Source organism: Uliginosibacterium gangwonense DSM 18521, from assembly GCF_000373965.1.
Classification (GTDB): domain Bacteria; phylum Pseudomonadota; class Gammaproteobacteria; order Burkholderiales; family Rhodocyclaceae; genus Uliginosibacterium; species Uliginosibacterium gangwonense.
Genome location: NZ_KB892863.1, coordinates 115,344 through 279,990 on the forward strand (window position 1 = coordinate 115,344; position 164,647 = coordinate 279,990).

137 protein-coding genes and 2 pseudogenes (1 of these 139 running past the window's edge) are annotated in these 164,647 nt (G+C 53.0%); 89 read left to right on the forward strand and 50 right to left on the reverse strand.

Annotated elements, in window-relative coordinates:
• Together B145_RS0116775 and B145_RS0116780 are read right to left on the reverse strand one after the other, a co-directional pair.
• Positions 1-1,186, reverse strand: partial view of an ATP-binding protein gene (locus B145_RS0116775; protein ID WP_018608903.1) — the 5' portion only. It extends 239 nt beyond the left edge of the window; only the first 1,186 of its 1,425 coding nucleotides appear in the window; it begins with the start codon at positions 1,184-1,186; its stop codon lies off the left edge, out of view.
• Positions 1,183-1,890: a response regulator gene (locus B145_RS0116780; protein ID WP_018608905.1), complete on the reverse strand. Its 708-nt coding sequence runs from the start codon at positions 1,888-1,890 to the stop codon at positions 1,183-1,185. The genes B145_RS0116775 and B145_RS0116780 overlap by 4 nt, the downstream gene beginning before the upstream one ends.
• Before the next feature lie 192 nt (positions 1,891-2,082).
• Here B145_RS0116780 and B145_RS26035 point away from each other — a divergent pair, with 192 nt between their 5' ends.
• Complete coding sequence (locus B145_RS26035) at positions 2,083-4,278, forward strand: PepSY domain-containing protein (RefSeq protein ID WP_169558560.1); 2,196 nt, start codon at positions 2,083-2,085, stop codon at positions 4,276-4,278.
• A 56-nt stretch (positions 4,279-4,334) separates the two neighbouring features.
• Here B145_RS26035 and B145_RS0116790 read toward each other — a convergent pair whose 3' ends face one another.
• Together B145_RS0116790 and B145_RS0116795 are read right to left on the reverse strand one after the other, a co-directional pair.
• A complete protein-coding gene (locus B145_RS0116790) occupies positions 4,335-4,883 on the reverse strand; it encodes an RBBP9/YdeN family alpha/beta hydrolase (RefSeq protein WP_018608908.1) in 549 nt (182 codons plus the stop codon).
• Between the two features lie 118 nt (positions 4,884-5,001).
• Positions 5,002-6,009, reverse strand: coding sequence for a sulfate ABC transporter substrate-binding protein (locus tag B145_RS0116795; protein WP_018608909.1), 1,008 nt, complete (start codon positions 6,007-6,009; stop codon positions 5,002-5,004).
• A gap of 145 nt (positions 6,010-6,154) precedes the next feature.
• On the opposite strand from B145_RS0116795, the gene hemG reads away from it, so the two are divergent.
• The gene (gene hemG, locus B145_RS0116800) at positions 6,155-6,733 is read left to right on the forward strand and encodes a menaquinone-dependent protoporphyrinogen IX dehydrogenase (RefSeq protein WP_018608910.1); all 579 of its coding nucleotides are present in this window, start codon (positions 6,155-6,157) and stop codon (positions 6,731-6,733) included.
• Here the strand turns inward: hemG and B145_RS0116805 are convergent.
• Both B145_RS0116805 and B145_RS0116810 read right to left on the reverse strand, forming a co-directional pair.
• Entirely contained in the window at positions 6,701-7,231 is a 531-nt protein-coding gene (locus B145_RS0116805) for a class I SAM-dependent methyltransferase (RefSeq protein WP_157288472.1), read from the reverse strand. The two genes, hemG and B145_RS0116805, sit on opposite strands and share 33 nt — an antisense overlap.
• Before the next feature lie 163 nt (positions 7,232-7,394).
• Positions 7,395-8,324, reverse strand: a complete 930-nt coding sequence (locus B145_RS0116810; protein WP_018608912.1) for a LysR family transcriptional regulator — start codon at positions 8,322-8,324, stop codon at positions 7,395-7,397.
• 102 nt (positions 8,325-8,426) lie between these two features.
• On the opposite strand from B145_RS0116810, the gene B145_RS0116815 reads away from it, so the two are divergent.
• Positions 8,427-9,185 carry a sulfite exporter TauE/SafE family protein gene (locus B145_RS0116815; protein WP_018608913.1) on the forward strand — a complete coding sequence of 253 codons (759 nt, stop codon included), beginning with the start codon at positions 8,427-8,429 and terminating at the stop codon, positions 9,183-9,185.
• On the opposite strand, the gene B145_RS0116820 is transcribed toward B145_RS0116815, so the two are convergent.
• The 3 genes from B145_RS0116820 to B145_RS0116830 form a co-directional block, all read right to left on the reverse strand.
• Positions 9,186-10,043 carry a DUF817 domain-containing protein gene (locus tag B145_RS0116820; RefSeq protein ID WP_018608914.1) on the reverse strand — a complete coding sequence of 286 codons (858 nt, stop codon included), beginning with the start codon at positions 10,041-10,043 and terminating at the stop codon, positions 9,186-9,188. It abuts the gene before it with no gap.
• Between the two features lie 115 nt (positions 10,044-10,158).
• A complete protein-coding gene (locus B145_RS0116825; RefSeq protein WP_018608915.1) occupies positions 10,159-11,514 on the reverse strand; it encodes a sigma-54-dependent transcriptional regulator in 1,356 nt (451 codons plus the stop codon).
• 1 nt (position 11,515) lies between these two features.
• Positions 11,516-13,291 (reverse strand): sensor histidine kinase, encoded by a 1,776-nt coding sequence (locus B145_RS0116830; RefSeq protein WP_018608916.1) that lies wholly within the window; start codon positions 13,289-13,291, stop codon positions 11,516-11,518.
• Positions 13,292-13,438: 147 nt separating this feature from the next.
• On the opposite strand from B145_RS0116830, the gene B145_RS26040 reads away from it, so the two are divergent.
• The 7 genes from B145_RS26040 to B145_RS0116865 all read left to right on the forward strand — a co-directional run bounded on the left by B145_RS26040 (position 13,439) and on the right by B145_RS0116865 (position 19,466).
• Positions 13,439-14,392, forward strand: a complete 954-nt coding sequence (locus B145_RS26040; RefSeq protein ID WP_157288473.1) for a hypothetical protein — start codon at positions 13,439-13,441, stop codon at positions 14,390-14,392.
• A gap of 8 nt (positions 14,393-14,400) precedes the next feature.
• Complete coding sequence (locus B145_RS0116840) at positions 14,401-14,856, forward strand: type 2 periplasmic-binding domain-containing protein (RefSeq protein ID WP_026259223.1); 456 nt, start codon at positions 14,401-14,403, stop codon at positions 14,854-14,856.
• Between the two features lie 255 nt (positions 14,857-15,111).
• Positions 15,112-15,816, forward strand: coding sequence for a thermostable hemolysin (locus B145_RS26045; RefSeq protein ID WP_083917786.1), 705 nt, complete (start codon positions 15,112-15,114; stop codon positions 15,814-15,816).
• A 2-nt stretch (positions 15,817-15,818) separates the two neighbouring features.
• Positions 15,819-17,339: an AMP-binding protein gene (locus tag B145_RS26050; protein WP_018608924.1), complete on the forward strand. Its 1,521-nt coding sequence runs from the start codon at positions 15,819-15,821 to the stop codon at positions 17,337-17,339.
• Positions 17,314-17,973 carry an iron-containing redox enzyme family protein gene (locus tag B145_RS0116855; protein WP_018608926.1) on the forward strand — a complete coding sequence of 220 codons (660 nt, stop codon included), beginning with the start codon at positions 17,314-17,316 and terminating at the stop codon, positions 17,971-17,973. Before B145_RS26050 ends, B145_RS0116855 begins: the two co-directional genes overlap by 26 nt.
• Positions 17,970-18,782 carry an SDR family oxidoreductase gene (locus tag B145_RS0116860; RefSeq protein WP_018608929.1) on the forward strand — a complete coding sequence of 271 codons (813 nt, stop codon included), beginning with the start codon at positions 17,970-17,972 and terminating at the stop codon, positions 18,780-18,782. Before B145_RS0116855 ends, B145_RS0116860 begins: the two co-directional genes overlap by 4 nt.
• Positions 18,783-18,803: 21 nt before the next feature.
• Positions 18,804-19,466 carry a tetratricopeptide repeat protein gene (locus B145_RS0116865; RefSeq protein WP_018608931.1) on the forward strand — a complete coding sequence of 221 codons (663 nt, stop codon included), beginning with the start codon at positions 18,804-18,806 and terminating at the stop codon, positions 19,464-19,466.
• A 126-nt stretch (positions 19,467-19,592) separates the two neighbouring features.
• Here the strand turns inward: B145_RS0116865 and B145_RS28750 are convergent, their stop codons facing one another.
• Entirely contained in the window at positions 19,593-19,769 is a 177-nt protein-coding gene (locus tag B145_RS28750) for a hypothetical protein (protein WP_018608933.1), read from the reverse strand.
• 399 nt (positions 19,770-20,168) lie between these two features.
• Here B145_RS28750 and B145_RS0116875 point away from each other — a divergent pair, with 399 nt between their 5' ends.
• The 6 genes from B145_RS0116875 (at position 20,169) to B145_RS0116900 (ending at position 29,611) form a co-directional block, all read left to right on the forward strand.
• Positions 20,169-21,380 carry an acetylornithine/succinyldiaminopimelate transaminase gene (locus tag B145_RS0116875; protein WP_018608936.1) on the forward strand — a complete coding sequence of 404 codons (1,212 nt, stop codon included), beginning with the start codon at positions 20,169-20,171 and terminating at the stop codon, positions 21,378-21,380.
• A gap of 36 nt (positions 21,381-21,416) precedes the next feature.
• On the forward strand, positions 21,417-24,020 hold the full coding sequence (locus B145_RS26055; protein ID WP_018608937.1) for a response regulator: 2,604 nt from the start codon (positions 21,417-21,419) through the stop codon (positions 24,018-24,020).
• Between the two features lie 232 nt (positions 24,021-24,252).
• Complete coding sequence (carA, locus tag B145_RS0116885) at positions 24,253-25,398, forward strand: glutamine-hydrolyzing carbamoyl-phosphate synthase small subunit (protein ID WP_018608938.1); 1,146 nt, start codon at positions 24,253-24,255, stop codon at positions 25,396-25,398.
• Between the two features lie 63 nt (positions 25,399-25,461).
• The gene (carB, locus tag B145_RS0116890) at positions 25,462-28,671 is read left to right on the forward strand and encodes a carbamoyl-phosphate synthase large subunit (protein ID WP_018608939.1); all 3,210 of its coding nucleotides are present in this window, start codon (positions 25,462-25,464) and stop codon (positions 28,669-28,671) included.
• A gap of 8 nt (positions 28,672-28,679) precedes the next feature.
• Positions 28,680-29,156: a transcription elongation factor GreA gene (gene greA, locus B145_RS0116895; protein WP_018608940.1), complete on the forward strand. Its 477-nt coding sequence runs from the start codon at positions 28,680-28,682 to the stop codon at positions 29,154-29,156.
• Positions 29,156-29,611, forward strand: a complete 456-nt coding sequence (locus B145_RS0116900) for a DUF4149 domain-containing protein (RefSeq protein ID WP_018608941.1) — start codon at positions 29,156-29,158, stop codon at positions 29,609-29,611. Before greA ends, B145_RS0116900 begins: the two co-directional genes overlap by 1 nt.
• A gap of 64 nt (positions 29,612-29,675) precedes the next feature.
• Here the strand turns inward: B145_RS0116900 and B145_RS27645 are convergent, their stop codons facing one another.
• Positions 29,676-30,149 carry a YhbY family RNA-binding protein gene (locus B145_RS27645; protein ID WP_245541882.1) on the reverse strand — a complete coding sequence of 158 codons (474 nt, stop codon included), beginning with the start codon at positions 30,147-30,149 and terminating at the stop codon, positions 29,676-29,678.
• Positions 30,150-30,188: 39 nt separating this feature from the next.
• Here B145_RS27645 and B145_RS0116910 point away from each other — a divergent pair, with 39 nt between their 5' ends.
• The 10 genes from B145_RS0116910 (at position 30,189) to B145_RS27650 (ending at position 39,991) form a co-directional block, all read left to right on the forward strand.
• Entirely contained in the window at positions 30,189-30,812 is a 624-nt protein-coding gene (locus B145_RS0116910) for an RlmE family RNA methyltransferase (protein WP_026259224.1), read from the forward strand.
• Positions 30,813-30,919: 107 nt separating this feature from the next.
• Positions 30,920-32,806 carry an ATP-dependent zinc metalloprotease FtsH gene (gene ftsH, locus B145_RS0116915; RefSeq protein ID WP_018608944.1) on the forward strand — a complete coding sequence of 629 codons (1,887 nt, stop codon included), beginning with the start codon at positions 30,920-30,922 and terminating at the stop codon, positions 32,804-32,806.
• A gap of 67 nt (positions 32,807-32,873) precedes the next feature.
• Positions 32,874-33,725: a dihydropteroate synthase gene (folP, locus tag B145_RS0116920; protein WP_018608946.1), complete on the forward strand. Its 852-nt coding sequence runs from the start codon at positions 32,874-32,876 to the stop codon at positions 33,723-33,725.
• Positions 33,726-33,784: 59 nt separating this feature from the next.
• A complete protein-coding gene (glmM, locus tag B145_RS0116925; protein ID WP_026259225.1) occupies positions 33,785-35,140 on the forward strand; it encodes a phosphoglucosamine mutase in 1,356 nt (451 codons plus the stop codon).
• Positions 35,141-35,260: 120 nt separating this feature from the next.
• The gene (pstS, locus tag B145_RS0116930; protein WP_018608948.1) at positions 35,261-36,301 is read left to right on the forward strand and encodes a phosphate ABC transporter substrate-binding protein PstS; all 1,041 of its coding nucleotides are present in this window, start codon (positions 35,261-35,263) and stop codon (positions 36,299-36,301) included.
• Between the two features lie 3 nt (positions 36,302-36,304).
• Positions 36,305-37,375, forward strand: a complete 1,071-nt coding sequence (pstC, locus tag B145_RS0116935; protein ID WP_245541883.1) for a phosphate ABC transporter permease PstC — start codon at positions 36,305-36,307, stop codon at positions 37,373-37,375.
• 12 nt (positions 37,376-37,387) lie between these two features.
• Entirely contained in the window at positions 37,388-38,230 is an 843-nt protein-coding gene (pstA, locus tag B145_RS0116940; RefSeq protein WP_018608950.1) for a phosphate ABC transporter permease PstA, read from the forward strand.
• Between the two features lie 25 nt (positions 38,231-38,255).
• The gene (pstB, locus tag B145_RS0116945) at positions 38,256-39,029 is read left to right on the forward strand and encodes a phosphate ABC transporter ATP-binding protein PstB (RefSeq protein ID WP_018608951.1); all 774 of its coding nucleotides are present in this window, start codon (positions 38,256-38,258) and stop codon (positions 39,027-39,029) included.
• A 176-nt stretch (positions 39,030-39,205) separates the two neighbouring features.
• Entirely contained in the window at positions 39,206-39,412 is a 207-nt protein-coding gene (locus B145_RS0116950) for a cold-shock protein (protein ID WP_026259230.1), read from the forward strand.
• Positions 39,413-39,583: 171 nt separating this feature from the next.
• Positions 39,584-39,991, forward strand: a complete 408-nt coding sequence (locus B145_RS27650; protein WP_018608953.1) for a bacteriohemerythrin — start codon at positions 39,584-39,586, stop codon at positions 39,989-39,991.
• On the opposite strand, the gene B145_RS26070 is transcribed toward B145_RS27650, so the two are convergent.
• From B145_RS26070 to B145_RS0117005, 10 genes are all read right to left on the reverse strand, one after another.
• Complete coding sequence (locus B145_RS26070; protein ID WP_018608954.1) at positions 39,988-40,725, reverse strand: ParA family protein; 738 nt, start codon at positions 40,723-40,725, stop codon at positions 39,988-39,990. The two genes, B145_RS27650 and B145_RS26070, sit on opposite strands and share 4 nt — an antisense overlap.
• 219 nt (positions 40,726-40,944) lie before the next feature.
• On the reverse strand, positions 40,945-42,231 hold the full coding sequence (locus B145_RS26075; protein ID WP_018608955.1) for a sensor domain-containing phosphodiesterase: 1,287 nt from the start codon (positions 42,229-42,231) through the stop codon (positions 40,945-40,947).
• 269 nt (positions 42,232-42,500) lie between these two features.
• Positions 42,501-43,712 (reverse strand): MFS transporter, encoded by a 1,212-nt coding sequence (locus tag B145_RS0116970; RefSeq protein ID WP_026259231.1) that lies wholly within the window; start codon positions 43,710-43,712, stop codon positions 42,501-42,503.
• Positions 43,713-43,822: 110 nt separating this feature from the next.
• On the reverse strand, positions 43,823-45,055 hold the full coding sequence (locus B145_RS0116975; protein WP_018608957.1) for a uracil-xanthine permease family protein: 1,233 nt from the start codon (positions 45,053-45,055) through the stop codon (positions 43,823-43,825).
• Positions 45,056-45,254: 199 nt separating this feature from the next.
• Positions 45,255-46,232, reverse strand: a complete 978-nt coding sequence (locus tag B145_RS0116980; protein ID WP_018608958.1) for a dipeptide ABC transporter ATP-binding protein — start codon at positions 46,230-46,232, stop codon at positions 45,255-45,257.
• 3 nt (positions 46,233-46,235) lie between these two features.
• Positions 46,236-47,216, reverse strand: a complete 981-nt coding sequence (locus B145_RS0116985; protein WP_018608959.1) for an ABC transporter ATP-binding protein — start codon at positions 47,214-47,216, stop codon at positions 46,236-46,238.
• A gap of 4 nt (positions 47,217-47,220) precedes the next feature.
• Positions 47,221-48,132, reverse strand: coding sequence for an ABC transporter permease subunit (locus B145_RS0116990; protein WP_018608960.1), 912 nt, complete (start codon positions 48,130-48,132; stop codon positions 47,221-47,223).
• Positions 48,129-49,139 carry an ABC transporter permease subunit gene (locus B145_RS0116995; protein ID WP_018608961.1) on the reverse strand — a complete coding sequence of 337 codons (1,011 nt, stop codon included), beginning with the start codon at positions 49,137-49,139 and terminating at the stop codon, positions 48,129-48,131. The genes B145_RS0116990 and B145_RS0116995 overlap by 4 nt, the downstream gene beginning before the upstream one ends.
• 87 nt (positions 49,140-49,226) lie before the next feature.
• Entirely contained in the window at positions 49,227-50,828 is a 1,602-nt protein-coding gene (locus B145_RS0117000) for an ABC transporter substrate-binding protein (RefSeq protein ID WP_018608962.1), read from the reverse strand.
• A gap of 355 nt (positions 50,829-51,183) precedes the next feature.
• Entirely contained in the window at positions 51,184-53,238 is a 2,055-nt protein-coding gene (locus B145_RS0117005; RefSeq protein WP_018608963.1) for a S46 family peptidase, read from the reverse strand.
• Between the two features lie 362 nt (positions 53,239-53,600).
• Between B145_RS0117005 and B145_RS0117010 the strand changes: the two genes are divergently transcribed.
• The 6 genes and pseudogenes from B145_RS0117010 to gap all read left to right on the forward strand — a co-directional run bounded on the left by B145_RS0117010 (position 53,601) and on the right by gap (position 60,357).
• On the forward strand, positions 53,601-54,626 hold the full coding sequence (locus B145_RS0117010; RefSeq protein ID WP_033407476.1) for an efflux RND transporter periplasmic adaptor subunit: 1,026 nt from the start codon (positions 53,601-53,603) through the stop codon (positions 54,624-54,626).
• A gap of 8 nt (positions 54,627-54,634) precedes the next feature.
• The gene (locus tag B145_RS0117015; protein WP_018608965.1) at positions 54,635-57,889 is read left to right on the forward strand and encodes an efflux RND transporter permease subunit; all 3,255 of its coding nucleotides are present in this window, start codon (positions 54,635-54,637) and stop codon (positions 57,887-57,889) included.
• 14 nt (positions 57,890-57,903) lie between these two features.
• Positions 57,904-58,113: a YgaP family membrane protein gene (locus B145_RS0117020; protein WP_018608966.1), complete on the forward strand. Its 210-nt coding sequence runs from the start codon at positions 57,904-57,906 to the stop codon at positions 58,111-58,113.
• A gap of 244 nt (positions 58,114-58,357) precedes the next feature.
• Positions 58,358-58,570 (forward strand): annotated as a pseudogene (locus B145_RS29675) (hypothetical protein); the annotation flags it as partial.
• A gap of 47 nt (positions 58,571-58,617) precedes the next feature.
• Positions 58,618-59,268, forward strand: coding sequence for a GlxA family transcriptional regulator (locus B145_RS29120; protein ID WP_018608968.1), 651 nt, complete (start codon positions 58,618-58,620; stop codon positions 59,266-59,268).
• A 78-nt stretch (positions 59,269-59,346) separates the two neighbouring features.
• Entirely contained in the window at positions 59,347-60,357 is a 1,011-nt protein-coding gene (gene gap, locus B145_RS0117030) for a type I glyceraldehyde-3-phosphate dehydrogenase (RefSeq protein WP_018608969.1), read from the forward strand.
• 73 nt (positions 60,358-60,430) lie between these two features.
• Here gap and hflX read toward each other — a convergent pair whose 3' ends face one another.
• Entirely contained in the window at positions 60,431-61,753 is a 1,323-nt protein-coding gene (gene hflX / locus B145_RS0117035; protein ID WP_018608970.1) for a GTPase HflX, read from the reverse strand.
• A gap of 15 nt (positions 61,754-61,768) precedes the next feature.
• Complete coding sequence (locus B145_RS0117040) at positions 61,769-62,140, reverse strand: hypothetical protein (RefSeq protein ID WP_018608971.1); 372 nt, start codon at positions 62,138-62,140, stop codon at positions 61,769-61,771.
• Positions 62,141-62,301: 161 nt separating this feature from the next.
• Between B145_RS0117040 and B145_RS0117045 the strand changes: the two genes are divergently transcribed.
• From B145_RS0117045 to B145_RS0117055, 3 genes are read left to right on the forward strand one after another with little or no spacing between them, the layout of a single operon-like run.
• On the forward strand, positions 62,302-63,204 hold the full coding sequence (locus B145_RS0117045; RefSeq protein ID WP_211209860.1) for a substrate-binding periplasmic protein: 903 nt from the start codon (positions 62,302-62,304) through the stop codon (positions 63,202-63,204).
• Between the two features lie 29 nt (positions 63,205-63,233).
• The gene (locus B145_RS0117050; RefSeq protein ID WP_018608973.1) at positions 63,234-66,284 is read left to right on the forward strand and encodes a response regulator; all 3,051 of its coding nucleotides are present in this window, start codon (positions 63,234-63,236) and stop codon (positions 66,282-66,284) included.
• Positions 66,281-68,902 carry an EAL domain-containing protein gene (locus B145_RS0117055; protein ID WP_018608974.1) on the forward strand — a complete coding sequence of 874 codons (2,622 nt, stop codon included), beginning with the start codon at positions 66,281-66,283 and terminating at the stop codon, positions 68,900-68,902. The genes B145_RS0117050 and B145_RS0117055 overlap by 4 nt, the downstream gene beginning before the upstream one ends.
• A gap of 111 nt (positions 68,903-69,013) precedes the next feature.
• Here the strand turns inward: B145_RS0117055 and B145_RS0117060 are convergent, their stop codons facing one another.
• Positions 69,014-69,613 (reverse strand): LysE/ArgO family amino acid transporter, encoded by a 600-nt coding sequence (locus tag B145_RS0117060; protein WP_018608975.1) that lies wholly within the window; start codon positions 69,611-69,613, stop codon positions 69,014-69,016.
• Positions 69,614-69,715: 102 nt separating this feature from the next.
• Here B145_RS0117060 and B145_RS0117065 point away from each other — a divergent pair, with 102 nt between their 5' ends.
• The 4 genes from B145_RS0117065 (at position 69,716) to hrpA (ending at position 75,754) form a co-directional block, all read left to right on the forward strand.
• Positions 69,716-70,621, forward strand: coding sequence for a LysR family transcriptional regulator ArgP (locus B145_RS0117065; RefSeq protein WP_018608976.1), 906 nt, complete (start codon positions 69,716-69,718; stop codon positions 70,619-70,621).
• Between the two features lie 204 nt (positions 70,622-70,825).
• Positions 70,826-71,032, forward strand: coding sequence for a cold-shock protein (locus tag B145_RS0117070; protein WP_018608977.1), 207 nt, complete (start codon positions 70,826-70,828; stop codon positions 71,030-71,032).
• A gap of 248 nt (positions 71,033-71,280) precedes the next feature.
• Positions 71,281-71,556 (forward strand): translation initiation factor IF-1, encoded by a 276-nt coding sequence (gene infA / locus B145_RS0117075; protein ID WP_018608978.1) that lies wholly within the window; start codon positions 71,281-71,283, stop codon positions 71,554-71,556.
• Between the two features lie 76 nt (positions 71,557-71,632).
• Entirely contained in the window at positions 71,633-75,754 is a 4,122-nt protein-coding gene (gene hrpA, locus B145_RS0117080; protein WP_018608979.1) for an ATP-dependent RNA helicase HrpA, read from the forward strand.
• A 46-nt stretch (positions 75,755-75,800) separates the two neighbouring features.
• On the opposite strand, the gene B145_RS0117085 is transcribed toward hrpA, so the two are convergent.
• Positions 75,801-76,802: a hypothetical protein gene (locus tag B145_RS0117085; RefSeq protein ID WP_018608980.1), complete on the reverse strand. Its 1,002-nt coding sequence runs from the start codon at positions 76,800-76,802 to the stop codon at positions 75,801-75,803.
• 296 nt (positions 76,803-77,098) lie between these two features.
• Here B145_RS0117085 and B145_RS0117090 point away from each other — a divergent pair, with 296 nt between their 5' ends.
• Positions 77,099-77,623 carry an AP2 domain-containing protein gene (locus B145_RS0117090; RefSeq protein ID WP_018608981.1) on the forward strand — a complete coding sequence of 175 codons (525 nt, stop codon included), beginning with the start codon at positions 77,099-77,101 and terminating at the stop codon, positions 77,621-77,623.
• Between the two features lie 129 nt (positions 77,624-77,752).
• On the opposite strand, the gene B145_RS0117095 is transcribed toward B145_RS0117090, so the two are convergent.
• The 17 genes from B145_RS0117095 to nirB (B145_RS0117175) all read right to left on the reverse strand — a co-directional run bounded on the left by B145_RS0117095 (position 77,753) and on the right by nirB (B145_RS0117175) (position 102,158).
• Positions 77,753-80,491: a nitrate reductase gene (locus B145_RS0117095; RefSeq protein ID WP_018608982.1), complete on the reverse strand. Its 2,739-nt coding sequence runs from the start codon at positions 80,489-80,491 to the stop codon at positions 77,753-77,755.
• A gap of 20 nt (positions 80,492-80,511) precedes the next feature.
• A complete protein-coding gene (gene nirD, locus B145_RS0117100) occupies positions 80,512-80,826 on the reverse strand; it encodes a nitrite reductase small subunit NirD (protein ID WP_018608983.1) in 315 nt (104 codons plus the stop codon).
• Between the two features lie 132 nt (positions 80,827-80,958).
• Entirely contained in the window at positions 80,959-83,409 is a 2,451-nt protein-coding gene (nirB, locus tag B145_RS0117105; RefSeq protein ID WP_026259236.1) for a nitrite reductase large subunit NirB, read from the reverse strand.
• Between the two features lie 2 nt (positions 83,410-83,411).
• Positions 83,412-84,203 (reverse strand): ABC transporter ATP-binding protein, encoded by a 792-nt coding sequence (locus B145_RS0117110; protein ID WP_018608985.1) that lies wholly within the window; start codon positions 84,201-84,203, stop codon positions 83,412-83,414.
• 19 nt (positions 84,204-84,222) lie between these two features.
• Complete coding sequence (gene ntrB, locus B145_RS0117115) at positions 84,223-85,146, reverse strand: nitrate ABC transporter permease (protein ID WP_018608986.1); 924 nt, start codon at positions 85,144-85,146, stop codon at positions 84,223-84,225.
• A 28-nt stretch (positions 85,147-85,174) separates the two neighbouring features.
• Complete coding sequence (locus B145_RS0117120) at positions 85,175-86,425, reverse strand: CmpA/NrtA family ABC transporter substrate-binding protein (protein WP_018608987.1); 1,251 nt, start codon at positions 86,423-86,425, stop codon at positions 85,175-85,177.
• 353 nt (positions 86,426-86,778) lie between these two features.
• On the reverse strand, positions 86,779-87,357 hold the full coding sequence (locus B145_RS0117125; RefSeq protein WP_018608988.1) for an ANTAR domain-containing response regulator: 579 nt from the start codon (positions 87,355-87,357) through the stop codon (positions 86,779-86,781).
• 97 nt (positions 87,358-87,454) lie between these two features.
• A complete protein-coding gene (locus B145_RS0117130; protein WP_018608989.1) occupies positions 87,455-88,126 on the reverse strand; it encodes a response regulator in 672 nt (223 codons plus the stop codon).
• 19 nt (positions 88,127-88,145) lie between these two features.
• Positions 88,146-90,095, reverse strand: a complete 1,950-nt coding sequence (locus B145_RS0117135) for a type IV pili methyl-accepting chemotaxis transducer N-terminal domain-containing protein (RefSeq protein WP_211209861.1) — start codon at positions 90,093-90,095, stop codon at positions 88,146-88,148.
• A 9-nt stretch (positions 90,096-90,104) separates the two neighbouring features.
• The gene (locus tag B145_RS0117140; RefSeq protein ID WP_018608991.1) at positions 90,105-90,806 is read right to left on the reverse strand and encodes a type 1 glutamine amidotransferase; all 702 of its coding nucleotides are present in this window, start codon (positions 90,804-90,806) and stop codon (positions 90,105-90,107) included.
• 104 nt (positions 90,807-90,910) lie between these two features.
• Positions 90,911-91,594, reverse strand: a complete 684-nt coding sequence (gene narI, locus B145_RS0117145) for a respiratory nitrate reductase subunit gamma (protein ID WP_018608992.1) — start codon at positions 91,592-91,594, stop codon at positions 90,911-90,913.
• Positions 91,595-91,620: 26 nt separating this feature from the next.
• On the reverse strand, positions 91,621-92,283 hold the full coding sequence (narJ, locus tag B145_RS0117150) for a nitrate reductase molybdenum cofactor assembly chaperone (protein WP_018608993.1): 663 nt from the start codon (positions 92,281-92,283) through the stop codon (positions 91,621-91,623).
• A 4-nt stretch (positions 92,284-92,287) separates the two neighbouring features.
• Positions 92,288-93,838, reverse strand: coding sequence for a nitrate reductase subunit beta (gene narH, locus B145_RS0117155; RefSeq protein ID WP_018608994.1), 1,551 nt, complete (start codon positions 93,836-93,838; stop codon positions 92,288-92,290).
• On the reverse strand, positions 93,835-97,548 hold the full coding sequence (locus B145_RS0117160; RefSeq protein ID WP_018608995.1) for a nitrate reductase subunit alpha: 3,714 nt from the start codon (positions 97,546-97,548) through the stop codon (positions 93,835-93,837). Before B145_RS0117160 ends, narH begins: the two co-directional genes overlap by 4 nt.
• An 18-nt stretch (positions 97,549-97,566) precedes the next feature.
• On the reverse strand, positions 97,567-98,952 hold the full coding sequence (locus B145_RS0117165; RefSeq protein ID WP_018608996.1) for a NarK family nitrate/nitrite MFS transporter: 1,386 nt from the start codon (positions 98,950-98,952) through the stop codon (positions 97,567-97,569).
• 333 nt (positions 98,953-99,285) lie between these two features.
• Positions 99,286-99,612, reverse strand: coding sequence for a nitrite reductase small subunit NirD (nirD, locus tag B145_RS0117170; RefSeq protein WP_026259239.1), 327 nt, complete (start codon positions 99,610-99,612; stop codon positions 99,286-99,288).
• Positions 99,609-102,158 carry a nitrite reductase large subunit NirB gene (gene nirB / locus B145_RS0117175; protein WP_018608998.1) on the reverse strand — a complete coding sequence of 850 codons (2,550 nt, stop codon included), beginning with the start codon at positions 102,156-102,158 and terminating at the stop codon, positions 99,609-99,611. Before nirB (B145_RS0117175) ends, nirD (B145_RS0117170) begins: the two co-directional genes overlap by 4 nt.
• A gap of 149 nt (positions 102,159-102,307) precedes the next feature.
• Between nirB (B145_RS0117175) and B145_RS26085 the strand changes: the two are divergent.
• Positions 102,308-102,502, forward strand: a pseudogene (locus tag B145_RS26085) (transposase); the annotation flags it as partial.
• An 89-nt stretch (positions 102,503-102,591) separates the two neighbouring features.
• Here the strand turns inward: B145_RS26085 and ccmI are convergent.
• From ccmI to B145_RS27655, 7 genes are all read right to left on the reverse strand, one after another.
• Positions 102,592-103,872 carry a c-type cytochrome biogenesis protein CcmI gene (gene ccmI / locus B145_RS0117185; protein WP_018609000.1) on the reverse strand — a complete coding sequence of 427 codons (1,281 nt, stop codon included), beginning with the start codon at positions 103,870-103,872 and terminating at the stop codon, positions 102,592-102,594.
• The gene (locus B145_RS0117190; RefSeq protein ID WP_026259240.1) at positions 103,869-104,369 is read right to left on the reverse strand and encodes a cytochrome c-type biogenesis protein CcmH; all 501 of its coding nucleotides are present in this window, start codon (positions 104,367-104,369) and stop codon (positions 103,869-103,871) included. The genes ccmI and B145_RS0117190 overlap by 4 nt, the downstream gene beginning before the upstream one ends.
• A 16-nt stretch (positions 104,370-104,385) precedes the next feature.
• Positions 104,386-106,371, reverse strand: coding sequence for a heme lyase CcmF/NrfE family subunit (locus B145_RS0117195; RefSeq protein ID WP_018609002.1), 1,986 nt, complete (start codon positions 106,369-106,371; stop codon positions 104,386-104,388).
• An 81-nt stretch (positions 106,372-106,452) separates the two neighbouring features.
• The gene (locus B145_RS0117200; protein WP_018609003.1) at positions 106,453-108,918 is read right to left on the reverse strand and encodes a tetratricopeptide repeat protein; all 2,466 of its coding nucleotides are present in this window, start codon (positions 108,916-108,918) and stop codon (positions 106,453-106,455) included.
• 79 nt (positions 108,919-108,997) lie between these two features.
• The gene (locus tag B145_RS28755; RefSeq protein ID WP_157288476.1) at positions 108,998-110,434 is read right to left on the reverse strand and encodes a hypothetical protein; all 1,437 of its coding nucleotides are present in this window, start codon (positions 110,432-110,434) and stop codon (positions 108,998-109,000) included.
• 727 nt (positions 110,435-111,161) lie between these two features.
• Positions 111,162-112,904, reverse strand: coding sequence for a cytochrome c3 family protein (locus B145_RS0117215; RefSeq protein WP_018609006.1), 1,743 nt, complete (start codon positions 112,902-112,904; stop codon positions 111,162-111,164).
• A gap of 1 nt (position 112,905) precedes the next feature.
• Complete coding sequence (locus B145_RS27655) at positions 112,906-113,799, reverse strand: hypothetical protein (protein WP_157288477.1); 894 nt, start codon at positions 113,797-113,799, stop codon at positions 112,906-112,908.
• Positions 113,800-113,942: 143 nt separating this feature from the next.
• Between B145_RS27655 and B145_RS0117225 the strand changes: the two genes are divergently transcribed.
• From B145_RS0117225 to B145_RS0117325, 21 genes are all read left to right on the forward strand, one after another.
• Positions 113,943-115,256 (forward strand): NAD(P)-binding domain-containing protein, encoded by a 1,314-nt coding sequence (locus B145_RS0117225; RefSeq protein WP_018609008.1) that lies wholly within the window; start codon positions 113,943-113,945, stop codon positions 115,254-115,256.
• 644 nt (positions 115,257-115,900) lie between these two features.
• Entirely contained in the window at positions 115,901-117,547 is a 1,647-nt protein-coding gene (locus B145_RS0117230; protein WP_018609009.1) for a sensor histidine kinase, read from the forward strand.
• Positions 117,548-117,566: 19 nt separating this feature from the next.
• Complete coding sequence (locus tag B145_RS0117235; RefSeq protein WP_018609010.1) at positions 117,567-118,271, forward strand: response regulator transcription factor; 705 nt, start codon at positions 117,567-117,569, stop codon at positions 118,269-118,271.
• A 22-nt stretch (positions 118,272-118,293) separates the two neighbouring features.
• Positions 118,294-118,932: a methyltransferase family protein gene (locus B145_RS0117240; protein WP_018609011.1), complete on the forward strand. Its 639-nt coding sequence runs from the start codon at positions 118,294-118,296 to the stop codon at positions 118,930-118,932.
• Between the two features lie 167 nt (positions 118,933-119,099).
• Complete coding sequence (locus tag B145_RS28210) at positions 119,100-119,327, forward strand: Flp family type IVb pilin (protein WP_245541884.1); 228 nt, start codon at positions 119,100-119,102, stop codon at positions 119,325-119,327.
• Positions 119,328-119,445: 118 nt separating this feature from the next.
• On the forward strand, positions 119,446-119,616 hold the full coding sequence (locus B145_RS0117245) for a Flp family type IVb pilin (RefSeq protein ID WP_018609012.1): 171 nt from the start codon (positions 119,446-119,448) through the stop codon (positions 119,614-119,616).
• A 170-nt stretch (positions 119,617-119,786) separates the two neighbouring features.
• The gene (locus B145_RS28760; protein WP_157288478.1) at positions 119,787-119,960 is read left to right on the forward strand and encodes a hypothetical protein; all 174 of its coding nucleotides are present in this window, start codon (positions 119,787-119,789) and stop codon (positions 119,958-119,960) included.
• 206 nt (positions 119,961-120,166) lie between these two features.
• Positions 120,167-120,640 (forward strand): hypothetical protein, encoded by a 474-nt coding sequence (locus B145_RS0117260; RefSeq protein ID WP_018609015.1) that lies wholly within the window; start codon positions 120,167-120,169, stop codon positions 120,638-120,640.
• 641 nt (positions 120,641-121,281) lie between these two features.
• The gene (locus tag B145_RS0117265) at positions 121,282-121,452 is read left to right on the forward strand and encodes a Flp family type IVb pilin (protein ID WP_026259243.1); all 171 of its coding nucleotides are present in this window, start codon (positions 121,282-121,284) and stop codon (positions 121,450-121,452) included.
• 24 nt (positions 121,453-121,476) lie between these two features.
• Positions 121,477-122,046, forward strand: coding sequence for an A24 family peptidase (locus B145_RS0117270; RefSeq protein ID WP_018609017.1), 570 nt, complete (start codon positions 121,477-121,479; stop codon positions 122,044-122,046).
• 111 nt (positions 122,047-122,157) lie between these two features.
• Positions 122,158-123,063 (forward strand): Flp pilus assembly protein CpaB, encoded by a 906-nt coding sequence (gene cpaB / locus B145_RS0117275; RefSeq protein WP_018609018.1) that lies wholly within the window; start codon positions 122,158-122,160, stop codon positions 123,061-123,063.
• A 34-nt stretch (positions 123,064-123,097) separates the two neighbouring features.
• A complete protein-coding gene (locus B145_RS26095; protein WP_211209862.1) occupies positions 123,098-124,798 on the forward strand; it encodes a type II and III secretion system protein family protein in 1,701 nt (566 codons plus the stop codon).
• Between the two features lie 16 nt (positions 124,799-124,814).
• Entirely contained in the window at positions 124,815-125,114 is a 300-nt protein-coding gene (locus B145_RS0117285; RefSeq protein WP_083917790.1) for a hypothetical protein, read from the forward strand.
• Positions 125,115-125,130: 16 nt separating this feature from the next.
• On the forward strand, positions 125,131-126,402 hold the full coding sequence (locus tag B145_RS0117290) for a pilus assembly protein TadG-related protein (RefSeq protein WP_018609021.1): 1,272 nt from the start codon (positions 125,131-125,133) through the stop codon (positions 126,400-126,402).
• A gap of 9 nt (positions 126,403-126,411) precedes the next feature.
• Positions 126,412-126,864, forward strand: coding sequence for a TadE/TadG family type IV pilus assembly protein (locus tag B145_RS0117295; protein WP_018609022.1), 453 nt, complete (start codon positions 126,412-126,414; stop codon positions 126,862-126,864).
• Entirely contained in the window at positions 126,861-127,310 is a 450-nt protein-coding gene (locus B145_RS0117300; RefSeq protein ID WP_018609023.1) for a TadE/TadG family type IV pilus assembly protein, read from the forward strand. The genes B145_RS0117295 and B145_RS0117300 overlap by 4 nt, the downstream gene beginning before the upstream one ends.
• A gap of 47 nt (positions 127,311-127,357) precedes the next feature.
• Positions 127,358-128,521 (forward strand): CpaE/TadZ family protein, encoded by a 1,164-nt coding sequence (locus B145_RS0117305; RefSeq protein ID WP_018609024.1) that lies wholly within the window; start codon positions 127,358-127,360, stop codon positions 128,519-128,521.
• 104 nt (positions 128,522-128,625) lie between these two features.
• Positions 128,626-129,993: a TadA family conjugal transfer-associated ATPase gene (locus tag B145_RS0117310; protein WP_026259245.1), complete on the forward strand. Its 1,368-nt coding sequence runs from the start codon at positions 128,626-128,628 to the stop codon at positions 129,991-129,993.
• Positions 129,994-130,018: 25 nt separating this feature from the next.
• Positions 130,019-130,999 (forward strand): type II secretion system F family protein, encoded by a 981-nt coding sequence (locus B145_RS0117315; RefSeq protein ID WP_026259246.1) that lies wholly within the window; start codon positions 130,019-130,021, stop codon positions 130,997-130,999.
• 48 nt (positions 131,000-131,047) lie between these two features.
• Positions 131,048-131,998: a type II secretion system F family protein gene (locus B145_RS0117320; protein ID WP_026259247.1), complete on the forward strand. Its 951-nt coding sequence runs from the start codon at positions 131,048-131,050 to the stop codon at positions 131,996-131,998.
• Entirely contained in the window at positions 131,995-133,137 is a 1,143-nt protein-coding gene (locus B145_RS0117325) for a LytR C-terminal domain-containing protein (RefSeq protein ID WP_157288479.1), read from the forward strand. The genes B145_RS0117320 and B145_RS0117325 overlap by 4 nt, the downstream gene beginning before the upstream one ends.
• A 256-nt stretch (positions 133,138-133,393) precedes the next feature.
• On the opposite strand, the gene B145_RS0117330 is transcribed toward B145_RS0117325, so the two are convergent.
• Positions 133,394-134,767 (reverse strand): esterase/lipase family protein, encoded by a 1,374-nt coding sequence (locus tag B145_RS0117330; RefSeq protein WP_018609029.1) that lies wholly within the window; start codon positions 134,765-134,767, stop codon positions 133,394-133,396.
• 905 nt (positions 134,768-135,672) lie between these two features.
• On the opposite strand from B145_RS0117330, the gene B145_RS0117335 reads away from it, so the two are divergent.
• The 27 genes from B145_RS0117335 to B145_RS28770 form a co-directional block, all read left to right on the forward strand.
• Positions 135,673-136,617, forward strand: coding sequence for a GGDEF domain-containing protein (locus B145_RS0117335; RefSeq protein WP_018609030.1), 945 nt, complete (start codon positions 135,673-135,675; stop codon positions 136,615-136,617).
• A 309-nt stretch (positions 136,618-136,926) separates the two neighbouring features.
• Complete coding sequence (locus B145_RS0117340; RefSeq protein ID WP_018609031.1) at positions 136,927-137,598, forward strand: transglutaminase-like cysteine peptidase; 672 nt, start codon at positions 136,927-136,929, stop codon at positions 137,596-137,598.
• A 55-nt stretch (positions 137,599-137,653) separates the two neighbouring features.
• Complete coding sequence (locus tag B145_RS0117345; RefSeq protein ID WP_083917791.1) at positions 137,654-139,594, forward strand: EAL domain-containing protein; 1,941 nt, start codon at positions 137,654-137,656, stop codon at positions 139,592-139,594.
• 224 nt (positions 139,595-139,818) lie between these two features.
• Positions 139,819-141,225, forward strand: coding sequence for an undecaprenyl-phosphate glucose phosphotransferase (locus tag B145_RS0117355; protein WP_157288480.1), 1,407 nt, complete (start codon positions 139,819-139,821; stop codon positions 141,223-141,225).
• A gap of 282 nt (positions 141,226-141,507) precedes the next feature.
• Positions 141,508-141,684, forward strand: a complete 177-nt coding sequence (locus B145_RS28765) for a hypothetical protein (RefSeq protein ID WP_157288481.1) — start codon at positions 141,508-141,510, stop codon at positions 141,682-141,684.
• 82 nt (positions 141,685-141,766) lie between these two features.
• The gene (locus B145_RS0117360; protein WP_018609034.1) at positions 141,767-142,849 is read left to right on the forward strand and encodes a GDP-L-fucose synthase family protein; all 1,083 of its coding nucleotides are present in this window, start codon (positions 141,767-141,769) and stop codon (positions 142,847-142,849) included.
• 87 nt (positions 142,850-142,936) lie between these two features.
• Positions 142,937-144,055: a GDP-mannose 4,6-dehydratase gene (gmd, locus tag B145_RS0117365; protein ID WP_026259250.1), complete on the forward strand. Its 1,119-nt coding sequence runs from the start codon at positions 142,937-142,939 to the stop codon at positions 144,053-144,055.
• A gap of 37 nt (positions 144,056-144,092) precedes the next feature.
• Positions 144,093-145,052, forward strand: coding sequence for a glycosyltransferase family 92 protein (locus B145_RS0117370; protein WP_018609036.1), 960 nt, complete (start codon positions 144,093-144,095; stop codon positions 145,050-145,052).
• Between the two features lie 24 nt (positions 145,053-145,076).
• A complete protein-coding gene (locus tag B145_RS0117375) occupies positions 145,077-146,435 on the forward strand; it encodes a lipopolysaccharide biosynthesis protein (RefSeq protein ID WP_018609037.1) in 1,359 nt (452 codons plus the stop codon).
• 7 nt (positions 146,436-146,442) lie between these two features.
• Positions 146,443-147,045 (forward strand): acyltransferase, encoded by a 603-nt coding sequence (locus B145_RS28215; protein ID WP_086010502.1) that lies wholly within the window; start codon positions 146,443-146,445, stop codon positions 147,043-147,045.
• A 3-nt stretch (positions 147,046-147,048) separates the two neighbouring features.
• Entirely contained in the window at positions 147,049-148,173 is a 1,125-nt protein-coding gene (locus tag B145_RS0117380) for a glycosyltransferase family 4 protein (protein WP_026259251.1), read from the forward strand.
• A gap of 1 nt (position 148,174) precedes the next feature.
• Complete coding sequence (locus tag B145_RS0117385) at positions 148,175-149,428, forward strand: hypothetical protein (RefSeq protein ID WP_018609039.1); 1,254 nt, start codon at positions 148,175-148,177, stop codon at positions 149,426-149,428.
• 23 nt (positions 149,429-149,451) lie between these two features.
• On the forward strand, positions 149,452-150,447 hold the full coding sequence (locus B145_RS0117390; RefSeq protein ID WP_018609040.1) for a hypothetical protein: 996 nt from the start codon (positions 149,452-149,454) through the stop codon (positions 150,445-150,447).
• A gap of 9 nt (positions 150,448-150,456) precedes the next feature.
• Complete coding sequence (locus B145_RS0117395; protein WP_018609041.1) at positions 150,457-151,161, forward strand: LbetaH domain-containing protein; 705 nt, start codon at positions 150,457-150,459, stop codon at positions 151,159-151,161.
• Between the two features lie 21 nt (positions 151,162-151,182).
• Positions 151,183-152,016 (forward strand): glycosyltransferase family 2 protein, encoded by an 834-nt coding sequence (locus B145_RS26105; protein WP_018609042.1) that lies wholly within the window; start codon positions 151,183-151,185, stop codon positions 152,014-152,016.
• Between the two features lie 5 nt (positions 152,017-152,021).
• Entirely contained in the window at positions 152,022-153,173 is a 1,152-nt protein-coding gene (locus tag B145_RS0117405) for a glycosyltransferase (protein ID WP_018609043.1), read from the forward strand.
• Positions 153,174-153,178: 5 nt separating this feature from the next.
• The gene (locus tag B145_RS0117410) at positions 153,179-153,727 is read left to right on the forward strand and encodes a putative colanic acid biosynthesis acetyltransferase (protein ID WP_018609044.1); all 549 of its coding nucleotides are present in this window, start codon (positions 153,179-153,181) and stop codon (positions 153,725-153,727) included.
• A gap of 2 nt (positions 153,728-153,729) precedes the next feature.
• The gene (locus B145_RS0117415; protein WP_018609045.1) at positions 153,730-154,929 is read left to right on the forward strand and encodes a glycosyltransferase family 4 protein; all 1,200 of its coding nucleotides are present in this window, start codon (positions 153,730-153,732) and stop codon (positions 154,927-154,929) included.
• 4 nt (positions 154,930-154,933) lie between these two features.
• On the forward strand, positions 154,934-155,941 hold the full coding sequence (locus tag B145_RS28220) for an NAD-dependent epimerase/dehydratase family protein (protein ID WP_026259254.1): 1,008 nt from the start codon (positions 154,934-154,936) through the stop codon (positions 155,939-155,941).
• A 556-nt stretch (positions 155,942-156,497) separates the two neighbouring features.
• The gene (locus tag B145_RS0117425) at positions 156,498-156,950 is read left to right on the forward strand and encodes a hypothetical protein (protein WP_018609047.1); all 453 of its coding nucleotides are present in this window, start codon (positions 156,498-156,500) and stop codon (positions 156,948-156,950) included.
• A gap of 225 nt (positions 156,951-157,175) precedes the next feature.
• Entirely contained in the window at positions 157,176-158,435 is a 1,260-nt protein-coding gene (locus B145_RS0117435; protein ID WP_026259256.1) for an O-antigen ligase family protein, read from the forward strand.
• 60 nt (positions 158,436-158,495) lie between these two features.
• Positions 158,496-159,794 (forward strand): outer membrane beta-barrel protein, encoded by a 1,299-nt coding sequence (locus tag B145_RS0117440; RefSeq protein ID WP_018609049.1) that lies wholly within the window; start codon positions 158,496-158,498, stop codon positions 159,792-159,794.
• 144 nt (positions 159,795-159,938) lie between these two features.
• Positions 159,939-160,469 (forward strand): polysaccharide biosynthesis/export family protein, encoded by a 531-nt coding sequence (locus B145_RS0117445; protein ID WP_211209863.1) that lies wholly within the window; start codon positions 159,939-159,941, stop codon positions 160,467-160,469.
• A 65-nt stretch (positions 160,470-160,534) separates the two neighbouring features.
• The gene (locus tag B145_RS0117450; RefSeq protein WP_018609051.1) at positions 160,535-162,787 is read left to right on the forward strand and encodes a GumC family protein; all 2,253 of its coding nucleotides are present in this window, start codon (positions 160,535-160,537) and stop codon (positions 162,785-162,787) included.
• Between the two features lie 48 nt (positions 162,788-162,835).
• Complete coding sequence (locus tag B145_RS26110; RefSeq protein WP_018609052.1) at positions 162,836-163,579, forward strand: tyrosine-protein phosphatase; 744 nt, start codon at positions 162,836-162,838, stop codon at positions 163,577-163,579.
• A 7-nt stretch (positions 163,580-163,586) separates the two neighbouring features.
• The gene (locus tag B145_RS0117460; RefSeq protein ID WP_018609053.1) at positions 163,587-164,213 is read left to right on the forward strand and encodes a tetratricopeptide repeat protein; all 627 of its coding nucleotides are present in this window, start codon (positions 163,587-163,589) and stop codon (positions 164,211-164,213) included.
• Positions 164,214-164,525: 312 nt separating this feature from the next.
• On the forward strand, positions 164,526-164,647 hold a 122-nt coding region (locus tag B145_RS28770), incomplete at its 3' end, for a sugar phosphate nucleotidyltransferase (protein WP_157288483.1).

Below are 164,647 nucleotides of genomic sequence, written 5' to 3' on the forward strand. Positions count from 1 at the left end.
TGCCCAAGTCCTCCAAATGGAGTTCTATCGTGCCGCCGCCGCCGTAGCAGCGGGCGTTTTCGAGCAAGTTGGCGATGCAGCGGCGCAGCGCATGAGGGCGTGCCGTGATGGGGGCATGGCTCCTTCCCTCGCGGCGGATTTGGGCGCCCAGTTCTTCCATGTCTTCCACCACGCTATCGAGCAGTGCATCAAGATTGAGCAGGACTGGGGGCTCCGTGTTGCTTCCTGCACGCAGAAAGTCCAGCGTGTGGCCGATCATCGTATCCATCTCCGTCAGATCGTGCGACATCTTGTTGCGCAAGGCGGGGTCAGGTATGGCTTCCAGACGGAGCCTCAGGCGGGTGAGCGGCAGGCGCAGATCATGTGAAACAGCGGAGAGCGCCTGAGCTCGGGTATCGATATAGCGCTTCAAGGCCCGCTGCATGGCGTTGAATGCCTCGGCCGCACGCCGGACTTCCACTGTGCCGGTCTCTGGCATGGCAGGGTTGTTCAGGTTACGTGCAAGCCCGGCTGCCGCATCGGCAAAACTCGCCAGGGGGCGGGTCAGACGGCGGACGGCCCAGATTGACAGCAAGCCTGCAGACAGACTGAGTAGAGCCAGTAGTGCGATGACACGGGTAGGGTAGTTATCTGTGGGTTTGGGGAGTACATGATGGAACGTGACTGTTGTGCCATCCCGTAAACGCGCTTGGGCGATAAAGACGAGTGGATAGAGTTTGAATCTGAACAACTCATCATCATCAGTGGTCCTCTCATGTGGGCGGCGGGTGTGTTCTTCAGGGGGGTGAAGAAAGGGCGCGAACAGGTCACGATTGATTGTCTCCATGCGCAGAACCTGAATGGTTGTGGAGTAGGGGCTTTGCTCACGTGCCTGATGGACAAACGTTTGGGCAGCGTTGCTCTGGTCCGCTCCATCTTGGGCCCAGGGTAAAGCCAGCGTCAGCGTTGTAGGAGGTACGCTCAGTGCCTTGACGAGCACGGCCCGTTCCTGCGGGTCGGCCTGCTCCAGTGCCGTAATGATTCCGCCTGTACGGCGTGCGGAATATTCAGCCAGAAGCTTGTAATTGAGCTTGCTGCGCTCATCGAGCATCAGCCATAAGCCCAACACCTGCACCAGCAGCAAAACGCTGAAAAGGGCTAGGGCAAGTTGCCCAAACAGGGTTTTGGGCAACAATCTGGAGATCATTGTCGTGATACCTGGGCGGAAAGCATATAGCCCTCGCTGCGCATGGTCTTGATCAGTTGTGGGTCTCGGGCATCATCGTTCAGTCTGCGGCGCAGGCGTGAGATCATCACATCAATGGTTCTGTCCAGTGGGTTGGCATCGCGTCCTGCCAAGGCATCCATGAGTTGATCCCGGGAAAAAACGGTGTTGGGTGTGTCGGCCAGCAGATGCAGCAGGCGGAATTCTCCAGCCGAGAGGGCAATCACCACGCCGTCGGCGCCAATCAGGTTGCGCGCCGCCAGATCAAGCGTCCAGCCTGCAAAGCGGAGGGACTTGGCACTTGCTTCCTGGTGGTTGTTATCTTGGGCCCGTCGCAAAATGCTTTTGATACGGGCAAGCAACTCGCGGGGGTTGAAAGGTTTGGGTAAATAGTCGTCCGCCCCCATTTCTAGACCGATGATGCGATCCATGTCATCCCCACGTGCGGTCAGCATGAGAATGGGCAGGCGTGAGGTCGCACTCAGATTGCGGCAGAGCGTAAGACCATCTTCCCCTGGCAGCATCAGATCAAGGATCACCAGATCAGGCGGGTTTTCCGCCAGCCGCTGGCGCATTTGCACGCCATCTGCGGCGGTATCCACGGTGTAGCCCTGGCTGCCAAGGTAGCCATGCAAAAGCTCAGTCAGCTCGGGGTCATCATCAACCACCAGTATTCGTTTGCTCATCACAGATTCACTTCTCTTTACGTATGTCTAGCATACCTTGGCAATTGGCGGGTACAGGCTTTGTGACACCCAAAGAACAATCATTTACGGTCCATTAACAAAACGGGAGGGTGTGCGAATACCTCATTTACAGAAGGGATATGTAATGGAGCCATCTCATTTTAGATGCCCGGATCACGGGTTCGGCTCATCATGTTCAACGCAAAGACTCTTGCCTGGTTTCTCAAATTTCATCGTTGGCTGGCGCTTCTGCTATCGCCAGTGTTTTTTGCCGTGTTGATTTCTGGCTCCATTCTGGCATTTAAACCCATTGTTGAGGCTGGGGCGCAGGCGAGGCTTGATGTGGGCGTGCTTGCAGCCACCCTGGACAAGGTTGATCCCCAAGGCAAAGCCAGTTCTCTGAGTGTGGCGGCTGATGGCAAGAGCTTTGAACTGCGCTCGCGCAGGGCGGGGACGATCGGGCGCTTTGAAATGGGCTCTGGCGCACAGTTGCCTGCTTCAGGATTCAATATTTTCGACACCGCCCTTAGCTTGCACAAGAACCTGATGCTGGGGGCTGGCTGGCTGGTTGAGTTGGCTACCTACGCAATGGTGGTGCTGATCGTTTCGGGTTTGCTGCTTGGATGGCCCAAACTGCGCAATAACCTAAGCGGCTGGCACAAGGGGCTTGGCTGGATCGGTCTTCCGCTGGTGGTGGTCACGCCGCTGACAGGTTTGCTGATGGTGTTGCACCTGGGGATGCCTCGCCTGCCTGCTTACGAGGCCGCTGAACGGGCGTTGCCGATTGCCCAAACGCTGGCAATCGCTGCCCGCCAGACTGATTTGAGTGGAGTGACACAGGCCCGCACATTCCGTCGTGGTGCAGTCATGATTTCGGCCAAAACCGATACCGGCACAGTCACGCATATCGTCTCCGGTACAGGTCAGCTGGTCACCATGACACAAGGGCCGGGATGGGTACGGATGCTGCACGAGGGGACTTGGGCAGGTGCCTTCTCGGGCGTGGTCAACTTTCTTTCTGCCAGCGTGTTGATGGGTTTGCTGGGAACCGGGATGTGGGCTTGGGTGCGTCGGCAGCGCCAAGCGAAACGGCGGGAGCAGGCAAGTGCCGATCCTGCCCAGACCACACTGGTCGCTTTTGCCAGCCAGACCGGAACTGCTGCCAAACTTGCAGAAGCTACGGCACAAGCTTTGCGTAAAGCGGGGGAATCGGTTGTGTTGGCATCTCTGGCCGCATTGCAGCCAGCCGAGCTGGTGGGTTTTCGCCGCACGCTGCTGATAGCGTCGACCACCGGGGAAGGTGAGTTGCCAGACCCCGCCCAAGGTTTCATTCGCAAGCTGCAGGCAACCCCTGTACGTGGCAGTCGTTTCAGCTTGTTGGCGTTGGGAGATTCCCGTTACAAGCAATTCTGTGGTGGCGGGCTGAAGCTGCGCTCTGCTTTGTTGGCGCAAGGGGCAGAAGAGTTTCTGCCGACTGAGACGGCAGATGGCGACGCATTCAATCATTGGCAGAAGTGGCTGAGCAAACTTGGGCAGACTTTGGGTTTACAGGAGATCGACTCTACCGTGCCAGCGATGGCGCAGCAGCTTAAGCTGGAACTGGTTTCGCGTACGCGTCTGGATAATCCGCAAGTGTCAGATGTATGTCCTGCTTGGCAGTTGAGGTTGCGTGTATTGGATGCGGGCGTTGCCTTCCGCCCTGGCGATCTGCTGCAGATTCGCCCCAACACCCAAGCCATGCCGAGGAGTTACTCGATTGGGTCCTCCTCGCTTACGGGGACATCCTTTATTGAACTTACCGTTGGTTTGCATACCTATACGGATGCAGACGGCAAGCAGGCATCCGGTTTGGCGTCTGGCTATCTGTGCCAGGAGTTGGCAATCGGTGAGCGGTTCGAGGCTCAATTACGGCGGCATGATGGATTCAATCCACCTAAAGATGTGACACGCCCATTGATTCTGATTGCTACCGGCGCGGGTATTGCACCTTTCCCTGGATTTCTGGAAGAGCGCAAAGGCAAACTGGGGGCTGGGCCGGTGTGGCTATTCTTTGGTAACCGCAAGAGCCAGGGCGATTTTTACCACCGGAATTACTTTGAAGCCTGCAGGCAGCTCAGGATTCTGAGCCGTATCGATACTGCATTCTCACGCGATGAGGATGATCATGCCTACATTCAGCAACGCCTGCTGGAGCAAGAGGGCGAATTGCTGCGTTGGATGAATGACTGCAATGCGATCATCTATGTCTGCGGCGGAGCCGAGACAGTGGGCAAAGGTGTGGATCTTGCCCTGCGCAAAATCTTGATTGGACAAGGCTTGCCAGCAGAAGAAACCCTGGCGCGCTGGAAGGCAGAAGGGCGCCTGCGTCAGGATTTGTTTAGCTGCTAAGTAGTTGCGGAGGCCAGGTCTGTTTTGTGCCCTGGCTTTCGCATGCCTTCAGGCGATCAGGGGGAAACGAGAGACCCCAGCGGAAGGTTGGCGTAAGAGCGGCGAAGCTGTTCAAAGATTTCCAAACCCTCGGGCCAGGGGCCGAAACCTGAATCCGGATTGACATGACCGGCTGCGCCAATATTGATAAGGTGGCTGCCCCATAAATCAGCCCAGTAGACTGCCTTGGTCAAACGCATCCAGGGATCGTTGGTGGTGGCAACCATGATGCTTGGAAATGCAAAACGCGTCGTGGGCAGGGTGCTGGCGACCGAAAATTTGTCGGGGTCTGCCGGTGCTACAAACAGCACACCTGCAATCCGCTCCGGGAATTCCGTGGCTGCATGGGCAGTAGCCAAGCAACCAAAACTGTGGGCGACGATCCAGACTTCTCCGATGGCATGATCGATTTCGCGCCGGACGGCGCCCGCCCAGCGTGGCAGGTGCGGCTCGCTCCAGTTGGTTTGCTCCACCCGTTTGGTGTTGCGCAACTGTTTTTCAAACCAGGTTTGCCAGTGCTGTTCTCCGCTACCGTGCAAGCCGGGGACAATCAGAATAGTCGTCATGGCAACACCCTCTGTCTAGATTCTGTACGTGCTGTTCATGATAGTGCTGCAAGGGTATCCCTCCGCAGTGTCTGACTGCGTATGGATACCCTGTTTAGCAGGTTATAAGCGTCGTGGCTTAGCGTGGCCCGATCTGATCAAACACCCCACCATCGGCAAAGTGAGTTTTCTGTGCTTTGGCCCAGCCACCGAATACTTCGTCGATTGTGAAGAGTTTCACGTTGGCAAACTGTTTGCTGTATTTGGCAGCAATCTTCGGGTCGGTTGGGCGATAGTAGTTTTGGGCTGCGATCTCCTGACCTTCTGGGGAATACAGATACTGCAGATAGGCTTCTGCTACCTTGCGTGTGCCGCGCTTGTCGACTGTCTTGTCGACCACCGAAACGGGGGGCTCAGCCAAGATTGAAACCGATGGCGTTACAATATCAAACTTATCCGGGCCCAGTTCCTTGACGGCCAGGTAAGCTTCATTTTCCCAGGCGATCAGCACATCACCAATCCCGCGTTCTGTAAAACTGGTGGTGGCACCGCGGGCCCCCGTGTCAAGTACCTTGACATTGGAATAGATGCTCTTGACGAAGCTCTTGGCAGATTCCTCGTTGCCATTGTTATGCTTGAGCGCATAACCCCAGGCTGCCAGATAATTCCAGCGTGCTCCGCCGGAGGTCTTGGGGTTGGGGGTGATCACATCCACGCCACTGCGGGCCAGATCGGGCCAATCCTTGATCTTTTTCGGGTTGCCCTTGCGCACCAGGAACACAATGGTGGACGTGTAGGGCGAGGCATTGTGTGGCAGACGCTTTTGCCAGTCAGGGGAGACGGATTTGGCTTTTTCCGAAATCGCATCAATATCATAGGCCAGTGCCAAGGTGACAACGTCTGCCTCCAGACCATCAATCACTGTGCGGGCCTGGGCACCGGAACCGCCGTGAGAGGCGCGAATGGTGACGTTTTCCCCCGTTTTGGCTTTCCAATACTTGGCAAAAGCCTTGTTGTAGTCTTGATACAGTTCGCGGGTGGGGTCGTAAGAGACGTTCAGCAGACTGGTGTCTGCCACTGCCTGATGGGAGATCCCCAGCCCGCCAAGTGCGAGAGCCAAGAGAAAGACGCGGGGAGAAAACTTCATGATTGTCATCCTTTTTATTAAGTGACCAGGAACATGAAGAACTTTAGCGGTTTTCTTTTATCAGCGAAAAGAATAAAAGGGTAGTTGTATATAACAATGTTTGATTATGAAAGTTCTATCGACCGTGCGAACTCAAGGGAGGCGCATGCCTGAAATCTTGATGCTTTATTCTACTGTTGATGGGCATACCGCCAATATTTGCCAGCGTATCGCACAGACCTTGTTGGCAAAGGGTAGGAGCGTTCGGGTCAAGAACATGGTGGACTGCGCGGCAGAAGATCTCCGTACAACGGATGTGATCGTGATTGGTGCGAGCATTCGGTACGGTCATCATCGTCCTGATGTGGGGGCGTTTATTGCCCAACACAGAGCGTTGCTTGCGCAGCGGGCGACTGCATTCTTTTCTGTGAATGTTGTAGCGCGGAAAGCAGGCAAGGATGCGCCCGAGACGAATCCTTATCTACAGAAGTTTTTACGGCAAGTGGCGTGGAAACCAGCGTTGCAGGCTGTCTTTGCCGGGCGGATCGACTATCCGAAGTGTGGGTTTTGGGATCGGCACATGATTCGCCTGATCATGTACCTCACGCATGGGCCAACTGACACGAGCAAGGCTTACGAGTTTACCGATTGGATGCAGGTTGATGCATTTGGCTATCAACTCAATGCGCTGGCTGAATCATGTGGAGTTGGATCAGATGGCTGTGGCGCTGATGCAGTGAAATAGCCCTTGCCCCTGTTGTTGATCGCTACTGAGTGTGATATCGCCAAAGCCTGAGTTCATCAGCAGATCTGCGACTTCCGCAACCTCGTATAGCCTGAAGCCATGTTTGTGGCCCGGCCAACTGAGCATGTCTTTTTTGGCGTTGAAGCACAGAATAATCTTTCCGCCTGTTTGCAGAACACGGTGGCATTCGGCAAGCGCACGAACCGGATTGCTCCAGAAATACAGTGTATTGACACTGCAGAGCTTGGTGAAATACCCAGGCGCAAAGGGGATACTCTCAATCCCTCCCTCTTTGATTTCCGCACGGCCAATCTTGATGTGGTGGCGAAGGCGTTTGCTGACCACTGCCACCATTTCAGGTGATATGTCAATGCCAGCCACTGTTGCTGAGTTATGGCTTTTGAGTATCCTGTCAAGCAACTGCCCACTGCCGAAACCAATTTCCAGAATATGGTCCCCTTCTGTTGGAGCGATATGTAGCAGGCTTTGAGCATTCATCTGCACATTCACCTGTTCTAGAATTCGGGCCGTAAAGAAACGCCCGAACAGGCCAGAAGGTTTTGCCAATTGTTTGGAGATGAACTTTTGGAATGCCGACCGAAGCATGGTGATAACGTCGGGGAAATGGTGCAGTTTTTACAGGATACCTGTAAGCAGGCGTTCACGCCAGAAGATCCCCATGTGGTAGAAACTGTTGGGCAGCGTCACGAATGGTTTCCAGGAAAAGACGCACGCGGCGTGCCTGCCGTCGATTGACATATACTGCGTGCATTTGTGGGGTCAAGCCGGTAGATGAAGTGACGTTGTATGCAGTGCATACACGCACAAGCGTGCCATCCTGTTCATGGGATTGCGCCAGCCAGTCCCCTAGGCGGGCAATCCCCAATCCTTGAAGGGCTGCGTGATAGACAGCAGAACCGGAGCTGAAACGATAACGGGGTTGAACGTGCAGGCGGCATTGGTGATCCGGGGCGATGAAGTGCCAGTCTTTCAGAATGCGTGGTGCGGTATGCACGATCATGGCGTGTTCTTCCAACTCGTCTGGGCGCGCAGGGCTACCATGTTGCCTGATGTAATCAGGGCTGGCGTAGAGATGGCGGCTATAGTTCCAGAGCGGAAATCCAATCAAATCGCTTGAATGTGGAAAGCCTCCACGGATAGCAAAATCGAGTTTCTCCCGGATTGGGTCGAGCATCTCGTCTGTATAGCGCACATCGAAACGCACGTCCGGGTGCTGGGCGGCGAAACGTGCGATGACCTCAGGCAAAAAGCTGATCGCCAGTGTTTCCGGCGCAGAGCAACGTATCCAGCCGTAGGGCGCCACGCCGATGCCGGTAAGCTCTTCTTCTGCTTCCGTTTGTAATTCGAGCATCTGGCGGGCGAACTCATAGTAGCTATCGCCTGCGGTGGTTAGGTTGATGAGCTTTTGCGAGCGTTGCAGCAACTCGCAACCCAATTCCTGCTCCAGCGCCTGGATAGAGCGGGTGATCGCACTGGGGGAGCGGCCCAGAAAGCGTGCTGCAGCAACGAAACTGCGTTTTTCGACGACAGCACAGAAGACCCGGATTTCCCACATCAGTGCGATAGACATACGCGCCGCCTCGTTGCGATTTTTGCAATACCGTATTGCAACACGAAATGCCGCTTCTGCCTATACTCCCAGCTTTGGAAGAGTTCGCCAGGGGTATGTTTGATGTTGACGGTAACTGTGCTGTGTTTTTTTGCGTTTTGTGCAGGCTTGATTGACGCGGCTGTTGGTGGCGGTGGTTTGATCCAGATTCCCGCGCTGTTTGGTGCCTATCCCCTGATGCCCTCGGCCGCCTTGCTGGGGACCAACAAATTCGTGTCCGCCTGCGGTACAAGTCTGGCGGCACGCTCATACATGGGGCGGGTCCAGATTCCCTGGACGCTGGTGCTGCCTGCTGCTGTGACGGCATTCGTTATGTCGTTCATTGGCGCTGCTGCAGTGTCGTTGATCCCACAAAGCATGATGCGCCCCTTTGTGCTGGTGATGATCATTGTGATGGCGATCTACACCTTCATGAAGAAGGACTTCGGCTCCATGCAACGCCCCTTGACGATTGGCACCAGGGAACGCGTGCTGGCTGTGTTGATCGGTGGCGCGATTGGTTTTTATGATGGCTTGTTCGGCCCCGGTACAGGCAGCTTCCTGATCTTCCTGTTTATCCGTTTCTTTGCTTTTGACTTTCTGCTGGCCTCGGCTTCGGCCAAGATAGTCAATCTGGCCACGAATGTGGCGGCGCTGATATTTTTTATTGCGGCAGGCAAGGTGCTTTTTCTTGTTGCTGCACCGCTGGCGGTATGTAACGTAGCGGGCGCCTATGTGGGCACACAGATCGCACTCAGGCGTGGCTCAAAATTCGTACGTATTCTTTTTCTGTGTCTGTTGGTGGCGCTGATTGCCAAGTTGGGCTATGACATGCTCAAGTAATCAAGGGGCTATGTGGATACGTTCCTTGACGTGTTTCAGACTACATATGATGGCGAAACTCATCATCGCCAGCATCGTCCAGGACGACCATTTTCCCAAGGACACGGTCGCCCATGCGCCTAATTGGTTGGGATAGCGCCACACGCCGAAGAAGGTGCCGATGTTCTCTGCCAGCCAGATAAAGAATCCCACCAGGGTATAGCCCAAAAGAAAGGGCATGCGTCGTTCCCTGTCCAAAGGGGTGAAGCAGATGTTGCAGCGGGCATACAGACCGAGCGCCAATGCCGCCAGATACCAGCGGAAATCGCCGATAAAATGATGGGTGAAAAGGTTGGCATACATCAAAAGTGCCAGCCCTGTGCTGATCCAGTAGGGAGGGTGCCGTTCTACGCGCAGATGCAGAATCCGCCAGGCCTGCATGATGTAGCTGCCTACCGAGGCGTACATGAAGCCAGAAAACAGAGGCACCCCAAAGACCTTGGTGTAGGCCGGATCAGGGTAAGACCACGAAGGATGAGCGCCGGAGACCTTGAACACCTCCAGGGCAAACCCCGCCAAGTGAAAAGTCAGAATGGTACGGGCCTCGTCCCAGGTTTCAATCTTCCGCCAGATTAGCCACGCCTGTAGCCCGAGTGCGATCAGTAAAAGTAGATCATAGCGGGCCACCCCCAATACGCCTGCACGTGGAACCAGGAACACCGCCAGGAAAAACAAGCCTGCAAACAGGCAAGAACGCGCCTCCTTGATGCCAAACCACCAGAATTCATGCATGAAGCGCATCACACCTTGTAGATCCTCCCGTGCGGAGCGGTTGGACAAACGTCGGTCAAGAATGGTGATGGCGGAATGGAAGGGCATATATCGCAATGAGGCCAGAACAAATCTGGCATGAATTTTCAGGGTTAGACTGAAAATCGGCAAGCCTGAGCAGACCTACGGAAGAGTGGGCTGTGTGATATAGACCATCTGATATTCATAGCTTGTATTTCTTCAACTTGTACCAGAGTGTGCGTTCACTGATGTCGAGCAGTGCGGCGGCTTTGGGTTTGCTGCCACCGGTTTGGGCAAGCGCATCGAAGATCATGCGTGCTTCCAAAGCTTCAACCACAGGGGCCATTGGGCCGATGGGCGTGGGGGAATCGGGGCCGGGTGCCGGTGTTGCGGTTTTAGGGGTGGGATCAAGGGGAAAGTGTGCGGGTTTCAAAGGCCCGTTGCCTGAGAGCACGAGTGCGCGTTCTGTGATATTTTCCAGTTCGCGCACGTTGCCGGGCCAATCGTAAGCCTGGAGTCGTTCAACGATGCCAGCGCCTAATTCGACACCTTGGGTACGATGGCCGTGCTTGGTGATGAAGTGCATGGCGAGGTGGGCAATGTCCTCTTTGCGCTCACGTAGCGGAGGGAGATTGATGGAGAAGACATTGATCCGGTAGTACAAGTCTTCGCGCAGGCGGTTGTCGCGTATAGCTTCGCGTGGGTCTCGGTTGGTGGCGGCAATCAGGCGGATATCCAGGGGAATGCTACGATTGCTGCCCAGGCGCTCCAGGGTGTTTTCCTGTAGCACACGGAGCAACTTGGCCTGTAAGGCCATGGGCATTTCCGTGATTTCGTCCAGAAACAAAGTGCCTTCATTGGCAAGCTCGAATTTCCCGATGCGCTCTTTGGCAGCGCCGGTAAAAGCTCCTTTTTCATGACCGAACAGTTCGGCCTCCAACATTTCGGCGGGGATGGCGGCGCAATTGATTGGAACGAAAAGCTTGCCGTGGCGGGGGGAAGCGTTATGGATGGCGCGTGCGGCCAATTCCTTGCCCGTTCCCGTCTCACCCGAGATCATGACAGATGTTTTGGTCGGGGCAACCTGGCGGATAAGTTCATATACCGCCTGCATGGCTGGGCTGCTGCCGACAAACGCATCCCAGCCCCGGTTCAACTCTTCACGCATGAAGCTGTTCTGGCGTGCCACTTCTTTGGTATTGAGCACCCGGGCGATGACGAGTTCCAACGCGTCAATATCAAATGGGCGAAGCAGGTAATCGCTTGCCCCCTGTTTCATTGCTTCGACGGCAGACTCCACCGAGCCATGTGCCGTGATGATAATAACGGGGGTTTCCATGCCGTCTTCACGCATGCGCACCAGCAATTCAAGGCCATCCATTTCTGGCATGCGCATGTCGGTGATGACAAGATCAATAGCATGAGTTCGCAGGATTTTCAGGGCTTCCAGCCCGTTGCCTGCGACATGAACCTGATGACCCGCCTGGTGTAGCATGATTTCCAGCACACGGCGCATATGGGGTTCATCGTCCACGATCAGGATATAGTGTTCTGGCATTTTAATCTTTCAATTCAGGCTGTGTTTGACGGGGTAGGCGGATGGTGAAACGTGCCCCCCCCAGTTCGCTTTCATCGGCTTCTATGTCGCCGCCGTGTGCCGTGATGATCTGTTGGACAATAGCCAGCCCCAAGCCGACTCCGCCTTCGCGGCGAAAGAAGAAGGCTTCGAAAATCCGGCTGCGTTCTTCGGCGGGTATGCCAGGGCCATCGTCAGATATCGCTATGCAGAACTGCTCGGGTGAATCGTGGGTTGAAATCCGGATTTGTCCGCCTGCGGCAAGAATCTGCAATCCATTCAGGATGAGGTTCAGGAGTACCTGGGTAATTTGTTCTGCGTCACACTCGATGATGGGGTTTGCTGCATCCAATTGTTCGCTTAAGCGAATCTGGCGTTTTTCGATTTGTGCCGCCAGTAGCACACTACTATGATGGATGAGTTGATGGAGATCGACAGGGGTTTTGCTCAATGCGCGTGGGCGGGCACTGTCGAGCATGGCAGACACCAAACGATTGAGGCGTTCTGTTTCACTTTCGATGAAGCCGGTCAACTCGCGGCTTTCTGCCGAGATTCCCGGATCGCGGCGCAGGATTTGCGCCGATGAGCGCAAGATGCCGAGCGGGGTGCGCACCTCGTGGGCGATGACTGAAGACATTTCCCCAACGACGGCGAGTTTGGATGCCCGGACCAGCTTGTGCCGGGATTGCTCGATATCCCGGATCATTTGTGCAAATGCCTTGCCCAATTCCTCTACTTCCCCAGTCGCGGCGGGTAATGCCATCTGTGTTGAAGAGTCATTTTTGTATTGGCGCGTGAAGTTCGTGAGCGCCACGATAGGACGGGCAATGGCGCCGCTGACCCAACTGGCGGCAGCCAATGTTGCAATCAGCAGTGCCGCCAGGATGCTCAGGGAGATGATTGCCATCCGATGTATGGGGGCTAGTGCTTCATCTAGCGGCTGGATTACCAGAACACTCAGTCCAAGGCCAGGGAAACCCGCAAAGCCTTGAGGTCGCCCCACACCGACAAGGACGGAGGAATGCCAGACGGGGCCACCTGTATGCGTGAATGCTCCGGCCGCCTGCGTGGCAGGCAGCCATTCTGCCAAAGCCTTGCCATTCAGCAGCCCCGTCTCTCTCAAACGTGTGGAGGCTGCATACACCTGCCCACGGGTGTCGATGAGCGCAATCATTCTGCCTCCTGTTGCAGAACGATCCAGCATCGCATCAATCTGACTCCAATCGTACTCAAGGACAAGCTCTCCCAAGTGTTCATTGGCAAACTGCGAGGCAATGGGCGCGCGTATAGTCAGGCTTGCGTGCTTGTCTACGTGCTGCGGCAGGTTGAGCGTGAGTTGCGCTCCGGCCAGGGATAAGCTTCGCCATGCAGGAGTGGGGGTGGGGAGGCGTTGGCCGAGTTTGGCTGGCTCGCTGCTGGCAATGATCTGGCCGTTGCGCCCTATGGCATACAACTCCCGGTATACCCCACCATAACCATTCTTGAGTTTTGCCAGAAAATTGCTGAAACGTTTGTCGACGTCCTGCACCTGCAAATCCTGAGCAACATCCAGGCTGCTCCAAGTAGCAGCGTTTTGCAGGCGTTCAAACAGGATCTTGTTGATATCCGAGGCGATAGCATCCGCCTGGGAGGCCAATCCGTGGTCGATTTCGGCCTGCATCGCCTCCCGCGCCTTGACAAAGGTCAAGGCAGCAAGAAGTATGGCGGGAACGACGCCGACCAGAAGAAATGCGCGGAGCAGGGTTTTGCGGATGGTCACTGGTGGCAGAGAGTAAATTGACAGAGAGGTTGGGCCTAAATGGCGGGTCAGAGGCGTACAAGAATCATAGCTGTGTTATGGGCAGGCAGCATCATAGCCGCAAGTGGCCCTGCTATTGCAGACGATCAAAGCACAAATGATGCCGATATGTCTCCCCGCTATGAACTGGGCCACGGACTGCGCCTGGGCAATAGTGGCTTTACTTTGGGCGGGTATGCCTCCGTAGAGTATCAAGACCGCAAGAACGAAGACCCACGATTTTCGTTGAGTAACCTGAGCGTGTTCCTGTGGTGGGAAGGCGCGTCCCGGTGGAAATTCTTCTCTGAACTTGATAGCGAAGACACGGTGGCAACACGCTACCATCTGGCAGCGGGGGAGCGGCGCTATCTGGCTTTGGAGCGGTTCTACTTCGATTATGCTTTCAATGATTCCCTGAGCTTGCGGGCTGGCAAGTTCCTTACGCCAATTGGGCGTTGGAACCTCGTCCACGCCGCGCCATTGGTCTGGACCACATCTAGGCCGCTGATCACGCAAAACCTCTTTCCAGACAACGCAACCGGTTTGTTGGCATCAGGCAATTTTCCGCTCGCCGACAGACAGATTGATTACACGCTCTACACCTCGTTGGGCGATGATCCGCATAGAGATCCGGCGCAAGACCCTTTCAGCGAAGCCTATGGTGCGCATATCAACGTTGCAGTGACTGAGAATACGCAGATCGGTGTTTCCTATACCCGTTTCGCCCAGACTGCGGTGCGGGAAGAACACAGGCAGTTGCTGGGCCTGGACTACTTGTGGGCCTACCAGGGGTATGAGCTGAGCGCGGAGACCGCTTACGTGACTTCCAGCAAAGGCGGCCCCCGAGCGGAAAAAGGTATGTTTGTACAAGGAGTTGTTCCTCTATATGGGAACCTGTACGGGGTCGGGCGGTTTGAAATGTTTCGAAGCGAGGATGCCCCACAAGCCATTCGCCGTTGGGTGTTGGGGGTGAATTATCGGACCCGCCAGTCAACATCATTCAAGCTGGAGTACATCCACGGTATTCATGATGACTATGCAGCGCCAGCAGGCATTCTCTCATCGGTGAGTGTCCTGTTTTGATGGCGACCATGCGCACCTTGTTATTGGGGCTGAGCCTGCTGCTCCTGATGGTCAGCCCTTGTGGCAGAGCAGGAACGCCAACGCCGACAATCAGCATCATTGTGGCTACCGGGGCTTCTCATCCAGGACTCAAACACGAAGAGATCGCCTTGATCTTTGCGCGAAAAAGGCGTTTTTGGGACGATGGGTCACGCATTCAAGCCGTCAATCTTCCGGCCAACAATCCTTTGCGACGCAGCTTTTCCCAACAGATTTTTAGTCGCACCCCTGAGGAACTGGAGGACTATTGGCGGAGCATGTATTTCCATGGTGATTTGCCGCCCTATGTCCTGGCTTCCGAGGAAGCGGTGATCCGCTTTGTTGCCACAACACCTGGGGCGATTGGCTATGTTTCGCATTGTGTGGTTGATGCGCGGGTCAGTGTGCTCATGCAGTTGGATGGCAGCTCAACTTGCACGCATTAAACGTGTTGCGTACCTATTGTGAGAGCCGTCCTGCAATGATTGACTGCAAAAATTGTCAACAAACATTGCGGGCTTCTCATTTTTTGCAGTGCTCTACAGGCTTGGATAAGCCAAGTGCACCTTTGTAAAAAATATATACAAATCATTTAGATAGAGCTTGGTTTGTGCTCTGTGGCACATCTGGCATCCAGTTTGCAATGGTAGTTATCAATTCGGTCGTTCAGGCCGACAACCATTTGCAACAAGGAGTCCGCCATGACGACCGCCGCGCTCTCAACGCTCTTGCCTGAAGTGTGTCCAGGGTTTGATACGGACTACGCCTCCAGGCAGAGGCGACGAAGATCCCTGTTGGGTTTGGCATCGCACACAAGGCTTGCCCATTCGCTGACCGAAGCCACATCACACCACCGGTTTGAGGTCGAGCAGTTCATCCAGCGCTGTTTCGCCGCCACCTATAGCGCGCACGTTACGCATTTTATGCCGCAACTATTCTCTCTGCGCTCCAAACAAAGTGAATTATTGGGAGCGTTGGGCGTGCGCCCGGCCAGTCAGAAATTGTTTCTGGAATGCTATCTGGATGACCCCGTGGAGGTGCTGATCAGCCGGAAACTCGGGCGACCGGTTGAGCGCCAGCGCATCATAGAAGTTGGGCAGTTTGCCGGAGATGGGGCCGGGGCTGCCCGCGCGATGATTGTGCAATTGACGGAATACCTCTATCGGCAAGGCTATCACTGGGTTGTCTTCACAGGGACATCATCCCTGCGCAACGCATTTTCCCGCCTTGGCTTGCGTCCGGTTGATGTGGCAGAGGCCGATCCGGCCCGCTTGGCGCACGACGAACAAGCTATGTGGGGAAGCTATTACCAACACCGGCCACGCGTGTTGTTTGGCGATATTGCTGAAGGCTTTGCGACGATAGGGCGCATGGCTGCCAGTCCTTACCCTATGCAGGAGGTATGAATATGAAAAGCCATGTGCTTGAGGCAATCCGCAAATACGCGCAGACATGCCCAGACAAGATTGCTTTGCTCTCCAAGGGGAGTAGTCTGTCCTATCGGGAACTGCTGGATGAAATTGAGGTATTTGCTGCACAACTCCAGGTGCATGCGCCTCGCGTATTGGGCTTGATGGCGGATAATGGAATTGACTGGGTGTTGGCAGACCTTGCCGCGCTGTTTGCGGGTATCCCCCTTGTGCCGCTGCCAGGATTTTTCTCGCGCACACAACTTCGGCATACGCTCTGGTACGCCGGAGTTGATCTGGTGCTGACCGATCAGCCAGATGCTTTGGCCGAGCGCGTGAGCCTTGCCATGACTGATGGAGGTGTGGTGTACCGCTCTCTTCATGGCATCGGCATTGACGGAAATTGTGCCGGGCTTGCCAGTCTGCCGAAAGGAACGCAGAAGATCACTTTCACCTCCGGCACTACCGGTACTCCCAAGGGTGTTTGCTTGAGTACAGAGGCTATGGAAACGGTGGCGCTGTCATTGTTCCATGTTACGGAAGCCCGCCTTGATGATCGCCATGTGTGCGTATTGCCATTGGCGACCCTGCTGGAAAATATCGCTGGAGTTTATGTGCCGCTTCTGGCAGGGGCGACATGTATTGTGCCTTCTCTGGCCGAAGTCGGTCTGAGCGGCAGTTCAGGCTTGAATGTGCTGACCCAGTTGGGGGCACTGGACTCATTGCAGGCGACGAGCGCGATTCTTGTGCCGCAGATGCTGGCCGCGCAGGTCGCCGCCATCCGGGCAGGGGCCCCAAGCCCCAAAGCCTTACGCTTCCTTGCTGTAGGTGGTGGCAGTGTGTCTCCAGCCTTGTTGCACAGTGCTGTTGAGCTTGGGCTGCCGGTGCATGAAGGTTATGGCCTGTCGGAATGCTCATCGGTTGTAGCTTTGAATCCGCCTGACGCAACGCGCCCAGGTAGTGTCGGCAAGCCTTTGCCGCATGTTCGGATTGAAATCGACCATGACGGAGAAATTCTCGTCCGTGGCGTGCACTTCTTGGGCTATCTGGGAGAGTCGCCAGAGGATGTGACGCCTGTTTTGCATACCGGCGATCTGGGGTATATGGATGAAGAGGGCTACCTCTATGTTTCAGGCCGCAAAAAGAATATGTTTATTACATCCTTTGGCCGCAACGTTTCGCCAGAGTGGGTTGAACGCGAATTACTGGCCCAGACCGGCTTGCTGCAAGCTGCCGTATTTGGTGAGGCCAAGCCTTTCAATGTAGCGGTAATCGTGGCGCATCCGTCGATGTCCCCATCAGACATTCATTCTGCGATGACCGCCGCTAACTTGCGATTGCCTGACTACGCACAAGTGGCCCACTGGATTGCAGTCAGCCAACCTTTTGCACCGGAAAACGGATTGCTGACTTCCAACGGACGACCGCGTCGCCCTGAAATTGCTGCAGCCTATTCCACCGAACTTGAAGCTCTTTACCAAGGAAACGAATCTCATGGCGTTCTACGACGAGTTGCATGAAGCCACCGCCGAGGGGCAAGCATATGTTCGCTCTGCCCCAATCATTGCAACGGCGATGGCTGGGCGAGCAACGCGTGCCCAATATCTTGCTTTTCTGACCCAGGCCTATTACCACGTTCGTCATACCACGCCGCTTCTGATGGCATGTGGTGCGCGCATTCCCGCCCATATGGAGTGGTTGCGTGAAGCCGTTGCACATTACATTGAAGAAGAAATCGGCCATCAGGAATGGATTCTCAATGACATTCGCGTCATCGGCGGGGATGTTGAAGCGGTACGCCATGGCCAGTGTGCAATCGAGACCGAATTGATGGTCTCTTATGCTTACGACACCGTGATGCGTGGCAATCCGGTTGGTTTTTTTGGCATGGTCTTTGTGCTTGAAGGCACCAGTGTGCACCTGGCTACCCAGGCTGCCACGGTATTGCAAAGCAGTTTGGATCTGCCATCCAGTGCATTTTCGTATCTGAGTAGTCACGGTTCCTTGGATATGACCCACATCGAAGATTTTCGTGGTGTGGTGAATCGATTGGAAAATGCGGATGACCGTGCTGCCGTTCTGCATTGTGCCAAAGTGTTCTTTCGTCTCTATGGCGATGTGATCCGTACCATTCCACAGGGAGAAAAGGCATGAATCTCCAAGGGAGCAAGATATTGGTGCTGGGCGCAAGCGGAGGCATCGGTAGCGCGGTGGCATATGAACTGGCAAAGGCTGGTGCGGCCTTGACTCTGGTTGGCAGACAGCGCGAATCATTGAAACGCCTGGCAAAAACGCTGGAGCAAGAGGTTGCATCAGTCAATATCCTGACCGGCGATCTGGTGGCCGACGCGCCAGGTGTGGCCCAGGCAGCCATTCGCGCTGCAACGGGTATTGATATGTTGATCAATTGCGCAGGAATGCAGGTTTTTGGGTTCTCAAACGATGAGCAGCCACAGGATACCGCCCGATTGTTTGCGACCAATGTGATCGGACCAATCCAACTGACCAATGCTTTGCTGCCGCACATGCTGGAAAGACGGCAGGGGCGGATCGTTCATGTCGGATCAATATTTGGGTCGATTGGCTTCCCGTGCTTTGCCAGCTATTCAGCGAGCAAGTTTGCTCTGCGTGGATATTCCGAAGCGCTACGCCGTGAGCTTGTTGGTACAGGGGTCAGCGTGCACTATGTGGCTCCACGCTATACCCGCACGTCCTTTAATCAGGACGCGGTGGCGCGGATGGCCGTGGCCTTGAAGATGGCACAGGATGATCCTGCGGATGTTGCGGGTCAGGTGCTCGCAGCCATCTCCAGTGATCGCGCCGATACCTATCTGGGTTGGCCGGAGAAGCTGTTTGTACGCCTCAATGCGCTTCTACCACGGCTCGTTGATCAATCGTTGATGAAACAGGTTGCGCAGATGCGCCCCTTTGCCCGCCTGAACGCAAATCGTCAAACACCCTGACCCCACGACGGAGAGAATCTGATGAAGCTACGTTATTTACCCATTTTGTTGTGCATGCTATCTACGCTTGCCAAGGCCAGTGAAACCCCGTTGCCGGAGCCTGTGGCGAACATTGCCCATCGCTGGGCTACGATCAACTATCAGATGCCTGAGAAGGAGCGTGAGTCGGCTTTCAAAGGACTCGCCCTGCAGGCGCAACAACTTGTTGATGGCAGCCCTGGCAAGGCTGAACCGAAGGTATGGCAGGCCATTGTATTGGCGAGCTATGCCAAGGCTGAGGGCGGGTTGGGGGCGTTGAGCAAAGCCAAGCAGGCGCGTGATCTGCTATTGGAGGCGGAGAAAATTGATCCCACCGTTCTGAATGGTTCGATCTATACGTCACTGGGTAGTCTGTATGCCAAGGTGCCTGGCTGGCCGATTGGTTTTGGCGACAAGAAGAAGGCCCGCTCATATCTTGAGACAGCGCTCAAGATCAATCCTGATGGCATTGATCCTCACTATTTCTATGCGGATTTTCTGGCCTCCCAAGGGGAATATGGCAAAGCCATTGAGCATCTGAAACAGGCGCTTGCCGCGCAGCCACGTCCCTCGCGCCCAGATGCTGACGCAGGTCGCCGCAAGGATGTGGAAATCTTGATGGCGTCGCTTCTGAAAGAACATGGTGACGATGTCGAGAAGAAATGAAACAAGTGTTCAATGGCACGAAGCGAGGATCTGCTTTAAAAGACAGGATCGACATATTCATGTGTGTGCTGACTGTCGCGATAGTCTTTTGGGGTACTTGTGTTTTTGCGGATTACATGGGCATTCTTAGATATTTTTTGCTGGTTTTTCCTTGATTTTTTGTTCTTTGGTCCAGTTGCCTGCCCATTCGATTGGTATGTTTTCGATGGGGCAGGTATCTGGATTCAAAAGCGCTTTTGTTTCGTGTCGTGTGAGCAACTGCTTGAGTTCGGATACCCAGGGTTGTTTCGATAGTCTTGCCATGACGGCACAGGAGCCGCCTGGTAGAGGAATAATCTTGTGCGCATCGGGACACGCCTGACCGTTCGTCGTTTTTTCAAGAACCTTCTTTCACTAAACTCCATCACTTTCCGGTAGCGGTGGTGAGGATGTCCCACGCGGCGCAAGGCCGCCTTGGTAGTGGAGCTTTTTCCATTTCGAGGTGCTTCCTCGCGCCGCCATGCACACTCGCGTGCTTTTTGCCTTACCCACCATCATGCTTTACCCGTAAAATACCGGATTGCCTATACTCATGACGAGCATGGCGCCCGTCCGCTGTGTAACCAAACCAATGCGTTTCTTTGTTGCCGGTACCGCCATGTGGCGGGCCCGCGTTTGTTTTGGTTTGAGGTGGTGAGACATGTTTTCTGGAAAGGATTTTGAGTGACTGCCGCTGTTGAAAGAGCCGATTTCGATCGTTACATGGTGCCGGTGTTTTCACCGCTGGATATGATTTTTGTAAGGGGCGAAGGCTCTCGCCTCTGGGATCAGCAAGGGCGTGACTATATCGATTTTGGCGCTGGTGTGGCGGTGACCTCCCTGGGGCATTCCCATCCCATATTGCTCAAGGCATTGAGTGAGCAGGCGGGCAAGTTGTGGCACGTTTCAAATTACTACACGAATGAACCTGCGCTGAAACTGGCCCGCAAACTGTGCGAATTAACTTTTGCCGAACGGGTGTTCTATTGCAATTCGGGGGCGGAGGCCAATGAGGCGGCATTGAAACTGGCCCGTAAGCGTGCCGTTGACAAATACGGACCCGAGAAAATTGAGATTGTCTCTTTCAACGGTTCCTTCCATGGCCGGACCTTCTTTACCGTTTCGGTGGGGGGGCAGGCCAAGTACTCCTCGGGAATGGGGCCGAATCCGGCGGGAATCGTGCATATCGATCTGCACGACGAGGCTGCGTTGCGGCGCGTGGTTGGCCCGCAGACCTGTGCGATCATCGTTGAGCCGGTGGTGGGCGAAAGTGGTGTGTTGCCCGTCAAGCCCGAGTTCCTCAAACTGATGCGTGAATTGGCCACCAAGCATGATGCAGCCTTGATTTTCGACGAGGTGCAATCTGGCAACGGGCGTACTGGCGCCTTGTATGCCTATATGAATACGGGCGTGGTGCCGGATATTCTGACCACTGCAAAGGGGATTGGCGGTGGTTTCCCTGTCGGGATCATGATGACGACTGCTGCGATGGCCGACAAGCATTTCACCCCTGGGGTTCATGGCAGTACCTTTGGTGGCAATCCCTTGGCTTGTGCGGTGTCGCTGGCCGTGTTGGATCTGATCTCCAGCCCGGAAGTCCTGGAAGGCGTCAAACGTAAGGCCAAGCATGCGGCACAACGCTTGCGTGCGATGGGTGAGCAGTTTGGCTGTTTTGCCGAGGTGCGCGAATCTGGATTGTGGTTGGGGTGTGAGCTGACACCGACGTTTGCGGGGCGTGCGGGCGAGTTTATGAAGGCCGCTGCGGCCAATGGCTTGCTTCATATTGTGGCGGGGCCCAATGTGGTGCGTATTGCCACTTCCCTTGTCATCTCTGACGCTGAGCTGGACGAGGGGCTGGACAGGATGGAGAAGACGTGTCGCCAGTTGTCAGCCTGATCGACGCGAATTTGCTTCAGACCCTGTAAGACGCCAATGACGACACTCCCCCCGTCCACCCGAGAGCAGGGCGTTGCGCCAGATGCTGCCGTGCTCTGGCGGGCGCTGGATGCGCTCGCTGCCCGTGCGGGGGAGCCCAGGGCTTTTCGTGCCTGTGCTGATGATCCCTTGCGTCTTGTCAGCCGCCTGATCACCATGCTGGACCAGCAGATGCGTGAGAAGGAACGCCTGACGCTGGCGCTTGATAGCCGCCATGATGGTTTGTGGGATTGGGATCTGCGTACTGGTGAGATGTTCTTGTCTTCCGCTTGGAAGGCCGGTTTGGGGTATCGGGACGAGCAATTCGGCAATGATCGTGCAGCCTGGGAGAGCATGATCCACACCGATGATTTACCCATGGTGCAAGACCGGATATGGCGTCATTTACGTGGAGAGGGGGAGGATTTCCACGTTGAATATCGCCTGCGCGGTGCGAGCGGCGAGTGGCTCTGGATCGCCACACATGGGCGGATTGTGATGCGCGACGAGGAAGGCAAGCCTTCCAGAATCGTGGGGACACACCGCAATGTGACTGAGCGCAAGGGTTGGGAGCTGGAGCTATTGCGGGCCAAAGAGGTGGCAGAATCTGCCAGCCGGGCCAAGAGTGATTTTCTGGCCAATATGAGCCACGAAATCCGTACCCCTATGAATGGCATCATAGGGATGACTGAATTGGCGCTGGATACCCAGCTGGATGCCGAACAACGGGGGTATCTGCAAACGGTCAAATCCTCTGCGGATGCCTTGCTATCCATCATCAACGACATTCTGGATTTCTCCAAGATCGAGGCAGGCAAGCTTGAGTTGGAGGAGATTGAATTCTCACTACCAGCGGTGATTGGGGATACCTTCAAGGCGCTGGCCTTGCGCGGGCATCAAAAAGGGCTTGAACTGGTTTTCAGCATTGCACCAGATACGCCCCAGGTGCTGCGTGGAGACCCCAATCGTTTGCGTCAGGTGCTGATGAATCTGCTGGGCAACGCGATCAAGTTTACCGATAAGGGGGAAGTCTCTCTGAACGCGCACACGGTAAGCCGGGAAGACGGCCGGGTGCGTATCGAGGTTGCCGTCCGTGATACCGGGATCGGAATTGAGCAGAGTAAGCAATTTGAGATTTTTGATGCCTTCTCCCAGGCAGACACTTCCACAACCCGTCGTTTCGGCGGCACGGGCTTGGGGCTGGCAATTTGCCGCAAGTTGGTGGAGTTGATGCGCGGGCGGATTTGGGTTGCCAGCGAGTCGGGTAAAGGGAGTGATTTCCATTTTACCTTTGAAGCAGGCGTGGTACGTAATCAGGTCAAGACTGAAAGCATTGACAACAGTTACCAGCGCATGAAGGTGCTGGTGGTTGAAGACAACGCAACAACTGCTCGTGAGGTTGGCGAAAATCTTCGGTGCTGGGGGTTTCAGGTGTCTGTGGCGGCTTCCGGGGAAGAGGCGGATGCCGCGCTCAAACTTATGGCCAAGATCGGCGATGCGTTTGACCTGATGATTGTGGACGCCAACATGCCGGACCCCGGTGGTTTTGCGCTGCCGTCCCGCTTTCATGATGCAGGTGCATGCTGTGATCGCGTCATTATGATGCTCAATTCCGATACCCAGCGCAATGATGCGGCACGCTGCCGCCAGCTTGGCGTGCGTTCCAATGTGGTCAAGCCCCTTACGCCGTCTGATTTGCTGGATGCCATCCGCTTGGCCTTGATGCCTGTTCAGGATGAGCCTGAGGTAACGCTGGCTGAATTCCAGATTGATGAGCAATTGCTGCACGCAGGCGCGGCAAAGCCGGAACGACGCCAGGAAGTGCTGTTGGTGGAAGACAATCCCGTCAATCAGACTGTGGCGACCAAGATCATGCAGCGCGCCGGGTATGAGGTCACCGTGGCGGGCGATGGACAGGAAGCCATTGAGTGGTTCGAGAAGAAGCGTTTTGACTTGATCTTGATGGATGTGCAGATGCCCGTGCTGGGGGGCATTGAGGCCACCAAGGCAATCCGGGCGCGTGAAGCCCGTCGCAGTTGGGCAATGTCCGGGCGTTGGGAGGTGACTCCAATCATCGCCATGACCGCGCACGTCATGCAGGGGGATCGGGAGCGTTGCCTTGAAGCGGGTATGGATGATTACGTCTCCAAGCCTATTCAGCCCGCAGAATTGTTTGCAGCCATTGAGCGCGTTGCCAAGCGCCTCGAAACCACTGATTTTGAAGGAATTGCGGTGTCGCAGTTAGCCGATCAGAACTGCCTCCTGCAGATCGAGCATGGTGTTGCCGATCTGGAGCAGACGCGAACCCTGCTGGAGGGGGATGAGGCGTCTGTAGACTCTTTGGTCGCAATCTTTTTGGGCGACCTGGGTAAAAACTGTGTGCAACTTGAAAAGGCGGTGGTGACCAACGACGGGAAAACGATTGGGGCCCTGGCTCACTCACTCAAGTCTTCTGTTGGGGTATTTGGAGCCGCGCTTGCGGCCGATGCCGCGTTGATGGTGGAAGTGGCTGCACGCAAAGGCGAACTGGAAGCAGCCAAGAAGGCTGTTCCAGCCCTGATTGCCGAACTCAACCGCCTCTCTGCCTATCTGCGCAGGTATCTTGAAAACAAGCAGGCTTGACGCGCTCGGTGTGGCCTTTCTCCAGGGACGCGGGCCGTTCTTCCTGTGCTTGGCTTGGCAAGCGTTGCCGAGAGGGGCGTTTTTAGGCTATAATCCATAAAGTTTTCAAGCGGGACTTGTCTGAAAGGATGAGTCCCGTTTTTCACGTCGGAAGCCCAGCATCTCCCCTTGTGTTGTGTGCCCATCGTTTGGGGACGTGGCCCGATTTCACGGATTTTAGGAGTGATCGATTGTGACGGATAACCTTTACGCCCTTCTTGCTCTTGCTGATGGAACGGTATTTCATGGACAAGGGATTGGTGCTGTAGGCAAGAGTGTTGGGGAGGTCGTATTCAACACCGCCATCACCGGCTATCAGGAAATCCTGACCGATCCTTCCTACACGCGCCAGATCGTGACGCTGACGCATCCCCACATCGGCAATGTGGGTGTGAACAGCGAAGATTGTGAATCCGACAAAGTCTATGCGGCGGGCTTGGTCATCCGGGATCTGCCTCTGCTGGTTTCCAATTTTCGTTCGGAACAAACGCTTGATGCCTATATGAAGGCCGAGAATGTGGTGGGGATCGCAGGAATTGATACCCGCAAGCTCACCCGCATCTTGCGTGAAAAGGGCGCCCAGGCGGGGTGCTTGGTTACAGCAGCCAACCAGAAGGACCTTAACGTAGAAGCCGCAATTGCTGAGGCCCGCGCCTTCCCCGGTTTGGCAGGGATGGATCTGGCCAAGGTCGTGACCACTGACAAGGCTTACGCCTGGAACTCCGGTGAATGGAAGCTTGGCAAGGGTTATGTGGAGCAGACCAAGACCGCTTTCCATGTGGTGGCGTATGACTTTGGCGTCAAGCGCAATATCCTGCACATGTTGGCCGAACGTGGTTGCAAGCTGACTGTGGTGCCTGCGCAGACGCCTGCTGCAGATGTACTGGCGATGAACCCGGATGGCGTGTTCCTGTCCAATGGCCCTGGAGATCCGGAGCCCTGTGATTATGCGATTGCTGCGGTTCGTGAATTCCTTGATCGTAGGTTGCCCGTGTTCGGCATCTGTCTGGGGCATCAGATCATGGGGCTGGCTGCTGGGGCAAAAACCCTGAAGATGAAGTTCGGCCACCACGGCGCCAACCATCCGGTTAAGGATCTGGATAGCGGCCGGGTGATGATTACCAGCCAGAACCACGGTTTTGCAGTGGATGAAAAGACCCTGCCTGCCAACGTGCGTGCGTCACACGTGTCGTTGTTCGATGGCAGTCTGCAAGGCTTGGTGTGGACGGATCGTCCCGCCCTGTGTTTCCAGGGGCACCCTGAAGCCAGCCCTGGCCCACATGATGTGTCCTACCTGTTCGACCGTTTCATCAAGTTGATGGTAGCGGCAAAGCAGTAAGAATTCCGGTTGGGTGCGGGTTTCGATCCGTGCCCCAAACAGCAACGAAATCCAGGTGTTGATATGCCCAAGCGGACAGACATTCAATCCATTCTCATCATCGGCGCTGGCCCGATCATCATCGGCCAGGCGTGTGAGTTCGACTATTCCGGCGCCCAGGCCTGCAAGGCGCTGCGTGACGAGGGTTACAAGGTCATTCTGGTCAACAGCAATCCGGCCACGATCATGACTGACCCCAATATGGCCGATGTGACATACATCGAACCCCTCACTTGGCAGGTGCTCGAACGTATCATCGAGAAGGAGCGTCCGGATGCCGTGCTGCCGACCATGGGCGGGCAGACTGCGCTGAACTGTGCTTTGGACCTGTGGCACCACGGCGTGCTGGAAAAATACAAGGTGGAGCTGATCGGTGCTACGCCGGAAGCCATCGACAAAGCTGAAGATCGTCAGAAATTCAAGCAGGCCATGGGAAAGATCGGGCTGGAATCAGCCCGTTCTGGGATCGCTCACAGCATGGAAGAGGCTCTGGCCGTGCAGGCCCAGGTCGGATTCCCTGCAATTATCCGTCCGTCCTTCACAATGGGCGGCACGGGGGGCGGGATTGCCTACAACATTGAGGAATTCAACGAGATCTGTACGCGTGGCTTGGATCTGTCGCCTACACGCGAGCTGTTGATCGAAGAATCCTTGCTGGGTTGGAAAGAGTTCGAGATGGAAGTCGTGCGTGACAAGCACGACAATTGCATCATCATCTGTTCTATCGAAAACCTTGATCCGATGGGCGTGCACACGGGGGACTCGATCACGATCGCTCCGGCGCAGACCTTGACCGACAAGGAATACCAGATCATGCGGAACGCCTCGATTGCGGTATTGCGTGAAATTGGTGTGGATACCGGGGGCTCCAACGTTCAGTTTGCGGTCAATCCCAAGGATGGCCGCCTGATCGTCATCGAAATGAACCCACGTGTGTCTCGCTCTTCGGCGCTGGCCTCCAAGGCAACTGGTTTCCCGATTGCCAAGGTGGCCGCCAAGCTGGCGGTGGGCTTTACGCTGGATGAATTGAAGAACGACATTACCGGTGGCGTGACGCCGGCATCGTTCGAGCCTTCGATTGACTATATCGTCACCAAGGTGCCGCGCTTTGCGTTCGAAAAATTCCCGCAAGCCAATAGCCGCCTGACGACCCAGATGAAGTCGGTGGGCGAAGTGATGGCCATTGGCCGTACCTTCCAGGAGTCTTTCCAGAAAGCCTTGCGTGGCCTGGAAGTGGGCTCTTATGGCTTGGATGAGATTGAGTGTGACCGCGAAGAGCTTGAGCTGGAACTCGCCAACCCTGGCTCGCAACGCATCTGGTACGTGGGGCAGGCGTTCCGTGAAGGCTTGAGCCAGCGTGAGTTGCATCAACTGACCAAGATTGATCCGTGGTTCCTGGCACAGATCGAAGATATTGTTCGCAGCGAAAAGAATCTGGTTGGCCGCTCACTGAAGAGCCTGGACGCCAATGCCTTGCGCGCACTCAAGCGCAAGGGCTTCTCTGACCGCCGCCTGGCCAAGCTGTTAGCAACAGATGAAACTGCCGTGCGTCTGCACCGCCGCAGCACTGGGGTTCGTCCGGTGTACAAGCGTGTGGATACCTGTGCGGCAGAATTCGCGTCCAATACGGCTTATATGTATTCCAGTTACGAAGAGGAATGCGAAGCCCAGCCCAGCGACAAAAAGAAGATCATGGTTTTGGGCGGCGGCCCGAACCGTATCGGTCAAGGGATTGAGTTTGACTACTGCTGCGTGCATGCGGCTTTGGCCATGCGTGAAGATGGCTATGAAACGATCATGGTCAACTGCAACCCCGAGACCGTGTCGACCGACTATGACACATCGGATCGCCTTTACTTCGAACCGCTGACCCTGGAAGACATCCTGGAAATCGTTGCGGTTGAAAAGCCGCTAGGCGTGATCGTGCAGTTTGGTGGGCAGACCCCGCTCAAGCACGCCCGCGAGCTGGAAGCTAATGGCGTGCCTATCATCGGCACCAGCCCGGACATGATTGATGCGGCGGAAGACCGCGAGCGTTTCCAGAAGCTGCTTAACGATCTGGGCCTGCGTCAGCCCCCTAACCGTACCGCACGGACCGAGGTGGATGCGATTCGTCTTGCAGCCGAAATCGGCTACCCACTGGTGGTGCGCCCCAGCTATGTGCTAGGTGGCCGGGCTATGGAAATCGTCCACGAACAAAAAGATCTTGAGCGCTACATGCGTGACGCGATCAAGGTTTCGAATGATTCACCGGTATTGCTGGATCGCTTCCTCAATGATGCGACCGAGATTGATGTGGATGCCTTGTCTGACGGCACCCAGGTGATGATCGGCGGGATCATGCAGCACATTGAGCAAGCCGGTGTTCACTCAGGTGATTCGGCCTGTTCGCTGCCGCCTTACACGCTGTCCAAGCCTTTGCAGGATGAATTGCGTCGTCAGACCGAGCTGATGGCGCGTGCCCTGAGCGTGGTGGGGCTGATGAACGTTCAGTTCGCCATCCAGGGGGAGACTGTGTATGTGCTTGAAGTGAACCCACGTGCTTCACGTACTGTACCGTTTGTGTCCAAGGCTTGCTCCTTGCCGCTGGCAAAGATTGCCGCCCGTTGCATGGCAGGGCAGAGTCTTGCTTCGCAAGGTGTGAAGGGGGAGATCATTCCGCCTTACTATTCGGTGAAGGAAGCCGTATTCCCCTTTAACAAATTCCCTGGTGTGGATACCATTCTGGGGCCGGAAATGAAGTCAACGGGTGAGGTCATGGGGGTTGGCAAGACTTTTGCCGAAGCCTTTGTGAAGAGCCAATTGGCTGCGGGTACACGTCTGCCTTCGTCGGGGACTGCCTTTATCAGTGTCAAGCAGTCAGACCGGGCCAAGTCCGTTGATGTCGCTCGTGAGTTGCTTGACCTGGGTTTCAAGGTTGTGGCCACCAAGGGAACTACGGCCTATTTCCATGAAGCCGGGCTGACAGCTATCACCGCAGTGAACAAGGTGATGGAAGGTCGTCCGCACATTGTTGATATGATCAAGAACAACGAGATTTCCTTGGTCATCAATACGGTGGAAGAGCGCCGCCAAGCGATTGTTGATTCGCGCTCTATCCGCACCAGTGCGCTGGCTGCCAAGGTGACCGTGTTTACCACGATCGAGGGGGCACGTGCCGCCTGTATGGGCATTCGCCATATGAATGAACTTGAACCTTATGCGTTGCAAGAGTTGCACGCACAGTTGAATTAAGAACAGCAATGATCAAGACTCCTTTAACTAAAAACGGTGCCGAGCAACTGCGTGCAGAGCTTCATCGCCTCAAGACGGTTGAGCGTCCCAGCGTGATTGCAGCCATCGCTGAGGCACGCTCGCACGGCGATTTGTCCGAAAACGCGGAATACGACGCAGCCAAGGAACGCCAGGGCTTTGTTGAGGGGCGTATTGCCGAGGTCGAATCCAAGCTTTCCACGGCCCAGATCATTGATCCGGCATTGTTGGATGCCGATGGCCGTTGCGTCTTTGGTGCCACGATTGACCTGGAAGATTTGGATTCTGGCGCCCGCGTGGTCTATCAGATCGTGGGTGAAGACGAAGCGGACCTCAAGAGCGGCAAAGTTTCGGTCAGCTCTCCCATCGCTCGCGCCTTGATCGGCAAGTTTGCCGGGGATGTGGCGGAAGTTCAGGCTCCGGGCGGCGTGCGCGAATACGAAGTCATTGACGTGCGTTACATCTGATGAGCCGCGTTGCCGAATATCTCTTTGCTTTGGCGGTCACCCTTTGGGTGGGCGCACTGTGGGCGATCGGTTATATTTCGGCGCCAGTGCTCTTCAATGTATTGAGTGACCACAACCTGGCTGGGACCATTGCAGGGCAGCAGTTTGGAATTGTTGCCTGGCTTGGGGTCGGCTGCGCGCTTTACCTGATGGGCTTTTTGTTTGCCAGAGAAGGTTTGGCTGCGTTTAAGACACTTGCCTTGTGGTTGATTCTGCTGATGTTTGTGCTGACTTTGGCAGGGCACTTTGGTATTGAGCCTATTCTCAGCCATTTGCGTCAGGAAGCCATGCCCCGGCAGGTGATGGAGAGTGTGTTTCGAGATCGCTTTGCCACATGGCACGGAATTGCCAGTGTGCTATACCTCATCCAGAGTGTGCTGGGTGTTGCATTGGTGACCCAGGTTTTCAAGCGCTGAAAAACAGGCATGCAAAAAAGGCGGGCCAGCTTGGCTCCGCCTTTTTTAGCTTATGGCGTAAGGTTTAGCGTGCGCTTTTGCGCAGGCGACCACTGCCCGCTGCGGGTTTGCGATAGCGTGGGGCCGGGGCGCCAACCAGCGCTTTGCGCGGTGCGTTCGCTGTGGTGGGGCGGCCTGGGCGAAGGTTGAAAGAAGGCTCTTGGGCAACCAGCTTGCGGCCACGCGCAGGTTTTGCTGCGGTATTGGGGCGTTCAACATGCAGTTCTGGATTGGGGCGATAGACCACCAGCAGTTTGCCGATGCTTTGGATCGCCACACAGCCAAGCTGGCTGCAGGTTTCAGCAAGGTAGGCGGCACGGGCTTCGCGGTCGTCACCATAAACCCGGATCTTGATCAGCTCATGAGATTTAAGGGCCGCATCGATTTCCTTGAGCACAGAAGCGCTCAGGCCATTGCCAGCTATGCTGACGACAGGGTGCAGGTGGTGGGCTTGGGCGCGTAGCTCGCGTCGCTCAATGGGAGTAAGTTCTAACATCATGATTCCTTTTCTAAACCGCGATTTTATCCGTTCCTGACCATGAAGCGTAGTAAATCCAGTAAAGCATGGATGCAAGAGCATCTGACGGACCAATGGGTACAGAAGGCCAAAGCCGAAGGATACCGCTCTCGCGCGGTTTTCAAGCTTTTGGAGATTGATAAAAAAGATCGCTTGCTCAAGCCTGGAATGGTTGTGGCCGAATTGGGCGCGGCACCAGGTTCCTGGTCGCAGGTTGTAGCACCCCGCTTGCGTCCTGGTGGGCAATTGTTCGCGCTGGATATTCTGCCGATGGAGCCTGTGCCAGAGGTGATCTTCCTGGAAGGAGACTTCAGGGAGGAGTCGGTTTTGTCGGAATTTGAGCGTTTGTTAAATGGTCGGGTTGTGGACCTTGTACTTTCTGACATGGCCCCCAATATATCGGGCATTGCCTCCAGCGATGAGGGGCGGATGATGCACTTGGCCGAGTTAGCCCTGGATTTTTCCGTCAATCATCTGCGCCCAGGGGGCAACATGCTGATCAAGGTCTTTCAAGGCTCCGGATTCATGGAGTATAGGACCGCAATGCAGAAGATTTTCCGTACTGTTGCTGCGCGCAAGCCTGAAGCATCGCGGGATCGAAGTGCAGAAGTGTACCTTCTTGGCTTGGACAAGAAGCAGGTATGATGTAGGGGATCTATCAGGCTGATTGTTTGCAGACGGGAACGTTCGTCTCTAGAATCGGTCTGTAGCCATGTATTTCCGGAATTTTGCCGGAGTGAATTGGAGTTGCCTTGAACAACGTATTCAAAAATCTTGCAATCTGGTTGGTGATCGGCGTTGTGCTGATTACCGTCTTTAACCAGTTTAATAATCGCCAGGCTGCCCAGAACACGGTGGAATACTCGCAGTTTATGGAGGACGCCAAGGCGGGCCGTATCTCCAAGGCCGTGGTGGATGTTCAGAGACGCGTTGTTGTGGCGACAACATCGGATAACCGCCAGATTACTGTCAATACTCCGTCTGATCTTTGGATGGTGGGTGATCTGATGAGATATGGGGTGCAGGTTGCATCCAAGCCAGAGGAAGAGCAATCCTGGCTGATGAGCGCACTGCTGCAAATGTTGCCTTTGTTGCTCTTGGTGGGGGTGTGGATTTTCTTCATGCGCCAGATGCAAGGAGGCGGGCGCGGTGGTGCCTTCTCCTTCGGTAAGAGCAAAGCCCGCATGTTGGATGAGTCAGCAAACTCGGTGAATTTCGCGGATGTTGCAGGGTGTGACGAAGCCAAGGAAGAGGTGGCCGAACTGGTCGACTTCCTGCGCGATCCTTCAAAATTCCAGAAGCTTGGTGGCCGTATCCCCAAAGGCGTGCTGATGGTGGGCTCTCCGGGTACAGGTAAAACCCTGTTGGCCAAAGCTATTGCAGGCGAAGCCAAGGTCCCCTTCTTCAGCATTTCCGGCTCGGATTTTGTGGAAATGTTTGTCGGTGTGGGCGCGGCCCGTGTGCGCGACATGTTTGAGCAAGCCAAGAAGCACGCGCCTTGCATCATATTTATTGACGAAATTGACGCGGTCGGTCGCCAGCGTGGTGCCGGGCTGGGTGGCGGCAATGATGAGCGCGAACAAACCCTTAACCAGTTGCTGGTTGAAATGGATGGCTTTGAAGGGCAGACAGGGGTGATCGTGATTGCTGCGACCAACCGCCCGGACGTCCTTGACCCGGCTTTGCTGCGCCCTGGTCGTTTTGACCGTCAGGTGACGGTGCCGTTGCCAGATATCCGTGGCCGTGAGCAGATTCTCAAAGTGCACATGCGCAAGGTTCCCATTGCACCCGATGTTGATCCGAATGTTTTGGCGCGAGGCACCCCTGGCATGGCGGGGGCGGATCTAGCCAACCTCGTCAACGAGGCGGCTTTGTTCGCAGCGCGTGGCAACAAGCGTTTGGTCGATATGGACGACTTCGAGCGCGCCAAGGACAAGATCTTCATGGGCGCAGAACGCAAGTCCATGGTGATTACGCCTGAGGACAAGAAGAAAACCTCATATCATGAGTCCGGGCACGCCATCGTTGGGTATCTGTTGCCTGGTTGCGACCCGGTCCACAAGGTGAGTGTCATTCCTCGTGGCCGTGCGCTAGGAGTGACGCTGTCGTTGCCGGAAATTGATCGCTTCAGCTTGTATCAGGATCAGATGTTGGCACAGATCAGCATGCTGTTTGGTGGCCGTGTTGCCGAGGAAATCTTTGTCGGGAACGTATCGACGGGTGCTTCAAATGACTTTGAGCGTGCAACGGCCATTGCCCGTGACATGGTGACCCGTTACGGCATGTCCGAAGTGCTTGGTCCCATGGTGTATGCCGAAAATGATGGGGAAGTATTCCTGGGGCGTTCTGTGACGACGCACAAGAATGTATCTGAGGCGACCATGCAAAAGGTCGATGCAGAGATCCGCCGTATTTTGGATACGCAGTATGCGTTGGCAACCAAGCTGCTGAAAGAAAATGCTGACAAGGTCGAAGCCATGACTGCAGCATTGCTGGAGTGGGAGACCATTGATGCAGACCAGATCAAGGACATCATGGAAGGCCGTACTCCACGTTCTCCCAAGTCCTTGGCGGGGGTCGCTCCCAAGCGTAGCGACGATAGTGGGCCACAGCCCAACGCTCCCGCGCCAGTAGCCTGAGCCTGTCTGCTTTTGTCGCCAAGGCCCCGCAGATGCGGGGCCTTTTCTTTACGGATGAGGATGCTTTATGTCGGTTCCCTCTTTGTGGCGGTGTGGGCGCTATACGCTCAGCTTTGATGTGCCCGCCATCATGGCCATCATCAATGTGACGCCAGACTCATTTTCAGGCGATGGTTTGTCTGGTTCTCGTGATGCAGCCATGTGTCAGGGAGAGGCTGCCATACGAGAGGGTGCGGCGATTCTTGATCTGGGGGGCGAATCTACGCGTCCTGGGTCTGAATCGGTGCCAGTACAGGAAGAACTGGATCGAGTCATGCCTGCGCTTGAGGCTTTGGTCTCGCTCGGAGTGCCTGTTTCGGTGGATACCGTCAAGCCTGAGGTGATGCAGGCAGCTATTCGGGCTGGGGCTGCGATCATTAATGATATCAATGCGCTGCGTGCTCCTGGTGCGGAACAGCTTGTGGCCCAAAGCGACGTCGGGGTGTGTCTCATGCATATGCAGGGCGCACCGCGTAGCATGCAGGTGGCGCCCCAGTATCAAGATGTGGTCAAGGAAGTGGAGGCATTCCTTCAGGAGCGCTGTGCAGCTTTGATGGCACAAGGGGTTGCGGCAGATCGACTTTGTGTCGATCCAGGTTTTGGTTTTGGCAAAACTTTGGAACACAATCTGCAATTGTTTAAAGCCCTGCCTGAATTATGTGCAAGGCGTTGGCCTGTGCTAGTGGGGGTATCGCGCAAAACCATGTTGGGCAAGCTGACCGGGCGGGATGTCAACCAGCGTGTCTTTGCGGGGGCTACGGCTGCCGTGTTGGCTGCGCAGCGTGGGGCGGCCATTTTGCGGGTACATGATGTGGCGGCAACGCGGGACGCGTTGTCTGTCTGGGCGGCCATTGAGCGGGATCGCATCAACGCCTATTGAGCATGGGCGGGCGACAAGGCACAATCCGCCACCACCATATATAAGAGAGGATCAACCAAGTGGCTCGGAGATATTTCGGTACTGATGGTGTGCGTGGGCAGGTTGGCAATAGTCCGATCACCCCCGATTTCGTCATGCGTCTGGGCTACGCGGCAGGCAAGACTCTGGTGGCGCGCGAACATCTGAAGGAAGGTGAACATCCTGCTGTGCTGATCGGCAAGGACACGCGTATTTCGGGCTACATGCTTGAAGCGGCGCTGGAGGCAGGGTTTGCTGCTGCAGGCGTGCATGTGATCCTGGCTGGGCCGATTCCCACGCCAGCGGTGGCCTATTTGACGCGTGCCCTGCGTTTGCAGGCAGGCGTGGTGATTTCTGCGTCACACAACCCGTATTATGATAACGGTATTAAGTTTTTCTCTTCCAGCGGTTCAAAACTGGCTGACGCTGTAGAAGAAGAGATTGAAGCGCATCTGGACGAACCGATGGGATGTGCAGATTCGGCTTCATTGGGCCGTGCCCGACGGATTGACGATGCTGCCGGGCGTTATATTGAATTTTGCAAGAGCACCTTCCCGACCGAACTTGACCTGCGTGGTTTGAAGATCGCAGTGGATTGCGCTAACGGTGCGGCGTATCACATCGCGCCCAAGGTGTTTCATGAGCTGGGTGCCGAGGTGGTCACTGTTGGGGCTGCGCCCAACGGCCTGAATATCAACGATGGGGTGGGTGCCACGGTGCCTGAGAGTTTGCGCCAAGCTGTGCTGACACATGGTGCGGATCTGGGAATCGCACTGGACGGCGATGCAGATCGCCTGTTGATGTGCGATCGCAGTGGCGAACTTTACGACGGCGACAAGCTGCTCTATGTGATTGCTCGTGCCCAGCACAAGGAAGGGCGTTGCAATGGGGTGGTTGGAACCCTTATGAGTAATCTGGGGTTTGAGCATGCGCTCAAGCGGCTGGATATCCCATTTTGTCGTGCCAAGGTCGGGGATCGCTACGTACTGGAATTGTTGCACGCCAAAGGCTACAAGCTGGGTGGCGAGAACTCTGGTCACATCATCTGCCTGGATCGTCATTCTACGGGCGATGGCATTGTCTCATCCCTGCAGGTATTGGCAGCGTTGCGCACCCATGGCGAATCCTTGTCCCAAGCCTGTTCTGACCTTGTCTTCTATCCGCAACGTCTGGTCAATGTCCGCATGAATGTCCGCTTTGACTGGTCGGTTGATAGCAGCATTGCTGCCGCAGTGCAGGCTGCGGAGGCTGAGTTGGCGGGGACCGGGCGGGTACTCCTTCGCGCTTCTGGCACTGAACCCTTGCTGCGGGTATTAGTGGAAGGGCAGAACCGAGATCAGGTTGATATGCTGGCTCGCCGCATTGCGGCGGTCGTGACCAAGTCTTCTGGGCAATAAGCGGCCCAGGAATGGCGTAATGCACCTGCATGAGCTGTAATTGTGACAGTGGTAATGGTTTTGTAACATTCGCGCAATACGATGTCTGTGCTTCGTCTCAACCCTTGAGGACTTATCCAAATGAAGATGATCGTGTTGCGTACTGCCATTGCACTGGCAGCGATGTCTGGCGTTGCTGTTGCCCATGCTGCAGATGTGACGGGTGCAGGTGCTTCTTTCCCCGCGCCTATCTACGCGAAGTGGGCTGAAGCCTATCAAAAGGCAACGGGTAACCGCATCAACTATCAATCCATCGGCTCCGGTGGCGGCATCAAGCAAATTCAGGCCAAAACTGTCGATTTCGGCGCGTCCGATATGCCTTTGAAGCCCGAAGAACTGAACAAGGATGGTTTGGTTCAGTTCCCCACCGTGATTGGTGGCGTGGTGCCTGTTGTGAATCTGGCAGGCGTGAAGCCGGGTGAAATGAAGTTGACTGGCCAAGTGCTGGCCGACATCTACCTGGGCAAGATTACCAAGTGGAACGATAAGGCGATCAAGGAACTGAACCCGACGCTGAATCTGCCGGATCACGATATCGGTGTGGTACGTCGTGCCGATGGTTCGGGCACTTCCTTTGTGTTCACCAACTACCTCTCCAAAGTTTCCCCTGAGTGGAAGCAAAAGGTAGGCGAGGGTACTGCACCGCAATGGCCGGTAGGTTTGGGCGGCAAGGGTAACGAAGGTGTGTCTGCTTTCGTGCAACGCCTGGCAGGTTCTATTGGTTATGTTGAATTTGCCTACGCCAAGCAGAACAAGCTGACGTACACTCTGGTGCAGAATAAGGACAAGAATTTCCCGCAGCCTGATGATCCCACCTTTGCCGCCGCTGCTGCAAAGGCTGACTGGAGCAACAGCTTCTACGAAATTCTGACCGACCAGGCTGGCAAGGATGCTTGGCCGATCTCCAGCGCGACGTTTATCCTGATGCACAAGAGCCAGGATAAGCCCGCCCAGGGGACCGAAGTTTTGAAATTCTTTGACTGGGCTTACAAAAACGGTGGCAAGTTGGCGCGGGATCTGGACTACGTTCCCCTGCCTGCGGAAACTGTGAAGCTGATCAGTTCTGCTGCTTGGGCGCAGATCAAGGACGCTTCTGGTAAATCTGTATTCGCCGCCAAGTAAGCCATGACAATCTCCGTCGAATCGCGCGGAGGTGCTTCCGAGGCCGTTTTGGCCTCGGAGGATTCCGTTATGGGGGTAGGGGAGTTGAATTCACCGTTGCAAAAGGGCATTACGTCAAAAGATGAAAAATTGGGACGTGCCCGGCACGATGTTCTTGATATCGTCTTTGCATGGCTGACGCGCTCAGTCGCATTCCTGGTCCTGGTCATTCTGGCCGGGATTCTTGTTTCCTTATGTGTCGCAGCCTGGCCGAGCATCAAGGAATTTGGCCTCAACTTCCTGATTACTACCGAGTGGAATCCGCCCATGCAGAAGTTCGGGGCGGTGGTGCCGATCTACGGCACTTTGGTGACCTCGGCTATCGCGCTGTTCATTGCGGTACCGGTGAGCTTCGGAATCGCGCTGTTCCTGACTGAACTCGCCCCCGTTTGGATGCGTCGCCCGCTTGGGGTCGCTATTGAACTGCTTGCTGCGATTCCCAGTATTGTGTACGGCATGTGGGGCCTGCTGGTGTTTGCCCCGATATTTGCAGATAAGGTCCAGCCTGCACTGACGGCTACCCTGGGCAAACTCCCCCTCATCGGGGCGCTGTTTCAAGGGCCCGCGATGGGGATCGGCCTGCTTTCTGCCGGTGTTATCCTCGCTATCATGATTATTCCCTTCATCGCTTCGGTGATGCGGGATGTGTTTGCTGTGACCCCGGTAATGGTCAAGGAATCTGCCTATGGCTTGGGATGCACGACCTGGGAAGTGGTGTGGAACGTTGTGCTGCCACATTCCAAAGCGGGTGTGGTAGGTGGCGTTATCCTCGGCCTGGGGCGGGCATTGGGTGAAACCATGGCGATCACATTCGTGATCGGTAATACCAACTTCCTGTCTTCGGCTTCACTTTACATGCCAGGCAATAGCATCACCTCGGCCCTGGCGAATGAATTTGGCGAAGCATCACCAGGTTTGCATACCTCGGCATTGATGGAACTGGGGTTGCTACTCTTTGTGATCACACTCATTGTCCTGATGCTTTCCAAACTATTCCTGGCACGTCTTGCAAAAGGCGAAGGTACAAAGAGCTGAGTGAGAATATTCATGCAATTGCATAGCAAACGTAAGCTCGTCAATAAAATTGCCTTGTCACTGTCGCTGGGGGCAATGCTGTTTGGCTTGTTCTGGCTGGCCTGGATTCTTTTTACCGTACTGGAATCAGGTATCTTGGCTTTTTCAGTCGATTTGTTTACCCAAATGACGCCCACAGTTGGCGTGCAAGGGGGCGGGCTGGCAAATGCGATTGCTGGCAGCGGCCTGCTTGTGGCAGCAGGCGCCTTGATTGGCTCACCTTTGGGTATTCTGGTGGGGATTTATCTGGCGGAATATGGCCAAAGCACCTTGTTGGGCAAGCTGACCCGCTATGTGAATGACCTTTTGTTATCTGCGCCTTCCATTGTGATCGGCCTTTTTGTTTATGCCGTTGTGGTGGCAAAGACGGGGCAGTTCTCTGGCTGGGCTGGGGCTTTGGCCTTGGCACTGATCGTGATTCCCGTGGTGGTTCGCACAACCGAGAGCATGTTGCTGCTCGTTCCCAACTCTTTGCGGGAGGCCGCCTATGCCTTGGGGGCGCCAAAGCGCACGGTGATTTTGTGGGTCACCTTGAGAGCAGCTAAAGCTGGGGTCGTGACCGGGATTCTGCTGTCTGTGGCGCGGATTGCGGGGGAAACCGCTCCCTTGCTCTTTACCGCCTTGTCCAACCAGTTTTGGAGCTTGGACATGTCTCACCCCATCGCCAATCTGCCAAAGGTGATCTATGAATTTGCCATGAACGGCGACCCCAACCTTCAGCGTCTTGCCTGGGCTGGGGTGTTGCTGATCACCCTGGGCGTATTGGCACTGAACATCGTTGCGCGCGTATTCTTCCGCCAACAACACTCGAACTGAGCATTAGACTGAATTTCTGGAGAAGATGGCGATCATGAGCAATCTGGTGTCACAGATCGAATTCAAGAATTTTAATTTTTACTACGGTAAATATCACGCGCTCAAAGGGATCAATCTGGGCCTGAGCAAAAACAAGGTGACTGCCTTCATTGGTCCCTCGGGCTGCGGCAAGTCTACCCTGTTGCGTACCATCAACCGGATGTACGACCTTTACCCGGAACAGCGCGCGGAAGGTGAGTTGCTGCTTGATGGGCACAATATTCTTGGTCGGGATATCGATTTGTCAGTACTGCGGGCCAAGGTTGGGATGGTGTTTCAGAAGCCCACTCCTTTCCCCATGTCGATCTATGACAATATTGCGTTTGGGGTGCGTCTGCATGAAAGCCTGTCGAAGGCTGAAATGGACGAACGTGTTGAATGGGCCTTGCGCAAGTCTGCGCTGTGGGATGAGGTTAAGGATAAGCTCTACAAGAGCGGTATGAGTCTGTCTGGTGGTCAGCAACAACGCCTGTGTATTGCACGTGGCGTGGCCGTCAAGCCGGAAGTGCTGCTGCTTGATGAGCCGACTTCCGCACTTGACCCCATTTCAACGATGCGGATCGAAGAGTTGATTGATGAGTTGAAGAACGACTTCACCATTGTTATCGTCACACACAATATGCAGCAGGCTGCCCGCATTTCGGACTTTACAGCCTATATGTATCTGGGCGAGTTGATCGAATTTGGGGAAACCGACCGTATCTTTGTGAAGCCGAGCAAGAAGCAGACCGAGGATTACATCACAGGGCGTTTTGGCTAAAAAACGACAGGGGCTTGCATTCTGCGAAGAGGCAAGCCATAGTTTTAGCCGAGGTCTTGTAAGGTATGTTGATCTTGAGTTTTGCCCATTCCAGGGCGCCTGAAGTAAGCGACCACAGCGAGCCTCCAGTGCAGCAATGCTGCGGTTATTGTTAATTCTCGGGACGCTTATTGATCATGGCAACTGGTATTGTGAAGTGGTTCAATGATTCCAAGGGTTTTGGCTTTATCAAACCTGATGATGGTGGTGAAGATCTTTTCGCGCATTTCTCTGCTATCCAGAGCAAGGGGTTTCGCTCTTTGGCCGAAAATCAACGCGTAAGTTTCGACGTGACAACCGGCCCGAAGGGCAAGCAAGCTTCGAACATCAAGATTATTGAATAAGACACCGGCTTCATCCGTGCAAGGATGGGGCCGCGTGATTTACAAAAGCCCGGCCCGCCGGGCTTTTTTACATTTGGCTTGCGTTGTGCAGTGGATATTGTCTGCGTTTTTGCTTAGTCTTCCATACAGTGAAGAATTCGATATCCATTAATCTGCAATCAGGAGTACACCGTGAGTGAAATTTGCTGGACTGAAGATCTGAGTGTTGGTAATCAAGCCATTGATGATGATCACCGCCACTTATTTGCGTTATTGGACAACCTCCAACACACCATGCCCCAGGGCTTGGTGACGCAGGATGCCGCAACGGTTGTTGAGGATCTGGCGCACTACGTAGAGGCCCACTTCCAACGGGAAGAAGAGTTCATGCAGCGAATTGGTTTTGAGGGCTATGTTGCCCACAAGGCTGACCATGACCGCTTTGTGAGCGAAGTACATGCCCTGCAATCCCGTCTGGATCGTGGTGCGCAAACGCTGACGCTGGATATCGACAAAATGCTGAGCGACTGGTTCCGCCGCCATGTGTTGGTGCTGGACATGGCTTTGGCTGCTGCGGTAAAAGAGAAGGCCGGTGCCTAAGCCAGACTGTTTCTGACGACCGGATAAGACATCCCTACCTTGCTGCTTCCTTGCCCAAGGCGTTCGCTTTGGGTCAGGTGGCTACCCGGCGCAGCCGGTGCGGCCGATAGCACCTCATCCAGCCAATTTTTGAGGACTTCCCAGTCGGTCAGGTATTGTTCCACCTTGGTACTCGGGAAATCAAATAGTGACAGGCCCCGCTCCATACATCGGGCGTAAGCCTGCGCCATGCGGATACAACCCAGCAAGGGAATATCCTGCGATTGTGCCCAGGCGGCAAGTTCAGTGGCTTGCCCGGTTCGTCCATCAACCCGCATCCCAACACAGACAAGGCGGCATTTGCCCGTGGCTACACGGGGGAAACTGCGCAATTCCTTGATGCTTTCTGCTGCGGCCATGCGATCAAATACGCCAGGCGTGAGGGGGATCACAATTGCATCGGCATGCATGGATACCTTCATGAGGCTGAAGCCGTGAAAGCCACCCGGGGTATCGAGGACGACCTGCCGAACGCCAGCAGGTGGGCGGGCAAACTTGTCTTCGTCAATCGACCAGCCATGAATCTTTGCCTGCTCGGCGCCCCGCAAACTGAGCCAGAGCCGTGAGGACTGTAGCCGGTCTACGTCTCCCAGCATCACATCTTCACCCAAAGAGGCCAGGTAGGCTGCAATATGTGTAGCCAGCGTAGACTTACCTGACCCACCTTTGCGATTGACAACCGCGATAACAGTCATGTGACTCCCTGAATGAGAGAGCAAAAGCCATAAAGACAAATGCCACCAAGGCTTCAGCTTTGCTTCATTGTAGGGCGTCGACGAAGTAATTCCATTTCTAAATCAACATCATTGCCGTGCTTCTGCACTTACAGTACGAATTTCACAACAGATCCAACCCCGATTCATGAAATGGGGAAGTGGACTGAAGGGCAGGGAAAAGATGCTTAGTCCGGATGATTAGTCCGTGGATTGGCTCATGGCCTCCCAATCTACGTCACCACAGACAACATGCTCGGCACCATCGCGTTCAACGCGTGTTGAGATGGTGACGCAAATTCTTCCCGTGGTGAGCGAAGCGTAAGGCCGGGTGACTTGCGGGCGGCCTTCGCCTGCAATGGCACGTTTGAAGTATTGCCGTCGAGACCATCGTGCGCCAGGCATACGTCCCAATTCCAGCAGAATATGGCTGCCTTGCCCACGCGGCGCATTCAGATTTTGGCCAATCTGGTGGCCTTCGTGATCCAGCACATAAAAGCATTGCGTCATGGGCAAGGTCAGGTAGGCCTTGGCCGCATCTTCATTGCCACATCCGTCCGCGAAGCATTGGGCCGCCTGGGCGATGGCATGGATGTAAGGTTCCAGTGCAGCGCGGCGGGAATGCTCACGCGCTGAAACTTTGACGTCATGCGTGCGCCAGAGGTTCCCCATCCGCTCGGCCAGTTCATAGGGTGAGCGGCTAGGCAGGGTTTTGGGGTGGGCAAAATAATAGCCTTGACCAAAGTCGACATCTGCATCCATGGCGATCAGCGCCTGATCTTCTGTCTCAATGCCTTCAAGCAGGACCATTGCACCGGTTTCGTGAAGAAGATCCACCAAACGCGGCAGCATGCGGCGCACCCGATCATCCTGAATTGCGCGGACGGCAAAACTACGATCAAGCTTTACGACATCCGGCTGAATGTGCCAGATGCGGTCGAAATTTGAGTGACCCGCACCAAAATCATCAATTGCCAAGCCCATGCCGAGTTCTCGCAAGCCACTGATGCCCTCTTCAAAGCGTTCCAGATCAGAAACCGATTCTTCGGTGACCTCCAGAATTGCCCGATGGGGTTCCAAACCAAAATGGCGGGTCAGCGCTTCAGAATAGGTTTTTCCATCAATCTCATGCTGGGTGGCAAACAGATTGGGGTGTACATTGAGGAATAACCAGCCTTCAGTATCCTGCGCATTGAATGTGTGCATGACCCGGCACGCCCGGTCTACCGTGACTGTTTCGCCCAGGGCGCGGGCTGCTTCAAACAGGCTGGGAGGGGGGAGTGAGGCTCCATCTGCTGTTTGTACACGAACCAAAGCCTCATGCCCCACCACACTGCTGTGGCTAAAGCTGACAATCGGCTGATATACGCTGCTCAATCGATGCGAATTCCAACCGATGGTAAGGCGACCATCAACGTATGCTGGTTGCAGCAAATAAGGTTCCAGCGGAGTAGGCAAATTCAGCCACTGGGCTGTAATGTCGTTCATCAGTCTTGTTTTCCCGGTTTTTTTTGGAACCAGTCCACAAATCTGTCGTGAAGATGAAATGAGGTTTGTGCGCTGCTCAAAATCCTTATTTGTTTCGGTTTTGTGCGGCTTCCCCATCCTTCTGGCTACAGATTATGAAAGGCTCGGCGATCTAAAACTGAATCACTTCAACCGCCATTAACGTCGTTATCGTCAAAAGTTTTGAAGACTGAAGGTGTGTAAATGTAATTATTTGTGAAATACCTTGCTGGTGAGGCTCGCTCTACCCTTTAGGTCAGGGTCTGACGTCTTGCCAAACTCGGAAAGGCTTTCATCCAAAGCGCTACAACTGTCAGGGTTCCGAGTCCTCCAATCACCACAGACGGCACAGTGCCCCACCAGGCGGCGGTCATTCCTGACTCAAATTCTCCCAACTGATTGGAGGCCCCAATAAATATCGAATTGACTGCGCTGACCCGTCCGCGCATGTCATCTGGCGTTTCCAACTGCACCAGGGACTGGCGTATCACAACGCTCACCATGTCAGCGGCTCCCGATATGGCCAACATCGCCAGGGAAAGCAGGAAGTAGGTGGAGATACCAAACACCACCGTAGTGATGCCATACAATGCAACAGAAGCGAACATGACCTTGCCTACATTGCGCTGAATAGGGTGGCGAGTCAGCCAGATCGACATCGTGAATGCCCCCACAGCAGGGGCTGAACGCAACAGACCCAGGGCCCAGGGGCCACAATGCAGGATGTCACGCGCAAAAATGGGGAGAAGTGCTGTGGCGCCGCCAAGCAGTACGGCGAAGAGATCCAGGGAAATCGCACCAAGCACAGATTTGCGTTCCCAAATGAAATGAATCCCTGCGAGCAGGCTTTGCAGGTTAACGGGTTTGCGTGCAATGGTGGCGCTTGGAGCAAGGCGGATCTGGAGGATAAATACCAGCGCCAGAACAAACAGCAGGCTGCATACCGTGTAAACCGCCTGTGCGCCTGCTACGTAGATGAACCCACCAATCGCGGGACCGGCGATGATGGCAAATTGCGCCCCCGCAGAGTTGAAAGCCAGGGCACGCGGCAGGATTGATGGCGGAACCAGCAGGGGGCCAAGCGCCTGCTGGGTGGGCATCTGAAAAGCCTTGGTTGTGCCTAAGGCGACGGATGCGATGAAGATAAATTCACGGCTGATCCACCCACCCAATGTGCCCCAAATCAAACCTAAGGTCACCAGTAATTGGCCGGCAAGGCATACGGCAAGAACGCGACTGCGATCAAACCGGTCCGCCACCTGGCCGACCACCAATGTCAGGAGCAGGGCAGGGATGAACTGTGCAAGCCCCACCATGCCAAGATCCCATGCGCTGTGCGTGAGGTCATACATCTGCCAGCCCACCGCGACCATCATCATCTGATTGGCCATGGTGGTTGCGATTCTTCCAGCCCAGAAGTGGATGAAGGAGCGGTGGACAAAGAGCGATTTTGATTGTTCCATGCCGCACATTATCGCGTGGAGACGGGCATGAGCAAACGTGAAAAATGCAAAGGCTGCTTAAGAAACCCCCGGAGGGGCTCTTAAGCAGCCTTGTTTTATGCGACGGTGACTTACTCTTTGCGTGTGTGGGGCAGCAGTAAATGCAAGAGAATGGCGACGACTCCGCACAGGCTGACGCCTTGCATAACGAAGTTGCCAATCTCGATGCTGAACCCGCCAATACCCAACACCAGTACAACCGACACAATGATGAGGTTGCGTGGCTGTTCCAGATCGGTACGGTCATTGACCAGTGTTTTCAGGCCGATGGCGGCAATTGAACCGAACAGCAGGATCATGATGCCGCCCATTACAGGTGCAGGGATGGACTGCAGCAGCGCATTGAATTTGCCGACGAAGGCCATTGCCACGGCAAATACGGCGGCCCAGGTCATGATCACCGGGTTGAAGTTGCGCGTCAGGGTTACAGCCCCCGTGACTTCAGCATAGGTGGTGATGGGGGGGCCACCGACCATCCCAGCAAACAGAACGCCAAGGCCGTCACCCGCCAGGGTGCGATGCAGGCCCGGCTTCTTTGTGTAATCCACACCCGTTACACCCCCTACGGCAATGACGTTGCCCACGTGTTCAATGGCGGGTGCCAAAGCGACCGGCAGCATGAATAACACTGCTGAAACGTTAAATTGCGGTGCCGTGAAATTGGGAATCTCAAACCAGGGTGCGGCAATGATCTTGCTGAAATCGACAACACCCATGAGGGCTGCTACGGTATAACCAACCCCCACCCCAATCAGGATGGGGACCAAGCGCAGGAATCGATGGGCAAAAATGGCGACAAGGATCGTGGTGCCCAGCGCAACCGCAGCAAGCAACAAAGCCTGGGTATTGGGAATATTGCTGCCTGCCTTGCCCATGGCCATATTCACGGCTACGCCAGACAGTGACAGACCAATCACCATGATGATCGGGCCGATCACAACGGGGGGCATGACTTTGTGAACGATGTCTGCGCCATGACGGGCAACCAGACCCGAGAACACGAAATACATCACGCTTACACAAGCCAGTGCCCCCATGGTGGCTGGCAGGCCCCATTGTTTGGTGGCAAAGATGATCGGGGCGATGAAAGCGAAACTCGAACCCAGAAAAATTGGCACTTCGCGGCGCGTGACCAGTTGAAAGAGCAGTGTTCCGACACCAGCGCCAAGTAAGGCCATGCTCGGATTTAGACCTGTCAGCAAGGGCACCAGGACAAGTGCGCCGAAAGCCACAAACAATATTTGTGCTCCAGCGATTGCCTGACGCCACGCGGGGCCGCTGGGCGCGGTGGTGGGCATGTTCATGAGAGCTTCCTCTAGATTGAATTTGACGTGGATGAGCTACAAAGCGCGCACATCCTAGCGCATACAAGGCGGAAGACGAAGTGCTAGATCAAGCAAATACACCATTTTCTATAGAAAATGGTGTATTTGGCCGGAATTTGATCGTTGCCAACAGTGATTTGCCCTGTTTAGGTGCAAATATCCAGTGCTTTTACCATCTTTAGCCAATCTCCTCGGCGTGATGGCAGGCGGCCATATGATTGTCGACCTGCCGCAAGACCGGTACTTCGCTGCGACACACCTCGCTGGCATGCGGACAGCGCCGGTGGAAGGCGCAGCCGGGGGGCGGATCGAGCGGTGAAGGCAATTCTCCGCGCGCCATCACCTTGATCTGGCGTTGCTCTGCCTCAACTCTCGGGGTGGCTGCCAGCAAGGCCTGGGTGTAGGGATGGCGGGGGTGATCGAAAATCTCTCGCTTGCTGCCTTGTTCCACCACGCGCCCCAGATACATCACGATGACCTCGTCGGCAATATGCTCAACGACGGCGAGGTTATGCGATATGAATATATATGCAATGTGCGTTTCGGCTTGCAAATCCATCAGCAGGTTCAGCACCTGGGCCTGAATCGACACATCCAGCGCAGAGACCGGCTCATCAGCCACCACCAGCTTGGGGCCAGTCATCAAGGCGCGGGCAATCGCAATCCGCTGGCGCTGGCCGCCGGAGAACATATGCGGATAGCGGCCATAATGTTCGGGCCGCAATCCCACCCGGGCCATCATGGCGCGGGCTTTTTCTGCGCGTTCTGCCGCATTGAGCTGGGTGTGGATGACCAGCGGCTCTTCCAGAATGCTGCCCACCCGCTTGCGGGGGTTCAGGCTGGCATAGGGATTCTGGAAAACCATCTGCACCTTGGGCCGCAGCGCCTTGCGCTGGTCGGCACTGCTGCTGGCGATATCCACGCCATCAAGCCGTAGATGGCCTGCAGTGGGGGATTCGATCATGGTGATCTGGCGGGCCAGTGTGGTTTTGCCACAGCCGGATTCGCCTACCACCGCCAGCGTTTTGCCCGCCACAAGGCTGAAGCTCACGCCATCGAGCGCACGCACCAGCCCCTTGGGTTTGAGAAAGCCGGTGGAAACCGGGTAATGTTTGGCCAGATTGTCGGCCTGCAACAAGTGATGTTCAACACTCATGACTTATTCCTTGGGGCCGCTGGTATGCAGAGGGAAAAAGCAGCGCACCTGGCTGCCAGCGTCAGGGCTGGCAAGCGTGGGCCGGGTTGTGCGGCAGGATTCTTGCGCATACTGGCAGCGTGGGGCGAGCAGGCAGCCCTGTGGCCGGTCATATGCTCCTGGCACCACCCCGGGGATGGTCTGCAGACGTTCGCGCCCTATATTGTTTTCCGGCAAGGCCGAGAGCAGCGCTTCGGTATACGGATGGCGAGGCTGGGTAAAGATGCTGGGCACCTTGCCTGTTTCCATGACCTGCCCGGCATACATCACGACGACGCGATGGGCCGTTTCTGCCACCACGCCCAGATCGTGCGTAATCAGCATCAGGGCCATGCCGCGCTCACGCTGCAGGCGTAGCAATAATTCCAGTACCTGTGCCTGTACGGTCACATCAAGCGCCGTGGTTGGCTCGTCGGCAATCAGCAGGCGCGGATTGCAGGCAATGGCGAGCGCAATCATCACTCGCTGGCTCATGCCACCGGATAGCTGGTGCGGATAGGCTGCCATGCGCCGTGCCGGGTCGGGAATCTCCACCTGTGTGAGCAGCTCCAGCGCCCGGTTGCGCAAGGCTTTACGGCTGCCGCCCTCATGTACGGCCAGAGTTTCGATCAGGTGATCCCCCACCGTAAAGCAGGGGTTGAGCGAGGTCATCGGGTCCTGAAAGATCATGGCGATGTCTCGCCCGAGCATGGCGCGGCGTTCGCGCTTGGGGAGCGTGAGCAGGTTACGTCCGTCAAAGCTGAAGGATTCAGCAGAAACGCGCCCCGGCGCATCAATCAGGCCCATCAGCGCCAGCGAGGTTACGCTTTTGCCCGAGCCGGATTCCCCCACGATGCCAACCACTTCGCCTGCATCAATCTGTAAATCCAGATGTTCCACCGCGATGATGGGGCGGGCTTCGGTACCAAAGTGCACCGAAAGATTCTTGATGTCTAACAATGCCATGGTCTTAACGCTTGAGTTTGGGGTCTAGGGCGTCACGCAAACCGTCGCCCATCAAGTTGAAAGCCAGCACCGCCAGCAAAATGGCGATACCGGGCAGGCTCACTACCCACCATGCGCTTTGAATAAATTCCAGGGCGCTGGCGAGCATCGAGCCCCACTCCGGTGTGGGCGGTTGTGCCCCCAAGCCCAGAAAGCCCAGCGCCGCAGCATCCAGAATCGCCGTGGAAAAGCCCAGTGTGCCCTGCACGATCAGCGGCGCCAGACAGTTGGGCAGCACCACAATGAACATCAGGCGCAGCACGCCAGCCCCGGCAATGCGGGAGGCCGTGACGTAATCCCGCGAGCGTTCCGCGATGGCAGAAGCACGGGTCAGGCGCACAAAGGCGGGTAACTGCACAATGGCAATTGCATACATGGCATTCATCAGCCCCGGCCCGAGCACGGCAATCACCGCGACGGCTAGCAAGAGGCTGGGCAGCGCCATGAGTACATCCATCAGGCGCATGATGCCGGTATCGGTCTTGCCGCCGCTGAACGCAGCAGTCAGGCCGAGCACAATGCCGATTGACATGGACAGCCCGATGGAAATGATCCCTATGAGTAGCGAGAGACGGGTGCCGAAAATCAGGCGTGAGAGCATGTCGCGGCCTACTGGGTCAGTCCCCAGCAGGAATTGCGCTTTGCCGCCCTCGACCCAGGCGGGGGGGGCCAGAATCGAATCGCGGTATTGTTCGATGGGCGAATACGGGGCGATCCAGTTGGCAAACAGGGCCATGAAAATGAAGAGGCCGACCAGCGTGAGGCCGATCAGCGCGCCCCGGTTGCGGCGGAAATCCCGCCACAGTTCTGCAAGTGGTGAGGGAGGCGCGCTGATACCTTCTTCCGCCACGGTCAGTTGAGAGTTGGATGTATTCATCTTTGGTGCCGGATACGGGGATTGACGACGCCATACAGCATATCGACGATGAGGTTGACGGCAATCACGATGGTGGCAGAGAGCAGGATGCCCCCTTGCACCACCGGGTAATCACGTCGGTGGATGGCTTCTACCATCCATTTGCCAATGCCGGGCCAGGAGAAAATCGTTTCCGTAAGAATGGCCCCGGCCAGCAAAGTGCCTACCTGTAGGCCGATCACGGTCAATACCGGGATCAAGGCATTGCGCAGGGCATGCCGGGTGAGTACGCGCAAGGGAGACAGGCCGCGTGCCCGTGCAGCGCGCACGTAGTCTTCCCCCAACACTTCGAGCATGGCCGAGCGCGTCATGCGTGCCAGCGTGGCCAGTGGAATGGTTCCCAGCGCAATGGTGGGCAGGATCAGGTGCGACGCCGCAGAGCGGAACGCACCGGGCTCGCCGGAGAGCAGGGAATCAATCAGCATCAGGCCGGTGACCACCTCTGGGTCGTATTCCACGGCAATTCGCCCGGATACCGGCGTCCAGCCCAGTTGAACTGAGAAGAACAGGATCAGCAGCAGCGCCCACCAGAAAATCGGCATGGAATACCCGGCCAGCGAGACGCCCATGACGCCGTAATCCACCACACTGTTACGCTTGAATGCGGCAATGATGCCCGCCGGAATGCCGATTGTCAGAGCAAATGTGATGGCGCATAAAGACAGCTCAAAAGTTGCCGGGAAGCGATCCAGAAACTCCCGCATTACCGATTCCTGCGTGACGATGGAGCGACCCAGATCGCCTTTGGCGGCTTTGAATACGTAATCTACATATTGCACGGGCAGGGGCCGGTTCAGGCCGAATTCGGTCATCAGCTGGGCGTGGCGGGCAGAGTCCATGCCGCGCTCGCCGGACATGGCCTCGACCGGATCACCCGGAATCATGTGGATCAGTGCAAACACCAGAAGGGTGATTCCCAGAAAAGTGGGAATCAGCACCCCCAGGCGGCGCAGAAAAAAAGAAATCATGTGTGCACAATCCTTCGTGTGGAAATGACACAACACCGCATCAATCAAAGACTGATGCGGTGTTTGAACTGTAGCGCAGACGCTAGCTTACTTGCTCAGATCGGTTTTGGAGAAATAATGCAAAGGCGGCACAGCGGCAGCCTTGAAGCCCACTACCGTTTTGAGCGTCGGCTCGTAGCGCAGGGAATGGGCGATGAAGACCATCGGGGCTTCCTCACGCATGATTTCCTGGGCCTTGGAATAGAGCTTGATCCGCGTGGCGCGATCGTTGCTGGCTGCTGCCTTGGAGATCGCCTCTTCAAAGTCCTTGTTGCACCAGCGCGAGTAGTTGCCGCCACCCTTGACGGCTGCGCAGGAGGCCAGCGGGCCGAAGAAGTTGTCTGGGTCGCCGTTGTCGCCGTTCCAGCCGAAGAAGCCGGCCAGATGCTCGCCTTGCTTGGCGCGCTTCATGTATTCGCCCCACTCATAGGTCAGCAGCTTGACCTTGATGCCCACCTTGGCCAGATCGGCCTGCACCATTTCCCCCATGCGTTTGCCATCCGGGCTGTAGGCACGCTGGATCGGCACATACCACAACTCCATCTCGAAGCCATCTTTCAGCCCCGCCTTGGCCAGCAGTTCCTTGGCTTTTTCGGGGGAGTATTCGTAATCCTTGATCTTGTCGTCATATGCCCACATAATCGGCGGAATCAGGTTTTTAGCCACCTGGCCGGCACCCAGGAAAACCGTATCGACAAGTGCCTTTTTGTTGATGGCATAATTGATAGCTTGGCGCACCAGTTTGTTGTCAAAAGGTTTTTTTGTGACGTTGAAGGAAAGGTAGCTGATATTCAAGCCTTCCTTCGATTGCAGATTGACAGTCGGTGTGGCCTTGAGCGCAGCAATATCCGCAGGCTTCGGATAGGCCATGACCTGACATTCCCCGGCTTTCAGCTTGGCCAGCCGCACGGAGGCATCTGGGGTGATGGAGAACACCAGATTGTCGATCTTCGGGCGGCCTTCAAAGTATTGGTCATGTGCCTTGTAGCGAACGACCGCATCCTTCTGGTAGGACACCAGACGGAAGGGTCCGGTGCCAATCGGCTCACGGTCAATCAGTTCAGGCGTGCCTGCCGCCTTCATCTTTTCGGCATATTCGGCAGACTGTATGGAAATGAAATCCATGGCAAGGTCTGCCAGGAAGGGCGCTTCCGGATGCTTGAGTTTGAAGACTACTGTGTAGTCATCAATCTTTTCCACCTTGTCCACGATCTTGGCCATGCCCATGTCTTCAAAGTAGGCATAGGTGGTTCCCGGGGTGTTCTTGGCAAACGGATGATTCGGGTCGGCCATGCGGTTCCATGTAAACAACACGTCATCCGCGTTGAAATCTCGCGTCGGCTTGTATTTGTCGGAAGACTGGAACTTCACGCCATGGCGCAGCTTGAAGGTGTAGGTCAGGCCGTCTTTGGAAATATCCCAGGAGCTGGCCAGTGCGGGCGCAATATTGGTGGTGCCGACCTCAAACTCCACCAGACGATTGAAAATCTGCGCGGAGGAGGCATCCTGAGTGGTGCCGGTGGTGAAAAACATCGGGTTGAAGCCTTCTGGGCTACCCTCGGAGCAAAACACCAAAGTCTTGGCCGCAAAGGCCGATGTTGCAAACAGGCTCAAGGCCAGTGCGGTAACAAGCGCGGTTCTACGCAGCATGAATGACCTCCATAAAAAACAGACCCCATGGGCCTGTTTAAAGTAATTTGAAAACACTACAGTGTGGCTCAGCACAAACAGTCCGCATGGAACATGCCCGAAGTTGCCCTTGGTTTGCGCAATGAGCCTCATACGCAAAGTACAGTAAACGCCTTAGTTTATATGATCTGGTCCAAAAACCTTAAATTAAGTGTGGATACCTATCGAAGAATCTGTGATAAGCCTATCTTGTAGCGCAGACGGGACGCAGTTGCGAAAGTACATGGTTTTAAAAACAATAGGTTAGATGCATTCTTGATTTTGCTGTGCTGTGCGCCCTGCACCAGTGGTTGGGGCGCCTCCATGCACAGCGGCTTTACTGCTTGGGGGTCATCTCACGCACCAGATTTTTGGCGCCATACACTTTGTCCAGGGCGGCCATAATGGCTGCCGGGTGTACGGCGATAGCGCGTTCGGTGTCATCTCCGTATTGATAATAGATACCCAAGGAGGCCAGGTTGCCATCAAAAATCAGTCCTACCAGATTGCCCGCCCGGTTGACGATTGGGGAGCCAGAATTTCCGCCCACGATATCTGCAGTCAGGACATAGTCAAGCGGCGTATCTGGATTGAGCTTGCTACGGGCCTTACGCCAGGACGGTGCCAAGTCAAAAGGTGTTTGCTGCGCAAAGCTGGTGGCACGGTCATAAAGACCTCCCACTGTTGTTTTCCACGGATGGGAAATGCCATGTTCAACATAACCCTTGGCTTCGCCGTATGATAAACGCAAGGTTCCGGTGGCATCTGGCGCGACTGCAGCACCAAAGGCCGCATAGCGTGCTTGTTCAATCTTTGCCGCAGCTTGGCTGATCAGGGTTTTGATATGATCTTCGGTGAATTGTTGAGATTCCAGCGCAATCGGTTCAAGCGCGCGTGCCAGCACCAACATTGGATCGTCAGAGGTTTCAATTGCAGCGGGACCTGCTGCCAACAAGCGCTTGCGTTCGGCCACGTCACCAATTCTGGTTTGGGCATAGATGTTGGACAGGAAGGCTTTGGCATTGCCTTGCTCTCCACTCAGGGCAAGGGTGTAGGGATGGTGATCGCCCAACAGTTCGTGCGCTTCCTTTGCACGGTCCAGGCTCAAGGCCAACTCAAGATCCTTGTAATACGGCTCATCTGTTTTGATCCGGTCCAAGGTATTGGGGAGTGCAGCGGAGCGAAACTCTGGCAGGCGTTTATCCTCTGGCAGTTGGCTTTGGCGTGCCCATTGCACCAGTAACCCTGCTTGGCTTAACAGGCCATGATAAGGAAATTTCGCCAGCCAATCGAGCTTGGCACGAGGGGTTTGGTCTGCTACTACCGCTGCCATTTCTTCCCAAGGATCACCGGCGACCTTGCCAGCACTTTTCGCGCGCAAGTCTGCTTCTTGCTGGGATTTGCGTGCAAAGAACCTGGGTTGGCTCAAAGCCTCCTGCGCGCCTGTCAGACTCTTATACCAATTCTGTAAGCCAAATAATGTTTCTGTGGCTTGCCGATTTGCCTCGGCAGATTGTTTGGCATATGCGAGCACCACATCAATGCGGCGCTTGATACCCGCCAGCATCAACGGGTTTTGTACATCGCGCAGGAAGCGCAATTGGGCCTCGGTTTTCAAGCGTTCCGTGCGACCTGGATGCCCAGCCACGAACAGAATTTCCCCAGGTTTAGGGCCTGCCGGGTCGATCTTCAGCCAATGCTTGGGGTGGACGGGCTTGCCGTCACGGTATAAACGCACCAATCCCATATCGACGGCAAAGCGTGGATACACGAAATTGTCTGGGTCACCGCCATAGAATCCCACTTGGTATTCTGGCGCAAATACTAATCGAACGTCATCGTATCGTTCACTGCGATACAGATGATAGGCAGCCCCTTGATAGAGGGACACAACTTGGCACTTCTGGCTGGCTCCACCTTCCTTTTGGCAGGTGTTCTCAATCGCCGTGATCACACCACGCCTCGCGTTGGCGCGTTCTTCATCCGTTTGGGCGGAGTCTTCCGCAGCACGTATCTTGGTGGTGACATCGACGATGTCAATCAGAACAGTGGCATCATCCCCCGAGCAGCGCAACTCCTCCGCATGACTGTGGGCGACAAATCCATTTTTCACCAGGTCGCGCTGTGCAGAGGACAGCTTGCTGACGCAATCGAGTACCACGTGATGATTGGTCAAAACCAGCCCTTCAGGCGAAACAAATGAGCCTGAGGCACCAAAGTTGACGGCAGCGCCCTGAAGATGTGCAAGCCATTGCGCACTTGGCGTAAAACCATATTGTGCTTGAAATGCGGCGACAGGCGCTTGGTTAAATGGCCACAACCCCTCGGCAGCCTGGGCGGGAAAACAGGGGACCAGTGCCAGCAAGGCACTGGAAATACGCAAACGAAACATATGCCACCTTTCTGGGGTGAATGATTTTTGGGAAGCGCTTGTGGCGATTTCCTATAAAAAGCAGACTCCTGTAAACAGGAGTGGCTCAAATCCTTGTTGCGGCACTGACACTCGTACTCGCAATGAGTGTAAACCTTATGCAAATTTCTTGCCTGTTTTGAATGTGTCGGCTACAGCTTTGAGGGTGACAACATTCCGTTGCGTGAGAAACGTTCTTCTCAATGCACAGCAGAAAGCTTGCTGGTTTGTTTGGGCGTGGCCCGGTTCTGAGAGGGGCGATAAAAACTATAATATTGACTATACAACCAAATAGCAATATAGTGATTTAAAGGTTTCGTCTTGATGGTTTAAAGGGGCACAAGATGCGTATGGATGCGGTGATTCTGTCAGTCGTGCTCGTCCTGGGCAGCAACTGGGCTGCCGCTGCAGAGTTGGCGACGGCCCCTGTCCGTGAGGTGCGAGGTGATGAACTGTTCGTTGCCGAGGCCGTGGTTGAGGCTGTCCATCAGGGCGTGATCTCTCCCCAGGTATCGGGGCGGATTACCCAACTGATCGTGAAGGCAGGGGATTCTGTTCAGAAAGGCCAAGTGTTGGTCCGCATTGATGCGCAGGCGGCCGCCCAGCAAGCGAGCGCGAGTCAGGCCCAGGTGAGCGCTGCACAGGCACAGTTGGACGTGGCCCGTAAAGAGTTCGAACGCCAGCAGCAACTCTTCCGCAAGCAATACATCAGCCAGGCGGCACTTGATCAGGCCGAAGCGCAATTCAAGGCAACGCAAGCCGCTGTACGCAGCTCAACGGCTCAGGCGGGGGCGGCTGGGACTCAAACGGGATTCTATACACTGGCAGCACCATTTGCTGGCACGGTGGCTGAAGTCTCTGGCGAGCAGGGAGATATGGCGATGCCGGGCAAGCCTTTGCTGACTGTCTTTGATCCAGGCTCCATGCGGGTGGTTGCCAATTTACCTCAGAGCAAGCTTGCTCAATTACAAAACAAAGCAGAAGTACGTATCGAACTACCAGGCTTGCCAGTTGGGCAACGCAAGCTGATTGCCAGCAGCCTCACTGTTTTGCCGACTGCCGATACCACAACTCACACGGTACAGGTGCGTTTGGGCTTGCCTGCTCTATCCGTGCAAGTATTTCCCGGCATGTTTGCGCGTGCCACCTTCCGTCTGCAAGGCGGCGAACACGGTCGCCTGATGATTCCTACCCAGGCAGTCATTCACCGTACCGAGTTGGATGCTGTGTATGTTCTCAGCCAGGGCAGGGCAATGTTGCGCCAAGTTCGCTTAGGTCGGGCAGGCGAGGGGGAGGTCGAAGTCTTGTCCGGCCTCAACGCAGGGGAGCGTGTTGCCCTTGATCCCATTGCCGCATCGCGCAGCCACTGAGAGGCAGGATGATGAGCGAACACAGTGCGGAACACACACTCGGTATTTCGGGGCGAATCGCACGCTATTTCCAGGCGGCTCAGATTACGCCCTTACTGGCTTTGCTCGCTGTCCTCCTGGGGCTATTTGCGGTGCTGGTCACCCCACGTGAGGAAGAGCCCCAGATCAACGTGACGATGGCCAATGTGCTCATCCCGTTTCCCGGCGCTTCTGCGCAGGATGTGGAACAGATGGTGGCAGGGCCTGCCGAACAGGTGCTTGCCCAAATAGCCCATGTAGAACATGTGACGTCCGTTTCCCGCCCCGGCATGGCAGTGGTGACAGTGCAGTTTGAAGTGGGTGTGCCACGAACCGAAGCCTTGGTCAGCTTATACGACACGATCCATTCCAATGCTGATTGGTTACCCAGCAATCTTGGCGTCGGGCAACCCATTATTAAACCCAAGGGGATTGATGATGTTCCCATTGTTGCCTTGACGCTGTTCTCGAAGAACGCAGAAGTCGGCAGCTTCGATCTGGAGCGCGTGGCGCACTCGATCGAGGCCGACCTCAAGCGTGTAAAAGGTACGCGTGAAGTCACTACCCTGGGCGGCCCGAAGCGTGGCGTGCAGATCCTGCTTGATCCGGCGCGCTTGCAGTCCGCTGGCCTTACCGTAGCGGATCTACGCGTGGCGTTGCAGAGCGCCAATCTAGGGTTGCCGATTGGGGATCTGATCGTGGGCAACAAAGCCATCAGCCTTGAGTCTGGCCCATTTTTGGACGACGCACAGGCCGTGGGAGAGCTGGTAGTTGGGGTGCATAACCGCGCGCCTGTGTTGCTTAAAGAGGTGGCAGAAGTTCGAGATGGCCCGCTGCAGCCGGAGCGCTACGTCTGGCATGGAGTCACGGGAAAAGAAGGCGGCGAATACCCAGCCGTGACCATCGCCGTGACCAAGAAGCCCGGCCAAAATGCCGTCGACGTAGCAAACGCCATCATCCATCGTGTAGATCAGCTTAAAAACGTGGTCATTCCGGCTAATGTTGACGTGGCGGTTACACGGAATTATGGCGAAACGGCGAATGACAAAGCCTTGAAGCTCATTCAAAAGCTACTGTTTGCTACGACCGCCGTGGTCGCCTTGGTGTTCTTTGCGTTAGGTCGGCGTGAAGCGGCGATTGTTGGCACAGCCGTGGTTCTCACGTTGATGGCGACGCTGTTTGCGTCCTGGGCCTGGGGCTTTACCTTGAATCGCGTCTCGTTATTTGCGCTGATATTTTCAATTGGCATCCTTGTTGATGATGCCATCGTAGTCGTTGAAAATATTCACCGCCACAAGGTGTTGCATCCAGAAAAGTCACTCACAGAATTGATTCCTGGGGCTGTGGACGAGGTCGGCGGCCCCACCATTTTGGCGACCCTGACCGTGATTGCGGCCTTGTTGCCGATGGCTTTCGTCTCTGGCCTGATGGGGCCCTATATGAGTCCGATTCCCATCAATGCCAGCATGGGGATGGTGCTTTCGCTGGGGATTGCTTTCGCCGTAACGCCCTGGCTGGCACGTCTGTGGCTCAAAGATACTGTACATCCAGAGGAAACAACGCCTGGCGTGGGTGGGCGACTCAATCGTATCGCGCATCGTGTATTTCCTCCCTTTCTTGATGAAAAGCGCGGTAGCAGAAACCGTCTGAAACTGTGGCTGGGGGTCTTGCTATTGATCCTGTTTTCAGTCCTTTTGCCCATGGCAAAGCTGGTGGTGCTGAAAATGCTGCCATTTGACAACAAATCTGAATTCCAGGTGGTGGTCGATATGCCCGCCGATTCTCCTCTGGAAAACACTGCTGCCGTATTGCATGAGATGAGTGCTTACCTCTCTACCGTGCCGGAAGTTGTCAATTACCAAGCCTATGCGGGCCTGTCCGCCCCCATCAATTTCAACGGATTGGTGCGTCAATACTACATGCGCGCAGGGCGGGAATTAGGCGACATCCAGGTTAATCTGGTCGACAAACATCATCGTAGCGACCAAAGCCACGTAATTGCTATGCGTGTTCGGCCTGCCTTGCAAAAGATTGCCGCACAGTACAATGCGCGTGTCAAAGTTGTGGAAGTTCCGCCTGGCCCGCCTGTGCTCTCACCCATCGTGGCAGAAGTGTATGGGCCAGAAACTTCGGGGCGGCAGACACTTGCCCATGCAATTCGCAAAGTATTCAGCCAGACAGCGAACATTGTTGATGTGGATGACACCACTCTCGCCAGTTCCGCTAAACAGGTACTCGTGGTTGATCGAACAAAGGCTGCACTGCTCGGCATTCCCCAACACGCCATTGTGACGACACTGGCAACTGGCATGGGAGGAGAAGCCGTCACCTATCTGCATGACGCCAGCAAATACCCGGCGGCAAACCTGTTGCGTCTGCCTGCGGCGGCGCAAGGCTCGTTGGATGAAGCGCTGGCGCTCACCGTGCGTGCGGCCTCCGGGCAACTTGTACCGTTGCGCGAACTGGTTACCCTGACCAATACCACTATCGATCAACCCATTTATCACAAGGATTTGTTACCCGTCATTTATGTGGTGGGCGATATGGCGGGGCAACTCGACAGTCCGCTCTATGGCATGTTCAGCATGCGTTCCGCCATAAAGGAATTGGCGATTCCAGGTGGAGGAACACTTGATGAGTACTTCATCCACCAACCCGAAGACCCGTATCGAAACTATTCGATCAAGTGGGATGGCGAATGGCAGGTGACTTACGAAACCTTCAGAGATATGGGAGCGGCTTATGCGGTAGGGCTGATCTTGATCTACCTGCTGGTGGTGGCGCAGTTCGGCTCATACCTCACGCCTTTGATAATCATGGCTCCTATCCCACTTACCATTATTGGTGTGATGCCTGGCCACGCTTTGTTGGGCGCGCAATTTACCGCCACATCCATGATCGGCATGATTGCCTTGGCAGGCATCATCGTGCGCAATTCTATCTTGCTCGTCGACTTCATCAATCTACAGGTAGCAGCAGGCGTTGAGTTCCGTGAGGCGGTGATCCATTCGGCTGCAACGCGTGCCCAGCCCATTATTCTGACGGGGCTGGCGGCAATGATTGGAGCATTGTTCATTTTGGACGACCCCATATTCAATGGTCTGGCTATCTCACTGATTTTTGGCATTCTTGTGTCAACCTTGCTGACTTTGGTTGTGATCCCCTTGCTCTATTACGCAGCATACAGCAAGAAATTCAAATCCTCGACGGAAGGTGATACTGCGTCTATTCCCCCTAACCCTTGATAAAGAGGAACATCATGAGTTCATGGCAGATTGTGCGTATTGTGGCAGGTAGTTTCATCTTGATTTCGTTGGCACTAGGTGCGCAGGCGAGCCCCGTCTTTCACAATGCAAATTGGCTGTGGGTGACCGCTTTTGTGGGCGCGAACTTGCTGCAAAGTGGCGTGACCAAATGGTGCTTGATGGAAGTGATTTTACGTAAGTTGGGTGTGAAGCAAGGGTGTTGATTGCCTGATGGTTGACGTTGTTGATATGGGCAACCAAAAGCGGTAAAAGGCGCACGCATTGTGGAAGCCTAGCGTTCGCGCTGGCGCTACGGAAAACTCTTTGGCACCTCACGCCACTTCATACTAAACTCCTGTAGTTGGCTTGTTTTGATTGTTTGTTATGAGTGATGACATTCTTTCATTCCTGATTATTGTGCCTGATGGCGGTATGCTGTTTGAAGCTGCCGGTGTTGCCGACATCCTGATGCGTGCCAATCGCCTGAACACTGGCGTGCCCGCGACGGCGCGTTATGAGGTCAGAATCGCAGCGAGCCACCCGCACCGCATGGTACGTGGGCAATCGGGGCTCAATCTCGTTGCCGATCATGCGCTGGAGGAGCTTGATCCCGAACTGCCGCGCGACACGATCATGATCACCGGCCGGGGGACTTCCGAATTGGAGGGGCGTTTCGTCTCCGACTGGGTGCGTCAGGCCGCACCGCACGCCAGGAGAACAGTCTCGGTATGTGGGGGCGCGTTGCTCTTTTGGCGCAGGCGGGTCTTCTGGATGGACGCCGTGCCACCACGCACTGGCGCTTGCTGGATACGCTGCAAAATGACTATCCGGCGATTCAGGTTGAGCGTGGGCCGATCTATGTGCAGGATGGCGCAATCTGGACCTCTGCGGGGGTCACGGCGGGATTTGACCTCACCCTGGCGCTGGTGGAGGCTGATATGGGCTTCACGCTGGCGCGAGATGTGGCACAGGATCTCGTAATGTATCTGCGTCGCCCGGGCGGGCAGTCGCAGTTCAGTCGTTACCTGCTGAACCAGGCACGAACTCCAGGCCCGATCAGGGACTTACAAACGTGGATACTGGAAAACCTTGCACAAGATCTCTCGGTTGAGGCGCTCGCCGAGCGGGTTGCAATGAGTCCGCGCAATTTCACCCGCGTCTTCACGCGGGAAACGGGTGCACCGCCAGCCAAATTCGTCGAGGAAGTTCGCCTGGATGCCGCACGGCAGCGACTGGAGCAGGGAGACGAGGGAGTTGAGCAGATCGCACTCATCACCGGCTTTGGTAATGGGCTGAACCTGCGTCGCGTCTTTGAGCGCACTCTTCAGATCACACCCTCTGAATACCGCAAGCGCTTTGCTGCAAGTGAGATGGCGTAATTTGATTGTTTGTTGTCGTTTACGCCGTTTGTGTGCTGTCGTACTGTTCTTCCGAGGTCAACAACGGAGGAATAGATCATGGTGAAAATAGGCATCAACGGATTTGGCAGAATCGGGCGGAATGTCTTGCGTGCTGCATTAGGACGCAACGATTTCCAGATTGTGGCGATCAACGATCTGACCGACGCCAAAACCCTTGCCCACTTGCTCAAGCACGATTCCATTCTTGGCGCGCTTCCTACCAGCGTGGAAACCCGCGACAAGCAACTGGTGGTTGGTGGGAATGCGATTCGCGTATATGCAGAGCGCGATCCAGGCGCGATACCCTGGCATGAAACAGGTGTTGAAATTGTGATTGAAGCCACCGGTTTCTTTACTGATAAGCGCCAAGCCGAAACGCATATCACCCAGGGCGGTGCAAAGCGGGTCATCATTTCGGCACCAGGGAAGAACGAAGACCTGACGGTTGTTTTGGGTGTTAATGACTGTCTGTACGATCCAGCCCGTCATAAAGTGGTCAGCAATGGCAGTTGCACCACCAACGGGTTGGCGCCTGCCGCGCTTGTGTTGCACCAGCAATTCGGCATTGAGTACGGCCTGATGAATACCACTCACGCTTACACCAACAGCCAGGCCTTGCACGACCAGCCGGAGAAAGACTTGCGGGGCGCCCGAGCTGCAGCACTCTCGATAGTGCCTTATTCAAGCGGAGCAGCCAAGGCGATCGGCAAGGTCATCCCTGACTTGGATGGCCGTTTGACGGGCTATTCGCTACGAGTGCCCGTACCTGTGGTTTCGGTTGTGGATCTTTCCGTAACGCTCAAGCGTGAGGTCACCGTCGAAGAGGTCAACGCTGCTTTTCGTGCCGCAGCCGAATCCGGCCTGCTCAAAGGTATTCTTGGCTATAGTGATGAGCCGCTGGTATCCAGCGACTATCAGGGCGACCCGCGCTCTTCGATCATCGACGGTCTCTCAACGCTTGTCATCGGAGGAAAACTCGTCAAAATCCTTGCCTGGTATGACAATGAATGGGGATTCTCGAACCGACTCGTTGAACTGGCTGTGCTGATGGAGCAACGGGGACTGTAAGCATTTTACGCGGCGCATGGGTGGCAAGCCGAACGCATCAACTGGCGTCCGGCTTGCTGCCCAGATTCCTGCTTTATGCCTGGGGGAATCTCTCACGCAGGCGATCTATGGTGGTCTGATCGCCGCGCACGCTGAAAAATGCTCCTGCTTCATCTGCGCGCTCGCCCAGCACTTTGCAGTTGGCATAGATGTCACTACGCATCTGTTGGGCGGACCAGGGCAGGAAGATTTCTGCTTCGACCAGATCTTGCTGGAAGAAGGAGATGATTGCTTCGCGCAGCTTGCTGACATCCTCAGTGCGGCGGGCACTCATTACAATGCAGGAAGGGTATTTCTCGCGCAGCGTTGCTTCGCATTCCGCTTGGGCTGCCGCATCACCCACGTGATCGATTTTGTTGAAAACGCGGATACGCGGCATCTCGTTGGCATTGATTTCAGCCAACACTTCGTCGGTGACTTCCAATTGGCGCTGGAAGCCAGGATCACTGGCGTCAATCACGTGCAGCAAGAGTGCGGCATCAAGAGCTTCGTCCAGCGTGGATTTGAATGAAGCGACCAGCCCATGAGGCAGATTCTTGATGAAGCCGACCGTGTCGCTGACTAGTACGCGGGGTACGCTTTCTGGTTGTAGCGTGCGCACGGTGGTGTCGAGCGTGGCGAAAAGCTTGTTCTCAACCAATACCTCGCTGCCAGTCAGTGCGCGCATCAAGGTTGATTTCCCCGCATTGGTGTAGCCAACCAGCGCCACGCTGGCTTGGCTCTGGCGTTCTTGCCGACGCGCACATTGGGTTTTGCGCTCCACCTCCATGGCCGTGATTTCCAGTTGCAGCTCGGCGATACGGTCGCGGATCTTGCGCCGATCCAATTCAGTGTGCGACTCACCCGCGCCCCGGCCACCTACGCCGCTGCGTTGCCGCCCCTGCGGCCCGGCGAGTTTTGCTGCCTCGCGCAAGCGTGGCGCCATGTACCCCAGGCGTGCGATCTCCACCTGCGCCCGTGCTGCGCGGGAGCGTGCATTGCGGTGGAAAATTTCCAAAATGACCATGGTTCGGTCCATGACCTGGCAACCGACCTCATTTTCCAGGTTGCGGGCCTGAGAGGGAGAAATCTCGTGATCGACGAACAGCGCCTGAATTTCATCGTCCTCGCTGCCGCCTGGAGCTGCCCCGCCACTTACGAAGTCGTGGATCTCCTGGCGCTTACCCACCCCCAGATAACCTGTGGTATCGAACCCGGCGCGTTTCTGGATGAAGGTCTGTACAACCCGAAACCCTAGTGTTTTAGCCAGTTCTCGAAGTTCTGTGATCGACGCCTCGAATTCAATATCGTTGACTGTGGGTAATTGCACCGCCGCAACGATGGCATACCGTGGTTTGTCCTTGACTTCGCTTTGCATTCAGGATTGGGGGCTTTAAGAGTAAAGGCGAATAATAACCGTTAATTGCGCTGCTTGCTGCTTCAATGTACAAGGCGAAGCAATGATTTGCGCTGTGCGGTAGTGAAGACCGGTGAGTTGGGTACGGCGCAAGCGCTGCTTTTCTGAGCTGCCTGCGCAGCTGTCAAGTCCGCCCGTATGCCAATCGTTTTCGTCTTGAGCGCGTAGCAGGTTATGCCTGATCGTGTTTGTGGGGATCGCGCCATGGGTGTTGAATTGACTGACATCATCCACAATCCAGAGCCGCGCACCGTGATCCAGACCACGAATTATGAGCAGAACTCCCAAATCCGCGTATCTCACGGGTTCGGCCACACGCGTGGGTTGGAGTCTTATGTTCAAAGCCATTTACGGCCTTCCGCAACGAAACCTACCCTTACGACCGTATCTGCATCGAATGCCGTACTTGCTACTGTAGTTTTGTGTTTTGGAGGATTACACTCGAAATTGAAACAGTTCAGGGACGTGGCTAGCCGCTGAAGCCTAGTGCTACAAAGGAAAACCAAGGCATGAACACCCAATCGCTTACGCATCGCCCTACCTTGCACCCTTTATCCTCCTTATGGTTTGTGGTCGTAGCAATTCTTTGGCTAAGCTTATTTGCTCCGCCCACATCGGCTGCGGGTCATGAAACAACTTTGCAGTATTTCCCTTCCGGGCCGATTTATGAGTACCGCTGGAAGCTTCTTGAGCTTGCACTGTCGCACACACGGGCTACGGATGGTCCGGTCCACCTTGTTCCGTATGCGGATGAGATCACCCAGAACCGTGGCATGGAGTTGCTCCAGTCAGGGCGAATCAATGTCATCGCGCTGGGTACCAATGCTGAACGTGAATCCCTCATGCTGCCGATAAAGATCGATATCTTGCGTGGCATCGTGGGTTTTCGTCTGCTCGTAATTCGTGCCATTGATCAACCTCGCATCGCCCGCATGGATGAACAGGCGCTTCGCAAGCAATTGACATTCGGCCTCAACAGTCAGTGGGCCGATCTGCCCATCATGCAGGCGAGTGGATTTACGGTGGTGACTTCTACCAACTATGAAAATCTTTTTGGCATGCTGGCAGGAGGCCGCTTCGACGCCTTTCCACGCGGATTGAATGAAGCTGCCCGTGAGCTTGATGAGCGTAAAAGCCGGTATCCTCAACTTGTCGTTGAGCAAAGCAAAGCGCTGTTTTTCCCTTACCCAGTGTACTTTTGGGTCAACAAGGAAGACGCTGCGCTGGCCCGACGAATCGAACGCGGACTTAATCTCTCGTTGGCAGATGGCTCTTTTCGCAAGCTGTTTGAGACATATCATTCAAACGAGATTGCAGCGCTTGCCAAAGAACATCGGCAGGTTATCCGCCTTGCCAACCCGGTTCTGCCACCCAAAACACCGGAGTCGGATACCAGTTGGTGGTGGAAATAATATCCAAACATGTGGTTGGAGTAATCTGAATGTTTTCCCCTCAGACGCTTTCCAGACGACTGCTCTACACCATGTTCCCATGGTATCTTCTGATTGCACTCTGCATGACGGGGGTGCAATTGGGTATCCAGTATTTCACGGTTAGCTGGGATATTGGCAATGACTTGGCGTCTTTGAGCCGAACGATTGGGCCCAGCGTCACAAATGCTGTTTGGGAATTGGATAAACCGCAGCTTGTGAATGTCGTCACCGGAGTTCGCCAGAACGCAATCGTCAGCGGTGTTCTGGTTGAATCCGCTGCGGGCGATACCTTGGTGATGTCTGGCAATGTTCCCTCCGCCGCAAAAGAAGGCGACACCATTTTCTCCACTCGATTCCGCCAGGCAGAATTGCTGCTTACCGCCCCATCGCAGAAAAACCAAAACAAAGTGATAGGGGTTCTCAAAATGTATTCTGACCATAGCGTGTTATGGGATCGTATCAAGTACGGCTGCCTGTTTATTTTTCTAAATTCATTTGTTATTACTTCTGCGCTGTGGTTGATCATTCTATGGGCTATTCGCTATCGCTTATCCAATGCCGTGACGCAGGTTTCTCTCGCGGTCGCCAACTGGCGTTACAAGCCGAACGACGCGCCTGTGGAGGCAATTGAATATCCCTACTCAGATGAATTGGGAGAGCTGGTCAATGCCTTTAACGAGAGTCGCATGCGTCTATTCGATTCCATGCAGGCGCTCAACGAGTTAAACCACAACCTTGAAGGTATCGTCGCTGCGCGTACCGATGAATTGCTTCTTGCTAAGGAAGAGGCGGAACGGCTTACCCAGGTCAAGAGTGATTTCCTCGCTAACATGAGCCATGAAATCCGCACGCCCATGAATGCCATCCTAGGCATGCTCTATCTCGCCTTGAGAAAGGATTTGCCTCCTGCGCTACGTATTCAACTGTGCAAGGTACAGGCTGCCGCTCATTCACTGCTGGGGGTTATCAACGATATACTCGATTTTTCCAAGGTCGAATCGGGCAAGCTCAATCTTGAACAAATCGAGTTCGGGCTGGATTCTGTGCTTGAGCAACTAACGGATGCAATTGCCTTCCAAGCTGAACAAAAGGGAATCGAGTTTCTGATTCGCTATGACCCAACGATTCCTGCACGCCTAATTGGTGATCCATTGCGTTTGGGGCAAATCCTCCTCAACCTATGCGGAAACGCCGTAAAATTTACCGACAAAGGCGAAGTCGAATTGGCTTTCCGCGCCCTGAGTATTCGTGACAACACTTTGCATATGCAGATTAGTGTCCGCGATACCGGTATCGGGATGAGTCCCGAAACACAGGCACAACTCTTTGAGAAATTTACGCAGGGCGACCAGTCCACTACCCGTAGATTTGGCGGAACCGGCCTTGGGCTGGCTATCAGCAAAAGCCTGACCGAATTGATGGGAGGGCGCATTTGGATTGAAGACGCTCAATTGGGCAAAGGCAGTACGATCAGTTTTACTGTGCGGTTGCCTATCGCACATCAGACACAGGTCTATCAGAAGGAACTGATTGAACAAGCAGGGCCTTTGCTCAAGGGCATTCGGGTTTTGTTGGTGGATGACAATGAAGTCTCTCGGGAAATTCTGACTGAAATGTTGCGCTTCTTCCAGTTGGATGTCATGACCGTTGCCAGTGGCCCGGCTGCTCTGTTGGAGTTGCAGGCTGCTACTGCGGCGCCCTATGATCTGGTGTTGATGGATTGGCGTATGCCTGGAATGAATGGTGATGAAGCCACCCAGCGCATCCACCGCGAAACCAGCCTGCCTCGCCAACCCAAAATCATCATGGTTACCGCTTATGGCCGAGAGGATGTCTTTCGTCTGGCAGAGCAAGCCGGTGTGGACGGATTTTTGATCAAACCCGTCTCTCCGTCAGTGCTGCTCGACTCAATTCTGTCCGTGCTCGGACGTGGCCGCATTTTGGGACAGGATTCTCCGGGTAATTCGAGATTGCCGGAGATTGCCAACAGCGGTCAACTGGTCGGCGCACGCTTGTTACTTGTTGAAGACAATGATATCAACCGAGAGTTTGCGACAGAGTTGCTGCGCAGTGAAGGCATGGAAGTTGACGAAGCGATGAATGGCCAGGAGGCGCTTGACAAGGTTCAGGCCAATGATTATGACGCTGTCTTGATGGATATCCAGATGCCGGTCATGGATGGGCTGGAATCGGCTAAGCGCATTCGGGCGCTCGCAGAAACGCCTGGCAAAGAGCGTTTTTCCTCATTACCGATTATTGCCATGACAGCCCTTGCGATGGCACAAGATGCCCAGGCCAGTCAAGCGGCAGGCATGAACGATCACGTCACCAAACCGATTGCCCCAGATCGGCTAATGTTTGTACTTTCCAAGTGGATTCGGTTGCCTAGCCAGCGCATTGATCAGCAAGGTTTATTGGCCGATGGAGCAAAACCCCCCGTCTGTGGTCTTCCTGCTGATCTACAGGCGTTGATTCACGTCAATGCACGGGACGGACTGCGTCGCATTGGCGGCAAGCCAGATGCCTACCGGAAACAGCTCAAACGGTTTCGCCAGAATTATGCTGATGCTATTTTAAAAATACGCAATTTGGTTGAAGTTGGAAATCTGCAAGACGCGGAATTATTCTGTCATTCACTCAAAGGCGTCACCGGAAATGTCGGGGTTCAGACTCTGTATGAACTGGTTTCATCTATTGATGCCCAACTCAAGCAAAAAGTCGCTCCTGATGCAGCCATTCTGAACGAGGCGGAAGAGCATCTTCAAGACGTGCTGCGTGAAATCGATCGCATCCCAGAGCATGACAGTTGCCACTCATCTAATGTTGAGCCGTTTCCGCCCTCTGCTGTGCGTGGGCTATTGAACCAGCTCAGGTGTGCATTGGAGTCGGATCTTGGTGAGGCAGAGCCCATACTCGCACAATTACGAACTGGAACTCGTGGAACTTCGATTGAACAGGAAATCGCGGCAATTTCTGACCTGGTTGATGTTTTTGAAATTGATATGGCATATGAAAAACTGCAGCATTTGAGTAACTCCTATCTGGATGCCCCGTCATGAACGAGCCAGTACCCAACCTGAACGACAAACGTGCCCGCATTTTGATCGTCGACGATGTCCACGAAAATCTGCATGCTTTGATGGGGATGTTGCGCGACGATTTTTCCCTATATGCGGCCACCAGCGGTGAAAAGGCGCTTGAGCTGGCGCACCGCCAGCCACAACCCGACCTTATCTTGCTGGACATCAAAATGCCCGGTATGGATGGCTATTCAGTGCTTTCTGCACTTAAGCTTGGCCCGACCACCACCAATATCCCGGTTATTTTCGTGACTGCCTTGGCTGACGCCACCGATGAGGCAAGAGGACTTGCACTGGGTGTTGCAGACTACATTACCAAGCCCGTCAATCCGAACCTGCTCAAGACCCGTATTCACAACCAGCTAGAGCTTAAGCGTTTTCGCCAGAACCCTATCAGCTTCAACATTGCCGCACACGCTGATCCGGCCCATCCGCCCACGCTTTTAGTCGTCGACGACATTCCCGAAAACATCCACGAACTACTCGAAGTGCTCAAGGACGACTACCGTATCATGGTTGCCCGTACTGGAGCACAAGCCTTGGATGCCATTCAGGGCGCAATATCCCCTGATCTCATCTTGCTCGATATTGTAATGCCGCGTATGGATGGTTATGAGGTATGCAAACGCATCAAGGCCACTCCGATGGGCAATCGAATCCCTATTATTTTTGTCACTGTCATCAATGCTACGTCAGAGAAAGTCAAAGGCTTTGATGTCGGAGCCGCTGACTACATTACCAAACCCTTTGATATTGACGAAGTACGTGCGCGTATCCGTACCCACTTGGAGTTGTCCAGGCTGCACCGTTTTCTGGAAGATCTTGTGGCGCAACGCGGGGCGCTACTACAGCTCAGCGAAGATAAATATCGTATTCTTGCGCATCGTGATCCTTTGACTGGTCTACCTAATCGAGTTCTCTTCGCTGAATTGCTTGATCACGCCATTTTGCATGCTGAGCGTAATCAGTCTCAGTTTGCCTTGCTCAGCATAGATCTTGATAATTTCGCTACGATCAATGAAAGCCTAGGCCATCGGCTTGGTGATCTGTTGCTGACGCAGGTCAGTCAGCGCTTGCAAAGTCTATTGCCTGAAAGCGATAGCATTGCGCGGATTGCGGGCGATGAATTCAATGTGATTCTGGAGAATGTCAAAGACATTCCAGTCGATCTCATGGCGCAGCGTATGATCAATGCGCTGGCAGAACCATTCATTTTGGACAAGCAGAACGTCTACGTGGGCGCCAGCATTGGAATTACACTTTACCCTGATGATGGAACGGACTCTGAGACCCTACTCAGCAATGTAGACGCCGCACTTCATCAAGCCAAAGAACAGGGGAGGGGGGGCTTACGCTTTTTCTCTCCGGAGATGACCAATCGTGCTAAGCGGCGTTTGCAACTCGAAGCGGAACTGCGCTATGCCCTTGAACACGGGGAGCTGCGAGTGTACTACCAGCCACAGATTGATCTGGATAATGGCAATATTGCTGGCCTGGAGGCACTTGTCCGTTGGCGGCACCCAGAACGAGGAATGATCCCGCCAAATGAATTTATCCCCCTCGCGGAAGAGAGTGGTTTGGTTATTCCGCTTGGGGATTGGGTTTTGCGGGAGGTATGCCTGCAAATAAAAAAATGGTCCGAAGCGGGCCTTTCGCCACGGCAAACAGCGGTCAACATCTCCGCTGTCCAGTTAAGTGCAGGCAATTTGGTTAATTCTGTTAAAACTGTTCTGGCGGAAACGGGCATTGACCCGAATCTGCTGGAACTGGAAATCACTGAAAGTTTTGTGATGGTGGATCGGGACCAATCTTTCAGGTCTTTAACCGAGCTTAAAACCCTGGGTGTTCGACTGTCCATAGACGATTTTGGAACAGGTTATTCTTCGCTCGGATATCTGCAACAATTGAAGGTGCACAGACTCAAGGTGGATATATCTTTTGTGCGAGATATGACAACCAACGCCGGTAACGCCTCTATCGTCAAGGCCATTATCGCGCTTGGGCATAGTCTTGGACTTGAAATTGTCGCTGAAGGGGTTGAAGATCCAGGTCAAGCACAATATCTTCGGTCTATGCAATGTGATTTGGCGCAGGGCTACCTGATCAGCCATCCCATGCCCGTAGATGACACCACGCGCTTTCTGAGCTCCTACCAATCAGTACACGTTGTGCTTGAAAATGAAGCGGCATCTACCTTGCTGCTGGTGGATGATGACTTAAGCATTCTTTCTTCACTCAAACGCTTATTGCGCAGGGAAAATTATAATATTCTCACCGCCACCACCACGCATGAGGCGCTTACTCTTCTCGCTGAGCATCGGGTCGGCGTAATTATTGTTGATCAACGTATGCCAGGAATGAGTGGTACGGAATTGCTCGCGCGTATCCGCACAATGCATCCCGATACGGTCCGTATGGTACTCTCTGGCTATACTGCAGTAGATAGTTTGACGGAGGCCATCAACCGAGGTGAGATCTATCGTTTTCTTACCAAGCCTTGGCAAGAGGCCGAGCTAATAGAAACCGTCCGTGAGTCTTTTCGTCATTATCGAACCATCACCGGGGCAGGACAAATGGACGAAAAACCACCATGCTGAAAATCGAATTCAATCTGGGCCAATGAAAAGCTGGTTTATCTATTGTATGGATGTGCATTGCCGCAGGGAGGTGGGGCCCTTTGGCGCCGTGTTTGCCTTTCTGCCAAACGATCAATGCACGAGATTGACGGCGAGCAGCCCCATGCTTAGGCCGATCAACGCATCCAACACGCGCCAGGACCGGGGGTTGGCAAACAGTGGGGAAAGCCAGCGGGCGCCGAAACCCAGGCTGATGAACCATACGGTTGAAGCGCCAATGCAGCCTGCCCAGAAGCCCAGGCGTTCCGCATTGGGCAGACGTCCGCCCAGTGAGCCGATCAGTACCATCGTATCTAGATATACATGCGGGTTGAGGTAGGTGAAGGCCAATATCATCGTGGTGGCAGTACGCAGGCTGATGCGCTCAAAGCCATCCTGGATGGAGAGGCTGCGACGGGCAAAGGCAGCGCGAAGCGAATTGAATGCATACCAGGCGAGAAATGCGGAGCCTCCCCAGGTGGCAATCCACAATACTTGTGGCCATTGATCGAGAATCCGGCCCATTCCTGCAATGCCCAGGCCTATCAGCAGGGCATCTGAGGCGATGCAGATCAGTACACTTGGTAGTACATGTTGGCGTGTCAGTCCCAGCTTCAGCAGATAGGCGTTTTGGGCGCCTATTGCAAGAATCAATCCGGCGGTCACCATGAATCCGTGGGTGAAGCTATTCATTTTTCTTCTCTCTTGTTGCTACAAAGGCTGGGCTTACTGTAGCCAGAAATAATGTGATGTATTAGCATTGTGCATATATTTCATGGGGCATAAGAGCGGCTAATGAATATCGACTTCTCTTTACTTGAATGTTTGGAGGCTGTGGTAACCGAGGGAAGCTTTGATAAGGCTGCGCAGGCTTTGGCGATTACCCAATCGGCCGTTTCACAACGAATCCGAGCGTTGGAGTCCCAGGTTGGGCTGCCTTTGCTGTTTCGTACCCGCCCGGTTCGCCCCACGCCTGCGGCACAGCCCCTTTTGCGATTTGCGCGGCAAACCCGCTTGCTCGCCATGGAGGTGTGGCCAGAAGTGGCTGGGAGCCTGACTCAAGGGCATCTGCGCATTGCCGTCAACGCTGACAGCCTGGGGACCTGGGTTTTGCCAGCGCTGAAGGACTGGATGGACCGCTACGAAGTGATGTTGGAGTTTGTGGTCGACGATCAGACACAAACCCAGGTACGCCTGCGTAATGGGGAGGTGGTGGGGTCAATCACTTCAGACCCTGAGGCTGCAAAGGGTTTTGTGGCCGTTGCCTTGGGTGAAATGCCTTATAAGTGCGTGGCGTCTCCAGCATTTGCTCGCCGCTATTTTCCAAATGGGCTGGATGTCGGCGCTGCGCGAGTGGCCCCCGTGCTGGTGTTCAATCGCCGGGATGCCTTGCAGACAGACCATCTGCGCCGTTGCCTGGGGTGGAGCGAGCCGCGTTTTCCACACCATTTTGTTCCGGCTTTCGAAGCCTATCTGCAAGCTGCAGTGTTGGGCTATGGTTATGGAATGTCGCCGCTGGCCCAATGCCAAAGTCTGCTGGATGAAGGCATTTTGGTGGATATCACCCCTCGCGTGCCAGCCTCGGTTCCCTTGTACTGGCATACATGGTTACTTGAGTCAGAGCTGATTGGCAGCCTGGGTAAAGCGCTGCTGGCGGGGGCAAAGCAGTCTCTGAGCCCGCTGACGACGACAGGGCAGTGAAACTATTTGTGGCACAAAGTGCGATTTTATTTGCCAAATACCAAAATAAGGAGCACAGTAATAGAGCGATCTTCAAGTTGTGCTGCTGTTGTTTGGCGTAAGTGCCTGAGTCTTCTGGTATTTCCTCCCTCATCATCCCGCTGTCTTGAGCTTCGCCCACAAAGGGCAGGTCCCTTGGTTTTAATTTTTCAGGATATACAAGACATGGCAACAGGCATCGTAAAGTGGTTCAATGATTCTAAAGGTTTTGGCTTCATCACCCCCGATGGTGGTGGCAAGGATCTCTTTGCCCACTTTTCGGCAATTCAAGGTGGTGGTTTCAAGACACTGAAGGAAAATCAACGCGTGACCTTTGATATTGTGAGCGGCCCCAAGGGCGAGCAAGCATCAAACATCCGCGCCGCAGAATAAGACGCGTTGCAAGCAAGTATTGGAGGGAGTCCCAGCCTGCAACAAGGCTTTGATTTTGCCCATACTATGCTTGCCAATGAAGGAGCCTGGCACCAGCCGGGCTTTTTCTTTTTCATTTTGAATCTCTTCCCGCTCTGGCAATCAGAATGCGATCGGCAAGGTGTACAGGTGAGGCATTTCTGCCACCTGCACCGTCGATCCGTTTTCTCGCGGATCGAGACCTGGCTCAAGCAAGGAGCATATAAGACATGGCAAAAGAAGAATTGATCGAAATGAACGGGGTCGTTGATGAGGTTCTGCCTGATTCGCGCTTCCGTGTCACGCTCGAAAACGGACACCAGCTGGTTGCCTATACTTCCGGCAAAATGCGCAAGCACCACATCCGCATTCTTGCTGGAGACAAGGTCTCCCTGGAGTTGTCTCCCTATGATCTGAACAAGGGGCGCATCACGTTCCGCCACATCGAAGGTCGTTCATCAGGCGGTCCTTCCCCCGTTCGGACCCAGGTTCGTCGCTCCCACTGATTCGGATTGCCTGATGGCAGGATGAGGCGGGTAGAATGTCGGCCCTGATTGCATTTGCGTAAATCACGCCCGATAGATGTCCGCTCCAGATCTGCTAGACCTCGTTCTCTCCCGTGATCGCTCCACCTTGCGCCGCGCTTTGCGCGAACTCAAGGGGCCTGCACGCAAGCTGGTTGATCTGCCAGAGGCCTTGCGTGAGCGTTTTGAGAAGTCGATCGCTACGCGTACAGCCCGGCGTGAAAAACTTCCACGCCCAAGTTTCCCTGCAGCGCTACCCGTCAATCAACGGCGGGAGGAAATTGCGAAGGCGATTGGCGAACACCAGGTTGTGATCATTTGTGGTGAGACAGGGTCGGGCAAAACCACACAGCTTCCCAAGATTTGTCTGGAACTCGGCCGGGGTGAATCGGGCCTGATTGGCCATACCCAGCCCCGTCGTCTGGCTGCACGGGCTACCGCTACGCGGATAGCCGAAGAGTTGGGCAGCGAGTTGGGGGACGCAGTCGGCTTCAAGGTGCGTTTTACTGACCACACCAAAGCCGAGAGTTACATCAAGTTGATGACTGATGGCATCCTGCTTGCGGAGACGCAAGGAGACCCGATGCTGTCTGCCTATGACACTTTGATCATTGATGAGGCGCATGAGCGCAGCCTCAATATCGATTTCCTTTTAGGCTATCTGCGCCAACTCTTGCCGCGTCGGCCCGATCTCAAGGTGATTGTTACCTCTGCTACGCTGGATGCCGAGCGCTTTGCTCAACATTTTGCCAGCCATGGCAAGCCTGCGCCGGTGATTGAAGTCTCCGGGCGTCTGTATCCCATTGAGCTACGTTACCGCCCTATTGAAGATGAGGAAGAAGCCGAAGCCAAACCCGCGCCACGTGCCGGGGTTCGGATCAATACGGCCAGAAACCGCAATCCCAATCGTGATCTGTATGAGGCGATTGTTGATGCCGTAGCCGAATTGCAACGCGAAGGCCCAGGTGATGTACTGGTTTTTTTGCCAGGAGAACGCGAGATTCGTGAGGCCGCCGAGGCGTTGCGCAAGGATCTGGTTGGGCACCACGCCCCAGGGGGCGAGATTTTGCCGCTGTTTGCGCGTCAGTCAGCGCAGGAGCAGATACGGGTGTTTTCCCGCTCAAATGGGCGGCGTGTGATCTTGGCAACCAACGTAGCCGAGACCTCTCTGACTGTGCCCGGTATCCGCTATGTGGTTGATGCAGGTTTGGCGCGGGTGAATCGTTATTCGCATCGCAACAAGGTGGAATTGTTGCAGATCGAAAAAATTGCCCAGAGTGCCGCCAAGCAGCGCGCTGGGCGATGTGGGCGGGTTGAGGATGGAATCTGCATACGTCTGTATGACGAAGAGGACTTCAACCGCCGCGCTGCCCATACCGACCCGGAGGTGTTGCGCTCATCCCTGGCCGGGGTCATCCTGCGGATGAAGTCGTTACGCTTGGGGGCGGTGGAGGATTTCCCCTTTATCGACGCCCCCAGCCCGCGCATGATCAGCGATGGCTATCAGCTTCTCAATGAACTGGGCGCTGTTGATGATGACAATGAGCTAACGCCTATCGGGCGAGAGCTGGCCAAGCTGCCGCTGGACCCCAAGATTGGGCGCATGATTCTGGCCGCTCGGGATCGTGGCGCCTTGCGAGAAGTGTTGGTGATTGCTGCGGCTTTGTCGGTGCAAGACCCACGTGAGCGTCCGCCTGAGCAGCCCGGCACGGCAGATCAGGCCCACGCACGTTTTCGCACCGCGCCAGAGGAAAAAGGCGATCCACGTAGCGAATTCCTGTGGTATTGGAATGTGTGGCAGGCCTTCGATCAGGTCTGGAAGCATGAATCTTCCAGTAAGCAAAAGGCATGGTGCAAGCAGCATTTCCTTTCCTGGCTGCGTATGCGTGAGTGGCGTGACATTCATGGCCAACTTCACGCCTTGTGTGCTGAACATGGGTGGAAGGAAAGTGACAAAACCGCAAGTTATGAAGACATCCACAAAGCGCTGCTGAGCGGTTTGCTGGGGCATATCGGGGTCAAGATTGAAGATGCTAGCGGGCCGTTTGTCGGCGCCTATCAGGGCGCGCGTGGCATCAAGTTCTGGCCGCATCCTGGTTCCTTCATGGCCAAGCGTGCAGGCAAATGGTTGATTGCGGCGGAATTGATCGATACCTCTCGGCTATATGCCCGATGCGTTGCCAAGATTGAACCGGAATGGCTTGAGGAAGTGGGCGCCCACCTGCTGCGCAAGAGTGTATATGAGCCGCATTGGGAAAAAGCCAAGGGGGCGGTACGGGCCTGGGAGCGTGGTGTGTTGCACGGTATTACCCTGTATGCCCGTCGCGCATGCGGGTATGACAAGGAAGATCCTGCTCTGTGCCGCACGCTATTGATCCGGGATGGTCTGGTGCAGGGTGAAATCGATGAAACTTTTGCACGGAATATGCCGTTTTTCGTGCATAACCGGCGTCTAATTGCGGAAATTGAGCGTCTGGAACAGAAGATGCGCCGCCCCGATCTGCTTGTCGACGAAGCCTTGATCGAGGCTTTCTATGACGCGCAGATTCCTGTCGAAGTTATGGATCTCCGCTCCTTTGAAGTGTGGCGTAAACAGGCGGAACGCAAGGAGCCCAAGTGTTTGCACCTTGAGCGCGAACAATTGATGCGCCATGAGGCGGCGGGCGCGACGAGTGACAAATTCCCCGCCAGCCTGGAAGTGATGGGGCAAAAGCTACGCCTGAGCTATGTGCATGAGCCTAAGGAAGCCGATGACGGCGTCACGATGACGGTGCCCGTGGCCATGCTGAACCAAGTGCCAGGCAACCGTTGCGAATGGCTGGTGCCGGGGATGCTAGAAGACAAGGTTGTTGCCTTGCTCAAGACTGTTCCCCAGAAGCATCGTCATCGCTTGCAGCCGATTTCCGAGAGTACGCAGGATTTTCTCGCTGCGGTGGCGGAGGCGGTGTATTCGCAAGACGAGCCATTGGCGCGAGCGCTGCAGCGCTTCGTGGAGGACCGCGTCAGCCTGAAGTTGGAGCTTGCCAGCTTCCGGGCCGAGAACCTCAACCCGCATTTCTTCATGAATTTCCGCGTCATTGATGAGCATGGGCGGGTGTTGGGGCAATCACGCAATCTGGCTGAATTGCGTATGCAGCTCAAAGATCAGGTTGCTGCTGCTTTCCGTGCCGCCCAAGTGGAAGGATCACTGGGCGCACAACTGGCGGCGCTGAACCTCAAGACGGAGGGGGCGGCGCCAGAGCAAAGCAAAGTGGGAGACTCCAGAAACGGCCATCGTTCGGAGCCTTCAAACAAGTTGGAAGCCGCGCCTATTTCTGCTCCCACCCCATTGAGCGGGCTGACCGCCTGGAGCTTCGGCGAGCTGCCGGAATTGCTGGAGGTGAAAGTGGGCAACCGCAGCCTGATCGGATTCCCCGCGCTGCAAGATGACGGCAACTCGGTCAGCCTGTGTCCATGCGATACCGAAGACGAAGCTGCACGCGTACATCGTAAAGGCTTGGTACGCCTGTTCGCGCTGAACCTCAAGGATCAGGTCAAGGCAGTTGAGCGCCTGCCCGGTTTGCGTGAGCTGGCTTTGCAGTTCATGCCCTTTGGTAGCGATGCTGAACTCAAGGCCTACTTGGTGGAGGCTACCCTGGTCCGCACCTGTTTGCTTGCCCCCTTGCCAAAGGATCAGGCCAGCTTTGAGCAACGTGCGCAGGAAGCCAAAACACGCATTAGTCTGGTTGCCCAGGAACTGATGCGTTTGACTACAACGTTACTGGGCGAGCACGCTGCATTGCAAAAACGCTTTGCCAATCTTAAGGGTTTTCCCGAGGTGCTGACAGATTTGCAAGGGCAGATTGGCAAGCTCCTGCCCAAGAATTTCCTGGTGTTCTGGCCGTTTGAACGTTTGGCGCATTTCCAGCGCTATTTGAAGGCGGCCAATGTGCGTATCGAGAAACTCCGCGCCAACCCCAGCCGTGATGCTCAGTTGATGGCTGACTGGAAATCCCTGGCGGGCCCGTGGGAGCGAGAATGGCTGGCCAAACAGAAGGCAGGCGTGCTGGACACACAACTGGAAGAATTCCGTTGGTTGCTTGAAGAGTTGCGTGTCGGGCTTTTTGCCCAGGAACTCAAGACGCCGATGCCCGTGAGTGTGAAACGCCTGCAAAAAATCTGGGATGCCCGGCCACGATAAATCAGGGAAGGTGGAGAGCTTTGCCAGCGCTCTCCACCCGCGGCTTTTACACGACCATGTCGACCTGCTGGATAGTCCTGGCCTCACCGGATTCTGTCAGGAAGACCCCGGTGGCACGCACATTGCCCAATTCCTTGCCCCCTTCTTTGATCGTGTAGGGCGTTGCGCTATTTTGCAGGGCTATGGCGCCAACGCCTGCATTAGCGAGTGACTCCATGGTGCCGCCAGGATTCCATACGGCAAGTTGCGAGTACGCTGCGTCATTCTCGTCGATCCAGCCGTTATGGTCCGAGTCTAGTTGGCTCAAATCACTGAAACCATTCCCACTGCTTGGGCCGAACAGCTCACTGCCGTTGTCAATCTTGCCATTATGGTTACGGTCGAGCACCAAGTAGGCACTTCCCGAGGCAAGCGTGGCAAGTTTTTCTTTGCTGCCATCTGAATTGAGATCGAACGCGACGCTGTTGCCCGTTAGTCTGACCTGATCGGTGGAGAGGTTTAGCACGAGCGGGTCTTTGCTCTTGGGGGCATTGGTTGCATCGAAGCTGCTTGAGATTTCAGTGCGTTCATAACGCTGCATCATCAAGCCTACATCGAAACTGATGGAGCGCCCGTCGGCAGTCGTGACATTGCCTTTTGCCTGATAGCTGGTCTGTTGCACCTCTTCATGGACGGAGGTGGATGAAAAATGGATGGACCACTCCGTGCTGGGCGTAGTGCTTGTGGGTGCTGTACTTTGGGCTGCCTGCGTTGAGTTATTTTCTCCCTGCACGTCCGATAGATTGATGATCTTGATTTTATGACCAGTTAGTTTCTCGATGACAGCAATCAATAGGCTCAGGCGCGGGTCCATAGTGTCGTTCGCCTGTTGACTGCTCAATGCGGTGGAAGATAGGCTGACAAGTGTTGAAGCCTCTGCATTGCTATTGGGTGAAGCCGTGCTGCTGTTGGGGGTACGGACAGATATTTCGAGCTCATGTTCCTGAGTGGAACGTGTGTAGGCATAGCTGCTGCTCTGCATCTGCAGCATGGAATCAGTGATTTTCATGCGTTTCTCCTTCGGCTCTCTGCAATACAGGCCGGTTTGTACCTGTAATACCGACAGACCAAAGGCATCCTTGAATTCCTGATGGGGGGATACTGCCCTGCGTGGCACCGGGCGCCGGTGTGAGAGAAGGCTTCCGCAAACTTGCCAATGGGGCGGAGCCGTTTCATTTCCTGCCACAAAAACTGGGTGAAGTTTGAATTTGTGTTGAAAAGTCAAGTCAGCCCCTAAAGTTTTGCCTGTACTGCGCCGAAAACAGCTACATCGCCGCCGTAACCACCGATAGATGGAGGTATGAAGTGAGCCGAGGCAGTGTGTACGGAATCAGTAGGGTAGACAACGAGGTCAGCCGCACCCATGGCTGGCTTGTAACTGTGCAGCGACGCGGCGTGATCTTCCGCAAGCACTTTAGTGACGGGGTTCATGGGGGCAAGCAGAAATCTTTCATTGCCGCCAAAAGCTACCGCGACGAGGTGATTGCCAAGAACCCCCCGTTCTCTATGCGCGAATATTCCAACATCGTCAAAAAGAACAACCGTTCTGGTGTCGTCGGGGTATGCCGGTATTGTGCCTCGGAAACTCGTGACCTGCCGGAAGAAAAACAGCGCTGGTTTTGGGTGGCATCCTGGCCGCTACCCGATGGCCGACGCAAACGGGTCAAATTCTCCGTCAAGAAATACGGAGAAGAGGGTGCATTCAAAATGGCACTCAAAGCGCGTAAAGATGCCCTGAAGGGCTTGGATGGCGAGTTTGATCCTGGCGCGGTTCGCCGCAAACCCACTCGCAGCCGCAAAACAGAGGGTAGCCGCAAGGCTGTCCATTGAGCGCCGTGTGTGAGTGACGAGGAGTGAGTTGGCGCAGCCTTCTGCAAAGGCTGCGCCTTTTCGATTTGGGCAATCCGCTCTTCAAGCGCCAGAACAATACAAGCAATCGGGTGCGCGTTCGTTCGAGTTTTATCCAATGTGGGGCTGAGCGGCCATTCTCTTGTGCGTCAGCAGCTGCTTGAGTTCTGGCACACAGGAGCCACAGGATGTGCCACATCGTAGCTTCTGCTGCAATGCGGGCAAATCCGCTCCCGCGTTCACGCACGCCAAAATCTCATTTTCCGATACATTCAGACAGTTGCATACGATGCGTCCGCGTGTCCCCTGTTGCAAGGGAAGGGCTTCCAGTGGCGCAAACAGCCAGCGTCGCACGGCTGCTGTGGGTGCTCGTTCAACCATCAGCTCTTTGAGCCAGCCGGACGCGACGGTTTCGCCAACTAGTCGTAGCCCGGTGAGCAAACCTTCATCTACCTGGGCCTTTTTGCTGATGCCACGTCGGAGGTCGTTATAGACAAGGCAATCCGGTCCGTCCAGGGCTAGGACGGTATCCAGCTCTGCTATCCATTCGGCGGGGATAGGCTGACTGTGGGCGATTCGCAGCACCACACATGGGAACTCTCTTCCTGCCAGGAATACCGCCGCATAGTCAAAGCGCTCTAGCCAAGGTGCCAGTGCAGCCGCTTGCTCGATGGCTAGTTGATTGGCTGTTTTGGCATTCAGGGCACTGCGCATGAATAACGCCTGGTGGGGGAAATCTGCTTTTTCAAGCTGGATGGCGGCGTGCTTGAATTCCGGCTGTTTGGAATAGGGGTCTGTGGTGTTGAGCGTCAGCTCGTTGGCACCTGAAGAACCGAGTGTGTTGCCCCCCCAATGCATGGCGATGAAGGCCTGACCGCTGCGGATGTCCTCTGCGGCATGCGCCCGTAGAACAATTGCACCACGGCGGCTTTTGACGCGCACCAGATCTCCTTCGCCCAGCCCGCGTTTCTCCATATCTGCTCGGCATAGATCAATTCGGGGCTCATCCACATGGCTGTACAGGCGTGCAACTTTACCGGTGCGGCTCATTCCGTGCCAGTGGTCTCGCAGACGTCCAGTAGTCAGGTGAATCGGGTAGCGTGCATCAATGCTCTCAGCCGTGAGTTGGGGGCTGGGCACAACGAAGTGGGCTTTGCCCGAAGGTGTTTCGAAATAGTTATCTGCGTACAGACGTGTTTTGCCTTCGGTGGCTCCAGCAGGGAAAGGCCATTGCTGGGGTCCTTGCGTATCGAGGATGGTGTAGTTGAGGCCAGTGATGTCGAGGTCGCGCCCTCGGGTACTTGAGGCATGCTCCAGGAAAATGGCCTCAGCATTGGGGTAGGCGAACATTTTTCCGCCCTTGTCGCGCCCAAGTTTTGCACCCAGCATCTGTGCGAAATCGCAGGCAATGCGCCAGTCCGCTCGGGTTTCACCGGGTCCGGCAATGGCTGCATTGACGTGAGTGATCCGGCGCTCGGAGTTGGTAACAGTGCCTTCCTTTTCTGCCCAACTCAGCGCAGGAAGAAGAAGGTCGGCATAAGCAGCCGTTTCGGTGTTGGCATAGGCTTCCTGCAACACGACGAATTCGCAGTGTTTCAATGCTTCGCGGATGAGTGCCTGATTGGGCATGGAGTGGGCCGGGTTGGTGCACGCGATCCACAATGCCTTGATTTTGCCGCTGCGGGCAGCCTCAAACAGGTCGACCGCACTCAATCCGGGCTTATCCGGTACGCAGTCGACACCCCATAAGGCAGCGACCTCGGCACGGTGGGCCGGGTTCGCTAAATCACGATGGGCCGAGAGCATGTTGGAGAGTCCGCCAACCTCACGTCCGCCCATCGCATTCGGTTGCCCGGTGAGTGAGAAGGGGCCGCAGCCGGGTTTGCCAATCTTGCCCACGGCCAGTGATAGTGCAATCAATGCTGTGCCGTTGTGGGTGCCATGGTGCGACTGGTTTAAGCCTTGGCACCACAATGACATAGGGGCTTGCGCTTCCCCCCACAAGCGGGCTGCCATGACGATGTCCTCTGCTGCAACGCCGCAGATTTGTGCTGCAACCGCTGGCGTGACCTCACGCACATGTTCGCGCAGGGCCTCAAAATCCTTGGTATGGGCGCGAATCCAGGGCATATCGACGTAGCCATCCCACACCAATACATGCAGCATGGCGTTGAAGAGCCAGATGTCGGTGCCGGGCAGGATCGCTAGATGAAGGTCTGCCCCGGCTGCGGTGTCGGTGCGGCGGGGATCAACCACAATAATACGCAGCTCGGGCCGGGTTGCCTTGGCTGACTCTATGCGCCGATAGGCAATTGGGTGCGCGTAGGCAGGGTTGGCTCCGGCGATCAGTACGCAATCGGTGTGATCAAAATCTTCATATGCACAAGGTGGCGCATCAACACCCAATGTCTGTTTGTATGCTGCTACCGCACTCGACATGCATAAGCGAGAATTGGTGTCGACATTGTTGGTGCCGATCAAGCCCTTGGCAAGTTTGTTGAAGACATAGTAGTCCTCCGTCAGCAATTGGCCTGAAATGTAGAAGCCCACTGCATCCGGTCCATGCTCGGTAATGACGTTAGCAAACCGCGTGGCGGCGACTTCCAGCGCATGATCCCAGGTTGTTCGAGTTTTCTCCTCTGCCTTGCTCACGCGTAGCTGCGGATACAAAAGCCGCATTTCGGGCCTTGCAGTTAAGTGCAGGGTGCTGCCCTTGGTGCACAGGCGACCAAAATTTGCTGGATGTTTTGGGTCGCCGCGTACCCCATTGATCTGCTGACCATCATGTTCAATGATGATGCCGCAGCCCACACCGCAGTAAGGACAAGTTGCTTTGGTTTCAGCCATCATCGGAGCCTCGTCGCAAGGGGTCAAGTGAGGGCCAGAAATACGTCTCCGCCTTCCAGCTTCACTGTGAAAGGCTTTGTGCAGCCGATATCGGGCGCCACGGCGTTACCACTTTCCAGTTCAATCTTCCAGCTATGCAAAGGGCAGGTCACCTGCTTGCCATGCACTATTCCTTGCGATAGTGGCCCTTGCTTATGTGGACACTGGTCATGCAGAGCGAATACCTCATCGGTCGCGGTGCGAAAGATGGCGATGTCGCCATGTTCTGTACTCTTGACGACGCGGGAGCCCAGTTGAGGAATCTCAGTCAGGACGCAGATTCGTTTCCAGTTGTTCATGTTCGCGCTCGCACTTAAATGTTAGGTTAGTTACCTGGGGTTCAATTCAGGCTTGGGTGTCGTCAAAAAAATGTGGGACATCTTCTTCCCATTCGCTCATGTTTCTTCTCCTCAGAGGCCAACGCCGGTTTTTCACGCAGGGATGTCCTCAAATGCTTGGCGCAACACGGCTTCGCCAGAATTCTGGCTGCGCTCCAGCCATGGGTCTTTGTAATCCTGCAAGGCAAAGAGCAGTCGTTCGTAAAGGGCCTTGCGATTGGCTGCGTCTTCCACTACTTTGCTTTTTACATACTCCAGCCCGACACGCTCTACGTAATGCACAGTGCGCTCAAGGTAAAAGCCTTCTTCTCGATATAGTTGCAGGAAGGCGCCGCTGTATTCCATGACTTCTGCATCATTCTTAACCTTGCAGAAAAACTGGGCCACCTCGGTCTTGATACCACCGTTGCCTGCAACATAAAGTTCGTAACCGGAATCTAAGCCGATGACGCCGACATCTTTGATGCCAGCCTCGGCACAATTGCGTGGGCAACCGGATACGGCAAGCTTGACCTTGTGCGGGCTCCACATGCCAAAGAGCATTTTTTCCAGCTTGACGCCCATCTCCATTGAGCGCTGCGTGCCAAAACGGCAGTGTTCCGCACCCACGCAGGTTTTCACCGTGCGCAGACTTTTGCCATAGGCATGGCCAGACACCATTCCTGCCTCAGCGAAATCGGCCCAGATTTTTGGCAAATCTTCTTTCTTTACCCCTAGCAGATCAATGCGTTGCCCACCGGTCACTTTGAGAGTTGGAACGTGGTATTTCTCTGCCGCGTCGGCAATCGCCCTGAGTTCGCCGGGGGTCGTGAGCCCACCCCACATGCGCGGCACCACTGAATAGCTACCATCTTTTTGGATGTTGGCGTGTGCTCGTTCGTTGATGAAGCGTGATTGCGGGTCGTCTTGCGCCTCGTGTGGCCAAGTGGAAATCAGATAATAATTCAGGGCAGGGCGACAGGTGGCACAACCGTTTGGCGTTTGCCAATTCAAGGCTTCCATTACAGCAGGGATGCTGGTTAGATGCTGCTCACGAATGGTACGTCGTATTTCGCCATGCGGATGTTCCGTGCATGCACAGATCGGTTTGCTGGTCGAATCTGCCGGGGTATAAGCACCGCCCACGCAGGAGGCCAGAATCTGCTCCACCAGCCCGGTACAGGAGCCGCAGGAGCTAGATGCCTTGGTGTGCTTGCGCACATCGTCCAGCGTGAACAGCCCTTTTTCCTTGATGCTCTTGACGATGGTGCCTTTGCACACGCCATTGCAGCCACAGATTTCAGCAGTGTCGGGCAAGGACGCCGCTTGGTTTTGACCTTTGTGGCCGGTGTCGCCCAAATGGCTTTTGCCAAATAGCAAGTGGTTACGTATGTCGGAAACATTTTGATGATCTTTTATCATCTGGAAGTACCATGCACCGTCAGCTGTATCGCCGTACATGACGGCTCCGATGATGTGGTCGTCTTTGAGTACAACGCGTTTGTAGATCCCCATGCTGGGATCTGAGAACACGATGTCCTCGGTGTTTTCTCCGCCTGAAAAGTCTCCCGCAGAAAACACATCAATACCGGTAACCTTGAGCTTGGTGCTGGTTACCGAGCCAACATAGCGCCCGATTCCATACAAGGCAAGGTGATTGGCGGCGACCTTGGCTTGTTCAAACAAAGGGGCGACCAGACCGTAAGCTGTGCCACGATGATTCGCACATTCGCCCACTGCGTAGATGCGTGGGTCATAGGTTTGTAATGTGTCGCTCACCACGATTCCGCGATTGCAGTAAAGCCCAGCCTTTTCTGCCAGTTCGGTGTTCGGGCGGATACCTGCGGCCATTACTACCAGATCGGCGGGAAGAACCTCACCGCTTTTGAGGCGCAGTGCACATACTCGGCCTGATTCCCCGCCAACCAGCTCTGCGGTTTGCGCAGCGAGACGGAACTTCATCCCCTTGGATTCAAGTGCTTTTTGCAGCAGTTGTCCAGCGGCACGGTCGAGTTGGCGCTCCATGATCCATTCGCCCAGGTGCACCACGGTGACATCCATGCCGCGCAGGATGAGACCGTTGGCTGCCTCCAGCCCGAGCAGCCCTGCGCCAATGACTACAGCATGCTGATGGCGGTTGGCCGCATCGATCATTGCATCAGTATCCGCTATATCTCGATACGAGATCACCCCTGGCAGGTCTTTGCCCGGCACCGGCAGAATGAAGGGATTCGAGCCTGTAGCCAGCAGTAGGCGGTCGTATTCGGCCTCTGTACCATCGTTGGCAATGACCTTGCGTGCCTTGCGATCAATCTGGGCAACCCTTTTACCGGTGTGCAAACGGATGTCATGATCCCGATACCAGTCTAGGTCGTTGAGGATGATGTCCTTGATCGTCATCTCGCCTGCCAGCACAGGGGACAGCAGAATACGGTTATAGTTCGGATGGGGTTCTGCACCGAATACTGTTATGTCATACATATCCGGTGCTATCTTGTGCAGCTCTTCCAGCGTGCGTATGCCCGCCATGCCGTTGCCAACCAACACGAGCTTCATCTTTTGCATGATCAAGCGGCCTTTCTGATTTGCTTTTGATACAGGAATTCCAGGATCGCACTGCGACAGCGGTTGTATTCCGCATCGTTGGCAAGTGCGAGCCTGTTGCGCGGGCGGGCAAGATTTACTGACAGAATCTCACCAATCGTGGCTGCCGGGCCGTTGGTGAGCATCACGACACGGTTGGAGAGCAGGGCGGCCTCGTCGATATCATGGGTGACCATTACGACGGTGGCGCCCGTTTTCTGGATCACGCCATTGAGTTCATCCTGCAGCGCGGCGCGGGTCAGCGCATCCAGGGCTCCGAAAGGTTCATCCATGAGCAGGATTTTGGGTTCCATCGCAAATGCACGCGCGATACCGATGCGTTGCTTCATCCCGCCTGAAATCTCATTGGGATATTTGCTGGCCGCATGCCCCATGTGCACCATCTCGATGGCGGTTTGGGTGCGTTCGCGCAAACGGGCTTTGTTCTCCTTGGCACCAAAAACCCGTTCCACACCAAGGTAGACATTCTCAAAACAACTCATCCAGGGCAGCAAAGAGTGATTCTGAAAAACCACAGCACGCTCAGGCCCAGGGCCTGCTATCTCGCGTCCATTGCAGATTAATGCGCCTTCGGTGGGGAGCGTCAGTCCGGCGATGAGATTGAGCAGAGTTGATTTGCCACAGCCCGAATGCCCAATCAATGAAACGACTTCGCCTTCATGGATCTTGAGGTTGATGTCTCGCAGTGCCACGAACTTGCCTTGCTTGGTGGCAAAAGACATCGAGACCTGTTCAATTTGTACTAGCGGTTTCATGATGGATTTTCCTTCAATCTCAGTTGCTTTCGTAGCTGAAGCGGCGGGCGATCCATAGCAGGGCATGTTCAAGTAGCAGCCCGACCAGACCGATCACAAAGATGGCGATGATGATGTGCTCGACTTTGAGGTTGTTCCACTCATCCCAGACCCAAAAACCAATGCCGACCCCACCGGTGAGCATCTCGGCGGCTACGATCACCAGCCATGCCGTGCCAATGGAGAGCCGGATGCCTGTGAGCATGTAGGGCAACACTGCGGGGAAGAGAATCTTGGTGATGATCTTGAGTTCGGAGAGATTCAGTACGCGTGCCACGTTCATATAGTCTTGCGGTACACGCTGTACCCCTTGTGCGGTGTTAAGGATCATCGGCCAGATTGAGCAGATAAAGATCGTCCAGGTCGCAGCCGGGTCGGCGCGCTTGAACACCAGTAAGCCGATAGGCAGCCAAGCCAGGGGAGAGACCGGCCGTAGTAGCGAGATAATCGGGTCCAGTGCTCGCGAGAGGAACTGGAAGCGACCCAGCAGGAAGCCCATTGGAATCCCGACCATCGCGGCAATACCAAAACCTATGCCTACGCGGCGTAGTGAGGAGAGGATGTTCCAGCCAATGCCCTGGTCATTTGGGCCATTGCTGTAGAATGGATCGGAAAAGAGTACGACGGCCGCATGCCATACGGTCTGCGGAGTCGGGATCCCCTTGTTGGTCATCGATACAATGGACCAGATACCCAACAGCAGTACGAAGCCGAGTAGCGGGGGTAAGACGGTATGCATAAGTATGCCGAGTGAGTCATTGAGCTTTGCGAGGATGCGGCCCCCGTTTTTTTGAGGAGCAATGGTTTTGAGCATGGTGATGACGGGCTCCTTGACGCTGGGGGCCGCACTTGGGGGCGCGGCTTGCGTGCCGTCAGGCAGCGTGGGCAGAGGGGTTGTACTCATGATGAGTGCTCCTGTTGAGTAGGGGCTATCAGGCCTTAATGGCAAAACTGCTTGCATATTTCTTGGGATCTTTACCATCCCAAATAGTGCCGTCGATTAGTTTGCTCACACGCATATCGTTTTTGGGAATAGGGGCTTTGACGATGGCTGCAGCCTGTTTGTACAGCGCAATCTGGTTGATTTTTCTGGCGATTGCGAGGTAATCGATGTCCTCCTTGAGCAAGCCCCAGCGCTTGTGTTGGGTGAGGAACCACATGCCATCTGAGAGGTAAGGAAAGTTCACCAGACCATCGTTGTAGAATTTCATGAAGTTTTTATCGGACCAGCTCTTGCCTAATCCATCTTCATATTGTCCGATCATGCGGCCACGAATCACGTCGGTGTCGGTATTGATATAGGCCTTGGCCGACACGGTTTCTGCGGTTTTGCTGCGATTGGACGCGCTGGCGTCGATCCACATGGATGCTTCCAGTACCGCACAAATCATGGCACGTGCAGTATTGGGATATTTGGCAACGAAATCTGCTGTAGTGCCCAGTACTTTTTCAGGGTGATCAGGCCAGATGTTTTGCGAGGTGGTAACGGTGAAGCCGATCTTGTCGATGATAGCGCGTTGGTTCCACGGTTCGCCTACGCAGTAGCCATCCATGTTACCTACCCGCATGTTGGCAACCATTTGCGGAGGCGGCACAACAATGGTTTTCACATCTTTGAGTGGATTGATGCCGTTGGCAGCCAACCAGTAATATAACCACATGGCATGGGTGCCGGTGGGGAAGGTTTGTGCAAAGGTGAATTCGCGTTCTTTTTTTGCGATCAGTTTGGCAAGTGCAGCGCCATCCTTGGCGCCTTTGTCACGCAATTCGTTCGATAGCGTGATGGCTTGCCCGTTGTTGTTGAGCGTCATCAGTACCGCCATGTCCTTCTTTGGCCCACCAATGCCGAGGTGCAGACCATATACCAGGCCATACAGGGCGTGGGCTGCATGAAGTTCTCCATTGACGAGCTTATCGCGTACCCCTGCCCAGGAAGCCTCTTTGCTTGGGTTGATCTTGATGCCATATTTTTTATCCAGCCCCAGTACGCTGGCCATCACTACTGAAGAACAGTCTGTCAGGGGAATGAAGCCAATATTCACTTCCGCAAGCTCCGGCTTATCGCTGCCCGCAGCCCATGCCGTGGCAGGCAGCAAGTTGCTTATGGCAGCTGCACCACTCATTGCGGCACCTTGCATGAGGAAGCTACGTCGGCCGGGGTTTGCATTGAATTTCTCCGTCATGATTGACTCCAGGGGATAGAGAATATGGAATGAATTTTGTGTACCAAAACAAAACGGCGTCACAGTTTCCCAATGCCATATGGCTAGGGGTAACTGGACGCCGTTGTCCGTGCAAGCCGCCGTTGGCTTGACCTGAATACTACATAGCAGATCTTATGCCATGTTGTTCTATCGTTTAAGAATCAATAACTTACGTTGTGTTTGCTATGCATGGCCCGGGTGTGCAGTGGTTTCCTGCCTTGCCGTAGTGCGCAAATGGTGCTGCATGCACCAATTTGATCTGTATCAAATTCCATTGTTGGTGAATGGTTTTTGACTCAACAGCCATTTTGCAGAAGATTGTAGTCAGCCCTTCAGCCAAGCAATAAGTTGGCTGCAGCAATGATTTGCTCTGCCACTTCGCCAATTTTACGGCTATGCTCCATAGCCATTTTGCGCAAGGCTCGGTAGGCATCGTCTTCACTCAAGCCCCGAGATTTCATGAGCAGGCCCTTGGCCTTTTCTACGGCAGAACGCTCTGAGAGCCTACGTTGAGCTTCGTCTCGCTCTTGGCGTAGTGACTGGTACTCGTCGAAGCGGGCGGTGGCTACTTTGATCAGCGGTTGCAAACGCTCAGCGGAGAGGCCATCTACCACATAGGAGGATACCCCGGCTCGCATCGCTTGGCGGATGACATCGTCAGTATCATCTTCGGAGAACATCAGCACCGGGCGGGGCATGCTGCGATCCAGTGTGGCAAGGTTCTCAAGCGTATCCCGACTGGGCGAATCTGTATTGATCAGTACCACATCCGGTTGTAGGTTTTGTACTTTGCTGTGCAGGTCGAAGGCGTCGGGCAGCACTGCGGCAACCATGTGGCCGGCGCGAGTAAGCCCCTCGCAGATTTCGAGTGCGCGTTCCTGGATTTCATCAATAACAAGAACTTTGAGCATCTAGCAAAGGCCAAGGCAGATCGGACGATAGACAGACTACTTTGAGCAAGACTTGGGCCAACTTGCACTTACTTGCGTAAGTGATTGCCTGTTTGGCTTAGGCTTGCGAATCCGGTGTAGCTGCCCAGCCTTGCTCAAGCGCGTAGATGGCGATCTGCACACGGCTACTCAAGCCGAGTTTCTTGAGGATATTCTGTACGTGAATCTTGACGGTACTCTCAGACAGATTCAGGTTACGGGCGATGACCTTGTTGCTCTCGCCCCGCGTGAGGCACTGCACGACCTCTTTTTCGCGTGGGGTCAGCATGCTTGGACCAGGTGTTGCCACGGGGAGTTTGCTGCCTTCCCGCAGCTGCCCGACCAGCTTGCCAACAAGGTCAGGGGATACCACTGATTCTCCACGCACTACCTTGCGCATTGCATCGACGAGATAACTGGCTTCGGCATTTTTCAGGACATAGCCATCAGCCCCGCCCCGCAGGGCACAGGCCAACTCCAGCGCGTCTTCCGAGACGGTGAGCATCATCACAGCACATTCTGGCGTGTCTTCTTTGATCAAGCGTAGCGCTTCCAGGCCAGACAGGCCTGGAAGGTTGAGATCCAGCAAGACGATATCAGGCTTGAGTTGGTGGGCGCATTTGACGGCTTCCAAGCCATCGGCTGCCTCGCCAACAATTGCAAAATCAGCTTCGCCTTGTAGCAATAGCCGGATGCCTGAACGAAATAGTACATGGTCATCAACAAGCAGGATTTTCAGTTTCTCGCTCATGCAGTGTCCTTATTTCTCGTCAGGCTGTTTGACGAGATGCGGCTCGCAACAATACAGCAATCCGGGTACCAACTCCACGGGTGGATGCAATGGTGAGTTGGCAACCAATCCGATCTGCGCGTTCCTGCATGATGTGCAACCCGACCTGTCTGGCCGCATTGGATTGCTGTGGGAGGGGCGCCGCATCGAATCCGACCCCTTGGTCGCTGATTTCCATATAGAAATCGCTATCGTTACGCACCAGGACTTGGGCGCTATGGGTTTGCGCATGTTTGCGAATATTCGAGAGCGCTTCCTGAAGGATGAACAGCAGTTGTAGTTTTTGTTCATCCGATAGGGTAGGGCCTTCCCCGCTGTATTCAAACTCAACCTCAATGCCGCTCTGCTCGTAAAAGCGCCGGGTTGCAGCTTGCAAAACCTGCTTGATGTTTAGATTTTCCAAACGGGTTCGGAAGTTCGCCAGCAACTCGCGTACATCGTTATAGCTTTCCTGCACCCCTGTGCGTAGCAGAGGCAGAATTTTTTCGGCTTCGCCATGCGGAGTACGCACAAGCGCTTTCTCCAGCATCTGAACCTGTAAATTCAGGAAGTTGAGGCTTTGTGCCAAACTGTCGTGTAATCCTTGGGCCACTAGGTTGCGTTCTTCGGAGACGGCAAGCAGGCGTTCATGCTTCATCAGCCGGGTATTTTCCAGGGCCGTTCCAAATTGCTGCCCCAGGGTTTCAAGCAACTTCATTTCTGCTGCACTGATTGGGTAGGCCTGCTGGAAATGCAATGTAAACGAACCCAGCGCAGCCTGTGGTGAGGCAATGCGGAAAGCTGCGATCTGGGAAAATCCGGCTTCGTTGCAAGGTAGGATTCTGTGTCTGGGGGTATTGCGCAAATCCCGCAGCACAGCAACACCCGTGCGCGTTGATTCACCGCACAAGCAGTCATGGGCTTTGCGGCACTGTTCGCTTTGCAAGACCTCTGGCGCAAGGTTCTCAGAAACCACCAGATTCAGTTGCTGGTCGCCCTGGTCCAGAATCCGCAAGCTGCCGCCATCTGCGTGAAAGCGCGCCAGGATGCGCTGCAAGAAACCTCGGCACTGGGCTTCAACCGAGCTGGGGTGGGACAGGAAGGCCGCCATCTCATAGAGTATGGCAAGCTCTCGGTTTTGTGCTTCGAGTTGGGCGGTTTTGTCACGAACGCGCTGTTCCAGACCACGGTAGAGCGTCTGTAATTCTTCGGCCATGGCATTAAAGCCCTGTGCCAACTCGCCAAATTCATCGTCGGTTTCGACCGGGATGCGCACATCGAAACGCCGGGTAGCCAGATTGGCGATGCCCGCCTGTAAACTGGCCACCGGGCGGATGATCCAGAGATACTGCAGGTAGATCATGGCCACCGTGCCTATGATGGCAATGGCAATCAGCACTGCCTGTGACAAGCGTAGTAGGCCCGTTTTATGCGCGTTATCGTGTTCGACGGCAGAAACAAGGATGTCAATCTGGGCGACAAAAGCATTGACCTGCTCACCAAAGGCAGCTGCCGCATGGCTGTCGCCTTTGGCTGCATGCTCGGCAAGAGGGCGTAAATGCTCATCCCAGAGACGAAGTACCAAGCCATATTGCTTGCGGATGCCCAGCTCGCTAGGCAAAACTAGGGGACGGGCAGGGTCTCCCCGGTGCAGGGAATACAAGGTCTTTTCAAGCGACTGGATTTCGGAATCAATCCGTTTCGCATCTAGAGGCTGAATCTGCATCGACAGCGCGAGACGGTAAGAGCGCATACGCAGGCTGCCGGCATCGTTGATTGCCGCCGCTCCACCTTCTAATTGCCAGGATAGCCAGAGCGTGCCGCCAATCATCGCCAAGGCAATTGCCAGCGCGAGCAGGGAAACCGTCACAATCCGGAATGAGATGCTGTGCCGCTGCATATCTGCTAACGGACCATATGTGCCAGAGATTTTTTCCTCGGACTTTGTCATAAGGGCATATCAAATAGAGGGCTCGACGAGATAATCCAAAAGAGAGCCCATGACGCGATTGACTTTGGCATAGCATGCATCATCGGCAGTCTCAATCACCTCCCGTGTCTGCACATGCTTTCCAGTTGGGTGCAAGTCTTCCGCACAGTTCTCCAGCATGCTCAGCATGGATTGCCGTGTTGTCTCAAGGTGAAACTGTACGCCGATGCATCGGCGACCAAGCTGGAAGGCTTGATTTTCACAAACTGCGCTACGGGCAATACGTTGCGCGCCAGCAGGCAAATCGAAGGTCTCACCGTGCCAGTGAAACACATTGAGGGTGGCCGGGAATGAAAATTTTAGAGCTGCATCACTGTTACCACAACCTTGGATGGGAAACCAGCCAATCTCACGTTCAGGCGCAGGATAAACCTTCTTACCCATCGCACTGGCAATAAGCTGTGCGCCAAGGCAGATGCCCAGCATAGGGACTTGGGCGGAGAGCAGGGCGCGCACATGGTGTTTCTCGCCCTTCAGCCAGGGGAACTGCGCTTCGTCATTCACACTCATCGGCCCGCCCAATGCAATGACCAGATCAGGGAAATCTCCGGCAGGGGGAATCTGCCCTTGGTGAAAGCGGACGTAGTCTATTTGGGCATGGCGCCCGGCAAGCCATGTCGCAATGCAACCAAGGTCTTCAAATGGTACGTGTTGCAAGACCTGTACTTTCATGTTGCATCGATCCTTTCATCTGATTGGCAAAACAGCGGCAGCGGGGATCTATTTTATACAAATCGATCCCCGCTGCCGCTGTATACGGTACAAACAGCCTTGTTTTAGCGTGGGCGCACGAGCTGCCAAGCCCTCGTCAAGTAAGTGGCGCTACCAAATCCGCTCCACACATGCACAAGACGGCTGAATGGGAAGATGACGAATAGGGTCATGCCCATGAACATGTGTATCTGGTAGATAAAGGGGACATCCACAATGATTTCAGCTGCCCCACTGCGGAAAGTGACGATGTGCTGTGCCCAGGCCCCGAGCAGGGTCATGACATGACCGTCGAGGTGGCCTAAGGACACAAAAATACTCGCCAAGCCCAGCAGCAGTGTAGTCAGCAACCACAGCAGCAAGACCTTGTCGCCAGTGCTGGTTACTGCACGGATGCGTGGCTCGGTGAAACGGCGATGGAGCAGGATCAACAGCCCGGCCAGACACAAAGCGCCGAGGCCCGCCCCGCCCACGATAGCCATCATCTGCTTGGCCTCGGTCGTCAGCCCAAAGGCATGGTACACCTCTGGCGGTGTGAGCAAGCCCACCATATGGGTTGCGAACAGACTGATAATGCCTAAGTGGAAACAAATGCTGCCCACGCGCAGATTGCCACGCTTGAGCAGTTGCGAGGATTCGCTCCGCCAAGTGTACTGCTCTCGCTCAAAACGCACCAAGCTGCCGAGCAGGAAAATTGACAGGGCGATATACGGGTAGATCGAAAAAACGAAATAGTGCAATGTGCTCATGACATATATCCTTTGTCGAAATGCACTCAGATTCGTGCCGTGGCAGGCGGGCGCTGGGCATGGAACTGAAGGGTATGGGTGGTTTGCGGTTTGAGGAGCGGTTCGACTCCATCTGCCCCCGTGCCGAAAACTTCCAGTGCCTCGTCCATGTCGCGTACAGGTGGAGATGCCAATGGCACAGGCACCACGCCACTCATGCCTTGCACAACATTGAAGACCAATGCATACGGGCTGCCATTTTTGCTCAGGTTCCCTCCGACAGCCGCCAGCACATGGATGGCGTCATCAAGCAGGCCTTGGGCACGTTCCGGTGTTACCACGCTCAGGAATTCAAGAAACAACGGCACATAGTCCGGTAACTCCGTGGTGGTTGGCTCGAATCCATCACATCGATACTCTTCAAGCAGATCGACCATGGCTTGCCCTCGATCCCGCGATTCACCATGGATGTGTTCGAATAGATGCAGTGAGTGCGAAGGATTTCGATCGAATGTATCGACGTAGTTCTCCTGCAAGCGCACCAGGTCGTGCGTGCGCAGGTAGGTGAACAATCCGAGGAGCGGCAAGGCGTGCTCCTCGGGCACTGCAAGTTGGAGTTCGTCCAGCGCGTCCAGCAAGTCTTGTTCAGGATAGGTGAGCAAGGCAGAGAGGGTGCGCAGAGTGACAGGGGAAATTTGGCTGTGACTCATGAGCTTATCCTCCCTTTGCTTTGCGGCGTGACTTGGGCATGTCTACAAAAATGTCGCTGCCATGCTTGCGGTTGCCGAACAGGGTGCCTTCTGATGTGCCGCCTGAGCAACCATTGCCAAAGGTAAAGCCGCAACTGCCCTTTTCATTGAAGCTGTCTTCCACCATTTCCTTGTGCGAACTGGGGATGACAAAGCGGTCTTCATAATTGGCAATTGCCATGACCTGGTACATCTCTTCGACTTGCGCTGCAGTCAGGCCTACTTGCTGGAGAACAGATGTATTGGGCGCCTTATCCACCACCTCGCTACGTTTGTAGGCACGCATGGCGAGCATACGGTCAAGTGCCGAGATCACAGGCGCCTCTTTGCCTGCCGTGAGCAGGTTGGCAAGATACTTCACTGGAATACGCAACTGTTTGGTATCCGGAATGATCCCGTTCATACCGAGTTGCCCGGCCTCAGCGCGCCCCTGGATTGGGGAGAGTGGGGGGATGTACCACACCATTGGTAGCGTGCGATATTCCGGATGTAAAGGGAAGGCAACCTTCCACTCCATTGCCATCTTCCACACGGGCGACTTCTTGGCAGCGTCCAGCCAGCTTTCCGGTATTCCTTGACGGCGAGCCTCTTCGATCACTTTCGGGTCGTTGGGGTCAAGGAAAACCTTGAGCTGGGCTTCATATAGATCTTGCTCGTTTTCCACTGCGGCAGCGGATTCGATCATGTCTGCATCGTAGAGCATGACACCCAGGTAACGAATGCGCCCCACGCATGTTTCGGAACATACGGTTGGTTGCCCGGCTTCAAGGCGTGGGTAGCAGAATGTGCATTTCTCTGCTTTGCCGGATTTCCAGTTGTAATAGATTTTCTTGTATGGGCAGCCTGAAATGCACATGCGCCAACCACGGCATTTGTCCTGGTCAACCAGCACGATCCCATCGTCTTCGCGTTTGTAGACAGAGCCGGACGGGCAACTGGCGACACAGGTCGGGTTCAGGCAGTGCTCACACAGACGCGGCAGATACATCATGAAGGTGTTCTCGAAAGTCGAGTACATCTCCTTCTGGATGTCATTGAAGAGCTGATCCCGGCTGCGTGATTCAAACTCGCCGCCTAGATCATCTTCCCAGTTCGGGCCCCATTCGATCTTCTCCATCTTTTGACCGGTGATTGCAGACACCGGGCGTGCAGTGGGCGGCGTTTGCGATAGCGGCGCATTCTGCAGATGCTCGTAGTCGTAGGTGAATGGCTCGTAGTAGTCGTCAATCTCCGGCAGATTGGGATTGGCAAAGATGTTGGCAAGAATTTTCATCTTGCCACCCTGGCGGGGTTCGAGCTTGCCGTCGCTACGGCGAACCCAGCCACCGCGCCATTTCTCCTGGTTCTCCCATTCTTTGGGGAAACCGATGCCGGGTTTGGTTTCTACGTTGTTGAACCATGCGTACTCAACCCCATCGCGGCTGGTCCACACGTTTTTACAGGTTACAGAACAGGTATGGCAGCCGATGCACTTGTCGAGGTTGAGCACCATGGCCACTTGTGCGCGGATCTTCATGCTTGTTCCCCTTCCTCAAGGCGGCCTTCGAGCCAATCAACCTTATTCATCTTGCGTACCAGAACATATTCGTCGCGGTTGCTGCCTACCGTGCCGTAGTAGTTGAAGCCATACGCCAGTTGAGCATATCCGCCGATCATATGGGTTGGCTTGGTCACAGTGCGCGTCACGCTGTTGTGGATGCCACCGCGTTTACCAGAGGTCTCGGCGCCCGGCACGTTCACGATTTTTTCTTGGGCGTGGTACATCAGGCACATCCCAACTGGCACACGTTGGCTGACAACCACACGTGCTGTCAGCGTGCCGTTGACGTTGAACACTTCTACCCAATCGTTGTCGCGGATGCCTGCTTGCTTGGCTTCGGTTTCCGATATCCATACATGCGGGCCACCACGCGAAAGTGTAAGCATGCGCAGGTTATCCGTATAGGTGGAATGGATACCCCACTTCTGGTGCGGCGTGATCCAGTTGAGTACCAGTTCATGCTGACCGCTGCTCTCCTTGCCACGTACTGCATCAATCGTGCGGGTATTGATGGCGGGTTTGTAGACACACAGACCCTCACCGAAGTCGAGCATCCAGCGGTGATCCTGGTAGAACTGCTGCCGTCCCGTCAGGGTGCGCCATGGGATGAGTTCATGCACGTTGGTGTAGCCCGCGTTGTAGCTAACCTCTTCGGACTCAAGCCCCGACCAGGTTGGTGACGAGATGATCTTGCGCGGCTGCGCCTGCACATCGCGGAAACGGATCTTGTCATGGTCGCGCCCCTCGGCCAGATGCGTGTGATTGCGTCCGGTGATTTTGCCCAGCGCCTCCCAGGCTTTGACGGCAACATGCCCGTTGGTTTCTGGTGCCAATGTCAAAATCATTTCTGCGGCGTCGATAGCAGTTTCCAGCTTTGGCCGCCCCTGGCTTACGCCCGCTTCAGTAACCGGTTTATTGAGTTCGCCCAGTTCCTGGACTTCCTTCTGGGTGTTCCAGCCGATCCCTTTGCCACCGTTGCCAGCTTTTTCCAGCAGGGGGCCGACTGAGGTGAATTTCTTGTAGATGTCGGCGTAATTGCGTTCCACTACCGTCATCTGCGGCATGGTCTTGCCAGGGATGGGTTCGCACTCGCCATGCTTCCAGTCTTTGGGTTCGAAGGGTTGGCCGAGTTCTCCTGGGGTGTCGTGCATCAGGGGAGTGAGCACCAGATCCTTGCGTGTTCCAAGGTAGGGGCCGGCAATCTCGGAAAACTTCTTGGCGATGGTCTTGTAGATTTCCCAATCGCTCTTCGATTGCCACAAGGGTTGTACCGCTTCCGACAAGGGATGAATGAAGGGGTGCATGTCGGAAGTGTTCAGATCGTCCTTCTCGTACCACGTGGCCGATGGCAACACGATGTCACCATACAGGCAGGTGGTGGACATACGGAAGTCCAGCACCGTGAGTAGATCCAGCTTGCCTTCAACCGCTTCGCGTACCTTCACCTCGCTGGGTTTGATGGCGTCATCCTCGTCGCTGAACAATGCATTCTGCGTACCGAGCAAATACTTGAGGAAGTATTCGTGGCCCTTGCCGGAGCTACCCAGAATATTCGAACGCCATACAAACAGGTTGCGCGGGAAGTTCTTGGGGTTTTCCGGGTCGTCACAGGAGAAATTGACGCGTCCGGCTTTGATCTCATCTACCGCGTGCTTGATCGGGTCCAGGCCCTTGGCTTCGGCCTGCGCCACGATGTCGAGTGGATTGGTTTCCAACTGCGGGGCAGAGGGCAGCCAGCCCAGACGTTCGGCCTTCGCGTTCATGTCGAGAAGCGCCATCTGGTCGTATTTGGAAGCCTCTGCGGTGGGCGAGAGGATTTCATCGACTGCCAGCTTCTCATGTCGCCATTGGCTGGTATGGTTGTAGAAAAACGAAGTGCCATTCATCTGGCGTGGCGGGCGTACCCAGTCGGTGGCAAACGCGAGGGGAACCCAGCCGGTTTGCGGGCGCAGCTTTTCCTGCCCCACATAATGCGCCCAGCCGCCCCCACTCTGACCGACACAGCCGCACATCATCAGCATGTTGATGATGCCACGATAGATCATGTCATTGTGATACCAGTGGTTGAGTGCAGCTCCAACGATCACCATGCTCTTGCCTTGCGTGGTGTCGGCATTCTGGGCGAACTCGCGGGCCACCTGGATCACCAGATGTGCTTTCACGCCAGTGTGCTTTTCCTGCCATGCCGGGGTGTAAGGAATGTCTTCATCATAGCTTGCGGCGACGTTTGCGCCACCCAGGCCACGGTCTATACCGTAGTTTGCGAGTGTCAGGTCAAACACCGTGGTCACGAGTGCTTCACTGCCATCAGCCAAGCGCAGACGCTTGGCGGGTACCTTGCGCACCAGTACATCGTCGGCATCCTTGCCGCCGAAGTAGCTGAAGCCCACGTCCGCCAGATCGTCATATGCGTCAACGAGCGACAAGCGCGGATCGATGGCGTGCGTGTTGCTACCATCTTTGAGTTCCAGGTTCCAGCGCCCGATCTTTTCGCCTTGCTCCCCCCAGCGGAAACCGATACTGCCGTTCGGTACAACCAATTCGCCGCTGGCCTCATCAATGACCAGCGTCTTCCATTCCGGGTTGTTGGCCTGTTCAGCTACGGACAGATGCGAAGCGCGCAGGAAGTAGTCTGGCACCAGATGACCGCCCTGCGGCTTCAACAGCACCAGCATTGGCAGATCGGTGTACTGTTTGGCATATCGCTTGAAATAGGCAGATTGCCCGCCTACATGGAATTCTTTGAGGATCACATGCCCCATTGCCATGGCAAGCGCGGCATCTGTGCCTTGCTTGGGCGCCAGCCAGATATCCCCAAACTTGACCATTTCACCATAATCGCTGGAAACGGCTACGGTTTTGGTGCCTTTGTAGCGCACTTCGGTGTAGAAATGCGCATCTGGTGTACGTGTCTGCGGTACGTTGGAACCCCACACCATCAAGTAGGTGGAGTTGTACCAATCTGCAGATTCGGGCACGTCAGTCTGCTCGCCCCATACCTGTGGTGATGACGGTGGCAAGTCGCAATACCAGTCATAAAAGGACAGGCATACGCCGCCAATCAATGAGAGGTAACGCGATCCGGCTGCATAGCTCACCATTGACATGGCAGGAATCGGCGAGAAGCCAAGCACTCGGTCCGGCCCATAATTCTTGATGGTATAGGCATTGGCTGCGGCGATAATCTCGCTGGCTTCGTCCCACGTGGCACGCACGAAACCGCCTTGTCCACGCACGCTCTTGTAGTGGCGAGCCTTGACAGGGTCTTGGCTGATTGAGGCCCAGGCATCGGTGGGAGAAAGTGTTTTGCGTGCCTCACGCCACATTTCCATCAAACGACCACGAATCATCGGGTATTTCACCCGTTGAGCCGAGTATACGTACCAGCTATATGACGCGCCACGGGGGCAGCCACGTGGCTCATGATTGGGCAGATCGGGGCGGGTTCGTGGGTAATCGGTTTGTTGGGTTTCCCACGTGATCAGGCCGTTCTTGACGTAGACCTTCCATGAACAGGAACCCGTGCAATTTACACCATGCGTGGAGCGTACTATTTTGTCATGCTGCCAACGGGCGCGATAGGCGTTCTCCCATGTGCGGTCCTCATTGACTACCGCACCATGACCATCTGAAAAAGTTTCCTTGGTACGTGAGAGGAATTTCAGTCGATCCAGAAAATGACTCATCTTTTATCTCCTTGTCACTCAGCAAGGCATGGGAGCGTTGCGGCGGCTGTAGTTCCACCATGTGATCACAATGCAGCTAACATAGAAGCCGAGGAAGCAATACAGCGCCCACTCCGGCCCACCGCTGACCTTCATCGACAAACCAAAACTCTGAGGAATGAAATAGCCGCCATATGCGCCAATTGCACTGATAAAACCAGCAGCGGCGGCAGATTCTTTGGCGCCAGTGAGCTTGGCTTGACGGATTGTTGCTTCATTCCTGTCTTTGAGATGGCGAAGTGCCAGTGTGGAAAAGATTGTCGGAATCATCTTGTACGTCGAGCCGTTACCCAGCCCGGCACAGGTAAACAGCAGGAGGAAGCTTGCGAAGAACCCCGGCCAACTACCGGTTGTTTGGGCTCCTGGCAGGCAGGCCAGCACACCCAGTACCCCTAAAACCATGCCAAAAAATACACCCAAGGTGACACGTGCGCCGCCAATCTTGTCCGAGATTGCGCCGCCTACCGGGCGGATCAAGGCACCGATCAAGGGGCCAATGAATGCGTAATGCATTACCGCGATTTCTGGGAACAGGGTTTTGGTGAGTAATGCAAATGCGCCCGCAAAGCCGATGAAGCTGCCGAAAGTCCCGATATAGAGATAGCACATTACCCAGTTGTGTTTGCGCAGGAAGATTACGGCCTGATCGGAGAACGAGGACTTTGCATCGGCAATGTCATTCATACCGAACCACGCGGCAATAGCAGCCAGGGCAATGAGCGGTACCCACATAAAGCCGGCATTTTGCAGCCACAGGCTCTTTTCAAGGCCTTCCTTTACGTAGTGCTGGGCTTCGCCGCCAATGCTACCGAACAGTGGGATTGTGATTGCCAAGGGAATCAGGAACTGTGCGATGGATACGCCAAGGTTGCCGAATCCGGCATTCAGACCATTGGCCGCACCTTTCTGTGCGGCGGGGAAGAAGTAGCCAATGTTGGCCATGGAACTTGCAAAATTTCCGCTACCCAATCCGCATAGAAGGGCAATCGTCAACATCGTTGGGTAGCTGGTGCTTGTATCCTGCACAGCAAACCCCAGCCACAGTGCCGGAATCAGCAGAACTGCGGTGGAGAGGGTCGTCCATTTGCGCCCGCCGAATAACGCAGGCATGAAGGAGTAACAGATCCGCAGTGTGGCACCGGAGAGTTGCGGCAGCGCCGCCAACAGGAACAGTTGATCCTTGGTGAAGGTGAAGCCTGCATTTGGCAGGTTGAGTGTCACCATGCTCCACAACACGGAAATTACAAAACCCAAGGTCAGGCAAGGGATGGAAATCCACAGGTTGCGCGTAGCAATGGCTTTGCCACCGTTGCGCCAGAAATCGGGATTTTCTGGTTCCCAAGACTTTAATACATGACTGGACATTACGCAGCTCCTACAAAACGTTGGATGGACATACGAATTCGCTGATTGTCCGGATCGCCTGGGGAATCGCCTTTGCCACTCCCTGCACGGAGGATCCCGAACATGACAGTGCAAGCATAGGCTTGACGCGGGCTGTGCAACATTCGCCAGAAGCAGGGGGCTTATAGTTCGAAAGAACTAGTCTGGATAGCAACTCCTGAGGGTTTGAAAAATAGTGTTTCAGAGCATGCTATCTGCAAGCGTAGATGGCTGTGCGCGAACGCCAAAAGCCTCCGCCCGTAAGGGCTGGAGGCGGTTTCTTGAAGAGAAGAAGCAGCTAGAGGCTGTTCAGAGTCAGTAGGCTACTTCCACCTGTCCCTGATGAACTCTGGCAGGGTAGCTGCGCACGGAGTGGTCGATATTCTCCATGCATACCCCGTCACTGAGGCCAAAGCGCTGTTTCTTGAGTGGGCTGGCAACCCAGAGCTTGCCCTGGTGCTCGACGATCAGGCCACGGGAGAGCACACTGGCTTGAAAGAACGGATCGATATTGTCTATCGCATACACCTGTTCGCTGCTATTGGGTCGGAAAATGGCAACTTGATTGTCCCCTACCAACGCACATACGCCTGTGCCGGGCACGATGTCTTGAAGTTTGCAAACAGTCGTCCAGTTCATCATACATGCTCCTTGCATCCGCAGCATTGGGGTACGCGTTCATCAATTGTGGCAGGGCGGTGCTGGCTGCGTTCGGGCACGAACTGCACCAGCGGATCGGTCTTGGGGCTATTGATGAAGTGGGCAAAGCGCGTTTGCTTGGCGGAGTCTTGCACGGTGGCAGTCCACTCGCAGACGTAGGTTGCGCGGATGTCCGCCATCTGGGCTTCCAGTTCTGCGGCGAGGCTCAGCTTGTCTTCGACAACCACAGACTTCAGGTAATCCAAGCCGCCTTCCATATTGTCCAGCCAGCTTGCGGTACGTTGCAGTTTGTCTGCCGTGCGCAGGTAGAACATCAGGAAACGGTCGATGAGGCGGACGAGGGTGTCTTTGTCCAGATCCGCAGCAAGTAGATCTGCATGGCGAGGTTTCATGCCGCCGTTGCCACACACATACAGGTTCCAGCCTTTGTCTGTGGCGATGATACCGACATCCTTGCCCTGAGCCTCGGCACATTCACGGGTGCAGCCTGAAACCCCAAATTTCATTTTGTGCGGTGAGCGGATGCCTTTGTAGCGGTGCTCCAGCTCTACGCCCAGGCCCACGCTATCCTGTACGCCATAGCGGCACCAGGTGCTGCCCACGCAAGTCTTGACCATGCGGAGAGCTTTGGCATAGGCATGACCTGTTTCAAAGCCTGCATCAATCAGGCGCGCCCAGATAGTGGGTAAATCGTCCTTGCGAGCACCGAAGAGGCCGATGCGCTGGGCCCCAGTTACTTTGGTGTAGAGCTTGTAGTCCGCCGCCACTTTGGCTAATGCAGCCAAGGCCGTGGGTGTGACCTCGCCACCGGGCATGCGCGGAATGACCGAGTAGGTACCATCCTTCTGCATGTTCCCCAGGAAAATATCGTTGGTATCCTGAAGCGGTAGGTGCTCGTCCTGCAACACGAAGTCTCCCCAGCAGGAGGCGAGGATAGAACCAATGGCAGGCTTGCACACTTCACAGCCATAGCCCTGGCCATGTTTCTGGAGCACCTCGGAGAAAGTCTTCAGGCCGCCAACCCGGATGAGGTGGAACAATTCCTGGCGGCTGTGGGCAAAGTGTTCACACAGGTGATTGTTGACTTCGACTCCCTGCTTGGCGAGTTCGGCATGCAGCACCTGGGTCAATAATGGCACGCAGCCACCACAACCTGTACCTGCTTTGGTCTCAGCCTTGATTGCCGCAACGGTGTGGCAGCCCTTGGCAACCGCTTCGGCAATGCGCCCCTTGCTGACATCGAAGCAGGAGCAGATCTGCGCTGTATCGGGCAGGGCATCCACACCCAGCGCCGGTTTGGCACCCGCATAGGCGGGTAGAATGAGCGAATCTGGATGCGCTGGCAAGGGCATTGCATTGAGCTTCATCTGCAACAGGTTGCCGTAGTCTTCGGTATCGCCTACCAGTACAGCGCCAAGCAGGCGGCTGTTGTCGGCGTCCACCACGATCTTTTTATACACGCCGTTGGCATCGTCCAGATACACATAGCTATGGCTACCCGCAGTGCGGCCATGCGCGTCACCAATACTGCCGACAGAGACTCCCAGCAGCTTGAGCTTGGCGCTCATGTCTGCGCCCGTAAAGGCCGCGTCTGCTTCGCCAAGCAAGTGGGCCACGGCGATCTGGGCCATTTTGTAACCAGGGGCGACCAAGCCGAAAAAGCGCCCTTGCCATGCTGCACATTCTCCAATGGCATAAACATCGGGCGCATTGGTCAGGCAGTGGTCGTCGATAGCGATACCGCCGCGTTCGGCCACTGGCAGACCACAGTAACGTGCCAGCGTGTCTTGCGGACGTACGCCGGTGGAAAAGACGATAACGTCCACTTCCAGTGACGTGCCATCGGCAAACTCCAGGCGATGCGCACCTTGCTTGCCCTTGTGATGCAGGATCTCACGGGTATTCTTGCTGGTGTGCACTGTCACGCCCATTGCTTCGATGCGGCGCCGCAGAAGTTCTCCGCCAGCGCGGTCGAGCTGCTCGGCCATCAACATGGGGGCGAACTCAATGACGTGCGTCTGCAAGCCTAGCGCCTTGAGTGCCCCGGCCGCTTCCAGCCCCAGCAGACCACCACCTATCACCGCACCACTCTTGGCCGTTTTGGCCGCGCGCTGGATGGCGTCCAGATCCTCAATGGTGCGATACACATAACAATCGTGATGGCCGCTCCCCGTGATGTTGGGCACCCAAGGGTAGGAGCCGGTCGCCAACACCAGGGCGTCGTAAGTCAACGTGCGGCCTTGGTTGGATTGGACTGTGCGGGTTACAGGATCAATTGCCTTGACCGCTTCATTGATCAAAACCTTGATGCCGTGCTTCTCGTAGTAACCTTGCTTGACCAGACTCAGGTCTTCTGCAGTGTGGTGCGAGAAGTAGGAGGACAGGTGCACGCGGTCGTAGGCAACACGCGGCTCGGCACAGAAGATTGTGACCTCATACTGCGTCAATCCTCCTTTGTCGACCAATTCCTCCACATAGCGATGGCCTACCATGCCATTGCCAACAATGACTAACTGCCTTTTTTTCATTTGACCAGACTTTCAACATTGAATGCAGGTAGGTGGCCAATGTAGTGGGAGGCGAATCCTTTATCTGCCTCCGGGCCCCTTCGGTACTTAGGGTAGGGAGCACGCAAGGCTGTTTCCTTGTTTCACGTCAAGGAAAAATCCTGGCAAATTACATCAAAGGCAAGAGTGCCATCTCGATTGCACGTCGGTTCAATGGGCGAAGCAGGAATTTTGGTGGTGAGAATTTCTGGGCCAGAGGGCACTTTGTTTCAACGGTGGGTCTGGACGAGGAGATGGTTCGAGCCTACATCCGATACCAAGAGAAGGAAGGCGAGCATTATGACCAACTGCAGTTGGGCATGTGATAGCCGCCTTCAGGCGGCACATGTAGCAGCCCCTTTGAGGGGCTAACAAATTAAAGCCTCCGGCTTTGCCGGGGGATGCTTACTTTCTATCAGGAATGCAGATGATCAATATTGATTAGTACGTCTTTGGCATTTTTCTCTACGGCGATCATTCCGCTTTCGGGATCTCCCGAAGCGGGGGTTGCGTTGCCGCTGGACGAGATGCGTGCACCAACGTGGAGGTTCTCAGGAACCGGGCGTTCAGACATGATGAGTGGGGTGTTGGTGAAATCGAATTTCGCGGGTAGGTCCGCTACCTTGAGGCGTATTGCGGCAAGTGGCGGGCCACCTTCGCCTGAACGAGCAAAGATGAAAACAGTACTGTCGGCAGCAACTTGCTTGGCAAGGTCTGGCGAGAGTTTGATCGTACCACTGATGCCGATGGAGGCACTGGCGGGTGAAGCCGCTGCAATTTCATTGGACGTGGTTTTGAGGGGTTGCACTGCAGGCGAGGCTAGCTGTTCCTGGCCGAGTTTTGTACGGATTTCATTGATGTTGGCACGAATTGTCTCGATATCTGGATTATCCGCCGGCATATGGGCGAGCATGCGTTCCCATAGTTGTCCGGCGGTGGCATATTGTCCCCGGTTGAAGGCGAGTGAGGCAGAGAGGTTCAGCGCCTTGAGATGATTGGGGGCAATCTGTAAGGCTTTTTCAATCAGTTTGGCGGGTTCCTCGTCAAGATTGCCGCCGTGCGTACTGGCGAGAGAGTCCGCCAGATCGGCCAATAGATCTGGGTCGTTGGGCATACGGGGCAGCAGGTTCCTGAAGATTTTTTCGGCTTCAGCATGACGCCCAAGGTAGGCATAGGTGCGGCCAAGCATGAACCAACCTTCTAGGTCGTCAGGCTGTTTCTCCAATCGAGCAGAGAGTTTGCTTGCCATGTCTTCAAGGTTGGTATGTGCGTTGCCCGTCATCTCGCCAGGTACGGCCGACATGGTTGCGACCGATGCTGGATAGGTAATCGCAGTGGGTGTTCCGGTTGCTACGTAGAGGCCAGCAGCGATACATGGCAACAGAATGCCGAGCGTCAGCGCCCATCGGCGTGGAAACCCCTGAGTGGCGACAGTCGCGGAGGTGGTATTGCTTGCCTCTAGCGCGCGAAGTGCAATTTCCTCAGAACTCTGTTGATGGGTGGCGGTATCAATACGTCCTGCAGCAAGCTCAGCATCCAGTTCTGTTTGCTGGTCGCGCAATAAGGCCAAAGTGGCTTCGTTTTGGGATGCCGTTAATCGGGCTTGCGCACGTTGACGCAGAAGCGGCCACATCAAGAAGGTAAGTGCCACCGCAACAAGCATCAGCGCGGCGAGAATAAAGAGAACGATGTTCATGTACGATCCTGTTTTGGAGTGCCCGAGGCATTGAGTAGGGCACGTGCGGCATCCAGGGATTCCTTGCTCAGTGCTTCGGCATGTTGGTGGCGTTGCCTGGCCAGACTGAAGGCCAGCCATCCAATGCCGCCGAACAGCAGTAGCGCGGGGCCACCCCAAAGCAGCAGGGTGTAGGGTCGATAGGGGGGACGATAAAGAATGAAATCGCCATAGCGTTGTACCAAGTAATCGGTGATCTCCTGCTCACTACGACCAGCGGCTAGTTGCTCGCGGATCTGGTTGCGGAGATCCTGCGCCAAGCCAGCCTGCGAATCGGCAATCGTCTGGTTCTGGCATACCAGGCAACGTAGCTCTGTGGAAAGAGCGTCCACGCGTGCCTCAAGCGCCGGGTTGTCTGCTACGGGGCGTGCTTCAGTTGCCTGGGCGAACCCCGTGTGCATGGAAAGGATAAGGAGGAGACATATCCTGAAAAAGAAACCATACGAGGGTTGTTTCACGATTTCAGCCTTCATCTTAACTCGCAGTGTCTGCCGCGAGTTGGGCAGATGCATCTTTGGGCGTTTTGCGTCGAGCCATCCGGTAGCGGCGGTCACTGGCCGCAATGGCTCCGCCAGCTGCCATCAGGAGGCAACCGAACCAAATCCAGCAGACAAATGGTTTGCTGTAGATGCGCAGTATCCATGCCGAATTATCGAGTTCATCGCCCATCGAAACATATAGATCCATAATGCCATTAGTATGGATGGCGGCCTCTGTCATGGGTGTGCCTGTGGTGCGATAAACGCGCTTTTCCGGTTGCAGTGTAGCGATCTCGCTTGCGTGGCGAGTGATCTTGATGGTCGCACGCGTCGAGTCGAAGTTCGGCCCCGCGTAGTCTTCGATGTTCGTCATGGTGAAATCGTAACCTGCCAGATGAGCCGTGTCGCTAATGCGCATCTGCACATCGATGTTGGATTCCAGACCACGTACCAGGGTCACCCCCAGTATGAAAACGGCAATTCCCATATGTGCCAGCCACATGCCCCACCAGCCACGCGGAATACCAAGCAGGCGGTCGAACCATTTACCGCGTTGGGTATCTTTCACACGTTGTCGTAACTGCTGGACGCTGACCACTATGACCCAGGCGGCGAGGCCGAGGCCAACTGTCATTTTCCAGCCGGGCACTCCAGCCATCCATGCAAGTGCTGCGGCAAGTACAACGGTGATGAGCAGTAGCGCCCGTAGATTGGGCAGCAGGGTAGAGAGTTTATGGCCTTTCCAGTGCAGGAGGGGGCCAATGACCATGAAGAAGATCACGGGCGCCATGAGGGGGAGGAACACCGCCTCAAAGTAAGGTGGGCCGACAGAAATTTTTCCTATGCCCAGCGCATCGACCAGTAATGGGTAGAGTGTGCCGAGTAGTACCGATGCGGCGGCGCTCAGCAGTAGAACGTTGTTGAGCAGCAACGCTGTTTCGCGCGATACGTTCTGGAATCGTCCTCCGCTGGACAGGCTGGGGGCACGCCAGGCGAAGAGTACGAGTGAGGTACCGATGACGAGAATCAATAGGGCCAGGATGAAGAGACCACGACGCGGATCGGCGGCAAAGGCATGAACCGATGTGAGTACGCCAGATCGGACGATGAAGGTGCCTAGCAGCGACAGCGAAAATGCGCCGATGGCCATCAGCACGGTCCAGCTGCGGAACGCGCCGCGTTTCTCGGTGACGGCCAGTGAATGGAGTAGCGCAGTGCCCACCAGCCAAGGCATGAAAGAAGCATTTTCAACCGGGTCCCAAAACCACCAGCCTCCCCAGCCCAGTTCGTAATAAGCCCAGCGTGAGCCAATCGCAATGCCCAATGTCAGGAAGATCCATGCGGCGGCGGTCCAGGGGCGGGTCCACCGTGCCCAGGCTGCATCAAGTTGGCCACTCAGCAGCGCGGCGATGGCAAAGGCAAAGGCGACCGAGAAGCCGACATAGCCCATGTAGAGCAGCGGCGGGTGGATGATCATGCCTGGGTCTTGTAGCAGGGGATTGAGATCCCCGCCTTCCAAGGCAGCCGGAAAGAGGCGCTGGAAGGGATTGGAGGCAATCAGCAGGAAGGCGAAGAAGCCAGTGCTCACGCATCCCATGACGCCCAGTACGCGTGCCACGAATACTTCAGGTAGCGCCCGTGAAAACTGTGCCACGGCAGCGGTCCACAATGAAAGGATGAGCCCCCAGAGCAACAGCGAGCCTTCGTGGCTGCCCCATACGGCGGTGATGCGGTAGGCTAGCGGCGTCTGCGTGCTGGTGTGGCTGGCGACATAGAGCACTGAAAAGTCTTTCAGGATGAATGCAATCGTCAACACCAGAAAAGCGAGCCCGACGAACAGAAATTGAGCAAAGGCGGCAGGGCGTGCCACGTTCATCATGGTTGTGTTGTTGTGCCATGCACCAAGCAGCGGTAGTACGGCTTGTGCGAGTGAAATGCACAAAGCGAGGACCAGCGCAAAGTGCCCGAGTTCTGGAATCATTGTCATATCACCGTATGCGTAGGCGCGATGCCCATGTTGAAGCTTTGTTGCTGCATGAAATCGTTTTGTTGCATGTTGTTTTTAGAAATCTAGACGGTATCCTGCCGAGATGTAATAGCGCGTAGTGTCTTCACTTTGGGTCGGGCCATTTGTCTTGGTATCCTCCAGGGCACTATCGAGTTCAAAACTCTGACCATCGGTGCGACGGTAGGTCACACGCATACCAGGGGTGATCCGCCGTAGCCGGGTTTGGAACACGTCGAGCTGGCGGTAGTAACGCAGAGATGGCTCAAGCACCCATTTTTCCCAATACACGCCTAGATTGCTCAGCGACAGGCTGTAGCCTTTATAGTCCCGGCTGCGCAGGACTCCTACATTGAAGGCGGTGATATCCTGTCGCTTGTAGAGGTTGCTGCCAATCACCTGGAAATTGATGTTGTAGACGTCTCCAGTGGCAGTTGTTGCAGGGAGATCTGCGGTGGCGGGTAGGGCGCCGACGCGGGAGTCGCGTAGATCAACGCCAACCTGCCAGTGATCGGTCAACTGGCGTGTCACACCAGCAAAAGCCATTTCGGCGACCGCAGTGTGGTCACGCGCCTGGGCCTTGATGTCATTGATGGTCGTGGTTTTCTTGAGTTCGTCGATTGTGGCGATCGTTGAGCCAATCAGCGCGTTTGAACTCTGCAATGCCGGAGTCATCCGTCGATCAAGCAGCACGTTCCAGGTGTTGGCTCCAGAAGTGTAGCTGCCTTGGAGCATGAAGATATTGACTGCCTTGTAATACATGTCGTAGTCAACAAGGCTGTAGGCCGAGCCGGATTCCGAGAAGAAACGCACTTCACTGCCTGCAGCACGGCGATCGGTAATGCCGTCAATGCGTTGGGTGATGAAATAGGTGCTACCGCTCCAATGGTCGTCAAAGGTGCCTGCATCCAGACTGGTACCCGCGAAGGTACGTGTGCTTTTGACATAATCGTCATGCGGTGAGCCGAGTATGATGTTTGCCTTCCACTTCTGTGCAAACTGGTAGCCAGTATTCAGGCCATCCATTCGACCCAGTACGCCGCCGCCTGGGCTGGATTGGCGCCCAATTCGCGCATTGATCTGGGTGGGGGCGTTTTTCATGTCATAGTAAGCTGCCGTCAGACGGTTCCGGTTGTGCCCGTCGGTCAGAAAGTCCCGCGTATAGGAATCCCGAAATACCAAACGGTTATCTGTGGTTTCGCTACGCCAGCGTGCGTTCAGGTCTACATTGCTGACCAGAGCGGATTGGTCGGTGCCGCTGAAGCTAGCCTTGTCGATTGTTGTGGCATTGACTACACGGGTTTCTGACTGTGTGGAACCCCGGTAGTAGTATTGCGACACGCTCCCCCCAGCCGTGAAGGGGATCGGAGACAGGCGCTGGTTACTGCCGCGTGCGCGGTTGGTGCTTGCGCTGGCTGTGCTGGTGCCTAGGCTATCCAGGCGTTTTCGCACCTCATTGGCGTAAATTCCACTCGGGTAGAGCTTGATGTAGAGTTCGTATTCAGCCCGGGCCTTGTTGTATTCGCCATTGTTCTCACGTGCGCGACCGACCAGGGATTGCGCCGCCTCGGAACTAGAAGAAGGGGGGAGTTGCAGCAACTGGTTGAGTGTCTGGATAGCGTTTGTATAGTCCTTGGCGTTGATAGCGCTGCGTGCGCTTGCCAAAAGCATTGCCGACTGCTTTTCGATTTCGTCCGGGCTGAGTTGGGCTGGCGTGGGCGACGCAATTTCTGGAGGAACCGCTAAGGGTGACAAAGGCGCAGTGGGCAGACTAGGAGATGTTTCCCCTTGCTTACTCTGGGGGATGACGGCAGCCACGGTTGTTTGGCTATCACCTATTTTTTCAATGCGTGCCTGCGGGAAGGCTCGGGTGAGCATGGGCAGAAATTTCTGTGCATCGGTCTGCGTGTCAAAATAACCTAGACTCAGGCGGTATAGTGTTGCTCCCTTGTCTGTGAGGCGTTCGTTGAAGAGTGTGAAATCGTCTGCCGCAGAGGGCAAGGGGCTGTTCTGCTCAATTGGCTTGTCGGATTGTTCAAGTACGATAGCATAGCGAACCGGTGTAGTTTCGTCCCTGGTAATAGGTTTGGTGGTGCCTGCTTCGATTGGCAGTCGCAGGGTGATGCTGCGGTTATCGTTGCCAGGCCCCATCTTGAAACTGACCGGACGTGCGAATTGGAACTGGATAAGTTTGACCAGCGATCTGGCCTGACCCGCGCCAAAAATGATATTTGCATCAGGAATCACTCCTTGGCCGTCGACTCTGCGAGCCTCACTGCCAATGTCCCGGATATCGCTTGCATCTCCGACGACCTGTACTTCAAGCTTGATCAGCTCGCCGCTGCTGGCTGGGGAATGGCGCATATATTGGATGGCGGTATTGAAACTCAAGGTGATGACCGCCGTGTCGCCTTGTTGCGAGAGCTTGACGTTATCGAGCAATTGCGCAAATGCATCAGGAGCAAGAGCGGACAGGAAAAACGCCGTCAGGAAGATAGTTGATCGGTGTGTCAGCTTACTCATGCGTCAATATTCCTTTTCCGCGCCGCAGTTGCGGCGCCTGGGTCAGATAACGATCGTTTACAACAACGTGAAAGTAGGGCTAGAAACCACCATCGGTGGCGTGGTGGTGGCCGCTGCGTGACTGCTTGATGGTGGTCAGCGACGAATTGGTATAGATGTGGCACGCGCCACTGCAATCGCGCAATTCGGCTACGGTGTAGAGCACAGTCGGAGAGGCGACTTTCTTGTGCTCGCCTGCCTTAAAGTTACCCGCATGACAACCCGCGCAGTCCGGTTTGTAAGCGGCATATTTCCAGGGAATGACTTCGTTGTTGCTGGTGTGGCAACTTGAGCACGTTAGCCCGCTGCCATGCGCTTTGTAGTAGGGTGAGCTGTGGGTATAGGAGCTTGTTGGCGTCCAGGCTGTTGTGCGGTGGCAGCTATCGCAAGAACGGGTCGTGACAAAGTGGCCTGAAGGTTTGCCGGTGGCTGTGGTGCCGTTGTGGCAGGTGGCACACGTTCCAGGCGTGACATTGGCATGGCTAAAGGAGGCGGGAATCCAGGCCGTTGTGCGATGGCAGGTGTCGCAACTCGCCGTGGTTGGTAGGTGGTTGACAGGTTTTCCTTTAGCCGTGGTGCCATTGTGGCAAGTGGCACATGTGCCTGGAGTCACGCCGGTATGACTGAAAGTCGCAGGTATCCAGCCAGTCGTTCGGTGGCAGCTATCGCAGCTGGCGGTGGTTGGCAGGTGGTTGGCGGGTTTGCCTGTCGCAGTTGTTCCGTTATGGCAGGTTGCACAGGTTCCTGGCGTGACACCGGTATGGCTAAATGTAGCAGGCGTCCAGCCGGTTGTGCGGTGGCAGCTATCGCAACTCGCCGTGGTTGGTAGGTGGTTGCTGGGTTTCCCCTTGGCCGTGGTTCCGTTATGGCAGGTTGCGCAGGTTCCGGGAGCCACGCCGGTATGGCTGAAGGTTGCAGGTATCCAGCCCGTTGTGCGATGGCAGCTATCGCAGCTTGCGGTGGTTGCCAGGTGATTGGCAGGTTTTCCTTTGGCTGTGGTGCCATTGTGGCAAGTAGCACATGTGCCTGGAGTCACGCCGGTATGGCTGAAGGTTGCAGGCGTCCAGCCGGTTGTGCGATGGCAGGTGTCGCAACTGGCTGTGGTCGGTAGGTGGTTGCTGGGTTTCCCCTTGGCCGTAGTGCCGTTGTGGCAGGTCGCGCAGGTTCCTGGAGCAACACCGGTATGGCTGAAAGTGGCAGGTATCCAGCCGGTTGTGCGATGGCAAGTGTCGCAGCTGGCGTTCGTTGCCAAGTGATTGGCGGACTTCCCTTTGGCTGTGGTGCCGTTGTGGCAAGTGGCACATGTGCCTGGAGTCACACCAGTATGACTGAAAGTCGCAGGTATCCAGCCAGTCGTGCGGTGGCAGCTATCGCAGCTTGCAGTCGTTGCCAAGTGGTTGGCAGGTTTCCCTTTAGCCGTGGTGCCGTTGTGGCAGGTTGCGCAGCTGCCAGCCGCCACGCCTGCATGGTTGAACATGGCAGGCGTCCAGCCGGTTGTGCGGTGGCAGGTGTCGCAACCTGCTGTGGTCTGTATATGAGTGCTGGGCTTACCGGAAGCGGTGCTGCCATTATGGCAGGTGGCACAGCTGAAACTCAGTCCTGTATGCGTAAAACGGGCGCCGTTCCATGTTGATGAATTATGACATTGGCTACATTCCTGCGAGGTAGGGATGTGGTTGGCAGGCTTGTGTGTGGTTGCGGTTCGGCTAGTCTGGCTATGACAGGTGGTGCAATTTCGAGGGGTGCCACGGAAAATTCCATTGGAATGGCACGTCTCACAACGGGCCGTTGCATGCGCACCAGTGAGGGGGAAACCTGTCCGCACGTGGTCCGCAGGCTTGGTAATCTGAGCGTGCGCCAGACATGCAGCAGCCAGCAGTAGCGCGGCGATAAAAACGCGGTAGATTGTTCCAAGCCTGAGTATCATCAAGCGCGCTCTCTGAAGAAGCGTGGGCCATTTTCGGGGTATAGAACTACCCTCTTCGAGGCGCATCGCTCATTGTTGGGATAATTAACTTTATTTTCTTTACTTTATTTAACTCTAAAAGCTTGATTTTTACACGTCAATCAGGCCGATGCTGAAGCCGACGAGTGGTACTTGAGTGAGTACAACAATGGAATATAAAGGCCAGCCTGGAAACGGAATATCTCTTGTAAAACCTAGAGATTCCGTTTGTCGAAGCGGAGCGCCTACCGTTTGTCTGCTAACGGGAGCGAACTTCACGGAAGGTACTCGTCAGGTGGCATTGCTCACAACGTGGCCCGAATTTTCCTTCGTGCACGTCATCCATACGGTGACAGCTGATGCAGTTCATGGATACATTGAATTGCTTTTCTATGCGAACGGTATGACATGACTCACATGTGGTGCGCGCGTGGGCACCGTCAAGCTTGAAGTGGGTCCTGGCGTTATGGTCGAAGTCCCAGCTTCTCCAGTCCCGACTGTTGTGGCAGGTTTCGCAGCGCGGCCCCAGGCGTCTCTTGTGTACGTCCTGTTTGTCGTGGCAGCCCACGCAGTCGCGCGCTACATCTTTATAAGCCTGGGTTTTGTGGCATTGTGCGCATTCGACCTTGCTGTGTTGGCCAATTAAAGGGAAGTGCGTGCGATTATGATCAAATGCAGTTGATTTCCATTCTCGTTCATTATGACATTGCCCACATGCTGTACCCAGGGTGCCACGGTGACGATCATCTTTAAGGTGGCAGCTTACGCAATTCTGGTTCAGTTTGTCCTTGAATAGGTTACCTTGGTGGCAACTGTCACATTTTGTGTTGGCGTGTTTGCCCTGCAGTGCCCAATGGCCATCACGGGCATGATCGAAGTGCCATGCCTTCCAGCTCTTTTCCGTGTGGCAGCTCTTGCAGTCCTCTCCGAAACGGGTCTTGTGACGATCATCTTTTTTGTGACAGGTGATACATTCGGAAGGCGTTTCGCGGAAGCGTTGATCCTTGTGACAGGCGCCACATTCCACGTCGCCATGCTTGCCCAGCAGGGGGAAACGCGTTTTGCTGTGATCGAAGCGTGTTTCCTTCCAACTCCGCTCTATGTGGCAGTTTGCGCAGTTGGGCCCGAGCGAGCCCTTGTGTTTGTCGTCGTTGCGATGGCAACTGATGCAGGTTGCTTGTAGTTTGTCCTTATAGAGGAAACCCGTATGGCAAGACTCACACTTGGCAGTTTGATGCTTTCCTTTCAGGGCAAAATGCGCATCCTGTTCGTGATTGAAGGTGATCGTCTTCCAGTTCTTTTCAACGTGGCAGCTCCTGCAGTTTTCGCCAAAGTGGGTCTTGTGATGATCGTCTACGCGATGGCAGGCAATGCAGGTCTTGGGCGTTCCCTTATAGCGGCCATCGGTATGGCAGGATTTGCAGCTTGTAGAGATATGCGCACCTAGTAGTGGGAAATCGGTTTTGCTGTGATCGAATTTTGCTTCTTTCCAATTCGATTCGTTGTGGCAATCTGCACAGCCTTGCCCCAGGCCACCTTTGTGTACATCGTTGTCACGGTGACATGCCACGCAGGTGGAAGGTGCCTCACGATACTTACGACCGGGTTTGTGACAGGCTGCACATTCTTTCTTCAGGTGGGCGCCGCGAAGCATAAAATTGCTCTGACTGTGGTCAAATTTCTTTTCGTCCAGCACCACAATACGAGCCTCGCGTCCAGCGTGATCGGTATGACAAGCAGCACAGCGCTGAGGTTTCAATCTGCCGTGGAAACCTCGTTTGGTGTCAAGGTCTCGTCTGATTTCCTTGTGGCAATCTTTGCAACGTTCGTCCTGCCCGGCTTTGTTGAAGCGGACGTGACAATTTTTGCAGTCGCTCTCCAGCTTGGCATGGCTGGAGGTAAGTTTGCCGGGCATGATGACCGTTTCGACACTTTGCCCGTGGGCCAGGGAAGCCACTAAGCAAAGCGTCAACACATAGAGGAGCTTGAGCAATGTCTTCATTTCAGTACATGTGCACGGCCAAAACGTGTACGACAGCGCTGGCGGCCAGAAGGTAGAGAAAGGGCACGTGGACGATGTGCCACAAGGCAAACAGACGTTCAAATGCGGTGAATTGCGCTACACTGATGAGCGCATCCAGATGCAGGCGGAGTACATTCTTAGCCCGATCCTGACGACGGGATAGCTTATCTGTATCCCATTGACGTACAGTGGCGTGTTGCGACAGCTTCTTTAGGATGACTCGTGTGCATTGTCGGCGTAGCCACCATGTGCGCGGTTGCAAGGTCAAAAAGCGCATGCATCGTCTCCAGGGCGACTGCAGAGGCAGCTGCAAGGTGGCTTCGAATGCCATCAGGCGCGTCTTCACCTCTGGAGCATAGTCAAGCACAGACTGGACTTCCGATGAGGCAAGTCCGGCGCGTTCACGAATGTTTTGTAGCGTTTCCCGCTGCCCGGTGAGGGTGTTATGGATGCGCACATAAATGAACCGCCCTACAAAACCACTGGCGGCTACGAGCAGCATGCTGGCCAGCGCGATCGTGGCATTCAGGGTACGCAGGTGATAAGTTGAATGCGTAAGAATCAGGAGTGGCCCAGAAATCCCAAGGAGAACATGGATGCGTAGCCATTGCCGCATGGCTCCCCAAGTGCGCATCACGCGTAAATTTTTGCGCAACGGGTACGCCAGCAGACTGAGCATCATCAAAGCGCCGCTCAGGCCAAGATAGTAACCAATGTCGTCACCCGGAGAAAACAGGTTGCTGCGACCGATAACAAAGGTTAGGCCGACAAGTGTGCCAACGCCGCACAGCAAGACCCAGGTGCGGGTGGTATTGCGTCGGGGGAGGCGTAGACTGGACGCTCCCGGTGGAGTAGGAATTAATCTCTCTGTCATATTTATGGTTGGTTTGTTGTCAGCGCCGTCGGTCGGAATCGACTAAACAGCGCCATGCGACAGTCAACACTAATGTGATAGATTTTCCAAGATTTACAACATATTTGCCGACAAGCGGCTTTTTTGTCTTCGGGTCTTTCCTTATGTTTACTGATTCACTCAACTATCTGCCGCTCTATTTTGTGCCGCTTCTGGCGTTTTTGGGCTTGCATTTCTGGCGCCGCCACAATCGTGCACGTCAAGACCACGCCACACTCAAGGAGGCAGTGGAGGCGGGATTGACCGAACCGGCTTCGTTACATCCGGTAGTCGATATCAATCGTTGCATCGGCTCCGGTTCTTGTGTCAATGCGTGTCCAGAAGGCGCATTGGGAATCATTCGCGGTAAGGCCCAGCTCATCAATGCAGCGGCGTGCATCGGTCATGGTGCGTGTGCCAGCGCCTGCGCGTTCGATGCTATAAGTCTCGTATTCGGTACCGAACGGCGCGGCATCGACATTCCACTCGTTCATCCAAGTTTTGAAACCAATGTTCCTGGCATTTTTATTGCAGGTGAGTTGGGTGGGATGGGGTTGGTACGCAAAGCGGTAGAGCAGGGAGTGCAGGCGATGGAATCGGTCGCCAAGGGGAAGCGATATGAGGGCGCCGCAGAAGGGTATGACGTTGTAGTGGTTGGAGCGGGGCCTGCAGGCCTAGCTGCAGGCGTCTCCGCGCTGCGTAAGGGGCTACGCTATTGCTTGGTCGACCAGGAAGACTCATTAGGTGGGACCATCTATCACTATCCGCGTAATAAAGTTGTCATGACTGACGCAATACGTCTGCCAGGATTCGATTCGGTGCCGCCAGGTGAAATCGGCAAGGAATCCCTGTTGAAATATTGGCACGGCGTTGTCAAGCGTAGCGGCTTGAAGATTGAATATAAACAACAGCTCTTGCGCATTGAAAAGGAGGGGAATGGATTTGTTGTGCATACCACGAATAAGGCTTTGCGTTGCCAGAATGTATTGTTGTCCATCGGTCGACGAGGCACGCCTCGCAAGCTCGATGTACCCGGTGAAGAACTTCCCAAGGTGGTGTACCGCTTGATTGATGCCGAACAATACCGTGGGCAGAAGGTACTGGTGGTGGGTGGTGGCGATAGCGCACTTGAGGCTGCACTGGCCTTGGCTGGACAACCTGACACGGATGTAACTTTGTCATACCGCAGCGCGGCCTTCAATCGCATCAAAACCAAGAACCGCATAGCGATAGAGCAGGCTCGCTCCAATGGTGCTGTCCGTCTGTTACTGGAGTCGAATGTAAAGAGCATTTCAAAAAAGAGTGTCAGTCTGATCATGCACGATCAGACCATGGAACTTGCCAACGATTGCGTGGTGGTCTGTGCAGGTGGGGTCTTGCCGACAGACTTGTTGCGCGACACCGGGATCATGATCGAAACCAAGTTTGGAACGGCTTGAGTGTGTTCCTCACTGCCTGGGCATGGGTGCAGGCAGTTGAAACCGATGCTCCAATTCCGTCGTTTGCTACGGCTGCCTTTTCTGCCACTTCAGTAGATCCACGGTTTTATGGCAATACAGGACGGCCAACGTGCCGCTAGCCTGTTACTTGCCGAGGCAGCCCGCTTATGCAGACCAAGCGTCCTATCCCATCAATGCGCCGATCCAAGCACTTGGCTTGTGTCCGCCAAGCTAGCCCTGGCTTGCTGGGTGTAAAGGCCAAACTGTGCCTGGCAGGTGCCCACAAACAATGGCTGGGCGCGGAGTGCGGGGAACTCGGTAATGTGGTCAAACAGGCAGTGATTCAAACCCCTGTGAATTCACCGCTTACCTCATGCTGGGTTATCTCTGAAATATGGTTACAAGCCCTTTGGACATTCCTCCTGCAGAGACCGCGTGCAACGACTAAACTGGGAGGGTTATGTTCTGTCAAGGATCCAGTATAGGAAAAGAGTCCGTTCGTGTATTGTTTTTTCGTTCGGCTGATCTAAGTTATCTGGAAGGATGGGCTCTATAGCAAGGTGAACTTTGATCGGAAAATGGTAGTCATGAAGAAGGTATGAAAATGTTTTCGTGCCACAAACAGTGACAGGAAGGTGTCATAAATGGGACACGTCCGCATCCCTCTTTTTCAGCAACAGAATGAAGAAAGTCGTCTTATTGAGTGTCTCCGGGTTGTGCTGGCGATTATCGCCGGGTTGCTGTTACTGGATACTCCAGTGGAAGCACAGCACCGCTTGTTCATCGGTATCATTGGTTTCAGCATGTATGCAGGCGGGCTATTATGGCTTTCTGCCAGCGGCCTCCCGCTCCCCTTATTTCGCATTCTGCACTGGCTGGACGCTTGTTGGTTTTTGCTCTTGATTGGCCTTTCAGCCGACGCAGGGGTTCGCTACTTCTTGTTCCTGTTTTTCCCCGTACTATTTGCCGCCTGGCGCCAAGGAATAGGAGAGAGCACTGCTATTTCAGCTGTTTGCAGTCTGGCAGCATTAGTCGAATTCGTTTTTCTGGCGCCTGGATTATCGTGGGCACGGCTTTTGGCCTTGCCCCTTTCTTTGTTGCTAACGGGGCCGTTGGTGGCAATTCTTGCACATGCAGAAGCTAGTACCCGCCAAGCCCTGACATTTGCGGTGACATTGTTGGAGCGGGTTGACGTCAGGCGCGGCCTGGATTCCATTTCGCCTGCTTTGGTTGAACGCATTGCACAAGAGTTTGGTGCAAAAGGTGCTTTGATGGTGATCTTGGAGACGGGAAAACCACCAAAAATTCTATGCTGGGAAGAAAGTGAGTGTTGTTGCGAACTCTCCAGTTCTGCCACCCCACCCCTGTTGGAAAAAATTGCGCTATTGCCTAAGGGACTCGCCTGCACGTATGTAATGCGACAACCCTATTGGGGGGCACCCTCTCTACAACTTGTGGCCATAAACGAGGAGACTGAGTTTAAAAATCCTGAATGTGTAGCCGAACTGGCCACCTTTCTAGGATGTGATGCCCTGATGTCTGTGCCATTGCTGTGCCGTAGTAGCGGTAACTTACGCCTGTTATTGTTGGGTGAGGTGGGATTATTGCGGACAAATGACTTGGGCATGTTAATACAAGTAGCAGAGCAACTGACTCCATTTATAGAAAATGCCATTTTGATAGAAAACCTATCCAATGAAGCAGTCGACGAGGAGCGTTCCCGGATTGGTCGCAATCTTCATGACACAGCTATTCAGCCTTATATCGGGTTGAAATTTGCCATCGAGGCATTGGTGCGTGAAGCAGGTACTGAGAACCGTCTGGCACCGGATCTTGCGCGTCTGTTGGAAATGGCGAATGAAGAACTGGCCTCAATGCGCGATGTTGTGGGCGGACTGCGGGGAAATTCTTCTCTGGGAGGCGTTTTGCTAAGAAATGCTGTACAGCGCCAGGCAACGAGATTTTCACAACTATTTGGTGTACAGGTCGACGTCAGCATCGACGGCATTTTGCCAGTCAATAGACATTTGGCTGGCGAGCTATTTCACTTGGTGGCAGAAGGTTTGAGCAATGTTCGGCGACATACGTCAGCGCATCGGGCATGGATATTCATGAATATTCAAGATACCACACTGGTTCTTAAAATTTGCAATGAGCGCGACGAGAAGGTATTGCCTTCACCGTTTCTGCCGCGTTCTCTGAGTGAACGCACGGCAGAACTGGGTGGAGATGTTCGGGTTGAGTTTGATAACTGCAGTACTACAGTCACAGTTGAAATACCAATCGAATGAATTCGTTGGAGGTTCAAGGATGACAGATGATGTTTTGGCGGAGTCCGTTCCGATACAGGTCTTCATTGTTGATGATCACAAGACCATCTTGTGGGGCCTACAGCGTTTGGTAGAAAGTGCACGACCTCACATGCAAGTAGCCGGTGTAGCCTCGTGCCGTGAGGCGTTGTTCGCGAGTCTGTCTTCTAAAAAGATAGATGTCATTGTTTTGGATTTGGATCTAGGTGGGCAGAGCAGCATTGAGATTATCCCTTTCATCCTACAAAATAGCACAGCTAAAATATTGATCCTGACAGGGGATAGATCTCCATCCGTTCACCGTGCCGCTATCTTGGCAGGTGCCAAAGGCATCGTACTCAAGGATGAAAGTGCGGAGACCTTGTTGCAGGCAATCAAGCAAATTCATGCGGGTGAGGTCTGGATTGATCACAGATTGATGGACAGAATTCTCGATCTGCTACCTGGGCAAGCAAACCAAAAATCAGTACAAGAGGTAGCCCAGAGCAAAGATAGTGAATTGACGGCACGCGAACGCGAAATTATCCGTGCCGTGGTTCTACAGCGTGGAGCCAAAGGAATAGTGATTGCCGAAGCACTTAATATCAGTGAACATACTTTGCGCAATCATCTCTCTACGATATATGCTAAATTGAAGATAAGAAATCGCATTGATCTTTTTGTTTATGCAAGTGAGCACAGCCTGGATCAGGACGCCGAAATCTAAATACATATGAATCGGGAATGCAATGGGCGAAGATAATAATAAGGTCTATGCGAGTTCAGCACTAACGGATGTTCTCTTCAGGTTGTATGTCGCTGTGGCGATTCTGTATTTCGTCATCGTTGCTGTACAACATTGGTTGCAGCACCCTGAGCATATCACCATTTTGCTTGTCGCTATCGTCGAGACAATTACGGCCATTATCATCATTTTTTCCCGGCGTGCCCTACGTCGAGATTGGCGCCCCCTTTCTGTCCTGGTAAGTGGTTTTTCCCTTGTCTATTTTTTGGCGCTGGATCTAACTGCTACCTTACACCCTGTTCCTGAGCTTATGGGCGCAAGTTTTCAGCTCACAGGCCTCGCTCTCCAACTGTATGCAAAACTGTCGCTTGGACGTTCTTTTGGCGTTCTGCCTGCAACAAGAAAGTTGGTAACGCATGGCGCATACCGCTGGTTACGACATCCTATATATTTTGGCTACTTCATTGCTCACCTAGGTTTTTTGATGAGTAACCTGTCGTTACAGAATTTTGCTGTTATCGCTCTCCTATGTCTTGCGCAGATTCTCAGAATCCAGCGTGAGGAAGAAATTCTATTGAGCCTGCCTGGTTACCGGGAATATTGCGCACGTGTCCGCTATCGCGTAGTCCCCTTTATTTACTGATCTCCCGCCTGTTTTCCAAGTTCGTTTTTCATTGAGTCAGGACATTTTTCACATGTCAGGACATTTGTCACATTTTGCGTAGGTGGATTATCCCCTAGTGAATAGGGGAAAGTGCGTATCACCGTCTCCCATGGCTCATCTATATTAGGTCTAGAGGAGCGCCAATCATGCTGAACATTGAACGTGGCATGCAACTAAAGAAAGAACAGAAAGTCCCACTTGTTTGCAGAATAGTGATGCAAATGTGCTGCAATGAAGACGGCGTAACTGCATTGGAATACGCTTTGTTAGCTTCTTTAGTTGCTGTAGTAGCTTTTGCCGGCATTACTCTTTTGGGAGGCCGACTTGGCTCCCTTTGGCAAGATGTAGCAACAAGTTTGCAAAATGCAATGTAGAAATCTGTGAAGTGTTGTAACTGCTGTATGTCTTTGAGATACAGCGATGGGGTGGTCGATGGTTACATCGTGTGCCAGAGACACCAATTTTTGTATCCCTGAAGAGAAGGAGATGGCAATGAAAACATTAGTGAATTCTGTGAAAAAATTTGTCTGCAACGAAGATGGCGTGACTGCGATTGAGTACGGCCTGATTGCAGCATTGGTTGCGGTGGTGATTATCTCTGCAGTGACACTCATGGGAACCAAGGTTGCAGCTACATTCAATAGCGTGGCAGCGGCACTATAGAGGGCCTTGTAAGGATGGCGTGACGTCGGCCATTGAGAGGTGGCCGATGCCATCAAAAAGTTGATCCAGCCAAGGTATTTATTGGTCATTAAGAATATAGAAAAAGTTTGTCTTCGCTGGAATACTCGACGGTGTGTGCCGTTTCTTACGAGTAAAACGGAGCTCGTGCCATGTGGAACCTTGATACATGGATGTATAACAGCGCTTCGGTCCCCCCTTGTTTTTTTCATAATGATCTGTATAGCCTGGTTGGTGACGAGCTGGGAATGACAACGATGGAATATGCGTTACTGGCCTCACTTCTTGCCATGCTGATTATTATTGGGCTTGCACTCAACTGGTAATACATGTGCGACATATTGTCGTTATTGGCACATGTTGTGGAGCCTCGGTTTATTGGTGGGAAAGGAGTGTGTGATTAAAATATTTATCAACCTGATCACAAAATTTGTTTTTAATGAAGAATTGGTGGCTGCAATTGAGTATGGATTGATTGTTGCGTTGTGATTAGGTGGCCATGATTAGGTGGCCATGATTAGGAGGTGCTTAGATGCCTTTACCGTTCCTATTTTGGCTGATTGGATTGGCATTGGGTACGCTGTGTTGGGTGGAGGCGTTATTCTCCTGTTTTTGTACCAGATACATACCTGTTGTCATAAAACCGCTCGCCATTTTACTCGCTCTTTGCTTTACAACGGCCCATGCCGCCACACTCGCAGAGAGCGCCAAACTTGAGGGCACTGCGGTGATGCTTGCAATGCACTGCCCTGAATACACAGACACGCTGATTCGCGTTGCAATTGGCCTCAAACAGGCCCGTGCCCTGACCCAACAAGAAGCGTTTGATGAGATTACGCGTACTCATGACTACTTGAGTGCCGACAAAGAGGGAAAACGCAACTACGACGTTCAAACTCAACGTTGTGAGGGTGCTATCCAAGTCTTTTTGTTCAATCTTCGTAAGGTTGAAAAACAGAGAGCGGGCGCGCAGGCAATCAGGAACGACTTCATCATTCCCGATTAAGTGGAGAATGTCATGAGACTTTGATGGCGTGCTTGCCCAGATTGGTGTGCGACTAGACCTTGGTAAGGGCGACGCGGAATTTTCGTACTATCATGCAATATGTCCACACTGATGGTAGCACCAGTTCGTTGAGTAAGATTTCAACAGCTATCCTTGTGTTACCAAGGCTCCAGGATCACATATCGGGACATTTGTCACATTTTGCGTAGGTGAATTATCCCCTAGTGAATAGGGGGAAGTGCGTATCACCGTTCCGTTTGGCTCATCTATATTGGATCTATAGGAGCGTCAATCATACCTAATATTAAACGTGACATATAACTAAAGAAACAGCATGAATTCCCACATGTTTGCAGAATAGTGATGCAAACGTGCTGAAATGAATATGGAGTAACCGCATCAGAATATTCGTTTTTACCTATTTGGTTGCAGCGGTGTCTTTTGCAGGCATTCCACTTCTGTGTGGTTGGCTTTGTCCCCGCTGGCGGCGTTGTGGCAACAAATTTGAGAAATGCAGCGCAGAAAATTCTGGAGTTTTGTAATCGTTGTATGTCTTTCTGATGCGGCGATAGGGTGGTAAGTGGCTTTATTTCGTAGCCATAACCAGCAGATTTTGTATCCCTGATGAGAAGGAGATGGTAATGAAAACATTAGTTAATTTTATGAAAAAATTTGCCTGCGATGAAGAGGCTGTGACTGCGATTGAGTATGGCTTGATCGCAGCGCTGGTTGCGGTGGTGATCATTGCGGCAGTGACTCTCATGGGTACCAAGGTAAGTGACACATTCAATAGTGTTGCCGCAGCGTTGTGATCTGCCTCGGTTAGGAGTGTTTGAATGCCCGCCACCTTACTTGCCTGGATGCTTTTGCCGCTGCTACTTGTGCTGGCGGTTTGGAGTGACATCCTGACGAGAAAGATTCCCAATTGGCTGGTGGTGTGTGGATTAATTTCTGGATGTGCATGCAATATCTTTATAACATCCGGTCGCGGGCTGTTTATGGAAGACTCTGGGGGAATCGGCTTTGGGCATGCAGTGTTGGGTGTGTTGGTGGGAGGCGCGATTCCCCTGATTTTGTACGCCATGCGTGTGATGGGGGCGGGAGACGTGAAATTGCTTGCGGCGGTTGGAGCCTTTTTAGGGCCCTGGCAGGTGATTGGCGCCGTGTTGCTCACCTTTCTGAGCGGTGGCGTTCTGGCGTTGTTGGTAGCGTCCGCATCAGGCGTGATGACCAGTGTATTGTCAAATCTGCGTTTGATGACACTCTATATGCTTGTTGGCAGGCGCGCCGGATTCAGTATTGGGGATGTTGAGACGACAGGTAGGCTCCCCTACGCGGTTGCTATTTTTTGTGGAACAACACTGCAAATTTTGCTTGCTCGCACCTTGATCTGGCCATTTACGTAATATTTTGGGTCGAGAGGCGCGAGAATAAAATGCAATGGAAGTATGCACGAGGAATGCTGTAGTGCGTTGTCTGGCAGTTCGGCGTGTACTTGACTTCAGGAGAGAATAGTCATGAAAAACGCGCGTAGCATCGTAATGCTCGTAGTGGCGCTGTTGGCGGGGCTTGCTGCTGCGTTGCTTGCTGCCCGGTGGATACAGGAGCAGAGCAGGGTGGGTGCCGACAAGGTGGCTGTGGCGATGTTGGAGATCCAGCTTGGGTCACGCATCTCACCAGAAGTAGTATCCATGGTGGATTGGCCCAGTGGCAATATGCCCGCTGGCGCCTTTCGGGACGCGAAGCTGTTGGACGGCCGGGTAGCTCGCACCAGTATGACTCGTGGCGAACCCATCCTGGAAGGCAAACTTGCGCCTCAAGGTACCCAGGGTGGATTGTCAGCCGTAGTTGGAGAAGGCAAGCGGGCGATCACTGTGCGTGTCAATGACGTGATTGGTGTGGCGGGTTTTGCCTTACCGGGAAACTTTGTAGACATCATGGTCAACACACAGGCCCAGGGCGAAGGTGCTCAAACTAATGACAAGGACCGCTCCATCTCCAAGATCGTACTGGAACATATTCTCGTGCTGGCGGTGGCTCAGGAAGCAGGGCGCGATGAGACTAAGCCCAAGGTTGTTAATGCGGTCACGCTCGAAGTCACACCCGATCAGGCTGAGAAAATCGATTTGGCGAGATCTGTGGGGACGCTTTCACTCGTGTTGCGCAACCAGGTAGATCAGGTGCCCACGCTGACAATAGGCGCCACCAAAGAAAGTTTGCTGGGGCTGCCTGCTCAATCGGCGCCTGCAGTAGCTGCGTCTGCACCTACGGCCCTCGAGAAAGCTGCGCCTACACATAAGACTGCGAATAAGCTGGCCCGAAAGAGTAAAGCGCCTAGTGCTGCCAAGTCTTCAGCGCCTCCACCGCGTGGTGATTGTGTAGAGGTGATTCGCGGAACCAGCAGAACCACCGAGTGTTTCTGATTCCCAGGCATCGTAATGATCGGGAGGTAACACAATGAAACCCACAGTATTCCAGTTACGAGCCTTGGTCATGCTAACTGCATCAGTGTTTGCATGTTCCAGTGTGATGGCTGCACCCACCAGTACATCCAAAACGGCAAAAGCGCCAGTCGTGGCCTCTTCTGCAGCGGGTAGCCCGCCCTGCAATCAGGTTGAGGTGGGGGCTGTAGTACGGTTGTCGGTCGGTAAATCCACGTTGATTAGGCCGCCTTTGCCTGTTGCCCGTATGCTTTTGGGAAACCCCCAGAATACGCCTGCAGCGCGCCCTAGCGAGGCAATCAAGTTTGATGATGGCAAATCTGGCATGCTGGTGCAGCAACACCCCGTGAATACGGGGGCGGCTGATCTGGATGTGCTGCTGCTGAGCCCTACTGAAATCTATCTATTGGGCAAAACTGTCGGCTCAACTAATATTATTTTGCTGGACCGCGCAGGCCGGTGCACCATGATCGATGTCGTGGTGGGAATCGATACTGCAAGCCTGAACGCTTCGCTCAAAGAAATTCTGCCTGGCGAAAATGACATCAAAATCACATCGGCGGCCGACTCATTGGTTGTGTCTGGTGTGGTGAGTGATAGCGTGGTAGTCGAACGCGTAATGGACATTGCCAGCGCATATGTTCGAGAGCAGTCTGCGGGCGCTACAGGCGGGACCAGCCGCATCATCAATTTAATGGAGGTCAAAGCCCCGCAGCAAGTGATGCTGGAGGTGAAGGTGGCTGAGATATCCAAGTCTCTGCTGGATCAGTTTGGCATCAATTTCTCTCGCGCATATTCTCCCGCCGATGGTTCAATGGTGCGTTTCCTCACTGGACTTTTTGGGGGTAAGGGGCTGCTGACGGGGCAGATCTCTGGTACCACGGGCGGTACGGTAGGTTTGGGCTTGGTTGGGTCAGTAACCAGTAATGGCACTACCGTGGGCAATACGATCCCGGCGGGGTCCGCCAGTATTGGCGGATCATCAATCACCCTACCGATCCTGGCGGGCAAGAATGCCACCACGATCAGCTCTGACGCACAAAAGCAGGACGGCCTGGTCAAAATTCTTGCTGAACCAACTGTGATGGCAATCAGTGGTCAGGAAGGCAGCTTCCTGGCTGGCGGGAAGATTTTTATCCCGGTGTCCAACAATAATGGTTCGGGTGGAACGAGCATTACGTTGGAGGAAAAGGAGTTCGGGGTAAGCCTCAAGTTCACCCCCACAGTATTGGCTGGCGGACGGATCAACCTGAAAGTCAATCCCGAAGTCTCAGAGTTGAGTTCGCAAGGTATAGCGATTACTGCGACGAATGTATCTGGTACTTCAATCCTGCCAGCATTTACGACCCGCCGGGCATCGACGACGGTGCAATTGCTGGATGGGCAGAGCTTCGCAATTGGTGGGTTGATGAAGAATAACGTCTCATCTAGCATCACCGCGTTCCCCTTCCTAGGTGAGTTACCTATCATTGGGGCCCTGTTCCGCAGTACCAGTTTCCAGAATGATCGCTCGGAACTCGTGTTCGTGGTAACACCCCATCTGGTCAAACCTTTGTCGCCCGACTACGTGTTGCCAACTGATGCGTATTCTGAGCCCTCCCGTTACGACATGATCATGAACGGCAAGCTCGAAGGGCGAAGCCCAGCGGCGCACCAACCTGAGGACCGTACCCCCACGAATCCCCCCCCCGTGCAAGGCGGTTTTGAAGTGAAGTAAACATGAGGAGTGGAACATGAAATCACTTTGCATACTTGTTCTCGTCACAACGTGCGGCGTCATAGGTCTTACGGGATGCGTGGCGACCACCACCCCACGGACGGATGCGCAGTTGGGCGAAGCCTTGAGTCTGATCAAGGCCCAGCAGGTTCTTGATCCGATGGCTTCGCGCAATACCGCCCCCGTATCTGGGATGGATGGAAAATCCGCAAAAGGTGCCATGGAGCGCTACCATGAAAGCTTCACAAAACCATCGGGTGAGCCAAGCACACCTTCATTCATGATTGGCGTAGGTACTGGCACATCTGCAAAATAGAGGTAGAGAAGGTCATATGGCAAACCATCTACAGGAAAGGCGCAGACAGTGTGGCGCGGTTGCCATCATCGTGGGTTTGGCGATGCTGGTAATGGTGGGCATGGCCGGGCTGGTATTCGATCTTGGGCGCCTGTATGTCAATCGAAGTGAATTGCAAACGGCTGCGGATGCCTGCGCACTTGCAGCAGCGGCAGAACTGGTTTGCGATACAAGCGTTGCGGGAAGTTGCACCTCCGCCTATCTTCTGAATGCTGAAAACGCGGGCATGATTACTGCCGCACGCAACAAACGTGATTTCCAATCTATTGACATTACAATCAGTTCCAGTGACGTAAAATTCAATACGGTATTGGCTCCCAACTCCACCTACCTCTCGCGTACTGGTGGAGCCAGTGCCGCCTCAAAATTTGCGATGTGTACGGCACACGCGACCGGGATCGTCCCCTGGTTTATGGGCGCTTTAGGGGCTGGTGCTTCCAACGTTCAGGCTTATGCCGTGGCTACAATCGGCTCTGCCCAAAGTTTTTGCAATGCAGCCCCCGTTGGTGTTTGCATGAAGCCTGCTTCTTCTGCTCCAAACTATGGTTATAGCCTGGGTGAATGGATTAGTTCCAACTTCACCTCCAATGGCAACAACGACAATGTGACAGGAGGGTTTAAGTGGGTTGACTTTACCCCCAATGCAGGGGGAAACAATGAAATCCGCGACCAGTTGGCAGGAAGCGGTTCGGTGTGTGGCATCCAGATTGGCAGCAATGTGCAACAACCTGGTGCGCAACAAGGCGCAAAGTCTGCTTACAACACTCGTTTCGGCCTGTACCCAAATGGAGCGAACGCCTATACCCCCGCGACGGCACCGCCGGATCGCACCGGCTACGCGTATCCGAACAAGGTGCCCGGAAGCCCGGTGATTGGCATTGGCACCAGCGCAATGAGCGATTACATCAGTCGGCAACAGAGCAATACGCCATTCATTAGTGCACAGTATGGCGTCTCCGGGCCTGGGGGAAACATTTCTGGCAACGTCTCACCAGCAAGTGACTACAAAAATTATGGTGCCGAGCGGCGCTTGCTGACTGTGCCCATTGTAGATTGCAGTGCCGGTAATACCGTACCTATTGTCGATATGGGGTGTGTGTTAATGCTTAATCCCATGTCAAACGGTGCAAATGGAACAATTTATTTGGAATATCGTGGAAACGCTGCTTCGCCTGGTAGCCCTTGTAGAAGCAGCGGAGTTCCAGGTAGTGGTGGTTCGGGGCCATTGGTTCCTACGCTTGTACAGTGAGGAGTGATCATGCTGAAACCACACTATGAACGTGGTGCAGCGGTGGTGGAGTTTGCAATCTTGCTCCCTCTGCTGCTCGTCATGGCTTTTGGCATTACCGAATACGGTAGGGCCATCTACCAATATGACACACTGACCAAATCGGTGCGTAGCGCTTCGCGTTATCTAAGCCAATATGCGCCAGGTGATGCAGGCAGTATTGGCGCTGCGCAGTGCTTGGCACTATATGGTAATACAGGCTGTACAGGAACCGTGGTGGTGCCAGGGCTTACCGCATCAATGATCTCTGTGTGTGATTCGGTGAGTTGCGCAGGTTCGAATCTGAATCAGCAGACGGGCAGCGGAACGGTGAATCTGGTTACCGTGACGATCAGCGGATATCACTTCAACTCGTTGGTGCCGTTATTGTTATCAAGTATTACATTTGGAAGTATCAGTGCAACGATGAGGCAAGTGTTATGAAAAACCATGCACCCAATTTCAGGCGCCATGTCGGTGGCGCAGCGGTGATTGAGTTTGCCCTGGTTGCCAGCCTCTTCTTTATGCTGATGATTGGTATCATCGAATTAGCACGGGTGATGTTCTATTGGAACACCGCAACAGAGCTGACCCGGATGGGCGCACGCATTGCTGCAGTATGTGATATCGACGCGGGTGTCGTTGCCGACAAGGTCTCTGGCTTTTACCCATTGATTCCGCGAGACAAAGTGCAACTCAGTTATTCTCCGCAAGGTTGCAATCTTAGTTCCTGTGCGGAAGTCACCGTTAGCGTTGCCTCAGGCGTTGCGATCAACACCATGATTCCGTTTTTGTCACTCAACCTGAGTTTGCCGGAATTTAGAACGACGCTGCCACGGGAAAGTCTGCAAAGTACATTTGGTGGAGTGGCAAATCCAGTATGTAGTTAATCTGTCGATACAGGCTTACGTTGTTTAGCTAGGAAATAGAACCTCTTATGAGAATAAAAATTCTCTCCGATAACAATGAACGGTTTAACAAAATCCGCTTGGCCGTTCTTGATCAGGATTCTTCCGCTGAAGTTTCGGGAGGGCTTTGGCATGTTGATGAGTTACCTGCTTTCATAGATGGTTCCGGCCCCGATGTCTTGATTGTTGATGGTGCAACAGCAAAGGATATGCCTGCTTTGGAAGCCTTGGGTCAGCGACGCCCAGATCTTGAGCTTGTGCTGATCTCAGAAGAAGTTTCGGCTGATTTCCTGATGCGCGCTATGCGCGCAGGTGTGCGCGAAGTGATTCCGACTTCAATGGTCAAAGACAGCTTACAGGAGGCCATTGGTCGTATCCAGCTCAAGCGTTCTCAGATGCAGAGTACGCGTAGCGATGGTAAGGTTCTGTCATTTCTCTCCTGCAAAGGTGGGAGTGGAGCTACCTTTATCGCAGCGAACCTTGCCTATTCACTGGCTGCCGGGCAGGGGAAACGGGTGGCGTTGATTGATTTGAATCTGCAGTTTGGGGATGCCGCGATGTTTGTGTCAGACCAGCGGCCACCAAGCAATATTGCAGAGGTATGTCGTGAGATCCGTCGTTTGGATGCTTCTTTTCTCCGCGCAGCCATGCTTGAGGTAACACCTGATTTCCATGTGTTGGCGGCACCTGATGATCCTTCGCATGCGCCAGATGTAAAAGCTGAACATGTTGAGTCGATTATTCGTCTTGCCTGTAGAAATTATGATTTTGTCGTTGTAGATGTGGCTCGCTCGCTGGATGCATTGAGTCTCCAGGCGCTGGATATGTCCGATATGATTTTTATGGTGGCTCAGCTAACACTGCCATTTGTTCGAGATAGCAAACGTTTGATCAATATTTTCCATTCATTGGAATATCCATCAAGCCGCATTCGACTGGTCGTAAATCGCTATGTCAAAGGAGGGGAAATAACTTTAGCTGACCTGGAGAGAACAGTTGGGCAAAAGGTCTTCAAAAGTGTCCCCAATAGTTATATGGCTGCAGCCTCTTCAGTCAATCTTGGAATTCCAATTGTCAAGGGGCAACGGACTGATTCGATCAGCAAAGCTTTGATTGAATTAGCTCAAGATCTTGGTCAAAGGACAGAAGTGAGATCTGAGCGGAGTGGATGGCTATCACACATTTTTTCATGAGTAGATGCTATAAATATATTATAGATGTGTGGAGTGTAGTTAAGCGTTCGTGACATGTTCGGTCACAAGTAAGTTCTAGAACACGAATGAAGATGGAGGTCGACGTGTCACTCAGAGAACGGCTCGAATCGGTCAACAGTACAAGTACAACCCCCAGTGCTGAGGCCGCTACCTCAAGGACGGCGATTGCACGTAGTAATCAGGCCTATCAGGAACTAAAAAGCCATTTGCATAAGGTCCTTCTTGATCGCATTGATTTGGAAGCGATGGAGAAGCTGACTCCTGACCGCTTGCTTGCAGAACTGCGTAGCATGGTCGAGAGCTTACTGCAAGCGGAGAATATTGTCGTCAACGAAATAGAGCGACGTAGCTTGGTGCGGGATATCCAGTACGAGATGATGGGGTTGGGACCATTGGAGCCGTTGCTCTCCGATAACACGGTATCGGATATTCTTGTCAACAATGCTCACCAAGTGTATGTGGAAAGGGCAGGGCGGATTGAGCTGACAGATGTGACCTTTGTCAATGATGCACATTTGATGAAGATCATCGATAAGATTGTCTCCAGGGTTGGACGGCGCATTGATGAATCCAGCCCGATGGTTGATGCACGATTACCGGATGGTTCACGGGTTAATGCCATCGTCCCGCCTCTTGCGCTAGATGGTCCGGTTTTATCCATACGGCGGTTTGCTTCAATACCGCTGACCATGAATAACTTGGTGGAATATAAGACGCTGGTGCCAGAGATGGCTGAATTACTTGCGGGGCTAACTCGTGCAAAAATCAACATTTTGATCTCGGGTGGCACAGGGAGTGGCAAGACAACCTTGTTGAACATTCTTTCAAGTTATATACCTGATAACGAACGAATTATTACGATTGAGGATGCTGCAGAATTGCAGCTACAGCAACCGCATGTTGTTCGCCTGGAAACTCGACCTTCAAATATTGAAGGCAAGGGTGAGGTTACGCAAAGAGCATTAGTCAGAAACTCTCTTCGCATGAGACCAGATCGGATTATTCTTGGCGAAGTGCGGGGAGCAGAAGCATTCGATATGCTGCAAGCCATGAATACCGGACATGAGGGGTCCATGAGCACAGTTCATGCCAACTCGAGCCGTGACGCATTAATGCGTCTGGAGAACATGTTGGGGATGGCCGGGCTGAACTCAACGCCAAAGGTGATGCGTGCACAAATAGCTTCAGCAATCAATATTGTGGTGCAGGTTGCCAGGCTGTCTGATGGGAAACGTAAGGTCATTGGTCTGCAGGAGGTCACCGGTATGGAAGGTGACATGATCACGATGCAGGAGATATTCAGTTTCCGCCAAACGGGCGTTTCAGAAACGGGTGTTGTCCAGGGATATTTTTCAGCAAGTGGTGTACGCCCTAAATTTGGCGAACGACTGCGTGCGCATGGCATTTTGCTTGCCGACTCGTTGTTTGACCCCAGTCGTCGCTATGAATAAGATCGCAAATTGATGAGGAGGGCGGATGATGGTTGATGTTGTCTTCCTGATGTTTAGCGTTGCTGTTTTCATTGCGGTTGTCGTTGGGCTTGAAGGCGGCTTTTTATGGTGGAACTCCACGCGAGGCCCAGAGGCGCGTCGCATTGAACGTCGCTTGCGGGCCGCTTCGGCTGGAACTCATGGACAAATCCAGCTGTCGATACTCAAGCAGCGTGTGCTAAGCGAGTCTGCTGGCCTGGAGCGGCTATTATTGCTCCTGCCTAGAATTCATCGTCTTGATCGGGTATTGGTTCAATCTGGATTATCTCTTTCGGTAGGGGATTTTCTAGGGATATCCTTAATGCTATTTGGGTTTGGTTTGTTTTCAATGCTATTTATGGGGCGCGGTGTTCCATTTGCCATCTTGCTGGGGATTGGCTTGGCAACCTTGCCGACATGGCATGTGCTTCAATCGCGTTCGCATCGTTTACTACTGGTTGAAAATCAGTTGCCAGACGCCATTGACATGATAGCGCGCGCGCTACGCGCAGGCCATGCATTTCCAACCGCCCTGCAAATGGTGGGGGAGGAGATGAGTGCACCGGTTGGTACGGAATTCCGCGTGTTGTTTGATGAGATCAATTACGGTGTTTCGGTGCATGACGCGATGCTCAACCTCTTGTCGCGTATACCAAGCACGGACCTGCGGTATCTGGTTGTTGCCGTTTTAATACAGCGCGAAACAGGTGGGAATCTGGCTGAATTGCTGGACAACATCAGTACAATCATTCGCTCACGCATTAGATTGATGGGCGAAGTTCGTACCCTGTCAGCAGAAGGCCGTATGTCTGCCTGGATTCTTTCGTTGCTGCCATTTGCTGCGGGTATGACTGTTCATTTGATCAATCCTGGTTTTCTGGAAGTTCTGTGGACGGATCCTTTCGGACTAAGACTAGTTTATGGCGCATTGTCCCTAATGGCATTTGGGATTTGGTGGATGACCCGTATCATCAAAATTCGGGTGTGATGGAGAGATTTGTCGCCAAACATCAGGCCACTGAAGGAGATTATCATCATGACATATGTACAGATGGCATTTCTTGGTTTGGTGTTTCTTGCCGTATTTGGGCTTGTGGCGTTTTCCTTGAGCCGCCTGTCACCTAAAGCAACAAGCCAGCGCTTGTCAATTATCAAAGGGGGTAAGCACGAGGTGGGAATGGAGCGCCGTGCAGCAAGTTGGCATGAGCGTTTTTCTCAATTTATGGCCCCATTGAGCCAGCTCTCCTTGCCAGACGAGGGGTGGGAGACATCTGGAATCCGCACTCGTTTTCTAAATGCCGGGATACGTAATGCCTCTGCTCCAGTGTTGTATTTTTGTTCCAAGACATTGTTGGCGTTGGCATTTCCATTGCTGGCCTACCTGGCTTTGGAGTTGGGAACGGGGGATGTGAAAATCAACGTTATATTGACATTCATGTTGTGCGTAGCAACTGTTGGTTACTATTTACCAAATTTCATTCTCGGTCGTTTGATTTTTATGCGACAACGAGAGATATTCGAGAGTTTTCCAGATGCTCTCGATTTAATGACTGTGTGTGTTGAAGCAGGCTTGGGCGTAGATGCTGCGTTGGCCAAGGTGGCCACGGATATTGAGACCAGGAGTGCAACGCTCGGTGAAGAATTGCGTCTGGTAGGGTTGGAATTGCGGGCTGGCGGTGAGCGTGAGCAGGCTTTGCGCAACTTGGCGGCACGAACTGGGGTAAGCGAAGTAGATTCTTGGGTGGGAATGTTGGTACAGGCCGACCGTTTTGGAACCAGTATTGCTTCCACTTTACGTATTCACTCAGAAATGCTAAGGACCAAACGGCGTCAGCGAGCCGAAGAGATGGCTGCAAAGATCGGTTTGAAGCTCCTTTTTCCGTTGATATTCTGCATTTTTCCTTCATTCCTACTGGTACTGTTGGGGCCTGCATTCATCCAGATTTACCGCATACTTTTACCTTCCTTGACTGGAGGTGGAAATTGAAAACCTCGAATATGCATCGATTTGAAGGTGGCGACACATCTTTCTTGGCTACGTATTGCACCGCAAAGTGTTTCAAAGGTGCAGTGTTGTCCAGCATGGCCTTGCTGTTTGCAGGGTGTGAATCGTCCACGCTCAGGCAGAACGAGCTTGCCTGGAGTGTGGAGTCGGTTGTGCGCGTGGGCTATGAATCCAACTTTCAGCGCGGTGAGCAGTTCTACAAGCTCGGCTTGTATTATGATGGACAAAAGCGTAGCCCATTAGCGGAGAGTGCTTATCGAAAAGCCATCCACTTCAACCCCGAGCATATGCAGGCGCACAATGCGCTTGGGGTGTTGTTGGCAATGCGGGGGGCATTCGATGAATCTATTCAGGAGCTTCAAACTGCAGCGCGGTTGGCGCCAGACCAATCATATGTTTTGAGTAACCTCGGATATGCCTATCTGCTCTCAGGACAAACCAAAGAGGCTGCAAATTGGCTGAATCAGGCCTTGTGGATTGATCCAACGAATGCGAAGGCGGAACAGAACTTTCGCCTGCTTCAGAAAACAGTGGCAGTACGACGCGAGGCTCCGTCTGTTTGGACGGTACAGCCGAATTCAGCCACTACTAGCATAGGTAAGGAAGATAAGTCGACATCACCACCAGACAATGCTTTGACTGTTGGTGTGCCTATGGCTGAGGTTGATAGTGAATCAGTAAAGGAAATCGCTGTTGTCCAATCTACGTTTGGCGCTGACAGCTCTAGAAAACGGATAGAAGAGGACGCCAGTTACTCTATTAAGGAAATGGGGGCCGATGCGATAGTGTCGGCATCAGATAAACCGAGAAATTTTAGGCTGGAGATTTCGAACGGGATGGGACAGCGAGGTGCGGCCCACAGGGTGAGTGCCATGCTCAGTAGTATAGGAATGAAATCGGTACGCCTGACGGATCAGCGACCCTTTGTGCAAAAATGGACGCAGGTTCAATATTCAGAAGGTTATCAACAAGATGCGATGACGCTTGCGGCTCATCTTGGAGCAAGTACCATGTCAATATCGTCTTTACATCAGATGCACCGGGTACATATTAGAGTTGTACTTGGGAAAGATATTGGCAAAGTGCTCGCGGTGGGTTTTAGAATGCCTACCCATATGTAGACAGCACTAAACCCCAACAAATTTGCATACTTAGAGGTGGATGGTGGCGTCACATCCACTTGTAACCTGCGCTTGCGTTGTTGAGATTCACCCTTATGCCTTGGCTATGGATAAGCCACTTTGCATTACACACGCGCAGCCAAGAGGAACGGTTATCGTTCCTCTTGGTCGTATGTCGCTCTTATGTGAAAGCAAAACTAAATCTCGCCCAGTCCTTTGGGAAAGCGGCAACCTTGGATACGCACTTGCAAGGACGCTATGAGACGAAATGCGTCACTAAATAGTTTTTTGTCCTCTCCTGCCCGAAGAAATTGGTATGCCAAACCTTACCCTGTTTTTCATTTGGCGTACCAAATTCCAGCAGATCTGCCGCCGAAATCGTAGGGTTGGTTGAAGCAACGCCATCATAGGGGACGACCAGATCGTTGTCGATCTTCATGAGTAACTTGTCTAAAAGCACTCCCATCTCCAGAAGAATCGAGTGCGCATAATCGAAATCTGCACGAACACCAAATACATTCTTTGGATTCATGAGGTTCTTGATCTGGTTGAGATCCTTGACCAAACTGGAGGTCGTGGCGAGTTGCTGCACGCTGGGTAAGTTGAATGCCGATGACACGAGAACTCGGGCTAAGCCGACCACGACGTTCAACGCAAAACATGGTGATTTCGATGCCAGTAACGCGGCAATGTTCAAAAATTTACGGATTTCATCGGGATTGGCCAGCGGCGACCCCTGGTTGGCTGCTGCGACAAAACACACTTTCCCAATATCCTTCACTTTACCGTTACGCTTGCTCACGATTTTGTGCAAGTCGAGATGGTCCAACTTGTCTGTTGTGCTGGGATTTGCACATAATGCACGCGTAATCAGTCCCCCACGACTATGACAAACCAGATCCACCGTCCAGTTTGCGCCCAGTGGGATCTTGTCTAGCAGATCCAGCGCATTCTCAAGCGGCGTCTTGCTGATTGTCCAGTGATCGTAACCAAACGCATGGCCGTTATACGCCTTGATCAACTTTTGCATGGTGGCGTCATCTTGATCTGGCTTTCCAAGATCAGAGAATGCCCCTGCAATGGAACTGAATATCCCGTGTATGAAGATCAAAACGCGTTGCCCTTGTGCTTGATCTAATTGTTGTGGTGTTGCGGGGGTTTCGTACCCGTTGCTCAGCGCAATAAAACTTTCGGTTTTATTTGCGGCCTCGACGGTACGGGCGATCGCCCAGATGACATCTGTTGGTAGATTTTTCGTAATCTTCAACGCGGCACGTCCGACCCATTTTTCAGCATCCGCAACAGCGGCACCAAGTTGATGGGGCGCAATAAATCCGAACCTTTTTACGATGTCGGCATTCTTGTTCTGTTCGTGGTGTGGCGTGTCGTATTCGGGGAAGACGAATTGAATCACACCGCTTTCCGAATGTTGAATGACCAGTAGATCAGCATCTGCCGTAGCAGGTGCGGTGGCCTTCAATGCAAATCCGAATTCCTTAGTCACCGGATGGATTGTATCCGTTAAAGAGAAATCACTACTGAGCCATTCTCCATTGGCACCTGCAAGACTCAGTGCTTGCTCTAACTCAGCTGACTTGTCCGCAGTGAGCGTAACGGCTTGAGCGTTCATTGTTTACACCTCTCAGAAGAACCAAGTAGTTGAGGATTGTTTAATCAGTGCTAATCGATTTGGCCGTATCAATTGGCAGCGCCACCAAAGAGTAGGTGATCGGTCCGTCCTGATCGCTCTCCGGTTCTTTGGGGTTTTGTCTATGGTGAAGGATTAACACTTAACGCAGTAATGACATGAAAGTCTCCTCTCAATTGGAGAGCAATGGGGGTTTCAGGGCGGCACAGAATGTGCCGACAGGAAAAACGCCTCATAGCAAGGTGCTTTTGCGTGGCTGTTGTTCGTACCCGGCCTGCCTTTTAACCCAGACCGTCTTGCCCAATTGGCCCGTGGTGGCGACTTCAACACTGCCGGGTGGCCCAAGAGTGTCACCCCAACAACTGATCTCCGTATTTCTGTCAGCGGAAGGAGTCTTTGGGCCAGCCCACCAGGTTGCAGTACAGAGTGAGGCTCCACCTAAGCCTAGGTGTTTGCCAATCTTCGCCAGCAGGTCTCCCAGACTATCAATCTTCTTGCGATGCTGCACGGCAGCAAACAGGTCGGTCTTGATGGCGCTGCGCCGAGATAAGGCGGGTATCCTTTTTGTATGTTACTACAAAAGCATTTGGCCAGCTGCGCCTCGTGCCATTGAGGAACTTTTCGAGATCCCTATATGCCAATAAAAAATTTGACTTACTGTCAAAAGGTAATAAAAACGTGAAATTATTCACGATAAACCATAAAAAATATGTAAATGTGCATAAGGACTATTTTTTATACCTTCGAAAGACATCTGATTGAGTGGATCTGTACGTATGGCCACAGAATTATCGGCGCATAAGCGATATGCTACCAAGAGAGGGAGGTCCAAGTTATATATTTCCATCCAATAGAAATAGATTGTGTTTGCTTACAGGGAAATTTAGATGATTTACGATCCCGAAACCTTACAGATTGCTCCGCTTCATTTCTTTAAGGCTATTCTTGATGCGATAGAAGACCAGGTTGCGGTGATTGATAGTAACGGCATTCTGCTGTACGTAAATGCTTCATGGGTTCAGTTTGGCAAAGCCAATGATATGTCTATAGATATAAACTGGATTGGTCAGAACTATCTGAATTCCTGCAATACCGCCAAGCAAGATTGCATCAATCAAAGGGTCGCAAAAGTCATTAATCGTGTTTGCAAAGCACGGCCAGGTACTACAATTTCGCTGGAGTACCCCTGCCACAGATCTCCAAAGAAACGTTGGTATTGTGTGAAGGCTACACGAACATCTACGCAAGAAGGGGATTTCGTGGTGATCGTACATTCTGAAATCACTCAACGCAAACAGGCAGAATTGCGTGCAAAAAGGCAAGCCATTCATGACCCGCTAACTTCTCTATACAACCGTAGAGCCTTTGAAGATAGTTTGAAGATCGCTTGGCGCCAATGCAAGCGCGAAACTCAGCCCTTGAGTCTGTTGAGTATTGATATTGACCACTTTAAACAGCTCAACGATACGCTTGGACATCCTGCGGGTGATGCCTGCCTGAAATCCGTTGCGGCGGTAATCCGGTGCTTTGCTCGGCGTCCTGAAGATCTCGCTGCCAGAGTAGGGGGCGAAGAGTTTGTTGTTTTGTTGCCGAAAACTCCGCTTGATGCCGCGAGGCATATGGCAGAGCGATTACGGAGAACGGTGGCTGGTTGCGACGTATTGGGTGATGGCGGTCATACGTTAGTGACCGTCAGCATTGGTATCGCGAGCGTTGTACCGGAGCGTGATGCGAAAGTTGAAGCGCTGTTGTCTGCAGCCGACGTGGCACTGTATTCGGCTAAACATTGCGGCCGTGACCGAGTTATGGTTGGGGTTGACTTGGCTGCTTGAGGAGTGGCGGTCTGTCAATTTGGCAATATTTTTTGTGAGTGTTGGAATGTCAAAAAATCACAGAAATATCGCGTCAAGTAATCTTACCTTCGATTTTGTTGCAACGCTCACTAGCGCTAAAGGGCAGGTTTTATTTGAATTTGAAAAATTTGATATACATCCTGTTCATCCCGCCGATAAATGGGCCGTGAGGGGGCAAGGGGAGTGCGACTGGAAACTGGTGTTATCGCCGCTAGATGCTTACCTCCCCACGTATAAATGATAACCCCCACAAAGTCCATACGATTTTTGTGTAGGAATGGCACTTTTTTGACATTTGCCCTTAGAAAAATTTTACGCCTCAGCCAACTCGCCATGGTAATGGCAATTTTAGGCACGGCGCTGTCTTGGGGATCTGTAGATATAGACCGGATGCGTCAATATATCACTACTCACTATGGCTACCAGGGCGTTCGCAATTATAAAGATTGGCGCGCTTTGCTAGTTGAACTCGAAATGTCATCGGAGTCGGACAAGCTGGTCAAGATCAACGATTTCTTTAACCGTCGTATGGAATATGCAGAGGATATAGTGGTCTGGCGTCAAGATGACTATTGGGCGACCCCTTTGGAGTTTCTAGGGAAGGGGGCAGGAGATTGCGAAGATTACGTCATCGCCAAATACTTTAGCCTTATAGAAGTAGGAGTAGATAGGCGCAAATTGCGGTGGATTTATGTTATGGCCAGCATCGGCAACACACCTCCACAAGCACACATGGTACTGGGGTATTACTCAAGCCCGAATGCTGAACCGTACATTCTGGACATTCTTAATCCAAACATTCTTTTAGCCAGCCGCCGGCCAGATCTCGTTGCTGTTTTCAGTTTCAATAGTGATGGTATATGGAAAACGACAAGCATTGAAAAAACAGGCACCGTCAGCCAGCTCTCCAGATGGCAGGATCTTATGCGAAAGATGAAGGAGGAAGGTTATGAGCCGTAAATATCCTATTACTATTACACGTATCAATAGAATTTTTCGATAAGGGGCATGTGCTATGTCACTGCTAGGCCGTTTATGGTTCAGTGTGTTTATGGCCATGCTCTTAGGCTTATTCGGGTGCTTTGGGGTCAGTGTATACACCGCGAGAAATTATCTGACCCAGCAGCTATTAGCGCAGGCCAATGATGGTGCAGCCTCGCTCGCGTTGTCTATGTCGCAACAAAAAAAAAATCCAGCCATGCGGGAACTGCTGGTGACCGCGCTGTTCGATTCAGGGCATTTTGAATCCATTATTTACCGAGACGCCAATGGGGAAATCGAAGTTGAACGGCACACGACGGCTCCTGACCCTTTGGCTCCTTTGTGGTTTGTACGCCTAATTCCTTTGGAGGCGCCTCCAGGAGAAGCACTGGTCTCAGATGGATGGACACAAATGGGCAAGGTTGAGGTGCGTGCCAGCGCGCGCTATGCCTACACTGAGTTGTGGAATGGAACCCTCCAGCTGGCAATGATGTTGGGGAGCATCGGCGTGATGTTATGCCTGATTGTGGCCTTGTTGATGCGGTGGGCAGCAAAGCCTTTACGAGCGATTGTCGGGCAGGCGGTGGCCATAGGCTTTCGTCGTTTCATGACTCTGCCAGAACCTCAGGTGCCAGAGTTGCGCCTGATTGGTCGGGCCATGAATACCATGGTTCGCCGCGTGCAAGCCATGTTCAATGAACAGGCGGCGAGAATCGAGCAATTGCGTAATGAGAGCAACCGTGACAGCTTGACCCAACTCCCCAATAGAAATGTGTTCATTGGGGGGGTGAATTCAATCATGCATGATGAGCAGGCCGCGCCAGCGGGTATTGCAGCCGTTGTGCGCATACAGGATCTAGCTGGTATCAATCACCGGCTTGGCCGTGATCGTGCAGATCTGCTGATCAAAACAATCGCCAATCTCTTGAAGACCATCACTTTGCAATTTGATGACAGTGCAACGGTTGCGCGGTTGAACGGAGCTGATTTCGGATTGATATTACCCACACTCGATGCTGAACTAATCAAACAGCTGTGTACACAATTACTTAAAGGATTTGATGATCTATATCGACAGGACTATACCGACCGTGATCAGATTGCGGCCATCGGATGGACGGTGTACAAACGTGGAGAAACTGCCACCGATATTATGCTCAGGATGGATGCTTGTCTGATGCAAGCCGAAGCCGCAACGCCTGCTGTAGCCGGTGATGCAGGTACACACCCATATATTGCCGTACCGAGCGATGAGTGGCGTACCCGGTTCCAGCAGGCCTTGAAGCGGAAAAGCTTTCACCTTGCCTTTTTCCCGGTTCTCAGGATTGACGGAAGCCTCATCCATCACGAGGCCATGCTCAGGATGGAAGATACCGGCAGTCAAGAGACGCATATTTTGACTGCAGGCCAATTCATGCCAGCAGCTAGCAGGCTAGAAATGACAGCAGAGGTGGATCTGCTCACTCTGGAATTGGCTGTTGACTATCTCCAGAATAAGCCTCAAGACGATATTGCCGTCAATATTTCTTCCCTCTCTTTGTCAAATCCCTATTTCTTACAAAGTATTCGTACTCAACTGCAGCGCGCTGGGGCACTTGCTCGACATTTGTGGATTGAATTGTCTGAACGCACACTCCCTGAAGACGGGGATCTTAATAGACTTAATGAGTTTGCCCACCTGCTCAGTGAGGCAGGGTGCAAATTAGGTATTGAGCACTTTGGGCGCCACTTTTCAGCCATGCCCCGTTTACATGCGATGAGCGTTGACTATTTAAAACTGGATGGTTCATTTGTTACCAATATAGAGCAACATGATGGCAACCAGCGTTTTGTCAAAGCTGTGATAGATGTTGCCAATAGCCTTGAAATCGAGGTAATCGCAGAGCGAGTCGCCAGTGAAGCTGAGTGGGCCAAGTTAGCCGCACTCGGAGTTTTTGGAGTAACTGGTCCAGCAGCGACCAAACGCTTTAACTGAATAGTAGAAGTTATAAAAAGCCTAGTCTATTGAAAAATATGTACTATTTCAGACTCGTATATATCGTTTTGATTATGCTATTGGTGCATTTGTTTAAAATATTTCATTTTGTTTTCTGCCTCTTTGTACAGCAAGTTTTTGATTTTTAGTGTGATATTGTTCCTACATAATATTGTGTACTACCTTAATAATAAGAGCATTGCTTCTGACAGACTCAGAGTGGAATGGACACAACCTCTCACGCATTTTCATGGGTACACCAGCATGACGATACACACTATCGTTTCCCGTTGATACGAGGGTTGGAGACGGTTTTGGGGCCATGTGTTGCTGTGCTGAGTCTGGCAATCTGCATGAAATGGTATGGAGAGCCCTTCTCCAGACATTACGCAGTTCTTGGCGTTTTAACATTCCTTCTACTTTTTCCAGGCGTTATACACGTCTCGGAGAGCCACTGGCGCATGCTGCTAAATACAATTGTGCGCTGGGCTACGCTATGCCTGACGCTGCAGTTGTTTGGATACGCTACCGGGTACGCGAGATTCTACGATGCCAATCTTGTTGTGTCATGGCAGCTCGTGACTTTGTTCGGCCTTGTGTTCGCCCAAGAAGCATTTCGCTATGTAATGCTGGCCGCAATGGAGCAACTACGCCGTACGGCTATAATTGTTGGAGCTAATGACACAGGAGCGGAATTGGCTCTAAGATTTAAAGCCGACAAATACGCCGGGATCAAGTTTCTGGGGTTTTTCGATGACCGCACCCGTGATCGTCTGAGCACACAGATGGATAATCATCAATTGCTGGGAGCAACTGCGGAGTTGGCAAGCTATGTGAAGTCTCAATCAGTTGATCACATCTATATCTCTTTACCAATGGCGTCTCAGCCGCGCATCCTTGCCTTGTTGAATAGCCTCAAAGATACGACTGCCTCGGTATTTTTCGTCCCAGATATGTTTGTAACAGATTTGATCCAAGGCCGCGTAGATCAGTATGGCGGAATGCCAGTAGTTGCAGTATGTGAAAGTCCATTCACAGGGCTCAACGGAATCATCAAACAGATTGAGGATATTATTCTTTCCGTACTTATCCTGATCCTTATTTCACCGGTCTTGCTTGCTTGTGCACTGGCAGTGCGCATGTCGTCTCCAGGCCCGATCATCTTCAAGCAGTTACGATATGGACTGGACAGCAAAAAGATATTTGTTTACAAGTTTCGCTCAATGACCACACAAGACAACGGGGAAGTGGTCCAGCAAGCCAAGCGAAACGATGTGCGAATAACCCCCGTGGGTGCATTCCTACGCCGCACCTCCCTAGACGAGCTCCCTCAATTCATCAATGTACTACAGGGACGTATGAGCATCGTCGGTCCCAGACCTCATGCAGTGGCCCACAATGAGCAGTACCGCCAGTTGATCAAGGGCTATATGGTTCGGCACAAGGTACGCCCGGGAATTACCGGGCTTGCCCAGGTTGCTGGTGCGCGTGGCGAGACAGAGACCCTGGACAAGATGGAAAGAAGAATCCGGCTGGATCTGGAATACCTGCGTAACTGGTCGTTGATGCTGGACCTCAAGATCATCATTCGCACCATTTTAGTGGTTTTGAAAGATGATACTGCGTATTAGTGGCGCATTCTTTTGCCCAAATAGTGTACGCAATATCAAAACTATCAAGTAAGACAGATCTCTATAGCTTCTCTTGCCCATGAGATGATAGTCGGTGGATGTTTGCTTTTCTTGGGAAGGTTGATGCAAAGGAAATAGGTGTCAATCTGGGCAGGTCTCGATTTCACTGCTTTCCACCACGATATATTTGGGATGAAATCGTGAATTTGTGATCTATTCGATAATTGAAATTAGTTATCTAGGTTCACAAGTGTCACGCACACATCCATTAGGAGGTTAGCGATGAGTTTATTCATCCGTTGTGCGGTGGTATGCCTAGCAAGTTTAGGGGTCATTCTTTTAAGCACCGAAACACCAAAAATCCATCCCGGAATTGGCATTAAACCTGGTAACGAGCTTGCTCTATCAACTTCAGCCTTAACGGTCAATGAACGAGATCGTGTTGTAGCAAGAAAGTGAGTCAAGCGCCATGTCAACCTGACATGCTCTTTGTAAAGTAGTTATTTCTGCGCATTTATGCAACCTATAATAGGTGTAGCTTATGCTTTCAAGTTCTCGTATCTTCGTAGCAGGCCACAAAGGGATGGTTGGTTCTGCCATTGTCCGACAACTGCTCACGCTCGGGATATCGCCTGAAAACATCATTACGAAGACCCATCATCAGCTTGACCTGACGGATCACCTGGCGATTCGTTACTTTTTCCAGCAAGAGGCCATTGACCAGATTTATCTGGCAGCAGCCAAAGTGGGGGGCATACACGCCAACAATACTTATCCGGCTGAATTCATTTACAGCAACCTAATGATCGAAACCGGGGTCATCCATGAAGCTTGGCGTGCAGGGATCTGTAAGCTGCTATTCCTTGGATCTAGCTGCATTTACCCCAAGCAAGTACCTCAGCCAATGACGGAAGAAGCGCTGTTGACCGGGTTGCTTGAAGCAACCAATGAACCCTATGCGATTGCCAAAATCGCAGGAATCAAACTTTGCGAGAGCTATAACCGCCAATATGGCACAGACTATCGTAGCGTTATGCCAACCAATCTCTATGGGCCAGGCGACAACTACCATCTAGCCAACAGTCACGTTTTGCCCGCCATGATCCGAAAATTCCATCTAGCCAAACTCGCAATGGAACAGGATCTACCCGGCATTATTGCCAATCAGCAGCGCTATGGTGAAATTCCGTCCGACATCAAATCCATGATCGGACTCAGTCCTACCGAACCGATTACCCTGAGTAACCCCCTCAAGCCAACTGGAGTTGTGACCTTATGGGGAACAGGCACTCCGTATCGGGAATTTCTACATGTTGACGACATGGCTGCCGCTAGCATCCATGTAATGAATCTCGACAAATCTATCTATGAAACACACACACGTCCGATGTTGAGTCATATTAACGTCGGCTATGGTTCCGACCTCACCATTCGAGACATTGCTGAAAAAGTCGCACAGATTGTTGGATATACAGGACGCATCGAATTTGATGCCAACAAACCTGATGGAACCCCAAAAAAACTCATGGACAGCTCCAGATTACAGAGCCTTGGCTGGCAAGCCCAGATCAATCTGGAAGCGGGACTCAAAGATACCTATCAATCCTATCTCTCAGCACATTGATGCCAGCTTGCAGCTGCTTCTATTAGTCTTGTCTCCAGTATTTGAGTGTTGGTACCGTCTGTAAAACCTGTGATAAAAGCTCTCGACATGAAAAAAGCACTGATAACTGGTATTACCGGCCAAGATGGCTCTTACCTTGCTGAGTTCCTCCTAGAAAAAGGCTACGAAGTGCACGGCATCAAGCGCCGCGCCTCCCAATTTAATACACAGCGAATCGATCATATCTATCAGGATCCTCATATCGAAAATGCTCGATTCAAACTTCATTACGGTGATTTGACAGACACAAGCAATCTTACCCGAATTTTGCGCGAAGTTGTACCCGACGAGGTCTACAACCTCGGCGCCCAGTCCCATGTGGCAGTGAGCTTTGAATCACCTGAATATACCGCCGATGTAGATGCATTGGGAGCACTCAGACTATTAGAAGCGATCCGATTCCTGGGGCTTGAAAGAAAGACCCGCTTCTATCAAGCATCTACCTCTGAACTTTTCGGACTTGTACAAGAAATCCCGCAAAAAGAAACGACTCCGTTCTATCCTCGTAGCCCTTACGCGGTTGCAAAGTTATATGCATATTGGATTACTGTAAACTACAGGGAAGCATATGGAATATATGCCTGTAACGGTATTCTTTTTAACCACGAATCTCCACGTCGGGGGGAAACCTTCGTCACCAGAAAAATTACTCGTGGCTTGGCTAATATCGCTCAAGGTTTGGAGAGTTGTTTGTACATGGGAAACATCGATTCGCTGCGTGACTGGGGCCACGCTAAAGACTATATTCGAATGCAGTGGCTTATGCTTCAACAAGAAAAAGCTGATGACTACGTTGTCGCAACTGGGCGCCAATACACCGTTCGTCAATTCATCGATTGGAGTGCCATGGAACTAGGTATTCACCTTGCGTTTGAAGGCGAGGGAGAAAACGAAATTGCGCGGGTTTTACGTGTGGACGGGGCTAATGCATTTGCCGTCAAACCTGGCGATGTAATCGTACGTATTGACCCACGTTATTTCCGTCCAGCCGAAGTACTCACTTTGCTTGGTGATCCAGAAAAAGCAAAGAATCGACTCGGTTGGGAACCTGAAATTAGCGTCAGGCAGATGTGCGCAGAAATGGTCAAAAATGACCTCAAGGAGGCAAAACAGTATGCCCTGCTAAAGGCACACGGTTACGACTTGCCAGTGTGTACGGAATATTGATGATTTTTTCTCAGGATCTATTTCATGAGGGATGCACATGACCTTCCTGCATAACTTAGTTTATAGACACTATTTCTTGGTCACCCTGCGCGGGCATATCGGGTATTTCCTGAGGTATCTGCACTTCAAATTCACAAACCGACTTATTTCCATATTGCCAAACCGGAATGTGCCGAGAAAGTACTATCTAAGTGCATGCGTTAGAATAAAGAATGAAGCCAGATTTATGCCGGAGTTTTTGGCCTATTACAAATCGCTGGGATTCGAGCATGTATATATATATGACAATAATAGTACTGACGAAATCAGTCAGATTCTAAAGCCTTTTATAGACGAGGCCTTTGTGTCTATTGTTGACTGGCCGCGAGTTCCTGCATATCCAAGCTGCTATATCGACTTCTTTTCCACAAAAGCATGTGAATCGAAATGGGTGGCCTTTGTTGATGCTGATGAGTTCATTGTTGAAAAAAAACAAGGCGAATTGCTTTCGCTTTTGAAATCAACAAGAGCAAGCTCTATTGGAATAAATTGGAGAATGTACGGTAGTAGCGGACACGAAAAATTACCCAGTGGGCTTGTTATAGAAAATTTTTTAATGACAGATGAAAAATACAATGCCCACGTAAAAGTGGTGGTTGACCCTGCCAAAGTCACTGGGTTGTGGAATTCACACAACTTCTTCTATAAGCATCTTAGGTATTCGGTCTCGGCGACCGGGCAGGTTTTTTGGGGAACATTCGTTCGTCCATCAAAAAATGCAGTTGTTTGGATTAATCACTATGTCTATCGATCTAAAGAGGACTCGTTGCGAAAAGCGACCCAAGGGTATGTTGACCCCCAAGGCTATATACAAAAAGCCAGAACTTTGGAAACAATTAATCAGGAGTTTGACAATCATAATGAGGTAGAAAAAGCGATGACCCCTGAAAAATTGTGCGAAGTCAAAAACATCATGATTGCGATGGGGTACTCCAGCCCCTACGTATGTACGGACTAGAGCCTTATAAATAGCAACCTGATTATGACGATGAAATCAAAACTCATCCAGAACTTTGGTGCTAATGCTTTCGGGCAATTGGTCACCATACTGATTCAGTTAGTCAGTGTCCCCTTGTTTCTATATTTCTGGGGTGTCTCAACCTATGGAGAATGGCTGGTTCTGAGTTCGATCCCTATGTACCTGTCTTTAAGCGATATAGGGTTCGCATCCGTTGCAGCCAACGATATGACCATGAAAGTCGCCAAGGGGGACAGAGCAGGCGCTTTGTGTTCCTATCAAAGCATTTGGGTACTTATCAGCATGGTTTCCATCTTGATCGCCTTGCTTTTTATTGCCGGCACGGAAATCGCTAACGTATCCTCATTGCTCTCTATCAAAAGCATAGGCGAGTCAAAATCCAAATATGTCATATTAATACTCGTCAGTTACGTCCTGATTGGACTGCAAGCCAATATTTTTAACACCGCTTATCGTGCGGTTGGTCACTATGCGTACGGCACCTTGCTGGGCAATGCAGCGAGGTTGATCGAATGGTCTGTATCCGTATTGGTTCTATGGTGTAAGGGCGATGTACAAACGCTCGCCCTATCCATGTTGGCATGCAAGGCAGCCACAACCATCGTGATTCTCACTCTTTCCATCAAACTAAGCCCATGGCTCAAACTTGGCTTTGCCCATGCCAGGATTTCTGAAATTCGCCGTCTTTTTAAACCCGCACTTGCCTTCATTGCCTTTCCCTTGGGGTTGGCTCTTGCCCTGCAAGGGATGATTCTGGTCATAGGAATTGTCCTCGGTTCAGCAGCAGTCGTCATCTACTCCACCTACCGCACCCTCACGAGATTTCTCGTGCAGATGGTGACATTGCTGAATCAGTCCGCTTGGCCAGAAATATCTGCCGCTTACGGCGAAAAAAGAATGGATATCGTTTCCCAATTGCACGGCAAGATTTCCGCCATCACATTCTGGATGGGCTTACTTGCCGTAACACTGCTCTCGTTTTTTGGGAAATGGATCGTCAGTGTATGGACACATCACTCCTTCGAGCAGAACAGCATATTGCTCATGCTCATGTTACTTGCCGCATTTACCAATGTGTTGTGGCAAACCAGCTGGGTCCTACTGATGGCTACCAATCAACATCAAAAGATTACTCTAGCCTTTATTACAGCGACGGCCAGCTCATTGCTACTCAGCTATTTGATTATGCCCCTGGTAGGGCTCAATGGCGTCGGCCTAGTCATGATCCTTTGCGAACTTCCCATGCTCTATATAACCGTTGGGCACGCCCTAAACATGTTGAACGAAACGTGGCCAAAATACCTATCCGAACTGGTTTCAGATAGAAGCTTCTGGACAAAACCTCTTTGGATGTCACGATAGAGATACCATGAAAAATGCGATTCCCTACAACGATAGCATTCGATCAAGAACAGTCCTAAGATATTACAAGGGGCTCCTTCCCCGCTATCTGAATTATCTAAAAAATAACTTCATTGTCTGGGTGGCAAGACGTAACGGCGCAATCATTGGCGAATGCGTGACCATGCCCTACGCACTGGCGAAGAAAGCCAATAAAAACCTGCGAGTCGGCAGCCATACATCCATTCAGTCGTCGAAAATTGATCTCCGCTCACCGGTAGAGATCGGAAGCAAGGTCATTATAGGTAATGATGTAGAAATTATGACGGCTAGTCATAATGTTGATTCTCCATATTGGGAATACAAGACATATGGAATTGAAATAGAAGATTATTGTTGGTTAGCAACAAGAGTATTTGTTTTGCCCTCGTGCCGACGAATCGGACGGGGTGCAATTTGCGCCGCAGGTTCTGTGATTGTGTCCAATATTAAGTCAATGGATATTGTTACAGGGAATCCTGCCTATGTCTTACGCAAGCGAACTGTTGTTCATATTGGGTTATGTGTCGAGTCTTTGTTGGGAAATGACTATACGGCATATACACAGTCAAGAACAAGTAGTCAGGGATAGTATATGAAAATAAATATAGCAGCCTCCCATCGTTTTCATTTGCTCGATTTGGCTATTGAGTTGGAAAAACTTGGTCATGATGTAAGGTTCTATTCATTTGTTCCTAGAAATAGAGCTGTTAGGTATGGTTTGAAAAAAAAATGTAGTGTTTCACTTTTTATTCCAATGATTCCATTTTTAGCACTATTCAAGATAAGTAAAGGATCGTATTGGTCTATACGAATTTTGCACTGCCTACTGGATTGGTGCGTATCTATATTAATGAGACCATGTGATGTTTGTATTGCACTCGGTACTGTTTATGATTTGTCTATAAATAAAGCTAAAAAAAAGTATGGTTCTGTTGTAATTTTGGAATGGGGAAGTAAGCATATAGAAGAGCAGCAAAGAATTCTAAATGAAATACCTGAAGTAAAAAAGCAGCCTAAATATTTTACGGATAGAACTGTGCGCACCTATGAGTCCGCAGACTACATAGCAATACCGTCTGAGCATGTTGAACGCAGTTTTGTTGAAAGAAAAATCCCCGTTAAAAAAATTTTTAGAAATCCATATGGGGTAAATATTTCGATGTTTCACCCTACTAAATTAGACCAAAAAGATACTTACGACATCATAACAGTAGGTTCATGGAGTTATCAGAAAGGGTCTGATATTTTGGTGGAAGTATGTAAAGAAAAGAAATATCGCCTTATGCATGTTGGATCTTTAGTTGATGTTGATTTTCCTTCGGACAATAACTTCACGCATGTGGATAGAGTGGATCAGACACTTCTTGTTGGTTATTACGCCAAGGCAAAGATTTTCGTTTTGCCATCAAGGCAGGATGGATTGGCGATGGTTCAGCTTCAAGCAATTATTTGCGGGCTGCCTTTGGTGTGTTCTGAGCACACAGGAGGTAGAGATCTAAGATCTATGCTTTTTGATAGCAGGTGGATAATTGAAATGCGTGAATACAATAAGGCCGAACTAGATATTTGCATAAAATGTGCGTTAGATTTGGCGAACACACAAACAGGTGTTCGTTGTTATGTTAATGCCTCTTCCAATTTGCTTTCATGGGATGCATATGGAAAGAGGTATCATGATTTTATATTGGGGTTAAAAACAACAGAATTTGGTATATAGAATGAATAAATTTTCATTAGAAAAATGTGTGTTTTTCCTGTTGGCGATCGCAGGGATTCAATGGGTATTTTTCCCTGGGCATACCACTAGAGTTGCTATTCAATTCTTTTTGTTTGTCGTTATATGCGTGCTGTTATCGGGTGGGGCTACTGGGTTGCTAGCTAAGTGTCTTGATTTTAAAAAGTTATTGTGGGTGTATTTTTACTATGGTTGCGTGGTCGTTGTTCATAGTATTTTTGTAGCAAAAAGCTATGAAGAGTGGAGATATCTTTCTGTTGTGTTTGTTCCGACCTTGCTGTTTCCTGTCTTTTCAATGCTGTCAGCTTCCACAAAATCCTTTTTTTATATATTTGAAGTGTTTATAAAGAATGTATTTCCTTTGTCTTTTATTTTTTGGTTCGTTCAAACTAACGACAAAAACGATGGTTTGTTTTATGTATATTATGCTGCATATATTTATTTAGTATCATTGTTTTTTTGGTATTCGTCATCAAAATATAGGATTGTTATTTTGGCGGCACTAATTAGTTCGTTTGCTTATGATCTAGCGAATAGAGCAAATATGCTTAGCGTGATTTTGTCTGTCTTGATATTGCTGGTTCAGATGATCGTGTACAAAAAAATATTATTTTCAAATAGCAAAGGGAGAGAAATATTTTCTTTGTTAAGAAGGATATTTTTGTTCGGCCCTCTGGTTCTTGTCGCGGCCGCATTGTTGTTTAATTTTAATCCTTTTGTATATATACAGGAGAGTGCAGGAAGCGTAGTTGTGGCCGAAGATGCACTGGGAAGGCCGTTAGTTGTTGATTCAAGAACAGGTATTTATCTTGATGCATACAACTACTTAAATAAAGAGAATGCGTGGATGTTTGGTGGGAGCGCGGTAGCGAGTCCGGACACTGTGTTGGCAGAAAGTAATGAAGGATATGATGATGGACGTTTAGGGGGGAGTGAGTCTGGGTTTTTAACACTTTTGGTGTATGGAGGTATTGCTTATGTTTTTATATATTTCGCAATATGCTATTTATCTTCGTATTTAGCGATTTATTCTTCCAACAATTTATTGTGCAAATCCTTGGGTGTCTTTATCGCCATGAGATGGGCTTTATCGTTCTTGGAGAGCCCATTGTTACTAAACTTCTTATGGATTGTTCACTTTGTTGCTATTGGCTTGGCGTTGTGCCCAGAATTTAGAAAGTTAACGGATAAACAGTTAATTAGTTTTGGGCGTAATAATTGGAAATGTGAAACTTAGACAGTATCCTCTGTGGAGGGGTTATGAAGCTTAGGGATTATGCTGTTAGAGCAGCTAAGCATAGCTATAGATTTTTGGTGAGAAAGAAATTTTTCCCTCCTGAGTGCGACATGGATAGAGCGTCTGCCAACGAAAAGATGTATGCCCTACTTTCTATGTCAAGACCCTGCATGATTTCTAGGTTCGGAACCACCGAACTTAACTGCATCAATAACTATTTGTGTGTAAAAAGTGACCGCACATATTTTAGAAAAGTTTTTGATTATATTTCTGACCAGACGCATACGCCCTGGTGGAATGAAGATCATTTTGAAGTGATGAGTTTGTTTTCTGGCATATTTCCACCGAGCGTGGAAACGAGTGAGCGATTTTCTAGACGTTACTTGGAAGATATTCCTTTGATTGATCTGCTTGGGTCATTTCAATATTACGAGAAGTTCATGCCTCTGTCTGTAGGCGTACAGAAAGTACAGCTCGAAACTTTGTACCCTTTTTTTGTAGAGAATCCATGGACGGCAGTTCTGAAAGGTAAGCGAGTTCTAGTTGTTCATCCATTTGATCATACGATTCGGGAACAGTACAAAAGACGCCGGGAGTTGTTTGATAACTCAGATGTGTTGCCCGACTTTGAACTCATCACACTTCGGGCGGTTCAGTCCGTGGCAGGAACAACGGTTCCTTATAAGGATTGGTTTGAAGCATTGAGCTATATGGAAAATAGAATATCGAATATAGATTTTGATGTCTGCATTTTGGGGTGCGGTGCTTATGGCTTGCCTCTTGCTGCCCATGTGAAGAGAATGGGTAAGCAGGCAGTTCATTTAGGAGGGGGAACGCAGCTTTTATTCGGCATCAAAGGAAAACGTTGGGAGGAGCAGTATGCCAAAGTTTGGAATTATCGGCCAGGTCAGTCAATCGGCATTGATTATTCACCGATTTTTAATGATACATGGGTCTATCCGGCACAGTTTGAAAAGCCTACGCAGGCAAATAAAGTTGAGAACGCTTGCTATTGGTAGGTTTTGTGCATGGTGAATAGAATATTGGGGCATATTTTCTATCACAATTGGGTCGCTATTCTGTATTTTAATTTAAGAATGCTCCCTTGGCGCCAGGCTATACGTTTTCCATTTGATTTTTATCATGACATAAGGTTTCAGTCTTTATCTGGGTGTATTGTGTTTGAAGGGGGCTGTGTTAGAAGAGGGATGATCAAGATCGGCGGGCGTGGATCTGAAATGTTTCCACGAAGCCAGACGATTATCGATCTGAAGGGGACGTGGATTATTCGTGGTCAACTGGAGGTCGGGCATGGTGCGTTGCTCAGGGTGGAAAATAATGGTTTCTTTGAATGTGGCGATAATGTGCGGATTGGTGCGCTGACGAAGGTATTTTGCGTGAATCGCATTACCTTTGGTAATGAAATCGATGTGAGCTGGGAGTGCCAGATTTTCGATACAAATTTTCATTTTTTAATGGATATTGAATCGGGGAAGCTGAATTTACGCGATGGAGAAATTTCGATTGGGGATTTGAACTGGATAGGGAATCGTGTTTCAGTGATGAAAGGGACGCGAACGCCGAGTGAGTGTGTTGTCGCTGCGAACAGTCTGTGCAACCGTGACTACACAGGGCTCCCCACAGGGTCTGTGATTGGAGGTGTTCCTGCTCAGTTGTTGAAAACCGGGAAACGGCGGGTGTTTGAATCAACCCAGGATGTTCCAGGTTTTTGAAACATGCGTATCGGAGGTTCCATGAGTGAGGTTGCAGTTTTGCTGACTTGTTTTAATAGGAGAGAGAAAACGCTGGCCTGTCTTCAGCGTTTGTTTATTCTACGTAGAGATCTGGATGTGTTTCTTGTTGATGATAGTTCTACAGATGGAACCGGTAACGCTGTGGCCGAGTTGTTTCCGCAGGTGCAGGTCATCCAAGGGAATGGTGCTTTGTTCTGGAATCGTGGTATGTATTTGGCTTGGTCAGTTGCGGCCAAGCGGGGCTATCGGTATTACTTATGGGTCAATGATGATGTTGTTGTGTATGAGCATTGTTTGGGGGAGCTCTTTGAGTGTGTGTCGGTCTGTCAAGACAGGGCCGTGTTGGTTGGTCTTGTGGATGCTGGTGATGGACAGGCGATCTATGGTGGAACGGATTCTGCAGGGCGTTTGTTGCAGCCCAATGGTGAGATGCAGGAAGTTTACCACATGAATGGGAACGTGGTTTTGGTTCCGGCGCAGGTTTTTGACATTGTCGGGAATTTGGATCCTGTCTATCACCATGATCTGGGAGATGTGGATTATGGTTATCGAGCGCGTGCCCAAGGTCTATCAGTAGTTACGAGCAAATCGTTTGTCGCTCGGGGTGAGAAAAACGACTTCTGCCGAATTAGATTGTGGGGAAGTGACTTGAGAGCAAGATTTCGTCGTCTCTATTCGCCTTTGGGGAATCCTCCAACCATAAATTTTTATTTCCGTCGGAAACACAAGGGTGTTGTAAACGCTGTGGTGTATTACATGTTTATCCATCTGATCAACATTGCGCCCGATTGGGTTGTCAGGCTCGTTTATGGCAATCGATATATAGGAGCCTGATCGGCATGAGAATTCTTCACATAATTTCATCGATGAATCCGAAGGCTGGTGGTCCGGTTGAAGGCGTGATGCAGATGGCGCATATTCATGCTATATCTGGTGTACATGTGGAAGTAGTGTGTTCCGATGGGATGGATGAGACGTTTCTGAATAAGTTGCCGCTCAAGGCCAATACGCTAGGGAACGGTCTTGGTATCTATTCTTTTAATAATAAGATGGTCGGTTGGATCAAGGAAAATGCATGTAGATTTGATGCGATTGTTGTGAATGGAATTTGGCAATACCATGGGCTTGCCGCTTGGTTGGCACTTAGAAATTCAAAGGTGCCTTATTTTGTCTACACACACGGCATGTTGGATCCTTGGTTTAAGCATACTTATCCGCTCAAGCATGTGAAGAAGTGGATGTATTGGCCTTGGGGCGTTTATCCCTTGTTGCGCGATGCGAGAGCAGTGTTATTCACCTGCGAAGAGGAACGGCGCCTTGCGTCTCAGTCTTTCTGGTTATACAAGGCCAATGAGCGGGTTGTGAAATACGGTGCGGCTACGCCTCCTCAGAATGCGCAGGAGTTACGTGACATGTTCTATGCTCAGTATCCCGAGTTGATTGGTAGACGTTTGTTCCTGTTTTTGAGTCGGATTCAGGAAAAGAAAGGGTGCGATATTCTAATCGAGGCATTTGCGCGGGTCGCATCGTTGGATCCGAATATTGTTTTGGTGATGGCGGGACCGGATCAGACAGGATGGGTGGCTCGCTTGAAAAAATTGGCTGTCTGCTTGGGAGTGGAGAACCGTGTCGTTTGGCCGGGAATGCTGTTAGGGGATTTGAAGTGGGGGGCGTTTTATGCCAGTGATATTTTTGTTTTGCCTTCCCATCAGGAAAATTTTGGTATAGCTGTTGCGGAATCTTTGGGGTGTGGCGTGCCGGTCATCATTTCAAATAAGGTCAATATCTGGTCGGAAATTGTACAAGACGGCGCGGGTTTGGCTGGAGAGGATAACGTTGAGGATACAATCGGCAATTTGCGGACATGGATCGGTTTCAGCGAGGAGAAGAGGCGTGCTATGCGGGCGCAAGCGCGTAAAACTTTTGCTGATCGATATACCGTTCAGCAGATGACTGCGAGTCTTGTCTCAACAATCAAGGAATTGTTGTGACACGCATGCAAGATCTGGCTCAATTCGAATTGCCTGTGGGCTTTCGCGGCAGGGGGGCTGTCTTGGTGCAATTGTGGTGGATTGTGCAGGCTACGTTTTTTCGTTGTTCACCTCAATTTGCCTATCGATTTCGAGCTTGGTTGCTACGTCTGTTTGGTGCTCGGGTAGGCCGGGGAACTGTTATCAGGCCGACGGTGCGCATTACCTATCCATGGAAGGTGTCTATCGGAGACCATGTTTGGATAGGTGATGATGCTGAGTTATATAGTCTGGGCGAAATCGAGATTGGGGCTCATGTGGTGGTGTCGCAACGTAGTTATTTGTGTGCAGCCGATCATGATTATGCAAGAGAGGATTTTTGCATCCGTGCAAAAAAGATCGTGATTGAGGAGCAGGCATGGGTGGCCGCAGATGTGTTTGTAGCCCCCGGAGTGAGGATTGGAAAGGGTGCCGTTATTGGGGCAAGAAGCTCTGTGTTCAAAGACATGCCTGAAAGTATGGTTTGTGTGGGCAGTCCGTGTCAGCCGGTTCGCCCGCGTGTCATGGAAGGGTGAGAATGGGATCGGAATCTGAAGTACTGTTGCTGTCGCCATTCTTTTTCCCGGAATTGATTTCTACCGGGAAATACAATACGTGCTTGGCTGAAGCGCTCGTGCTCCGTGGTGTCAGAGTGAGTGTGGTGTCTTCACATCCTTTGTTTCCGGCATGGAAGGTAATGCCTAGCCGGGACAAAATGGCAGGGGTATCGATCTTCCGGGGCGGGGAGTTTGTGCGCTACCCGGCTTCAACCTTTTTGCGTCGTGCTGTGTTGGAGACATGGTTTGCTTGGCATGTTGTGACGACCTGTCTCTCTCGTCGTATCAAGTCAGAGGTGGTAGTTCCTATCTTCCCACCCAGTCTGTTTTTTTGTGTATTGAGTGCATTTATTTCCCACCGTGTTCGTAAAGTAGGGGTGGTTCACGATCTGCAGGGGGTATATGCTGGGCAGGAGAAAGGCTTGCTCGCTAAGTGGGTAGGGGCTGCGATTCATGCGGTAGAGAAGCGTTGTTTTCAGTCATGCGATCGTTTGATTTTCCTATCTATGTCGATGCAAAATAGGGCTCTTTCAGAGTATGGGCTGTCGCCTAAAAAATGCGTAGTGTGCTATCCCTTTGTGGTGTTGCCAGAATTTTGCTCGGTTGGTGGAGGGAATTTGCGTCATCTATTCCCGCCGGAAAAAACACATATAGTATATTCCGGTGCATTGGGTAATAAGCAAAAACCGGATGGGCTATACACTTTCATGGTGGCTTTGATGAAGTCCGACAAAGATGTCCAATGCCATATATTTTCCGGCGGACCTCATTTCGAGAGGTTGAAGTCTTTGCACGGTTCGGATGGCACAGTAGACTTTCACGATTTGGTTTCTGGCGAAGATTTAGATGAGTTGTATTTGCGCTCCGACATTCAGCTCATTCCTCAGGAGTTGGGAACAGGGGATGGTTCCTTGCCATCGAAACTTCCGAATCTGATGGCAGCGGGTGTCCCGGTATTTGTGATTTGCGATGAGGGGAGCGAAGTTGGTTTGCTGGTCCAGAATGCTAATGCAGGGGCTGTCGTGCACACTTGGAACCCGCAAGAGTTGGTTGATACATTTGGCAAATTCAAACAGGCGCTGGCCGCGGAGACTCGGGCCGTACGGAAGGGCCGTCTGCAGCAATATGTAATCGATAAATTCAATATTGAACATGTTGTTCGCGAGATCTTGCGGAGCTGAGTATATGGCTGAAAAATTTAGAACTTGCGTGATTTTCGGCGGGACCGGTTTTATCGGAAGCCATCTTGCTTTGTTTTTGACGACACATCACTTGGCAGAACGTGTTGTATTGGCAGATATTGCACCAATGCGCCATGATTTTGAGTTCGATCTGCGACTTGTAGAATATGTTGAATTGGATGTTCGATCTAGTATTGATCGGTGGATTCTTCCAGAATCGACTGATTTGATAGCTAATTTTGCTGCGATACATCGTGAGCCAGGGCATGCGTTGCACGAGTATTACGAAACAAACTTGCCTGGAGCGGACAATGTATGTGCGTGGGCTGATAGAGTCGGGTGTAATAAATTGATTTTTACGAGTAGTATTGCGCCCTATGGTCCAACGGAAGAGCCAAAAACGGAGGAGTCGATTCCTACACCAGTGTCTGGATATGGTGGCTCGAAGCTTGCTGCCGAAAAAATACATATAGCATGGCAGAGATCGAAGCAAGAGCGTTGTCTCGTAATTGTTCGTCCAGGTGTAGTGTTTGGCCCTGGAGAACGGGGTAATGTTACTCGATTGATACAGGCAACGTTGAAGCGTTACTTTTTTTTTCTGGGAAATCGTCACACTCGTAAGGCGGGTGGGTATGTCAAAGAACTTGTTAACTCAATGCTTTGGGCGCTTGATCGTTTGCCGGAAAGCGGGGGCGCTTTCTTGTTCAATTTTTGCTTGCCACAAACTCCGACTGTGCAGGATTATGTTGTGACGACTTGTAACGTAGCAGGTGTCACAAGGTTTGTTCCAAGTGTTCCTTATACTTTTTTGCTGGCTGCGTCCTACCTCATTGAGGGCCTGTCTCGTGTGTTCGGTGTGGAGCAGCCAGTCAGTCCGATACGAATTCGTAAGCTTGTCCGTTCCAACAACATTGAGCCTGCAGTACTCAAACGCGAGGGATATGTGTACATGTATTCCCTTGAGGCGGCCATGTCTGATTGGAAGGCTGATCGCCCAGATGAGTGGTGCTAAGGTGGTAGCAATACAATTTGGACATCATTGTCTCTTCCTGCGGTGAGTCTTCAATACATATACCTAATAAAAACTATTTCATGCATTTGTGGCGGTCGAATATTTGCAGTGAGCACGTTGCATTGTTCTTTAGTCTTTTTCTGCTGTAGGTAGATAGGTGGATTTGATGGAATGAGTTTGGTGCATGTCTTGAGATTTTCTGGTGTGTTGGATTGTACGAGTGAATCTGGTTATTTTGAGTTGTTAATCATTGCGCAAATCGAGATATAGAGTCTCGTTGATTTTTCTATAAGGCATTTAACGGCCACTGAATAGTGGAGGATGGGCCTTCGACAATAGTCTCATACGAGTACTTCATATGTGGTCAAAAAGCATTTTACATTTGAGGCGAATAGCGTCGCCGATTGATTCATGGAGGTATTTCTTCGAACTATTGAAACGAATTTAATAATTCTATTGAGATGGAGTATGCGTAGATTTGTACGAAAGTCTGTATTTTATGATGAGTAATCAGGTGCTAGACTGGTTATAAATGTGTGGCCTTTAAGGAGGCATTATGTTAATCGTCAAGAAACTTTCATTGCTTGCCCTAGCCATAATGGCTTCTACAGTAGCCGTCAATATTGCTGCTGCGGCAGATACCCCAACCCAACAGTCAGTCGATCAGCAGGTGGCAGCAAGCCTGAAATCTGGCATGACGGCGCAGCAGATTGTTGTTGCCCTGAAGGCTGGTGGTGTCGATGTTAGTTTGATTGCAGCGGCGTTGCTGAACGCCAAAATTCCTGCTGTACAAGCACAAAATGCCCTGCTGTCCGCTGGAGAACCCTCTCAACAGGTATTCAATGCACTGGTTGCGGCAGGTGCTGACCCGATCAATTTGCTGCCACCGACTGCAGCAGGCCCGGCACCGGGTCCATCGGCCGCTGGCGTAACGACGGGGGGGACAACCGCTCCTGCCATCACGGCCCCTTCTTTTGGCGGTGGCGGTGGTGGCGCAAGCCGTAGCTAACCAACAAAGGTGTGCTGGGGGCTGCGGATGGCGGCTTAGGCTGCCATTTTGTTGTAATCGGGTTTAAATTCGGGAGCCTGCATGGCCAGTGATGGTGCGTGGAGAATATGCTTTCGGTATGGTGCGGATCGGTGGGTATTCTTCAACTTTCTGGTTCTTCTCTTTTGGGCACCGTTGCCTTTGGCAAGTAATCGAACTTGGGCCCTAGGCTTGTTAGCAGTGAGCATGATATTCCTGTTTGCCGCACTGTGCATCGCCCGATTGTGGCGCGCGGAGTCAATCTTCACCTGTTTAGGTGTTGGAACTTGGCCACTGGCGTGTCTGTGTTTGTTCGCGTTGTGGCTGGCTTTGCAGTGGAGCGGTGTTATACCGGGTTTGGAAACAGCGGACGCATTCAATACGCTGCAATATTTGCTTGCCACGCTTACTTATGTTGCAGCATTTTCTTTAGTGCTGCTATTGGTAAAGAGTTCGGCACACGTACGCTGGCTTATGGCTGTCATTCTTGCCTCTGGAGTCAGTCAGGCACTCATTGCAATTGGTCTCTTCGCTTCACGGGCGACATATATCTTTCTGTTCATGCCATTTACACAGGGCACGCGCGCAACAGGGACGTTCGCTAATTTCGATCATTTGGCCGGATATATGGAGTTATGTATCCCTGCTGGGGTGGGGCTGATGCTTGCCCACATGGGCAGTGGCGAGAACAAAACTCTAAATCGGCGTGAGCATATGGTCAATGTACTGAAGTTTATGATGTCGGGCAAGATGTTGGTACGTCTAATGCTGGTAATTATGGTGATTGCGTTGGTTTTGACGAGATCACGCATGGGGAGTGTGGCGTTTTTTACTTCAATGCTAGTGATTGGTGGGATCGCTATGTTGCGTAACCCACGTTTGCGAATAGCTGCTTTCTGGTTGATATTGAGTCTGATTGTGATCGACGTTGTCGTTATCGGGCAGTGGGTCGGGATCGATCATGTTGTGGAACGTTTGCAGAATACCGCTTTGGATAATGAGCACGCTCGGGGAGAGGAAACTGTTGAGCAGCGTTCCCAAACACCCCGTCAGGCCTTTGGCATGGTGATAGAGCGGCCACTCAGTGGATTTGGGGCAGGTAGTTTTTATACCGTATTTCCCAGGTTCAAGAGTGCCGACAAGAACTCGTTCTGGGATCATGCTCACAACGATTATGTACAGTTGGCTGCAGAAACGGGGCTCGTTGGCTTGGGATTATTAGCCACAATGGTATTAATGACAATCGCACGGATCTTAATATTATGGAAAGAACATGAGCCGAGAATCAATCGCGGTGTTGCTTTCGGTGTTGCGATGGCCATCTGTGCACTACTGATTCATAGTTGGGTGGATTTCAATCTGCAGATCCCGGCGAACGCCTTGGTATTTTGTGTTTTGTTGGCCGTGGTTTGGGTGTTGGTTCCGCACACAGCCGCTACCAAGGAGGTCATCAATGATATTGGTTGATACCGCAACAAGGTGGATCAGTACCTCAAAGGTTTACGGCTTAGAGAATGAGAGGGCAGCATGCAATCCAACAATCGCATTCATATCGCAGTAGCCACATTGTTTTCCCTGGGTGCGGGGGGGGCCATGGCGGCCGAGGCCGAAACGGCCTCAGTACCCTCAGCCTATTCTGCGGTACCCAACTCGTCGAATGTGCTTTCTGGTAACGCATTTGAATCATCCGGAATACCTATAGCCAAGACCCGAACGCCACATCCTTTGAGGATTGCTGACGGGGTTGATTTGTTTGCGGACGCAGAGTTTGACGCAGGCTACGATAGCAACGTAAAACAGTCTTCCCGCGGGAATGAAGTAGGGTCGTTGCTATTCCGGATACGGCCGACCATATCTGCACAGGCAGCCTATCGTGCTGACCGTTATGTTTTGTCATATCTAGGGGATTATGTTCGCTATCCCAGCTATGATCCAAACAGCTTAGGACAAAACGATTTGATACTTGGTGCGCAAAACGTTTTTACTGGGCGTGCCGGACTTGCTTGGCAGCTTTCTGCAGGGGATCATTATGACCCTATTGGTTCGACAGATCGTACAAATAACGGTACGGTGGCGGATCACTATCGTACTTATGCCGCCAACACAACGTTTCGCTACGGAGCCGAGGAGGCTACCGGACGTGTGGAGCTTGATGCAGGCATTGGATCGAAACGCTATCTGAATGACCGTATCAACACTGAATCTGCTGATGTTGACAACATGAATTTAGGGGCGCGTTTTTACTATAAGATCGCACCAAAGACCCGCCTGCTGACAGAAGTTCGGCGCACAACCTTTGATTATAAGCACGATACCCGCCTGCTGCAGAATACTGATATGCGCTATTTGCTCGGGGCCAGTTGGGATGCGACGGCGGTACTGGCAGGGTCGGCCAAGGTCGGTTTGCAAGCCAAGAATTATGTTCATGACGAAGTAAACCCTGATTATAAGGGCCTGTCTTGGGAAGCGGCTCTGCGCTGGAAGCCACTCACCTATAGCTCTTTCGATCTTATTTCAGGTCGTGCGGCAAGCGATCCGAGCGGGAGCTCTTCCGGGGTGCCTATCACAAAAAATCTCAGTTTAGCTTGGAATCATGATTGGATGGATTATGTACACAGCAAGCTATCAGCTGGACGTCAGCGTACGCGTTACACCATAAGTGGGCGCAAGGACGTGGATGATGTTTATTCTGCAAGCATTATGTATGACATGCGCCGTTGGTTGGGATTGGGGGCCGAATTTACGTTTTCCCACCGCAATTCGAATGACGATACTTTAGATTATATACGTCGCCAAACGATCGTGAAAATACAGGCGTCATTCTAATAATGATTATTTTTTACTTTACTATATAAATGGATGCTCTCACTTCATGAGTGCGACACCTATCACAACAATTTAGGGGTACCGATGCTCTCATTTGTTCGTACGTTGAGCGTTTCAGCATTTGTTCTATGGAGTTTGATAGCGGTGGCTCAGGTACGAGAGCCGGAAAACGTTCTTCCAGCCAGTGTTTTGCTTCCTCCCGCTCAATTCCTTTCCAGTTACCGACTCGGTGCGGGTGATGTTGTATCGATTCGGGTCTTTGGTGAGGACGATCTGAGTATTGAGAAAGTACGCCTGACCGATGGGGGGTCGATTTTCATGCCCAATCTAGGCGAATTGGTTGTACGGGGAAAAACGCTTGGCGAAGTTGAGAAGATGGTGGTGGAAGGCTTGAGCGGGCGAATACTCATCAATCCCAAGATATCGGTATCGGTAGATGAATACCGCCCCTTTTTCATTAACGGCATGGTCGATAAACCTGGGGGGTACCCCTTTCAACCCGGACTCACGATTCGCAAAGCGGCCTCACTGGCTGGTGGCTTTAAGGAACGCGCCTCTTTGAACAAACTGTTTGTGATTCGAGGAGATGATCCTCAACAACGTCAGTACAAGGTGGAACTGAATACGCCAATCTATCCAGGTGACATTGTTACCGTGGAAGAGAGCTTCTTCTAAGGCGCGGTGCTTTCTATTGATGCCGACGGCAACGGATTGATGAATACAACGAGGTTTGTCTCACTATGAATCAGAATGCACAGATTGCGCCCGAAGCAGAACAGCCATTCGTGTCTGTAACAGGAGGACTATCCGAAGAGAGTAAGCTTGAATTGCTTGAATATTGGCGCAGTATCACCAAGCGAAAATGGGCCATTTTGGCGCTTGGGTTGGCTGTGGCGCTGTTGGCCGGGGCTGTCGTCTATTCGCTTACTCCGGTGTATCGAGCGACGACCACCGTATTGATTGAGCAGAACAAGAACAAGGTTCTGTCGATTGAGGATGTGTATACTGGTTTTTCGCAAGAGAAGGAGTACTACCAGACCCAAGTTGAACTCATGAAATCGCGCGATGTGGCGAGCCGCGTGGTACGAGGGATGCGCTTATGGTCGAATCCGGAATTCGACCCACGTAAGCCAGATAAGAGTCTGCTCGGTCAGATCAAGGTGGCATTGGGGATTGAGGCCGAAGAAACTGTTTGGACCGAAGACAAGCTGGTTGATGTGGTGGTGGGGCGGTTTTCCAAGCAGCTGTTCGTGGAGCCTATACGCCTGAGCCAATTGGTGAAGGTGAGCTTTGAATCCGAAGATAAACAGCTCGCTCCCAAGATTGCCAATGCGGTGGCAGATGCGTATATCATGGCGGATCGCGAAGCCAAGTTCAAGATGACGCAACAAGCTAACACTTGGCTGCAAGATCGGACCCAAGGGCTGCGTGAGAAGTTGGCAGCCTCTGAGCAGGCTTTGCAGACTTATCGGGACAAGCAAGGAATCGTGAATCTTTCCGGGTCGGTGCAGACCATGATCGGGCAACAAATTGGCGATGTCACCCAGAAACTGGTTGAAGCCAAGGCCCATCGCGCTGAGGCTGAGAGCGCCTACCGTCAGATGAAGACGGTTAAGGACGGCGACTATTCTACCGTTCCAGCAGTAATCCATCATCCTGCAGTACTGGAGGCGAAACGTGCGGAGGGCGTCGCATCCCAAAAGGTTGCAGAGTTGCAGCAGCGCTATGGCACTGAACACCCGAAGATGGTTCAAGCCCTCTCAGAACTGAAGGCGACTCGAGACAATCTCACTCGCCAAATGCAGGTGGTCGCAGAGAGTTTGAGCCGGGATTATGAATCGGCGGTGGCGACAGAAAAGGCATTGGACGGTGCATTGAATTCGGCCCGGGGTACGGTGCAGAACGTCAACCGTCAGGAATTCCAGCTTGGGGTTCTGGAGCGTGAAGTCGCATCGAACAAGCAGCTCTACGACATGTTTATCAGTCGTGCCAAGGAAACGCATGAAAGTACCGACTTGCAAAGCGCGGTGGCACGCATTGTAGATGCGGCAGTCATACCACGCCTGCCGGCAAAGCCTAACAAGAGCCAGGTGATTGGCATCGCATTGGTACTGGGGCTTTTTGCGGGTGTGTTGATCTCGTTGCTGCTGGATAAGCTTGATAATACGGTCAAGGGCATCGAAGATGCGGAACGCCGTTTTCATGTCCCAGTACTCTCGGCCCTGCCAGAATTGGGTTCGGAAGTCGGCAAGAATGCTATGACCATGTTCCTGCACAAACCTGAATCCCATCTGGCTGAAGCGGTGCGGACCGCGCGTACGGGGATTTTGCTATCTGATCTGGATGCAAAAAGTCGTGTTATTGTCGTGACCTCAAGCATACCGAACGAGGGTAAGACCACGATTACTTCAAACCTAGCGCTGGCTCATGCGCAGGCGAAGAAGACGCTGCTGATTGATGCAGACATGCGTCGCCCACAGATTGCACATCGCCTGGAGTTACCGCCCGGGGTCAAGGGGCTATCCAATCTGGTAGCTGGTACAGCGGCACTGGAAGAATGCATACATCATGTCAAAGGATCTTCATTGACCGTCATGCCAGTAGGGGACATCCCTCCCAATCCTTTAGAGCTATTACTTTCCCAGCGCTTCCGCGATACCTTGGAACAACTGGGAAATCAATACGAAATCATATTCCTAGATACGCCTCCTGTTGAACTGGTAAGTGATGCTTTGGTTATTGCTCCGCTCGCTACCAGCACACTCTTTGTTGTGCGCGCGATGGAAACGCCTTATCCACTGGTTCGTAAGGGATTGGTACGCTTGCAGCGTGCAGGCGGCAAGGTCTTAGGCGTTGTTCTAAATCACCTCGATTTTGCCAAAGCTCAGCGCTACTATGGCGAGTATTCCGGCTATGGTCAGAAAGGCTACAAATATGGCTATGACTATGGCTACGGTTATGCGCAGAAAGAGACGGAAAAGAGCGTAGCATAGGCGATCGGAAAAGTTATGCGTTAATGTCAAACACATGGGTTTTGAGCAATGATCGATATCCATTGTCACGTTTTGCCGGGCATTGATGATGGCCCTACCACCAAAGTGGAAGCTTTGGCCTTGGCACGTGCGTGTGTGGCGGATGGAATTACCCATGTGGTGGCTACCCCGCATGTATTTCCCGGGAGGTTCGACAATCATCGGGCCGGTATTGCACAGCTATGTATGAAATTTCGTCAGGTTTTGGTTGCAGAAAATATTGATCTGGAACTGTCTTTTGCTGGAGAGGTACGCCTGTCTCACGAAGTTATAGATATGGTGCAGAGAGGAGAAATCCCTTTCTTGGGTGAGGTCGATGGTTGGCGAACCATGCTATTGGAGTTGCCAGACGCCCAGATTCCTCTTGGTTCGATTAACTTGGTACGTCATTTGGCCGGAATCGGCATTCGTCCGGTACTGGTTCATCCCGAACGCAACAAAGCTATAATGGACAAGCCAGAACGCGTTGAAGCATTTGTGGATGAAGGATGTTATTTGCAGATTACGGCCGCTTCTCTCGTAGGCCAGTTTGGACCACGGGTCAGCGTAGCGGCTGATTTCATGCTTAAGAAGGACTGGGTAAATGCAGTAGCCAGCGATGCACATAATCTGGTAGGACGCCCTCCACGTATGACTGAGGCACGGCACATACTGGAACAGCGTTTTGGGAAAGGGTACGCGGAAGAATTAACCTACTTTGGTCCTGCCCGGTTGTGTGGTAGGGAAAGGGAAAAACTTGCTGTCCCTTCGTAGATACTCCATGCGTAGGGTCTTCGATATTGGCACAACGGTACTGATCTTACTGATACTCGTCTGGGGGATGTGGCAGGCGCAACGGGTTATGCGGGGGGATTTTGCGGGGATGCAAGCACGCTATCGGATTGATACCTGGATCGCAGGCAAGGCAAGATGGTCTGTTGAACAGTGGCTGCAGGCTCGTGATGATCTCGCAGGAGCGGCACGGATTACTCCAGACAATCCTCTAGTATTTGACTACTTGGGAATGCTCTATACCTTGCGCGGGCAAAGAGCATGGCAGAACGATGTATTACGCCAGGCTTTTTTCGCGGATGCACTACGGTTCCAACAGGATTCTTTACGCTTACGCCCACACAACGGAGCGGCTTGGGCCAATTTAGCCTTGAGTCAATACGCATTGGGCACACATGGAGACTCAATTGCATCAATCAATCATGCGATGCAAGAAGGACCCAATGAAATCAGGGTTCGCCAAGTTGTAACCGAACTCATCATCGCTATGTGGTCGGAATCTCCAGAACATCTTCATGTATGGCTGCGTGAACGCTACCGAGTGGCCGCCCCCTGGGAACATCAGGAACTGGAGCGTTTGGCAGTCAGATACGAGCGAAGAGACCTTTTCAAGTAGTGCTTCGATCTTGCTTAAGGGGGAGGAAACACACAAATCATGGGCTATATGTTAAAATTAAAAAAATGACGAATACATTTACTTTTGCCGAGTATGTAAGGTAGCCGACATGTTCACGGTAATTCCATCTGTTCCCTACTTTTATATTCAAGCGGATAAGATCAATACAAGTGGGTATCGTTTCGATGATAATTACTGGTCTAGATGGGGCCGTTTTGAATGGACGTCAACAAAGTCAGCGGGTTCTAATATGCGTCGCTATGTGGCGTTATTTACAGTGATTCTCAATACTGCACATCTATCATGCACTGGATGCTGATACCTACCATTCTTTGCGGTGGCTCAGGCTCCCGTCTATGGCCCGTTTCCCGGGATCTTCACCCCAAACCTTTCATCCGCCTGGCAGATGGGCAAAGCCTGCTGCAAAAATCCTT

Coding starts and splice junctions, on each gene's coding strand:
- B145_RS0117225 (WP_018609008.1), top strand. CDS start 113,943: ATGTTTACTGATTCACTCAACTATCTGCCGCTCTATTTTGTGCCGCTT.
- narH (WP_018608994.1), bottom strand. CDS start 93,838: ATGAAGATCCGCGCACAAGTGGCCATGGTGCTCAACCTCGACAAGTGC.
- B145_RS0117200 (WP_018609003.1), bottom strand. CDS start 108,918: ATGAGTAAGCTGACACACCGATCAACTATCTTCCTGACGGCGTTTTTC.
- B145_RS26040 (WP_157288473.1), top strand. CDS start 13,439: ATGTCTCCCCGCTATGAACTGGGCCACGGACTGCGCCTGGGCAATAGT.
- cpaB (WP_018609018.1), top strand. CDS start 122,158: ATGAAAAACGCGCGTAGCATCGTAATGCTCGTAGTGGCGCTGTTGGCG.
- hemG (WP_018608910.1), top strand. CDS start 6,155: ATGCCTGAAATCTTGATGCTTTATTCTACTGTTGATGGGCATACCGCC.
- B145_RS0116865 (WP_018608931.1), top strand. CDS start 18,804: ATGAAGCTACGTTATTTACCCATTTTGTTGTGCATGCTATCTACGCTT.
- gmd (WP_026259250.1), top strand. CDS start 142,937: ATGAAAAAAGCACTGATAACTGGTATTACCGGCCAAGATGGCTCTTAC.
- B145_RS26050 (WP_018608924.1), top strand. CDS start 15,819: ATGAAAAGCCATGTGCTTGAGGCAATCCGCAAATACGCGCAGACATGC.
- pstC (WP_245541883.1), top strand. CDS start 36,305: ATGACAATCTCCGTCGAATCGCGCGGAGGTGCTTCCGAGGCCGTTTTG.
- narI (WP_018608992.1), bottom strand. CDS start 91,594: ATGAGCACATTGCACTATTTCGTTTTTTCGATCTACCCGTATATCGCC.
- B145_RS0117010 (WP_033407476.1), top strand. CDS start 53,601: ATGCGTATGGATGCGGTGATTCTGTCAGTCGTGCTCGTCCTGGGCAGC.
- B145_RS0116975 (WP_018608957.1), bottom strand. CDS start 45,055: ATGAACATGCCCACCACCGCGCCCAGCGGCCCCGCGTGGCGTCAGGCA.
- B145_RS0116795 (WP_018608909.1), bottom strand. CDS start 6,009: ATGAAGTTTTCTCCCCGCGTCTTTCTCTTGGCTCTCGCACTTGGCGGG.
- nirB (WP_018608998.1), bottom strand. CDS start 102,158: ATGAAAAAAAGGCAGTTAGTCATTGTTGGCAATGGCATGGTAGGCCAT.
- B145_RS0117265 (WP_026259243.1), top strand. CDS start 121,282: ATGAAAACATTAGTTAATTTTATGAAAAAATTTGCCTGCGATGAAGAG.
- pstB (WP_018608951.1), top strand. CDS start 38,256: ATGGCGATCATGAGCAATCTGGTGTCACAGATCGAATTCAAGAATTTT.
- B145_RS0116970 (WP_026259231.1), bottom strand. CDS start 43,712: ATGGAACAATCAAAATCGCTCTTTGTCCACCGCTCCTTCATCCACTTC.
- B145_RS0117390 (WP_018609040.1), top strand. CDS start 149,452: ATGAAGCTTAGGGATTATGCTGTTAGAGCAGCTAAGCATAGCTATAGA.
- B145_RS0117435 (WP_026259256.1), top strand. CDS start 157,176: ATGATATTCCTGTTTGCCGCACTGTGCATCGCCCGATTGTGGCGCGCG.
- B145_RS0117050 (WP_018608973.1), top strand. CDS start 63,234: ATGTTTTCCCCTCAGACGCTTTCCAGACGACTGCTCTACACCATGTTC.
- B145_RS0117055 (WP_018608974.1), top strand. CDS start 66,281: ATGAACGAGCCAGTACCCAACCTGAACGACAAACGTGCCCGCATTTTG.
- nirB (WP_026259236.1), bottom strand. CDS start 83,409: ATGCAAAAGATGAAGCTCGTGTTGGTTGGCAACGGCATGGCGGGCATA.
- B145_RS29120 (WP_018608968.1), top strand. CDS start 58,618: ATGTGGGGGCGCGTTGCTCTTTTGGCGCAGGCGGGTCTTCTGGATGGA.
- B145_RS26045 (WP_083917786.1), top strand. CDS start 15,112: ATGACGACCGCCGCGCTCTCAACGCTCTTGCCTGAAGTGTGTCCAGGG.
- B145_RS0117060 (WP_018608975.1), bottom strand. CDS start 69,613: ATGAATAGCTTCACCCACGGATTCATGGTGACCGCCGGATTGATTCTT.
- B145_RS26110 (WP_018609052.1), top strand. CDS start 162,836: ATGATCGATATCCATTGTCACGTTTTGCCGGGCATTGATGATGGCCCT.
- B145_RS0117260 (WP_018609015.1), top strand. CDS start 120,167: ATGCCTTTACCGTTCCTATTTTGGCTGATTGGATTGGCATTGGGTACG.
- B145_RS0117215 (WP_018609006.1), bottom strand. CDS start 112,904: ATGAAGACATTGCTCAAGCTCCTCTATGTGTTGACGCTTTGCTTAGTG.
- nirD (WP_026259239.1), bottom strand. CDS start 99,612: ATGATGAACTGGACGACTGTTTGCAAACTTCAAGACATCGTGCCCGGC.
- B145_RS0117285 (WP_083917790.1), top strand. CDS start 124,815: ATGAAATCACTTTGCATACTTGTTCTCGTCACAACGTGCGGCGTCATA.
- B145_RS28750 (WP_018608933.1), bottom strand. CDS start 19,769: ATGGCAAGACTATCGAAACAACCCTGGGTATCCGAACTCAAGCAGTTG.
- B145_RS0116995 (WP_018608961.1), bottom strand. CDS start 49,139: ATGATTTCTTTTTTTCTGCGCCGCCTGGGGGTGCTGATTCCCACTTTT.
- greA (WP_018608940.1), top strand. CDS start 28,680: ATGATCAAGACTCCTTTAACTAAAAACGGTGCCGAGCAACTGCGTGCA.
- B145_RS0117440 (WP_018609049.1), top strand. CDS start 158,496: ATGCAATCCAACAATCGCATTCATATCGCAGTAGCCACATTGTTTTCC.
- B145_RS0116985 (WP_018608959.1), bottom strand. CDS start 47,216: ATGGCATTGTTAGACATCAAGAATCTTTCGGTGCACTTTGGTACCGAA.
- B145_RS0116950 (WP_026259230.1), top strand. CDS start 39,206: ATGGCAACTGGTATTGTGAAGTGGTTCAATGATTCCAAGGGTTTTGGC.
- B145_RS0117140 (WP_018608991.1), bottom strand. CDS start 90,806: ATGAAAGTACAGGTCTTGCAACACGTACCATTTGAAGACCTTGGTTGC.
- B145_RS0117385 (WP_018609039.1), top strand. CDS start 148,175: ATGAATAAATTTTCATTAGAAAAATGTGTGTTTTTCCTGTTGGCGATC.
- B145_RS0117295 (WP_018609022.1), top strand. CDS start 126,412: ATGCTGAAACCACACTATGAACGTGGTGCAGCGGTGGTGGAGTTTGCA.
- B145_RS0117320 (WP_026259247.1), top strand. CDS start 131,048: ATGACATATGTACAGATGGCATTTCTTGGTTTGGTGTTTCTTGCCGTA.
- B145_RS0117065 (WP_018608976.1), top strand. CDS start 69,716: ATGAATATCGACTTCTCTTTACTTGAATGTTTGGAGGCTGTGGTAACC.
- B145_RS0117020 (WP_018608966.1), top strand. CDS start 57,904: ATGAGTTCATGGCAGATTGTGCGTATTGTGGCAGGTAGTTTCATCTTG.
- B145_RS0117015 (WP_018608965.1), top strand. CDS start 54,635: ATGATGAGCGAACACAGTGCGGAACACACACTCGGTATTTCGGGGCGA.
- B145_RS0117425 (WP_018609047.1), top strand. CDS start 156,498: ATGTTAATCGTCAAGAAACTTTCATTGCTTGCCCTAGCCATAATGGCT.
- B145_RS0117245 (WP_018609012.1), top strand. CDS start 119,446: ATGAAAACATTAGTGAATTCTGTGAAAAAATTTGTCTGCAACGAAGAT.
- ntrB (WP_018608986.1), bottom strand. CDS start 85,146: ATGAGTACAACCCCTCTGCCCACGCTGCCTGACGGCACGCAAGCCGCG.
- B145_RS26075 (WP_018608955.1), bottom strand. CDS start 42,231: ATGAACGACATTACAGCCCAGTGGCTGAATTTGCCTACTCCGCTGGAA.
- B145_RS0117230 (WP_018609009.1), top strand. CDS start 115,901: ATGGGACACGTCCGCATCCCTCTTTTTCAGCAACAGAATGAAGAAAGT.
- B145_RS0117360 (WP_018609034.1), top strand. CDS start 141,767: ATGCTTTCAAGTTCTCGTATCTTCGTAGCAGGCCACAAAGGGATGGTT.
- B145_RS0117375 (WP_018609037.1), top strand. CDS start 145,077: ATGACGATGAAATCAAAACTCATCCAGAACTTTGGTGCTAATGCTTTC.
- B145_RS0116855 (WP_018608926.1), top strand. CDS start 17,314: ATGGCGTTCTACGACGAGTTGCATGAAGCCACCGCCGAGGGGCAAGCA.
- nirD (WP_018608983.1), bottom strand. CDS start 80,826: ATGAACAACTGGAAACGAATCTGCGTCCTGACTGAGATTCCTCAACTG.
- B145_RS0117235 (WP_018609010.1), top strand. CDS start 117,567: ATGACAGATGATGTTTTGGCGGAGTCCGTTCCGATACAGGTCTTCATT.
- carB (WP_018608939.1), top strand. CDS start 25,462: ATGCCCAAGCGGACAGACATTCAATCCATTCTCATCATCGGCGCTGGC.
- hflX (WP_018608970.1), bottom strand. CDS start 61,753: ATGCAAAGCGAAGTCAAGGACAAACCACGGTATGCCATCGTTGCGGCG.
- B145_RS0116910 (WP_026259224.1), top strand. CDS start 30,189: ATGAAGCGTAGTAAATCCAGTAAAGCATGGATGCAAGAGCATCTGACG.
- B145_RS0117095 (WP_018608982.1), bottom strand. CDS start 80,491: ATGATGGCTGAAACCAAAGCAACTTGTCCTTACTGCGGTGTGGGCTGC.
- B145_RS0116815 (WP_018608913.1), top strand. CDS start 8,427: ATGTTGACGGTAACTGTGCTGTGTTTTTTTGCGTTTTGTGCAGGCTTG.
- B145_RS0117330 (WP_018609029.1), bottom strand. CDS start 134,767: ATGAACGCTCAAGCCGTTACGCTCACTGCGGACAAGTCAGCTGAGTTA.
- pstS (WP_018608948.1), top strand. CDS start 35,261: ATGAAGATGATCGTGTTGCGTACTGCCATTGCACTGGCAGCGATGTCT.
- B145_RS0117380 (WP_026259251.1), top strand. CDS start 147,049: ATGAAAATAAATATAGCAGCCTCCCATCGTTTTCATTTGCTCGATTTG.
- infA (WP_018608978.1), top strand. CDS start 71,281: ATGGCAAAAGAAGAATTGATCGAAATGAACGGGGTCGTTGATGAGGTT.
- B145_RS0116810 (WP_018608912.1), bottom strand. CDS start 8,324: ATGTCTATCGCACTGATGTGGGAAATCCGGGTCTTCTGTGCTGTCGTC.
- B145_RS0117415 (WP_018609045.1), top strand. CDS start 153,730: ATGGGATCGGAATCTGAAGTACTGTTGCTGTCGCCATTCTTTTTCCCG.
- B145_RS26035 (WP_169558560.1), top strand. CDS start 2,083: ATGTTCAACGCAAAGACTCTTGCCTGGTTTCTCAAATTTCATCGTTGG.
- narJ (WP_018608993.1), bottom strand. CDS start 92,283: ATGAGTCACAGCCAAATTTCCCCTGTCACTCTGCGCACCCTCTCTGCC.
- B145_RS0117450 (WP_018609051.1), top strand. CDS start 160,535: ATGAATCAGAATGCACAGATTGCGCCCGAAGCAGAACAGCCATTCGTG.
- B145_RS0116860 (WP_018608929.1), top strand. CDS start 17,970: ATGAATCTCCAAGGGAGCAAGATATTGGTGCTGGGCGCAAGCGGAGGC.
- B145_RS0117460 (WP_018609053.1), top strand. CDS start 163,587: ATGCGTAGGGTCTTCGATATTGGCACAACGGTACTGATCTTACTGATA.
- B145_RS0116980 (WP_018608958.1), bottom strand. CDS start 46,232: ATGAGTGTTGAACATCACTTGTTGCAGGCCGACAATCTGGCCAAACAT.
- B145_RS0117000 (WP_018608962.1), bottom strand. CDS start 50,828: ATGCTGCGTAGAACCGCGCTTGTTACCGCACTGGCCTTGAGCCTGTTT.
- B145_RS0116820 (WP_018608914.1), bottom strand. CDS start 10,043: ATGCCCTTCCATTCCGCCATCACCATTCTTGACCGACGTTTGTCCAAC.
- folP (WP_018608946.1), top strand. CDS start 32,874: ATGTCGGTTCCCTCTTTGTGGCGGTGTGGGCGCTATACGCTCAGCTTT.
- B145_RS0116825 (WP_018608915.1), bottom strand. CDS start 11,514: ATGCCAGAACACTATATCCTGATCGTGGACGATGAACCCCATATGCGC.
- B145_RS26105 (WP_018609042.1), top strand. CDS start 151,183: ATGAGTGAGGTTGCAGTTTTGCTGACTTGTTTTAATAGGAGAGAGAAA.
- B145_RS0117305 (WP_018609024.1), top strand. CDS start 127,358: ATGAGAATAAAAATTCTCTCCGATAACAATGAACGGTTTAACAAAATC.
- B145_RS0117005 (WP_018608963.1), bottom strand. CDS start 53,238: ATGTTTCGTTTGCGTATTTCCAGTGCCTTGCTGGCACTGGTCCCCTGT.
- B145_RS0116990 (WP_018608960.1), bottom strand. CDS start 48,132: ATGAATACATCCAACTCTCAACTGACCGTGGCGGAAGAAGGTATCAGC.
- B145_RS0116790 (WP_018608908.1), bottom strand. CDS start 4,883: ATGACGACTATTCTGATTGTCCCCGGCTTGCACGGTAGCGGAGAACAG.
- B145_RS0117120 (WP_018608987.1), bottom strand. CDS start 86,425: ATGACGGAGAAATTCAATGCAAACCCCGGCCGACGTAGCTTCCTCATG.
- B145_RS0117165 (WP_018608996.1), bottom strand. CDS start 98,952: ATGTCCAGTCATGTATTAAAGTCTTGGGAACCAGAAAATCCCGATTTC.
- ccmI (WP_018609000.1), bottom strand. CDS start 103,872: ATGAACATCGTTCTCTTTATTCTCGCCGCGCTGATGCTTGTTGCGGTG.
- B145_RS0116840 (WP_026259223.1), top strand. CDS start 14,401: ATGCGCACCTTGTTATTGGGGCTGAGCCTGCTGCTCCTGATGGTCAGC.
- B145_RS0117085 (WP_018608980.1), bottom strand. CDS start 76,802: ATGAAAATCACTGATTCCATGCTGCAGATGCAGAGCAGCAGCTATGCC.
- B145_RS0116805 (WP_157288472.1), bottom strand. CDS start 7,231: ATGAATGCTCAAAGCCTGCTACATATCGCTCCAACAGAAGGGGACCAT.
- gap (WP_018608969.1), top strand. CDS start 59,347: ATGGTGAAAATAGGCATCAACGGATTTGGCAGAATCGGGCGGAATGTC.
- B145_RS27645 (WP_245541882.1), bottom strand. CDS start 30,149: ATGATGTTAGAACTTACTCCCATTGAGCGACGCGAGCTACGCGCCCAA.
- B145_RS27655 (WP_157288477.1), bottom strand. CDS start 113,799: ATGACAGAGAGATTAATTCCTACTCCACCGGGAGCGTCCAGTCTACGC.
- B145_RS26095 (WP_211209862.1), top strand. CDS start 123,098: ATGAAACCCACAGTATTCCAGTTACGAGCCTTGGTCATGCTAACTGCA.
- B145_RS0117195 (WP_018609002.1), bottom strand. CDS start 106,371: ATGATTCCAGAACTCGGGCACTTTGCGCTGGTCCTCGCTTTGTGCATT.
- B145_RS0117160 (WP_018608995.1), bottom strand. CDS start 97,548: ATGAGTCATTTTCTGGATCGACTGAAATTCCTCTCACGTACCAAGGAA.
- B145_RS0117405 (WP_018609043.1), top strand. CDS start 152,022: ATGAGAATTCTTCACATAATTTCATCGATGAATCCGAAGGCTGGTGGT.
- B145_RS0117410 (WP_018609044.1), top strand. CDS start 153,179: ATGCAAGATCTGGCTCAATTCGAATTGCCTGTGGGCTTTCGCGGCAGG.
- B145_RS0117300 (WP_018609023.1), top strand. CDS start 126,861: ATGAAAAACCATGCACCCAATTTCAGGCGCCATGTCGGTGGCGCAGCG.
- B145_RS0117070 (WP_018608977.1), top strand. CDS start 70,826: ATGGCAACAGGCATCGTAAAGTGGTTCAATGATTCTAAAGGTTTTGGC.
- B145_RS26070 (WP_018608954.1), bottom strand. CDS start 40,725: ATGACTGTTATCGCGGTTGTCAATCGCAAAGGTGGGTCAGGTAAGTCT.
- B145_RS0117045 (WP_211209860.1), top strand. CDS start 62,302: ATGAACACCCAATCGCTTACGCATCGCCCTACCTTGCACCCTTTATCC.
- B145_RS0117345 (WP_083917791.1), top strand. CDS start 137,654: ATGTCACTGCTAGGCCGTTTATGGTTCAGTGTGTTTATGGCCATGCTC.
- B145_RS0117125 (WP_018608988.1), bottom strand. CDS start 87,357: ATGCTCAAAGTTCTTGTTATTGATGAAATCCAGGAACGCGCACTCGAA.
- hrpA (WP_018608979.1), top strand. CDS start 71,633: ATGTCCGCTCCAGATCTGCTAGACCTCGTTCTCTCCCGTGATCGCTCC.
- B145_RS0117040 (WP_018608971.1), bottom strand. CDS start 62,140: ATGGCTTTGAACATAAGACTCCAACCCACGCGTGTGGCCGAACCCGTG.
- B145_RS0116780 (WP_018608905.1), bottom strand. CDS start 1,890: ATGAGCAAACGAATACTGGTGGTTGATGATGACCCCGAGCTGACTGAG.
- B145_RS28765 (WP_157288481.1), top strand. CDS start 141,508: ATGAGTTTATTCATCCGTTGTGCGGTGGTATGCCTAGCAAGTTTAGGG.
- B145_RS0117110 (WP_018608985.1), bottom strand. CDS start 84,203: ATGAAACCGCTAGTACAAATTGAACAGGTCTCGATGTCTTTTGCCACC.
- B145_RS28755 (WP_157288476.1), bottom strand. CDS start 110,434: ATGTTCAACCATGCAGGCGTGGCGGCTGGCAGCTGCGCAACCTGCCAC.
- B145_RS0117135 (WP_211209861.1), bottom strand. CDS start 90,095: ATGACAAAGTCCGAGGAAAAAATCTCTGGCACATATGGTCCGTTAGCA.
- B145_RS28210 (WP_245541884.1), top strand. CDS start 119,100: ATGCTGAACATTGAACGTGGCATGCAACTAAAGAAAGAACAGAAAGTC.
- B145_RS0116900 (WP_018608941.1), top strand. CDS start 29,156: ATGAGCCGCGTTGCCGAATATCTCTTTGCTTTGGCGGTCACCCTTTGG.
- B145_RS0117240 (WP_018609011.1), top strand. CDS start 118,294: ATGGGCGAAGATAATAATAAGGTCTATGCGAGTTCAGCACTAACGGAT.
- B145_RS28220 (WP_026259254.1), top strand. CDS start 154,934: ATGGCTGAAAAATTTAGAACTTGCGTGATTTTCGGCGGGACCGGTTTT.
- B145_RS26055 (WP_018608937.1), top strand. CDS start 21,417: ATGACGACACTCCCCCCGTCCACCCGAGAGCAGGGCGTTGCGCCAGAT.
- B145_RS28215 (WP_086010502.1), top strand. CDS start 146,443: ATGAAAAATGCGATTCCCTACAACGATAGCATTCGATCAAGAACAGTC.
- B145_RS0117395 (WP_018609041.1), top strand. CDS start 150,457: ATGGTGAATAGAATATTGGGGCATATTTTCTATCACAATTGGGTCGCT.
- B145_RS28760 (WP_157288478.1), top strand. CDS start 119,787: ATGTGGAACCTTGATACATGGATGTATAACAGCGCTTCGGTCCCCCCT.
- B145_RS0117335 (WP_018609030.1), top strand. CDS start 135,673: ATGATTTACGATCCCGAAACCTTACAGATTGCTCCGCTTCATTTCTTT.
- pstA (WP_018608950.1), top strand. CDS start 37,388: ATGCAATTGCATAGCAAACGTAAGCTCGTCAATAAAATTGCCTTGTCA.
- B145_RS0117290 (WP_018609021.1), top strand. CDS start 125,131: ATGGCAAACCATCTACAGGAAAGGCGCAGACAGTGTGGCGCGGTTGCC.
- B145_RS0117315 (WP_026259246.1), top strand. CDS start 130,019: ATGATGGTTGATGTTGTCTTCCTGATGTTTAGCGTTGCTGTTTTCATT.
- B145_RS0117355 (WP_157288480.1), top strand. CDS start 139,819: ATGGACACAACCTCTCACGCATTTTCATGGGTACACCAGCATGACGAT.
- B145_RS0117370 (WP_018609036.1), top strand. CDS start 144,093: ATGACCTTCCTGCATAACTTAGTTTATAGACACTATTTCTTGGTCACC.
- B145_RS0117130 (WP_018608989.1), bottom strand. CDS start 88,126: ATGAGCGAGAAACTGAAAATCCTGCTTGTTGATGACCATGTACTATTT.
- B145_RS0117270 (WP_018609017.1), top strand. CDS start 121,477: ATGCCCGCCACCTTACTTGCCTGGATGCTTTTGCCGCTGCTACTTGTG.